This window comes from Vibrio sp. 14G-20 (genome assembly GCF_026241515.1).
Lineage (GTDB): Bacteria > Pseudomonadota > Gammaproteobacteria > Enterobacterales > Vibrionaceae > Vibrio.
The window spans coordinates 1-200,141 of the sequence record NZ_JAPHPW010000010.1; the positions used below are offsets into that span (position 1 = coordinate 1).

173 protein-coding genes, 5 tRNA genes, 1 other RNA gene, 1 pseudogene and 1 riboswitch are annotated in these 200,141 nt (G+C 44.1%); of the genes and pseudogenes, 107 read left to right on the forward strand and 73 right to left on the reverse strand.

Translation table 11 applies throughout. The features are described 5' to 3' along the window. Window positions 1-84 precede the first annotated feature (84 nt). From OQJ75_RS10880 to OQJ75_RS10890, 3 genes are all read left to right on the forward strand, one after another. Window positions 85-161 (forward strand) — tRNA-Trp (locus OQJ75_RS10880). Window positions 162-726: 565 nt separating this feature from the next. Next, window positions 727-1,566, forward strand: a complete 840-nt coding sequence (gene mepA / locus OQJ75_RS10885; protein ID WP_248388184.1) for a penicillin-insensitive murein endopeptidase — start codon at window positions 727-729, stop codon at window positions 1,564-1,566. A gap of 274 nt (window positions 1,567-1,840) precedes the next feature. Continuing rightward, complete coding sequence (locus tag OQJ75_RS10890) at window positions 1,841-2,149, forward strand: hypothetical protein (protein ID WP_248374071.1); 309 nt, start codon at window positions 1,841-1,843, stop codon at window positions 2,147-2,149. Window positions 2,150-2,189: 40 nt separating this feature from the next. Here OQJ75_RS10890 and OQJ75_RS10895 read toward each other — a convergent pair whose 3' ends face one another. The 3 genes from OQJ75_RS10895 to rdgC all read right to left on the reverse strand — a co-directional run bounded on the left by OQJ75_RS10895 (window position 2,190) and on the right by rdgC (window position 5,016). Beyond that, on the reverse strand, window positions 2,190-2,444 hold the full coding sequence (locus tag OQJ75_RS10895) for a YfhL family 4Fe-4S dicluster ferredoxin (protein WP_248374072.1): 255 nt from the start codon (window positions 2,442-2,444) through the stop codon (window positions 2,190-2,192). A 32-nt stretch (window positions 2,445-2,476) separates the two neighbouring features. Then, window positions 2,477-3,895, reverse strand: a complete 1,419-nt coding sequence (gene yegQ / locus OQJ75_RS10900) for a tRNA 5-hydroxyuridine modification protein YegQ (protein ID WP_265970815.1) — start codon at window positions 3,893-3,895, stop codon at window positions 2,477-2,479. A 206-nt stretch (window positions 3,896-4,101) separates the two neighbouring features. Next, window positions 4,102-5,016 carry a recombination-associated protein RdgC gene (rdgC, locus tag OQJ75_RS10905; RefSeq protein ID WP_004735063.1) on the reverse strand — a complete coding sequence of 305 codons (915 nt, stop codon included), beginning with the start codon at window positions 5,014-5,016 and terminating at the stop codon, window positions 4,102-4,104. A 194-nt stretch (window positions 5,017-5,210) separates the two neighbouring features. Here rdgC and phoB point away from each other — a divergent pair, with 194 nt between their 5' ends. From phoB to OQJ75_RS10920, 3 genes are read left to right on the forward strand one after another with little or no spacing between them, the layout of a single operon-like run. After that, a complete protein-coding gene (gene phoB, locus OQJ75_RS10910; RefSeq protein WP_004735064.1) occupies window positions 5,211-5,900 on the forward strand; it encodes a phosphate regulon transcriptional regulator PhoB in 690 nt (229 codons plus the stop codon). A gap of 33 nt (window positions 5,901-5,933) precedes the next feature. After that, complete coding sequence (phoR, locus tag OQJ75_RS10915; protein ID WP_260810077.1) at window positions 5,934-7,232, forward strand: phosphate regulon sensor histidine kinase PhoR; 1,299 nt, start codon at window positions 5,934-5,936, stop codon at window positions 7,230-7,232. 17 nt (window positions 7,233-7,249) lie between these two features. After that, window positions 7,250-8,206: a PstS family phosphate ABC transporter substrate-binding protein gene (locus OQJ75_RS10920; RefSeq protein WP_265970963.1), complete on the forward strand. Its 957-nt coding sequence runs from the start codon at window positions 7,250-7,252 to the stop codon at window positions 8,204-8,206. Window positions 8,207-8,296: 90 nt separating this feature from the next. Here the strand turns inward: OQJ75_RS10920 and ppx are convergent, their stop codons facing one another. Both ppx and ppk1 read right to left on the reverse strand, forming a co-directional pair. Then, entirely contained in the window at window positions 8,297-9,808 is a 1,512-nt protein-coding gene (ppx, locus tag OQJ75_RS10925) for an exopolyphosphatase (RefSeq protein WP_265970818.1), read from the reverse strand. Then, window positions 9,799-11,895 (reverse strand): polyphosphate kinase 1, encoded by a 2,097-nt coding sequence (ppk1, locus tag OQJ75_RS10930; RefSeq protein WP_265970819.1) that lies wholly within the window; start codon window positions 11,893-11,895, stop codon window positions 9,799-9,801. The genes ppx and ppk1 overlap by 10 nt, the downstream gene beginning before the upstream one ends. Window positions 11,896-12,095: 200 nt before the next feature. Here ppk1 and OQJ75_RS10935 point away from each other — a divergent pair, with 200 nt between their 5' ends. The 4 genes from OQJ75_RS10935 to phoU all read left to right on the forward strand — a co-directional run bounded on the left by OQJ75_RS10935 (window position 12,096) and on the right by phoU (window position 17,724). Then, complete coding sequence (locus OQJ75_RS10935) at window positions 12,096-14,312, forward strand: ABC transporter permease subunit (protein WP_265970820.1); 2,217 nt, start codon at window positions 12,096-12,098, stop codon at window positions 14,310-14,312. 110 nt (window positions 14,313-14,422) lie between these two features. Then, the gene (pstA, locus tag OQJ75_RS10940) at window positions 14,423-16,132 is read left to right on the forward strand and encodes a phosphate ABC transporter permease PstA (protein ID WP_099167097.1); all 1,710 of its coding nucleotides are present in this window, start codon (window positions 14,423-14,425) and stop codon (window positions 16,130-16,132) included. Next, window positions 16,133-16,951, forward strand: a complete 819-nt coding sequence (gene pstB / locus OQJ75_RS10945) for a phosphate ABC transporter ATP-binding protein PstB (RefSeq protein WP_265970821.1) — start codon at window positions 16,133-16,135, stop codon at window positions 16,949-16,951. It begins immediately after the preceding gene. Window positions 16,952-17,025: 74 nt separating this feature from the next. Continuing rightward, entirely contained in the window at window positions 17,026-17,724 is a 699-nt protein-coding gene (gene phoU, locus OQJ75_RS10950; RefSeq protein WP_009848270.1) for a phosphate signaling complex protein PhoU, read from the forward strand. Between the two features lie 9 nt (window positions 17,725-17,733). Here the strand turns inward: phoU and OQJ75_RS10955 are convergent, their stop codons facing one another. The 5 genes from OQJ75_RS10955 to OQJ75_RS10975 all read right to left on the reverse strand — a co-directional run bounded on the left by OQJ75_RS10955 (window position 17,734) and on the right by OQJ75_RS10975 (window position 21,753). Then, complete coding sequence (locus OQJ75_RS10955; RefSeq protein WP_265970964.1) at window positions 17,734-18,225, reverse strand: hypothetical protein; 492 nt, start codon at window positions 18,223-18,225, stop codon at window positions 17,734-17,736. A 148-nt stretch (window positions 18,226-18,373) separates the two neighbouring features. Continuing rightward, complete coding sequence (locus OQJ75_RS10960) at window positions 18,374-18,925, reverse strand: porin family protein (protein ID WP_265970822.1); 552 nt, start codon at window positions 18,923-18,925, stop codon at window positions 18,374-18,376. Window positions 18,926-19,053: 128 nt separating this feature from the next. Continuing rightward, window positions 19,054-19,983 carry a LysR family transcriptional regulator gene (locus tag OQJ75_RS10965; RefSeq protein WP_265970823.1) on the reverse strand — a complete coding sequence of 310 codons (930 nt, stop codon included), beginning with the start codon at window positions 19,981-19,983 and terminating at the stop codon, window positions 19,054-19,056. Between the two features lie 99 nt (window positions 19,984-20,082). Beyond that, complete coding sequence (locus OQJ75_RS10970; RefSeq protein WP_265970965.1) at window positions 20,083-20,826, reverse strand: copper homeostasis protein CutC; 744 nt, start codon at window positions 20,824-20,826, stop codon at window positions 20,083-20,085. 318 nt (window positions 20,827-21,144) lie between these two features. Continuing rightward, a complete protein-coding gene (locus OQJ75_RS10975) occupies window positions 21,145-21,753 on the reverse strand; it encodes a peroxiredoxin C (RefSeq protein ID WP_009848275.1) in 609 nt (202 codons plus the stop codon). A gap of 209 nt (window positions 21,754-21,962) precedes the next feature. Between OQJ75_RS10975 and OQJ75_RS10980 the strand changes: the two genes are divergently transcribed. After that, window positions 21,963-22,868, forward strand: coding sequence for a hydrogen peroxide-inducible genes activator (locus OQJ75_RS10980; protein WP_017062525.1), 906 nt, complete (start codon window positions 21,963-21,965; stop codon window positions 22,866-22,868). Between the two features lie 66 nt (window positions 22,869-22,934). Here the strand turns inward: OQJ75_RS10980 and OQJ75_RS10985 are convergent, their stop codons facing one another. After that, window positions 22,935-23,381, reverse strand: coding sequence for a CBS domain-containing protein (locus OQJ75_RS10985; RefSeq protein ID WP_048615199.1), 447 nt, complete (start codon window positions 23,379-23,381; stop codon window positions 22,935-22,937). A gap of 334 nt (window positions 23,382-23,715) precedes the next feature. On the opposite strand from OQJ75_RS10985, the gene queA reads away from it, so the two are divergent. From queA to secF, 5 genes are all read left to right on the forward strand, one after another. Beyond that, entirely contained in the window at window positions 23,716-24,768 is a 1,053-nt protein-coding gene (queA, locus tag OQJ75_RS10990) for a tRNA preQ1(34) S-adenosylmethionine ribosyltransferase-isomerase QueA (RefSeq protein ID WP_017092445.1), read from the forward strand. A gap of 194 nt (window positions 24,769-24,962) precedes the next feature. After that, the gene (tgt, locus tag OQJ75_RS10995) at window positions 24,963-26,099 is read left to right on the forward strand and encodes a tRNA guanosine(34) transglycosylase Tgt (RefSeq protein ID WP_265970824.1); all 1,137 of its coding nucleotides are present in this window, start codon (window positions 24,963-24,965) and stop codon (window positions 26,097-26,099) included. Between the two features lie 110 nt (window positions 26,100-26,209). Next, window positions 26,210-26,539, forward strand: coding sequence for a preprotein translocase subunit YajC (gene yajC, locus OQJ75_RS11000; RefSeq protein ID WP_010440492.1), 330 nt, complete (start codon window positions 26,210-26,212; stop codon window positions 26,537-26,539). 20 nt (window positions 26,540-26,559) lie between these two features. Next, window positions 26,560-28,416, forward strand: a complete 1,857-nt coding sequence (gene secD, locus OQJ75_RS11005; RefSeq protein ID WP_265970825.1) for a protein translocase subunit SecD — start codon at window positions 26,560-26,562, stop codon at window positions 28,414-28,416. Window positions 28,417-28,430: 14 nt separating this feature from the next. Continuing rightward, entirely contained in the window at window positions 28,431-29,378 is a 948-nt protein-coding gene (secF, locus tag OQJ75_RS11010) for a protein translocase subunit SecF (RefSeq protein ID WP_086716169.1), read from the forward strand. A 237-nt stretch (window positions 29,379-29,615) separates the two neighbouring features. On the opposite strand, the gene suhB is transcribed toward secF, so the two are convergent. Then, window positions 29,616-30,419: an inositol-1-monophosphatase gene (gene suhB, locus OQJ75_RS11015; protein WP_265970826.1), complete on the reverse strand. Its 804-nt coding sequence runs from the start codon at window positions 30,417-30,419 to the stop codon at window positions 29,616-29,618. A gap of 181 nt (window positions 30,420-30,600) precedes the next feature. Between suhB and trmJ the strand changes: the two genes are divergently transcribed. The 34 genes from trmJ to ureG all read left to right on the forward strand — a co-directional run bounded on the left by trmJ (window position 30,601) and on the right by ureG (window position 62,848). Next, window positions 30,601-31,329 (forward strand): tRNA (cytosine(32)/uridine(32)-2'-O)-methyltransferase TrmJ, encoded by a 729-nt coding sequence (trmJ, locus tag OQJ75_RS11020; protein ID WP_265970827.1) that lies wholly within the window; start codon window positions 30,601-30,603, stop codon window positions 31,327-31,329. A 116-nt stretch (window positions 31,330-31,445) separates the two neighbouring features. After that, the gene (gene iscR, locus OQJ75_RS11025; protein ID WP_010440512.1) at window positions 31,446-31,967 is read left to right on the forward strand and encodes a Fe-S cluster assembly transcriptional regulator IscR; all 522 of its coding nucleotides are present in this window, start codon (window positions 31,446-31,448) and stop codon (window positions 31,965-31,967) included. Window positions 31,968-31,994: 27 nt separating this feature from the next. Next, a complete protein-coding gene (locus tag OQJ75_RS11030) occupies window positions 31,995-33,209 on the forward strand; it encodes an IscS subfamily cysteine desulfurase (protein ID WP_265970828.1) in 1,215 nt (404 codons plus the stop codon). 33 nt (window positions 33,210-33,242) lie between these two features. Continuing rightward, window positions 33,243-33,620 carry a Fe-S cluster assembly scaffold IscU gene (gene iscU / locus OQJ75_RS11035; protein WP_004735094.1) on the forward strand — a complete coding sequence of 126 codons (378 nt, stop codon included), beginning with the start codon at window positions 33,243-33,245 and terminating at the stop codon, window positions 33,618-33,620. A gap of 97 nt (window positions 33,621-33,717) precedes the next feature. Beyond that, window positions 33,718-34,041, forward strand: coding sequence for an iron-sulfur cluster assembly protein IscA (gene iscA / locus OQJ75_RS11040; RefSeq protein WP_004735095.1), 324 nt, complete (start codon window positions 33,718-33,720; stop codon window positions 34,039-34,041). An 80-nt stretch (window positions 34,042-34,121) separates the two neighbouring features. Further along, entirely contained in the window at window positions 34,122-34,637 is a 516-nt protein-coding gene (gene hscB / locus OQJ75_RS11045) for a co-chaperone HscB (RefSeq protein WP_004735096.1), read from the forward strand. 22 nt (window positions 34,638-34,659) lie between these two features. Then, on the forward strand, window positions 34,660-36,510 hold the full coding sequence (hscA, locus tag OQJ75_RS11050; RefSeq protein ID WP_265970829.1) for a Fe-S protein assembly chaperone HscA: 1,851 nt from the start codon (window positions 34,660-34,662) through the stop codon (window positions 36,508-36,510). 20 nt (window positions 36,511-36,530) lie between these two features. Then, window positions 36,531-36,869: an ISC system 2Fe-2S type ferredoxin gene (gene fdx / locus OQJ75_RS11055; protein ID WP_017629863.1), complete on the forward strand. Its 339-nt coding sequence runs from the start codon at window positions 36,531-36,533 to the stop codon at window positions 36,867-36,869. A 117-nt stretch (window positions 36,870-36,986) separates the two neighbouring features. Next, on the forward strand, window positions 36,987-37,187 hold the full coding sequence (gene iscX, locus OQJ75_RS11060; protein ID WP_004740335.1) for a Fe-S cluster assembly protein IscX: 201 nt from the start codon (window positions 36,987-36,989) through the stop codon (window positions 37,185-37,187). 206 nt (window positions 37,188-37,393) lie between these two features. Further along, window positions 37,394-38,689, forward strand: a complete 1,296-nt coding sequence (gene pepB, locus OQJ75_RS11065) for an aminopeptidase PepB (RefSeq protein ID WP_265970831.1) — start codon at window positions 37,394-37,396, stop codon at window positions 38,687-38,689. 106 nt (window positions 38,690-38,795) lie between these two features. After that, on the forward strand, window positions 38,796-39,230 hold the full coding sequence (gene ndk, locus OQJ75_RS11070) for a nucleoside-diphosphate kinase (RefSeq protein WP_016797173.1): 435 nt from the start codon (window positions 38,796-38,798) through the stop codon (window positions 39,228-39,230). Window positions 39,231-39,621: 391 nt separating this feature from the next. After that, window positions 39,622-40,764: a bifunctional tRNA (adenosine(37)-C2)-methyltransferase TrmG/ribosomal RNA large subunit methyltransferase RlmN gene (locus OQJ75_RS11075; protein WP_009848292.1), complete on the forward strand. Its 1,143-nt coding sequence runs from the start codon at window positions 39,622-39,624 to the stop codon at window positions 40,762-40,764. Window positions 40,765-41,204: 440 nt separating this feature from the next. After that, window positions 41,205-42,131 carry a cytoskeleton protein RodZ gene (rodZ, locus tag OQJ75_RS11080; RefSeq protein ID WP_265970832.1) on the forward strand — a complete coding sequence of 309 codons (927 nt, stop codon included), beginning with the start codon at window positions 41,205-41,207 and terminating at the stop codon, window positions 42,129-42,131. 7 nt (window positions 42,132-42,138) lie between these two features. Further along, window positions 42,139-43,260: a flavodoxin-dependent (E)-4-hydroxy-3-methylbut-2-enyl-diphosphate synthase gene (ispG, locus tag OQJ75_RS11085; protein WP_265970833.1), complete on the forward strand. Its 1,122-nt coding sequence runs from the start codon at window positions 42,139-42,141 to the stop codon at window positions 43,258-43,260. A gap of 70 nt (window positions 43,261-43,330) precedes the next feature. Next, the gene (hisS, locus tag OQJ75_RS11090; RefSeq protein WP_004735105.1) at window positions 43,331-44,599 is read left to right on the forward strand and encodes a histidine--tRNA ligase; all 1,269 of its coding nucleotides are present in this window, start codon (window positions 43,331-43,333) and stop codon (window positions 44,597-44,599) included. A gap of 79 nt (window positions 44,600-44,678) precedes the next feature. After that, complete coding sequence (locus OQJ75_RS11095) at window positions 44,679-45,293, forward strand: YfgM family protein (RefSeq protein WP_265970834.1); 615 nt, start codon at window positions 44,679-44,681, stop codon at window positions 45,291-45,293. A 10-nt stretch (window positions 45,294-45,303) separates the two neighbouring features. Continuing rightward, entirely contained in the window at window positions 45,304-46,464 is a 1,161-nt protein-coding gene (gene bamB / locus OQJ75_RS11100) for an outer membrane protein assembly factor BamB (protein WP_048613470.1), read from the forward strand. Window positions 46,465-46,622: 158 nt separating this feature from the next. Next, window positions 46,623-48,104 (forward strand): ribosome biogenesis GTPase Der, encoded by a 1,482-nt coding sequence (der, locus tag OQJ75_RS11105; RefSeq protein WP_017062511.1) that lies wholly within the window; start codon window positions 46,623-46,625, stop codon window positions 48,102-48,104. A gap of 131 nt (window positions 48,105-48,235) precedes the next feature. Then, the gene (locus tag OQJ75_RS11110; RefSeq protein ID WP_265970837.1) at window positions 48,236-49,138 is read left to right on the forward strand and encodes an alanyl-tRNA editing protein; all 903 of its coding nucleotides are present in this window, start codon (window positions 48,236-48,238) and stop codon (window positions 49,136-49,138) included. Between the two features lie 289 nt (window positions 49,139-49,427). After that, complete coding sequence (locus OQJ75_RS11115) at window positions 49,428-50,429, forward strand: sensor domain-containing diguanylate cyclase (RefSeq protein ID WP_265970839.1); 1,002 nt, start codon at window positions 49,428-49,430, stop codon at window positions 50,427-50,429. 36 nt (window positions 50,430-50,465) lie between these two features. Beyond that, entirely contained in the window at window positions 50,466-50,693 is a 228-nt protein-coding gene (locus OQJ75_RS11120; protein ID WP_248388148.1) for a zinc ribbon domain-containing protein, read from the forward strand. 295 nt (window positions 50,694-50,988) lie between these two features. Further along, the gene (gene urtA, locus OQJ75_RS11125; RefSeq protein ID WP_265970840.1) at window positions 50,989-52,275 is read left to right on the forward strand and encodes an urea ABC transporter substrate-binding protein; all 1,287 of its coding nucleotides are present in this window, start codon (window positions 50,989-50,991) and stop codon (window positions 52,273-52,275) included. Window positions 52,276-52,435: 160 nt separating this feature from the next. Then, window positions 52,436-54,064 (forward strand): urea ABC transporter permease subunit UrtB, encoded by a 1,629-nt coding sequence (urtB, locus tag OQJ75_RS11130; protein ID WP_265970841.1) that lies wholly within the window; start codon window positions 52,436-52,438, stop codon window positions 54,062-54,064. A 10-nt stretch (window positions 54,065-54,074) separates the two neighbouring features. Then, entirely contained in the window at window positions 54,075-55,247 is a 1,173-nt protein-coding gene (gene urtC / locus OQJ75_RS11135; RefSeq protein ID WP_265970843.1) for an urea ABC transporter permease subunit UrtC, read from the forward strand. Continuing rightward, the gene (urtD, locus tag OQJ75_RS11140; RefSeq protein WP_076650850.1) at window positions 55,244-56,086 is read left to right on the forward strand and encodes an urea ABC transporter ATP-binding protein UrtD; all 843 of its coding nucleotides are present in this window, start codon (window positions 55,244-55,246) and stop codon (window positions 56,084-56,086) included. Before urtC ends, urtD begins: the two co-directional genes overlap by 4 nt. 1 nt (window position 56,087) lies before the next feature. Continuing rightward, on the forward strand, window positions 56,088-56,783 hold the full coding sequence (gene urtE / locus OQJ75_RS11145) for an urea ABC transporter ATP-binding subunit UrtE (RefSeq protein WP_017629849.1): 696 nt from the start codon (window positions 56,088-56,090) through the stop codon (window positions 56,781-56,783). Beyond that, window positions 56,780-57,727, forward strand: coding sequence for an urease accessory protein UreD (locus OQJ75_RS11150; RefSeq protein WP_265970844.1), 948 nt, complete (start codon window positions 56,780-56,782; stop codon window positions 57,725-57,727). Before urtE ends, OQJ75_RS11150 begins: the two co-directional genes overlap by 4 nt. 133 nt (window positions 57,728-57,860) lie before the next feature. Next, entirely contained in the window at window positions 57,861-58,163 is a 303-nt protein-coding gene (ureA, locus tag OQJ75_RS11155; RefSeq protein ID WP_004735119.1) for an urease subunit gamma, read from the forward strand. An 11-nt stretch (window positions 58,164-58,174) separates the two neighbouring features. Further along, entirely contained in the window at window positions 58,175-58,510 is a 336-nt protein-coding gene (locus OQJ75_RS11160; protein ID WP_017069302.1) for an urease subunit beta, read from the forward strand. A gap of 40 nt (window positions 58,511-58,550) precedes the next feature. Continuing rightward, window positions 58,551-60,254: an urease subunit alpha gene (gene ureC, locus OQJ75_RS11165; RefSeq protein ID WP_055318868.1), complete on the forward strand. Its 1,704-nt coding sequence runs from the start codon at window positions 58,551-58,553 to the stop codon at window positions 60,252-60,254. Window positions 60,255-60,317: 63 nt separating this feature from the next. Beyond that, the gene (gene ureE, locus OQJ75_RS11170; protein ID WP_048663725.1) at window positions 60,318-60,770 is read left to right on the forward strand and encodes an urease accessory protein UreE; all 453 of its coding nucleotides are present in this window, start codon (window positions 60,318-60,320) and stop codon (window positions 60,768-60,770) included. Between the two features lie 73 nt (window positions 60,771-60,843). Continuing rightward, a complete protein-coding gene (locus tag OQJ75_RS11175) occupies window positions 60,844-61,440 on the forward strand; it encodes a HupE/UreJ family protein (RefSeq protein WP_265970845.1) in 597 nt (198 codons plus the stop codon). A 40-nt stretch (window positions 61,441-61,480) separates the two neighbouring features. Next, window positions 61,481-62,161, forward strand: a complete 681-nt coding sequence (locus OQJ75_RS11180; protein WP_239849061.1) for an urease accessory protein UreF — start codon at window positions 61,481-61,483, stop codon at window positions 62,159-62,161. Window positions 62,162-62,209: 48 nt separating this feature from the next. Next, entirely contained in the window at window positions 62,210-62,848 is a 639-nt protein-coding gene (gene ureG, locus OQJ75_RS11185; protein WP_017062498.1) for an urease accessory protein UreG, read from the forward strand. Window positions 62,849-62,943: 95 nt separating this feature from the next. Here ureG and xseA read toward each other — a convergent pair whose 3' ends face one another. Beyond that, entirely contained in the window at window positions 62,944-64,290 is a 1,347-nt protein-coding gene (gene xseA / locus OQJ75_RS11190; RefSeq protein WP_136974076.1) for an exodeoxyribonuclease VII large subunit, read from the reverse strand. A 244-nt stretch (window positions 64,291-64,534) separates the two neighbouring features. Between xseA and guaB the strand changes: the two genes are divergently transcribed. The 5 genes from guaB to OQJ75_RS11215 all read left to right on the forward strand — a co-directional run bounded on the left by guaB (window position 64,535) and on the right by OQJ75_RS11215 (window position 72,830). Next, window positions 64,535-65,998 (forward strand): IMP dehydrogenase, encoded by a 1,464-nt coding sequence (guaB, locus tag OQJ75_RS11195; RefSeq protein WP_265970846.1) that lies wholly within the window; start codon window positions 64,535-64,537, stop codon window positions 65,996-65,998. Between the two features lie 378 nt (window positions 65,999-66,376). Further along, on the forward strand, window positions 66,377-67,930 hold the full coding sequence (gene guaA, locus OQJ75_RS11200) for a glutamine-hydrolyzing GMP synthase (RefSeq protein ID WP_019820323.1): 1,554 nt from the start codon (window positions 66,377-66,379) through the stop codon (window positions 67,928-67,930). 315 nt (window positions 67,931-68,245) lie between these two features. Further along, window positions 68,246-69,973 carry a chitinase gene (locus tag OQJ75_RS11205; protein WP_265970847.1) on the forward strand — a complete coding sequence of 576 codons (1,728 nt, stop codon included), beginning with the start codon at window positions 68,246-68,248 and terminating at the stop codon, window positions 69,971-69,973. Between the two features lie 275 nt (window positions 69,974-70,248). Then, window positions 70,249-71,799, forward strand: a complete 1,551-nt coding sequence (locus tag OQJ75_RS11210) for a Na+/H+ antiporter NhaC family protein (protein ID WP_265970848.1) — start codon at window positions 70,249-70,251, stop codon at window positions 71,797-71,799. Window positions 71,800-72,236: 437 nt separating this feature from the next. Continuing rightward, window positions 72,237-72,830 carry an acetate uptake transporter gene (locus tag OQJ75_RS11215; RefSeq protein WP_010440610.1) on the forward strand — a complete coding sequence of 198 codons (594 nt, stop codon included), beginning with the start codon at window positions 72,237-72,239 and terminating at the stop codon, window positions 72,828-72,830. A 147-nt stretch (window positions 72,831-72,977) separates the two neighbouring features. Here OQJ75_RS11215 and OQJ75_RS11220 read toward each other — a convergent pair whose 3' ends face one another. After that, the gene (locus OQJ75_RS11220) at window positions 72,978-74,525 is read right to left on the reverse strand and encodes an alanine/glycine:cation symporter family protein (protein WP_017069529.1); all 1,548 of its coding nucleotides are present in this window, start codon (window positions 74,523-74,525) and stop codon (window positions 72,978-72,980) included. A 380-nt stretch (window positions 74,526-74,905) separates the two neighbouring features. On the opposite strand from OQJ75_RS11220, the gene OQJ75_RS11225 reads away from it, so the two are divergent. Next, window positions 74,906-75,703, forward strand: a complete 798-nt coding sequence (locus tag OQJ75_RS11225; RefSeq protein ID WP_265970849.1) for a hypothetical protein — start codon at window positions 74,906-74,908, stop codon at window positions 75,701-75,703. A gap of 81 nt (window positions 75,704-75,784) precedes the next feature. On the opposite strand, the gene OQJ75_RS11230 is transcribed toward OQJ75_RS11225, so the two are convergent. Continuing rightward, a complete protein-coding gene (locus OQJ75_RS11230) occupies window positions 75,785-76,543 on the reverse strand; it encodes a 1-acylglycerol-3-phosphate O-acyltransferase (RefSeq protein WP_265970850.1) in 759 nt (252 codons plus the stop codon). A 196-nt stretch (window positions 76,544-76,739) separates the two neighbouring features. Beyond that, window positions 76,740-77,678 (reverse strand): hypothetical protein, encoded by a 939-nt coding sequence (locus OQJ75_RS11235; RefSeq protein WP_265970851.1) that lies wholly within the window; start codon window positions 77,676-77,678, stop codon window positions 76,740-76,742. 276 nt (window positions 77,679-77,954) lie between these two features. Between OQJ75_RS11235 and OQJ75_RS11240 the strand changes: the two genes are divergently transcribed. The 4 genes from OQJ75_RS11240 (at window position 77,955) to OQJ75_RS11255 (ending at window position 83,532) form a co-directional block, all read left to right on the forward strand. Then, window positions 77,955-79,667 carry a class I SAM-dependent methyltransferase gene (locus OQJ75_RS11240; RefSeq protein WP_265970852.1) on the forward strand — a complete coding sequence of 571 codons (1,713 nt, stop codon included), beginning with the start codon at window positions 77,955-77,957 and terminating at the stop codon, window positions 79,665-79,667. Between the two features lie 58 nt (window positions 79,668-79,725). Beyond that, window positions 79,726-80,454, forward strand: coding sequence for a DUF429 domain-containing protein (locus OQJ75_RS11245; RefSeq protein WP_265970853.1), 729 nt, complete (start codon window positions 79,726-79,728; stop codon window positions 80,452-80,454). Window positions 80,455-80,536: 82 nt separating this feature from the next. Continuing rightward, window positions 80,537-81,346 (forward strand): M15 family metallopeptidase, encoded by an 810-nt coding sequence (locus tag OQJ75_RS11250; protein ID WP_265970854.1) that lies wholly within the window; start codon window positions 80,537-80,539, stop codon window positions 81,344-81,346. Window positions 81,347-81,651: 305 nt separating this feature from the next. Continuing rightward, window positions 81,652-83,532, forward strand: a complete 1,881-nt coding sequence (locus tag OQJ75_RS11255) for an ATP-dependent zinc protease (protein ID WP_265970855.1) — start codon at window positions 81,652-81,654, stop codon at window positions 83,530-83,532. A gap of 540 nt (window positions 83,533-84,072) precedes the next feature. Here OQJ75_RS11255 and OQJ75_RS11260 read toward each other — a convergent pair. The 3 genes and pseudogenes from OQJ75_RS11260 to hipB form a co-directional block, all read right to left on the reverse strand. After that, the gene (locus tag OQJ75_RS11260) at window positions 84,073-84,588 is read right to left on the reverse strand and encodes a helix-turn-helix transcriptional regulator (protein ID WP_265970856.1); all 516 of its coding nucleotides are present in this window, start codon (window positions 84,586-84,588) and stop codon (window positions 84,073-84,075) included. Next, on the reverse strand, window positions 84,585-85,934 hold the full coding sequence (locus OQJ75_RS11265) for a type II toxin-antitoxin system HipA family toxin (RefSeq protein WP_265970857.1): 1,350 nt from the start codon (window positions 85,932-85,934) through the stop codon (window positions 84,585-84,587). Before OQJ75_RS11265 ends, OQJ75_RS11260 begins: the two co-directional genes overlap by 4 nt. A gap of 316 nt (window positions 85,935-86,250) precedes the next feature. Further along, window positions 86,251-86,498 (reverse strand): annotated as a pseudogene (gene hipB, locus OQJ75_RS11270) (type II toxin-antitoxin system antitoxin HipB). Between the two features lie 190 nt (window positions 86,499-86,688). Between hipB and OQJ75_RS11275 the strand changes: the two are divergent. Further along, on the forward strand, window positions 86,689-89,031 hold the full coding sequence (locus OQJ75_RS11275) for a TOTE conflict system archaeo-eukaryotic primase domain-containing protein (protein ID WP_265970858.1): 2,343 nt from the start codon (window positions 86,689-86,691) through the stop codon (window positions 89,029-89,031). A gap of 639 nt (window positions 89,032-89,670) precedes the next feature. Here OQJ75_RS11275 and OQJ75_RS11280 read toward each other — a convergent pair. Continuing rightward, complete coding sequence (locus tag OQJ75_RS11280; protein WP_265970859.1) at window positions 89,671-90,828, reverse strand: site-specific integrase; 1,158 nt, start codon at window positions 90,826-90,828, stop codon at window positions 89,671-89,673. Window positions 90,829-91,304: 476 nt separating this feature from the next. On the opposite strand from OQJ75_RS11280, the gene OQJ75_RS11285 reads away from it, so the two are divergent. Next, the gene (locus OQJ75_RS11285) at window positions 91,305-91,934 is read left to right on the forward strand and encodes a recombinase family protein (RefSeq protein WP_265970860.1); all 630 of its coding nucleotides are present in this window, start codon (window positions 91,305-91,307) and stop codon (window positions 91,932-91,934) included. Between the two features lie 140 nt (window positions 91,935-92,074). Here OQJ75_RS11285 and OQJ75_RS11290 read toward each other — a convergent pair whose 3' ends face one another. Together OQJ75_RS11290 and OQJ75_RS11295 are read right to left on the reverse strand one after the other, a co-directional pair. Then, window positions 92,075-93,175, reverse strand: coding sequence for a hypothetical protein (locus tag OQJ75_RS11290; RefSeq protein WP_265970861.1), 1,101 nt, complete (start codon window positions 93,173-93,175; stop codon window positions 92,075-92,077). Window positions 93,176-93,463: 288 nt separating this feature from the next. Beyond that, entirely contained in the window at window positions 93,464-94,819 is a 1,356-nt protein-coding gene (locus OQJ75_RS11295; RefSeq protein WP_265970862.1) for a phospholipase D-like domain-containing protein, read from the reverse strand. Window positions 94,820-95,105: 286 nt separating this feature from the next. Between OQJ75_RS11295 and OQJ75_RS11300 the strand changes: the two genes are divergently transcribed. The 3 genes from OQJ75_RS11300 to OQJ75_RS11310 all read left to right on the forward strand — a co-directional run bounded on the left by OQJ75_RS11300 (window position 95,106) and on the right by OQJ75_RS11310 (window position 97,807). Continuing rightward, window positions 95,106-96,116 carry a hypothetical protein gene (locus OQJ75_RS11300; protein ID WP_265970863.1) on the forward strand — a complete coding sequence of 337 codons (1,011 nt, stop codon included), beginning with the start codon at window positions 95,106-95,108 and terminating at the stop codon, window positions 96,114-96,116. A 117-nt stretch (window positions 96,117-96,233) separates the two neighbouring features. Further along, complete coding sequence (locus OQJ75_RS11305; RefSeq protein WP_265970864.1) at window positions 96,234-96,806, forward strand: class I SAM-dependent methyltransferase; 573 nt, start codon at window positions 96,234-96,236, stop codon at window positions 96,804-96,806. A gap of 2 nt (window positions 96,807-96,808) precedes the next feature. Further along, the gene (locus OQJ75_RS11310) at window positions 96,809-97,807 is read left to right on the forward strand and encodes an HNH endonuclease (protein WP_265970865.1); all 999 of its coding nucleotides are present in this window, start codon (window positions 96,809-96,811) and stop codon (window positions 97,805-97,807) included. Window positions 97,808-97,818: 11 nt separating this feature from the next. Here OQJ75_RS11310 and OQJ75_RS11315 read toward each other — a convergent pair whose 3' ends face one another. Then, window positions 97,819-98,631 carry a hypothetical protein gene (locus OQJ75_RS11315; RefSeq protein ID WP_265970866.1) on the reverse strand — a complete coding sequence of 271 codons (813 nt, stop codon included), beginning with the start codon at window positions 98,629-98,631 and terminating at the stop codon, window positions 97,819-97,821. Between the two features lie 185 nt (window positions 98,632-98,816). Between OQJ75_RS11315 and OQJ75_RS11320 the strand changes: the two genes are divergently transcribed. Continuing rightward, window positions 98,817-99,095 (forward strand): hypothetical protein, encoded by a 279-nt coding sequence (locus OQJ75_RS11320; RefSeq protein ID WP_265970867.1) that lies wholly within the window; start codon window positions 98,817-98,819, stop codon window positions 99,093-99,095. 433 nt (window positions 99,096-99,528) lie between these two features. Here OQJ75_RS11320 and OQJ75_RS11325 read toward each other — a convergent pair whose 3' ends face one another. The 5 genes from OQJ75_RS11325 to smpB form a co-directional block, all read right to left on the reverse strand. Next, window positions 99,529-99,882, reverse strand: coding sequence for a nucleotide pyrophosphohydrolase (locus OQJ75_RS11325; RefSeq protein ID WP_265970868.1), 354 nt, complete (start codon window positions 99,880-99,882; stop codon window positions 99,529-99,531). Beyond that, window positions 99,863-100,711, reverse strand: a complete 849-nt coding sequence (locus tag OQJ75_RS11330; RefSeq protein ID WP_265970869.1) for an HNH endonuclease — start codon at window positions 100,709-100,711, stop codon at window positions 99,863-99,865. Before OQJ75_RS11330 ends, OQJ75_RS11325 begins: the two co-directional genes overlap by 20 nt. A 70-nt stretch (window positions 100,712-100,781) precedes the next feature. After that, window positions 100,782-102,044 carry a site-specific integrase gene (locus OQJ75_RS11335; RefSeq protein ID WP_265970870.1) on the reverse strand — a complete coding sequence of 421 codons (1,263 nt, stop codon included), beginning with the start codon at window positions 102,042-102,044 and terminating at the stop codon, window positions 100,782-100,784. 96 nt (window positions 102,045-102,140) lie between these two features. Then, window positions 102,141-102,507: a transfer-messenger RNA gene (gene ssrA, locus OQJ75_RS11340) on the reverse strand. 66 nt (window positions 102,508-102,573) lie between these two features. Continuing rightward, window positions 102,574-103,059, reverse strand: a complete 486-nt coding sequence (gene smpB, locus OQJ75_RS11345) for an SsrA-binding protein SmpB (protein ID WP_004735156.1) — start codon at window positions 103,057-103,059, stop codon at window positions 102,574-102,576. Between the two features lie 119 nt (window positions 103,060-103,178). On the opposite strand from smpB, the gene OQJ75_RS11350 reads away from it, so the two are divergent. Further along, on the forward strand, window positions 103,179-103,607 hold the full coding sequence (locus OQJ75_RS11350) for an SRPBCC family protein (RefSeq protein WP_016767156.1): 429 nt from the start codon (window positions 103,179-103,181) through the stop codon (window positions 103,605-103,607). Between the two features lie 3 nt (window positions 103,608-103,610). Continuing rightward, window positions 103,611-103,922, forward strand: a complete 312-nt coding sequence (locus OQJ75_RS11355) for an RnfH family protein (RefSeq protein WP_248374139.1) — start codon at window positions 103,611-103,613, stop codon at window positions 103,920-103,922. A 172-nt stretch (window positions 103,923-104,094) separates the two neighbouring features. Here OQJ75_RS11355 and bamE read toward each other — a convergent pair whose 3' ends face one another. The 3 genes from bamE to nadK form a co-directional block, all read right to left on the reverse strand. Further along, on the reverse strand, window positions 104,095-104,454 hold the full coding sequence (bamE, locus tag OQJ75_RS11360; RefSeq protein WP_004735159.1) for an outer membrane protein assembly factor BamE: 360 nt from the start codon (window positions 104,452-104,454) through the stop codon (window positions 104,095-104,097). Window positions 104,455-104,621: 167 nt separating this feature from the next. Beyond that, window positions 104,622-106,286, reverse strand: coding sequence for a DNA repair protein RecN (recN, locus tag OQJ75_RS11365; RefSeq protein ID WP_265970871.1), 1,665 nt, complete (start codon window positions 106,284-106,286; stop codon window positions 104,622-104,624). Window positions 106,287-106,578: 292 nt separating this feature from the next. Beyond that, window positions 106,579-107,463, reverse strand: a complete 885-nt coding sequence (gene nadK, locus OQJ75_RS11370; RefSeq protein WP_265970872.1) for an NAD(+) kinase — start codon at window positions 107,461-107,463, stop codon at window positions 106,579-106,581. A gap of 143 nt (window positions 107,464-107,606) precedes the next feature. Here nadK and grpE point away from each other — a divergent pair, with 143 nt between their 5' ends. From grpE to dnaJ, 5 genes are all read left to right on the forward strand, one after another. Then, window positions 107,607-108,188: a nucleotide exchange factor GrpE gene (gene grpE / locus OQJ75_RS11375; protein ID WP_248374142.1), complete on the forward strand. Its 582-nt coding sequence runs from the start codon at window positions 107,607-107,609 to the stop codon at window positions 108,186-108,188. A 389-nt stretch (window positions 108,189-108,577) separates the two neighbouring features. After that, window positions 108,578-109,852: a dicarboxylate/amino acid:cation symporter gene (locus OQJ75_RS11380; protein ID WP_019823920.1), complete on the forward strand. Its 1,275-nt coding sequence runs from the start codon at window positions 108,578-108,580 to the stop codon at window positions 109,850-109,852. Window positions 109,853-110,375: 523 nt separating this feature from the next. Continuing rightward, complete coding sequence (locus tag OQJ75_RS11385) at window positions 110,376-111,413, forward strand: polysaccharide lyase family 7 protein (protein ID WP_265970873.1); 1,038 nt, start codon at window positions 110,376-110,378, stop codon at window positions 111,411-111,413. A 388-nt stretch (window positions 111,414-111,801) separates the two neighbouring features. Beyond that, entirely contained in the window at window positions 111,802-113,715 is a 1,914-nt protein-coding gene (gene dnaK, locus OQJ75_RS11390; protein WP_019823919.1) for a molecular chaperone DnaK, read from the forward strand. Between the two features lie 290 nt (window positions 113,716-114,005). Then, window positions 114,006-115,154 carry a molecular chaperone DnaJ gene (gene dnaJ, locus OQJ75_RS11395; RefSeq protein WP_048608049.1) on the forward strand — a complete coding sequence of 383 codons (1,149 nt, stop codon included), beginning with the start codon at window positions 114,006-114,008 and terminating at the stop codon, window positions 115,152-115,154. Between the two features lie 164 nt (window positions 115,155-115,318). Here dnaJ and OQJ75_RS11400 read toward each other — a convergent pair whose 3' ends face one another. After that, window positions 115,319-115,750, reverse strand: a complete 432-nt coding sequence (locus OQJ75_RS11400) for a type IV pilin protein (RefSeq protein ID WP_265970874.1) — start codon at window positions 115,748-115,750, stop codon at window positions 115,319-115,321. A 102-nt stretch (window positions 115,751-115,852) separates the two neighbouring features. Here OQJ75_RS11400 and OQJ75_RS11405 point away from each other — a divergent pair, with 102 nt between their 5' ends. The 7 genes from OQJ75_RS11405 (at window position 115,853) to tadA (ending at window position 122,627) form a co-directional block, all read left to right on the forward strand. Continuing rightward, window positions 115,853-116,353 carry a GspH/FimT family pseudopilin gene (locus OQJ75_RS11405; RefSeq protein ID WP_265970875.1) on the forward strand — a complete coding sequence of 167 codons (501 nt, stop codon included), beginning with the start codon at window positions 115,853-115,855 and terminating at the stop codon, window positions 116,351-116,353. Then, window positions 116,331-116,933: a PilW family protein gene (locus OQJ75_RS11410; protein WP_265970876.1), complete on the forward strand. Its 603-nt coding sequence runs from the start codon at window positions 116,331-116,333 to the stop codon at window positions 116,931-116,933. The genes OQJ75_RS11405 and OQJ75_RS11410 overlap by 23 nt, the downstream gene beginning before the upstream one ends. Continuing rightward, window positions 116,930-118,165 (forward strand): hypothetical protein, encoded by a 1,236-nt coding sequence (locus tag OQJ75_RS11415; RefSeq protein ID WP_265970877.1) that lies wholly within the window; start codon window positions 116,930-116,932, stop codon window positions 118,163-118,165. Before OQJ75_RS11410 ends, OQJ75_RS11415 begins: the two co-directional genes overlap by 4 nt. Next, on the forward strand, window positions 118,155-118,565 hold the full coding sequence (locus OQJ75_RS11420) for a type IV pilus modification PilV family protein (RefSeq protein ID WP_248395897.1): 411 nt from the start codon (window positions 118,155-118,157) through the stop codon (window positions 118,563-118,565). Before OQJ75_RS11415 ends, OQJ75_RS11420 begins: the two co-directional genes overlap by 11 nt. Before the next feature lie 298 nt (window positions 118,566-118,863). After that, entirely contained in the window at window positions 118,864-120,426 is a 1,563-nt protein-coding gene (locus OQJ75_RS11425) for an AbgT family transporter (protein WP_265970878.1), read from the forward strand. 217 nt (window positions 120,427-120,643) lie between these two features. Next, window positions 120,644-121,933, forward strand: coding sequence for a hemolysin family protein (locus tag OQJ75_RS11430; protein ID WP_265970879.1), 1,290 nt, complete (start codon window positions 120,644-120,646; stop codon window positions 121,931-121,933). Window positions 121,934-122,006: 73 nt separating this feature from the next. Beyond that, complete coding sequence (gene tadA / locus OQJ75_RS11435) at window positions 122,007-122,627, forward strand: tRNA adenosine(34) deaminase TadA (protein ID WP_265970880.1); 621 nt, start codon at window positions 122,007-122,009, stop codon at window positions 122,625-122,627. 62 nt (window positions 122,628-122,689) lie between these two features. Here tadA and OQJ75_RS11440 read toward each other — a convergent pair whose 3' ends face one another. After that, complete coding sequence (locus OQJ75_RS11440) at window positions 122,690-122,821, reverse strand: hypothetical protein (RefSeq protein ID WP_265970881.1); 132 nt, start codon at window positions 122,819-122,821, stop codon at window positions 122,690-122,692. A 300-nt stretch (window positions 122,822-123,121) separates the two neighbouring features. Then, entirely contained in the window at window positions 123,122-124,690 is a 1,569-nt protein-coding gene (gene mltF / locus OQJ75_RS11445; protein WP_265970882.1) for a membrane-bound lytic murein transglycosylase MltF, read from the reverse strand. A 329-nt stretch (window positions 124,691-125,019) separates the two neighbouring features. Here mltF and purL point away from each other — a divergent pair, with 329 nt between their 5' ends. Together purL and OQJ75_RS11455 are read left to right on the forward strand one after the other, a co-directional pair. Further along, complete coding sequence (gene purL / locus OQJ75_RS11450; protein ID WP_265970883.1) at window positions 125,020-128,946, forward strand: phosphoribosylformylglycinamidine synthase; 3,927 nt, start codon at window positions 125,020-125,022, stop codon at window positions 128,944-128,946. 264 nt (window positions 128,947-129,210) lie between these two features. Beyond that, window positions 129,211-129,744 (forward strand): DUF3332 domain-containing protein, encoded by a 534-nt coding sequence (locus OQJ75_RS11455; RefSeq protein ID WP_008223831.1) that lies wholly within the window; start codon window positions 129,211-129,213, stop codon window positions 129,742-129,744. 125 nt (window positions 129,745-129,869) lie between these two features. On the opposite strand, the gene dapD is transcribed toward OQJ75_RS11455, so the two are convergent. Continuing rightward, on the reverse strand, window positions 129,870-130,901 hold the full coding sequence (dapD, locus tag OQJ75_RS11460; RefSeq protein ID WP_009848346.1) for a 2,3,4,5-tetrahydropyridine-2,6-dicarboxylate N-succinyltransferase: 1,032 nt from the start codon (window positions 130,899-130,901) through the stop codon (window positions 129,870-129,872). Window positions 130,902-131,405: 504 nt separating this feature from the next. Here dapD and ushA point away from each other — a divergent pair. Continuing rightward, window positions 131,406-133,103: a bifunctional UDP-sugar hydrolase/5'-nucleotidase UshA gene (ushA, locus tag OQJ75_RS11465; protein WP_265970884.1), complete on the forward strand. Its 1,698-nt coding sequence runs from the start codon at window positions 131,406-131,408 to the stop codon at window positions 133,101-133,103. A 76-nt stretch (window positions 133,104-133,179) separates the two neighbouring features. Here the strand turns inward: ushA and OQJ75_RS11470 are convergent, their stop codons facing one another. The 5 genes from OQJ75_RS11470 to OQJ75_RS11490 form a co-directional block, all read right to left on the reverse strand. Beyond that, a complete protein-coding gene (locus OQJ75_RS11470; RefSeq protein WP_048663700.1) occupies window positions 133,180-133,821 on the reverse strand; it encodes a MarC family protein in 642 nt (213 codons plus the stop codon). A 228-nt stretch (window positions 133,822-134,049) separates the two neighbouring features. Then, the gene (locus OQJ75_RS11475; RefSeq protein WP_265970885.1) at window positions 134,050-135,039 is read right to left on the reverse strand and encodes a GGGtGRT protein; all 990 of its coding nucleotides are present in this window, start codon (window positions 135,037-135,039) and stop codon (window positions 134,050-134,052) included. A 24-nt stretch (window positions 135,040-135,063) separates the two neighbouring features. Then, window positions 135,064-135,756 carry an iron-sulfur cluster assembly scaffold protein gene (locus tag OQJ75_RS11480; protein WP_017068533.1) on the reverse strand — a complete coding sequence of 231 codons (693 nt, stop codon included), beginning with the start codon at window positions 135,754-135,756 and terminating at the stop codon, window positions 135,064-135,066. 194 nt (window positions 135,757-135,950) lie between these two features. Beyond that, a riboswitch (Fluoride riboswitch) is annotated at window positions 135,951-136,035 on the reverse strand. Between the two features lie 155 nt (window positions 136,036-136,190). Next, entirely contained in the window at window positions 136,191-136,484 is a 294-nt protein-coding gene (locus tag OQJ75_RS11485; RefSeq protein WP_008223840.1) for a YebG family protein, read from the reverse strand. Window positions 136,485-136,572: 88 nt separating this feature from the next. Beyond that, window positions 136,573-137,469, reverse strand: a complete 897-nt coding sequence (locus OQJ75_RS11490; RefSeq protein WP_123284286.1) for a LysR family transcriptional regulator — start codon at window positions 137,467-137,469, stop codon at window positions 136,573-136,575. 205 nt (window positions 137,470-137,674) lie between these two features. Between OQJ75_RS11490 and OQJ75_RS11495 the strand changes: the two genes are divergently transcribed. The 4 genes from OQJ75_RS11495 to recD all read left to right on the forward strand — a co-directional run bounded on the left by OQJ75_RS11495 (window position 137,675) and on the right by recD (window position 148,522). Beyond that, a complete protein-coding gene (locus tag OQJ75_RS11495; protein ID WP_210445493.1) occupies window positions 137,675-138,625 on the forward strand; it encodes a TDT family transporter in 951 nt (316 codons plus the stop codon). Window positions 138,626-138,752: 127 nt separating this feature from the next. Next, window positions 138,753-142,229, forward strand: coding sequence for an exodeoxyribonuclease V subunit gamma (gene recC / locus OQJ75_RS11500; protein WP_265970886.1), 3,477 nt, complete (start codon window positions 138,753-138,755; stop codon window positions 142,227-142,229). A 393-nt stretch (window positions 142,230-142,622) separates the two neighbouring features. Beyond that, the gene (recB, locus tag OQJ75_RS11505) at window positions 142,623-146,297 is read left to right on the forward strand and encodes an exodeoxyribonuclease V subunit beta (RefSeq protein WP_265970887.1); all 3,675 of its coding nucleotides are present in this window, start codon (window positions 142,623-142,625) and stop codon (window positions 146,295-146,297) included. Further along, entirely contained in the window at window positions 146,297-148,522 is a 2,226-nt protein-coding gene (gene recD / locus OQJ75_RS11510) for an exodeoxyribonuclease V subunit alpha (protein WP_265970888.1), read from the forward strand. The genes recB and recD overlap by 1 nt, the downstream gene beginning before the upstream one ends. Window positions 148,523-148,603: 81 nt before the next feature. On the opposite strand, the gene OQJ75_RS11515 is transcribed toward recD, so the two are convergent. Then, window positions 148,604-148,795 carry a hypothetical protein gene (locus OQJ75_RS11515; RefSeq protein WP_004735192.1) on the reverse strand — a complete coding sequence of 64 codons (192 nt, stop codon included), beginning with the start codon at window positions 148,793-148,795 and terminating at the stop codon, window positions 148,604-148,606. A gap of 280 nt (window positions 148,796-149,075) precedes the next feature. Continuing rightward, window positions 149,076-150,413, reverse strand: coding sequence for an amino-acid N-acetyltransferase (gene argA, locus OQJ75_RS11520; RefSeq protein ID WP_017631938.1), 1,338 nt, complete (start codon window positions 150,411-150,413; stop codon window positions 149,076-149,078). A gap of 161 nt (window positions 150,414-150,574) precedes the next feature. On the opposite strand from argA, the gene OQJ75_RS11525 reads away from it, so the two are divergent. From OQJ75_RS11525 to csdE, 4 genes are all read left to right on the forward strand, one after another. Next, window positions 150,575-151,048 carry a DUF2850 domain-containing protein gene (locus OQJ75_RS11525; RefSeq protein WP_265970966.1) on the forward strand — a complete coding sequence of 158 codons (474 nt, stop codon included), beginning with the start codon at window positions 150,575-150,577 and terminating at the stop codon, window positions 151,046-151,048. 81 nt (window positions 151,049-151,129) lie between these two features. Beyond that, window positions 151,130-152,242: a murein transglycosylase A gene (gene mltA, locus OQJ75_RS11530; RefSeq protein ID WP_265970889.1), complete on the forward strand. Its 1,113-nt coding sequence runs from the start codon at window positions 151,130-151,132 to the stop codon at window positions 152,240-152,242. Window positions 152,243-152,355: 113 nt separating this feature from the next. Next, on the forward strand, window positions 152,356-153,165 hold the full coding sequence (gene tcdA / locus OQJ75_RS11535; protein WP_017059899.1) for a tRNA cyclic N6-threonylcarbamoyladenosine(37) synthase TcdA: 810 nt from the start codon (window positions 152,356-152,358) through the stop codon (window positions 153,163-153,165). A gap of 37 nt (window positions 153,166-153,202) precedes the next feature. Next, window positions 153,203-153,631: a cysteine desulfurase sulfur acceptor subunit CsdE gene (csdE, locus tag OQJ75_RS11540; protein ID WP_265970890.1), complete on the forward strand. Its 429-nt coding sequence runs from the start codon at window positions 153,203-153,205 to the stop codon at window positions 153,629-153,631. Window positions 153,632-153,691: 60 nt separating this feature from the next. Here csdE and csdA read toward each other — a convergent pair whose 3' ends face one another. The 3 genes from csdA to OQJ75_RS11555 form a co-directional block, all read right to left on the reverse strand. Beyond that, window positions 153,692-154,903, reverse strand: a complete 1,212-nt coding sequence (gene csdA, locus OQJ75_RS11545) for a cysteine desulfurase CsdA (RefSeq protein WP_265970891.1) — start codon at window positions 154,901-154,903, stop codon at window positions 153,692-153,694. Window positions 154,904-154,990: 87 nt separating this feature from the next. After that, window positions 154,991-155,884 carry a 2-dehydropantoate 2-reductase gene (gene panE / locus OQJ75_RS11550; RefSeq protein ID WP_265970892.1) on the reverse strand — a complete coding sequence of 298 codons (894 nt, stop codon included), beginning with the start codon at window positions 155,882-155,884 and terminating at the stop codon, window positions 154,991-154,993. A gap of 110 nt (window positions 155,885-155,994) precedes the next feature. Further along, window positions 155,995-156,792, reverse strand: coding sequence for an outer membrane protein OmpK (locus tag OQJ75_RS11555; RefSeq protein ID WP_265970893.1), 798 nt, complete (start codon window positions 156,790-156,792; stop codon window positions 155,995-155,997). 394 nt (window positions 156,793-157,186) lie between these two features. On the opposite strand from OQJ75_RS11555, the gene OQJ75_RS11560 reads away from it, so the two are divergent. Further along, window positions 157,187-157,426, forward strand: coding sequence for a hypothetical protein (locus OQJ75_RS11560; RefSeq protein ID WP_265970894.1), 240 nt, complete (start codon window positions 157,187-157,189; stop codon window positions 157,424-157,426). Between the two features lie 62 nt (window positions 157,427-157,488). On the opposite strand, the gene OQJ75_RS11565 is transcribed toward OQJ75_RS11560, so the two are convergent. The 4 genes from OQJ75_RS11565 to OQJ75_RS11580 form a co-directional block, all read right to left on the reverse strand. Continuing rightward, a complete protein-coding gene (locus tag OQJ75_RS11565; RefSeq protein ID WP_265970895.1) occupies window positions 157,489-158,847 on the reverse strand; it encodes an AmpG family muropeptide MFS transporter in 1,359 nt (452 codons plus the stop codon). Window positions 158,848-158,900: 53 nt separating this feature from the next. Next, complete coding sequence (locus OQJ75_RS11570) at window positions 158,901-159,449, reverse strand: peptidylprolyl isomerase (RefSeq protein ID WP_265970896.1); 549 nt, start codon at window positions 159,447-159,449, stop codon at window positions 158,901-158,903. Then, entirely contained in the window at window positions 159,449-160,018 is a 570-nt protein-coding gene (locus OQJ75_RS11575; protein ID WP_265970897.1) for a YajG family lipoprotein, read from the reverse strand. Before OQJ75_RS11575 ends, OQJ75_RS11570 begins: the two co-directional genes overlap by 1 nt. A gap of 66 nt (window positions 160,019-160,084) precedes the next feature. Next, on the reverse strand, window positions 160,085-161,236 hold the full coding sequence (locus OQJ75_RS11580; RefSeq protein ID WP_265970898.1) for a methyltransferase: 1,152 nt from the start codon (window positions 161,234-161,236) through the stop codon (window positions 160,085-160,087). Between the two features lie 174 nt (window positions 161,237-161,410). Here OQJ75_RS11580 and bolA point away from each other — a divergent pair, with 174 nt between their 5' ends. The 9 genes from bolA to nqrM all read left to right on the forward strand — a co-directional run bounded on the left by bolA (window position 161,411) and on the right by nqrM (window position 169,529). Then, window positions 161,411-161,719, forward strand: a complete 309-nt coding sequence (gene bolA / locus OQJ75_RS11585) for a transcriptional regulator BolA (protein ID WP_265970899.1) — start codon at window positions 161,411-161,413, stop codon at window positions 161,717-161,719. A gap of 520 nt (window positions 161,720-162,239) precedes the next feature. After that, on the forward strand, window positions 162,240-163,580 hold the full coding sequence (locus tag OQJ75_RS11590; RefSeq protein ID WP_248374174.1) for a Na(+)-translocating NADH-quinone reductase subunit A: 1,341 nt from the start codon (window positions 162,240-162,242) through the stop codon (window positions 163,578-163,580). A 5-nt stretch (window positions 163,581-163,585) separates the two neighbouring features. After that, window positions 163,586-164,830: an NADH:ubiquinone reductase (Na(+)-transporting) subunit B gene (locus OQJ75_RS11595; RefSeq protein ID WP_122046917.1), complete on the forward strand. Its 1,245-nt coding sequence runs from the start codon at window positions 163,586-163,588 to the stop codon at window positions 164,828-164,830. Next, complete coding sequence (locus OQJ75_RS11600) at window positions 164,820-165,587, forward strand: Na(+)-translocating NADH-quinone reductase subunit C (protein WP_265970900.1); 768 nt, start codon at window positions 164,820-164,822, stop codon at window positions 165,585-165,587. Before OQJ75_RS11595 ends, OQJ75_RS11600 begins: the two co-directional genes overlap by 11 nt. Beyond that, window positions 165,587-166,219 (forward strand): NADH:ubiquinone reductase (Na(+)-transporting) subunit D, encoded by a 633-nt coding sequence (locus OQJ75_RS11605; RefSeq protein ID WP_008223083.1) that lies wholly within the window; start codon window positions 165,587-165,589, stop codon window positions 166,217-166,219. Before OQJ75_RS11600 ends, OQJ75_RS11605 begins: the two co-directional genes overlap by 1 nt. A 7-nt stretch (window positions 166,220-166,226) precedes the next feature. Next, window positions 166,227-166,823 (forward strand): NADH:ubiquinone reductase (Na(+)-transporting) subunit E, encoded by a 597-nt coding sequence (gene nqrE, locus OQJ75_RS11610; RefSeq protein ID WP_009848375.1) that lies wholly within the window; start codon window positions 166,227-166,229, stop codon window positions 166,821-166,823. A 29-nt stretch (window positions 166,824-166,852) separates the two neighbouring features. Then, on the forward strand, window positions 166,853-168,079 hold the full coding sequence (gene nqrF / locus OQJ75_RS11615) for an NADH:ubiquinone reductase (Na(+)-transporting) subunit F (protein ID WP_017631923.1): 1,227 nt from the start codon (window positions 166,853-166,855) through the stop codon (window positions 168,077-168,079). A gap of 174 nt (window positions 168,080-168,253) precedes the next feature. Beyond that, the gene (locus OQJ75_RS11620) at window positions 168,254-169,258 is read left to right on the forward strand and encodes an FAD:protein FMN transferase (RefSeq protein ID WP_048607978.1); all 1,005 of its coding nucleotides are present in this window, start codon (window positions 168,254-168,256) and stop codon (window positions 169,256-169,258) included. Window positions 169,259-169,274: 16 nt separating this feature from the next. Beyond that, window positions 169,275-169,529 (forward strand): (Na+)-NQR maturation NqrM, encoded by a 255-nt coding sequence (gene nqrM, locus OQJ75_RS11625; protein ID WP_265970901.1) that lies wholly within the window; start codon window positions 169,275-169,277, stop codon window positions 169,527-169,529. 135 nt (window positions 169,530-169,664) lie between these two features. Here the strand turns inward: nqrM and OQJ75_RS11630 are convergent, their stop codons facing one another. After that, window positions 169,665-170,903: a response regulator gene (locus OQJ75_RS11630; protein WP_050619909.1), complete on the reverse strand. Its 1,239-nt coding sequence runs from the start codon at window positions 170,901-170,903 to the stop codon at window positions 169,665-169,667. A 164-nt stretch (window positions 170,904-171,067) separates the two neighbouring features. Between OQJ75_RS11630 and dinB the strand changes: the two genes are divergently transcribed. Continuing rightward, window positions 171,068-172,144, forward strand: coding sequence for a DNA polymerase IV (gene dinB, locus OQJ75_RS11635; protein ID WP_265970902.1), 1,077 nt, complete (start codon window positions 171,068-171,070; stop codon window positions 172,142-172,144). 108 nt (window positions 172,145-172,252) lie between these two features. On the opposite strand, the gene OQJ75_RS11640 is transcribed toward dinB, so the two are convergent. Continuing rightward, the gene (locus OQJ75_RS11640) at window positions 172,253-174,187 is read right to left on the reverse strand and encodes a RecQ family ATP-dependent DNA helicase (RefSeq protein WP_265970903.1); all 1,935 of its coding nucleotides are present in this window, start codon (window positions 174,185-174,187) and stop codon (window positions 172,253-172,255) included. A gap of 145 nt (window positions 174,188-174,332) precedes the next feature. Here OQJ75_RS11640 and OQJ75_RS11645 point away from each other — a divergent pair, with 145 nt between their 5' ends. The 3 genes from OQJ75_RS11645 to OQJ75_RS11655 all read left to right on the forward strand — a co-directional run bounded on the left by OQJ75_RS11645 (window position 174,333) and on the right by OQJ75_RS11655 (window position 177,309). Further along, entirely contained in the window at window positions 174,333-174,806 is a 474-nt protein-coding gene (locus tag OQJ75_RS11645) for a GreA/GreB family elongation factor (RefSeq protein WP_265970904.1), read from the forward strand. 88 nt (window positions 174,807-174,894) lie between these two features. Further along, entirely contained in the window at window positions 174,895-175,671 is a 777-nt protein-coding gene (locus tag OQJ75_RS11650; protein WP_265970905.1) for a YggN family protein, read from the forward strand. 276 nt (window positions 175,672-175,947) lie between these two features. After that, a complete protein-coding gene (locus tag OQJ75_RS11655; protein WP_265970906.1) occupies window positions 175,948-177,309 on the forward strand; it encodes a sodium-dependent transporter in 1,362 nt (453 codons plus the stop codon). Between the two features lie 147 nt (window positions 177,310-177,456). Here OQJ75_RS11655 and lipA read toward each other — a convergent pair whose 3' ends face one another. The 12 genes from lipA to leuS all read right to left on the reverse strand — a co-directional run bounded on the left by lipA (window position 177,457) and on the right by leuS (window position 190,263). Continuing rightward, entirely contained in the window at window positions 177,457-178,422 is a 966-nt protein-coding gene (gene lipA, locus OQJ75_RS11660) for a lipoyl synthase (RefSeq protein ID WP_265970907.1), read from the reverse strand. A gap of 4 nt (window positions 178,423-178,426) precedes the next feature. After that, window positions 178,427-179,086 carry a lipoyl(octanoyl) transferase LipB gene (gene lipB, locus OQJ75_RS11665; RefSeq protein WP_105024453.1) on the reverse strand — a complete coding sequence of 220 codons (660 nt, stop codon included), beginning with the start codon at window positions 179,084-179,086 and terminating at the stop codon, window positions 178,427-178,429. 195 nt (window positions 179,087-179,281) lie between these two features. Beyond that, window positions 179,282-179,560, reverse strand: coding sequence for a DUF493 family protein YbeD (gene ybeD / locus OQJ75_RS11670; RefSeq protein WP_029223455.1), 279 nt, complete (start codon window positions 179,558-179,560; stop codon window positions 179,282-179,284). Between the two features lie 232 nt (window positions 179,561-179,792). After that, the gene (locus OQJ75_RS11675; RefSeq protein ID WP_265970908.1) at window positions 179,793-180,974 is read right to left on the reverse strand and encodes a serine hydrolase; all 1,182 of its coding nucleotides are present in this window, start codon (window positions 180,972-180,974) and stop codon (window positions 179,793-179,795) included. Between the two features lie 93 nt (window positions 180,975-181,067). Next, a complete protein-coding gene (locus tag OQJ75_RS11680; RefSeq protein ID WP_265970909.1) occupies window positions 181,068-181,907 on the reverse strand; it encodes a septal ring lytic transglycosylase RlpA family protein in 840 nt (279 codons plus the stop codon). A 3-nt stretch (window positions 181,908-181,910) separates the two neighbouring features. Further along, the gene (gene rodA / locus OQJ75_RS11685) at window positions 181,911-183,032 is read right to left on the reverse strand and encodes a rod shape-determining protein RodA (protein ID WP_248388094.1); all 1,122 of its coding nucleotides are present in this window, start codon (window positions 183,030-183,032) and stop codon (window positions 181,911-181,913) included. Beyond that, the gene (gene mrdA / locus OQJ75_RS11690) at window positions 183,032-184,924 is read right to left on the reverse strand and encodes a penicillin-binding protein 2 (protein ID WP_265970910.1); all 1,893 of its coding nucleotides are present in this window, start codon (window positions 184,922-184,924) and stop codon (window positions 183,032-183,034) included. Before mrdA ends, rodA begins: the two co-directional genes overlap by 1 nt. Before the next feature lie 6 nt (window positions 184,925-184,930). Further along, window positions 184,931-185,401: a 23S rRNA (pseudouridine(1915)-N(3))-methyltransferase RlmH gene (gene rlmH / locus OQJ75_RS11695; RefSeq protein ID WP_004735246.1), complete on the reverse strand. Its 471-nt coding sequence runs from the start codon at window positions 185,399-185,401 to the stop codon at window positions 184,931-184,933. Window positions 185,402-185,404: 3 nt separating this feature from the next. Further along, entirely contained in the window at window positions 185,405-185,722 is a 318-nt protein-coding gene (gene rsfS / locus OQJ75_RS11700; RefSeq protein ID WP_004735247.1) for a ribosome silencing factor, read from the reverse strand. A gap of 64 nt (window positions 185,723-185,786) precedes the next feature. Continuing rightward, entirely contained in the window at window positions 185,787-186,812 is a 1,026-nt protein-coding gene (gene holA / locus OQJ75_RS11705; RefSeq protein WP_265970911.1) for a DNA polymerase III subunit delta, read from the reverse strand. A 9-nt stretch (window positions 186,813-186,821) separates the two neighbouring features. Further along, complete coding sequence (lptE, locus tag OQJ75_RS11710) at window positions 186,822-187,478, reverse strand: LPS assembly lipoprotein LptE (protein WP_265970912.1); 657 nt, start codon at window positions 187,476-187,478, stop codon at window positions 186,822-186,824. Between the two features lie 208 nt (window positions 187,479-187,686). Further along, entirely contained in the window at window positions 187,687-190,263 is a 2,577-nt protein-coding gene (leuS, locus tag OQJ75_RS11715; RefSeq protein ID WP_017068503.1) for a leucine--tRNA ligase, read from the reverse strand. Between the two features lie 263 nt (window positions 190,264-190,526). Here leuS and OQJ75_RS11720 point away from each other — a divergent pair, with 263 nt between their 5' ends. Next, window positions 190,527-190,997, forward strand: coding sequence for a zinc ribbon-containing protein (locus OQJ75_RS11720; RefSeq protein ID WP_017062329.1), 471 nt, complete (start codon window positions 190,527-190,529; stop codon window positions 190,995-190,997). A 90-nt stretch (window positions 190,998-191,087) separates the two neighbouring features. On the opposite strand, the gene lnt is transcribed toward OQJ75_RS11720, so the two are convergent. The 5 genes from lnt to miaB all read right to left on the reverse strand — a co-directional run bounded on the left by lnt (window position 191,088) and on the right by miaB (window position 196,821). After that, window positions 191,088-192,605, reverse strand: coding sequence for an apolipoprotein N-acyltransferase (gene lnt, locus OQJ75_RS11725; protein WP_265970913.1), 1,518 nt, complete (start codon window positions 192,603-192,605; stop codon window positions 191,088-191,090). A gap of 32 nt (window positions 192,606-192,637) precedes the next feature. Next, window positions 192,638-193,528, reverse strand: coding sequence for a CNNM family magnesium/cobalt transport protein CorC (gene corC, locus OQJ75_RS11730; RefSeq protein WP_012603382.1), 891 nt, complete (start codon window positions 193,526-193,528; stop codon window positions 192,638-192,640). Between the two features lie 120 nt (window positions 193,529-193,648). Further along, on the reverse strand, window positions 193,649-194,110 hold the full coding sequence (ybeY, locus tag OQJ75_RS11735) for an rRNA maturation RNase YbeY (RefSeq protein WP_102312276.1): 462 nt from the start codon (window positions 194,108-194,110) through the stop codon (window positions 193,649-193,651). Then, a complete protein-coding gene (locus OQJ75_RS11740) occupies window positions 194,111-195,232 on the reverse strand; it encodes a PhoH family protein (RefSeq protein ID WP_265970914.1) in 1,122 nt (373 codons plus the stop codon). It abuts the gene before it with no gap. A gap of 164 nt (window positions 195,233-195,396) precedes the next feature. After that, a complete protein-coding gene (gene miaB, locus OQJ75_RS11745; RefSeq protein ID WP_248388090.1) occupies window positions 195,397-196,821 on the reverse strand; it encodes a tRNA (N6-isopentenyl adenosine(37)-C2)-methylthiotransferase MiaB in 1,425 nt (474 codons plus the stop codon). A gap of 308 nt (window positions 196,822-197,129) precedes the next feature. Between miaB and OQJ75_RS11750 the strand changes: the two genes are divergently transcribed. Then, window positions 197,130-198,305: a 2-octaprenyl-3-methyl-6-methoxy-1,4-benzoquinol hydroxylase gene (locus OQJ75_RS11750; RefSeq protein WP_265970915.1), complete on the forward strand. Its 1,176-nt coding sequence runs from the start codon at window positions 197,130-197,132 to the stop codon at window positions 198,303-198,305. Window positions 198,306-198,378: 73 nt separating this feature from the next. Here OQJ75_RS11750 and OQJ75_RS11755 read toward each other — a convergent pair whose 3' ends face one another. The 5 genes from OQJ75_RS11755 to OQJ75_RS11775 all read right to left on the reverse strand — a co-directional run bounded on the left by OQJ75_RS11755 (window position 198,379) and on the right by OQJ75_RS11775 (window position 200,138). Next, window positions 198,379-199,425 (reverse strand): lactonase family protein, encoded by a 1,047-nt coding sequence (locus OQJ75_RS11755; RefSeq protein ID WP_265970916.1) that lies wholly within the window; start codon window positions 199,423-199,425, stop codon window positions 198,379-198,381. Window positions 199,426-199,582: 157 nt separating this feature from the next. Next, a tRNA-Leu gene (locus tag OQJ75_RS11760) sits at window positions 199,583-199,667 on the reverse strand. 89 nt (window positions 199,668-199,756) lie between these two features. After that, window positions 199,757-199,833, reverse strand: a tRNA-Met gene (locus OQJ75_RS11765). A gap of 51 nt (window positions 199,834-199,884) precedes the next feature. Next, window positions 199,885-199,969 (reverse strand) — tRNA-Leu (locus tag OQJ75_RS11770). 94 nt (window positions 199,970-200,063) lie between these two features. Beyond that, window positions 200,064-200,138 (reverse strand) — tRNA-Gln (locus OQJ75_RS11775). Window positions 200,139-200,141 lie beyond the last annotated feature (3 nt).

The window sequence follows — 200,141 nt, forward strand, 5'->3', positions numbered from 1 at the left end:
CGGCCTGTCACGCCGGGGGTCGCGGGTTCGAGTCCCGTCCACTCCGCCACTTATTCAGAGTTTCAGCTCTTTAAAACTGAAAATAGGGGTGTAGCTCCAATTGGCAGAGCAGCGGATTCCAAATCCGCGTGTTGGGAGTTCGAATCTCTCCACCCCTGCCATATTTAAGGCTCTAGCAGAAATGCTAGAGCCTTTTTGCTTTCTGAATCTAATATACGCAATTAGCAAAGCAGCGGATTCCCCGACTTACCAAAACAGCGCGTGTTGGGAGTTCGAATCTCTCCACCCCTGCCATATTTAAGGCTCTAGACTGCGCGTCCCGGCAGAAATGCTAGAGCCTTTTTGCTTTCTGAATCTAATATACGCAATTAGCAAAGCAGCGGATTCCCCGACTTACCAAAACAGCGCGTGTTGGGAGTTCGAATCTCCGGGGTGCCGGCTCAGTCCACCCCTGCCATATTTAAGGCTCTAGACTGCGCGTCCCGGCAGAAATGCTCGAGCTTTTTGCTTTCTGGAGCTTGATAAATTATAGAAAGTAACCTGGTCTAAATAGCTCATTACGCTTCAAAATTCATCTATACCGAGATTTTTCTGTTTTCTCTTTTCCTACTTTATAGCTTTAACCCGTCTCATTCACTGGCTAGCGCCAAAAACTTAAATACGATATGCACCTAATCCTAAATGACGACTAATATAATGAGTAAGCGTCAGTAATTTAGGATTATTATGAGGTTTTTTTTCGCACTGTTTGTATTCTTTTGTTCCTTTTCTCTATCAGCAACTTCTTGGGAGAAAGAGAGTCACCCTACTAACAACTCACCTTCATCAATTGGAAGTTATGCTAATGGCTGTCTAGATGGTGCGCAGGCTTTGCCTATTAATGGTTTGGGATATCAGATCATTCGTCCTCAAAGAGGGCGCTATTATGGCCATATAGAAGCTATAAGGTTTATTGAAAGGTTAGGTGGAACGACTAGCGAGAAACTCAATACTAATTTATTAGTCGGTGATATTTCTCTTCCTAGAGGAGGGCGCTTTTCTTCGGGTCATTCAAGTCACCAAACTGGATTAGATATTGATATCTGGTTAAGGTTGACGAATAAAAGGCTATCTGAGAATGAACTTGCTGTCCCCAAGCCAATGAGCGTTGTGGATCTTACCAACTACAAATTGCGTCAATCGAATTGGACCGATGATCATTTTCAAGTTATTCGTTATGCAGCGAAAGACGAAAAAGTAGTGCGTATTTTTGTTCATCCTGTAATCAAGCAAACCCTTTGTGAACAAGAAAACTCTGATGCTAATGATAGAGCTTGGTTAGGTAAAATAAGACCTTGGTGGGGACATCATTCTCACTTCCACGTTCGTCTAAAGTGTCCTGAAGGCAGTTCAAACTGCATAGCTCAAGCAAGCCCTCCTAAGGGGGATGGCTGTGGGGATGAACTTGCAAGTTGGGCTCCAAAGACTGTTCCAGTTTCACCTCCCAAAAAAGTAGCGAAAAATAAGAAAAAGAAAAAAGTTAAAGTGATGCCAAGTCAGTGTTTGGCCTTGATATCGAATAAGTAATCCTGTTCATCTAGGTATCTCACAGTGGTAATGCCACTGGTTTTCTTGACTCTAAAACTGGAGAAATATCACACTTTTGTCTAGAGTTTATAAACACGAGATTAAGAACATCGTTTGATATTAATAAAACCTATAATGATATCAGTAAGGGCGATGGCGAATTTGACAAGGTTTGGTCAGGGATTGAGTGTTTTTGGGGTGAAAGATGCGGCTTATATGCAGTATGCGAAATCAGAGTCTGATACCCGTCGATAGATAATTCAAGGATAAGACTATGACTATGATTTGTGCAAAGGAATTTTCAGAATGGTTAAGACATAGATTCAGTGCAGAAAATTCAGGTATTTCTATTTCAAGAGACGATATTAATCACCTGACTGGTAGACAACGCTTAGACCCTAGTTTTGTTAATGATGTCCATTATGAGTTGATGCAGTATGGAATGGCATTTGTGACAGATACCAGTAGGGAAAATTTCTATCTTATTCCCATCGCGCAATCGATAAATTGGCGAGAGAGACTTGAATATCAATTTGAAAAGGAGCTCTTTTGCAATATTTATCCAATCGGAAAATCAGGTTAAAAAAAAGGTTCAGCTTATAATAAGTTGAACCTTTTCTTTATTAGGTCAAGCCTTGAATAATGACAAATTTTTCTAGTAGCTCGTCATCAGATTCAATATGGTTTGGGTCAGTGATTATGCATTTTGTAATGGGGCACACTGACTGACATGTTGGCTTCTCATAGTGACCTTTACACTCAGTACATAAATCAGGATCGATTTCAAAGATACTGTCGCCCATCGTAATTGCGCCATTTGGGCATTCTGGGTCACACATATCGCAGTTTATGCACTTGTCAGTTATTAACAGAGCCATTGCTTTCTTCTCAGTAGAGTTTCTAAGTAAAGTTACTTACCTGAAGCGTTACGTGTATCTTGGCCTGCGCTCAAGTTTCTCATCAACAAGCCAAATTCTAGGTCAAGATCAGCAGGTACTGGAATAAATACAAAGTGACCGTTACCTTTTGCGTCATCTACTGGCTGAGATTTACGGTTCTCCATAACTTCCAGTTTGAAAACAACGTTACCTTTCGGTGTCATCATCTCTAAGCTGTCGCCGACTAGGAACTTGTTCTTCACTTCTACTTCCGCTAGGTCACCGCGGCGCTTGCCTGTGAACTCACCAACAAACTGTTGAGTATCAGAAATAGAGTAACCGTACTCGTAGTTTTGGTATGAGTCATGAGTATGACGACGAAGGAAGCCTTCAGTGTAGCCTCGGTGAGCTAGGCTCTCTAGCGTACCCATTAGGCTCTCATCAAATGGCTTACCTGCAACAGCATCATCGATAGCTTTACGGTAAACCTGTGCTGTACGTGCACAGTAGTAGAAAGACTTAGTACGACCTTCAATTTTCAGAGAGTGAACACCCATCTTCGTTAGGCGCTCAACGTGTTGGATTGCACGAAGGTCTTTTGAGTTCATGATGTAAGTACCATGCTCATCTTCAAACGCTGCCATTTTCTCTTCAGGTTTGTGTGATTCAGAAAGTAGAACGACTTCATCAGTTGGTTTACCAAGACCTAATGTGTTGTCTGGACGTTCGTCTTGAACTTCAATACCCTGAGTTTCGACTTCTTGAATAGCGACACCTGTAGGGTTAGCTTCAACGATCTGACCGTTCTCGTCTTCTTTTGCAGCTTCTGTCTTGTATTCCCAACGACAAGCGTTAGTACAAGTACCTTGGTTTGGATCGCGTTTGTTCATGTAACCAGAAAGTAGGCAACGACCAGAGTAAGCCATGCATAGTGCACCGTGAACAAAGATCTCTAGTTCTGTTTCTGGGCAGTGTTCGCGAATCTCTTCGATCTCTTCAAGTGAAAGTTCACGAGATAGGATCACACGCTCAACGCCTTGGGTTGACCAGAATTTAACGGTTGCCCAGTTTACTGCGTTTGCTTGAACAGAAAGGTGAATTGGCATTTCAGGGAATGCTTCTCGGACCATCATAATAAGACCTGGATCTGACATGATAAGCGCGTCAGGGCCCATCTCAACAACAGGTTTAAGGTCGCGAATGAATGTTTTTAATTTAGAGTTGTGTGGCTGAATGTTACATACAACATATAACTTTTTGCCTTGAGCATGAGCTTCATCGATACCGATTTGTAGGTTTTCGTGATTGAACTCGTTGTTACGAACACGAAGGCTGTAACGTGGCTGGCCTGCGTAAACTGCATCTGCGCCGTAGGCGAATGCGTAACGCATGTTTTTAAGGCTTCCTGCCGGTGATAATAGTTCAGGTACAAATGGTTTTTGTGTAGTCATTGCTTCGTTCTCTAATCTGATCTCAAGTCAGGTTGATACCACCAAGTGATATCAAAGGGGCGCAAATTTTACGCTAAAACGAGTTTGGTTGATAGCCCTAAAGATAGCAATGACATTAAGAAGAGGGTAGAGAGGCAGATATAATTGATCACTTAGTGATAAATAAGCTCAGATACTGTTAGTACCTGAGCTTACATTTTGACTGATTAAGCGTTAGGTTGAGTTAACCCGCCCAATGATTCAAATAGGTTTGGAAGGAAAACGCTGAACTCACCACAAAGTAGAGAGAAGTCTGCATCAAAACGCGCAGCTTGATCTTCACGAGGAATATCGTCATTTTCGTCTTTTAGTTCATCACTAAATTTCAGGCGCTTGATGCTGCCATCTTCAGCAAGGATGAACTCAATGCGATCTTGCCAGTTGATCAGAAGCTTAGTTACAACTTTGTTGGCTTCGATGTGGTTTTTAATCTCATCAGCTTCTAGTTCTTGTTTCTTAACTCGGACAATACCGCCGTCTTCTTGGATTGATTTAAGCTCGGCTTCATCAAGCATCGTAATACCTTGAGGCGTATCACCTGATTTCACCCACTCTGTCAGAGTTGTCTCAATTGCTTGCTCTGGAATAGCAGGCACTACTGGCAAGCTACCCATTGTTTTACGTAGTAATGCCAATACGTCTTCTGCTTTTTTGTAGCTGCTAGCGTCAACCACAATAAAGCCTTCTTTCGGCATGATCAGCGCGTAAGTGAAGTTACTACGGCTGAAAGCTCTAGGAAGAAGATCAATGATGATGTCTTCTTTTAGGCTATCTTTCTCTTTCTTTTTCAGAGGAGTACCAGACTCCGCTTCAAGTGTTTCTACTTTTGCATTCAATGAATCTTTGATCACAGAAGCTGGAAGCATTTTTTCTTCTTTCTTTGCACAGATTAGAATGCGGTTTTCTGATACGTGCGTCATCATATCGCCGTGTCTACCCATCGCATTTACCCAGCCAAACTTCTGTTTGTCTTGGCTACCACAAGGGGTAAAACGGAACTCTTCAAGTTGTTTCTCTAGCTGATCTGCATTGAAATCAATATCACGGTTGAAGCGATAGACTAGGCAATTTTTAAACCACATAAATTTTTCTCATACCTTTTTAGAAGTGCCTCATGATATGAGATCTAAGTTGATTTGTCCCTAGCTCTGTATCAAAAGTTATAAAGTGAATTGTTTGAGACAGTTATATGAAAATTTGTTTTCAAAGGTCACAAAAGTGTCATAATTAACTCAGATAATGCAATGCGTTGATTAAATACAAAGGCTATTCAATTATGTCGAGAAGGATTCTGGTCGTTGAAGATGAAGCACCTATTCGTGAGATGCTGTGTTTTGTCCTTGAACAAAAAGGCTACCAAGCAGTAGAGGCTGAAGATTACGATACAGCGGTAAACAAGCTATGTGAACCTTTCCCAGATCTAGTATTACTAGATTGGATGCTACCTGGCGGTAGCGGGATAAACTTTATCAAGCACATGAAGCGTGAAGAGTTAACTCGCAACATCCCAGTGGTGATGCTGACGGCTCGTGGCGAAGAAGAAGATAAGGTTCGTGGTTTAGAAGTGGGCGCTGATGACTACATCACTAAACCATTTTCACCAAAAGAGCTTGTCGCTCGCTTAAAAGCGGTTATTCGCCGTGTAACGCCTACTGCACTGGAAGACGTGATTGATGTGCAAGGTCTTAAGTTAGACCCTGTATCTCACCGCGTTACCGCTAGTGAAGGTCCAGTTGATATGGGACCAACAGAGTTCAAAATGTTGCACTTCTTTATGACGCACCAAGAGCGTGTGTACAGCCGTGAGCAGCTACTGAATAACGTTTGGGGCACCAACGTTTACGTTGAAGACCGTACCGTTGACGTACATATTCGACGCCTGCGTAAAGCACTTGAATCTGCAGGTCACGACAAGTTAATCCAAACGGTTCGCGGCGCGGGCTACCGTTTTTCTACAAAGGCTTAGTGTGGCTTCGCTACTCAGTTTACGGAGTCCTGAATGGTTGAAAAGTTAACCTGGAAAAAGCTGGCTTGGGAGCTGGCTTTTTTTTACGCACCTTGGGTTTTAGTCGGTTGGATATTCGGCTACCTACCTTGGTTACTGCTGGCTGCTACGGTATTGCAGCTCGGCTGGCATTTACATAATCAAATGCGTTTGTCCGCATGGTTGTGGGATGAGAAGCGTCTAACGCCACCATCAGGTTCTGGGAATTGGGAGTCTCTGTTCAACGGTATTTATCGAATGCAACAGAGACAGCGTCGCAAACGTAAAGAGCTGACCAACCTAATCCGTCGTTTCAGAAATGGTGCAGAATCTCTTCCCGATGCCGTTGTGGTATTTCGTGGTGAAGGCAATATCGTTTGGTGTAACAAGCTAGCTCAGTACTTACTTGGGTTTCGCTGGCCAGACGATTCAGGTCAACCGATTTCTAACTTAATCCGCACGCCGGACTTCATCAAGTATCTTAATAAACAAGACTTTTCAGAACCGTTAGAGATGCCTTCGCCACTTAACGTGGAGCGCATGCTTGAGCTTCGTATCGTGCCGTATACCGAGGGTGAACACCTAATGGTGGTACGTGATGTTACTCAGTTAAAACAGCTAGAAGGCATGCGTCGTAACTTCTTTGCTAACGTTTCTCACGAGCTACGTACTCCAATGACCGTACTTCAGGGCTACCTTGAAATGACGGAAGATCCAGACATGATCGTTGGGCCTATGTGGCCTAAGGCTCATGGTGTGATGACCGAGCAATTGAATCGCATGAACAGTCTGGTGAACCAGCTATTAACACTTTCAAAAATTGAAGCGGCGCCAATGCATGAATTGGATGAAGTGGTGAACGTTCCGGCGATGTTGGAGGTTCTTGAAAAAGAAGCCGCTAGCCTCAGTGGAGAGCGAGAACACAAGCTGGAATTTGATATTGATAAGAGCTTACGCGTATTAGCGGATGAAGATCAGTTAAGAAGTGCGATATCGAACCTGGTTTACAATGCAGTGAAATACACGCCGCCTGGTGCGACCGTAAAGGTTCGTTGGTATCAAACCAGTCAAGGCGCGTGTTTGGATGTGTCAGACACTGGAGACGGTATCGAACCACAACACTTGCATCGACTTACCGAGCGCTTCTATCGAGTTGATAAAGCGCGTTCACGAGACACGGGCGGTAGTGGTCTTGGATTGGCGATTGTGAAGCATGCGCTTAGTCACCATGACTCACATTTAGAAATTCAAAGTGAAGTGGGTGTTGGTAGTCGATTCCATTTCACATTACCAAACCGACTGACAGTGTCATGAATTGTTTGACACGCAGGATGCGTTTGCCAGTCTGCTCATTATTAGCGTTAACTTTGGCCAACCCTGTTAATGCCGAACAAGGTGTCGATTCTCTTCCTGATTATTCTAAGGTTCCGGGCATTTCTGGGAGCTTATTATCGGTAGGTTCGGATACCTTAGCAGGCATGACGACGTTATGGGTAGAGGAGTTTAAATCTTACTACCCGAACGTGAATGCTCAAGTCCAAGCATCAGGTTCTTCTACTGCACCTCCTGCATTGACTGAAGGGACAGCACATCTAGGGCCTATGAGCCGTCCTATGCGCTTGCGAGAAATTGAAGCGTTTGAAAGAGAACATGGTTATAAGCCGACAGCACTGCGAGTTGCCATTGATGCGATCGGTCTTTTTGTGCACCGAGATAACCCTATTGAGGGGCTCAATTTTCGCCAGATGGATGGTGTCTTTTCAGAAACATTACGCTGTGGTGCGACGAAACCGCTGAACGATTGGCAAGATCTAGGCGTAAACCAAGCATGGGCAAAACATAGATTCCAGCTGTTTGGACGTAATTCAGTTTCGGGAACCTACGGTTATTTTAAACAAAACGCATTATGCGGTGGTGACTTTAAGAACCGAGTTAATGAGCAGCCAGGCTCCGCATCAGTTGTACAGTCGGTCGCTTCATCAATCAGTGGGATAGGTTACTCAGGTATTGGCTATCGTGTAGCTGGCGTTAAGCTAATTCCTATTGCTGAGTATGGTTCTGATTATGTAGAACCGACCCGAGCGAATATCTTGAGTGGTGATTACCCTCTATCACGCTTTCTTTATGTATACGTGAACAAACATCCAGATAAACCGCTTTCTCCTGTTGAGAGAGAGTTCCTTACTTTTGTTTTTTCAAAACAAGGGCAAGAGTTGGTGGAAAAAGATGGTTACTTGGCAATACCGTCTGAGTTTGCAGAGCAAGAATTGGCAAAAGTCGGGCTCTGACTGAGGCTCTAATTCAGGCTAAGATAAACTTAGAAAAGAAACGTATGAACAGCTTGCGATGTCGCAGGCTGTTTTTATTTTGACTGTTCGTTATTTTAACTTCAACGACCATCCTGCATTTTTCCAACGTTGTTGCTCTTCTCTGAGTTCATAGTCAAGCAGTTGGTTTTGACCCAACCAATCGCTTTTAGATCCTTTCAATTCCCAGCTATCCTGTTGTTCAATCGTTAGCGACACGTCTGGGGCCAGTGCTTGATTTCGCTGACGGTTGAGTAAGATAGCGAATCTCAATATACGAATCAGCAGGGTGATTTGTTGTGGGGTAAATAGAGAAAGTTCCGGCAAGTCTTGTAGCTTGAGCGCTTTTCTTTGATAGCGAACCAATGCTGATATAAGACGTTGCTGCTCAGTATTGAAGCCTGGCATTGTTGTGTGCTTAAGCAGATAAGCCGAATGGCGGTGATAGCCTTGGAATGCAATGCTTTGTCCTACCTCATGAAGCAACGCAGCCCAACCGAGCAGATCATACAGCTCATTAGTGACCGCAGTTGTCACTTGAGGCTGCACTTGTTTCAGCAATGAAAGAGCGAGTACTTTCACTTTCTTGCCATGAGTTACGTCTACATGGTATCGAGAGACGAGCGTTTCGGCGGTTCTTGTTCGAACATCAATATCTTTAAACCGATCTTCCATGTCATAAAGCACCCCTTCTCTTAAGGCACTATCGGAGAAATGCAATTCATTGATGTTTAGCATATCCATAGCTGCTGAAAGAATAGTGACGCCAGCAGCAAACACTGGCTTTCTCTCATCACTTAAGCCTGAAAGATTTAAGGCTTTGGATGATGAAAATTCACATATGTGATTCTTCAAATAAGACAGGCGTTGGGCTGTAATGAGACCATCGATGAACCCTAAGCCAATGAGCACCTCTTTTATTGATTTAGTTGTCCCTGATGAGCCAAAGGTGATTTCCCAGGTGGCTTTTTTGTATTCTTCAATTAATGGCATTAATAGACGAGTAGCTGCGGTATAAGCATCTGAGAAGTGTTGTGAAGTTAGCCCTCCGTCAGCAAAAAAACGTTGAGTGAAGTTGACGCATCCCATCGGTAAACTGCGCATAATTAGGGGGGTAAAGCCTTGTCCGGAGACGAGTTCGGTACTCCCTCCACCGATATCAATAACCAATTTAGATTCAGAAGCGGTTTGAGTGTGTTCTACACCGTTATAGATTATTCGAGCTTCTTCTTGGCCGGAAATGATCTCTATTGGAAAAGGAAACAGTGGCTTGGCTTGCTCTAAGAAGTCTTTAGCGTTTTTGGCTTTTCTTAGGGTATGAGTCGCAACCACTCTGACATTATCAAGTTCAAAATCCGCTAGTCGTTCTGCGAACACCTTGAGGCATTCTAGGCCTCGCTCGATAGCGTTTTCGGATAGGAAGTTATGTTCATCCAATCCATCACCTAACCTCACTTTCTGTTTGTGTCTGCTGACTAATTGCAGGTGTTGATCGAATACTCGGGCAACTACCATGTGGAAGCTGTTCGAACCCAAGTCGATAGCGGCAATACATCGAGAATGTTTGTTATCGATTAGCGGCATGATTTCTTCTCTTGTTTGTATTTCTTGCGAGCAAGTTTCTCCATACGTTTAATATAGTGGTAAGTGGAGAGTTGTGACGTTGGGTAATCAAGTGGGTTTGCTGGTGGTTGTATGTAAGGGTTGCTCATCGATTGGTTTAGTACTCGAGCTTTGTTGCTGTCATCGAAATGAAGCTCGGTGATATCGAGAATGGTTTGCTTGATCTTTGGATCTAAAATTGGGGCTGCAACTTCAATGCGGTGATCAAAGTTTCGTGTCATCCAGTCAGCAGAAGATATATAGACTTTCGGCTTTCCAGCGTTACCAAATATCATCACTCTCGGATGTTCGAGGAAACGATCGACCACACTGACAATCTCAATATGGTCACTGATGTTGGGTATGCCAGGGACAATAGAGCACATGCCACGAATGACCATTCTCACTTTTACATTGACTTGGCTGGCCTGATAGAGCTTCTCAATGATCTCTCGGTCGACCAAATTGTTGAGTTTTAGAGTGATGCTTGCAGGCTTGCTCTCCATCGCGTTTTGTATTTCATTATCTATCAACTGATACAGACGTTTTCTTGTATTCTTCGGTGACACAATCAGTTGTTTGAACTGTGATTTTTGATAAGGGTTTTCAATATATTTAAAGACTTGTCTCACCTCTTGGGTCAAATCTTCATTCGCAGTGAGCAGAGAAAAATCGGTATACACGCGCGCTGTTACTTCATGAAAGTTACCGGTGCCAATATGGGCGTAATGCGCCGTATGCTTGCCTTCTTTCCGTTTAATGAGCAGCAGTTTGGAGTGGACTTTCAAACTTGGGATGCCATGGATGACTTTTATACCGGCTTCTTGAAGTTTCTTTGTCCACTGAATATTGGCTTGTTCATCAAAGCGAGCTTGCAGCTCGACAACCACAGTGACCTTTTTTCCATTGTGTGCCGCATCGATGATTGAGCTAAGGAGTTTGGAGCCTTCTGCAACACGGTAAACGTTTATTTTTATGGAGGTTACTTTCGGGTCAAAGGAAGCCTGCCTCACGAGCTCAGTGATGTGATTAAAGGTGTGATAAGGGTAATGCAACAAGATGTCACGAGCTTTGATCGCTTCAAAATAGTTTGGATGGTGGCTAAAATGCGCGCACTTAATCGCGGGTAACGGGCGATTAACTAAATCACGTCGGTTAAGGCTTGGGAACTCAGAGAAATGTTTGAAGTTGTGGTAGCGACCTCCGGCGATAACACTGTCGTAGTCAGATAGTTTTAGTCTGACTTGTAAGAAACTGAGCATTTCAGCTGGCATTTCTGACTCATAGATAAGGCGTATCGGTAGTGCCGTTAAGCGCTGTTCTAAACCTAAAGACATCGATTCTAATAGGCTGCTTTCATTGTTCTCTTGAAGGTCATAATCGGCGTCGCGAGTCATTTTTATAGCAAAGCTACGCACTGAGTCATACTCAAAGAAACCTTTAAGTAAGTCATCTAAACAAAATCGAACTATATTATCTAATAAGATCAAAGTAGTACGCTGAGAACCTGAGGTGTCTGGTAACTTAACAAATCGAGGGAGTGCTTCTGATGGGATTTCGAGTAATACGTATTGAGAAGATGCCTCACGCTCGATGTCGATGGCTAAGTAACTTTGCTCGTCTTTCATAATATTGAGTAACTGGCGATCTTCGTTCAAGAGAAACGGAGTTAAATGTGGCAGCACTTTTTTCTTAAAGTACTTTTTGATCCACTCACTTTGCTCTTCGCTGATTTGCTGTTCGTTGACCAAAAAAATACGATTGCGCGCCAGTTCCAACAATAGGTCGTTATACAACTCGTGGAATCGAGCATCGAGCTTACTTGCTTTGCTCTGCATTTGAGTGAGTAATGTTTTCTGCGGGTCGGCAGGTAACTGAGGATCTTGAAGTAAGATCTTTCGTTTCACGTCAGCAAATCGGACTTTGTAAAACTCATCGAGGTTTTTTGAGTAAATACCTAAAAAACGAACTCTTTCGATTAAGGGAACTGACTTGTCGGCTGCTTCTTGGAGCACTCTTTCGTTGAAGGATAACCAGCTAAGTTCTTTTGTGACATAGTCTTTTTCCATCGAGATGATAATCCTTGAGTGCTGGTTATAGAGCTGATTACTTTAATTTAGAATGACAAAATTCACAAAATCTATGATCTTACTTTAAGAAATATGGTCAACAAACTTGTTATTAGTTTCAGTTGTTTAACGCAACTTGTAATATAATTGTCATCTAACGTACATATTATGTCAGTAGCTAAAAAAAGGTAGATAAACAGATGGCTTCAGCCCAATTTTCATTGAAAGAGCGTGACAAAAAAAGATGGTTGAAAGATCGTCTCGTCCGTTTTTCAGTGACATGTGGTGCCGTCAGCGTTCTAGCTGCTCTGGTATTGATCTTTGTTTACTTGGCGATGGTCATTTTACCGGTGTTTTCTGATACTGGTTTAGAGACAGACCAAGCCGTAAAGACCGTTGCTGTAGAAAAGCCTATCGCCTTATCTGTTGATGAATACGGTCAGCATGCATTTACTATCGAAAAATCTGGCTTGGTGCAGTTTTGGGATTTAGAGTCTCAAAATACACACTCTTACTTTGAGCGAAATGTTTTAGCCAATCCTGTTGCCTTCTCTCGAAATACCCCATCAGAAAACTGGTTTGCCTTTGCCGATAGTGCAAGCAACCTTACTTTTTTCTATCCTGAGTATAGTGCGCCTGTGCTGCAAAAGGGCAGTGAAGCCGATCCTAAAATTGAGCAAATCGATCTCCCTGAACCATTTTTAAATGATGAATCGTCAAATGGGACGACAATCGAAAAATTCGCGTTCTCTAAGAATGGACGTGGTATCACGGTTGCAGCTCAGCTAAGTGACCAACGAGTCTTAGTGAAGTGGTACCAAAGTGATGTTACGGGTCAGTATGTTTTTCAGAAGAGACAATGGTTGTCGGATAAGTTGGGTTTACAACAACAGTTGTTAGTCACGCCTGATGGCCAAACCTTATATCTCCGAGCACAATCGGATTTAGTGATATTAAAGCTATCAGATAGCGGCTTCAATGTTCGTGAAGTGATTGATCTTAGCTTGAATGATGCAAAGCACTCGGTGAAAAGTATCGATTTACTGTCTGGAGCTTATTCACTGTTGGTTACGCATGAGGACGGACAGGTTTCTCAGTGGTTTGATGTACTCAAAGATGAAAAGCGTAGCCTGACCCATATTCGAGACTTCCAACTTGCTGAACAAGTGCAATTTATTCTGCCCGATACTTATAGAAAAGGTTTTTATAGTTTCTATAAGAACGGCACATTACAAAGCCACTATACGACCAGTGAAAAGCTGTCGCTGTTCGAGCGCGCATTTGATAAGTCACCACAATTAGCGGCTATGTCTGCCAACGAACTGCATCTGGCGACGCTGATTGATGGCACCATCAGTGTGGCTAAGGTCGATAACGAATATCCGCAAATATCATTCTCATCGCTTTGGCAAAAAGTCTGGTACGAAAGCTACCCAGAGCCGCAATACGTTTGGCAATCAACGTCGGCGAACGATGACTTTGAAGAAAAATTCAGTTTAGTCCCTATCACGTTTGGTACCATCAAGGCCGCTCTGTTTGCGATGATGTTTGCCGTGCCAGTTGCTGTGCTCGGAGCCATTTACACCGCATACTTTATGTCTCCAAGAATGCGAAGAGTCGTGAAGCCGTCGATAGAACTGATGGAAGCTCTTCCGACCGTTATCATAGGGTTCTTGGCTGGGCTTTGGTTTGCTCCAATTGTCGAAACGCATCTAACGGCAGTCTTCTCATTAATGGTGTTGTTACCACTGAGCACATTGTTGACTGGACTTGTTTGGTACTGTTTGCCGAAGATGGTGACGAGCCGCTTCGCTAATGGTTGGCACGCCTTGATATTGATTCCGGTATTGATGATTACCGTGGTCGCTGTATTTGCTGGTGGAAACAGCATTGAAGCCTTGTTGTTTGACGGTGATATTCGTACCTTCTTAGCTAGCTATGGCATCGACTTTGATCAACGTAATGCGCTGGTGGTTGGTTTCGCTATGGGCTTCGCTGTCATCCCTACCATTTTCACGATTGCAGAAGACGCTATTTTCTCTGTGCCAAAACATTTATCCGATGGCTCACTGGCTTTGGGAGCGACGGCGTGGCAGACACTTATCTATGTGGTGTTATTGACGGCTAGCCCAGGTATCTTTTCAGCGGTCATGATGGGACTAGGTAGAGCGGTGGGCGAAACCATGATTGTCTTGATGGCGACAGGTAACACCCCAATTCTCGATTGGAATATTTTGGAAGGGATGAGGACGCTATCGGCAACGATTGCTGTCGAACTGCCAGAATCCGAGGTAGGTGGTTCTCACTTCCGTTTGTTGTTCTTAGCTGCACTCTTGCTGTTCATTTTCACGTTCGCGGTGAACTCAGTCGCAGAGTGGGTTAGACAAAGACTGAGAGATAAATATCGTGCGCTGTAGTTTTAAAGGTTCACCTCAATCTCTATCAATGGCTGTTAGTTGTTTGATTAGCGTATCTCACGAACTTGGCTCTTTCTTGGGTTCAGCACGTCAGAGCAAGGTCGTCCATGATGAATAAACTGAAGTCATTATTGTCTTGGATTAAATCAGGCTCTCCGTGGATTTGGCTTACGGGCGGTGCGGTGAGCATCAGTATGCTTTCTGTTCTTGGCCTAATGCTGTTGATTGGCTGGAAGGGTTTAACCTATTTTTGGCCTGCTCCTTTGTATCAATGGCAAGTCGACTCCAAAGACTTGTCGTTAGTGGTCGATCTTGACGAAACGGTATCAAAGCAAGATGTATTGATTGGTCAGTTATATGAACGTAAATACATCCCGATAGAGCAAGTGCCTCAAGCCCACGACCTCTTGTCACCTCAAAACTTGTCGACCGGGCTAATCCAACGCTTAAGTATCAAAGTTGCAAACAGAGAGCTTTACCCAGCCGATTTTGTTTCAATTTTGGATGTTAACTTACGTGAGCCAACAACACCGTCTGAATGGGCGGTGATCGAGCGAAGCCGTGGGGGGTATTTCTTTGGTAAGCCGGTAGGGTTTAAAACAGCTTCGGGTTCTTATCAAACTAATATCGACCAGAAACTTGAGGATGGTTTGGCGTTTGCAGACACGTTAAGAGAAGAAACGTCACGTGTTGTGAACCAAGAAATACGCAATATCAGTTGGCAGTTGGAAAACTTGCGTTTAGAAAAGCGTAAGCTTGAACTCAATGAGTCAGTGAGTGATGAATACCTTAAAACTTATACTCAAACTAAGCTGAAATTAAACAGCCAACTTGATGAAGCGGAAGTAAAGCTAGAGCACCTCAGAACACAGCTGAACGTGGAAAGCTTGCTGGTGGAAGATATGACAGGTGAACGAGTTGAAATACCGCTCAGTCATATTCTTGATTATTGGTATCCCAACAAGATGTCCTATCCAGAAAAAGTTGGGCATTGGGGCAAGCAAGTTTGGAAGTTCTTATCAGAGAATCCACGAGACTCAAACTCTGAAGGTGGGGTGTTTCCTGCGATCTTCGGCACTGTGTTGCTGGTTATTCTCATGTCGATCGTAGTGATGCCACTTGGTGTCGTTGCTGCTATTTATCTCCATGAATATGCAAAAAACAACGCACTGACACGTTTGATCCGTATTGCTGTAATTAACTTAGCGGGTGTACCGTCGATTGTGTATGGCGTATTCGGCTTAGGTTTCTTCGTTTATACCATCGGTGGTTCTATCGATTCTTTGTTTTATGCAGAGCGATTGCCAGCACCGACATTTGGTACTCCAGGTCTTTTATGGTCAGCATTGACCTTGGCGGTATTAACATTGCCCGTTGTTATTGTAACAACGGAAGAGGGCTTAACGCGTATCCCTAGCTCGGTGAGGCATGGTTCATTGGCGCTTGGTGCTACTCAGTTTGAGACCCTTTGGCGTATTGTTTTACCGATGGCAAGCCCTGCGATTATCACGGGGTTGATATTGGCCATCGCGAGAGCTGCGGGGGAAGTGGCTCCATTAATGCTGGTAGGGGTTGTGAAGCTAGCATCAAGCCTGCCTGTAGATGGTCAGTTCCCATATCTACACTTAGAGAGAAAGTTCATGCACTTAGGCTTTCATATCTATGATGTTGGTTTTCAAACCTCTAATATCGAAGCGGCACGACCTTTAGTGTATGCGACTTCATTTTTATTGGTTACGGTGATTGTTGGGTTGAATTTAACAGCCATCAATATCCGTAATAACTTGCGTGAAAAATACCGAACCTTAGGACAAGATTAGATGTTCTCGATTAATGAAACCTTGGGTTACCAAGCACCACTTGATGTTCACAACCTGAAGGATGAGCAAATTGCTATCTCGATTGAAGGGCTAAATCTTTACTATAAAGAGAGCCAAGCACTTGATGATATCTCGATGCAGATCCCGAAGGGGCAGGTGACGGCGTTTATCGGCCCTTCTGGCTGTGGTAAGTCGACTCTGCTGCGCTGCATTAATCGCATGAACGATCTTGTTGAAGGCTGTAAGGTTTCCGGGAAAGTGAAGCTTCATGGTAAGAACGTCTATCACCCTAAGGTGGATGTCGCGACCTTACGACGTCGTGTTGGTATGGTATTCCAGCGTCCCAATCCTTTTCCTAAATCTATCTATGAGAATGTGGTTTATGGCTTGAGGCTACAAGGCGTTAGCAACAGCCGAGATCTTGATGATGCGGTTGAACGCTCTCTGCGCGCTGCTGCGCTATGGGATGAAGTGAAAGATCGGTTGCATGAGAATGCTTTTGGTTTATCTGGCGGCCAACAGCAGCGTTTGGTTATCGCTCGTGCGGTTGCGATTGAACCTGAAGTGCTGTTGTTAGATGAGCCGACATCGGCACTGGATCCTATTTCTACTTTGACGATTGAAGAGCTGATCAACGATCTCAAAACCCAATACACAGTGGTGATTGTTACCCACAACATGCAACAAGCCGCGCGCGTAAGTGACCATACTGCCTTTATTCATATGGGAAAATTGGTCGAGTACTCAGATACGGACTCAATTTTTACGTCTCCATTGAAAAACCAGACGGAAGACTACATTACTGGTAGATATGGCTAACCTCTGCAAAGGTGTCATCTAGAGCTAAGTCACTCTACAAAAATGGCTTTCTTCATTTCTTTCAAGGAGCAAGTATGCATTTCGGTCGCCACATTTCAGGGCAATTCAATGTCGAGTTAGAATCGATCCGTACTCATGTATTGACCATGGGCGGGTTAGTGGAGCAGCAACTCTCGTTTGCAATGCAGGCGCTTCATAAAGACGATGTTGAACTGGCTAAAAAAGTGATTCGTGATGACCATAAAGTGAATGCGATGGAAGTGTCGATTGATGAGGCTTGTACTCGAATCATTGCAAAACGTCAGCCGACAGCGAAGGATCTGCGTTTGATTATGGCGATCATCAAAACGATTACCGATCTAGAACGTATTGGCGATGTTGCTTCTAAAATTGCGCAAGGTGCTATTGAGATCCCTTCGACCAAAGAGCAGAAATTCCATGTTTCGTTAGAGCCTCTTTGCCGTCAGGCAATCACCATGCTTCACCAAGTATTAGATGCTTTTGCTCGTATGGATGTTGATGCGGCAGCAGAAGTTCACAAGCTTGATGATAAGTTGGATGCGGAGTACGAGGCCGTTATTCGTCAGTTAATGACCTATATGATGGAAGACCCTAAGAACATTCCTAATATTTTGCAGGTGATGTGGTCAGCGCGTGCGATTGAGCGAGTGGGAGACCGCTGCCAAAATATCTGCGAATACATTATCTATTTTGTGAAGGGTAAAGATGTACGTCACTTAGGCGATCAAAGCCTTGATGACGCACTAAAATAGAGCTTATCTTTAGAAGCTAATAATGGCACCAAGATTGAAATTGACCGTTGTGTCGTAAGGCACAAAGGTTTTGTTGTGATCAAAAATATTCATATCAACACCAGCACGTAATCCAAGCATTGGTGTCGCTTGGTAAACGTAGGCACCACCTAGGCTTATACCATGTGTTGTTTTCTCTTCTACTTCGCCTGAGCGCGTTTTTGTACCGTCATAACTTGCCACACCAATCTCAGCCTGAAAGCCGTGGATTTGGTTTCTTCCAAACATGTTTTGGATACCAACGCGATACGCATCAACCGTTTCATCATATCGATCGCTTTCATACCAAATATGAGAGTAGCTTAGGTAAACGGCACCTAAACTGGCCACATCAGTAATACCCGCCTGTACTCCAAATCCATGATAAGAACCAATCTTTAGTTCTGGGGATAAATGAATAGCACTTGCTGAAACGGAAGTGGAGAGGACAGAAAGTAAAAGCAGGGAAGTTTTTATCTTCATAAAAATACCTAAAGCAATTAGCCGTCCGTGGCTGCAATGAATTTTGATTTGAGAATTGTTCAAAAGTGAGTCAACTTTGATGAGGTGTTAAAACCCAGCAATTGACTGATTGTAAAAAGCCAGCTTAGACGCTGGCTTTTTCAATCTCTTAGAAGCGGTAACCGACAGTCCATGAGAATGTGTCGTAACCTACGTCATCGTAGCTCGCGAATTCAAAGCGCATGTCGGTGTATAGGTGTAGCCCGAATTCAGCTCGACCACCTAGGCCAACAACGAAGCTGGTATCGTTGTATGATTCAGTCCACTTCTTGTCTAGAATGCTAATTGAATTATCTTCACTTTGACGAGCTAGGCCCAGAACACCATAAGGTTTCAAAGAGAAGCCATCTAATTCAAATTTATAACCGATATCAGCATCAACTTGGAATTTGTAACCATCGATCTCGGCTTTTATACCTTCAACGTTTTCGTCATCGCTATTCGTTGCGTAAGAAACGTTGATACCTACGATACGGTTAAATTCATAACCATATTCAAGTTTGATACCGTTACCCCAATCAACTGTGTCATCGGTTAGCCAATCGTCTACTTGAGTTTGGTTGTAACCGATACCCACACGGTGTTGGCTGTCAAAGTTGTTTGCAAGAACTGGAACAGAAAGTAGTGAAGCTGAAATTAGGGTAGTAAGTGCAATTTTCATATTAGTCTCTATTTAGGGTTAACTTAACTGCACGATCCTTCGTAGTTCAGTATCCGTTTTGATAGGGCTAATATTAAACAGTGTTTTATTTTTCGGCTAAGTAGATATTGGTATCTCTATAATAAGCATTACTTATTAATCTGAGTTGATAGTGCTTTTTGTATTAACTCAAATAGCCAATTGGTAATAGGGGAGTTTCTGTTTTTAGTATGTAAATGGCAGTAAACAGGAGTTTTGGGAGGCTCGCCATCTATCACAACATCGATTCCGCGTAGGGTTGGGTAATTATCAACGAGGAAAAGGTTCGAGTGTGGCATGTACATATCTGTGTGTTGAATGACATCAATGACCGCCATAATTAGCTCACTACGGAAACCAACATTATGTTCAACGGAGAGATTAGTTAGGATATCCGATGCCAAACTATGGTTGTCGTTCCAACCGGGTGTGATTAGTGAAGCGATATCGTAGCCTGCCACATCGTAAGGTGTAACGATTTCTTGCTTTAAAGGGTGGTCTTTTCTTACAAAAATACGCCCTGTTAGTTCAATTAACTTTTTCGTATAAACTTCTTTACTCGTTTTACTACCAAGGTAACTGATCCCCATCAACACCTCATCTTTTTGAATGTCAGAAACAGAAGTATTGGTCCAAGAGACTAATTCTAGATTCACATTCGGTGCTTGCTCTCTTATCATTTTAAATAAAGAACCAGATAAACAAGATAGCACGATAGGTGATAGCGCTATTTTGAGTGTGTAATCGATCTCTTTTGGATCAAAAGTGTTTGATGCATTGATCGCGACAGATAGACCGTCCATGAACGGCTTTATTTCATTGGTGAGTTGTTCTGAGAAAGCGGTAGGCTGAAAACCTCCATGAACTTTAACGAAAAGGTCATCGTTGAAGTGGTGTCTTAGCTTTTGCAGGGCTTGGCTAACCGCTGGCTGAGAAACGAATAAACGCTCCGCAGCCTTTCTGGTGTTTTGTTCTTGATAAACAATCAGAAATGTTCGTAACAGGTTTAAATCAAGAGAGCTGAATAAGTCTTTAGCCATATCTATCCATGAAAATTTTCTGCGCTATTAAATCTAATATACGTCAGTCAGTTAGATTAGTCAGCGAGGTTCTCTGGATTTATGCTGGCGACTATTGCCCTAAGCGGTGAGGGCGGCTCTCACATCAGATATCTTACTCGCATCTGTCACTGGGATCTGATAATCATCAATATCATCACTGCCCATTTGAGCACTTGAGCTGTTTTCCATTAGGCTCGGTCTTGTCGATTTACCTGAAAGGTGAAGAGCAGGTACCTGGGTAGCGCTTTGAAGCATTTTAGCATTCGCAGCGTTAACGCCAGCCCCCGCCATGATATCAATTCGTCCATCGGCTTGTTTGACCATTTCTGCCAAAACATCGATGCCATGCTCAGCATTAACAGCAAGCCCTGATGTCAGAACTCTTTCGCATCCAAGTGTAATGACCTGCTCTAATGCTGCTTGGAAATCAGAGCTTTGATCGATGGCTCTGTGGAAGGTAATCCCAAGCTTTAACGAGTGCGCTTTTTCAGCCAGTTGCTGCATTTTTGGCATATCGATACTTCCGTTCGGCGCTAACACACCAAGTACGACCCCATCCAATCCTGCATTTGCACAAGCTTCAATATCTTCAAGCATACAGAGCATATCGTCATCATCGAAAATGAAGTCGCCCTGTCTTGGTCTAATCATAGCGTAGACCGGAACCGACGAAATTTTTGCCGCTTGCTTCATCATTCCGAAGCTTGGAGTTAATCCGCCAAGTGCTAATGAAGAGCAAAGCTCAATTCGATTCGCACCACCAGATAGTGCGTTATGAAGAGACTCTAAGTTATCGATACAGACTTCAATTTCGGTGTTCATCATGTTTATCCGTTCAAAAAGATACTGATGAAATCATAGCAACCTAGATACGGATATGAATAGGTGGTAGCAGAGGGAAATAGGGGTAAAGTTTGTTCTTATAACTGCCTCTATTAAATGTTGAAGAGGGAGTTTAGGGGAAATGAAAGGCCGTCGAATAGATATGAAAAAAGCCCGAAGCGTTAACTTCGGGCTTTTAATAGGACTTTACTTCTTAACTGATTGGCGGTGCGCTTTGCGCTATTAGCTTATGCTTTATGTCTCTTTTAGAGAGTCTTCCAACCATTAACCCGCGTTGAGTTCGGGCTTAAGAGGTAATTACTTGCTTAGGTCGTCAGCGTGCTCAGATAGGAATGCTGCAACACCTTGTGGAGATGCGTCCATACCTGATTTACCTTCTTCCCATTGTGCAGGACAAACTTCACCGTTCTTCTCGTGGAAGTTTAGTGCGTCTACCATGCGTAGCATTTCGTCGATGTTACGACCTAGTGGAAGATCGTTAACTACTTGGTGACGTACAAGGCCGTCAGCATCGATTAGGAAAGAACCACGGAAAGCAACACCTGCTTCTGGGTGCTCAACATCGTATGCTTTGCAGATCTCGTGCTTAACGTCAGCAATTAGAGGGTATTTAACTTGACCGATACCGCCATCAGCGATAGCAGTGTTACGCCATGCGTTGTGAGAGAATTGTGAATCGATAGAAACACCGATTACTTCAACGCCTTTAGCTTGGAAATCTTCTAGACGGTTGTCGAAAGCGATTAGCTCTGAAGGACAAACGAAAGTGAAGTCTAGTGGGTAGAAGAAAACTACAGCTTTCTTACCTTTAGTGAATTCTGCGAAGTTGAAGTTATCAACGATCTCACCGTTACCTAGAACAGCTGCTGCAGTAAAATCAGGGGCTTGACGACCTACTAGTACCATTTGGAATCTCCTAAAAAATTAGTTGGCCCAACACATGTTTGTTTGGGCTCCGTTTCTACGGGACAAACTATAGTACAATCGGTACTATAGAAAAAAGCGAATTAAATAGATTAAGTTAATCGAAAAAAGCGATGAGCTTAATGTTTGCCCAGTCCTTAGGTCTGCTGACCTTTACGTAACTTATCCTACTAATATTACAAAGTAATTTCATGAATAAATGGCCAAGTCTTAAGCAGCTTCACTATCTTGTTACCCTTCACGAAACTCGTCACTTTAGCGATGCAGCGGATCGCTGTTTCGTTAGCCAATCGACGCTAAGTAAAGGTATCCAAAATCTGGAAGAACTCATCGGTTGCCCGCTTTATGAGAAGAAAGATAAAAAGAGCCCGTTGGTTTTCACGCAAGCCGGTGAGCTGGTGGTAAAGCACGGTCGAGAGCTACTAGCGAAAGGGCAAGATCTGGTTGAACTTGGAAATCTATGTAATGGCGATGCGATGCAAGGACAGCTGCGAGTCGGATGTATCCCCACTATCGCGCCGTTCCTTTTATGTGATTTGGTACAAGAGGCCAACCAACGCTTTCCTCAGCTTAATTTATTGTTACGTGAAGATACAACGACCAACCTATTGGCTGCGCTGCGACATGGAGACCTAGATGTACTGATTCTGGCTTTGCCTGTCGATATAGACAATATGGAAAGTCAAGTTGTTGGGCAAGACCCTTTCCGGATGGTGATCAGTCGTAATCAAGCTGATGGTATCCGTGTTCCGATTAAATACGATGATCTGCCAGACGAATCTGTATTCTTGTTGGAGAACGAACACTGCTTAACTGAGCATGCAGTGTCGGCTTGTAAGTTAACGGATAAAGAGAAGATCAACCCGTTCACAGCGACGAGCCTTCACACATTGGTTCAAATGGTCGCGAATGGCTTAGGTACTACCTTTATTCCGCAAATGGCGATCGACCACGGTTTATTGGAAAACCAAAATCTGGTGGTTATCGATCCTCCTGGGCAGCAGGCGTACCGAGATATTGGCCTGGTTTGGCGACCAAGCTCTTCACGTCGTGAGACATTCCATCAGTTAGCGGATGTGGTGTCTGAGCTTTTATAATAACTCGCTTCGACAACAATCCCTCTGAGCGGCTGAATTGGCCGCTCTTCATATCTCTTCTGAGCGTTACTCTACTTCCGCTTCTTCTGGCTCGACTTCTTCTTGCAGCTCCAGCAAATTGATCGCTATCGTGACAAAATCGCTGTCTGTAATAATGCCTACTAGTTCGTGGTTTTCTACGACAGGTAAACAGCCCACTTTATGTTTCTGCATATAGATAGCCGATTCTTTTAATCCTGCACGTGGCTCTACCGACATAACACTTTTGTGCATGATGTCGTTGAGGGGAGTAGCAAGAGTAAAAGATTGAGCTTGTGGGATGTTTTGTAGGCTGGATTCTTGAGCGGCTAAAACGTCTCGTTGTGTGACGACACCTAGTAGATGCCTATCGGAATCAACGACCGGTATATGGCGGATATCAAGCGCTTCCATCATGTGCTTAGCATCGGCCAGTGAGTGTGAGCGCAATAGGGTATGAGGGTTGCGAGTCATCATATCTTCAACCTTGATCATACGAACCTCCTTCTTTTTTATTTGTTGCTATTACTATAGTTTTTTATCCAAAAAATAACTGAGATCTGACGCATTCTTGGGTGAGTTTTATGCAACTAATTCTTTAGTTTGAGGAGGTGAATCAGTAGCATTATTTTACGCCTCTTTACAATAATCCAGTGCTGTAAACCTTGCTATTGCGGCTCGTGTGCCTATACTAGCCCACTGCGAAATTTTTAGTCGTGTTTGCGATGTGTTTCTGGTAACGATTTACTTACCGTAACGAATATCCAGCAACTACGATTTATGATTCGCCAACGGCACAAATCTCATCAACTAAGACAAGACTAGACACATGCAAGTTTCAGATTTTCACTTTGATCTACCAGATGAACTCATTGCTCGCTACCCTCAAGAGGAGCGTACAGCAAGCCGCCTGCTTAAATTAGATGGCAACAGCGGTAACCTAGCTGATGGTTCGTTTAAAGACGTTTTAGACTTGGTTGAGCCTGGTGATCTTGTTGTTTTCAATAACACTCGAGTGATTCCAGCTCGTGTATTCGGTCGTAAGGCATCAGGCGGTAAGCTTGAAGTGCTAGTGGAGCGTATGCTCGATGAGAAAAGCATTCTTGCGCATGTTCGTTGTTCTAAATCACCTAAGCCGGGCACCAAGTTGTTCCTTGGTGAGAACGATGAGTATGAAGCTGAAATGGTGGCGCGTCATGATGCGTTATTCGAAATCCATTTCACATCCGATCAAAGCGTTTTAGAGATTCTTAACAGTGTTGGTCACATGCCACTACCTCCTTACATCGATCGTCCTGATGAAGATGCAGATAAAGAGCGCTACCAGACTGTCTATAATGAAAAGCCGGGTGCGGTTGCAGCGCCAACAGCAGGCCTGCACTTTGATGACAAGCTAATGGCTGGCATGAAAGAAAAAGGTGTCGAGTTTGCTTACGTGACGCTTCACGTTGGTGCTGGCACGTTCCAGCCGGTAAAAGTAGATAATATCAACGATCACCACATGCACGCAGAGTACGTTGAAGTACCGCAAGAAGTGGTTGATGCCGTTGCAGCAGCAAAAGCTCGCGGCGGACGCATTATCGCTGTCGGTACAACCTCTGTGCGTTCACTAGAAAGTGCGGCTCAAGATGCATTGAAAAATGGCACTGAGTTAGTTCCTTTCTTTGGTGACACAGAAATCTTCATCTTCCCTGGTTATGAATACCAGTTGGTGGATTGCTTGATTACCAATTTCCACTTACCAGAATCAACACTGATCATGTTGGTAAGTGCATTTGCTGGTTATGACAATGTGATGGGCGCATACGATCACGCAGTGAAGAGCGAATACCGTTTCTTCAGCTACGGTGATGCGATGTTCATTAATAAGAAAACGAGCTAATTTTAGCTGGTTATAAACGATATAAGCAGAATTTACGGGTGCTAGCAGTAAGCTAGGAGTCGGGCAGGGTGTCTGTCTAATCTCTCGCAAGGAATACGCGACCGCTCCTCATAGAACTCGCTAGATTGAACTTATGTTTAGCTTAAGGTTCTGAATTATCAGTCAGATTGTTTCTCTGGCATATTGGAGGCTTCGTGAAATTAAAATACGAACTTAAAAAAACAAACAGCGGCGCACGTCGTGGTCAACTTCAGTTTGAACGTGGCAGCGTTGAAACACCAGCATTCATGCCTGTAGGTACTTACGGTACGGTTAAAGGCATGACACCTGAAGAAGTGAAAGACACAGGTGCTGAAATTTTGCTAGGTAATACGTTCCACCTATGGTTACGCCCTGGTCAAGAAATCATGAAACTGCACGGTGACTTGCACGATTTCATGAACTGGAAAGGACCTATCCTGACTGATTCAGGCGGTTTCCAAGTATTCAGCCTAGGTGCGACGCGTAAAATCACTGAAGAGGGTGTTCACTTCCGTAACCCTGTAAACGGTGACAAGATCTTCATGGACGCTGAAAAGTCGATGGAAATCCAAAAGGATCTAGGCTCAGACATCGTAATGATCTTTGACGAATGTACGCCTTACCCTGCGACGCATAAAGAAGCTAAAGACTCAATGGAGATGTCTCTTCGTTGGGCTCAGCGTTCACGCAATCACTTTGACAAGCAAGAAAACCCGAACTCACTATTCGGTATCGTTCAAGGTGGCGTATACGAAGACCTTCGTGACGTGTCCGTTAAAGGCCTGACAGAAATTGGTTTTGACGGTTACGCTGTTGGCGGCCTAGCAGTAGGCGAACCAAAAGAAGACATGCACCGCATTCTTGAGCACACATGCCCTCAACTGCCGGAAGATAAGCCACGTTACCTAATGGGCGTAGGCAAACCTGAAGACTTAGTTGAAGGTGTTCGTCGCGGTATCGACATGTTTGACTGTGTAATGCCAACGCGAAATGCACGTAACGGCCACCTGTTTGTGACTGAAGGTGTGATCAAGATCCGTAATGCGAAGCATAAAACCGATACAACACCACTAGATTCAGAGTGTGACTGTTACACTTGTAAGAACTACAGCAAGTCGTACTTACACCATTTGGATCGTTGTAACGAAATCCTAGGTGCTCGACTTAACACGATTCATAACCTGCGTTTTTACCAACGAATCATGTCAGACATTCGTCAGTCTATCGATGAAGACCGCTTTGAAGAGTTCGTTGCAGAGTTCTACGCAAGAATGGGGCGTGAAGTGCCACCACTAGGTAAAGAATCTTAGTATTTCTTTTTTGCGAGCCCTATCTCTCTTCCGAGTTATGGGGCTTGAAAATAAAAGGATGCGACCCAATTAGACAAACAATTACGAAAATATAATAGAGGATGTTTTAAATGTTTATTTCTCAAGCTCACGCAGCAGCAGAAGGTGCACCAGCAGGCGGCGGTTTCGAAATGCTAATCATGCTAGGTATGTTCGCTGTGATCTTCTACTTCATGATCTACCGTCCACAAGCTAAGCGTGTTAAAGAGCACAAGAACCTTATGTCTTCTATGGGCAAAGGCGATGAAGTTCTTACTAGCGGCGGCCTAATTGGCAAGATCACTAAGATTGCTGAAGACAGCGACTACGTTGCTATCGAACTGAACGCAAACAACGAAGTAGTTATCAAGAAAGACTTCGTTACAGCAGTGCTACCAAAAGGTACTCTGAAATCTCTATAAACAGCTAGAGGATCCTCGCTGTGCTAAACCGTTACCCGTTATGGAAGTATTTGATGGTGGTGTTTGCCATCGCTATCGCTGCGTTGTACGCACTTCCAAATATATACGGTGAAGATCCGGCAGTTCAAGTTACAGGGGCGCGCGGCGCCTCTGTAGATATGTCTACGCTGGATGCTGTCACCAATGCTCTTGAAGCAGAAAACCTTTCTACTAAATCCGTTGCTCTCGAAAACGGTTCCATTCTTGTTCGCTTTAACGACACAGATACGCAAATTAGTGCCCGTGATATCATCACAGAAGCACTAGGCGATGACGTTATCGTTGCTTTAAACCTAGCGGCTTCAACTCCTGATTGGCTTGAATCTATTGGTGCTGCACCAATGAAACTTGGTCTTGACCTACGTGGTGGTGTTCACTTCTTGATGGAAGTGGATATGGACGCTGCGATGCAAAAGCTAGTTGGCCAACAAGAAGAAGCATTCCGTAGTGAACTTCGTGAAGAGAAAATCCGTTACCGTGCGATCCGCCCATCTGGTAAAGATGCGGTTGAAGTGATTCTGCGCAACGAAGAGCAGCTTGCTGAAGCGAAATCGCTACTGCAATCTAAGCACCAAGATATGACGTTTGTAGACTCTGCATCTAACGGTCGTTTTTCTTTGGTTGCAAGCTTTACAGAGACTCGTCTTCAAGAAATCCGCAACTATGCGGTAGAGCAGAACATTACCATTCTACGTAACCGTGTGAACGAACTTGGTGTTGCTGAGCCTTTGGTTCAACGTCAAGGTTCTAGCCGTATCGTAGTGGAATTGCCGGGTGTTCAAGACACGGCTCGCGCTAAAGAGATTCTTGGTGCGACGGCGACACTTGAGTTCCGTGAAGTAGATAGCAGTGCTGATTTAGCCGCTGCCGCTTCTGGTCGTGCCCCTGCAGGTAGTGAAATCAAGCAAGATCGTGATGGTCGTCCTGTGGTACTTAAGAAGCGCGTTATTCTAGGCGGTTCAAGTATTACTGATGCAAGCTCAAGTGTTGATGAATATGGTCGTCCTCAAGTTAATATCTCGCTAGACAGCGAAGGTGGTAGCAAGATGTCAGCGTTCTCTCGTCAGAATATCGGTAAGCTAATGGCTACGGTATTTGCAGAGTACAAAGACAGCGGTCGTAAAACACCGGAAGGTCGAGTTATCTTAAGTAAGCACGAAGAAGTGATCAACCAAGCGACGATTCAATCTGCGCTAGGCCGTAACTTCCGTATTACTGGTATCGACTCAACGGCTGAAGCTCATAACTTGGCACTTCTTCTGCGTGCAGGTGCATTGATTGCGCCTATCTCGATTGTAGAAGAACGTACGATTGGTCCATCTATGGGTCAGCAAAACATCGATATGGGTATCATGGCGATGGTTTGGGGTATGGCTGCAGTTATGCTATTTACGCTGCTTTACTACCGTAGCTTTGGTTTGATTGCGAACGTTGCACTAATGGCGAACTTGGTGTTAATTATCGGTGTGATGTCTATGATTCCGGGGGCAACCATGACCCTGCCAGGTATTGCCGGTATCGTATTAACGGTCGGTATGGCGGTCGATGCCAACGTATTGATCTTTGAGCGTATACGTGAAGAGCTTCGAGATGGACGCAGTCCACAACAAGCAATTCACCAAGGTTACGCGAACGCATTCAGCACAATCGCCGATGCCAACATCACCACACTACTAACAGCAATCATTCTATTTGCTGTGGGTACAGGTGCGATTAAAGGCTTCGCGGTAACACTGTCTATCGGTATCTTGACTTCAATGTTTACAGCTATTATCGGAACACGTTGTATCGTGAACCTGATGTATGGCGGCAAACGCGTTAAAAAACTGTCGATCTAAGGCTAGGAATTAATATGTTTCAGATTCTAAAAGCAGACAAAATGATCGACTTTATGCGTTGGTCAAAGGTTGCCTTTGTTTTTTCTATCTTGATGATTGGTACTGCTATCTTCACCCTAACAACGAAATCGTTGAACTGGGGTCTAGATTTTACCGGCGGTACTTTGATTGAAGTTGGTTTTGAACAACCGGCACACCTTCCTGATATTCGTAGTGCACTGGAAGCCGAAGGCTTTGGTGATGCGACGGTACAGAATTTCGGTTCAGCTCGTGATGTAATGGTTCGTCTACGTCCACGTGATGGAGTAGCGGGCGAGACACTTGGTAACCAGATCCTTTCTGCGATTGAGAGCGGTACTGGTGAGCAAGTCGAAATGCGTCGTATCGAGTTCGTTGGTCCTAACGTGGGTGACGAATTAACAGAAGCGGGTGGCCTTGCTATCCTAGTTTCTCTTATCTGTATCTTGATCTACGTATCCGTGCGATTTGAATGGCGTTTGGCAGCGGGTGCGGTATTAGCACTTGCGCACGACGTTATCATCACGCTGGGTGTATTCTCTCTAATGCAAATTGAGGTCGACCTTACCATCGTGGCAGCCTTGCTAACGGTAGTCGGTTACTCCCTCAACGATACCATCGTTGTATTCGACCGTATCCGTGAGAACTTCCGTAAGATGCGTAAGGGTGAAGCACCTGAAGTACTGAACAGCTCAATCACACAAACATTGAGCCGTACATTGATCACTTCTGGTACAACGTTATTCGTAGTTATCGCACTGTTTGTCCAGGGCGGCGCTATGATTCACGGCTTCGCAACCGCACTTCTACTGGGTATTACGGTTGGTACTTACTCTTCTATCTACGTTGCATCTGCACTGGCTATGAAGTTGGGTATTACGCGTGAACACTTAATGCCACCACAAGTGGAAAAAGAAGGTGAAGAGTTTGACGAAATGCCTTAGGCCTTGGCTTAACCATTTTCGCTAAACCAAAAAAACCGCTAGGTAACTAGCGGTTTTTTTACGTCAGTATTCTAGGGAAACTCAAGACAATTTAGCGTTGATGTATGCTGAACTTCAGTTAACTAAGAGACATCCTGATCGTATCTCGTTATCGCAGATACAAAAAAGCCCCGCGATTGCGGGGCTTTGGAATTTCTACTCTCCCTTGAAGCAGGGGGCTTTAACGTAAGGCCTGAATTACTTCAGCATACCTTCGTTAGCGTTCTCACGAACGTGCTTAAGAATAGACTTAACACCACGTGCGCTTGAAGCAACAACATTACCAGAAGTCATGTAATCAGTACCGCCAGCAAAGTCAGTCATGATAGCACCAGCTTCACGAGCGATTAGGTCGCCAGCTGCTAGATCCCATGGCTTAAGGCCTAGTTCTAGGTAACCATCAACACGGCCTGCTGCTAGGTAACATAGGTCAAGAGCAGGAGAACCAGTACGACGGAAATCAGCACAGTCGATGAATAGACCAGAGACGATCTTCATGAAAGATTCAGAGTGTTGTTTTTGCTTGAATGGGAAACCAGTCGCTAGAACAGTACCTTGAAGGTCTTTAAGTTGAGTAACACGCATACGAGCGTTGTTAAGTTGAGCGCCAGCGCCACGTTGAGCTGTGAATAGCTCGTTTAGCATTGGGTCATAAACACAAGCAACTTCTGTACGACCGTTCATGCGAACAGCGATAGATACAGAGAAGTGAGGGAAACCTTTTACAAAGTTGTTGGTGCCATCTAGTGGGTCAACGATCCATTGTACGTCAGAGTCTTTACCTTCAGTCAGGCCTTTCTCTTCAGAAATAATGCTGTGCTCTGGGTAAGATGCTTTGATTGTCTCAATGATCATGTACTCAGCTTCTTGAGCAATGTTAGTAACGTAATCGTTGTTACCTTTTAGAGACGTTTCGATCTTATCAGTTGTTTCTAGAGATTTAGCAATATGGTTGCCAGCTTTACGCGCAGCGCGTATCGCAATGTTTAGCATTGGATGCATATGGTTTTTCCCACAAGATGTTAAAGAACAATTTAAAGCGGCGGCGAGTATACCAAAGTTTTACCAAAAGGGAAGTGGTTATTTTTTGAACTCTTGGTTTCACATTCCGCGAAGGGTCTGACCATTTTACTTTGCTATGTGTTAATATCTCGCGATTATTTTTAAAGTGGTGTCATATAGCATGTTAGACAATGTAAAAGTCGTTCTGGTTGGTACGTCTCATTCGGGAAATATCGGTTCAGCAGCTCGCGCAATGAAAGTGATGGGTTTGAGTCAATTAGTTCTTGTAGACCCTCAATGTGAAGTTGACGAGCAGACCTTAGCACTGGCTGCTGGTGCAGGTGACATCGCAGAAAACGCCGCGATTGTTTCTACTCTTGAAGAAGCAGTAAGAGACTGCGGTTTGGTTGTGGGTTCAAGTGCTCGTTCTCGCACGCTTGAATGGCCAATGCTTGAGCCTCGCGAGTGTGGTGAAAAGTTTGCGGTTGAAGGTCAGAAGCACCCTGTAGCATTAGTCTTTGGTCGTGAACGTACTGGTTTGACTAACGATGAACTGCAGAAGTGCCACTTCCATGTATGTATCCCAGCTAACCCTGAATACAGCTCGCTAAACCTAGCAATGGCAGTGCAGACTCTGAGCTACGAAGTGCGTGTAGCTCATCTTGATATGGTGGCTAGCCAATATCAGCCACAGCAACAAGATGAGTATCCACGCCACGACGAACTAGAAATGTTCTATGAACACCTTGAAAAAGTGATCATCGATACCCAATTTATCTCTAAGGATAAGCCAGGTCAGGTGATGAATAAGCTACGTCGTCTATTTAGCCGTGCTCGTCCAGAACTGCAAGAAATCAACACGCTTCGCGGTATTTTGACTTCGATTGAGAAGAGCAAAAACGACAAATAAAGCCCATACAATAGCTAAGGGTGAATACCTGACTAAAATAGTCAACTAAATACTTGACCAATTTAGTCGGGTATGGGAAGATTCCAACCACATAAACAATGTGGATACGGTGTGATATGAAACTTACATCTAAAGGAAGATATGCGGTAACAGCTATGCTAGATGTAGCACTGCATTCGCAAAAAAGCCCAGTTCCTCTGGCTGATATTTCAGAGCGACAAGGCATCTCGTTATCTTACTTAGAGCAACTTTTTTCTAAGTTACGTAAAGCTGGCTTAGTTGCTAGTGTTCGCGGCCCTGGTGGTGGTTACCGTTTAGGTGCTGAAGCGAGCGACATCGCTGTCGGAACTGTGATTGCAGCAGTAGACGAATCAGTGGATGCGACTAAGTGTCACGGTCGAGCAGATTGCCAAGGTGGTAGTCGTTGTTTAACTCACACTCTATGGCGTGATTTAAGCTCCCGAATCAGCAGCTTCTTAAACGACATTACGCTCGGTGAGCTGATGAAAGATAACGAAGTTTTAGAAATTTCTGATCGTCAAGATATAGATCTTGCGGTTAATAATGGTTTTGCACATAAAAATACGAGCACTACAACGATTAGTGCAGCACCTCACGGTGTTAATGCCCGCTCTTAGCGGTCAGTTTTTACATTGGAGTAGAAAATGAAACTGCCTATTTACTTTGACTATTCAGCTACATGCCCAGTCGATCCACGAGTTGCTGAGAAAATGGTTCAGTGCATGACGATGGACGGTAACTTCGGTAACCCTGCATCTCGTTCACACCGTTACGGCTGGCAGGCAGAAGAAGCAGTAGATAATGCTCGTGAGCAAATTGCTGACCTACTAAATGCAGACCCACGTGAAATTGTTTTCACTTCAGGTGCTACAGAGTCAGATAACCTTGCGATTAAAGGTGCAGCGCACTTTTACGAGAAGAAAGGTAAGCACGTAATCACGTGCAAAACAGAACACAAAGCGGTTCTTGATCCATGTCGCCAACTAGAGCGTGAAGGTTTTGAGGTAACTTACCTTGAGCCAGAAGCAAACGGCATCATCGATCTAGACAAGCTACAAGCTGCAATGCGTGAAGACACTGTTCTAGTTTCTATCATGCACGTTAACAACGAGATTGGTGTAATCCAAGATATCTCTGCAATCGGCGAACTATGTCGTTCACGCAAGATCATCTTCCACGTTGATGCGGCTCAGTCTGCGGGTAAAATCCCACTAGACGTACAAGAGATGAAAGTTGACCTAATCTCACTTTCAGCTCACAAAATGTATGGCCCTAAAGGTATCGGTGCACTTTACGTTCGTCGTAAGCCACGTATCCGTCTTGAAGCGCAAATGCACGGCGGCGGTCATGAGCGTGGTTTCCGTTCAGGTACGCTTGCTACTCACCAAATCGTGGGTATGGGCGAAGCATGTGCTGTTGCTAAGCAAGACATGCAGAAAGATTACGATCACGCACTAGCACTTCGTGAGCGCCTATTGAAAGGTGTTCAAGATCTAGAAGCGGTAACGGTAAACGGTGACTTAGACCAACGTGTACCACACAACCTAAACGTGAGCTTTGCTTTCGTTGAAGGTGAATCTCTGCTTATGTCTTTAAAAGACCTAGCGGTATCATCAGGTTCTGCATGTACATCAGCAAGCCTAGAGCCTTCATACGTTCTACGTGCTCTTGGTCTAAACGATGAACTGGCACACAGCTCAGTACGTTTCTCATTCGGCCGTTCCACAACGGAAGAAGAAATCGACTACGCGATTGCACAAATCCGTGTAGCGGTAAACAAATTACGCGACATGTCTCCTCTATGGGATATGTATAAAGAAGGGATTGATTTGAATACTGTTGAGTGGGCTCATCACTAATCTCACGGAAATAGAGGATTCGAGGTAACTATCATGGCATATAGCGAAAAAGTAATTGATCACTACGAAAACCCACGTAACGTAGGTTCGTTTGATAAAGAAGACCCAAGTGTAGGTAGCGGCATGGTTGGCGCACCAGCTTGTGGTGATGTAATGAAACTGCAAATCAAAGTATCTGCAGAAGGTATTATTGAAGACGCAAAATTCAAGACTTACGGTTGCGGTAGTGCAATCGCTTCTAGCTCACTAGTAACTGAGTGGGTTAAAGGTAAAAGCATTGATGAAGCAGCGGCTATCAAAAACTCTGAAATTGCAGAAGAGCTAGAATTACCACCAGTGAAAGTTCACTGTTCAATTCTTGCTGAAGATGCAATCAAAGCAGCGGTTGCGGATTACAAAAAGAAGCACTAACCGCTTCTACAAAGTAATCACTTCAAAAAAGTAATATTTGGGAGCATCCTTTGTGCTCCCCTGAGTTCTCAATTCATATAAAACACAAGGTTGTAGTATGGCCATCACCATGACAGATACGGCAGCAAGCCGAGTTCAAGCTTTCCTAGATAACCGTGGTAAAGGTCTCGGGTTACGCTTAGCAGTAAAAACTACTGGCTGTTCGGGTATGGCGTATGTACTGGAATTCGTTGACGAGCTCAACGAAGAAGACGAAGTGTTCGAGCATTCAGGTGTTAAGGTCATCATTGATCCAAAGAGCCTAGTTTACCTAGACGGTACTGAGCTTGATTATGTAAAAGAAGGCCTAAACGAAGGTTTTGAATTCAACAACCCGAACGCGAAAGGCGAATGTGGTTGTGGTGAGAGCTTCAATGTTTAAACGCTTGAATCGTTAAGCGTTGTAAGCGAAGAATAAAATTAGGCTCTGAACAAAGAGCCTAAACTTAGGACCACCTTTACATGAATCATTTCGAATTATTTGGGCTACCACTTCAGTTTCAACTGGATGGTAGCCTTCTTTCTTCTCAGTTTAGAGATCTGCAACGCCAATTCCATCCTGATAAATTTGCGATAGCTTCTGAGCGTGACCGCTTATTAGCCGTGCAAAAAGCGGCACAAATCAACGATGCGTACCAGGTATTGAAGAATCCAATCAGCCGAGCCGAATACCTGTTGGTTCAACACGGAGAAGACATTCGTGGCGAACAACAAACCATGCAAGATCCTATGTTCCTGATGGAGCAGATGGAATTGCGTGAAGAGCTGGAAGATATCGCAGACAGTTCTGAACCTGAAGATGCGCTATTTGCATTTGAAGGCAAGGTTAGCAAAATGTATAAACAACAATTAAGTGCTATCCAACAAGAACTCGAAAGCGAAGCTTGGCTAGAAGCTGCAGACCGAGTAAGAAAGCTTAAGTTTATTGCAAAATTAAAGAATGAAATCGAATTAGTTGAAGATCGTTTGATCGGCTAGTTTGTATAACAAGGACACATCCATGGCACTACTTCAGATTGCAGAACCAGGGCAAAGCGCCGCTCCTCACCAGCATAAGCTTGCAGTGGGTATTGATTTAGGTACAACAAACTCGTTGGTTGCTGCAGTACGCAGTGGCGAGGCGAGCACACTCGTTGATCAACAAGGTCGAAGCATTTTACCTTCAGTTGTTCACTACCAGTCGGAATCTTATACGACTGGCGATGAAGCTCGTGCTAACGCGCAGACTGACCCTAAAAATACCATTATCTCAGTAAAGCGATTGATTGGTCGCTCACTGTCGGATATTCAACAGCGATACCCGTCTCTGCCATATCAGTTTGAAGAAAGTGATAATGGTCTACCTGTGATCCGTACAGAACAAGGCAACAAGAACCCAATTCAGGTTTCTGCTGATATTCTACGAGCGCTTGGCCAACGTGCTGAGTCTACGCTAGGCGGTGAGCTATCTGGTGCTGTTATTACCGTTCCTGCTTACTTTGATGATGCACAACGTGCTGGTACGAAAGACGCGGCGCAACTTGCTGGTCTTCACGTGTTACGTCTTCTTAATGAACCCACTGCCGCTGCGATTGCTTACGGCTTGGATTCGGGTAAAGAAGGGGTAATTGCTGTTTATGACTTAGGTGGTGGTACGTTTGATATCTCTATTCTACGCCTATCTAAAGGTGTCTTCGAAGTTTTAGCAACAGGCGGTGACTCAGCGTTAGGCGGCGACGACTTTGACCATTTAGTTGCGGATCATTTCCAAGAGCAAATGGGCTTATCAGCGCTAACAGCAGAACAGAACCGTATTCTTCTAGACGCTGCAACAGAAGCTAAGATTGGCTTATCTGAAGCGGAAAGCGTTGATGTTGACGTACTAGGTTGGTCTGGTTCATTAACTCGTGAAGAGTTTGAAGAGATCATCAAGCCACTTGTGAAGAAAACATTGCTTTCATGCCGTCGTGCTTTGAAAGATGCGGAAGTTGACGCGGATGAAGTTCTCGAAGTCGTGATGGTCGGCGGTTCAACTCGCACATTACTTGTACGTGAAATGGTCGGTGATTTCTTTGGTCGTCTGCCACTAACCAGCATTAACCCCGATGAAGTGGTTGCGATTGGTGCATCGATTCAAGCGGATATCCTAGTCGGTAATAAGCCTGACTCTGAAATGCTACTTCTGGACGTAATTCCTTTATCGCTTGGTATTGAAACTATGGGCGGCTTGGTCGAAAAGATCATCCCTCGTAATACCACGATCCCTGTAGCTCGCGCACAAGAATTTACCACATTCAAAGACGGTCAAACGGCAATGACAGTACACACCGTTCAAGGTGAACGTGAGATGGTTGATGACTGCCGTTCACTGGCTCGATTTGCTTTGAAAGGCATCCCGCCGATGACTGCAGGTGCTGCGCATATTCGTGTAACTTACCAAGTGGATGCTGATGGCCTGCTTTCGGTTACCGCGATGGAGAAGAGCACTGGAGTTCAAGCTGAAATCCAAGTTAAGCCTTCTTACGGTCTAAGTGACAACGAAGTGGCTAGCATGTTGAAAGATTCGATGACGTTTGCAAAAGAAGACATGCAAGCGCGTGCTCTTGCTGAGCAACGCGTAGAAGCGGATCGCGTTATCGAAGGCCTTATTGCTGCAATGCAAGCCGATGGTGATGAGCTTCTGGATGAGCAAGGCAAGCAACAACTTGTTCAAGCGATTGAAGCACTGATTGAAGTACGCAATGGCGACAGCGCTGATGCCATTGAAGTAGAAATTAAGAATACCGACAAAGCGAGCCAAGACTTTGCTTCTCGTCGTATGGATAAATCAATTCGTGCTGCACTGTCAGGTCAGTCAGTCGATAATATTTAATAGTTAGAGAATAGATAAACATGCCAAAGATTATTGTTTTACCTCACGAAGATCTATGTCCAGAAGGCGCTGTTTTAGAAGCAAAAACTGGTGAGACGGTTCTTGATGTTGCACTGAAGGCCGGTATTGGTATTGAACACGCATGTGAAAAATCGTGTGCATGTACGACATGTCACGTTGTGATTCGTGAAGGTTTTGATTCTTTAGAAGAGAGTGATGATCTAGAAGATGACATGCTAGATAAAGCATGGGGCTTAGAGATGGAATCTCGCCTTGGTTGCCAAGCAAAAGTGGCTAATGAAGATCTTGTAGTAGAGATTCCAAAGTACACATTGAACCTAGCGTCTGAAGATCACTAAGAACTTCTCTATGGTCATGGTGGTTTCGCCATGACTGATATTACGGTTTAACAAAACTGGCCTAAAATATAGATCATAAAGGCGACCAAGCGTCGCTAATAAATATAAGGAAGTGTTATGAGCTTGAAGTGGATTGATTCGCGAGATATCGCAATTGAGCTATGTGATTTGTACCCTGATACTGATCCTAAAACGGTACGTTTTACCGATTTACACCAATGGGTATTAGACCTTGAAGAGTTCGATGACGAGCCTAACCACTCGAATGAGAAAATCTTAGAGGCTATTATTTTATGCTGGATGGATGAGATGGATTAATCCTCTTGTCTAATTACTTGGTCGCGGGTTGGTATCAGTCAAATATAAAACGCAGCCAAGTTAACAATTCTTACCAAAAAAAGCGGACCTTATGGTCCGTTTTTTTATCAAAATGACATTTTCCTCCTACATAATGCTAACATCAGTGCGCTAATAAAAAATAATCAGAATCACACACTCAAAGTGGTTCATGACAAGGAGAAATCATGTCTACACAGATGTCAGTATTTTTAAGTCAAGAAGCTGCCCAGCCTCAGTGGGGAGCAAGAGCTATTTTATCGTTCTCAGAAGCAGGAGCGACCATTCACATTGGTGAAGGCCACGATCTAGGCGCAGTTCAACGTGCTGGTCGTGCGCTTGACGGACAAGGTATCGCATTCGTTTCACTTCGTGGTGAAGGTTGGGATCTAGAAAGCGTTTGGGCTTTCTACCAAGGCTACCGTGGACCAAAGAAAAAGAATGCATTGGAATGGGATGCTCTTTCAGAAGCTGATCAAACTGAGCTTGAAGCTCGTATTCGTGCAACTGACTGGACGCGTGACATTATCAACAAAACCGCTGAAGAAGTGGCGCCTCGTCAATTAGCGACGATGGCAGCTGAATACATCAAATCAGTGGCGCCAGCGGGCACAGTAAAAGCAAAAATCGTTAAAGACAAAGATCTCCTAACTGAAGGTTGGGAAGGCATCTACGCGGTAGGCCGTGGCTCTGAGCGTACATCAGCAATGCTGCAACTGGACTTCAACCCAACAGGCGATGAAAACGCACCTGTATTTGCTTGCTTAGTGGGTAAAGGTATTACGTTCGATTCGGGCGGCTACAGCATTAAACCAGGTCAATTCATGACAGCGATGAAGGCTGACATGGGCGGCGCAGCAACGATTACTGGTGGTTTAGGTCTAGCGATTGAACGTGGTCTGAATAAGCGTATCAAGCTTATTCTATGTTGCGCAGAGAACATGATCTCTGGTCGCGCATTGAAGCTTGGCGACATCATTACTTACAAAAATGGTAAGACAGTTGAGATCATGAATACCGATGCGGAAGGTCGCTTGGTACTTGCTGATGGTCTGATGTACGCAAGTGCACAAAATCCTGAGCTGATCATCGACTGTGCAACGCTAACAGGCGCTGCTAAAAATGCATTAGGTAACGACTACCACGCACTATTGAGTTTTGATGATGAGTTATCTCACCAAGCGCTAACGGCGGCAAACCAAGAGAAAGAAGGCCTATGGCCACTGCCTCTTGCTGACTTCCACCGTGGTATGTTGCCTTCAAACTTTGCTGATCTGTCAAACATCAGCACGGGCGATTACACACCGGGTGCAAGTACAGCGGCTGCGTTCCTTTCTTACTTTGTAGATGACTACAAAAAAGGTTGGATTCATATGGATTGCGCAGGTACTTACCGTAAGTCAGCAAGTGACAAGTGGGCGGCAGGCGCAACGGGTATGGGCGTTCGCACACTGGCTCGTCTTCTTATCGACCAAGCAAAATAATAATAAGGGTGAGCGGTATTTTGTGCTGCTCATTCATAAAGCTAAGATCGAAAGATCTCAGTAATTTCAGTATTTAATAACAAAAAAATGAAGTGAAGGAATCCCTATGGCTCTAGAAAGAACGTTCTCAATTGTTAAGCCGGATGCAGTTAAGCGTAACCTTGTTGGTGAAATCTACCACCGTATCGAAAAAGCAGGCCTAGAAATTATTGCTGCTAAGATGGTTCGTCTTACTGAAGAGCAAGCGAGTGGCTTCTATGCTGAACACGAAGGTAAAGAGTTTTTCCCAGCTCTTAAAGAGTTTATGACTTCTGGACCTATCATGGTTCAAGTGCTTGAAGGCGAAAACGCGATCGCTCGTTACCGTGAACTAATGGGTAAAACTAACCCAGAAGAAGCGGCGTGCGGCACTATCCGTGCTGATTACGCAATCAGCATGCGTTACAACTCAGTACACGGCAGCGATAGCCCTGAGTCTGCAGCTCGCGAAATCGAATTCTTCTTCCCAGAATCTGAAATTTGCCCACGCCCAGCTCAATAATCAGTACAGCAAATAATTCTAAAGGCTTCACTTCGGTGAGGCTTTTTTCGTTTCTGATGGGTAGTGGGAAAAGATGTGTAGTGAAAAGCGAGATTCCAGATACCTCGCCCCTCGGTTCTGGAATGACGGGGAGCTTTGGAGAAAAAATATCGTAATAAATATTGCGAGCTGTCGGTGATTGTCTACGTCATTCCCGAAAGCGACGAAGGAGTGTAATCGGGAATCTTTTCTTTAAATGGGGTAATCTCAGGCTAATAAATATATTTGTGTAAATTTTAATCACTTAAGTTTGAACGTCTTAGTAAACACAAGGTTTTACAATGCTTGTTGAAGTTGCGTAAAGCCTGTACAATTCGCGCCCTTAATTATTGTTCCGTCATTGAGAGGCATCATGACCACAGCTAAAGTCAATCTACTCGATTTTGATCGTAAAGGTCTTCGTAAATTTTTCACAGAAGAACTGAATGAGAAAGCGTTTCGAGCAGAGCAAGTGATGAAGTGGATTTATCACTTCGGTGTCGATGACTTCGAACAAATGAACAACATCAACAAAAAATTACGTGAGAAACTGTTGCATCGCTGTGAGATTGTTGCACCTATTGTTTCTGAAGCTCAGCACTCTGCGGATGGCACCATTAAATGGGCGATGAGCGTTGGTGACCAAGACGTTGAAACGGTATACATCCCAGATGGTGACCGTGCGACGCTATGTGTATCTTCGCAAGTAGGTTGTGCGCTTGAATGTAAATTCTGCTCTACGGCTCAACAAGGCTTCAACCGTAACCTGAAAGTTTCAGAGATCGTTGGCCAAATCTGGCGTGCTGCACGTGAAATCGGTTTAGAGAAAGAAACGGGTCGTCGTCCAATTACTAACGTCGTAATGATGGGTATGGGTGAGCCTCTGTTGAACATGAAGAACCTAATTCCATCATTGGAGCTGATGCTTGATGATCTAGGTTTCTCACTGTCTAAGCGTCGTGTAACAGTATCAACTTCTGGTGTTGTTTCTGGTCTTGATCAGATGACAGACAACATTGATGTAGCTCTGGCAATTTCTCTACACGCACCAAACGATGCATTACGTAGCCAAATCATGCCAATCAATGACCGTTGGGATATCCAAGACTTCCTAGCATCGGTTCGTCGTTACATTGCTTCTTCAAATGCTAACCGCGGTAAAGTAACGGTTGAGTACGTTCTGTTGGATCATGTGAATGATGATATGGACCACGCTCGTGAACTTGCTGAGTTAATGAAAGATACGCCTTGTAAGATCAACTTGATTCCATTCAACCCTTATCCGGGTTCGCCTTACAAGAAGCCAAGCAACTCTCGTATTGATCGCTTCCAAAAAACGCTGATGGAATACAACTACACAGTAACGGTTCGTAAAACACGTGGTGATGATATTGATGCCGCATGTGGTCAGCTGGTTGGTGATGTTATTGATAGAACCAAGCGTACTAAAATGCTGAAAGCCGCCTCTGAAGCTAACTTAATCGCAGGTGATGTGATTCAAGTAAAAGCGGTTTAAATACCATTTAGAACTAAACAAGCCAGAAGGATTCCTTCTGGCTTGTTGCTTTTCTGGAAGGTGAATTTCCAAGAATTGGATTTTTTCCCCACGCTTTCTTACATTTTTCGTTAAATTTTGGACAAAACCATGAGCTGACGGTAAATTTTGTCGAAAGTGTTTTTGCCTTGTAATGGCATTAGCTTATGATTAAATAATCTTAAATTAATTTAAGTGCTCGCTTGTTACCCGATAATCGTCAATATGTCTATTTAGGTTGGCTACTTGATAAACTAGCTTCCTGAGAAAATCGCTCACCAACAGCGTGTGATTTTCTACTTTAAGGGTTGATGAACTGGGTTGCAGGAAAAATTCCACATAGTAGGTTGTAAGATTGAGCTTAAACGAAAATAAAAAATGCTCTCATCAACCTGCGATAATTATTTAGAAGTTCACTCTCTATGAACACAGAACACGAAACACAAACGAAAGAAACTGTCGCTCCAGCAATTGAAGCGGGAACGCTGCTCAAAAATAAACGAGAATCTCTGGGTTTAACACAAAAGCAGATCTCTGATCGTTTGAAGCTGCGCGTTACGTTGATCCAACAAATTGAAGAAAACCAATTTGAGTCCGATCAAGTCGCCACCTTTATGCGTGGTTACATTCGTTCATACGCGAAATACGTTAATCTTGATGAAAAAGTTGTGTTGAACGCGCTTCATCATTCTGGTGATGCTCAACATCAAGAACAAGAAATGCTGAGCTTTTCTCGTAAGACTAAAACCGAAAAGCACAATAGCCGTATTATGTTCCTAACTTGGAGCATCTTTGCGGTGATTGTAGGTATGTCGTCATTGTGGTGGTGGCAGAACCAACAGCAAGACACCTTGTCTCAATCTCTGGTGAATACCGAAAGCTCAGAAGAGCTAATGGTAGAAGAGTCGCTAGACCCTGAATTGACGTCATTAGAAGTGATTGAAGCTGAGCAAAATACTGCGGAGCATTCAGCGACTGAAAGTACGGATGAACTTGCAGTGGTTAGCGCGGCTGAGGCTTCAGAGAATATCGAGCAAGCAGAACAGACACAAGACGTTGCAGAGGTTACCCCTGTAGCTGCTGAAGCAGAGACAGTGACGCCTGAACCTGTAGCCAACGAGCTAGTGATGCAATTCTCTGCCGATTGCTGGATCCAAGTGAAAGATGCAACGGGTAAAACCTTGTCGACTGGCATCAAAAAAGCAGGTCAGTCGTTGAATCTATCAGGAACTGCGCCATATAAAGTGATTCTGGGTGCGCCAGAAGGCGTATCAATGACATTTGCAAGTGAACCTGTCGACCTTTCTGGGTATACTTCAGGCAAAGTAGCTAGAATAACCTTACCTTAGAGTTAATATGCAACACGAATCTCCTATTATTCGTCGCAAATCAACCCGTATTTATGTGGGTGATGTGCCGATCGGTGATGGTGCACCAATTGCTGTGCAATCCATGACCAACACAAGAACAACAGATGTAGCCGCGACCGTTGCTCAAATTAGAGCTTTGGAAAAAGTGGGGGCTGATATCGTTCGCGTATCTGTACCGACTATGGATGCTGCTGAAGCCTTTAAGCTAATCAAGCAGCAGGTCTCTGTTCCTTTGGTTGCTGATATTCACTTTGACTACCGTATCGCACTTAAAGTGGCTGAATACGGCGTTGACTGTCTGCGTATCAACCCAGGTAACATCGGTAACGAAAGCCGTATCCGCTCAGTTGTTGATTGTGCCCGTGATATGAATATTCCGATTCGTATTGGTGTTAACGGCGGCTCTCTTGAGAAAGAGATCCAAGAGAAATACACAGAACCTACAGCAGAAGCGCTGGTTGAATCAGCAATGCGTCACGTAGATATCCTAGACCGTCTGAATTTTGATCAATTCAAAGTCAGCGTTAAGGCGTCTGATGTATTTCTTGCTGTCGGCTCTTACCGTTTGCTGGCTAAGCAGATTGATCAGCCTCTGCACCTTGGCATTACCGAAGCGGGTGGTGCGCGTGCAGGCTCTGTGAAGTCAGCGGTAGGTTTAGGTATGCTTCTTTCTGAAGGTATCGGCGATACGCTGCGTATTTCGCTAGCGGCTGATCCTGTTGAAGAGATCAAAGTTGGCTTTGATATTATTAAATCTCTGCGTATTCGTTCGCGTGGCATCAACTTTATTGCGTGCCCGAGCTGTTCTCGTCAAGAATTCGATGTTATTAACACCGTTAATGCCCTTGAAGAACGCCTAGAAGACGTAATTACTCCAATGGATGTCTCAATTATCGGTTGTGTGGTTAACGGACCTGGTGAAGCTGAAGTGTCTCACTTAGGCTTAGCCGGTAGTGCACGTAAAAGTGCTTTCTATGAAGACGGTAAGCGTCAGAAAGAGCGCTTCGACAACGATGATCTTGTCGACAAACTTGAAGCTAAGATTCGTGCAAAAGCGTCAGTGCTTGATAAAGCAAATCGCATTGATGTAGAAAACTTAGAAGATTAATACAACGCGATGGGGTGTGATTGTCTATTCGCACTAACACCTGGTCGTGAGAAATTACGGAATAAATACTGTGGCTAAAAATATCCAAGCAATTCGAGGCATGAACGACTGCCTTCCAACTCAATCACCACTGTGGCAGAAAGTAGAAAGCGCAGTTAAAAGCGTGGTGAGTGCATACGGTTACAATGAAGTACGTATGCCTATCGTTGAAGAAACAAACCTATTTAGCCGTGCAGTTGGCGAAGAGACAGACGTTGTTTCTAAAGAGATGTACACCTTTGACGACCGCAATGGCGATAGCCTAACGCTGCGTCCTGAAGGTACAGCTGGTTGTGTACGTTCATGTATTCAAAACAGCCTTATCAACCGTGATGAACAGCGCCTATGGTACATGGGCCCGATGTTCCGTCACGAGCGTCCTCAAAAAGGTCGTTACCGTCAATTCCACCAATGTGGTGTTGAAGTGTTTGGCCTAGATGGTCCAGACGTTGACGCAGAACTTATCATGATGACAGCTCGCCTATGGCGTGAGCTAGGTATCGATAAGCACGTTCGCCTAGAGCTGAACTCAATCGGTTCTCAAGAAGATCGCGTAAGCTACCGCACTGCGTTAGTGGCTTTCCTTGAGCAACACATTGATGTGCTTGATGAAGACTGCAAACGTCGTATGCACACTAACCCTCTACGTGTACTTGATACTAAGAACCCTGATGTTCAAGCTATCTTAGGTGACGCACCTCGACTATCTGAATATCTAGGTGAAGAATCGAAGCAACATTTTGCTGGTTTGTGTGAACTTCTTGACGCAGTTGGTATCGAATACCAAGTTAATGAGCGTCTAGTGCGCGGCCTAGATTACTACAACCGTACCGTATTTGAGTGGATCACTGATAGTCTTGGTGCTCAAGGTACAGTATGTGGCGGCGGCCGTTACGATGGTCTTGTTGAGCAACTGGGCGGAAAAGCAACCAATGCTGTTGGTTTTGCTATGGGTCTAGAGCGTCTGGTTCTGATGATGGAAACGCTAGAGCTAACAGAAGTTCGTCGTAGCGTTGATGTATACGTAGTTGCTGCCGGCGAAGGAACTATGATCGCAGGCATGCAGTTAGCAAATCAATTACGCGACACCGTTGAAGGCGTGCGTGTAATGAACCACTTCGGTGGTGGTAACTTCAAGAAGCAATTCAAACGTGCTGACAAAGTTGGTGCCGTTGTGGCGCTGGTGCTTGGTGAGAACGAAGTTGCTGACAATACGGTTGTGCTAAAAGATCTGGTTGGCGGCGAGCAAGAAACCGTGTCTCAAACGGAAGTTGCAGAGAAAGTTGCTGCGCTAATCTAATTAGCCATTGAGCAAACGCTCATCATGAATACTAACGTCAGCACTATGCTGGCGTTTAAAGAATTAAAGAGGACAGGAAGTGGAACTTTACGATAGCGAAGAGCAACAAGTTGAAGCCATTAAAGATTGGTGGAAAGAGAACGGTAAGGCCGTAATCTTTGGTGCGGTTATTGGTTTAGGTGGTCTATTTGGCTGGCGTTATTACCAAGATTCAGTCGTTGAAGCGCGTGAAGCAGCTTCAGAAAGCTACACCTCTGTAATTTCAGCTCTTGATACTAAGGGCGTTGATGCTCAATCTGATATTCAAGCTTTCATCGACGCAAACCAAGACGCTGAGTACTCAGTACTTGCTGCTATGCAATTAGCAAAAGTACAAGTACAAGCGGGTGAGCTAGCAGCAGCACTTGAACAGCTAGAGTGGGCAAAATCGGCAACTAAGGACGCGGCACTTGCGCCACTACTTACTTACCGTGTTGCACGCATCAAAGCTGAGCAAGGTGAATTTGACGCAGCACTGACTGATCTTGCTGCTATGACAGATGAATCTTGGAAAGGCCGTGTTGCTGAACTGCGTGGTGATATTTCACTTCGTAAAGGCGACACTGACGCAGCATACAGTGCTTACACAGAAGCACAGCAAGCTGTTGACGCTAGCCAAACGCTTCAAATCAAACTTGACGACCTAGCTAAATAAGGCGCTTTGAATGAAGAAGATGTTTCCAAAAGCGGCGTTGTGTGCGATTGCTCTTGGCCTACTAGCTGGCTGTGCGGGTGAAGAAGACACCGTAATCATGGCTCCAGTACCAACGGTAAATAGTGAGTTCACTCCTAGTCAGGAGTGGTCTACGTCGGTTGGTGATGGTGTTGGTCACTACTTTTCAAAACTAACGCCAGAATTGGCTTACGACAAAGTGTTTGTTGCAAGCCGTGAAGGTATGGTTAAAGCGCTTGATCCTGATACAGGTAAAGAGCTGTGGAAAGTCGATCTTGAGAAAGACGTACTGGCTCGTTTATCGGGTGGCTTAACGGCGGCTTACGGCAAAGTATTTGTTGGTTCTGAAAATGGCGAAGTGATCGCACTGGAAGAATCGACCGGTGAAGAGCTGTGGCGTGTATCAGTGAATGGCGAGGTGCTTGCATCCCCAGCAACTGATAGCAACATGGTCATTGTTCATACCAGTCGCGGTATGTTGATCGCGTTAGATCAAGCAAGCGGAGAACAAAAATGGACCATCAGTACGGAAGTACCAAGCTTAACACTTCGTGGCGATAGCTCGCCTGTTGCGGTTTCTGGTGGTGTATTCTGGGGTACAGCAAATGGTCGTCTAGCTGCGGCTATCGTTGACCGTGGTCAGCTTATTTGGCAACAGCCAGTAGGCACACCAAAAGGTGCAACGGAAATTGATCGTTTGGTTGATGTTGATGCATCTCCAATTGTTCTTGGTGGCACCCTGTATACCGTAGGTATCAATGGTCAGCTGATTGCTATCGATCTTCGTTCTGGTAAGCCAATTTGGAAACGTAACTACTCATCAGCGATTGATTTAGCAAGTGATGGTAGCCGTTTGTTCGTTGTTACCGACAAAGACCATGTGGTTGCGGTTGATGCGCGTAGTGGTACTGAACTATGGAGCACTCCATTGTTAGAAAACCGCTTACTGACAGCACCTGCTATTATTAATGGTTATGTAGTCGTGGGTGATACAGAAGGTTATCTGCACTGGTTAGATCGTTCATCGGGTGAGTTTGTTGCTCAACAGCTTGTCGATGATAGCGGCTTTGCGGTTGCACCAATCGAACTGCCTGAAGGCTACTTAGTGACGACTCGCAATGGCGATGTAAAGAAACTGACGATTAGCCAATAAAAGCGTGATATAATTCACAGTCGGCTCCTGGTTGGTAACAGCCAGGAGCCGTTTTGTTGTTAAAAATTAATAAACCGTGTGGTTATAGGTAAGAGTTTAAACTTGCGAACAAGTGCTTACCTATAACTACATTTAGAGAAGAAATTGTAGAGGTTGTTATGGTACCTGTTGTTGCTCTAGTAGGGCGTCCGAACGTAGGTAAATCTACGTTATTTAACCGATTGACTCGAACTCGTGATGCATTGGTTGCGGATTTCCCTGGCTTAACGCGTGACCGTAAATACGGTCATGCTCATTTTAGCGAGCATGACTTTATTGTTATTGACACTGGCGGTATCGACGGTACTGAAGAAGGTGTTGAAACAAAAATGGCTGAACAGTCGCTAGCGGCGATTGATGAAGCTGATGTCGTTCTATTTATGGTAGATGGTCGTGCAGGTCTAACACCTTCAGATGTGGCGATTGCTAAGCACCTACGTCAACTAGAAAAGCCTTCAATGCTAGTAGTAAACAAGGTTGATGGTATCGACCCTGATGCTGCAAGTGCTGACTTCTGGCAACTAGGTGTAGAAGACATGTACCAAATCGCTGCGGCGCACGGTCGTGGTGTTACTGCACTTATTGACCTTGCTCTTAACCCATTCGCAGAAGCGCTAAAAGCTGAGAATGGCGAAGTAAGCGATTTAACTGAGTTTGAAGACGAAGAAGAAGAGCAGGTTGAATTTACAGAAGAAGAAGCCGAAGCAGAATTCAAGCGTCTTCAAGATCAACCGATCAAGCTAGCGATCATTGGTCGTCCTAACGTAGGTAAATCAACACTAACTAACCGTATTCTTGGTGAAGAGCGTGTGGTTGTTTACGATATGCCTGGTACAACTCGTGACTCTATTTACATCCCAATGCAGCGTGATGAGCGTGAATACGTTCTAATCGATACTGCGGGTGTTCGTCGTCGTAAGAACATCAACGAAACAGTAGAGAAGTTCTCAGTAGTTAAAACACTGAAAGCGATTGAAGATGCGAACGTTGTACTGTTGCTTATCGATGCTCGCGAAAACATCTCTGATCAAGATCTAAGCTTGTTAGGCTTTGCGTTGAACGCTGGTCGTTCAATTGTTATTGCAGTAAACAAGTGGGATGGCCTAGATAACGACGTTAAAGAACGTGTTAAGAAAGAGCTAGACCGTCGCTTAGGTTTCGTTGATTTCGCACGTATTCACTTTATTTCTGCACTTCACGGTACTGGTGTTGGTCACTTGTTTGAGTCTGTTCAAGAAGCTTACAAGTCAGCAACGACTCGTGTTGGTACTTCTGTGCTAACTCGTATCATGAAGATGGCGACTGATGATCACCAACCGCCTATGGTTCGTGGCCGTCGTGTGAAACTGAAGTACGCGCACGCTGGTGGCTACAACCCACCTATTATCGTTATCCACGGTAACCAAGTTCGTAACTTGCCAGATTCATACAAACGATTCTTGATGAACTACTACCGTCGTTCATTAGAAATTATGGGTACACCTATTCGCATTCAATTCCAGAACAGCGAGAACCCATTTGAAGCTAAGACAAACAAGCTGACAATCTCTCAAGAACGTAAACGTAAGCGCATGATGAGCATGGTTAAAGGTCGTAAGTAAACCTTTCCAATAGATTTGATACCCGAGCCTGTCTCGGGTATTTTTTTAAGCAAAATTCACGTTAAGCCATAACAATATATTTTTATCATCATGGTTTAACGAATCAGACTAGATTCCAAAAGAAGAACGATATGACTACGAGCGATTTGATTACACCTGCGTCAGAAATCACACCAACCATTACTCAATTTTGTCACCAGGCTTGGCAGCTCAATGCAAAAGCGCTGCACGTTGAAAGTAACGACAGCAAAACCTACCTGCTCACCGACGTGACGCCTTTTCACCCAGTGAGTCATATTTGGCCAGACCACCCAGCAGACCAAGGCTTTGTGAATGTTGGTGACGTGCAATATCCCGTTGAAGACTGTCTTGTTGGTGCAATAGAACAATCTACTGGCAAGCTTCATATCGCAGCAGATATCCCTGTTAAGCGTGATACGGAAGGGTGGGCGTTTGTGGTTGTCCACCAGCTACCCGCATCTGGTTCTATGATTAAGGTTGACCACGAAGTTGTGTTGTCGGTTGATAGAGAGTATCAAGCCAGTTTGAGCCGTGGTCACAGCGCTGGCCACATTGCTTTCCTAGCCTTGAATAAAGTATTGGCTGAAAGCTACTGGCGTAAAGATGCCGACAGAAAAGATCCACTTGGCAGCTACGATTTCAATAGTTATGCGCAGGTGACCAGCTTTGTGACTCCTGAACTGTGTACTGATAAGTATCGTTTAGGCAAAACTCTGAAGAAGCGCGGTTTGAACGTTGCAGATATGCTAGCAAACCTTGATGACATTGAAGCCGACATCAACCAGATGATTGCGGGCTGGCTTGCTGATCCGACACCAGTTGCGATGCGACTAGAAGGTGAAGCATTAACAGACTCTCGCTATTGGGAATGGCAGTTGGATGCCGACACTTTAGTGTCTATTCCGTGTGGTGGTACTCACATTGAGAACACCTCAGAGCTTAAGGCATTGTCCGTTAAGTTAACCCAGTTAGATGACCAGCATATTGAAATGCTGACGCATGTAATTCGATGATTTAGACTTCAGAACAAAATGACTTGTGCTGTTTATTTTGTCTTTGTATGTGATTTTTAATATAAATGACTATTTAAAATTGAAATGCAGCACATGTAACTTATGCTTTCGGTGTGTGGTGATATAAATATTCTTTTTGGGGTAGATCGCTGATCAAAATAGATAAAGCGAAAGATCAACCTATGATCTTCGATTGTGTGTCGTACTAATTTAGTGTGTTATTATTAACCAATAACAAGCTTGCATAAGTACAGGCTGTACCCGATTACACAATTGAAAGCCTTAGTGAATGGAACAACAATTTTTATTAGAAGGTCATCGAGCCGTCAATAGTTTGCTGCGAAAGCTTGCGCTTGGGATGGATCGCAAAGATTTAAATCACAAGATTATTCAGCTTACCGAGCAGCTTTTTGGGCAGCGCATGGCTTCAATTCTACTGCTCAACTCAGAGTCTAAAACTTTACACCTTGAATATGCCCCAAACCTGCCTGATTTTTACAATCAACAGATAGAAGGGGTAGAAATTGGTGCGGGGATAGGTTCATGTGGCGAGGCAGCTGCGCTTAAGAAAGCAGTGATGGTCTCCAACATAAATGCACACCCAAACTGGGCACCTTTTTTAGCCTTAACCAATCAAGCGAATCTGCATGCCTGTTGGTCGGTGCCCATTATCTCTTCGCATGGCCACGTGCTAGGTACATTTGCGATTTACAGCCGATGCATTTCAGAGCCTCATGAATTTGAACTCGAGATCTTGGAGCTGCTTGCTTCTTTGTATTCAGTAGCGCTCGAGAAATACGAGCTAGAGAATCAACTTAACTTTTTTGCCAGTCATGACTCCCTGACGCATTGCTTGAACCGCCGAGCATTGTTAAGTGAAGCTAAGAAGGTTTTAGTTAAACGATGTTTTGCGGACAAAGTGATGGCCTGTCTATTTGTTGATGTTGATAAATTCAAGTCAATCAACGATACGTATGGCCATAGCTTTGGCGATGATGTTCTGTTAGCCGTTGCAAAAGTTCTCGATGAAGCGACCACAGCATGTGCCAAGGTAGGTCGTTACGGCGGTGACGAGTTTGTGGTGTTTTCTTGCTTTGATACTGAAAAAAAAGTGTCAGACTTTTATCACAGCTTAGAAAAAGCGTTGGATAAAGCCCTCTATATTAATGGAGTTCAGTTTTCTGTGAGTGTAGGGCTTTCTTGCGAGAAAGATCCTCAAGGATTAGACCCGTTGATCGCACAAGCTGATAAGAACATGTACCAAATCAAGCAAGCTAAGTCTCAGCAGTAGTAGATTGTAAAAATAGTAGTAAATTAGGAAATGCTAATGAGTGAAAATATCTGCCCTAAGTGCCAATCTGAGCTAACTTGGGATGGCAAGTATCACTGTGAAAGTTGTCAGGCTCACTTTACTAAAATTGGGTTTTGTCCTGAGTGCAGCTGCCAATTAGAGAAGCTTCAAGCTTGTGGGGCTGCGAGCTATTTCTGTAATGGTGATTGCAACGAGCTTAAATCTAAGTCGAGAGTGAAATTCGAGTTTCAACAAGCCGAATAGTCTTATCCCTTAATGGTAAGACGACAATCTGAGATGTTTTTTGGAGGTCTAATATGAAGATATTGGGCCTTTTTTGTATTTAGCGAATATGCGTGTGTCATCTTGGTTCATTCTTATCGTCACTGCACCAGCATGAAACATAGTAACCTTGTCGCAATGCACTACATTGGTGTTAAATTAGTTAAAGTGCTATTAAATACAAGCACTTAAAACTTTGTTAGTTATGTTTTAAGTTTGGCACTCTTCTTGTAACTCTGTAATTGAATAACAAAAATACAATTATGGAGTAACAATCATGAACAAGGTGTTCAATTTATCGCTAGCTGCACTGTGTACAACACTTTCATTTTCTTCTGCAACAGTACTTGCCGCTGACGATACCATTAAAGTCGGCGTTCTACATTCATTGTCAGGCACTATGGCGATCAGTGAAACAACGCTAAAAGATACCGTTCTTATGCTCATCGACGAGCAAAACAAAAAGGGCGGCTTACTTGGTAAGAAGCTTGAGCCTGTAGTTGTTGACCCTGCGTCAAACTGGCCGCTGTTTGCTGAGAAAGCACGTGAGCTTATCGAGAAAGAGAAAGTGGATGTGGTATTTGGTGGTTGGACATCGGTATCACGTAAATCCATGCTGCCAGTTTTTGAAGAGCTAAACAGCATCCTTTTCTACCCAGTACAGTATGAAGGTGAAGAGTCTTCTAAAAACGTTTTCTATACGGGTGCTGCGCCAAACCAACAAGCGATTCCTGCTGTTGATTACTTGATGGAAGAGCTTGAAGTGGAACGTTGGGTACTAGCAGGCACCGATTACGTTTACCCACGCACGACCAACAAGATCCTTGAAGCCTACCTAAAAGATAAAGGTGTCGCAGAAGAAGACATCATGATCAACTACACGCCATTTGGCCACTCTGATTGGCAGTCTATTGTTTCAGACATCAAAAAGTTCGGTGAAGCAGGTAAGAAAACCGCAGTGGTTTCTACTGTGAACGGCGATGCGAACGTACCTTTCTACAAAGAGCTTGGCGCTCAAGGCATTTCATCTGAAGACATTCCAGTTATTGCATTTTCTGTTGGTGAAGAAGAACTGTCAGGTATGGACACAGAACCACTGGTTGGTCATCTAGCGGCTTGGAACTACTTCATGAGTGTTGATACCGAAGCCAATGAAGAGTTTGTTGAAACGTGGCAGTCGTTCATCAAGAGTGAAAAGCGTGTCACCAACGATCCAATGGAAGCGCACTATGTTGGCTTCAACATGTGGGCGCAAGCGGTAACCAACGCGGGCACAACTGATCCTGAATCTGTACAAGATGCCTTGATTGGCGTGTCTGTTCCTAACCTTTCTGGCGGCTACTCCACCATGCTGCCAAACCATCACATCACTAAACCTGTCCTGATCGGTGAAATCCAAGACGATGGTCAATTCGATATCGTTTGGGAAACCACAGGCCTTGTTGCGGGTGATGCTTGGTCTAGTTACTTACCTGAATCAGCGAAACTTTTCTCTAGCTGGTCTAAGCCATTCTCATGTGGTGCGTTTAACGTCGAAACCAAGAAGTGTTCTGGCGGTAACTAGAGCGTTAATTTAGGAACATTGAGCCTTCTTGTTTGGGAAGAACGCCTCTGTTTAAGAGGTGAAGCAAGCGGAAGGCTCATCGTTTCAACTAACAATAATTCTCCACATGTCCACTGAGCAAAAATAACAATATCTAGCTAGGTGGATTAAGGAAGCAGGGATGAAAAACGTATTGAACGTATTTAAGGCGCTATTGCTTATGGCAGTCAGTGCTCAGTTGGCTTTTGCGGGAATAACGGATGAAGCTAGCTTTACCAAGGCGCTAGTTGGTAAGAAAACATCGGATAAAGAATTAGCTATTGATTGGGTGATTGAGACGCAAACGGAAGATGTGTCGAAACCTATTCTGGATGGTTGGTTAAACGGAAACCTTTACTATTTTGGTGATAAACAGAGCGAGCAGTATAAACAGCTCTACTTCATTCAAAGCATCAAAACAGCGACGTCGGCTCAGTCAGTATGGGATGATTCAACGCTGAATATCGAGAATGCGAGACAGTTTAAAAAGGTTCGCGTGAATAACAAACTTCGCGGGATCTTGCGCGGGGAAATTGCTTCTATTGGACTCAACAGCGGTAATCCTGATGTGCGTTATAAAGCTGTTTTGGATCTGTTAGGGACTAAAGACGCTGACATCATCGAACGCATAGCTGAACTCAGAGCCAACGAATCAGAGGGCAAAGTGGCAGATCTGATGGACCTCTCATTGGCTATTTATAGCTCCCTTGATAAAAGCGCAACCATTGAAGATCGAGTCACGTCGATTGAGCGAGTCGGTGACTTCAAACATTCGGTCGTTCTGAAAACACTAAATCAACTACTGAACAGTGAGCAAGATCCAAGTATTGCCGCTGCAGCAGAACGTGCGATGGACGACTATCAACAAAGCCAAGCACTTTATTCTGGCGTAGAAACAGTATTCTTCGGTTTAAGCTTGGGTTCCGTGTTAGTGCTTGCTGGTATAGGCTTAGCGATCACCTTTGGTGTGATGGGCGTTATCAACATGGCTCATGGTGAGCTGATCATGATTGGCGCTTACACCACCTATGTACTTCAGTTGCTAATGCCGAACCACATTGGTTTAGCGTTGATTCTCTCTATTCCGGCAGCGTTTATTGTTTCTGGTCTGGTCGGTATTGCGATAGAGCGAAGCGTGATTCGTCACCTTTACGGTCGCCCACTGGAAACCTTGCTCGCGACCTTTGGTATCAGCTTGATCTTGCAACAAGCCGTTCGTTCTATTTTCTCTCCACTTAACCGCTCAGTGAGCACGCCTGAATGGATGTCTGGCGCACTTCAATTGAACCCAATGTTGTCTCTGACCTACAACCGCTTATACATCATCTTGTTCTGTGGTTTGGTGTTTATGGGCTTGTTAATGGTTCTGAAAAAGACACCGCTAGGTCTACAGGTTCGTGCCGTTTCTCAAAACCGTGGTATGGCGCGTGCGATGGGTATTCGATCTGAACGAGTTGATGCGATGACCTTTGGCTTAGGTTCTGGCGTGGCGGGTGTCGCAGGTGTAGCACTGTCTCAATTGACTAACGTTGGCCCGAATATGGGGCAAGCGTACATCATTGATTCTTTCATGGTGGTGGTGTTCGGCGGAGTCGGCAACTTGTGGGGAACATTAGTCGCAGGTCTGAGTCTTGGCTTGTTCAATAAGATTTTAGAGCCATGGGCTGGCGCAGTACTCGCTAAGATTCTAGTACTGGTTTTCATCATTCTATTTATTCAAAAACGCCCACGCGGATTGTTCCCGCAACGTGGTCGTGCGGCTGAAGGTTAAGGACAACATCATGCAGTCTAAATCATTTGTACTTTCGGCTATGCGTGGTGATAAAGGTGGCCAACTGACCATCCTTGCCATTCTTGCGGCCGTGATTCTTATTCCACTGGCTAACACCATGTTGCCAAGTGGGCACCCACTTCATGTTGAGACCTTCACCATCTCACTGATGGGCAAATACCTGAGCTACGCAATGTTGGCGCTGGCGCTGGATCTAGTGTGGGGCTACCTTGGAATACTGAGCCTAGGCCACGGCGCTTTCTTCGCGCTTGGCGGTTATGCGATGGGCATGTATCTGATGCGTCAGATTGGTGACCGTGGGGTTTATGGTGATCCAATCTTACCTGACTTTATGGTGTTCCTTGATTGGTCGGTGTTGCCGTGGTTTTGGCAGGGTTTTGATCAGTTCTGGTTTGCTTGCCTGATGGTGGTGTTGGTGCCGGGCGCATTGGCTTATTTGTTCGGTTATTTGGCTTTCCGTTCTCGCGTGTCTGGTGTTTATCTTTCGATCATGACTCAAGCGTTAACTTACGCCTTGATGCTGGCGTTCTTTCGTAACGAGATGGGCTTTGGTGGCAACAACGGACTGACAGATTTCAAAGATATCATCGGCCTGAGTTTACAGAGTGATGCGGTCAAGATTGGTTTGTTTGTCGCGACGGGCATCTCCCTCATTCTAAGTTACATCGCGTGTCGCATGGTAGTGACCAGTCGATTAGGGCGTGTGGCACTGGCGATTCGAGATACAGAGTCTCGCACTCGCTTTATGGGTTACGACGTCGATGGCATCAAGCTATGGGTCTTCGTTTTGTCTGCGGTTATCGCGGGTATTGCTGGTGCTTTATATGTTCCTCAAGTCGGCATCATCAACCCGGGAGAGTTTGCACCGCTTAACTCGATTGAGATTGTGGTTTGGGTTGCCTTGGGCGGTCGTGCCACTCTGTTTGGTGCCATCGTTGGTGCGCTGATCATCAACTACGCAAAGAGCTGGTTTACGGTTGAATTCCCTGAAGTGTGGTTATTTGCTCTCGGTGGTCTATTCGTTCTCTCGACCATGTACTTCCCACAAGGTGTGATTGGCTTTGTCAGTGAAAAGTGGCAACAGCTACGCAAGGCATCGAACTCAAAAGGCGAAGGACAAGATAAGGATGACCAACATAAAGGCAAGGAGGCAATCGCATGACCACATTTAACAGCGTAAAGGAGTCCGTTCAGGCGTTCACTCGTCGAGACGAAGTTTTTGATTACCTTAAACCCGATGTTCATCCTGCCATCGATACCCGCCACAACGTGTTGTTGTACGTGGAAGGCGTTAATAAAAGCTTCGATGGTTTCCAAGCGATAAATGACCTCAATCTCTATATCAAAGAGGGCGAACTGCGCTGCATCATCGGTCCTAATGGCGCAGGTAAAACCACCATGATGGACATCATCACAGGTAAAACTAAGCCGGACACTGGCGAGGTATGGTTGGGTTCGAACATCAATTTGTTGAAGATGAACGAAGCTGAAATTGCCAATGCAGGCGTTGGGCGAAAGTTCCAAAAGCCGACCGTGATTGAGTGTTTAACCGTGTGGCAGAACCTTGAGTTAGCCATGGCCGGTGACCGTTCAGTGTGGGCGACTTTCACTGCCGTGATGTCTGGTGAGCAGAAAGACAAACTGACCTCGGTGCTTGAGCTGATTCATCTCAAAGACGAAGCGGCCAACTTAGCGGGCAACCTGTCTCACGGACAAAAACAGTGGTTAGAGATCGGTATGTTGCTGATGCAAAACCCTAAGTTACTCTTAGTCGATGAACCCGTGGCAGGTATGACTCATCAAGAGATGGATCGAACTTCTGAACTACTCAACTCATTGGCGGGTAAGCACTCAGTGGTTGTGGTTGAACACGATATGGATTTCGTTCGTTCGATTGCTAGCCATGTCACCGTGCTTCATCAAGGTCACGTGTTGGCTGAAGGCACCATGGATCAAGTGCAGGCTCACCCGGAAGTTAAACAAGTTTATCTCGGAGAATAGGATGTTAGAGGTTAAATCAGTTAATCAATATTACGGTGAGAGCCACACCTTGTGGGATTTAGATATGCAGATCCCAGAGGGTAAATGCACGGTGTTAATGGGGCGCAATGGCGTCGGAAAAACCACCTTGCTGCAATGCATCATGGGGCTGGTTAAGGTTGAAAGCGGCGACATCTCTTTATCGGGCGAGTCGCTACTGAAAACCGATGCCGAGGATCGTTCTCGCCAAGGAATAGGATATGTACCGCAAGGTCGTCAGATATTCCCGATGCTCACTGTTCAAGAAAACCTAGAGGTCGGTTTACCGATTCGTGAAAAGGGTGATCGTAAGATCCCAGAGTTCATCTTCGATATTTTCCCTGTCTTGAAAGAGATGCTGCATCGCCGCGGTGGTGATTTATCAGGTGGTCAGCAGCAACAGCTTGCGATTGGTCGTGCGCTGGTGGTTAATCCCAAGCTATTGATCTTGGATGAGCCGACGGAAGGTATTCAACCCAATATTGTGCAAGAGATTGGCGACATCATTCGCATGCTCAACGAGAAAATGGGACTCACGGTTCTGTTGGTTGAGCAGAAGCTGCCATTTGCGAGAAAGGTCGGCGACCGTTTTTGTATTCTCGACCGTGGGCGTCAGGTGGCTGAAGGTGAAATGACAGGGCTTGATGAGTCCTTGATTAAGGAGTATCTAACCGTATGAATTCTCTCTTTTCTCCGAATGAAGTAAAGAAGGCTTCTTTAGTTGAAGCTTTATCTTTGAATGACACCATCGAACAAGATATTCGTGATGGTTGGCAAGCGAGCTTAAATCTCACCTTTGTCGACCGCGGTGATAAAACCGTATTAAAGAATCGTCAGCAGTCTGGTCCGCTTGCGGTGCAACGCCCCCTGTATCCTGATGGGGAAACGTGTCACACCTACTTACTCCATCCCCCCGGCGGAGTGGTGGGTGGTGACACTCTCAATATTGAGGCAACCGTAGAAAGCGGTGCTCATACGCTGATCACCACACCCGGTGCGACCAAGTTCTATCGTTCTAACAACAAGTACGCCAAGCAAAAGCAGACCCTTCGAGTGAAGAAAGGTGCGCGCTTGGAATGGATGCCGCAAGAGAACATCTTTTTCCCCAATGCACACGTTCGTCTAGACACTGAAATTCGCCTAGAAAAGGGTGCACAGTTTTGGGGGTGGGAGATGCACTGTTTTGGACGGCCTGCACAGAATGAGGGATTTGAGCGTGGTCACCTTGTTGGGAAAACGGAAATCTATCTTGATAATCAAAGGCTTCTGACTGAAGGTTTTAATTTTCATGGTGGCGATAAGTTAATGATAAATATGGGGTTACTTGATTTTTCAATGATGGGTACCTTTTATATCACCTCAAATGAGAAGCAAGATTTAGAGTTGGTACAGAGCTTGCTCTTATCTATTACACAGCAAGCTTCACAGCAATCAGTTACATCAAAAACATCGAGTGAACCCACATTAATATTGGGTGCGACGCAGATAGAAGGATTGATTGTGGTGCGAGCCTTGGGTTATTGGAGTGAAGACATCCTCCAGGCCTTTGGTCAGATATGGCAAGCAACTCGCTCTCATTTATGTGGTACGACTCCTGATTTACCAAGGATTTGGGCGACTTAGCGATTAGCCCTATTTGTACCGAGGGCGACTTCCGGCCCTCGGTACATTTTTTCAAGCTTGCTGTGATTGAATCCCACTTACTGCTCATGCGTTTCTGAGCAATAAGAAAACAACACTAACAGCGGGCGGCTAAATGGAATTAACACCAAGAGAAAAAGATAAGCTACTTATCTTCTGCGCAGGAATGCTGGCACAGCAGCGCAAACAAAAAGGCTTAAAACTCAACTACCCAGAATCTATTGCGCTGATCAGCAGTGCCATTCTTGAAGGTGCCCGTGAGGGTAAAACCGTTTCGGAATTGATGGATTTTGGACGAACACTGCTTACCGTCGATGACGTTATGGAGGGGATCCCTTCCATGATCCCAGATGTACAAGTCGAAGCTACTTTTCCTGATGGCACCAAGTTGGTGACCGTTCATGAACCTATCGTGTAGGGAGAAGAAATATGGCTGGTTCCACCAAACAATATTCAGGCTTAGTTCCCGGAAAAGTAGAAACCGCTCCCGGTGACATTACTCTAAATGAAGGTCGAGATACGACGTCTGTTAAGGTTCAAAACATTGGCGATCGTCCCGTGCAAATTGGCTCTCATTACCACTTCTATGAAGCAAACCCTTCACTGATCTTTGACCGAGAAGCCACTAAAGGCTTTCGACTTAATATCCCCGCAGGTACCGCTACCCGTTTTGAACCGGGTCAGTCTCGCAGCGTCGAGTTAGTGCGTTACGCCGGTAAGTTAGAGATCTACGGCTTCCAAGGGAAAGTGATGGGTAAGCTTTAAGCGCTCTCACGAAAATAATGAAAACAACAAAGGATTGATCATGGCGAAGATATCCAAACAGGCTTACGCCGAAATGTTTGGGCCAACAATCGGAGACCGAGTGCGTCTTGCTGACACCGATTTATGGCTAGAAGTTGAAAAGGATTACACCGTGTACGGCGACGAAGTGAAGTTCGGCGGCGGTAAAGTGATTCGTGATGGGCAAGGGCAAAGCCAACGTCCAAGTGCCGAAACGCCAGACTTGGTGATCACCAACGCGATTGTGTTGGACTACTGGGGCATCGTAAAAGCCGATGTCGCTATCAAAGACGGCCGAGTTCAAGCTTTAGGTAAAGCAGGCAACCCAGATGTTCAACCGGGCGTTGATATTGTTATTGGTCCGGGTACGGAAATTTTGGCCGGCGAAGGTTCTATCCTCACAGCGGGTGGCATCGACTCACATATTCACTTCATCTGTCCGCAACAGATTGAAGAAGCGTTGGCATCGGGTGTGACGACCATGATCGGTGGTGGCACGGGGCCAAACACAGGGACCAACGCAACCACATGTACACCGGGTCCGTGGAACATGCACCGAATGTTGGAATCACTCGATCAATTCCCAATGAACTTTGGTTTGTTAGGTAAGGGCAATGCCAGCCAACCGGAAGCACTGCGTGAACAAGTAGCAGCAGGTGCTGTTGGCTTGAAGTTGCACGAAGACTGGGGAACCACGCCCGCGTCAATTGATACTTGCTTGAGTGTTGCCGATGAAATGGACGTACAAGTTGCGATTCACACCGATACTTTGAACGAATCTGGCTTTGTTGAATCGACCCTTGGCGCCATCGGTGATCGCGTTATTCATACCTACCACACGGAAGGGGCGGGTGGTGGTCATGCTCCCGATATTATCCGTGCTGCAGGTGAGCCGAACGTTCTGCCTTCTTCTACCAACCCAACCCGACCTTACACCGTCAATACGGTCGATGAACACTTGGATATGTTGATGGTGTGTCACCACTTGTCACCATCGATTGCTGAAGATGTCGCGTTCGCTGAATCACGTATTCGCCGTGAAACCATTGCCGCAGAAGACATTCTTCATGACTTAGGTGCGTTCTCGATGATCGCTTCGGATTCTCAGGCAATGGGGCGAGTGGGCGAGGTGGTCACTCGAACATGGCAAACCGCACATAAGATGAAAGTGCAGCGTGGCAGCCTAAAAGAAGATTCCGACTACAGCGATAACTTCCGCCTAAGACGTTATGTCGCTAAGTACACCATTAACCCTGCGATCACTCACGGCATGGCACATGAGATCGGCTCTATCGAAGCTGGAAAGCTCGCAGACCTAGTGTTGTGGAAACCAGCCTTCTTTGGTGTGAAACCAAGTGTGATTTTGAAAGGCGGCATGATCGCGATGGCACCAATGGGTGACCCAAACGCTTCAATTCCAACACCTCAGCCAGTCCACTATCGCTCTATGTTTGGTAGCTATGGCAAGGCATGTCAGAACACATCAATGCTGTTTGTTTCCAAAGAAGCCAAGGCACAAAACATCGACAAGCAGTTGGGGTTACAGAGCCTGATTGGCGTAGTCAGTAACTGCCGAAACATCAGCAAGGCAGACATGAAGCTTAACGATTGGATGCCGAAGATCGAAGTCGACTCTCAGACTTATCAAGTGCGCGCTGATGGTGAACTGCTGACGTGTGAGCCTGCTGAAGAGTTACCAATGGCTCAAAGATATTTTCTATTTTAATAGCTCGGCTGAAGGCTCTTATTTTGAACGTTATAAATCTCACAAGGAGATTGAGGTAATAGCATGATTGAACTTACTCAACTGAATACTCAAATACAAAATGCGCCGGACGGCTATTTAAGCCTGCCGATCGATAGCCGCATCAAAAGCCGTCTTAAAGTGATACTCGATGATGGGCGCAATGCTGGATTGTTTCTACCACGCGGTCATATCTTGCGTGGCGGAGAGCAATTAACTAGTGAGTGTGGTTTAACTGTCGAAGTGAAAGCGGCGCCGGAAACCGTGTCGACCGTTTACTGTGAGGACTCGCATCTATTAACTCGTGTTGCTTACCACCTTGGCAACCGACATGTTCCGCTGCAAGTGGAAGCGGGTTGGGTGCGTTATCAACACGACCATGTTTTGGATGAAATGGTTGAAGGCTTGGGCGCGACAGTGACGACTGAAAAACAACCTTTTGAACCCGAAGGTGGCGCATATGGTGGCCGCTCAGGCGGTCATCATCACCATCATTAATCGAGTCATTGATGGCTCACTAAACGATTTATATAACAACGATATTAATAACTATAAACGCAAGGAACTCGCGATGAACTTTAAAACAGCTGCTGGCTTATGTACTTTCACACTGGCTTCTCTAACAACATCAACGATGGCTTTGGCTCACCCAGGACACGGTTCGCATTCGGTTCATGAGTCTCACTCATTTATGTCTGGCTTAACTCACCCTGTGACAGGTATGGATCACCTGATCATGCTGATCGCTTTTGGTCTGTTAATTGGCGCACTGTCGTTTTCAACCAAGATAAAAGCCGCTTTGATTGGTGGTGGATTGGCTTCACTAGCCGTTGGGCTTATCGCTGGCCAAGCCTTAGGCTTCTCTGTGATTGTTGAACCAGCAATCATCGCTTCTCTGTTCGTCGTCAGCCTATGTCTATGGCACGTATTCTCACCATCAACCAAGCGTGTAAACAGCGTATTAGTCGCTTCCATTGCGATGTTGTTTTTCCATGGTTACGCACACGGCGTTGAAGCTGCGAGCAACTTAACTCAATTCGCAACAGGCATGAGTATTACTGCTTTGGCATTAATGGTTATCGGTACGTTTGTTGGGCGCGCAGTTTACTCTAAGTGGCTTTCAGTTGGCGTGGCTTCAGCAAGCGCACTATTACTATTAGGCGCGTAAGCTCTCGAACTTTTCGATTTTAGAAGATAGAGAGCAGAGTATGAGCACAACAGAAAATGTCGCGATTTATCGTCTGTTCCAATTGATCAGTCCGTCGTTGCCGATTGGTGGTTTCACTTATTCGCAAGGGTTAGAGCTAGCGGTTGAAGCGGGGTGGGTGACCAATCGCGATAGCATGGAACAGTGGCTTAATACCATCGTTAGTTCTAGTGTCGCGACCTTGGAGTTACCTATCTTAGAGCGTCTTTATCATGCTCTAGAAAAAGGTGAACTCGATGAGATTGAGCACTGGTGTAACTACTTGTACTCAAGCCGCGAAACCAGTGAATTACGAGCAGAAGAAAAGCAGCGCGGGCATGCATTGAATACCTTGCTAAAGCGCTTAGAGATAGATATTTCGCTGGTGGACTCTGTTGATAGCCACCCAAACCAACTGTTGGGCATGTGTATCGCCGCTCAACATTGGGATATTGATTTAGAAAGCCTCAAGCAAGGTTACTTATGGAGCTGGCTTGAAAATATCGTTACGGCAGGCGTCAAACTGGTGCCTTTAGGCCAAACCGATGGGCAGTTGGCTCTGATTAATATCACTAACACCTTTCCTGAGGTGATTGAGAAAGCACGCACGATAGAGGATTGGATGATAGGTAGCTTTTCGCCTTCGATGGCACTAGCGAGTTCACTGCACGAAACACAATACACGAGGCTATTTCGTTCGTAGCAGTCAGCGCTAACGAGGTAGTAAGAAAAGAATATAAGGAAGTAGATTATGGAAAGTTATAAGCAACCACTTCGAATTGGTATTGGCGGCCCAGTTGGGTCTGGTAAAACTGCACTGTTGGAAGTGCTGTGTAAGGCGATTCGCGACAAGCTCAACATTGCCGTAGTAACCAACGACATCTATACCCAAGAAGATGCAAAGATACTGACACGAGCTGAAGCTCTAGAACCTGATCGTATTATTGGCGTGGAAACAGGCGGTTGTCCGCACACTGCGATCCGTGAAGATGCGTCGATGAACCTCGCGGCAGTCGAAGAGCTGGCTAAGCTACATAAGAACCTTGATGTGGTATTTGTAGAGAGTGGTGGCGACAACCTCAGTGCGACGTTCAGCCCTGAGTTAGCCGACCTGACTATCTACGTGATTGATGTAGCGGAAGGGGAAAAGATCCCACGTAAAGGTGGTCCGGGCATCACACGCTCTGATCTGTTGGTTATCAACAAGATCGATTTGGCACCGTATGTTGGTGCGTCACTTGAAGTCATGGAGCAAGACACACAACGTATGCGTCCAACCAAGCCTTACGTGTTCACCAACCTCAAAGAGAGCCAAGGGTTAGATTTCATCATCAACTTTATCGTGACCGAAGGGATGCTAACCATGAAGGAACCTTCTACTACTGAGTAGGGGGGAATCAGTTAGTTTTTTTAAGCCGTTAGATACTAAAAAGCCCTGTCGATTATCGATAGGGCTTTCTGGTTTCAAACGCGTTCAAGTCGAACTTAAAGCTCGCTCTTGGTGACTCTAGTAGTCACTTGCGACTCAATCACACCGTCTTCAACTTGAGTGGTGATCACTTCACCCACCTCGACATCGTTAATCGATGATACCGTCTTGCTCGATGCTGAATGAGTAATGCTGTAGCCACGCTTTAGGGTTGCCAGCGGACTTACGGTTTCTAACTTCTCTGCGGCCATAGCGAGCTGGTGCCGAGTCGTTAGTAACGTCTTATCCATCGCATCTAATAGCTTTTGCTCTGAACGTTGCAGATGCAGTTTCTGTTCGCCAAGGCGCTTCACTGGCGAGTTCAATTGAAGCTGGTGTTGTTTACGTTCAACACGCTGTGCATGCTGCTTTAGGTATTGAGTCATACCTCGACGCAAACGCATGTCTAGGTCATCAAGCTGCTGACTCTGCTTTTGCAGTTGGTAGCTCGGATGTTGTTTCTCTAAGCGGTATTTCAACGTTTGAGTGGATTGCGCTTGTTTGATTAACACATGACGAATCGCACTGACTAAGCGAGCACGTTTAGACGCGAAAGCTTGTTCTTTATGACTGTTATCACGGCTAACTAATTCAGCAGCTGCTGATGGTGTTGGAGCGCGCATATCTGCAACGAAATCGGCGATAGTGACATCAACTTCGTGGCCAACTGCACTGATAATCGGGATTTGGCTTGCTGCGATTGTGCGAGCTACGATCTCGTTATTGAAGCACCATAGGTCTTCTAATGAACCACCGCCACGACCCACGATCAACACATCACACTCATTGCGCTCATTGGCACGTCCAATCGCTTGTGCAATCTGAATAGCTGCCTCTTCGCCTTGAACCATGGTTGGGTAAACCACAACAGGCAATGAAGGATCACGCCTCTTCAAGACATCAAGAATATCAAATAGTGCCGCACCGGTTTTCGATGTGATAACGCCAACACGTTTTGGGTGTTCAGGAAGAGCTTGCTTACTTGATTGAGCGAACAGTCCTTCTGCGGCGAGGTTCATCTTGAGTTTTTCAAACTCTTGCTGAAGCTTACCGTCACCTTCTGGCTGCATGCTTTCGATGATCAGTTGATAGTCACCGCGTGGCTCATAAAGAGATAGGCGAGCTTTGACTAAAACTTGATTGCCGTTTTGAGGCTTAAAGGTGACTCGGCGGTTATTGCCACGAAACATGGCACACTTAACTTGAGCGCGAGAGTCTTTAAGCGTGAGGTACCAGTGACCAGAGACAGGTGCAGAGAAGTTCGAGATTTCACCAACGAGCCAGACTATTCCCATTTCGTTTTCTAATAGGAGACGAACCTCTGAGTTGAGGCGAGAAACAGTAAAGATGTTTGGATTAGTCATAGAAGCACTATCTTTCCTTGAAGGAAGGTCTTTCTTGGAATCTCACAGGGCGTGAGTATGGAAGATAGCGGCAATATAATACATAGCAAGGGGGTAAATGCAAATTAAAAATACAAAAATGTGTAGCCAAGCGATTTCGCCGTGCGTATAATCCGTCTGCAATATCAAATCCAAATCACTTTATTATGCGAAACGATAAAGTTGGGTTTACTCCTTTTAACACCTTTGTTGTGAGATATTGCAAATGCTACGAATCGCAAAAGAAGCTTTAACTTTTGATGACGTTTTACTCGTCCCAGCACACTCAACCGTTCTTCCGAACACAGCTGATCTTCGCACTCAGTTAACGAAAAACATTTCTTTAAACATCCCAATGATCTCTGCATCGATGGATACTGTTACGGAAGCACGCCTAGCAATTGCCCTTGCGCAAGAAGGTGGTATTGGCTTTATTCATAAGAATATGTCAATCGAGCAGCAAGCTGAAATGGTTCGCCAGGTTAAAATTTACGAAGCTGGTGTGGTTTCTCACCCAGTAACTGTAAGCCCTGACGCGACAATCGCTGATGTTGTAGCCCTTACTCAAAAACACGGCTTCGCCGGTTTCCCTGTTGTTACTGAAACAAACGAATTGGTTGGTATCATTACTGGCCGTGACGTTCGCTTTGTTACTGACCTTTCTAAGAAAGTTGATGTAGTAATGACGCCTAAAGCTCGCCTTGCTTCTGTTAAAGAAGGTGCAACTCGTGAAGAAGTTCAAGAGAAAATGCACGAAGCGCGTGTTGAAAAAGTTCTTGTTGTAAATGATGACTTCCAACTGACTGGAATGATCACTGCAAAAGATTTCCACAAAGCAGAACGTAAACCAAACGCTTGTAAAGATGAGCGCGGCAGCCTACGTGTAGGTGCAGCTGTTGGTGCTGGTGCTGGTAACGAAGAGCGCGTTGCTGCGCTTGTTGAAGCTGGCGTAGACGTTCTACTTATCGACTCTTCACACGGTCACTCTGAAGGCGTACTTAACCGTATCCGTGATACGCGCGCTGCATACCCTGATCTACAAATTATCGGTGGTAACGTAGCAACTGGCGCTGGTGCTCGTGCTCTTATCGAAGCTGGTGTTAGTGCGGTTAAAGTAGGTATCGGCCCTGGTTCAATCTGTACGACTCGTATCGTTACTGGCGTTGGTGTTCCTCAAGTAACAGCAATCGCAGACGCAGCTGAAGTGGCAAACGAATACGGTATTCCAGTAATCGCAGATGGCGGCATCCGCTTCTCTGGCGATATCTGTAAAGCTATCGTTGCTGGCGCATCTTGTGTGATGGTTGGTTCAATGTTCGCTGGTACTGAAGAAGCACCGGGTGAAGTTATCCTTTACAACGGTCGTTCTTACAAGTCTTACCGTGGTATGGGTTCTCTTGGCGCTATGTCTCAAGGTTCTTCTGACCGTTACTTCCAATCTGACAACGCTGCAGACAAGCTTGTTCCAGAAGGTATTGAAGGTCGTATCGCATACAAAGGTCGTCTAAAAGAGATCGTTCACCAACAGATGGGCGGTCTACGCTCAAGCATGGGCCTAACAGGTTCTGCAACTGTTGAAGACATGCGTACTAAAGCTGAGTTTGTTCGTATCTCTGGTGCGGGCATGAAAGAATCTCACGTACACGATGTTCAAATCACGAAAGAAGCACCTAACTACCGTTTAGGTTAATAATACGTCCAAACGTTTGAATAATGTGCTGATTTAGTCGGCACATGATTATACCAATCGTAGTAAATAACTGGTCATCCTAGCTTGTTAAAAAACTCGACAACTTTGTTAGAATTTTTGATTGTAGAATAACTACTTATCAGAACTCTTTGTCGAATAGAGCAGCCTTGTTCTCAAGCTTTTTTCCAACGCTATTCCTGAACACTTACTTACTGTGATTGGTATTATATCTAAAGCCTGTTTTGTTGAACGTATGATTTTTTCAAAACATTGCCTTACAGATAACCTACGAAAACGTTTGCTTTATTTCTTGAAGAGTTAATCAGAGGTGAGTAAACTCGCCTCCGTTTTATCACATAGCCAATAAGACTGCTTACAATGACTAAAAATATTCATGACCAACGTATTCTAATTCTGGACTTCGGTTCTCAATACACACAGCTAGTAGCTCGTCGTATTCGTGAGATCGGTGTTTACTGTGAACTTTGGAGCTGGGACGTAGAAGAAGCGGATATTCGTGAATTCAATCCAGACGGCATCATCCTATCTGGTGGCCCTGAAAGTGTAACGGAAGAGAACTCACCACGTGCACCTCAGTACGTATTTGATTCAGGTGTTCCTGTCTTCGGTATCTGCTACGGCATGCAAACGATGGCTGAGCAACTTGGCGGTAAAGTAGCAACGTCTACTGAGCGTGAGTTCGGCTACGCAGCGGTTCAAGTGACTGGCGAATCTGCACTTTTCGCTGACCTTGAGTCTACTCAAGATGTTTGGATGAGCCACGGTGACAAAGTGGTTGAGATCCCTGCTGATTTCACAAAGATCGCTGAAACAGACACTTGCCCATACGCTGCTATGGCAAACGAAGAGAAGAAGTACTACGGCGTACAATTCCACCCAGAAGTAACACACACTAAGAACGGCCTAAAAATGCTTGAGAACTTCGTTCTTAACGCATGTGGTTGTGAAGGTCTGTGGACTTCAGCTTCAATCATTGAAGATGCAGTTGCACGTATTAAAGAGCAAGTAGGTGACGACGAAGTTATCCTTGGTCTTTCTGGTGGTGTTGATTCATCTGTAGTTGCGATGCTTGCTCACCGCGCTATCGGCGACAAACTAACATGTGTATTTGTAGATAACGGCCTTCTTCGTTTAAACGAAGCAGAGCAGGTTATGGAGATGTTCGGCAACAAATTTGGCCTAAACATCATCAAAGTAGATGCTGAGCAACGTTTCCTTGACGCACTTGAAGGCGAAGCTGAACCAGAAGCTAAGCGTAAGATCATCGGTCACGTATTCGTAGATATCTTCGATGAAGAGTCTAAGAAACTGAAGAATGCTAAATGGCTTGCTCAGGGTACTATCTACCCAGACGTAATTGAGTCTGCAGCATCTAAGACAGGTAAAGCACACGTAATCAAATCTCACCACAACGTTGGTGGTCTTCCTGATGATATGGAAATGGGCCTTGTTGAGCCTCTACGTGAGCTGTTTAAAGATGAAGTACGTAAGATCGGTCTAGAGCTTGGTCTTCCATACAACATGCTTTACCGCCACCCATTCCCGGGTCCTGGTTTAGGTGTTCGTGTACTTGGCGAAGTGAAGAAAGAGTACTGTGATTTGCTGCGTCGTGCTGATGCTATCTTCATTGAAGAGCTTCACGCTGCTGACCTTTACCACAAAGTATCTCAAGCATTCACGGTATTCCTACCAGTACGTTCAGTTGGCGTAATGGGCGATGGCCGTAAGTACGATTGGGTTGTATCTCTACGTGCTGTAGAAACTATCGACTTCATGACTGCTCACTGGGCACACCTACCATACGACTTCCTAGGTAAGGTTTCTAACCGTATTATCAACGAAGTTAACGGCATTTCACGTGTTGTTTACGATATTTCTGGTAAGCCACCAGCAACTATCGAGTGGGAATAATCTCTTAGAGATTTAACCAGTTTTGATTAAGATCTTAAGCCTCGAACTCAGTTCGGGGCTTTTTTTTTGTCGATTCATTATATTAATTCATTATATTAATTCATTGTATTAAAGGCTTATGAGCAATACCTCGAAACCAAATGAGTTGGAAACTAGATATCAGCTCAAGAAACCATGAGACGCTTTGTTGTATTGAGCCATGTATCAAAAAGATCACTCGCACTTTTTATAAATTCACACAGCTACAGCTAGGCCATTTCACATGTGAAGCATACTCTTTGATGGACTTATTAAGGACAGATAAGAGAATCCATCATGTTAAAAATCAAATATTTGACGACAGTACTGGGCTGCACATTAGCAGCGCAAAGTCATGCGTCTTTGAACATTCAACCTGATCCGCAAAATCCGAATGGTTACCTTGTTGAAAAGTCGGCTCTACAAGCTGCTGAACAAGCGAAAACATCCGATCCTATGTATGCGATCTGGTCACAAGCACTTCAAACTCGCCCGAACACCATCGTTGAAGCGATTGAACCCGGTTCCCCCTCTAACCCTGAAAACGTAAAGCGTGTAGAGCGCGTGTTCCCTCAATCTGAATGGGACTTTCTCACTCAGATGGCAGCGCCAGAATACACCTACACTCGCTTCTTACGTGCGATTGGTAAATTCCCAGCCTTCTGTGGAGAGTACACCGATGGCCGTGACTCCGACGCCATCTGTAAGAAATCCATCATCACGGCCTTTGCTCATTTCTCACAAGAGACGGGTGGTCACATCGCGATCGATAACACCTCCGATAATCCATTAGCTCTCGAAGAGTGGCAGCAAGCGCTGGTGCATGTTCGTGAAATGGGTTGGTCTGAAGGCCAAGAAGGTTACACCACAGGTTGTGGTCAGAACGATTGGCAGAATGCCCGTTGGCCATGTGCTGCAGGGCAGGGTTACTTCGGACGTGGTGCCAAACAGCTTTCTTACCATTTTAACTACGGCGCTTTCTCTGAAGTGATGTTTGATGGTGATGCGACTGTGCTTCTAAATAATCCGGGCTTAGTGGCGGATTCTTGGTTGAACTTAGCTTCTGCTATTTGGTTCTTCCTTACCCCTCAAGCCCCTAAACCAGCCATGCTGCATGTTATTGACCGTACTTGGACGCCATCTCAGCGCGAATTGGATGCGGGTATTGGTTATGGCTTTGGTACCACAATCAACGTGATCAATGGTGGTATTGAATGTGGAGAGCAGAACAAAGATAAAGGCCAACCCGTTAACCGTATTCGTTACTGGGAAGGGCTAGCGGCGCACTATGAAATTCCTGTAGAAGCCGATGAAGCCAATACATGTTGGCAGCAAACGCCTTACGGAAGCTTGAATCTCAACGGCGCAACGGATGTGTTGTACACCAACTGGGATGGTAACTGGAAATACTACGCAGACCGCCCAGAAGGGTATTCATTTGAATGTGAGTTGGTTGGTTTCCAAACTGCTTACTCCGCGCTGGTGGATGGCGATTACGAGAAGTGTGTGACCAACTTTTATGGGTCACATGCGAGTTGGCCTGAAGTGAAAGTGGTCGATAAGCTTGATCCGGTAGACCCTGGTACAGATCCGGGTGGTAATGGTTGGAGTGCGACCAAGGTTTACAATGCGGGCGACCAAGTGACTCATAATGGCGCAACCTACGAAGCGAAATGGTGGACACAAGGGGATGACCCTGCCAATGGCGGCCCTTGGAAATTGGTTGCTGGAGAGCCTACACCGCCAGTCGTCACCGATCCTGCGCCTGTTGATCCTGCTCCGGTTGACCCTGCTCCGGTTGACCCTGCTCCGGTTGACCCAACACCAGTTGAACCACCTGTTATCGAGCCGCCTGTCGTCGTTGACCCATCGGTATTTATCACATGGCAAGCGGGTGTTAGCCAAGTGAGTAACGGTGATAAAGTGACGCATAACGGCAAGTGTTTCGTGGCTAAAAACGGCCCAGGTGTATGGGAAAGCCCTGTTCAGTCGAATTGGTTCTGGGATGAAATTAGCTGTAATTGATCGTCTGAATACTGAAAAGCGGTCTAACCGACGAGTTCAGTAGTACGACCATAATGATATAAATAATCAAAAGCCGAAAGTGCCTACTTTCGGTTTTTTTTTCGTTTCGAACTTGGTTATCTAAGAAGTTCGACTTGTCTATTTGGCTATGTTGAAGCGCAACTAAAGACTAATTATCCAGTTAGAGGATAAAGTTCTGTACAAATGGTGGTTGTGAATTTATATTCAAATTTAATTTATATTTATTCTTTTTATTTTAGGGTTAAGGTGTACCTATGGAACAGACAGATATCACGTCACTCATCCCCATTGTGATTACTTTGGTGTTGTCGTTGGCGACAAGGAATGTGGTGATAGGCCTTTTTGCTGGTGTGCTGAGTGGTGTGGCAATGCTGACTGGCATGTTTAGCGAACTTAACCCGCTTGATACGTTTGGTACCATGGTGAAAGGTTACCTAGTCCCTCAACTTACCGACAGTTACAACGCAGGTGTGATCATGCTGTTGGTGTTCATCGGTGGCTTTGTTGCTCTAATGGAGAAGTCGGGTGGTGGCGTTGCGTTTGCCAAGCGTGTTACCCAATGGGTAAGCAATAAATGCCAAGCTCAATTGTCAGCATGGTTGGGTGGAATCGTTATATTTTTCTCAGATTTAGGCACCCCTTTAATTGTTGGTCCTGTTTTTCGTCCTCTTTTCGATAAACTAAAACTTTCAAGGCAGAAGCTAGCATTCATCATCGACTCAACCTCGTCGCCTGTCGCTATTCTTATCCCTTTCATTGGGTGGGGCGTTTACATCATGAGTCTGATCCAAAAAGAGTTTACGGCGCTGAATGTCAATATGTCTGATTGGGATGCGTTCATCGGTGCGATTCCTTTTCAGTTCTACGCATTTCTCGCGATTTTCATCGTCCCTTTAGTGTCCGTTAAAGGTTTAGACTTTGGGCCAATGGCAAAAGCCGAGCGTGATTGCCAAGCGGGAATTAACTCTGGCGTGAATAACGAATCACTCAATGCGTTCTCGCATAAAAATGCAAAGGCATCTTTTGTTTGGGCACCGTTGTTAGTGATGCTGGTGGTGTTGTGTGCCATGTTGGTTCCTCAAGGCTTCCCATTCCAAAAGGTCGCGGGTTCATCGTTCAGAGCTGCTTTATCATCGGCTTACTTCTTTGCGGCGATTACCTTAATCTCGCTAATGGCTTACTACGGTGTAAGAAAGCTTTCAGATGGTGTTTCTGTGTACTTAAAAGGTATGGGAAACATGATGCCAGTCGCGATCATCTTGGTATTGGCTTGGGCATTAAGCACCGTTGGTAAAGAGTTGGGTGCAGCGGCTTATATTGCTGAGCAAGCACAGAGCGGCTTTCCATACTGGTTAGTGCCTGCGGTCGCGTTCTTGCTGTCTGCCATTATTTCATTCGCTACGGGCTCATCGTGGGGAACCTTCGCGATAATGATGCCATTGGTTATCCCAACCGCGATTGCGATAGATGCTCCACTACTCGTCGCAATTGGCGCAGTGTTGTCTGGTGGTTTGTTTGGTGATCACTGCTCACCGATCTCTGAAACCACGATTCTTTCTTCAACCGGGGCAGGGTGTGATCAGTTTGAACACTTTAAGACACAGCTTCCTTATGCGTTGATGAACGGTTCGATTGCTCTGATTAGTTTTGTAGTCGCAGGCTTTACGGGAAGTGCATTGGTTGTGTTGGGTGCTCTTGTTGCTCAGTTGATTGTCGTGACGTTGTTAGCCAAGCGCGATGCGAGTAAAAACGCTTCTTCAGAAGTTCAATCTCAAGTGTCTGAATCTAAAACACAACAAGCGTAATTTAATATGTCCAAGTAGGGACGAGATTCCAGATATCTCGCCCCTCAATTCTGGAATGACGATCCAATGAGTCGATACGGGATGCGAGTAAACGAGTAACGAAAAGCTCGCTCTATTATTACTCGTGTTTGCTATTTAGTTTCTCGCTTACTCAATCTAAACACGCTCTTCGTATCCCGCTTACTCGAATCTAAAGACTTTTTTCGCATCTCGTATCTCGTTACTCGCATCTTTTTTATAGCGTGATAGGGAATCTGTTTATTGATAGTTTCGGTGAATTAAATAAGCTGCTTATGAAACTGATTTTCCATAAGATCATTTGTACAATCTTAGTTTGCGATAACTGGATTACCTAGTTGTACGGTTTATAGATTAAAATTTTCTGATAACTTTTATTGTTTTTTTTTAATCAACCACTTTAATAAGGTAAATTCGCAATGTCGACCAAACTAGCTAACCCAGCGCCACTAGGCTTAATGGGTTTCGGTATGACCACTATTCTTCTTAATATCCACAACGCAGGTTTCTTTCCAATCGATTCAATGATTCTTGCTATGGGTATTTTTTACGGTGGTTTGAGCCAAGTTATCGTGGGCACAATGTGTTTCAAACGTGGTGACACGTTCGGTACAACTGCATTTACTTCTTACGGCCTATTCTGGTTGTCTTTGGTTGGTTTAATCGTGATGCCTTACATGGGCCTACCTGCAAGCCCTGCTGCATTCATGGGTTGGTACCTATTACTATGGGGTATCTTCACAGGCTTCATGTTCATCGGTTCTCTATGTTACCCAGTTGCGAAGCAAGTAGTATTCGGTTCACTAACTATCTTGTTCTTCCTGCTAGCCGCTCGTGATTTCACAGGCAGCGAACTAATCGGCACTATCGCTGGTTTTGAAGGTATTTTCTGTGGCGCTTCAGCTATCTACTTTGCAATGGCACAAGTAATCAACAACGAATACGGCCGCACAGTACTGCCTATCGGTGAGAAGAAAGCACCTCAAATGGCAACACAAGAAATCGCTGCTTAATACTCTAACTCGGGAACAGTTAGTTTGTTATAAGCCGTTTATTGGTTATGAATAAAACAAAAGGGGTTAGCCGAAATGGCTAACCCCTTTTTTATGCGTTACTAATAGCGTTATTTGTTAAAGCAATCCATTTTTTAAGGCACAAGCTTAAGCTGAAGGTTGCTCTACAGGTTTAGTGTCTGCAGCTTCTGCTTCAGGAGACTTGCCTGTTTTACGCTTGTACTTCTCTTCCCAGTAAGTAGCACCTTTAATGCCTAGTTTTACAGGGTTGAACGTGTACTCAGTCACACCTTGCTTTTGCTGTTCTTCGTAGTCAGCTAGAGCTTTAAGCGCAGGCTTAGACATGAAGAAGATGATCAGAATACCGACGATGTTTAACCATGCCATCAAGCCAACACCAACATCACCCATTGCCCATGCAAGGTTCGCTGTTTTAACTGTGCCATAGAAAACCGCAGTGATAAGAACAAGCTTAAGTACGAACATCATGCCAGGGATCTTGATGGTACGACGTAGGTAAGCAATATTCGTTTCTGCGATGTAGTAGTAAGCAAGAATCGTTGTAAATGCAAAGAAGAACAGAGCAAATGCGATGAATGGCTTACCAATGCCTGGTAGTGCACTTTCAATAGCAAGCTGTGTAAATACAGGACCATTCGCACCGATGTTTGCTGCTAGGTTCTGAACAAGGAACACACCCTCAGCGCCACCGTGAACGTTGTAAGCACCAGTGATGATGATCATGAACGCTGTAGCAGAACATACTAGAAGAGTATCGATGTAGATAGAGAACGCTTGTACCAAACCTTGCTGAGCTGGGTGATCAACACTTGCAGCCGCTGCCGCGTGAGGACCAGTACCTTGACCCGCTTCGTTTGAGTAAACACCACGCTTAACACCCCAACCAATTGCAGCACCGAAGCCTGCCATAGGTGTGAATGCATCACCAACAATCATTGCGAAAACCGTTGGCACTTGGCTGATGTTTAGCAAAATGATAACGAACGCGATGATGATGTAAGCCAATGCCATGAAAGGAACAACGATCTGTGTGAAGTTCGCAATACGTTTAACACCACCAAAGATGATGAAAGCAAGAATGATAGCAACAACAGTACCGGTGAAAATTTTAGCGAAACTGAATGTACCGACAGCTGTTTCAATCATATCACCTGAGCCAAATGCAGCTTCTACAGCATTACCGATACTGTTTGACTGAACACCTGGAAGCAAAATACCACATGCAAAAATAGTCGCGATAGCGAAGATCCATGCGTACCACTTCTGACCCATTGCTTTTTCAATGTAGTAAGCCGGACCACCACGGAACTGGCCTTCGTCTTCTTCTTTGTAGATTTGCGCTAGCGTTGATTCTGCGTAAGCAGTTGCGGCGCCAAAGAAGGCTACAACCCACATCCAGAATACTGCACCTGGGCCACCGAAACCGATAGCGGCAGCAACACCAGCAATGTTACCTGTACCTACACGGCCAGATAGCGAAACGGCTAGAGCTTGGAAAGACGAGATGCCTTTTGATGAGCTTTTACCCGATAGTAGCAAGCGCCACATTTCAAAGAAGTGACGGATTTGAACAAATCGAGTCATGATGGAGTAGAACAAACCTGCACCTAAACATAGGTAGATAAGTACTGGGCTCCAGATTATTCCATTCAAAAAATCAACGAATGACTGCATGAGTATTTTCCCTGTTAGTTTTGCTTATGATTGTTTTTCGAACAACACAATACTTCACTTGTAACCCGAGTGTTAAATTATTTAACTGCGTATTAGGATTACTGTGACATAAAGCAAGTTATTGAGGGTGTTTGTTAATGCTTAGTGCTAATTCGATAATCGTTCCATTTAACTTCATATGCAACTATGCCAATTTGTTGGTGATTTTCAGAGTGAATAAATATTGCGTAGAGTTAATTGACTGTTTTCACATGGAATTGTTACGGAATATTTCCTAATCCCCGTTCGTGAAATGGATCGAAATTCGCTTTTACTTGTATTGAGTAAATTCTATTCGCCTTCAGAATGTTAATGTTTTTTTATATACTTATGGAGCATTTATGAAGATATTTTATTATTTAATAATGGGGTGTTTACTGTTAACTGGCTGTGGAGGTGGCAGCGGAGGTGGTAGTGATGGCAGTACTGGTTCTGATGGGGGGAGTTTTAGTGGGCTGCCCGACCCAGGTGGAACATTAAGTGAAGATTATGATGTGAGCCAACTTCGAGCGCAAGCAACGTTTTCTAATAATACTGTTACAGATACAAGTATTGTTGTGACATTAAGCTATGAGAAGGATGCAACCCGTCTTATGTCTCTTACTGGGCTTGATGAAATCGAAGTTTTGGTCGACGGAACGCTAGTTGCCTTAACCAATATCTACGGCTCGCTATACTCTTACGATATGCCAACTTACGCCGCTACTTATGAAGTTATTTGGAAGCGTGATGGTGAGGTAGTTGCTGCAACTAGTTTTGATGGACAACCCTCTGCAATTCCATTGACTAGTACTTATGATGGCAGTGGTTATAATTACGCTTGGACTGAAGATTCTGAGGTTGTATACCGATTCGTGATCCCCTCGCTTTCTTGTCTTAATTCTGAAGGTGTTTACGAAACTTTCCATCATTGGGAAAATGATGATTTAAGTAAAAATGTAGTAACCGGAGGAGCATATTACGTGCCGCTTAGTTTGTTTAACAACTTTACTGAGGAAGAATTAAGAAGTAATTACCAGACATGTGATATATCGATTGATATCACTGGTGAGCACAAAGAAATTAATATTAATGACTCCAATAGCTTAATTAAGGGGATTGCTATGGGAGCTGGAGTGTCGTTAGAAACGATATTTTAACTAGTTTCGTGGCATAAGGAGTAAGCTCACAAATTACTTACTCCTTTTTTACTTAGGGGGAGTGATATCTAATCATCGGTACTATGTATCTTGTGAATCCAACTCTGGGTTTTGTTGCGCTTCCATACGAGCGACTTCAGCATCTAACTGTGCAATTTTTTCGGCCATCAATGCATGACAGCGATTCGCTAACTCTCTTGCGTCGCTGAGCTTGTACCCAGTCACATCGATAGGTTCCAGCATCTCGGTGATCACAATGCCATTATTAATTCGGTTGAGGTCAATCTTATTGTGCGTGGTGCTGGTACACATTGGGGTAATAGGTACGCCGGCTTCAATCGCCATCCGGAAAGCGCCCGTTTTGAATGGCAGTAGTCCACGCCCTTTACTTCGGGTTCCTTCAGGGTAAACCCAAACAGACAGATTTCTCTGATGGATCGCTTCTGCCACTTGCTTGATGGTATCGCGTGCTTTGGATTTATCTTCACGATTAATCAGAATGTTACCGGTGACCCAATACAGCAGCCCAAAGAAAGGCACATACAACAAATCACGTTTGCCTAAAGAAACGGTACGAGGCCTTAGCATTCCTGGGTCAGTCACAAAATCCAATATGCTTTGGTGGTTAGAAATGTAGACGCTTTTTTCTGATGTCGGTGCATTGCATAGGCCGCGCTGCACCAGTTTTACACCGACGATCTTTTGTAGCTGGTTGAACCAACGACAGAAAACGTACACATGCTTGGGGTTCTTGGGGCTAAACAAGCAGTAAACAAAAGCACATAGAGTGGTGAAAATAATAAACACCGTAGCCAAAATAATACGAAGAACAGCAAGCACAATTCACTCCTTACTCACCGCAGGTGGCAGTGATTAAATAGTTTTAGATGCTTGAAGTTTTCACTCTATTTAACCGAATTGCAACAATTAACTGTGATAGGGGGCTATTTTTAGATCTTTATATAAAACAAGGACTAACAATAGGTGTTTGACACAGTTATCGAGCTTACACGTGTTCACCAGTAATGGCTAATGATCACCAATATTGTTTATTTGGATCCGACTTTTCTACCCATTCAGGATCTTGGCGTGATTCCAAATAGAGCTGTAGGCCGTTATAAGACATGAAAGCCGCAGGGCCACCTAAGTGTTCGAAATAGTCAAAATAATCATCTTCGAGTGAACAAAGGTGAGCTAAATCTTTAACGTTATTCATCATTGCCCATTGAATAGCGAACACTGGAGCCGTCGAACCTGAAATGCTGACTTCTTCAACATTTGGGTTAAACAGTGAGTTAGCTTGTTCAAGCAATATCTCTTGTTGCTCAGACTCTTGCTGCAGCACCTCGTCGATGATCGCCAAGCGCTTGGTATTCGAGACATTCTTATTCAGCTTCGCAATTCTCAGTGCGTAGCTAAATCTTTCTGATGAAACAATATTGACCAGCTCCGAGAGCAGTTCTTTGTCTACGCCTGCTGCCTTGGTGAAATAGTCGATACAAGAATGGATTGAAGCATAACGAGTGCCTTCAAATTCAAAGCCACTGGTTTCGTCGTAGACCTCGATTACAATCTCATCAACCGATAAAGGCCAACCTTGATAGTCGACTCGTTGCTTGGCGATTTGATACATCTTCCAAGCACTGCGCCCAAACCCGCCAAGTGTCGAACCTGAAAAATCAGAATCAATAAGCTCTTGCTCCGTCCAGTTCTCACCTATGCCTAAGTGCTTAGCGTACTTGTCGATGAGTGCGTGTTTTATCTGATCGCGCACCGCCCAAATCGAAGTTAGATCTTTTGCATACCTAACACTCGCACACTCATTACAAGCCGGCAGTGCTATCGGTGAATGGCCAATCTTGGCAACAGCCTGAGCTGTCTTAGGGAATTCAACAAGGTTACTGGAAGGTTCACCACAAAACCAACAGGTGTGGCGCAGGTTGAATGGGATGTCTATGTGCGAGTATGTGTTCATTAGTCTTTATCGGCTAGGTGCTTGAGGCGAGTTAATCATCTTCAAACAATTATCTCTGTTCGCACGTCATCTTGCACCTTGTTTGTTTTTGTTTTTGTTTTTCTGATGAGACTGATTCGAGATGTGACTCTCCTGATGAGCTCATTAGGTGGATATTAATATAAAACAGTCACTAACGATAAATATTGCTCGGTGTGGCTGAACTTGCATGAGCTGCTAGCAATCGCCTAAGCTCCCCATTACTATTGAGATAGACTCCTTACCCCAATAGCGCATATGTCCTCATCGATTCCTTTTTACGATAAAAATGCTCACATACTTTGTGAACAGTACAATTCAGTGGCGTTCGAGACAGTGCATAAAAGCTGGAAGGCTTATTGGCCTCTAGAGGGCGATAAAGTACTAGATGTCGGTGCTGGATGCGGTCGTGATGCGCTGTGGATGCACAAGGCCGGAGCTGATGTTATTGCGATGGAACCAAGTGTTTCATTACGCGAACAAGGCTCGAAATATACAGGCCCAAGTGTTACCTGGATTGATGATTCACTTCCCTCGCTTAGCCGCACTGAAAACCTCGGAATGCGTTTTGACTTGATATTGGTCAGTGCGGTTTGGATGCATCTCGCTCCGTCTCATCGAGAGCGTGCATTTAGAAAGTTGTCTAACTTACTAGCTCCAAATGGCAAGTTGGTGATCACTCTGCGTCATGGGGAGTTTCAAGACAGTCGACAAGGCTATGAAGTCTCGATTGAAGAGCTCGAGCGTTTATCAAAAAACAGCGCCTTGTTGGTTCGTCATGTCGATGATAGCCAAGACACATTGAACCGCAGTGAAGTGTGGTGGCAAACCGTGGTGATGACATTGCCAGACGATGGCTCCGGTGATTTGAACAAGGTGCGCCACATTATTGTGAATGACAACAAGTCGGCCACATACAAGTTGGCTTTGTTGAGAACTCTACTGAGAATTGCTGATGCTCATTCAGGCGCTGTGATTGATCGAACTGATGGGAAAATTTCTCTACCAGTGGGCTTGGTTGCTCTGTATTGGGTAAGACAGTTTAAGCGTTTGATTGATATCGACATAGAAGGCGTCGGGATTCAGCAAAATAGCAACACAACGAAGGGACTTGGGTTTGTAAAAGAGGATGGGTGGAATAAACTCAAACACTTAAGTGCTGATGATCTAGCGATAGGCGCTATGTTTCTCGGCGATGAAGCTAAGGCTCTACAAAAGCTATTTTCACAAACGATCAGCACCATTAAATCAGGACCTGTGACTTTCATTTATCAAGGCTCGAAAGACAACCGACTATTCGATATATACCCACCTCACAAACGACGGAAGAGCCGAGAATCACTGGTCATTGATAGTGAGTTCTTAGAAAGCTTTGGTTATTTCACTCTCGATGAAAGCTTATGGGAGTGCTTTAGAATCTACCACTCTTGGATTGAACCACTGGTGGTGAATCAATGGGTCATGGAGATGCAGCGTTTCGAGTTGAACCGACAGCGAAGTATCTCACTACAGACTTATCACGACTGCTTGGTATGGATAGATCAAAACCATGATACTCGCGATGTGCGTAAACGTGTCGAGCAACTTAGATCTTATCGTGCCGACATTGTTAGCGTATGGAGTGGAAAATCATTAAAAAATGAGTATCACGTTGATCACTGTTTGCCTTTCGCTTACTGGCCAAACAACGATAAGTGGAACCTCTTTCCTACTACAAGCAAAGAGAACTTAAGTAAAAGTGACAAAGTTCCTACGGCTGAAAAGCTGCGCTCGTCTAAGTCGAGGATTCTAGAGTGGTGGCAACTCGCTTGGAACGATTCGGCTTATTTTGAACAACAATTCTTTTCAGAAGCCGCGCTTTCGTTACCTAACATACCAGCGCAGTGTCGAGACTTTGAAGAGGTGTTCGATGCAATGGGCTTGCAGGTACGTGGTGTAAAAAGCAGACTGCTGATTAGTGAGTGGCACTGATCATTAAGTGGGCTAGTTATCCCAAATAACCCTCAACAAAATAATCATCGAGAACATAATGAAATACACCGGAATTGATGGCTGCAAGGCGGGTTGGATCGCTTGGATTGTCTCTGGCAATGAGCCACCTACGTTCAAAGTGGTAAACACGCTCGATGAGTTAGTCGATGAACTTGCAGGTTCGACGACGTTAATCGATATGCCGATTGGTTTTAGCGATTCACTGACTCCAGATAGACTATGCGATAAAGCGGCAAGACGTTTTCTAACCAGCAAGCGTGGTTCCTCCGTGTTTCCTGTTCCGTGTCGAGAGGCGGTTTACCAAACCGATTACGTTGCGGCGTGCAGTGCCAATGTGGAGCAGCTTGATAAGAAGTTTTCTAAACAGACTTGGGGAATTGTGCCCAAGATCCGTGAGCTTGATGAGCTCATTGAAACTCATCCCAATCTTTCTATCAGGGAATCACATCCTGAGGTGGTGTTTGCAGCTTTGAAAGGCGAACCATTGACGTTTTCTAAAAGAACTCAAGAAGGCAAAGAGGAACGGCTTTCTATTATTCAGCAACTCGCCCCTCAATGGTGTGAAGGCTTGTCGTTGGCCATTTCAAACACTAAACGTAAAGAGGTCGCGATAGACGATATCTATGATGCGTTCGTACTTATGTTAGTTGCCTATTACGCTCCGCAATTATCGACCTTACCAGAGCCTTTTGATGTTGGTGGAGAAGCGGATGTCGACCAGAATGGACGAGTTCGAGAGATTGTTTATTGGAACAAAACGCGCTAACAAAGCGTGCGCTCCACTTGGCTTAATATGTTACTTTCCAACTCCTGCTACTTTTCACTCTTACTATTTTTGAGTCTTTGATATGAAACGTTTTATTGTCGGCTTGCTGGCCACTGTGCTTAGTGCTGCGAGTTATGCCCAAGTTGCCCCTATATCTCAATGGCAATGCGACATGATGAAAAAGAATAATGTCTTGAGCAGTGGGGCGCCTATTGGTTGTGAGCGACTATCCAAAGTAGATTTCGATTTCATTAATTTCAAAGGGGAAACGCAACAGGGCAATATGATCGTGCTTGATGTGGTTGCACCTGCTGTTGAACAAATCTTTTCAGAGCTCAAACTGCGCTATTTTCCTCTTCATTCTGCTCGCCTTATGCGTGAATTCAGAGGTGACGATAACGCCTCAATGGACGCGAACAACAGCAGTGCGTTTAACGCTCGTCCTATTACAGGCGGAGGAGGTTGGTCGAAACATGCGTATGGTGTGGCGATAGACATCAACCCAGTTCAAAACCCTTTCTTAGAGTTCGATAGCACCGGAAAAATCACGGTAAAGCCTTCACAATCTGCAACAAGCTATGTGAACCGTACTCGCTTTCGCGCTCGTGATGAAATTGAACGCCGCGGCATGGCAGAAGATGTGGTGGAGCTGTTTGCCCATCACGGATTTATGATCTGGGGAGGGGATTGGAATAGCCCGATCGATACTCAGCATTTTGAGGTCGGCTCAAGAAAGTTTGTTAACCAACTGCTCTCTAAACCACAACCTGAAGCCAAGGTGTTATTTGAGCGCTACGTCGAATCTTATCGACAGTGCTATCTCAAAAATAAAGGTGAGGACGCAGAAAAAGCTCGGGCTGTCTGCGCAAAGAAAACAGTAGGGACTTTTTAGTGCTATGTTTATCTAGAACCGTTTGTGTTTTAGCAAGTTAAACTCGCTTCAGGTGTGTTTTGAATAGCTAAGGTCAGCGCTCGTAGTTGGCCTTTTTTGTATTCATTTCTTCAATAGAACACCGAGCATTGAAAAGGTTATTGGGTATCCATTAGTCAATAATCGATAAGCGAATGCAGCGCAAAGTCATCGGTTTGTCATTAAAAAACTCATAGCGTTAACGTTATGTGAGAACCATTGCTGGTGGGGGAACTCTTCGCTGAAACGCCAGTATTATTAGTGAACTGATCATAACGGACCAACTAATGAAAAAGATACCTTTGGCTCTAACTCTTTTAAGCACTCTACTTTTTTCACAATACACTTTGGCTATTGATACTTCACATACCACTCAAAATCCGACTTACGAACTCGATGGTAAGGCGGTATTAGGCCGCACTGAGAACGTGTACCTATCTAGCGTTCAAGGGTTAAAAGACGTTCCTTTCATTGGTAAAATTGATACTGGTGCGGAAACCACTTCTATGCATGCTGAAGACATTCATGTGAAGAGCTCTAATGCTGACTACCAAAACCTCAAAGACAGAGAGTTGATGGCGGCGTTAACCGAAGACCTGTTGAATAATTCCGATGTTGATTACGATGATTGGGATGGCAGCACTTTTGCGAAATATGAGGCTGTGGTGTCTTTTAAGGTTCAAAACCCACGCACGGGAGACATGGTATTAATCGAAGCGCCTTTAGAGCGTGTCAGCATGATACGCAGCCGCACTAGCAGCACGCCTTTACTTCGTCCTACCGTAAAAATGTCGCTCACCATTGCGGATCAAGAATTAAAAACCGATGTTAACCTGACTGACAGAAGTCACTTCTCTGCGCCAGTATTGATCGGCAAAACCTTCCTTGCGGATAACGCACTGGTGTTTGCGGGCTACGACTACTTACAAGAGCAAGAGAACGCAACGGTGGTTGGCCGTAAAGAAGTGGTTTCTATCTCTGGAATGGCGATGAATGCGACTTTCTCTTTAAAGAACCGCTACAGCATTTTGCATGCAAAAGACATCGACATAGACAAAAAGAACAAAGAAGTGACGTTTGATATGTTCGACAACGATGGTAAGCAGAAAGAGATGACACTGCCATTAGTTCGTATGTTAAGCGTGAGTGGTAAAAAGAGACCTCTGGTATATGTACCAGTCCAACTCGATGAAAACACAACCAAAGACGTTCTGGTGTATTTACGTGACCGTTCTAGCAGTGAGTCACAGTTGAGGTTTGGTACAAGCACCGCCAGCGAACTCTTCATGATTGACACCAGTGCTGAGAATATTTTATCAGAAGGTTCAGAGAACTTTAGTGATGTGGCTGAGTCTGGTGAGCCTATGATTATCTCGCCGGAAGAGGACATCACCCTAGATGACTTCCCGCTTAAGGCCGTGGCTTCCTTCACTGTCAATACGCCTTTGTTGAAGGTCGACAGTTTTGAAATGACAGGTAAAGGCAAAGATGCTTCCGTTGAATTTTATCTTACGGATGTAAATGGTGAGAAGCAGAAGGTGACCAAGCCAATTATTAAGAAGCTTAAAGTCGGGGATGATACTCGTCCGGTTGTAAGTGGTGAGTTTGCGGTGTCTGGAAAAGTGCGTACGCAAGAGTTTGCCATCGACGTGCTCAATACGAATGAGAAAGAAGCGTACTTTATTTTAGGTAAGAAGATGGCAAAAGAAGGCGTTTACGTTAATACACGTTCTGATTACCTTCTGAAAGCCGAACCACTGTTTAAAGTTGGGCACATCGAAGTCGTTGAAGTGAACGGCATGAAGTTTCCGGCCAAGCTCGACACTGGCGCGGATGTAAGCTCAATGAACGCAGTCAACATCAAACGATTTAAGAAAGACGGCCAAGACATGGTGAGCTTTACTTATCAAAACAACCAAGGTGATAAGCAAGATTTCACCAAGCCAGTGATTGATGTAATGCGCATTAAAGCCAAGAAAGGCGAGAAGGTGAACATTCGCCCTGTAGTAGAAATGAAGGTTAAGCTCGGAGACCTAGAGAAAGAGGTGAGGGTAAACCTTCAAGACCGCTCTCGCTTCGAATACAGCATGATCCTAGGCAAGAACTTCCTGAAACATGGTGCGGTAGTGAGTAGTGATGAAGATTACTTGTTAGGTGATATGGAGTAACCCCTAAACTTATCTAAGTTCGTATCAGAACAGTTCTAAACAGCCACACATTTCATTAATGGGATGCGTGGCTTTTTGTTGAGAGTCTGTTTTTGATGTTGATGTTGTTAGGTAAGTGTTTGTTATAAAGAGCTTTATCTTCTAATGTGTAAGGTTCAGACAAACAAAAAGGGCCAACTCTTTCCTAACATTTGGCGGGAGTTGGGCATATGTCCATCCCATACCAGCAAGGCTCTTGGAGTGTTAACTCTAATTTTATGTTACTTAGCATGTTACATAAAAATCCTGCTTAAAAGGGAACTGAACAGCCGTCCTTTATGTATTCTGGTTCGACTTTAAAGGCTTTATATATTCAAAATATTCTAAGTGATTTATGTTAGAGGAGCTTTTATACGTGATTGATAAAAGCAGCACATAGAATTGTCAAAAACAAGTTATGTAACCAAAACTATTCACCCGATCTGTTTTTGGTTGTTAATGTAACAGAAAGTACTCATACAGCCTTACTGAATAGTAATATCAAAACGTTAAGCTTTGCTTCTATCTCAACATTTCCTCATCATGACTGTTAAGTGCGGAATTTAGTAGACTAGTCGACACTGGTACTAGCCCTACTTTTAGCCCGAAAGGTTTGAAAGCCTTATCTAGAATATCCGTTTTGAAAGTACCTCGGTCGTTCTCGATCTCAGATATGGTTTTTCTAGAAACACCAACCATTTTGGCAAAAGTATCCTGTTTGACTCCTAATACGTTTATTCTAAGTTCTTTAAGAGCCTGACCTTGTGTTCTTTCGCCTATGAGCAACGATCTAATAACTCTATTTATCTTATATTTTCTTTCTGATACTGATATTGGTTGTACGTTTTTAGGCGTACGCTTTGCCACTTTTTCAATCTGATCAATCGAGGTTTGAGCATGCTCTTTTTGTATTGTAATTGCTGTACTTAAGTGTTCTTTATTCAAACGAAGTCGGGAGATTGCATCATGCACAGATTCTGCCGAAGTGTTTAGATAAAGCCGATCTAATCGGTTTAAACTGTCGGTGTTAGAACTCATATCAGCCCCCATTTACCAAGTTTTGTCGCAATGAAATCCATACCTATACCAGGCATATCCAAAATCTGCTTTGGTGTTCCTCTTTCTTCTAACCTTTCTTTTAAAGTAAGACAGTTTTGTGCAAGTGCTTTAAGTTCTTTTAATAGGGTCTCTTTGGGAACTAAATCTGACAGTGAAGTTGCGATACCGTCAAAATCATACTCACCTCCTACCTCTAAAGGTGATTTCCACTTGGTAGCTCTAGGTATCCCTTCAGGGTCTGCTTTCATTGGAGCAAAATCATAGACGGGAGCAAGTTTGATAAAACCTTCTTTTTTGATGAAAGAAGTGTTTCTTCCATGGTTATCGCTGTTGCCAAATATGATATTGAGCAAGTCCCTTTTTACCCATTCAATAACAAATTCTTGGATGTTAAACTGATAGCCCTGTTCAGTAACCATATGACTATTTATGATTTTATCAATCAGTTGTCTAATAGTATCTTCATGATCAAGAAGACTACCTGGTCCTTTATTCAAAATTGAGTAAACCGACTCCATGGAATAGCGCTGCATATTTTGCTTGTCATCTAAATAGATATCAAACCTTGGTAACCAGAGAGAAGGGTAATTTTCACCTTCTTCTAATCGCATCGATTCTATTGGAATAGTATCGACTCCCATGCTAGTTAACTCATAATAGTAATAATATTCAGCTCGTAAAATATTGCTGTCCGTTCTCCCTTTAGAGCCTCGCGGATATTTTACTAGATAATGTAAATCTTGATTAGTAACGTCATCTTGATAGCTGTCAATCCAGATCCGCCCCTTCTTGGAGTAACGCAGTAGTAGTTTTGGAGCTTCCCCTCCAGCACCAGTGGCACCTCCAGCAGCAGCTCCCCTTTCTTGTGCGTAATCTAAGAAATCACTAGCTCTATCTATTACATCATCAAGGGCAAAGGACAGTGAATCTGATTTTTGAGTCCGCTTTGGTAATGATTCCTTTATTCTCAAATTACCAACTGGAGAGATAGTTCCATACTTCAAAAGGATGAAATCTTGCTGGTCAATAGCTAGATCTCCAATATCAAGTTGCTTGACCCAGTAACGTCTGCTCGCTCCACTCGGCATTATGTCATCGAGAAACCTCAGCCACCCCGAGCGCCCTTTATCGTCAAAGTAGAAATTAACAGGGTGATTAAGTGAAACGGCATGGTTGTCATCTTTCTCGAAGTTTTCTACAGCGTATTCGTTTAGGTAATGAACTTCTGTGATTATGAAGTTGCCTTCATTACTCTTAGGGAAGGTAACGTGAGCTATATCAATCCATTGCTCCAGTATGCAAGCTTGTATAGTGAGTGATTCCATAACTATCTCCAGATATTTATGCGTACTATTTTACTCATAAAGGTGCCAAATTTCAAACTGTGTAACTGTAACTACTCACAAATCTAAGTTTTAGATGTTCTTGTAACCTAAAGTAATCATTATTATTTTAGCGATTTGGAAAGGTGATGATTTGAATAGGTTTTGAAGATTTTCGAACTGATTTTGGTATAAAGACATCACACTATTTTCCCACTCTAAAGTGCGGTACTAAAGCTTTATGTTCCTATAAGATTGATTGTTTTATGTGGAGACTTAGTTTGTAGAACTAGCTCATAGAGTACAGGTTTAGTGAGTATCACCAATCTTCTTCATCGATAATGTTTTTATATTTATCAAAGTTTTTCGTTTCAACATAAAGCGTTTGATCTAGAGCTTGAATGATTTAAACATGGTAGAGAGCGTGGCTTTATCTGGTCTATTTTCAAAGTTAGAAATGGTAGCTTGCTTTATGCCGACTCTCTTTGCCACTTCGGACTGAGTCCATTTATTTTTTTGTCGTATTAGCAGTAAACTATTAGCGAGTTGCTGTGGACTATAAATCACAATTCGTTATTCCTTACGGTTATTGATGCTTACTTTTCACAAGGGATTCAAGCAGCACTATCCCTACTAGGGTATATTATTAACATTATACCTTTATTGGGATAAAACCAAGAGTCGCTCTACTAGGGAATAAAGTAGAACAATCAAAGCCCTTGGCTTTGATTTATCTATATACAGGATGATATTTAGCATGGATGAGCTTGAGTCAGTAAATCAAAGAATTGAACAGTTGAAATCCGAGCTATCTCAGCTTGAGAAAAGACGAAATGAGTTACTGTCTAGTACTGTGAATCCAGAGCAAACCCTGTTAACTCCAGGACAGAAAATCGAACTATTTCAAAGTTACTTCCGAGGAAATCACCACTGTTACGCTATTCGTTGGCAAAACTCGGCAGGTCGAAATGGTTACTCAATAGCTTGCTCCAATGAATGGCAGCAAGGGGTATGTGAAAAGCCGAAGGTAAAGTGTTTAGAGTGCTTGAATCAGGCTTTTAAACCTCTGGATAGAGATGCGATCTATCGTCACTTAACTGGCGCTGAGGTCATTGGATTATATCCGATACAGCCTGACAATTCATGTTTCTTATTAGCCATAGATTTTGATAAAAGCGACTGGCTTCAGGCATCTCAAGAGTATGTTGAAGCGTGTGAGCTTTATGATCTGGATTGTTTGTGGGAGCGTTCTCGTTCAGGTAAAGGAGCGCATGTCTGGGTTTTCTTTGAATCAGCAACATCAGCAAAGGACGCAAGAGAATTAGGTTTTCTTCTCTTAGACAAAGCGATGCAAATCCATAGTGCATTAGCTTTTGATTCTTATGACCGACTCTTCCCTAATCAGGATGTTCTGCCTACTGGCGGTATCGGCAATCTAATAGCCTTACCTTTACAAAAACAAGCAAGGGCTAATCAAAACTCAGTGTTTTTGGATCGTTTTGGTCAACCCTATGCCGATCAATGGTTGGCACTAAAATCAGTTCAGAAAGTACCAGTATCTAAACTTGAAAAGCTGATATCGGCTATAGAGAAAAAAGCTAAACAACCAGACGTTAGTGACTTGAAGCCATGGGAACGTAACGTATTGCCAACATCGGGCATTGATGGGTGTCCGTCAAACGTAACCGTAGTATTGGCAAACCGCATTTATTTACCTCTCTCAGAGCTTCCTAATCCATTAGTCGCTAGACTCAAAAAGTTAGCATCATTTTCTAACCCCAAGTTTTTTAAAGCGCAGGGCATGCGTCTTTCAACTAATGGTATAGCTCGCTTTATATGCTTAGCGGAGTTAGATAATGGCTATTTAAGCTTACCTAGAGGCAGCCTTGATGATGTACAGGAAATCTTGGCGGATCTGCATATCAAGGTACATCTCGTTGATAAAAGAATGGATGGGCTGAAGTTGGAGTTAGCTAACTTTCAAGGTGAGTTACGACAATCACAGCAAAAAGCAGTGGACTCCTTGCTTAAGTTTGATTGTGGTGTGCTACATGCTCCAACTGCTTTCGGTAAGACGGTGACGGCTATCGGTCTGATAGCTCAACGCAAAGTTAATACACTGATTTTAGTGCATAGCAAGCAACTCGCTGACCAATGGAAGGATCGTCTAACAGCCTTCTCTGACGGCATTGATATCGGTATTTATACTGGAGCAAGGAAAAAGCCAACAACTCAAGTCGATATTGCTACCTATCAAAGCCTGATAAGCCGAAGTGATAATACTGTAAACCCAATAATTCAGGAGTATGGTCAGATTATTGTTGATGAATGCCATCATTTATCTGCACCGCAATATGAACGCGTGTTGTCAGAGGCTCATGCGAAATATGTCTATGGGGTAAGCGCGACTTTAGAACGTAGAGATGGGCATCAACCCATTATTTTTATGCAATTGGGTAGGGTGAGACACACGATCAAGGTTGATAAAGCATTTCAATTCCAACATATACTGCATTGTAGAAAGCTAGCGTATGTCCCACCGCTTGCTCTCACTAATGATGAATCAAAGCCACATATATCAGAAGTCTATCGTTGGCTTATGGAGAACCCAGAGAGAAACAAGCAAATCTTATCTGATACTCAATCTGAAATCTTGAAAGGTCGAGTTCCTATCATTTTGACTGAACGAAGAGAGCATGCTGGCACTATCTATAATGCTTTGGTTGAGGAGGGGGTTCAAGCTCAGCTACTCGTTGGAGCTATGAAGAAAAAGTCTCTGAGACAAGTAATGGATCAGCTCGATTCAGCTCAGGTACTTGTTGCCACAGGAAAATTTGTCGGTGAAGGGTTTGATTTATCGAGACTAGATACATTGATTTTAGCGTTACCTGTATCGTGGAAAGGCTCGTTAATACAGTATGTAGGGCGAATTCAAAGGCAATATCAAGGTAAAACCGAAGTTAAGGTGATTGACTACGTAGATACTAAATTGCCAATGCTACAACGAATGTTTAAAAAGCGAGAGAAAGGCTATAAAGCCCTTGGTTTTGAAGATGGAGTCCAAGGACATGGGTATCAGCCTTCATTAGACTGCCTGTAGATACTGCATCCGAGTAGTTGAGTGAGACTAAAACTACATAAGGGTGGATGCTGTCCATTGTTTGCTTATGAGATCAAAGATCAAATGTAGGTAAGCCTTCGGACATGGTTTATCTGGTTTCTAACTCTAACTCTAACTCTCATGATAATGCACTTACTTTAGCATTATTCAAGTCGGATGTGCGGAGGCTACGTTTGATTTATTTACTGTTTTGACGGTGTGTTGAAAGCGAGAAGGGGCTTGAAAGCGAAAGTGCCAGGTACCTTTTACCGAGAGTGAAAGATAGCGCGTTTAGTACCTACGTTCAGTACAAAACGGCTAAAATTAGATGTATAAATACAAAAAGGGCGATAACTCAATGAGTTACCGCCCTTTCCAAACGTTTGGTGGAGCTGGCGGGAGCGTCCATCAAAAGTAACTAAATACTTGTAGTAACAGCAATTTTGTTGGGTTGTTGAAGCTTGAATTCTGTTGTTTAGTACCTCATTTTAGTACATCTACACTTGAGCTTCAAATTTGGAAACTACACCTAAATTAGTCTGGTTTTAAGAAAATAGTCAAAGGAAAAATCAGCTCAGTTCAACTCCCTATTTGGACGCCTGTTCAACTCCCATTAGGAGTTGAACAGGTAAGCCTTAACTAGTTTTTGTAAGGTTGTATGTTGGAAACATGTGCATCACTTATTTTAGTAATGGCAGTCAATAACATTTGCGGTCTGTAAGAGCGACTGTAAACATTCGTAGTTACAGTGTTGCTACTGTGCCCCACTAGCTCTTGGATTAGCTCAATTGCCACTCCATTCTGTTTTAAATCATCAACGAATGTGTGTCGAAATGAATGCGCATCTCTCCCTTTGCCAAGCCCTAACTGACTACGTCTACGTGCAAACCACTTGGAAGCATTGTGCGAGTAGTATCCATTGACCAATGGCAGCTCTGAAAAAACACGATCAGAATTTCTAGATTGAACGAACTCAACAAAGCCTCTAGATAATAAAGCTGGATGCAGTGGAACGAACCTAATTGAATTGCAGTTTTTGATGCGCTGTTCATCACTGCGAGTAGTAAATGATAAGCCCCATATATCGTCCTGAAGAACCAAATCTGCCTTATAAAGCTGACACAGCTCGTTTAGTCTTGCCCCAGTAAATCTTAGCAGCAGTGGTAACCAGTAATAGTAGGAATGAAGAAAGCTGCCTTTTTGATAGTCTTTCATATTGAAGACTAGAGTCAAATCATCGCTGCTTAGTTGGTATCTTTTGTCTGTAGATAGAGCCTTGCGCACCTTTAGACGATAGAAAGGGTTTTCGCTTACGTAGCCGCGAGACTTCACCCAATTAAAAAAGGTAGATAGCAGGCTGATAATCTTCTGAACAGTTCTACGGCTAATTACTTCACCGCCAACTATATTATTTTGTTTTAAAAGATCAATTCCCTTATAGCGCGCCAGAGCTCGGTTCTTACTAGGGTTTTTGGGCATCTTGTACAGTAGGCGAAGCACCATCTCAGCATTTTCACGATCCAATTCGTTTAAATCATCCAATGGCCAGATATCCAAGAATAACTGTAAATGACTTCGGTATTGCATCAGTGTCTTTGGTGATAGCTGCTCGTGCTGCTCTGCTATTTCAAGAAACTCCATTACGAGTTCAGTAGCAGTATTAGTTCTACCTTTCTTTGCACTTCTTGGGATGAAAGAAAAGTCGTGAACCAAAAAGCTTCTGCTTTGTTCATGAACTGCTGGGTTAAAGGTTTTGCTGACAGGTACAGCTGTCTGTTGAATCTCGTTGTAATACATAGGTGCTCCATAATAATCGTTAAAATAATGATTACGGAGAGAGGGGCCCGCCTCAACGTTTGTGTAGGCACTATAGCTATTTTTTCTAATAGGGAAAGAGCCACTATGCCTGACTGTTTATTATTTGAACTGGATTGGTGGGTTTTGGGTGGGCAATGTGATTTGCATCACCAAAACACCTAAATATTTGTATTGACAAGTTGAATTAACACGCTTGACCTGTGGTCTAGTTCTCAATTTAAATTTACCAATGTTTAATAAAAATCGGAGTTATCTATGTTTTAGTATCAATTGATTGCTCATTAATTGAGCTGTATTTTATCGTCCTTAGATGCGTAGTTTAAGTGTATTCATTTGACTAGTACCTAATGATCACATCCACCAGCATCATGGTTGTGTTTAATGGTGTGTTCTTTAGGTTGGTAATTTGATTTTGAATATCTTAATTTGAATACACAAACTAAAAGAATACAGTTATGAGAGAATTTGCTTACTTAAGAGTATCGACTAAAGACCAACATATCGCTTCACAACAAATCGATATCAAAAAGCATTACCCTGATGCTCAAATTATGCCAGAAGAACATGGTATTAGCGGTACTGTGCCCGCAGCAGAAAGAACAGTGCTTTCTAGGTTGATAGATCCAGTTTTAGGGCTTCGTGAAGGTGATACTCTTATTGTCTGGTGGGTAGACCGTATAGGGCGTAATTATGAGGATGCAGAGAGTGTAATGCGTATACTGCTCAGTCGAGGAGTAATCATTAAAACACTTAATCAATCACTAACATTCGAGTATGTAAGTGACACGATGAAGGACATGATAACTAATGTTCAAATCACAATGATAACGGCTATGGCAGCGGCAGAGCGTGAAACTCGCTTGGCTTCTGCAGAAGCAGGCAGAAGAGCATTACGAGAATCAGGTGGTTGGAATCAAGCTTTCAGTGGTCGTAGAGCTAACTCTGGGAAGATGGAAGGGAAGCATGAACAGATACTTGCATTTCTTGCTGATGGTCACTCTATCCGCAAAACAGCTAATCTAGCGGAAGTCTCGGCATCGACAGTACAGCGTGTGAAAGCTCAGTATGATTTGGTCGCCAAATAGCTATTGTAAACCGTATTTGGGTACCTTTAGTTAATAACGTCAGCAACCTGCGCAAGAAATCGATAAGTTATTGCGAGCTATGTAGCTCGCAAAGTCTATGATTCGTAGAAGGTATTAAGCAATAACTACAATAAGTGACCTTATTTTTTATCTTTGATAATACGTTTAGCAGGGACTTCAAGCGCATCAGTATTTGCTTTTGGCATCTGTAACTCTAGTTTTTCAAGTTCTTTATCTGCCTTGTTGACCTTTATTCGCTCCAAGATTACATCACGAATCTTGTGGCGTGTATCCAAGTCAAGAAGGCCATCAATACCCATTAACTTATTACCAAAGATCATGCTATAAGCTACAAATGTAGGAGCTATCCATTGGTATTGCTCTACTGCACTAGACATAACTGTCCAGATGTCACCCGGAGAGTGAAACTGTGCCTTGGTAGTAACGGTAAGTTCATCGTTCTCTCGATACTTTTCGAACGTTTCATCAAACTTTTCAACATCAAAGTCATCATTGAACTCTTTACCGATGACTTCTATTTCGTTCATTAACCTAAGCAGGCTCATGACAGAATAGTTGTTGATGGCCTTTTCTGAGGCAATCTTAATTGATAAGTATAAGTCTCCATTAGCTTTGAATGCAGGGTATATAGAGTGATGAAGAGCCTGCCAATGATCATCTAGGCTAATTACTGTTTGTCGCGCACGTAATGCTTGAGAAAGTCCAAATGGTAGGTTTTTTCTACGGATACTAGGGCCCCAATTCATATCTCGACGAAGGTGTTTAGTCATTTTTACTTCGCGCTCGCCATCATCATATTCAATGACTAATGGTTCATGATTGATGTATGGAGCGCTAGTAATAACGCCATAGCGGATCCCAACCTTACCTACAGTAATAACCCAGTCACCCACTTCCATCTCATAGATGAAGCGTTTAGCCTGATTGAGTTGTGTATAAGCTTTCGTTTTAGCTCGTTTATTTTTTTGGTCAACGAGCTTTAAATAGCTATCCCTAAGTTCGTTTACATCAGGGGTAAACTCCCCAATATCACACTCATCAAGATTCAACTTATTTAGATGAGCTAATGCAACTATGCCATGTCTTGTAAAGTGGTCATAGTACTTACCTGAATCTGAACGTATTAACCAGTACCGTCTATTTTCTGGTACTTCAAAAATACCTTTTAAGTCTTGTGGGTCAGGTTTCGCATCTTGCTCCGGTGCTTGGTCGTTCGCCATTCAGCCTCCTCGTGAGGTTAATCAATTAGTCTCGCATACCAATTACTTACAATTAGTATGGTTTATAGTATTCGCGCATTATAACAGCAGCTTACAATCTAAATACTATCTAACATCTCATTTGCGCACTGAATCTGTATGCATTTATTTTAGTGGTTGGAGGTACTTTAACCACATCAACATCACGGTGGAGAGAGGTGTTGATGTTGAGTGTTTGTCTGGTTAATACTGAAGTAGAATCCAGCTAGATAAATACTATTAGATAAAGCACAACCAATAATTAACTCATCACATATCTACTTGAACAGGATACCCTAGAGCTCTTAGAGCTTTATTTGTGCGCCCATTTCTTGGGGGTGTGTGTTCAGGCATTGCCCAACCTGCAACTTCTGCAATAGAGTAAATTCCGTAGTGTTCTATTTTTAGCTCTGGATTTGTAGCAGCCTCATAGATTCTTTCCCAAAGATTCTCAGGCTTACCACTGTACAAAACATAGTAGAGAAGCTCCGGTATCGATTGACCTTTCTTATTGGTCATATTACTCATTTTCTCAGTGAATAGAGGTAAGCGCTCAGCCATTGTTAAACTTTTATTGTTGGTACTACCTAGCGCTGAAGGACTAAGTTTTGAGTAATGGTTTCGCGTTGCATGGGTAGCTGAAAGGACCCCTCCGAGATCATGCTTATCTAATGAACGAATCTTAGATCTAGCTAAGCTTTGGCGAATTAGAACTGCGTTTACTTCGAGGTTTATATTTTCATCAGAAGGTGGTGTTTTTAATGCTTGCCACCACCGTAACATTTCCATTAAACGTGCTTGTGGGTTTGCTTTGTAACAATAGTGCATTTGTTCAAAAGGATACGAAGAGCCTTCTCGGACTTGGTTGTAATAGTATGCGTGCAGAAATTGATCAACTTGCCAAAATGTCGGGGTTTCTATATCAATCCAGTTAGGACGAAAGTCATTAATATGAGACTCAATGTATCTCATATATTCGATTGCAGCGCTCCATTCTCTACCGAATGACTCCTTACGTTTGTCTACTGCTGATTTTGCGTCGATAAACGATAGCCCCCCCCATTTGGGCTGACTACGTTTTGTTTCTAAATCGTTGTCTAATGCGTTTAGCTCTCGGTGTCGCTTTGAATTTAATGAACGTTGTTCTTTGATAATTTCTTTAGTAAGAGAGAAGGATTGTTCCAAGTTTTCTAAATTTCTAAAGAATTCTTCAAGCTGTTCATACATTCCAGAACTGTATAAATCTTCCTCTGTGAGAAAAACACCAGCTTCAATGTTAGTGTGCCATGCTCGATCTGTAAGATTTGCTGAGCCGATGTAGGCACCATGCCCCTTGAACCATAGTACTTTTGAGTGGAGTGCATCTGGGATGAGTTGACAGTAAATTCCATCCTTTAGGTGGTTGAGCATTTTTTCAAGAAATCGTGGATTTACGGGTACAGTGTGGTCATACCGCATCCAAATCTTCAGCTGATATTTGTTTTCTAAACAAGTATTAAGTAAGCGTTCCCCGCCGCTAAGATCACCGTATGCTATAGCGGCTAGCACCTCCTCAACTTCTACCTCATGAGGAGGGAGTACGTTTAAGATATATTCGTTATTTATGCCATTTGCAATTAGCTTCACCGTAAGGCCCTTATAGAACAAAGATATAATCTTATAATACGGCGACCTATACAGTGTTGATATGATGCAAGCTAATACATCTTGTTATATATGAATCTGCTTGTGTTTGGTATGAAGTGAATTTAGTTGGAATGTTGGGGATAAGTAGAGAAAAGGAGGTATGTCAAAGCTGTATTACAGTCATATATTTCTGGTTTTTGGCAATAACTGCGAGGTGAAATCATAGAATTGCTCCCTAGGTTGCCCTAGATTACTATGATCATTTTATTGTGTTTGAGGAGGCTTCATGCCTTTAAGAGCTGTTATTAATGATGTACAAGTTCAAGCTTTTAACTTAGATAGTCAGGAGTGGCTTCAGCTTAAGAGTAACTACAAGAATTCTAGATTGGTTATGGATTGCTGCGGTTACAATGCTATACCGAAAACCAGCAAGTTAGGTACTCAGTATTTTGCACACGCTAGGCGAGGTGAGTGTTGCAGCGCTCCAGAAACAGCAGAACATTTAAAGCTTAAGACGATAGTTGCCCAAGCTGCCTCTAAAGCTGGTTGGAATGTTGTAACTGAATTTAAAGGTAATACACCTAGCGGAGAAGCTTGGGTTGCTGATGTATATTGTCAAAAAGGCCAGTCTCAAATAGTGTTTGAGATACAGTGGTCACATCAAGCTTATAGTGAGTATGAGCGACGTACTAGAAAGTACATTGCATCAGGTATTGACCGTTGTGCATGGTTATATCGTGGATACAAGAATAGTGATAATCAAATTTTAGAATCAATGGAAATCCCCTGCTTCGCAATATCTGTTGAGGACGATGCTTACAAAATAAAGAAGTTCGATCTAGATGTAGGTACCTTTGTAGAAGGTATGTTTAACCGAAAACTGAAGTGGCAGCCCTTGAAAGGTCAACTATTGACTGGTTATGGATATTATAACGAGAGTCGTTGCCCGAAATGTGGGGGGGTAAATAACTACTTCTGTTCTATGGAAGCTAATTCAAAAGAAGGTCAGTTTTTGGGTGGTGGTCTTTATTTTGGCGATGCAGTTCAAGAGATCATTGAAATGAACATACCCCCTCCTATTTTGCGAGAACACTTGATTGGTTCGCTTGACCACATCTACAACAAACGAGGTAACTATGCGTACATGGCTCACGGCTGTTTGCATTGCAATGAAGTTCAATGTAACCATACCTATCGATACGACTATCATAGTGATAAATCGAGGTCCATTAAGTTTAGTTTTCCCTATGACCCTGAGTTGTTGTATTTAAAACCCGAGTGGTACTTCATTAAATAACTCTACTTAATACATTTGCTTCATTTTTCCTACAATTAACAAGGTCTCTGTGTGTAGCCTGTCGCAGCAATTAAGCGGGGTTAATGTTGAATATGCAAAACCTTGACGGATTTCGATATGACTTATTACGATCAAAAAGCACAAGAGTTTTTCGACGGTACAATCAACGTCGATATGACAAGTCTATACAGTCACTTTATTCCCTTGATTCCCGAAGGTGGGCTAGTTCTTGATGCTGGTTGCGGTTCTGGTAGAGATAGCAAAGCATTTAAGCAACGAGGATTCAAAGTTCATGCTATTGATGCTAGTGAAGTGCTTGGAAGACTTGCAGAAGATAAAATAAACCAAAAAGTGGAAATCACCACATTTCAGCAATTTACTTCATCAGAGAGATTTGATGCAATTTGGGCGTGTGCTTCATTACTACATGTACCGATGAGTGAATTACCATCTGCGTTCAATAATCTATCGAATTATCTAAAGCCTAAAGGAGCGTTCTACTGTTCTTTTAAGTATGGGAATGATGAGGTGGAACGTAACGGAAGGCAGTTTACCAATCTTAATGAATCTTTATTGGATAACGTGATTTCTGACTCAGGTTTCACTGTCATGAAAATATGGTGTACATCGGATTTACGAAAAGGTCGTGATACAGAGAAATGGTTGAATGCTATTTTACTTAAGGATTAAGTGTGGAGTTCGATAACGAAGACTTCTTTAAAGGTATCATTCTGTTTGGCTTGAATGCTGCGACCTACAAAATGGGGTTGGCGAAAACTCTATTAAATGCCTCAAGGAATCAACAAAATGAAATTCTTTGGGGAGATTTGGCCGAGAACTACTTTGATGCTTATCTTAACCGATTAGAACATAACTCAATGCCACAACAGGGAAACCCTAATCGATTGACCAAGATGGAGCGCATTGTTAAAGAGTTCCAGCTTAATGTAATTAATAGGCAAGAAGCGATTAAAAAAGTTGCTGAGACTGCTTTTGAAGACGTAGTACCAAGGTTTCAGACTATCGGTACGGATAAAAAAATCGTAGCTGATTACTTCTATGAGGTCGATATTGGCAATAGGCTTATCCTCAAAGATACTTTGCTTGATTTCGATGCTGCGCAACTAGATACGTTAGAAAGTGAAGTTGCCGCAAGGTGGGGATTGCTGGAAGGTGCTTTCAGTATCAATCAAACTGATTTCGTACTCGCAAATGACATTCGAGAAATCTATCTAAAGAACGGTTATGACAGAAAGGCTCTAACCAACAACATCCCTTTTCTTTCAGGCTATCAAGGAAACTCCTGTTTCTATTGTGGTGAGCCATTGATGAGAGATATCCATGTTGATCATGTTTTACCTCGGCAAGTAATAAATCATGATGAAATATGGAATTTAGTTCTGGCTCATGGTGATTGTAATTTGCTGAAGTCAGATAGATTGGTGGGTAAGCATTTCATAGAGAAGCTTGTTAAACGTAATGAAAACATTATGGGAAGTAATCACCCATGGAAAGCACAAATTGCCAACGCTTTGGGTACTACGCCACGAAGAAGAGTAATGTCTCTTCAGACTCACTACGATAATGTAAAAACTGTATTAGGTAGTTACTACTGGGGTGGTGCTGAATCATATAATCCAGCTACCGACCCTTTCTACAGGCGTCTTATTACAGTCTTGAACAATAAATAGGACTTTACGAGTTATTGATTGAGAATGCTGCTTATTCGAGAAGATAGTGCAGAGTTTTCAAGCTCTCCATCTAACTCTGAAAATGTTTTTTCGATACGGTTTCTCTGGCGATGCATTTGCTTAGTATCAAAGTTATTCTTTGCCTGCTCCCACTTTTCAATCTGGTTCTCTAATTTCTTCAGGAGGTTGTCATTTTTTTTCCGATTTTTTTCTAAATTACGAGATTCATATTGCCATTTTTCTAGCCGTCTGCCTCTGTTTAGCTCGTATGGTTTATAGTCACTAATAGCAATTCCAATATGTGTGCTTACACTAGCTGTGAAGGCTTGTTTCAATAGGATAGTTACGGCCTTTCGCTGGAGATCTCTAAGTACCCTACCACCAACGATTTTCGATACCAGTAGGTGGCAATGGTCATTTGATGTTTTCTGCTGGTGACATACTCCACGAACCAATGAAAAAAATTCTTTCCTCTCTTCACCAACCAATTTGAGATGTTCTGCCAGAGCTATACAGCAGTCTCCTATAATGGCACGCCATTGTTCACGAGTAGGGCTATAGGGCTTTGGAAGAGTAAGGCAGAATTCCATCGCAAAGGAAGTTAGTGGGCGTCCTCTACTGTTGCTACTTAGCATCTTATTGAGTTTATATTGTTCGCCTGCAACTATGATGCGCTTTGAGGTTGCTTCGTTGCCAACAACGTCAAATATTGCGTTGGTATTAGTGTGATTGGGGTGTGATTCGCTTTTTAGGTATCTCTCGCGCGCAACGATCCCTGTTGAACTATTTTTTACGGGCTTGGTAATTACAACAAATGTTTTCATTAGTTTATTACAAGGTTAATAACTTATATTAGTGAAAACAAATTCGGTATTATTTGGTTGAGTTCAAGATAGGCAAATTCGTCACTGCGTTGTAATTTACCTCCTTGTTGGAGGGTTCCCCTCCAAACCGCCCTTGCAAATCTAATTCTCTTATTCCTATAGTTTGAATAAACGTTATGAGTACTATGGAAAAAAGCCTCCACTTAAACGCCTTAGAGAAACAAGTTTCCTTAAAGGTAGAAAAATTGTGTTCAGAACTTGAAACGGTTGAGCGCACTGATATAAAAGAAAAAGATCTAAATGCTTACATTAAGCAAGCAACTCATGCTGCATGGCTAGATTATCAATCTGAGGCAAAGGATATGAGCATTACTTTCTCAGAGAAGGAAGAGGATCTGATAGACCATGTAATCTCTGATGTGACTACGTATATCAGAAGAAATGCGCTCATCAAGTTAAAATAAATCAAGCCCCTGATTCAGGGGCTTTGTTTATTATGGTAGGGATAAATCTAACTCCAACTGTATTGGAATATCGAGTAAATCATTTGGGGCGCTCTCTGAGGAGGCTCCTGTATCAACTTTCTGAAGTGGGGTTATTGCTTCATCTTTCTTAGGTGTTTCATCATCGATTAACTCTAACTCTAACTCTAACTCTAATTGGTGCATCTGGTTTTATTATTGTTTCTACAACGTTTGTTGTCTTCACTATAGTAATAGAACTTTTTACACTACCAATACAACAGCTGCAGATAAAAATATGATTGCCTAGGCGGGTTTGATGCTGGTGGATGTTTCTGACACAAGTACATGTCAATCGTTTTAGCACCGTTTTTTTTGTGAGACATAGCTTAACATCATAATATGATGGCCAACTGAATTGCTGGTTATATAAATATTATAGATCGGTATATTTTTTAGCTATTCCGTAGCTGCGTTCTATTGGGTATTTTTTTTCGTTAACTATTAGCTTTTTGTTGGCCGCTTCTACTAGGTCAATATTAAGCTTGTCAGATAGGCGAAGTAAGTAAAGAAAAACGTCAGCTAGCTCCTCCTCTGCGCGGTCTTTTTGTTTAATGGTCAGGTTTTTACTTTCTTCTTCAGTTAGCCACTGAAAAACTTCCACTAGCTCACCAGCTTCACCTGAAAGAGCCATAGATAGGTTCTTCGGTGAGTGAAATTTATCCCAATCACGGTCTTGTGCAAATGATGCGAGTTTGCTCGTTAGAGTCTTAAGCTCTTTGCTTTTCATAAATATCCTTTAGTGCTTCAATTTTTAACCAAGGTCGTTTTCTATGAAGCATACGGTGGCAGTTAGAGCACACAATAGCTAGGTCGGAGAGTTTTGTTTCTTTGTTTTCCTCTCGGAGGCTAAGAGGATTTTTATGATGGCATTCTGCGAAACCATTACCTAGTTCGCCGTAGGTAGCCTCAAAGTCCATAGAACATATTTCACATTCCAGCTTGCCTGTTTCTTTAATTACTTGCTTTTTCTTTTGCTTAACGAGCTTTGCGCTTCTTTCTCTGGATTTATGAAGCCTCAGTATCGGTTTTCCTTCATAGCCAATCTCTAGTTCTTCAGCTTCTTGCTCTTCATCAAAGTCGTTAGTTATCTGTTCTAGCTTTTCAATAGAACTGGCTCTGGTGACTGAGCCTTGTGTACATGCTGAGTATCGAACTGCTTCGACAAACTCTTCGTTGAAAAACTCTGTACCGAAGTACACATTACCATCATGAACTTCGATGATGTCGAATTCAAAACGATGAGGGTAAATGTCATCAGGCCAAACTTCTGAAGATGATTGGAAGTAGCCTCTAGATACTTTACCTATAGTTATACTTTGAACTACACCGCGAAAGTTATGTAGCTGTTCTTTGCCAACACGTGAGAAGCCTTTTGGAGCTTTACCTTCAGCTTTAAGCCATGAGATAGAATATACAAAAGCAACAAAGTCACCTTCTTTGATCTCTGTAACGGTATCTTTTTTGCTTTCTTTTACCCCCCAAGTACCCTGATTTATACCAATAGGGAAATTAATTCGCGAATGTGGTTTATCTGATACGTATATAGCCCAGATCATATCTTAGCCTTATGAAAATAAAGAATTATCTCATAATAACGATAGAGGTAATAATTGGATATCTAATCGGTCACATAAGAACACATAGACTTGAGATGTCGATTGTTGAGATAGAATCAAATTTTGTTTTCAAATTAAGTTCCTTACCATAACGTTCATATGTGATGGTGTCTTGGGAGTGACCAAGAAGTTCCGCAGCAATGAGGCTTGGGATTAGTGCATTCTTTAACTCATTAGCAAATGTATGTCTGAATGAATGAAAGTCGTGACCTTTTTTAAATCCAAGAGTTGTCTTAAATCGTCCAAACCATTTTGAAGCCGCTGTAGCATAACCGTCGCGCTCTAGATTTAACTCAGGAAACACTCTCTGTGATGCTAAGGATTTCACGTGAGCCACAAACCCCAACTCAATAAGCTTTGGATGTATAGGAATAGTTCTTGCCGCATTTGGTGTCTTGAGGCGCTTATCTGGTGTGCTTTTGTTAATCGAGAGGCACCAAATATCATCAACAAGCTTTATATCGCCTTTATACAGCTGACATAGCTCGTTAAGCCTAGCTCCTGTAAGTACTGCCAAAATCGGAAGCCAGTATTGGTAGGAATGATTAAACTTCCGGTGAGTGAATATTTGGTTATCAAAAATTTGCTTCAATTGCTGTGGACTATAAGCATTCTTCGCTGCACTTACTTTTACTTCTGCTTTAAACCTAAAGCCCTTAAAGGGGTTAACATCGGTGTATTCCATCTGAACGCACCATTCAAAAAATGATGAGCACTTTTGGATGTAGTCTTTAACACTGTTTGGTGAAATCACGGGTAGCTTCAGTGTTTGATTAAGTTTGATAGCTTGTATAGGGGAAAGGTCTTTAAATTGTTGATGCTTTTTTATGTTAGCAGGCAATTGTATTAGCAATTGTCTGATGTCCTCTGCATCACTTCTCCGAATTGATGAGAGCTTCTGTCTATTCAGTAGGCGGAGTACTAAATGGCATTTTGCCACGGCACCAGTGATTGTTTTTTCTGAAACATAAGATGATTTGTACAGTTGATAACTAGATAGACATTGAAAGGGGGAGTCTTTACATGTGCTTTTCTGCTTTCTCGTAGAGTTAACAAGTTTGATTCTACGCTCTTCAAGGGTGAGTTTTGACTTGGTGATTTTCTGTCGGATCTCTAGCTCTAATTGTAATGCTAAGATTTTAGCTTCTTGAAGACAGGAAGTTTTTAGACACCTCTTTATCTCAAAGCGATGTTCAAAAAGTGGCCTGTGGATAGCGGGGATCTGGAATCTAAATGACCAAATTCCGTTTTTACTTAGAGTTAAATAGCGCATGTCTTAGTACCTACGTTCAGTACAAAACGGCTAAAACTAGATGTATAAATACAAAAAGGGCGATAACTCAATGAGTTACCGCCCTTTCCAAACGTTTGGTGGAGCTGGCGGGAGTTGAACCCGCGTCCAAAAATCATTCATCATTGGTACTACATGCTTAGTCGATCTTTAATTTCACCAGCAACCTGCGAACCGACACGCTAGTTAAAGGCTAACCTGAATTATAATTCGCGCTTTTCCTCTCAGGTGGGAGAATCCGCGCTAGCTAGTTTGGGTTTGATCTCTTATTGGTCCCCGTCTTACGAGCGGAAGCTAGGGTAAGAGAGCTCTGAGCAGGTTATTAAGCTGCTAGTGCGTAGTTTTCGTCGTTTGCGACTATTTTTTTGCGGCTTTTAACGTGGCCAACCGCCCCACGGCATGCACCTCAGACTTCAAAATTCCTGTCGAATCCTAAATCAGCCCCAAGTGTTATTTGCATAGTACCAGAAAAGCTTTGCCTGTCTAGCACTGTGCGTTTAAGTGCTTAAAATTAACGCAAATTACTCTTCATAATTCGTGCTTTATCTCTCGCCCAATCTTTTTCTTTCATATCAGTACGTTTATCGTGCAGCTTTTTACCTTTCGCTACGCCAACTTTAATCTTCGCCCAAGAGCGAGACCAGTAAAGTGCGGTTGCGACAAGTGTCATGCCTTCACGGTTAATACGACCGATAAGGTTATCGAGTTCTTTTCTCGACATCAGGAGTTTACGGATACGCGTTGGGTTCGCCACGATATGAGTACTCGCTTGAGTAAGCGGAGTGATCGTCATACCACTAATGAATGCTTCGCCGTCTCGGATGTAGACGTAGCTTTCTGCGATATTGGTTTTGCCTTCACGTAGGGATTTTACTTCCCAGCCTTGTAGCTCAAGCCCCGCTTCTATCTCATCATCGATGAAATATTCGTGGCGAGCTTTCTTATTAAGCGCAATGGTATTACTACCGGCTTTTGATTTTGATTTATTCTTTGCCATAATGGCCTCATTATACGGATTGCACCCTAGTTGGGGAATCCTTTTTATTTGCGCTCTGGCCCAATACAATTAAAATTGCAGTTTGTGTTAATGTAACGCTGTCTTTAACAGGAGTCTATATGCCAAAGGTTACTCGTTCAGCATTAGTGTCGTTTAGTGCCGACCAGATGTTCAGCTTGGTCAATGATGTTGCTCGTTATCACGAGTTTTTGCCAGGGTGTTCTGGTTCACGTGTGATCGAATCTTCAGATTCAACTATGGTGGCTTCGGTTGATGTCTCTAAAGCTGGTATCAGCAAAACATTTACTACGTCGAACCGTTTAGCGGAAGGCGCTGAAATTTTGATGGAGCTGGTGGACGGCCCGTTCAAGAAGCTGCAAGGCGGTTGGTATTTTACTCCGCTTGACGATCAAGCGTGCAAGGTTGAGCTTAAGTTGGAGTTTGAATTTTCTAGCCGAATGATTGAAATGGCTTTTGGTAAGATTTTCAATGAACTGACAAGCAATATGGTCAGTGCTTTTACTCAACGAGCGAAACAGGTTTACTAAGCCATGACTATTGAATCAGATATGATCCACGTAGAAGTTGTGTTCGCGCTTCCGCACGAGCAGCGTGTGTTTACCTTAGTGATAAATAAGAACGCGACCGTTGAAGAAATTATTGCGCAGTCTGGTGTTTTAGAGTTGTATCCAGAAATCGACTTGGCGAAAAATAAAGTTGGCGTATACAGCCGCAACGTTAAGTTAGATGCAACCGTTCGAGATAAAGATCGTATCGAAATTTATCGAGCACTATTGGCTGATCCAAAAGAGATTCGCCGTAAGCGTGCTGAACAAGCAAAAGCGGCTGCTGCTAAGTCGTAATACCAAACAAATTTAAGTAATAAGAGAGCTCGCCACATTGGCGAGTTTTTTGTGCCTGTTGGTTAGGCAACGCAGATAATTTGTTAGCAGATATTAAAAAGCCTGCTCGTGTGAAGTGAGCAGGCTTTTGCGATTCTTGCTTTGTCGACGGGAAAGCTTCGTTGGTTGAAAGCTAGCGAAGGCTTTCGAAGAACTCATCACTGGCTTCAAAATCACCGTTGATCGTTACTAGAGTGCCTGTGGCATCAAAGTTAACGACTAGGTTTTTCTGAATAGGGTCTTCATGGCCTTTTTGGTGGTGGTAAATGTAATACCACGTATCTGGGTAGCCGTTTTCGATAAGCATTGGTGAGCCCATAACGTAACGAACTTGTGTTTTTGTCATGCCAAACTTGAGCTGATCGACAGCTTCTTGTTCAACATAGTTACCCTGATTGATGTCAATTCGATAAACCAACTTCTCTAGTAGAGAGCAACCGGTCAACATTGTTAGTGCAAGTGGAACTGCAACTAACCACTTTTTAATTCGCATAGTTTGAGATCTTTCTTCGCTAAAATACTGCCTGATAATAAACAAGCTCCAGCAAGAAGTAAAAAGCTCCTTGCGCTTTGAGCTTGTTATGACTGGCAATTTTGAATTAAGTTGCAAAATTGCCAAGAATTTTCGGTAAATTATCAGAAAGTTGCCGAATATGTAACCTAAGCTGCGATTAATAACTCTTTTGCGTTGGCAAGCGTCGATTCGGTAATCTGGCTGCCACCAAGCAGTCGAGCAAGCTCTGAGACGCGTTGTTGCTCATCAAGCGTGTGCATTTGGGTCTCAGTCTTACCTGATTTCGTGTTCTTCGCGACAAATAGCTGTTGGTGACCGCAACCGGCAACTTGAGGTAAGTGCGTCACACACATTACTTGTGTCGATTCGCCCAGCTTACGTAGCATTTTTCCGACAACCGCTGCTGTTGGCCCACTGATACCCACATCGACTTCATCGAAAATCAGGCTTGGTGTATCCACTTTTTGCGCTGTGATGACCTGAATCGCTAACGAGATTCGTGATAGCTCACCACCTGAGGCCACTTTAGCAATCGGCTGCATTGGTTGACCTGGGTTGGTCGAAACAATGAAGGTCACGTTATCCATACCCAATGGAGAAGGGTGTGTATTGGTGTTATTCACCTCAATGGCAAACTGCGCTTTTTCCATGCTGAGTTCGTGCATGCTTTGCGTGATCAGCTTGTTTAGCTCTTTTGCGTAACGAGTTCGAGATTTATGAAGCTTCTCTGATTTAGCAACGAACGATTGGTATTGGTTTTCTACCTCGTTTGCTAATTCTTCCAACTTTTCATCGGAACAATCAAGTGCTTCAACTTGTTGTAGTAAGTCTTGATGGTGCTTATAAAGCTCTTCAGGTAACACGTGGTGTTTACGAGAAATCGACATCACTTTAGAGAAACGCTCTTCAACGTAAGCCATACGACCCGGATCGACATCAATGCTGTCTAGGTATGTTCTTAATTCGTTATTGGTCTCTTCAATCTGAATAATGGCTTCAGACAGTAAACTCGGTAATTCAGCCAATCTTTCATCAAGCTCAGCTAACTGAATCAGGGAGTTATTGGCCGATTGCAGAATACCAAGCGCATTAACTTCTTCGCCTTCATAAATAAGCTCGATAGCTTGCTGACAGGTTGTGGCCAGTTCTCCGCTATTGGAGAGGCGCTTATGCTCTTGTTCGAGGTCTTCATATTCTTCCTCCCCAATAGACAGCTCATTTAACTCTTTGATTTGGTATTCAAGAAGTTGTTTTTGAGCTTGGTTTTGCTGGCTATTTTCACGTAACTCTTTTAAGTGGTTATCGGCTTGTCGCCATGACTGGTAAGCATTACGTGTCGATTTCAATAGGTTCAAGTGGCCTGCATATTGATCAAGCATCGCCATTTGGTAATCGCTTTTCATCAACTGGTGATGCGCGTGTTGACCATGGATGTTGATCAGCAGTTGTCCTAGTGATTTCAATTGCGAAAGAGGGACAGGGCTACCGTTGATGAATGCACGAGAACGACCTTCTTTTGAGATGGTTCTGCGCAGGATGCACTCACTGCCATCAAGTAGTTCGTTGTCTTCTAACCAGCGGGTAGCATGCAGATTGTTCTCAAGTAAAAAAGCGGCACTGACCTCGGTTTTCTCTTCACCTTGTCGAACCATTCCTGCATCGGATCTTCCTCCAAGGCATAAGCCTAAAGCATCGATCGCGATAGATTTACCCGCACCAGTTTCCCCGGTGATTGTTGTCATGCCTTTAGAGAGTTCTAGCTGTAAAGACTTAACAATAGCGAAATTATTAACACTTAGATGAGCCAGCATTTTTATTTACCTGTATAACTGAACAATACTGTATATAAGCTCAGTATATACTGTTTCTTTATACAGTAAAGTCGGCAGGTGAAATTTTTTTGTGATAGCTCTCAGAATTGAGGTTGTCTGTAGATCACTGAAACTGCTATAGATTCCCAATTCAGTCGTTCCTCCCTCTTGGGAATGACGATGTGATGGATTGGCGTGAAGATAGAGGTGGCGGGCTTTTGTTAGGCAATAAAAAAGGCTGACGAATACGTCAGCCTTTCAAGTTTTCGGTTATTACTGGAGCTTTTATTTTTTAGAACAGCTTACTCGACCAGCCTAGTTTGTTACGTAGAACGTGGTAGTAGTTGTAGTCTTTAGGGTGAATCAGCTTGAGCACATTAGGGCTTTGGTAAATATGGATCTCGTCGCCAGGAGAAACCGGTAGAGAGATTTGGCCATCGCAGCTAACTTCCTGTGTACCGCGGTTATCAGGCGATACGATCAGCTTGATACGACGCTTTCCATCTACCACAAGTGGGCGGCTTGAAAGGGTGTGCGGAAACATTGGCACTAGTGAGATAGCATTTAGGCTAGATGACAAGATAGGGCCGCCGCCAGAAAGCGAGTAGGCGGTAGAACCTGTCGGTGTTGAGACGATCAAGCCATCAGAGCGCTGTGAGAACGCAAAGCTGTCATCGATATACACTTCAAACTCGATCATGTGCGCGACTTGACCTGGGTGAAGTACGGCTTCATTGAGTGCGGCGTTGTGGCTTTTTATTTGGCCATGACGATGAATCTCTGTTTCGAGTAGGAATCGTTCTTCTTCCATGAACTCACCTTTGAGTACATCGATAAGTGCACTTTGGAAGTTTTCAGGGTTAAGATCGGTTAGGAAGCCAAGGTTTCCTCGGTTCACACCGATGACTGAAATATTGAAACGCGACAATATTCTAGCCGCACCGAGCATATTTCCGTCACCACCCACAACAATTGCGAGATCGGCGCGTTTACCTAACTCAATCAGGCTAGAAAAATGTTCTTGTGGGATATCGTCCAAAATACTGGAGAGCCTATCATCAACAAACACTTGATAACCCTCAGTACTTAACCACTGATAGAGCTCTCTATGAGTCTGAATTGCTTGCTGATCTCGAGGTTTACCAATAATAGCGATGACTTCAAATGGCTTTTTCATAACGTTTCCAAACGAATTAGGCTTGAATCAAAATTCTTCATCCCCATAATAAAGGCAAGTTGAACGTCTATGCGAGTGTTTTATATCAATTTGAGGCGCAAACACGCCTGTCACTGGCATTGAAAACGAATTCTGGAGATATCATGAGCAACGAAGAAAACAAAGTAACCGAAGAAGAACTAGATCAGATCATTGCTGAAGCTGAGAAAGTTGAAGAAGCTGAACTGAATGAAGACGCGGCTGATGAGCAGGAATCAAAAATTGCTCAACTGGAAGCGGCACTGCTTTCTAGTGAATCTAAAGTGAAAGAGCAGCAAGATACTGTTCTTCGCGCGAAAGCTGAAGTTGAAAACATGCGTCGCCGTAGTGAACAAGAAATTGATAAAGCGCGTAAATTCGCGCTAAACAAATTCGCTGAAGGCCTACTGCCTGTCATCGACAACCTAGAGCGTGCAATGCAAGCGGCAGACGCAGAAAACGAAGTGGTTAAGCCATTGTTTGAAGGTGTTGAGCTAACGCATAAAACATTCGTAGACACTGTTGCTAAGTTTGGTCTTAAAGAGATCAACCCTGAAGGTGAAGTGTTCAACCCTGAATTCCACCAAGCGATGTCTATCCAAGAAAGCCCAGATCACGAATCAAACACGGTTATGTTTGTGATGCAAAAAGGCTACGAACTAAACGGTCGTGTGGTTCGCCCAGCGATGGTTATGGTTGCTAAGTAATGACGTATTACGTTACCAAGTGATTGACTGGCGCATTGACTGACTCAGTCGCGGCGACAAAATAAATCACTGGTTTGCGTAAAATAAAAAAGAGAGGCATAGGCCTCTCTTTTTTTGTGCCTATAACTTGAGACTCCACGTAAATAAGCATCAAAACCACATTAAGAATGTCGTTCTTTTTATTTTATCTAGAACAATGATTTAGAGTTTTGTGTTATGAAACTTGTTGTGATTGAGTGAATGTTTTGATGTCACATTTGTGATGTTTTTGTAAATAAATACTTTTAATTGTTATCTTTGTATGTAAAATCCACTGCCATATAGCGATTTTGGTCGCATATATAACTATAAAAGTACAAATTTTAAACACAACAAACTGGAGAAGAACGATGGATAAATCGCTCTCAAGTAAAATTTTTGTAGGCTTGTTCGCCGGTCTACTTATTGGTACTGCTATTCAGTACCTATTCAGCGGTATTGCTATTTTTGATACGTATCTACTTGGCGCTGCCGAGGGTGCTGGTGGTATGTTCGTATCACTTATCAAGTTGCTGGTAGTTCCTCTTGTATACGTATCTATTGTTTGCGGTATTGTTGAGCTAAAAGATATTCGTTCATTTGGTCGTCTTGGTGGTAAAACCTTTGGTCTTTACATTATTAACACCATCATTGCGATTTCAGCAGCGCTAACGATTGGTCTTATTTTCCAACCGGGTGCTGGTGCGAATCTAGCGGGTACAGTTTCTGAGACAATTGCGCTTACAACAACTGAAACGCCAGATATCTTCTCTCTTGTTGTTAACATCGTTCCTAGCAACCCTGTAGAAGCATTTGCAAGTGGCGACATGCTACAAATCATCTTCATGGCTATTCTGACTGGTCTTGCTATTCAAGCGCTTGATTCTCGTGGTGGTCCAGCTATCAAGACGTTCAAGATGGCTAACGAAATCATGATGAAGCTTATCGGCCTAGTAATGAGCCTTGCGCCATACGGTGTATTTGCTCTGATGATTCAACTGGGCGCAACACTGGATGCAGACACGCTAATGTCAGTTGCTGGCTATGTGGCGCTTGTGGTTGCAATGCTTGTGTTCTGGATTTTCTTCTTCTACCCAATGATGGTTGGTTCATTTACTGGTATTTCTCCAAAGCAGTTCCTACGTGCAACTCGTGAGCAAGTTCTATTCTCACTATCTACGGCAAGTTCGAATGCAACAATCCCAGTAACAATGCGTACTCTTACTGACAAACTAAACGTATCTAAGTCAGTAGCAGGTTTCGGTGTACCACTAGGTGCAACCATGAACATGTCTGGTGTATCTATCTACATCGCACTAGCAACTATGTTTGTAGCAAACGCGTTTGGTCAGCCAATCAACACTGCTGATATCTTCACTCTAGGTCTAACTATCTTGCTACTGTCTATCGGTGCTGGCGGTGTTCCTGGTGGCGGTGTCGTAATGGTCGGTGTTCTATTGCACCAACTAGGTTTGCCACCAGAAGGTCTAGCGATTGTTGCTGCTGTTGACCGTATCTGTGACATGTTCTGTACTTCTTCAAACGTAGTCGGTGATACAGCGGTTAACACTATCGTTGCTAAGTCTGAAAACGAAATTGGCGTTGAAGCTAACGAAGAAGCTGAGCTACAAAAAGCAGAAGCTTAATTCTTAATTAAGACTTGATAATTAGGGGCTGTTGACCTTTCGTGGTTAAGTTTTGTTCGAGATAAAATCGTTTTAGGCGCGGCGAAGAGTATGTAGCCTAGTCATTCTAAGCAAATATTCTTTAACAAAGCATAAAACGATTTTAGCCGAACCCTTCGGGCAGCCCTTGTGGTTCATTTCTACTGCGTTATCGGCTTTTCATGTAGGCCAGCTACACGCCAAAGCCTCTTTCTTGTATAAATTTCCCACAAGATGCTGCAAAACCCAGCTCGAAAGGTCAACAGCCTCTGAAGCCCTGCTCAATGAGAGCGGGGCTTTTTTGTTTCAGCTGGTCGATGCTTTGGGCTATCTGTCTTGTGGCTCAAAAGAGGGGCTTGTGTTGGGGCGAAGTCTCATTTTTTCTTTTTACTCGCGTTGAATTGGTCATCAGTTTTCAATATTTAATATAGATCACATATAATAATACAATATTATTTTATTGTTCTGACAACCTATATTCTGACGACATAAAGGAAACCAAATAATGAAGTTGTCCTACCTTAGCCTACTCACTGCTGGTATTTTAGCAGCGCCTGTTCTTGCTTCTAATCACGATGTTGGTCAACAATTTGATCTTGACCCTGCAAAAGCACCAGCACAAAACTTTGATCTATCTAAATGGAAAATTAACTTGCCTGAGTTAACGACCGAAGGATCTAGAAAAGGCAAAACGCTAGAAATCGGTAAGAAAGAATTGTCGAATGTAGAGACGCCTTACGTTCACCCTCAGTGGTTCTACACTGATGCAGAATCTGGCGCGATGGTGTTTGTGGCTCCGAATACGGCACCAACGACACCAAACAGTAAAAACACGCGCAGTGAGCTAAGAGCGATGCTGGCAGACAGCTACTCGGCGCCGAGCAACAACTTCGCGATTTCAAGCCACAAGAATGCAGAAGAATTTGGTTCTATCGGTGGTCAAATGACGGCGACACTTTCTGTTGATCAGGTGAGTACCAGCGGTAGCTACAAAAAAACAGGCGCATTCTCGGTAGTGATTGGCCAAATTCATGGTTCAGACAATGAGCCTCTGAAAATTGTTTACCGTAAATTGCCAGAGCATGAGCATGGTTCGTTAACGTGGAACTATGAATTGAATCCGCCGACAGAGATGAAAGATGCGAAGGATGAAAACGGAAAGAAACTTCGTAAAGACATTCGCCATGATGTATTTGGTCAATACAATCTGAAAAAAGGCAGCTCTGACCCTACTGATGGTATCAAGCTAGGTGAAGTGTTCTCATATGATGTGAATATCAAAGATAACATCATGCACTTAACCTTTACTAAGAATCCAAGCTCAGCCGATCCTATTGTGAAGACGTATGATGTCGATTTGGCTAAGGGTAAATATCAGGGGCATGATATCGACCTTGGTTATGGACAAGACTGGATGTACTTCAAGGCGGGCGCATACAATCAATGCAACACTAAGAAGTCGAGCTCTGCCTGTGAATGGCGTGGTATGGAAGCGGGTGATTACACTCAAGCGAGCTTCTACCAGTTAGTGCTAAATCAATAACATGGCTGAATCAGCCACTATTTGAATAATATTTAACTGATTAACATCTATTTGAAAAAGACCTTCAACATGAAGGTCTTTTTTATGGAATCAGGAATAGTGTTGAGGTTTCAATATAGCGACAAATGCGAGAGCTTCTCAACATTGGAGCCTTAATTGGCAAGGGATCGGTCACTTTTTACCTTTATGTAAAAAGATACGGGAAAAAATAGATTTTTTTTACTTATTCCCTTGAAAACCAGTTTGCAGCCCTTATCTATGGTGCATACGAAAGCAAATTACATTTGCACTTAAATTTTGTGTATTAGGGTTGAATCCCTGATTACCGCCCCCCACATATGTGGGTATAGCAAAAAACTAATATAGATTATATTTCGGAGATAGCCTGATGGGTCGAATCATTGGTATTGATTTAGGTACTACTAACTCTTGTGTTGCTGTTTTAGACGGCGACAAACCACGCGTACTAGAAAATGCTGAAGGCGAACGCACAACAGCATCGGTAATCGCATACACTGACGGCGAGACGCTAGTTGGTCAACCTGCGAAACGTCAAGCAGTTACTAACCCTCAAAACACGCTATACGCAATTAAGCGTCTAATCGGTCGTCGTTTTGAAGATGAAGAAGTTCAACGCGATATCGAAATCATGCCTTTTAACATTGTTAAAGCTGATAACGGTGATGCATGGGTTGAAGCGCAAGGCCAAAAAATGGCTGCTCCTCAAGTATCTGCTGAAGTTCTTAAGAAAATGAAGAAAACAGCTGAAGACTTCCTAGGCGAAGAAGTGACTGGCGCAGTAGTAACTGTTCCTGCTTACTTCAACGATGCTCAACGTCAAGCAACGAAAGATGCTGGCCGTATCGCTGGTCTAGATGTTAAACGTATTATCAACGAACCTACTGCAGCTGCTCTGGCTTACGGCCTAGACAAGCAAGGTGGTGATCGCACTATCGCTGTATACGACCTTGGTGGTGGTACATTCGATATCTCTATCATCGAAATCGATGAAGTAGAAGGCGAGAAGACTTTCGAAGTTCTTTCAACTAACGGTGATACTCACCTTGGTGGTGAAGATTTCGATAACCGCATGATCAACTACCTAGTAGATGAGTTCAAGAAAGAGCAAGGCATCGACCTTAAAGCTGATCCACTAGCAATGCAGCGTGTTAAAGAAGCAGCAGAAAAAGCGAAAATCGAGCTTTCTTCTACTACTCAAACTGACGTAAACCTACCTTACGTTACTGCTGATGCGACTGGTCCTAAGCACATGAACATCAAAGTGACTCGTGCGAAGCTTGAGTCTCTAGTTGAAGACCTAGTTCAACGTTCTCTAGAGCCACTAAAAGTTGCTCTAGCAGATGCTGACCTATCTGTAGGCGAAATCACTGACGTTATCCTAGTTGGTGGTCAAACTCGTATGCCTATGGTTCAAGCTAAAGTAACTGAATTCTTCGGTAAAGAGCCACGTAAAGACGTGAACCCTGACGAAGCTGTTGCAATGGGTGCTGCTGTTCAAGGTGGTGTACTAGCTGGTGACGTTAAAGACGTTCTACTACTAGACGTTACTCCTCTATCTTTCGGTATCGAAACGATGGGCGGCGTGATGACTAAGCTTATCGAGAAAAACACAACTATCCCTACTAAAGCGGATCAAGTGTTCTCTACAGCTGAAGACAACCAAAACGCAGTAACTATCCACGTTCTTCAAGGTGAGCGTAAGCAAGCGACTTACAACAAGTCTCTTGGTCAGTTCAACCTAGAAGGTATCCAACCAGCACCACGTGGCATGCCACAAATCGAAGTAACATTCGACCTAGATGCTGATGGTATCCTGAACGTATCTGCTAAAGATAAAGCAACAGGTAAAGAGCAGAAGATCACTATCCAAGCATCAGGCGGCCTGTCTGAGGAAGAGATCGAAGCAATGGTACAAGAAGCAGAAGCTAACAAAGAAGCGGACAAAAAGTTCGAAGAGCTAGTAACTGCACGTAACCAAGCTGACCAAATGATTCACGGCACTAAGAAGCAAGTAGAAGAAGCTGGTGAAGCTCTACCTGCAGACGAGAAAGCTAAAATCGAAGCGGCTATCACGGCACTAGAAGAAGTTAAGTCTGGTAACGATAAAGAAGCTATCGACGCTAAAGTTCAAGAACTTATGCAAGCAGCTCAAAAGCTAATGGAAATTGCTCAACAGAAAGCTCAAGCTGAACAAGCTGGTGCTGACGCTGGTGAACAACCTAAGCAAGACGACGATGTGGTAGACGCGGAGTTTGAAGAAGTTAAAGACGACAAAAAATAATTTTTCGTCGCTATAACACGTGATTTCTGCGTCGAAGGTACTCACTTACACTTGTAAGTTCCGTGCCTTCTCCTTGAACTAACGTGTTTTAGCTTAGAAAAAGTCGTTTTTCGATTTCTAAATATACGGGCGTCAGAGGTAACTCTCACGCCCGTAAATTTGTATTTAGACTTGTCGATCTAGATAATAGCTTTATTCGGCGTTTCAGCCGGCAGAACTTTTATCTAGATTGATACACAGACTACTGAAGTGATCATTCGGTAGTAGCAATTATTTTGGTGACCTAGAACATGTCAAAACGTGATTTTTACGAAGTATTAGGCGTAAGCCGCGATGCATCAGAGCGCGATATTAAAAAAGCGTACAAACGCTTAGCGATGAAATTCCACCCGGACCGTAACCAGGGTGACGAGACCGCAGCAGATAAGTTTAAAGAAGTAAAAGTAGCGTACGAGATCCTAACCGATTCTCAAAAGAAAGCAGCTTACGACCAATACGGTCACGCAGCTTTTGAACAAGGTGGCATGGGCGGCGGCGGCGGTTTCGGCGGCGGTGGCCAAGGTGACTTCGGCGATATCTTCGGTGACGTATTTGGCGACATCTTCGGCGGCGGTCGTCGTGGTGGCGGTCAACAGCGTGCACAACGCGGTTCAGATCTACGTTACAACATGGAACTTTCTCTAGAAGAAGCGGTTCGTGGCGTTTCTAAAGAGATTGAAGTTCCGACTCTTGTAGAGTGTGATACTTGTGACGGCAGCGGCGCGAAAGCGGGTTCTTCTGCACAAACGTGTGGCACTTGTCATGGCCACGGCCAAGTGCAAATGCGCCAAGGTTTCTTTGCGGTTCAACAGACTTGTCCTACTTGTAATGGTAAAGGCAAGATCATCAAAGACCCATGTAACTCATGTCATGGTCAAGGTCGCAAACAAAAAACGAAAACACTTAACGTTAAGATCCCTGCTGGTGTTGATACTGGCGATCGTATTCGTCTATCAGGCGAAGGCGAAGCGGGAGAGCAAGGCGCTCCAGCTGGCGACTTGTACGTACAAGTACACGTAAAAGAGCACAACATCTTTGAGCGTGACGGCAACAACCTTTACTGTGAAGTGCCAGTAAGCTTCTCTATGGCTGCTCTAGGTGGTGAAGTTGAAGTTCCAACACTGGATGGTCGTGTAAACCTTAAAGTGCCAGAAGAAACACAAACGGGCCGTATGTTCCGTATGCGTGGCAAAGGCGTGAAAGGCGTTCGTGGCGGCGGTGTGGGTGACCTAATTGTTAAGCTAGTGGTAGAAACACCAGTTAAGCTAAGCTCTCGTCAGAAAGAATTACTACGTGAATTCGAAGAAACATGTTGTGGCGAAGCGGCAAGCAAGCACAAGCCAAAGTCTGAAGGTTTCTTCAGCGGCGTTAAAAACTTCTTCGATGACCTAACTAAGTAATTCTTTACTTAGCAACTTAGGTTGTTGATACCTTAGGTTATTGATACTTAAGGTTTTGAAAACAATAGATAAGCCTGCTCATTTAGCAGGCTTTTTTGTGTCTGTAGGTTAGAGGAAAGAACTGAGTTGTACGGGTAAGTTCTAGTTCCTGCTGGGGTATCTTGCTATTTCCAACACGCTTCTGGTTCTGAGATACCTGAGTGGTGCAATTCCAAAATATCGGTCGTTGAATCTAAGCAATCATCGTTCGTTTGTGTTGAAAGAGGTTCAGCCTGAATCGAATAGGTGGTGCTGCTAGCCGAAACTGCTAGCGTGTATCGACTGGTATCCGTATCGCAAAACAAGCATGTCCCTCCAGAAATAACACTCTCCGCTGCCGACGCGTAGTTTCCCGTATACAGAGTCTCCATCTCCAGTTGAATCTTGGTCATGTCGGCCATTGCAGTGACTCGATGCGCTTTAATTACATGGCTCGTATAACTTGGATAGGCAATTGCACCGAGTATCCCCACGATGGCGACAGCGATCAATAATTCGATCAATGTCATCCCTCTAATGCTTAAGTTGTTGTTGTTGCATATATTTCTTCGAATCATCGCGAGTAGTTTCCTTTCATACCTCTATCTATTTTTCTCCGGTGGTAGCATCGGCGCAAGATTAAATATGGTTACGCATCAGATTACATAGGAATTTGGGAAATGACTCGCGGGTTTACCTTCTTAGAACTACTCATAACCATATCAGTGCTCTCTATATTATTGGCTGTTGCCGCTCCAAGTTTTAGTTCTGTCTCGGAAACAGTGAAGATGCAACGATTAGCTGCCGAGCTGAATGGTTTTATGATGCAGGCGAAATCTGAGGCAGTTATGAGAAATACCGATCTTTGGGCTCATTTTTTAATGAATGGTAACTCAAATGACACCGGTGATTGGAAAATTGAGTTGACTGAATTCGATGTTCCGAATACTGGTACGGCAATTCTCACAATGGAAGGGGGTTCATTTCGAAACGTAGATTTCACCGTGAACTACAGTTCTGAACAAATTAAATTTAGTGGAGTAAACGGTAAAGCTAAAGATGGGCATCTCTTATTTGATATGAACTCTAAGCCTTTAAAGCTTATAACATATAGTGCTTCTGGAAGAATGAGAATCTGTGGTGTGGAAGGAGACTTTTATGGTTATCAGCCCTGCACTTAAGAGGCAGCAATTCGGTTCAACATTAGTCGAATTTATGATCTCTTCCATTTTGGGAATTGTAGTTATTGGAAGTGTGGGGTCGGTATTTATATCGGGACAAAACATCGCATCCGAGAGAAGTAAAGAATTACTATTATTACAACAAGTCTCAGGCACTCTTCAATACTTTAAAGAGGATATCCAGCGAGCAGGCTACGATGGAGGGACAGGTGTGTCTCTAAAATTATCAGGAGCCACAAATACTTTATATATATCACCAGACTCCAAAATGGTCGCATTTGCATATGCTCATCAATCAGAGATTCGAAATGTTGCTTTTGTATTTTATTCCGGCTTAGTCAAAATTTGTGATAGCCCCTCCAGTATCGTGAAAACGGTATCAGCGGCTACTAGTGGATGTTCTTCAATTTTTGAGCCGAATCAAATACGAGTGATTGATTTCAATGTCAATCAATCAAGCATTGAAGCTCAAGGTGTTAGTTCAGGCATGGCAACCATTACTATTTCTGCTGAATTAGTAGGAGATACTTCCGTTAATTATTCATCAAGTGTGATTGTAAAAAATAGGAATTGGCGATGAATAAAAATCAACAAGGTGCGGTTGTTTTACTTACAACAAGTGTATTACTAGTTACGGCGTTAATGTTGACTTTTGGTAGTTATCGTTCAGTTTTTTATCAAATAAAAAGATCTCAAAATGAGGTCGAAGCGCGCAAGCAGCAATGGGAGGCTGAAGGTGGTCTAGAGTGTGGTTTCACTCAGTTTAAAAATGAAGGGAACCTTCCTCCTACAATTTCAGTGTGCTCAATGAAGAATCAAATCACCCCTGTTTTCAATGTTATTCTAACAGGTTATCAAATATCGTCTGCGAGTGGGCATTCTCATTTGAAGAAAAATATCGTATTTGGAGGTTCACTTAGTTCTGGTGCTATACTGTCGAGTGCCGATGTTTATTTTCATTCAAGTACCACATTTTCAACACCAGATCCTGGTGTTTTAAGTAGTGATGGTTGGGAGTGTGTGGCGCTACGATATCGTAGCCGCTATCACTATTCATCTATGGATAATAAAGGAGTGGTACATGGTGTACCTCCATATGCCGGTTTTCAAAATCCATCAGGGGCTGATTGCTCTAATGTTACAGGTAATGATCATTTGTCTAATGGGGATGGCAATGATTTTGTCTTAGATTCAAGCGTACAACCTTTTGAGTCTTTTTTCGGTGTTCCGGTTGAAAAGCATAACGATATAAGAGATGAAGGGACATTTTCGGTGATTCATGGGAGTGGGACACCAAAAATACTAGCTAATTGTGGGCAAGTTCTGGCAACACTGATTAATGCAGGTAATCATCATTTATGGGTTGAAGGAGGCTGTGAAATCACTAAAGCGCAATACAATGATTTAGTTAATGCTACAGCCTCAACTAATGGAGTTACAATTTTAATTCATGATGGGCTGATGTCTGTTATGGGAAAACCTTCTACAGGGGCGACTTCAAATCATCTTAGAGGTGTATTATTTCACCTTAATGTTGATTATTCACCCACACCTGCCGATTGGGCGTCTTATGATGCCAATAATCATCTAAATCATGTCCTGAGTGTTATTGAAGAAAGCTACCGAACTATCACCTCTTACTATCAACACGGTGCATTTACGGTATCTGGCGGACAGTACTTTGATGCACCGAACCAAGCTGCTGTGTTCTTTGATTCACTGGATTTTAGATTTAATAAAGATGTGATCGATAATTCAAGAAAAGAATTTATGCAAATTCAATGGCAAAAAGGTTCATGGAATGATTTGTAAACAGAAAGGTTTTAGCCTAATTGAAGTGCTTATTTCGTTTTTGTTGATCGGTGTTGGTTCTCTAGGGCTAATTAAATTACAAACGTATGTTGAGCAAAAATCTGACTTTGCTATTCATAGTGTAGAAGCTCTGCATTTGGCTGAAAACAAGCTGGAATGGTTCAGAACTCGTGGTGCATCTGCCGCTTTATCGAGTATAACGCCTGCGGATTTTGCTACGGATATTGTTGATGGTATGGATCACTCGCATATTAAATATCAACTTGATTGGACTGTGACGAACAGTTTATCTGGAGCGCTGAAGACCGTTCAGATAACAAGTTCATGGGAAGACCGGTTTGGTAATAATCAAGTTATCGAATTACATACCATGATTTCCAAGTACAGTGAGTTTGATTGACTCTCAAGTAAACGTTTACTGTATGCCAAGGCTCATGCCACTCCTTTTACTGATAATTTTCACTTCTCGGACATTGTTTGCGTGCTAGTTAAAACTCTGTATATGGAATGGTGTTTTTTGTGTTTTTATATTGTTGTGGTTGTATGGTATTTTTGCAAAATATGTCTCCATTTATGGAAAATTAGGTGGAATCTTGTGCTTTTTGATGGCGACTTTAATAGAATATGTGCTGCACCAATAGGCCATGGTCAAAACTTATATTAGGCCTAAACAAAACAACATCACATATGGAGTTACAATGAGTAACCAAGCCGTAAAAAAAGCACCATCGACTGAGAAAATCAGTGGAATGGACCGCTTTCTAAACTTCATTGAACGCGCCGGCAACAAAATTCCAGACCCAGCAATCCTGTTCTTCTGGGCTCTAGTTATCGTATGGGTAGCATCTGCACTTTTGTCGAACCTTTCATTCGACCTAATCAACCCTCAAACGGGTGCTGCTCTAGAAGTTAACAACCTACTGACTGGTGAAGCACTTGCTAGCTTCCTAGCGAATATGGTTACCACGTTCACAGGCTTCGCACCGCTAGGCATCGTACTTGTTGCTATGCTAGGTGTTGGCGTTGCAGATTCTTCAGGCTTCATTACGACTGGCCTTAAGAAGATGCTTAATTTCACGCCAGCTAAGCTACTAACGCCAATGCTAATCCTTGTTGCTATCGTGTCTCACACAGCAGCAGATGCAGGTTACGTTCTAGTAATCCCTCTTGGCGGTATCATCTTCCACGCTGCGGGTCGTCACCCTCTAGCGGGTATTGCAGCAGCGTTTGCTGGTGTATCAGGTGGTTTCTCAGCGAACTTCATTCCTTCAGGTATTGACCCGCTACTTGCTGGTTTCACTCAAACAGCGGCAAACGTTCTTGACCCTGAATACGTGATTAACCCTCTAGCGAACATCTTCTTTACTGGCCTGTCTTCAGTTCTTATTGTTGCTATCGGTTGGTACGTAACTGAGAAGATCATCGAGCCTCGCCTAGCGAACACGCCAGTTGATGAAGACGCTGAAGAAGCACCAGATCTTGGTACGTTCACTGCAATCGAATCTAAAGCATTCAAGTTTGCAGGTTGGGCAATGGTTGCAGGTATTGGTCTGCTTATCGCGGCTCTTATTCCTGAAAACTCAGCGCTTCGTTCGCCTGAAGGTGAGCTAACAGCGTTCTCAGCACCAGTGATGAAGTCTATCGTTCCTCTGATCTTCATCCTGTTTATCATTCCGGGTATCGTCTACGGCCGTGTAGCGGGTACTTTCAAGAATAGTAATGATGTTATCAAAGCAATGTCTGAGACGATGGCAACGATGGGCGCATACATTGTAATGTCGTTCTTCTGTGCTCAGTTCCTATCTGCATTTGCTCAATCAAACATCGGTACTATGCTGGCACTTTACGGTGCTGAAGGTTTGAAAGCGATGGACCTTCCAGGTGAAGCAACGGTTGTTGGTATGATTCTACTAACGGCTGCAGTTAACCTTCTTGTTGGTTCAGCTTCTGCTAAGTGGGCACTGATTGGTCCTATCCTAGTTCCTATGCTAATGGTTGTGGGTATCTCTCCAGAGCTATCTCAAGCGGCTTACCGTGTAGGCGATTCAGTGTCTAACATCATCTCTCCACTGATGGTGTTCTTCCCACTGGTTGTTGTTTACTGTCAACGTTACGTTAAGTCGACAGGTATCGGTACTCTAGCTTCTCTAATGATGCCATTCTCGATTGCTATGCTAATCGGTTGGTCTATCTTCTTGCTCGCTTACTGGGCTCTTGGTATCCCACTAGGTATCCAAGCTCCTTACACTTACACAATGTAAGATTGAACTAAGCAAAATTAAGCTTTATTCATTACTAAGCCCGCACCGAAATGTGCGGGCTTTTTTTCGCTATCTTTTTCCTACTTTTTATATCCAAGATTTTTTATATCCAAGACTTTTTATATTCAAAACTTTCTATATCCAAAATAAACGCACTCAGCTTATACTCCGGATTACGGCTAATTGTTGGCCGGTAAAATTAGGAAATCCAATCCACATGAAGATTCTGCTTTTAGTAGGGTTAATTGTTTTAAATGGTCTGTTTGCCATGTCAGAGATTGCATTGGTAGCAGCAAAGAATAGTCGGCTGAAACGCTTAGCCGAAAAACATCGTTCCGCTCAGGTTGCGCTTGAGCTTAAAGAAAACCCAACCCGCTTCCTCTCAACCATTCAAATCGGTATCACCGTAATCGGCCTGCTCAGCGGTATTGTGGGTGAGGCGACGTTATCGGCTCCATTGGCCGTTCAACTTGAACTGTGGGGATTAGACCCAACACAAGCGAATATCTTGTCTACCGCGGTTGTGGTGGTCGGTATTACTTACTTCGCGATTGTTGTGGGAGAGCTAGTACCAAAACGTTTCGCTCAATCTCAAGCTGAAAACATCGCCGTGTTAGTAGCGCTACCTATCTTCTGGTTATCTAAAATCGCGACGCCGTTTGTGTTTGCGCTATCGGCTTCAACCGAAGGCATTCTTAAGCTGATGGGGCGTGGCGATGAAGAAGACAGCGTGACTGAAGATGATATTCATGCGCTCGTGAAAGAAGGCTCTGAGTCTGGTGTTATAGAGCGTGGTGAGCAAGAGATGATTCGTAATATCTTGCAGCTTGATGATCGTCTTGTAAGCTCATTGATGACTCCTCGTAGAGACATCGATTTTCTTGATATCGACCAGCCTGTGGAGAACATCTTTAAGCAATTGCGTTCATCAAAGCACAGTGTGTTTCCATTGTGCCAAGATCACTTGAATAAAGTGGTCGGTACGGTGTCAGCCAAAGCCTTGCTGAATCAGGCGGGCAATCTAAGCATTCAAGTTATCATGGGGCTATCTAAATCTCCGATCTACGTGCCTGAATCGATGAAGGCATTACGTCTACTTGGCTACTTTAAAGAGTCGGGCACTGAGATGGCATTTATTGTCGATGAGTATGGCGATGTACAAGGCTTGGTGACTCACTACGATATTCTTGAGGCGATTGCCGGAGAGCTATCGAACAACCCGAAAGACCTTTGGACTGAGCAAGTCGAAGACGGACTGTTAGTTGATGGGTTAATCCCCCTTAGTGAGCTGAAAAACCGCTTAGAACTTTCGGAATTAGAAGGTGAAAACGAGGGCTTCCAAACACTGAATGGCCTTATCACATGGCTACTAGGCCGCTTACCGGAAACAGGCGAATTCGTTGAGTGTCAGCAGTGGCAGTTTGAAATTATCTCGGTTGAGAACAACCGTATTGTGAGAGTTAAAGCGACGAAAATCGTTAATGATGTCGTTGAAGCTGCAAGCTAAATAGAGAGCTAATCATCTAGATGGTGGCTATTGTTCATTATCTCTTTGTTGTTCATAGCCACCAAGATTAGGTATGCTTCACCGCATACCTTTTTTGTTTCTATCGTTTGTTTTTCTGGAGTTCCCTTTGTCAGACCATCAATTCACCCCTCAAGATGAAATCTTCATGCGACGCGCCATTGAGGTAGCCAAGCAAGCTGAGAGTGAGGGAGAGGTCCCCGTGGGTGCTGTGTTGGTAAAAGATGGTGAGATTATCTCTGAAGGGTGGAACCGTTCGATTGGTAGCCACGATGCCACGGCACACGCAGAAATCGAAACCTTGCGTAAAGCAGGGCAAGCTCTGGAAAATTACCGACTGCTCGATACCACCTTGTACGTCACGCTAGAGCCATGCCCTATGTGTGCGGGCGCTTTGTTACATAGCCGAGTAAAACGTATCGTCTTTGGTGCTCCTGACTTAAAAGCGGGTGCGGCAGGTACAGTCTTGAACTTGTTTGAAAGCCAAGCTTCGTACCACTATGCAGATGTTGAATATGGGCTATTAGAAGAAGAGTGTCGTGAGCAGTTGCAGGCGTTTTTCAAGCGCCGTAGGAAAGAGATAAAAGAGAAGCGAAAGCAAGAGCGCCTGTTGGAAGAGCAGAGTTTAGAAGCTGACAAGGTCGGTAGCGATAAAAAGGTCAGTAATAAGAAATAGCAGCGAGCTTTAGGCACTCTCAGTATCAAGAGTGCCAGTGCCAAATGACTTGGTTATCGTATTTACTCAGCAATCATCTGCATGAAAGCACGGTTGCGCCAAATGACCTTCTTTTTGTTATTTGAAAGCATACGCTTACGACGGTTTGCAGCAACGGTCTTATCAAGGCGCTTCGATTTCAGTTTCTTCATCATTTCAATGATTTCCTATTTGTCGTCTGACTTTGTAGTTTGGACTAACGATTTAATTATAGTGTTATTCGTTTATTTGGCCTGTCGCGCGCTTGGCTTACCCAGAAGAGCAGTTCTAGCGAAAACTCAGCACTGAAGTGCAACAGAGCGTAATTTTGATTATGGTGTGCCGTTATAAAGTTCGATTGTTACTGCAATATGACACATCGATTTTCACGGCCTTTTGTCGAGCTTATTCTTTTACGCAGTTATAAAAAGCACAATAAAAAAGAGCAATGCTTAATGGCATTGCTCTTTTAGTATCTATTGCGAAGGTTCCGAACTGCTTACTGTCGATTCGGCAGCGCTAATGCTTGATTCGGCACCAGAAGTCTCTAGAGGTGGGATGACGATCAACCCTTCAAGACTCTCTTCTTGTTCCTTATTACGCTTATTTACATGGCCGATGATGCTTTGGTAATAACGGCGAATGTTCTCAACGTAATTTCTAGCTTCATCACCACGCGCATAGCCGTAGCGAGTTTGGCTGTAGTACTTCTTCTGTCTCAATAGAGGTAATCGGTCTTTCACATCCCCCCAAGCATCAGGGTCACCACCTTGTGCTTTGGTTAAGCGGCGTGCGTCCATCATGTGTCCGTAACCGACGTTGTATGAAGCAAGCGCAAACCAGATCTTCTCATGTTGTGTGATTGAATCTGGTACTCGATTCACGATGCGGCGTAGGTACTCAACGCCACCTTGTACCGACTGTTTCGGGTCGAGACGGTTAGTCACACCAACGCTCTTCGCGGTAGGTAGTGTCAGCATCATCATGCCACGTACACCCGTTGGCGAGCGTGCGACAGGGTTCCAGTGTGACTCTTGGTATGCCAATGCAGCAATCAAGCGCCAATCAAATTCTTGTGAGTACTTCTGAAACAGCGGTGACCATTTTGGTAACTTACTGTCCAGTGCGCGGATAAAGGCACGAGTATCAACGTAGTCAAAGGTGCCGATATGACCGATGTATTTCTCTTCCAGTGAAGCCAGTTCACCAGATTGTTTTAGGTTACCGAAGAACTCAATCAGCAAAGCGTACAGGCTTTCATCTTCTGATCTATTTAGGTACCAAGAGATCGGTTGGTCTTCTGTCAGCTCAAATGCCAAGGCAACGTCTGGATACAAACGCTGCGCCAGTGATAGCTCGATAGAGTCTGCCACTGTGAATAAACGTTCGCCTGTTGATACCTCTTTTAGCAGGTCATTGATGTCTGCATTGCCAACTGCGTCGTAGATAAAGTCATCGTGTGTGTTTTGGAGTTGTTTGAGTGTTGGCTCAAAATGTGAGTCCTTCACTACAACCAAAGACGGCGTCAACGTTTCACTTGATGGAGACTCTTTTGATTCAGTTTGAGCTTTCACAAACTCTTCCTGACGTTCATTCTCAAACGCGATCAGCTGTTCTAGATTTCTTGGACGCCATTGTCCCTTTTTATACACCACTTGCTGGCTTACATAGTAATAAGCAGGCGCAGCGCGATAAGCGCGTGTTAGGTTGCTGTTTTGCGTTAGTCCAGTCGCGATCAGATCGATCTCGCCTTTCTTTAACGCAGGGAATAGGCCGGATAAGCGGTAAGCGGGTTTGATCTCAAGCTTTACACCAAGCTCTTCTGCAAACTCACGAGCTAACTCGTAATCCAAACCAGCAGGGCCATCAGGACCAATATAATAAGAGAGTTGGTTATTCAAGGTACCGACACGAAGAACGCCGCGATCTCGTATCTGCTCAAGAACACTTTTAGGTTCAGATTCAATCTGGCACCCAGTTAACCCAAACAGAGCGATAGCGAGCAGAAGAAATTTAGACGAAAAGATGAGCGTAAATTTAGGCATCAAAATGAAATCTCGAAAAGTGGAAGCCCCTTTATACCAAACCCCGCAAGGCTGGCAAAGCAGGTTTAATTAAACAGTTGTAAAAGTGGTGATAAATGCAGCAAAAGTACCATTTACGCAGAAAGATTAAAAAAATCACGCAAACGGTTGCTTTTGGTGTTACGTCACAAAAAGAAATGCTTTATAATGCGCTCGCATTGAAGAGGTGGAATCGGCATAGGTTTGGCAACCTTCGGGAATAGCTTCGAAGAAAACAGTTAGGTTGTTCCTATAACCCACTGAATTTATTCCAATACTACCTTAATCAACTGCATAAGAGACCTAAGCACATGAGAATTTTGCGTGGCTCCCCAGCTCTATCTGAGTTTCGTGTTAACAAGCTTTTAGAGCTTTGTCGTGAATTAAGCTTACCTGTAACAGGTATTTACGCTGAGTTTGCCCACTTTGCTGATTTAACGGCAGACCTAGATGAGTCTGAAGTTGAGAAGCTAGAAAAGCTACTGACTTACGGTCCAACGATTGAAGAGCATGAACCTGAAGGTTTATTGCTGCTTGCAACGCCACGCCCGGGCACTATCTCGCCTTGGTCTTCAAAATCAACAGATATCGCACACAACTGCGGACTGGCTAAAGTGTCACGTCTAGAGCGCGGTACTGCTTTCTACATTGAAACTTCTTCTGAACTTTCTGAGCTTCAACTTGTTGAGCTGAAAGCGATTCTACACGATCGTATGATGGAAGTGGTTTTCACTGACTTCGAATCGGCAGCGGCACTATTCAAAGTTGCTGAGCCAGCTCCTTATGCGGAAGTTGACCTATTAACTGGCGGACGTAAAGCGCTTGAAGAAGCAAACGTTACCCTAGGTCTTGCACTTGCAGAAGATGAGATTGATTACCTTCTTGAAAGCTTCACTGAAAAGCTAGGTCGTAACCCGACTGACATCGAGCTAATGATGTTTGCACAAGCGAACTCAGAGCACTGTCGTCACAAGATCTTTAACGCTGATTGGACTATCGATGGCGTTAAGCAAGAAAAATCATTGTTCAAGATGATTAAGAACACCTTTGAAACAACACCAGAACACGTTCTGTCTGCTTATAAAGATAACGCAGCGGTAATGACAGGTTCTGAAGTCGGTCGTTTCTTCCCAGATCCAAAAACTCGCCAGTACAACTACCACCAAGAGAAAACACACATCTTGATGAAGGTTGAGACGCACAACCACCCAACGGCAATCTCTCCATGGCCGGGCGCATCAACAGGTTCAGGCGGTGAAATCCGTGATGAAGGCGCTACTGGTATTGGTGGCAAGCCGAAAGCTGGTCTGGTTGCGTTCTCTGTATCTAACCTTAAGATCCCGAACTTTGTTCAACCTTGGGAAACAGACTTTGGTAAGCCAAGCCGTATCGTTACTGCTCTGGATATCATGCTTGAAGGTCCTCTTGGTGGCGCAGCATTCAACAACGAATTTGGTCGTCCAAACCTACTAGGTTACTTCCGTACTTACGAAGAGAAAGTAGACTCTCACGCAGGTGAAGAAGTACGTGGTTACCACAAACCAATCATGCTAGCTGGTGGTCTTGGTAACATCCGTGATGAGCACGTTCAGAAGAAAGAGATCCCAGTAGGTGCAAGCCTAATCGTTCTTGGTGGTCCTGCGATGAACATCGGCCTTGGTGGCGGTGCGGCATCTTCAATGGATTCGGGTTCTTCTTCTGAAGATCTAGACTTTGCTTCTGTACAACGTGAAAACCCAGAAATGGAGCGTCGTTGTCAGGAAGTGATCGACCGTTGTTGGCAGCTTGGTGATGCGAACCCAATCGCTTTCATCCACGATGTGGGCGCGGGCGGTATCTCTAATGCTCTTCCTGAGCTAGTAGACGATGGCGAGCGTGGCGGTATCTTTAACCTACGTGATGTGCCAAACGATGAGCCGGGCATGAGCCCACTTGAGATCTGGTGTAACGAATCTCAAGAGCGTTACGTAATGGCGGTTGCTGACGAAGACATGGCAACGTTCGACGCTATTTGTAAGCGTGAACGCGCGCCTTACGCAGTGGTTGGTAAAGCAACGGAAGAGCGTGAGCTTAAGCTTGAAGATTCACACTTCGACAACACGCCAATCGACATGCCAATGGACATCCTTTTAGGTAAAACACCTAAGATGCACCGTGACGCGAAAACGCTAAAAGCAAATAACCCAGCGATTGACCGTTCTGGTATCGAAATGCATGAAGCGGTTGACCGTGTTCTTCGCCTACCAACAGTCGCTGAGAAAACATTCCTTATCACTATCGGTGACCGCTCGGTAACAGGCCTTGTGGCTCGTGACCAAATGGTTGGCCCATGGCAGGTTCCTGTTGCTAACTGCGCAGTAACTGCAGCAAGTTACGACTCTTATCACGGTGAGGCGATGTCTCTTGGTGAGCGTACCCCAGTGGCACTACTAGACTTCGGAGCATCGGCTCGTCTAGCGGTTGGTGAAGCAATCACAAACATCGCTGCGACGAACATCGGCGATATCAAACACATTAAACTGTCGGCTAACTGGATGTCTCCAGCGGGTCACCCAGGTGAAGATGCAGGTCTTTACGAAGCGGTGAAAGCGGTCGGTGAAGAGCTGTGTCCAGCACTGGGTCTAACTATCCCTGTTGGTAAAGACTCAATGTCTATGAAGACTAAGTGGGAAGAGAACGGCGAGCAGAAAGAAGTAACTTCTCCGCTATCTCTTGTTATCACTGCATTTGCTCGTGTTGAAGATGTTCGTAAGACGATTACGCCTCAGCTTCGCACCCCGAATAACCTTGAAAGCTTAGGCGCTACAAGCCTAGTACTTATCGACCTAGGTAACGGCAAAAACCGTCTAGGTGCTACGGCACTAGCGCAAGTTTACAAGCAGCTTGGTGACAAGCCAGCAGACGTAGACAACGCAGCACAGCTAAAAGGTTTCTACGAAGGCGTTCAAGATCTTGTGGCTAACGACCAAGTTGTGGCTTACCACGATAAAGGCGATGGCGGTCTATTCGTAACGCTAGCTGAGATGGCGTTCGCAGGTCACTGTGGTGTTAATGTTGATATTGCGGCGCTAGGCGAAGATACGCTTGCAGCACTCTTCAACGAAGAGCTAGGTGCGGTAATCCAAGTTCGCAACGACGACCTAGACACAGTACTTTCTACTCTTGCAGCAAACGGCCTAGAAGCATGTTCACACGTAATCGGTTCTGTTGAAGCATCTGATGAGCTAGTGATTAAGTCTGGCGAGTCTGTAGTGATTGAGCGTAATCGTACTGAACTACGTACTATTTGGGCTGAGACGACGCACAAGATGCAAGGTCTACGCGATAACCCAGTATGTGCAGACCAAGAGCACGAAGCGAAGAAAGATAACTCAGACCCGGGTCTAAACGTGAAACTAAGCTTCGACGTAAACGAAGATATTGCAGCGCCATTCATCAACGCTCCTATGATAAATAAGGGCGCTAAGCCTAAGATGGCAATTCTGCGTGAGCAGGGTGTTAACTCTCATGTTGAAATGGCGGCTGCATTTGACCGTGCAGGCTTCGAAGCTACAGATATTCACATGAGTGATATCCTGACGGGTCAGGCGGTACTAGAAGAGTACAACGGCCTTGTGGCTTGTGGTGGCTTCTCTTACGGTGACGTACTAGGCGCTGGTGAAGGTTGGGCTAAGTCAGTTCTGTTTAACGACTCTACGCGTGACCAATTTGAAAACTTCTTCAAGCGTGAAGATACGTTCTCTCTAGGTGTGTGTAACGGTTGTCAGATGCTGTCTAACTTACGTGAACTCATCCCTGGTGCTGAATACTGGCCACGTTTCGTTCGCAACGAATCTGAGCGCTTTGAAGCACGTTTCAGCTTAGTTGAAGTTCAGAAGTCTGATTCTGTATTCTTCAACGGCATGGAAGGTTCTCGTATGCCAATCGCTGTTTCTCACGGTGAAGGCCGCGTAGAAGTACGTGATAACGACCACCTAAACGCGATTGAAAATTCAGGTACGGTTGCTCTACGTTACGTTGATAACAACGGTAACCAAACGCAGCAATACCCGAATAACCCGAACGGTTCGCCAAACGCTATCACAGGTCTAACAACGACCGATGGCCGCGTGACTATCATGATGCCGCACCCAGAGCGTGTATTCCGCACGGTTGCAAACTCTTGGTCTCCAGAAGGTTGGGGCGAGAATGGTGCTTGGATGCGCATGTTCCAAAACGCACGTAAGAATGTGGGTTAATCACTTTCTTACTGGCCGCATTAATCTAGGCTAGGTTAAGCAAAAATGAAAAGCGCAGATCGAAAGGTCTGCGCTTTTTTATTACACAAATTTTAGGATCCAACGCGAAACAAATTAGGTTTGCAGTTTGCTGTTCTAAAAATCTCCACTACGCTAAATGTTATGGAATCAATTTGTTAGACGAATAATTCTTGCACTCGAGCAAGGAAAGCTTCGTTCGGCTATGCAAAAACTGAATCAATCATCGTGGCATAAGAGGGATCTATGAAAACAACAATTACAAAAGCCGTTGCAGTGGCAGCGATTGTCATGTCGTTAGCTGGGTGTGTAGGTAGTAACGCGGTTACTGGGAAATTAATGAAGTTCAACGTCGAGGTAGTGGATAACCGTTACGCTCGTGCGGGCGTCAACTTCTTGCTTGCTCCGGTTTACGCACTTACCACCGCAGCCGATTACATTGTCTTTAACTCAATCGAATTCTGGGCGGGTAAAAACCCACTCACAGGCGCACCTCACATCTTTGATAGCAAAGTCGATACCATGATTGATGTGAACGACAGCCTTGATGATTCACTAAAAGAAGCCCCACTTGGTTTCAATAATCGTCAGATCGAATGGGGTGAGATGCAGCAGATCGATGAGAACACGATCCGCATGGACATCACCTACAACGATGGCCAAAAAGCCGTTCTTACGGGTGTTCGTGATGGCGACAAGGTCAGCTATTACATGGATGGTACGTTGGTGTCAGAAACCTCTATTCAAGCGCTTGAGCAGCTAGCCGCAGAGAAAGCGTAACCCTTTCCGTTCTCGACAGATAAAAGAAAAGCCGCTGGATTTAACCCCAGCGGCTTCGTATTTTCTAGCATCTAGCATCTAGCATCTAGCATCTAGCATCTAGCATCTAGCATCTAGCGCTTAGATTAGTTGTTGCTGTGTAGCTCGCTGTTTAGTTCTACAGCAGACTTGTTCGCAAGACATTCAATTTGGCCAGTAATCGAGTTACGACGGAATAGAAGATCAGAAACACCAGCTAGGTCACGAGCTTTAATGATTTCTACTTCGTTGCCTTCTTTATCTAACATGCGAACCTTAGTACCTGCTGTCACATAAAGACCAGACTCAACCGTACAACGGTCGCCCATTGGGAAGCCAAGACCAGCGTTTGCGCCTAGTAGGCAGTTTTCGCCGATAGAGATAACCATAGTACCGCCACCAGACAGAGTACCCATGATAGAAGCGCCGCCGCCGATGTCAGAACCGTTACCCACTACAACACCCGCAGAGATACGACCTTCAACCATGCTTACGCCAGTAGTACCTGCATTGAAGTTGATGAAACCTTCGTGCATTACTGTTGTGCCTTCACCCACATGTGCGCCAAGACGAACACGAGAAGTATCAGCAATACGAATACCTGTTGGTACCACGTAATCCACCATTTTAGGGAACTTGTCTACGCAATCTACAGATAGAGCGCGACCAGCTAGGCGAGCTTCGATTTGACGCTCAGCCAGTTCAGGAAGATCGATTGGACCTTCATTAGTCCATGCGATGTTGTGCAGTAGACCGAAGATGCCGTCTAGTACCGTACCGTGTGGCTGTACTAGGCGGTTAGAGATAAGTTGTAGCTTTAGGAAGCCTTCAGCAACAGATGCTGGCTTCTCGTCAGTCGCAAGAACAACAAGAACAAGTGGTTGCTCAGACGCTGCCGCTTTTTCTGCGAAAGATGCGTTAGCTGCATCGTCATTTGCTGCGAATGCTTTCGCCAGTTCTGCGCTTTGTGCTGCAGAGATTTCGATAGCTTGGTTGCCTTCAGTGTAACCTGCGACTTCACCAACAGCCGCTACTAGAGCGTCGCTTGGGTTTAGAAGTGGGTTAGGGAAGAACGCTTCAATGATTTTATTGTCGCGATTTTTGGTTGCCGTACCGAAGGCTAGTGAAAAGTAAGCCATGTTGAATCTCCATGTGTTGAGTCTTGATTTTGCTATTCAATAACAACGGCTCGAATAACAAGCGCTGCCGTTAGCAAAGTTAATTTAATTGCGTTCATCATAAAGAGAGCGCCCCCGTTATGAAAGGGCGTATCGGGATAAAGTCTGTAAAATGATATTGCTTGTCTTTTTAGCGATAGTTTTCATTATCCGGATATTACTCTTAGCGCTTAATGTTTCGCTGATTGGTTGAGTTGCGCCGCGCAGCTTCATTTTCATTTCCGATACTGCTCTATAGCTGCCCCTCTTGTTCTCCGTATCAATAGAGTCAGTCACACTTCCTTTATAAATCCATGTTTATTATCACAATTAATCGAGTTCTGTTGATTTATCGTTTGTGCTTACAGTCCGAGTAAATACTCAAGTTTTCAGCTGTGTAATTAAGAGAACGATCACTAAAACCCTTCAATATATAAGTATATTTCCAGCCATAACGACATTAAAACGATTAATAAAGGATCTTCTATGAATTTTACTAAGTCTTTACTGGTGCTTTCTATCGGCGTAGCGATGGTTGGCTGTGGCTCGGACAATGATACGACAGTGACATGTGACACAGCTGCTTCTTGTACCAAGTTTACTGTGTTACATACCAACGATAATCACGGTCGTTTTTGGGAGAACAGTAAGGGTGAGTACGGAATGGCGGCTCGCAAGACTTTGATCGATAGCATTCGTGCAGAAGTCACCCAAAACGGTGGTGAGACGATACTATTGTCTGGTGGTGATATTAACACCGGTGTGCCTGAGTCTGACATGCAGGATGCGGTTCCCGATTTTGTTGGTATGAACCTTCTTGGTTACGACGCGATGGCATTAGGTAACCATGAATTCGACAACACCTTGGATGTGCTTGAGATGCAATCTGAGCTAGCTGACTTTCCGATGCTTGCGGCGAATATTTATATCAAAGATGGAGACACAGTTACTGATGAACGCCTTTTCTCTCCATATAAAGTATTCACCATCAATGGCTTAAAAGTTGCTGTTATTGGCCTGACAACTAAAGATACGGCGAAATTAGTTAACCCTGACAATGTCGCGACGATTCACTTTGCCGACCCACAAGTCGAAATCAAAAAAGCCATAAAAGAGATCGAGGCCAATGAAACGGTTGACCTGATTTTTGCTACCACTCATATGGGGCATTACGCTAATGGTCAACACGGCAGTGAAGCGCCTGGTGATGTGCTACTAGCACGCTCTCTGGAAGAAGGTCAGCTAGATGCGATTATTGGCGGGCACTCTCAAAATCCGGTTTGTATGGAAGGTAACGAATATGCTGATTTCAACCCAGGAGATGATTGTAAGCCGGATCAGCAAAACGGTACCTACATCATGCAAGCTCACGAGTGGGGTAAGTATGTAGGTCGAGCTGACTTTGAGTTTTACGATGGTAAATTGCATTTAGCGAAATATGCTCTGGTCCCTGTGAACTTAAAAGAGAAGGATGAAAATGGTGATTATCAGTTTATCCAAACTGAGATTGAACCTGACTCAACAGTGATTGCGACGCTTTCTGCGTATCAACAACAAGGCCAAGAGTTGCTTGATGAAGTGATCTCAAATACAGATGTGAAGCTTGAAGGTGATCGTAATGTGGTTCGCTCTGAACAGACTAACCTTGGTCACTTATTAGGCCATGCTTACCGAACTTACGACTTAGTGAATGCTGATTTCGGTGTGATGAATTCTGGTGGTGTCCGTGATTCGATTCAAATGGGGGATGTGACGTATCGTGATGTGTTGACGGTTCAACCTTTTGGTAATTTCGTAACTAAAGCTACGATGACAGGGGCTGAGGTGAAAGCGTATTTAGATGTAGTGGCGACGATGACGGCGGGTTCAGGCGCTTATGCTCAACTCGACAACATCAGCTTAACCGTCGACTGTGATTTGAGTGATGTGACCATTCGAGATATCAATGGCAAAGGTTTTGACTTGGCAGATACTTACACCTTCTCTGTGATCAGTTTCAGCGCAGCTGGTGGTGATGACTATCCTGTCATTGATGTTGAATCGACTCAAATGACAGACGCATCCGTATTACGAGAGTTTTTTGTCAAGAACCCGGATGTAACCGCTGCAAATTACGCTCCCGTGGATGGTGACCTAATTTATATGAGCAAAGGCGTGGAAGTGAAGGGTTGTCCTGCGAACTGATTTTCAATTAAACAGTAAAAGAAAATAGCCAGCGAATCGCTGGCTATTTTTGTATGAGATTTAGTGGAACTAGACGCTAGATAAACAGTGCCTTATAAGCTTGCTCAATCCCTTCAATTAACATCTGCATACCGATAACTGCGAGTATCAAACCCATCATTCGAGTAATCACATTCAGTGCGCTTGGCCCTACGGCTTTCACGAAGCGTTCGCCGAATACAAACAACACATAGGTTAAGGTACACAGTAGACCAAAGGCTACGATGGTAATGATTGTTTCGTAAATTCCTTCTGTGCTGGCGAAGTTCATCGCGGTGGCTATGGTGCCTGGGCCTGCCAGTATTGGCATGGCTAGAGGTGATACTGCGATGCTTAGCGCTGCGTCTCGTTGAGCGTCTGAGTTGACTTTCTCTTTCGCTTTAGCGTGTGTTGAGTCGCCTTGTAGCATGTGAAAGCCAATCAAAAAGACCAGAATACCGCCTGTGATGCGCAGGGCATACAGTGTGATACCAAAGAGATCAAAGATCAGTTTGCCAGAGAGCGCAAAAGTACTGACGATGACGAATGCGATAAACACTGAACGGAAGGCGATGGATTTGACCGTTTCCCTATCGTTATCACCGGTTAATCCAAGAAAGATCGGGGTATTGGCGATTGGGTTCATGATGGCAAAAAAGCCCATGAACACGGTAATGGTATGAATGATGAGCTCTTTCATATTATTCCTTTGAAAAGATGCAGTTAAATACAAATGGTTTGTGTATTTAATCTTAGATACAAATAATTATTAGAAATAGATAGTAGAGCAAGTGTGAATAAAAAACAGCCAGCATAAGGCTGGCTGTTTGGTTTTAGTGATAGGTGTAGAGTTTTGGTTGTCTGTAATTGCTTGTTTCTCAGTTAACAGACTCTACTCTATGGATAAATCGTGCGCTCAACGTTGTCATTATGCGTTTTGAGATTCGCTCACTGCCACAGCCAATGCAACCGTTGCACCGACCATTGGGTTGTTACCCATACCGATGAAGCCCATCATTGCCACGTGAGCCGGAACAGAAGAGCTACCGGCAAACTGAGCGTCAGCGTGCATTCTGCCCATGGTATCTGTCATGCCGTAAGACGCTGGGCCAGCTGCCACGTTGTCTGGGTGTAATGTACGGCCTGTACCGCCGCCTGAAGCGACCGAGAAGTAAGGTTGACCTTGGCGAGTACGTTCTGCTTTGTAGATACCCGCAACAGGGTGTTGGAAACGCGTTGGGTTGGTAGAGTTACCCGTGATGCTTACATCCACCTCTTCTCTGTGCATGATTGCCACACCTTCACGAACATCATCAGCACCGTAGCATAGAATCTCTCCGCGAGGGCCATTTGAGAAACGGCGACGTTCTGTTTCAACAAGCTCACCCGTTTGGTAATCAAATTGAGTGCGAACATAAGTAAAGCCATTGATGCGAGAGATTAAGTAAGCGGCATCTTTACCTAAACCGTTCAAGATAACTTTCAATGGTGTTTTGCGTGATTTGTTCACGTTCAGTGCAATCTTGATTGCGCCTTCTGCTGCTGCAAAAGATTCATGACCCGCAAGGAACGCAAAGCAGTGGCTCTCTTCATTTAGAAGACGTGCAGCCAGTGCGCCATGGCCGATACCGACTTGACGTTGCTCCGCAACACTGCCGGGTTTTGTAAATGCTTGAAGGCCTTCACCAATGATGTTTGCCGCTTGTTCAGCGTTGTCCGCTTTACGGAACAACGCCAATGCAGCACCAAGAGTATAAGCGTCAGCTGCGCTTTCAAAAGCGATAGGTTGAGTGTCCATCACTAATGTTTTTGGATCGACATTGTGCGATAGACAGTATTGGTTTGCTTGCTCTAAAGAGTCGAAGTTCATTTCTGCCAATACGCGAGTTACTGATTCATTAAATTGAGTGTTCATCATATCTTTCCTCTTAATTGGCAAAAATTATTGTTGGCGTGGGTTAATGGTGGTCACGGCTTCGTCGAAGCGACCATAAGTCCCTGTCGCAAGGTCAGCAGCTTCGTTCGCTGGTACACCTTGATTAATCGCCTTCATCATTTTGCCGAGGTTGAGATATTCGTAGCCAATCACTTCGCTGTGATCATCAAGTGCAAGCTTAGTTACGTAACCTTCTGCAAGCTCTAGGTAACGAACGCCTTTCGCTGAGGTTGAATAGCTGGTGCCGACTTGGCTGCGCTGTGTTTGACCTAAGTCTTCCAACGCTGCGCCGATTTCTAGGCCACCTTCAGAGAAAGCAGACTGAGTTCGACCGTAAACAAACTGCAGGAAGATTTCGCGCATCGCTACGTTGATAGCGTCACATACTAAGTCAGTATTCAGCGCTTCAAGGATGGTTTTTCCGGTGAGGATTTCGGCTGCCATCGCGGCAGATTGCGTCATGCCTGAACAACCAATGGTTTCGATTAATGCTTCTTCGATGATGCCGTTTTTGACGTTAAGCGTTAGTTTTGCAGCACCTTGTTGTGGTGCACAAGTGCCTACGCCATGGCTTAAGCCAGAAATAGCGATGACATCTTTTGGGCTAACCATTGCGCCTTCAACTGGAATTGGAGCTGAATTGTGAAGATCACCCCTTTGAATAGGACACATTGATTGAATTTCTGAAGAGTAGTGCATAATGTTTTCTCACTTATAGAGCCATTTAAGACCTAGGGCGTTGAGAAAACAGGACGTGTTGGAAGAGGTGCGGCTAATTCACTACAGATCTTGAGTATCGATAATCCAAAGGTGTCATAGATCTTGGTCTTGATAGACTAAGTCCATTTCAAAATGGAGGAATAGCGATACGTCCAACAGTATTACCTGTTTTCGATTCTGTAGGAGTCATTAGCACTGTTCGGAAAGAACGGGCGGTTGAAGCAAAAGCTTAGGTGGAACCCCATCACCTGATGGCTATAGGTTAGATCTTTATCACACTTTTGTGCAAGCGAATGTTTAGAGCAATTTCGACTATAAACAAGCTTCATTATATTTCGATAAGTATAAAAAAACGCCAATAGCGAACTCTGATTAGAGGCGTCATTGACGTTTTTTAGAAAGCGATCAGCTAGTTATGCTGCATCTTCTTCTGCGTCTTCAACAGCTTCAAGCTTCTTAGCTTTTTTCGGAGCTGGCTTACGCTTAGCACCTAATGCGTAAAGAACTTCTTCTTTGTTCTTCGCTAGGTACATTGCAAGTTCTTCTTGCTTGCCTTCATCTTCAACTAAATCGCTTTTGCCTAACAGTTCAAAAAGCTCATCAGCCATATCCAGCATTTTGTCGTATGCGTCAGCTTCGGCTTTAGAGGTAAAAGTCATTTTCTCTTCTCCGTTGCGTTCCACCACGTACTTGACGATAACAGCCATGGTTAATCCTCTAAGTTTGATAAATTTTACTGGCTTTTTATACAGTTTCTGATGCTAAAAGTCCAGTTGGAGCCCGAACTATGCGGCCTCAATCTTGATGTGTAGCCCAGTCTTCACAATAACCCATGAAAGATTTCAGCAGTGGGCTTTGATATTTGTCTTTATGGACCAGCATCCAGAATCGACGTTTCATATCCAGTGGTACATCAAGTGCTTTCACTCGGCCTGAATCAATCGCGCGTTGTGCCGCTAATCGCGATAAACAAGCAAAGCCCAGACCTGCAGAAACAGAGTTGATGATCGCTTCCGTGGTATTTAGCTCAAATGATTCGTACCAGTGCTCGATTCGCGGTGCAACGGCACGCAAGAAAAACTCACGTGTACCTGAGCCTGACTCTCGTAGTATCCAATGACTGTCTTCTAAATCATGCAGGGCAACTTTGTCTTGTGAAACGAGAGGGTGTTGATTACTAACGATAATACACATCTCATCGCTACTGAATTGGCTAGATATCAATTCAGGATGGAGTGTTTTTCCTTCAATTAGCGCGATATCCAGTTCATAATCCACCAACTTTTGGCAGATCAGTGCACTGTTCGAAATGAACAAGCTCTGGTCTTGATGCTGAGTTCGTTCGCGAAAGCCTGAGAGAATAAAGGGTGCGACCTGATTACCAATCGTGTCACTCGCACCAACCTTGAGATTACCACTTAATGGCTGGTCATCACGGAACAAAACATCGATGCCTGCAGCTCGGTGAAGAATCTCATCAGCCAAGGGAAGTAATTTTTGTCCCTCTTGATTGAGAATTAATCGGTTGTTAACCCGGTCAAATAGAGAGTGACCTAACTGTTTCTCCATTTCGCCCAGTGCCATGCTGACCGCGGCTTTAGACAAAAACAGCGCTTCGGATGCGGCGGTAAGCGTCGAATGCTGGGTAATGGTGACAAACACTTTGAGTTGTTTGATTGAGATATTAGCCATCAGGGTCCTAGTTTTACGCTGCTGGTGGAATAGGTTGTTCAGTATTGGTGAACACTTGTTATATATAATTGGATATTGTTTAACTAAGCGCAAGCGTATTATGGCTTCAACAAGCTGATGAGTTCACAAGTTTAGTGAATTAAGTTTAAGAGAGGCTGACATGATTCAACGTATTAAATATAGATTAACAGGAGCTCCAACACCCATGGCAGGGTTAGCACTAGCAATCGCAAGCTTAGGCTGGTGCTGGGATGGCGTTTTAGTCGCACAAGGTATTTTGCATACTCCAGGCTTAGTGCAGTGGATCAGTGCAGGTATTGCAGCGGTATTACTTCTTGTTTTAGCTGTGAAGTTTTTGATTCATGGCCATCTATTGCGTGAAGATCTTGCTCACCCTGTTGTCGGCAGTGTGGTACCAACATTTGCGATGGGCTGCATGGTGGTATCAGCGTCTTTGGCGCCAATCTCTCAATTTTTACAAGAAGCTATGTGGTTGGCCTCTGTGGCTTTACACGTTGTGTTTCTAGTGAGCTTTTTGTACCACAGAGCTAAAAACTTTGAGATTCACCACATGGTGCCAAGTTGGTTTGTGCCACCAATCGGTATTATCGTAGCTGACGTGTCTTTCTCTGGTAATCCAGTTTTAGAGCCAGTAGCGAATGCGACTTTGGTATTCGGTTTATTGGTTTACGCTGTGATGCTACCACTGATGGTTTACCGTTTGATCTTCTCTCACGAAGTGCCAGATGCAGCAAAACCAACGATTGCGATTATGGCAGCACCAGCTAGTCTATCTTTGGCGGGTTACTTAACCGTTACTGCTAGCCCTTCACCAGTGATCATTGGTTTATTATTTGGTATTGCAGTGTTGATGACGTTTATTATCTACATCGCGTTTTTCAAACTACTTCGTCTGCCATTCAGTCCAGGCTATGCAGCGTTTACTTTCCCAATCGTGATTGGTGCAACAGCGTTATTTAAATTGGCGGCTTGGATGCAAGTACAAGGTGTTGAAGCGCACTACATCAGCCAAGTGTTCAACCTAGCGTACCTAGAACTGATTGTAGCAACCTTCGTCGTCGGTTATGTCGCGATTCGTTACTACATGAACTACAAACCTCATCGTGTTTTAAGTGCGGTAGCCGGCAGATTGTAAAGGGCAATAGTTCAAAAGATAAACGGACCTTAAGCTTTCGATATTTCATAAGCTTATATTCCTAATCCAAACTCAGCACTTATGCTAATCTGGCAGTATATTGTGGCAAGATTAGCGTGAGTGCACTTTGTTTACTGTTTACCATTCCAATAAAGTTGATACTTTAAAAATTCTTCTCGTTCACTTGATCAAAAGTGACCCTTTAGCCAATCCTTTCGAAAAAGAGCAGATCTTGGTTCAGAGCCCGGGTATGTCTCAATGGCTTAAGATGGAACTCGCCAAAGAGTTTGGTGTAGCAGCAAATATCGATTTTCCTCTTCCAGCAACCTTCATTTGGGATATGTTTACCCAAGTGCTTCCTGATGTACCTAAACGCAGTGCTTTTAACAAAGAAGCGATGACGTGGAAGCTAATGAGTTTGTTACCCGCGAAACTTGACCACCCTGATTTCTTACCCCTACAGCGCTATCTTGAAAACGACGAAGATGATTCAAAGCTGTATCAATTAGCCGAGAAAATTGCCGATATCTTCGATGGCTACTTAGTATATCGTCCTGAGTGGATGGCGATGTGGGAAGCGGGCGAGCCCGTTACAGAATTGATTGATAGTGAAGGGCAGCAAGAGCACCCTTGGCAGCCCATTTTGTGGAAAGCTCTCTATGATCAAACGCTGTCTCAAGGCCAATCGAAATATCACCGTGGTAACTTGTATCACGACTTTATTGAAGCGTTGGCTAATCAACAAGGGCAGTTACAACATCTGCCGAAACGTCTGTTTGTATTTGGTATTTCGTCGCTGCCTCCTCGCTACATGGATGCCTTGAAAGCGCTTGGCGAACAGATTGATGTCCACCTAATGTTTACTAATCCTTGTCAGCATTACTGGGGCGATATTCGCGACCGCAAGTACTTAGCGAGAGTTGAAGCGCAGCGTCGCAAGCAGTTTGCATTGGTTGATGGTTTACCTCAGCTAGAAGGTGAAGTATCACCATTGAAAGATGGCATTGAAGCCAATGTCGAAGATGAGCTGCATACCAGCCAAGCGGTTGGCAATAGCTTGCTTGCGTCTATGGGTAAGCTGGGCAGAGATAACCTGTTCTTACTGTCTCAATCAGACAGTGAAGAGCACGAGTTCTTTATTGATGTCGAGAGAGACAGTCTGCTGCATCAGCTACAAGCCGATATTCTTCAGTTAGAAGAACACCAAGATGATCACATCTTAGACTCCAGCAACCACAAACAGGTGGTTGAGCTGGGTGATCGCTCGTTGACTGTGCATGCTTGCCACAGCCCAATGCGCGAGGTGGAGGTTCTCCATGACCAGTTATTGGCGATGTTTGATGCCGACCCAAGCCTAAAACCACGCGATATCATCGTGATGGTGGCAGACATCAATGCTTACAGCCCTGCGATTCAGGCGGTATTTGGTAATGCTCCGGGTGAGCGCTATATCCCTTACTCGATCTCGGATAGAACGGCCGATCAAGAGAGCCCAATTTTGACCGCGTTCATGCAGTTGGTCGCGCTACCAAACACGCGCTGTCTAGCTTCTGAACTTCTAGAGTTATTAGAAATCCCAGCGATGATGGCACGCTTCGGTATTGATGAGTTTCAATTCGAGCAAGCTAAGCAGTGGGTTGAAGAAGCGGGTATCCGCTGGGGCGTCGACTCGTCTACCGCAACCGAGTTTGACTTGCCTGCTACGGAGCAAAATACCTGGCTATTTGGTATCCAGCGAATGCTACTGGGCTATGCGATGTCTGACTCGGCAGGTTTGTTTGAGACTGAACACTCTCCAATTGCAGCTTATAACGAAGTTCAGGGCATTAACGCCGAACTTGCCGGTAAGTTAGCACACTTTATCGATCGCATCGCACATTCCCGTCAACGCCTTGCTGAGACGCAATCTATCGACATGTGGCGTGAAACCTTGCTGCAAATGATTGATGACTTCTTCGCCGTTGAATTAGAAGGCGAGGTGGTACTTAAGTCGATTCGCGATGCACTTTCTCAACTGAATGAACAGCTTGATGATGCCTTGTACGAACAAGAGCTATCGCCAAGCATCATCTATCAGTACTTAAACAATAAACTGTCGGGCGCACGTATCAGTCAGCGTTTCTTAGCGGGGCAAGTGAACTTCTGTACCCTGATGCCGATGCGTTCCATCCCGTTCAAAACCGTTTGTCTATTAGGCATGAATGATGGGGTTTACCCTCGCTCAATGCCGCCGGAAGGTTTTGATTTGATGAACGGACGCACTCGTCCCGGTGACCGTTCTCGTCGTGATGATGACCGTTACCTATTCTTAGAGGCGATGTTGTCGGCGCAAGAGTGTTTGTACATCAGTTATGTCGGCCGCTCGATTCAAGACAATACTGAGCGAGTACCGTCGGTATTGGTTTCAGAGTTGATTGAGTACTGCCAGCAGAACTACTGCTTAAGTGAAGACCAATCATTACCAAGTGATGATTCAGGCATCAACTTGACTCAAGCAATCAGCTTTGAACACACCATGACGCCGTTCAGCCCGGCAGCCTTTACACAAGGTGATGAAAGTCATGTATTGAGTTACGCCAAAGAGTGGCTTCCTGCGGCTAACCGTTCCGGTGAACGCAGTGGTGAATTCAATCGTGCGTTGGATGACTATTTGCTTGGTGCGACTTATCCATTGGAACTCGATTTGGTTGAGCTGCAGCGTTTCTGGCGCTTGCCGGTGCAATACTTCTTTAATCGTCGCTTAAAGGTAGTGTTTGAGCCGCCACTTCCTGTAATGGAAGACGATGAGCCGTTCGTGCTTAATGGCTTAGAAAGCTTCCAACTTAAAGATGCTCTGCTGCAAGTATTGCTGGATAACCCAGAAGGGGCAGATGAAGCGGTTCACTTGTTTGTTTCTGAGCAAAAAGCCCAAGGTCGATTACCGGTTGGCGCTTTTGGTGATATCGAGTTTGAAACCAACCGTGTTCAAGCGGAAGACTTAGCCAAAGAGATTCGATTTGTAAGTGGGCAGCCACAGCAAGATCTTGAGGTAAATATTGAGTTTGACGTACTAGGTGAGGGGAAACCAGTTCGTTTGATGGGTTGGCTTACTCAAAACTATCAATCGGGCTTGGTGCGCTTCCGTAGCGGTAAAATTCGCTCGCAAGATTATTTGGCCGCGTGGATTGATCATCTATGTTGTGCGGTGATGGGGCACGGCAAAACGACTCATATTATTGGCTATGACAGAAAAGAAGGCGTGGTTCACCAAACGCTACAACCGATTGGCGATACACAGCAGGCAAAGAGTCTATTAGCTGAGTTAGTTCGACTGTTTTATCAAGGTATGACTGCACCACTGCCTTACTTCCCCAAAACCGCATTGGCTGGCGTTGAAGCGGGTTTTAGCCGTGGTAAATGGATCGATGATGAAGAGAAGTCGCTCAAGAAAATGGCCGATACCTTTAATGACAGCTTCGCCTTTACGGGCGAGGGCAGAGATACCTACATCTCGCGTATTTGGCCTAAGTGGGACGATGAGCTGGCTGCAGAGTCGCGTATGTATTCAACGCTTGTGTTACAGGCGGCAAGGTTGGCTGCTGCCGATCTGGAAGATCAGGAGTAAGCGGCTGTGATCGACACGATCAATCGCGGGTGCGCTGAACTAATGAAAGACGAAAGAGAGTTGCTGGTCAGTATTTGGGATGCTTGCTTTCCAAGTGAAGGGAATCAAGGTACAAGAAATAAAGTGGCCGCCAGTAAATCATTATTAGTGTAGGGCGTTCGCTGTACGGCCACAGGTCAGAGGGACCATTATTCTGTGGTTCAAAGTAGGCAATGAGCATAAAACTCGAATCGCGCTCCTGAACTCGTGGGCGCATAGTAGCGAGGCGATCCGAATTGATCCGTGAGAGAGATCGCACTAACTATTAACAAATCAGCGTAGGACGTAAATTGAATGACGTTTTCCACACTAGGTCACATTTGTAACAACATATTTATCAGAAGGCAGTAAAGCATGACGACCACAAGCAGTGTTCAGGTAATTGCTCCACAGACACTCAATACCATGACGTTTCCACTTCATGGCGCGCGTTTAATTGAAGCGTCGGCGGGTACAGGTAAAACATTTACCATTGCTGGCTTGTACTTACGCCTACTGCTTGGGCACGGCACGGCTGCACCACAAGGTGAGCTTACAGAAGCTACCCGACACCATGAGCCACTGACCGTAGACCAAATTCTGGTGGTGACCTTTACCGAAGCGGCAACTGCAGAGCTGCGGGATCGTATTCGTGCCCGAATCCATGATGCACGCATTGCGTTTGCTCGTGGACAAAGTGACGACCCAGTGATTGCTCCTTTGTTACAAGCCATCGAGGATCACGCGGGCGCAGCGAAAACACTGCTCAATGCGGAAAGGCAAATGGATGAAGCTGCGGTCTACACCATTCACGGCTTCTGTCAGCGCATGTTGACCCAAAATGCCTTTGAGTCTGGCAGTCGATTTGATAATGAATTTGTGACCGATGAAAGTCACCTGAAAGCGCAAGTGGTTGCTGACTATTGGCGTAAGCAGTTTTACCCACTACCTATTCAACTAGCAGGTGAGGTTCGTAATATTTGGGGCTCACCGGCTGCATTATTAGCAGACGTAAATCGCTATTTGACGGGTTCTCCACTAAAGCTAACCGTGGAAGCGATGTCGGGTGACTTGCAAGCTCTGCACGACCAAAACCTAGATAAAGTGAAGCAACTTAAGGCGTTGTGGTGCGAATCCGAAGCGGACTTTTTGGCTTTGATTTCAGGTTCAGATGTGAACAAACGCAGCTACACCAAGAAGTCGTTGCCGACATGGTTAGAAGCGGTGACGGCATGGGCGCAGAGCGACACTCATGATTACCAGTTTCCAGATAAACTAGAGAAGTTCTCACAAGCAACATTAATTGAGAAAACACCTAAAGGTACAGCTCCTCAACACGCGGTGTTTGAGGCTATTGAGAACTTCTTAAACTCTCCTGCCGACCTGAAAGCCCCATTGTTGGCACATGCGATTACTCATTGTCGGACCATGTTAGCCAAAGCTAAACAGCAGAAGCAATGGCTATCGTTTGATGATTTGCTGACTCAGTTATCTGCGTCGATTGATGTGGATGAGCAATCACTGCTGGTGGAAAGAATTCGTACCTTATACCCAGTGGCGATGATCGATGAATTCCAAGATACCGATCCGCTGCAGTACAGTATTTTCAGCCGAATTTATCTCGATAACCCGCAGTGTGGTCTGTTTATGATCGGTGACCCGAAGCAGGCTATTTATGGCTTCCGTGGCGCGGATATCTTTACCTACATTAAGGCAAGAAACCAAGTTAGTGCACACTATACGTTAGGCACTAACTGGCGTTCGAGTGCTGATATGGTCAGCGCGGTAAACCAAGTGTTTATGAATTCGGATAGCCCGTTTATCTACGACCAAGACATTCCATTTTTGCCCGTCGCAGCCAGCCCATCGGCTGATAAACGCCAATGGGTAATGAACGGAGAAACTCAGCACGCACTTACCTTTTGGCTGCAAGATGCTGAAGATAAGCCATTACCAAAAGGCGAATATCACAAAGCCATGGCCGAGGCGACGGCGAGTCAAGTTCAAACCATTCTGACGGCTTCTCAAAACGAACAAGCCTATTTTGATAACGGCAAAAAACAACATGCTGTGAATGCGGGTGATATTGCTGTCTTGGTTCGAACCGGTAGTGAAGGTCGTCTGATTAAGAACGCGCTGTCTGAGCAAGGCATTGCAAGCGTGTATTTGTCTAACCGAGATAGCGTGTTCACCAGCTTGGTCGCACAAGATATTCAGCGTTTATTACAGGCGGTGCTGACTCCTGAAAATGACCGTGCATTACGCGCCAGTTTAGCGTCGGAGTTGTTTGCTTTGGATGCCGCATCATTGGATGAACTCAACAACGATGAAGTGGTGTGGGAAAACGTCGTTAACGAATTTCGAGAATACCGTAAGTTATGGCTGCAGCGTGGTGTGTTACCAATGCTGCGTAGCGTGATCAGCAAGCGACATTTAGCGGAACGCTTACTGGAAGAAGAAAATGGTGAGCGCTCACTCACCGACTTGATGCACATAGGCGAATTGCTGCAACAAGCAAGACAAGAGCTCGACAGCGACTACGGTTTGTTGCGTTGGCTAGCTGAAGCGATTTCCGATGCACAAAATGGTTTAGGCGGTAGTGAAGACGATATTCAACGTCTTGAATCAGAAAGAAACTTGGTTCAAATCGTTACCATTCACAAGTCGAAAGGTTTGGAATATGACCTAGTATTCCTACCATTTGTCGCGAGTTACCGAGAAGCGAGTGAAGGCAAATTCTACGACCATGATTCAGATACCACGGTGCTTGATATCACTGGTAGTGACAGCGCATTGGCACAAGCCGATAAAGAGCGACTAGCGGAAGACTTGCGCTTGATTTATGTAGCGCTGACTCGTGCGGTTTATGGTTGTTTCATTGGTATGGCGCCACTGCGTAAAGGGCGTTCAACCAAAGAACCGACAGGCGTGCATTTGAGTGCCATGGGCTACTTGGTTCAAAACGGACAAGAGCAGGGTATTGCAGAATTGCATCAAGCTCTAGCGGCAATTAAAGGCAAAAATTCAAGTGTGCTGTTAGCCGAAACACCAACTGCTCATGAGCAAGTGTTTGTACAAACAGAGCAAGTGAGTGAAGAGTTACATGCTAATGAACTCAAGGCTTCAATCGACAGGGCTTGGCGTATAACCAGTTACTCGGGGCTTGTAAAGCAAGGCAGTCACGGTGCTAGTCATGACGCGACCATTGAGGTGTCTGGCTTTGATATTGACTCGGCTGATGAACAGGATGAGTCTGAGTTGATTGAACCTGAACGCTCTATCTTTACGTTCCCTCGTGGTGCTCGCCCAGGTACTTTCTTGCACACCTTGTTTGAGGAGGTTGAGTTTACCGAGCCAGCAACCAGCGAACATAACACGCAAGTAATCACTCACTTATTAGAATCAGAACAATACGAATTAGAGTGGCTACCTGTGCTTCAACAACTGGTCGATGCGGTGTTGAACACCGCGTTGGATGGCAAGAACTTAAAACTAAGCGAGAAAGACTCAACACAACGATTAGTCGAGATGGAGTTCTTACTACCAATCGAAGTATTGGCTGCATCTGAACTGAATCAAACCATCCAGTATCACGATCCATTGTCAGCAAAAGCGGGTGATTTAGGCTTTCAAACGGTGCGAGGCATGTTGAAAGGCTTCATCGATTTGGTGTTTGAGCATCAAGGTAAATACTATGTACTCGACTGGAAATCGAACCATCTAGGTGATGACGTTGCCGTCTACCATGGTGAAGCATTGAAATCGGCGATGGCCGACCACCGCTACGATCTGCAATATCAAATCTATGCGTTGGCATTGCACCGCTTCCTACGCAGTCGCGTAGCAGATTACAGTTATGAGCAACATTTTGGTGGGGCTTATTACTTGTTCCTACGAGGAATGGACGGCCAATCTCAACAAGGTATTTTCTCGGCTAAACCAACCTTGGCTGTGCTCGATGAAATGGATCAATTGATTGACGGTAAAGTGATAGACAGACGTTCAGCACAATTGAATGACGATGAAACTGGACAGATGGGGCTTTTATAATGACAACAACGACCACTAATACCAGCATAGAAGCTGCGAACACGCTAAAGCCAGTTTCACTTATTCCTGAGCAACTTATGGATGTACTCAAGTTTCTTGCGGATAAGGGTTCTATTCGTCAGTTGGATTATCAATTTGCCCGTTTTATTGCTCAGCAAGCGACGAGTCACTCTCAAGAGATCAGTTTTCTCGCTGGGGTAGTAAGCCATGAATTAGGCAAAGGGCACATTTGTACTCAGCTTATACAGCAACATACGACAGGCCCTGACCAAACGGCAGATCTAGCTCAGTTACTTGGGTTGTACGGTGAAACTGCCCTGCAATTGAATCAAAAGTTGTTGGGTATTGATTGGGTGACTGTTCTGCAATCATCTAACCTAGTTGGAACAACGAATGACTGCGTTAAGCCGTTGATGTTTGATGGGCAGCGTGTCTACTTGCAGCGTTATTGGAACTACGAAGTTGTGTTGGCTGAGATCTTAAACCGTTTAAGTAAGCCAGTAGAGTTCAATATTGAGCAGAAAAAAGCGCTAACTGAAACGCTCAATCAACTATTCGCACGCAGTTACCATTTTCTGTTCAATGCCTTAGCAAAGGCTGAAGCAAACCAACAAACCTCTCAAGTGTTGCGTCAGCAGTTAGTGTGTGACCATCTAGATATCGTCGATGAACAGGCTTTGGATTGGGGTTCTATCGATCAAGCGATTGTTCAAGCCAAACAAGTGACCGATTTAGATGTACTGGATAGTCTAGTGCCGTTATCTGTCTGTTTGAACTGGCAAAAGGTCGCGGCAGCGGTGGCGTTAAGCCGTCGTTTCGCGGTGATTTCTGGTGGGCCGGGCACGGGTAAAACCACTACGGTAACCAAATTACTATCGGCGATGGTTGAGCAATCGTTAAGCCAAGGTAAAACACCGACGATCAAGCTGGTGGCTCCGACAGGTAAAGCGGCGGCACGTTTAACTGAGTCGATTGGTAAAGCGATTGAGCAGCTGCCATTAGCACCTGAAGTAAAGGACAACATACCAACAGAATCGAGCACCTTACACAGATTACTCGGCGCGATTCCTAATCGAGCGGAATTTAGACATAACCGACGCAACCCACTCCACCTTGATATCTTGGTAGTGGATGAAGCTTCGATGGTCGACTTATCCATGATGTATAAGCTGGTGGATGCACTTCCTGAACACGCAAGGCTTATCTTGTTGGGAGATAAAGACCAACTGGCTTCCGTTGAGGCTGGCGCAGTGTTAGGTGATATCTGTTCATTCAACTCTGCTGGTTATAGTAGTGCGCAAGGCAACTTGATTGCAGATATGACAGGATTTGATGCGATAGCTAAACCAAGACAAGTCAAAGCTGGATCGGTTAATCCTCCTGCGATTGCAGATAGTTTGTGCATGCTGCAGAAGAGTTACCGCTTCGATGCGCGTTCAGGTATCGGGCAGTTGGCAAAAGCGATCAATAACGGTTCTGCTAATCAGGTCGATCAAGTGTTTGCTAAAGGGTTTGGAGACATTGAAAATCACCCGCTGTCGAGTGATAGCTATAACTTGATGCTGCGAACTCTGGTCAATGAATATGGTGGGTATCTCAATAGAATGAATGTACCGCTTGAAGAGCTAGAGACTCAAGAATCACGCGCAAAATCGGTTCTCGATCTGTTTAGCCAGTGTCGATTACTGTGTTCTATTCGTGAAGGGGATTTTGGTGTTAAAGGCCTTAATCACAGAATCGAAAGGGCGCTTGCAGCAAGACGTTTGGTGAATCCACACAACGATGAATTGTGGTATCACGGGCGACCTGTGATGGTAACGCGTAATGATCATGGTTTGGGTTTGTATAATGGTGATATTGGTATCTGTATGCTTGAGGCTGATGCAACGACTTTAGAGTCAAATAGTGCGAATTCCACACCTAGATTGAAGGTGTATTTTGAGTTACCAGATGGCAGTGTGAAAGCAGTGCTTCCAAGCCGAGTCCCTGATCATGAGACCGCTTATGCGATGACGATACACAAATCTCAAGGCAGTGAATTTGATCTGACCTTAATGATCTTACCGCCAGACTTCAGCCCTATTTTAACGCGCGAGCTTATCTATACAGGGATTACGCGTGCTAAGAAACGACTGATGATGTTCAGCGATACAAATGTATTGAAGCGTGGGATTAAGGTGAAAACAGAGCGAGTGAGTGGTTTAGGCAGTCGCTTAACGAATTAGTCGTTAATGGACGCTAGAAAAGGGCTTGAACTTAGAGCTAGATAAACACAAAGCAACCATCCCTGGTTGCTTTGAACGTTATTAAGACTCTTTGCTTAAAAACGCTCGAGTAAACGATATGTGGTTTATCTTGTACTTTGCTTGGCAATTCAAAATAAACTCTTTTAGATTCTCGCTAACAGGGAACACGCAGTGTACGTCTAGCCCTTCTAAGAATTGGTTATCAGCCATATCCCAAAAACTTTGCAGCGAGTTACAAACAATGGTTCTCATATCAATGTTGCTCTTTTTGCTGTTTATATCAACGGTCAGAACGGCTTCTAGCGTGTTGACCGTTAACGGGTATAGCAATCCGTGCAGTGACCACCTCAATGTTATAGGTTAAACATTGGGGGGTATTCCAATAAAAACGTTTGTTGACATTCATAAAACGTGCAAATTCTATACAATTATTGGTGTGAGTTAAAGTGCATAGTTAATAAAACTCATATAGTAAACGATTACATTTGCAATTAATTTGAAATCAAAGTGAGATTTTGATCCAAAACTTTATTTATACGTTCAATGCTAGGATCTTTGAATTTCGTTGATAGTTATAAAGCCCCTGTTTTTCCATCGGTAATTCATCAACACCTATCTCGTAAAAACCCTGTTCGCGGAACCAATGAAGGCTATGTGTGGTGAGGACAAAAATCTGGTCGATATCACGAGATTTCGATTGATGACGCATGTAATCCAGCAATAATTGCCCACGGTTTCCATCACGGTAATCAGGGTGGATAGCGACGCACGCCATCTCTGCCATGTGATCTTCTGGATACGCATATAGTGCTGCGCAGCCAATAATTAGACCGTCTTTTTCGATAATGGTAAAACGATGGATCTCTTGTTCTAACTGTTCTCTTGAACGACGAACGAGAATACCTTGTTCTTCAAGCGGGCGAATAAGATCAAAGATGCCGCCAATATCGTCGATCTGAGCTTGTCTTACTTGCTCGGCACTCGCCATAACCACTTGGGTTCCAATACCATCGAAAGAGAACAGTTCTTGGATTAGTGCACCATCCACTTTGTAGCTGATTAAGTGACAACGAGGTACGCCTGCACGACACGCTGAGATAGCACCTTTTAGGAATCTAAGTGTGCCAGTGCTCATGTCTTCGGCAGGGTTTTGAGATTGAGTTAAGCGCTCTAGAATGAGTTTGGCGTCTTTTGGGAAAAGTTCGGCGAGTACATTACCGTTTTGATCCGTGACCCCTTGCTCAGAACAAAAGCCAATCAGCTTGTCGGCCTTTAGACGAATAGCAACTTGGGTCGCGACCTCTTCAGAAAGTAGGTTAAAGCTTTCGCCTGTCACGGAGCTGGCAATAGGGCCAAGCAGTACAATTGAACCTTGGTCAAGCGTGCGATTGATCCCTTCGATATCGATTCGACGAATACGCCCGCTGTGGCAATAATCCGTACCGTCATCCACGCCTAGCGGCTGAGCCGTAATGAAGTTACCACTCATCACATTGAGTTGAGTACCTGCCATCGGGGTGTTGTTCAAACTCATCGAAAGTCGAGCTGTGATGGCAAGTTGTAGTTGGCCAGCAGCCTGCATAGCGACGCCCAAAGAGTATTCATCAGTGACCCTAATATTCTTGTGATATGGCGTATGGCAATCTTGCTTGGCGAGCAATTGGTTGATCTGCGGTCTTGCTCCGTGAACGAGAACAATCTTTACCCCAAGGCTGTGGAGCAAGGCTATATCACTAATAATGTTACCAAAGTTCCTATCGGCAACGGCTTCGCCTCCCAGCATAATGACCATGGTTTTGCCACGATGAGCATTTACGTAAGGGGTTGATTGTCTGAAACCTTTTACTAGCGCTGTACTTCTTAATTTCACAGAACAAGTCCATTTTGTTTATTTATTCGATAATTTAGCATTTAAATTCAAATATAAACAACACCTTTTTGGAATAAAGCGCAAACTATTCTTATCTAGGCTTCAATATATAAACTGTCTCAGTGTAGAATGTATACAGCATCTTTATGAGTAGTAACCGAATGCAACAAGCGCCAGCACGAAAGAACAAGATCGATGAAATAACGAAAAACCTTTACAGTGAAGCAGAACAACGCAATCAATCTAAATTGAAGCGTAAGATCATCGAACGTTGCTTGATGGTATTAGCCTTGGTGGGCTCATTTGCTGTGGTTTCTTTATTTAGCGATGTGCTTTCTCGAGTACAAGATGCAGCAACGCCTGACCACTTGTTATACGGTACTTGGGTAGAGCAGGATGTTGCCCATTATGCGACGGATGAGTTCGTACTGAATGCTAATGGTGTGTCAGTTCGTGGGTCTGTTGTTTCGACGAGCTTTGACTTTGACGGTAGCTACTTCGAGTATAAGGCGGGTGATCAAACGTATCGTTTCCGCATGACCAATTCTGACAATACAGAAATGGTGCTCGATTCTGACAGTCACTATAATCCTGTCTTTCGCCTTAAAGGCCATATCGTTCACTCAGTCCGATAGGTTATCTTACTGTAAACTCTTACAATCTAAGATTGTTTTATCTGACTGTTTTTGTCATCCTCGATGCATAGAATTTTTAGGATGACTCTTGTGATTAAAAAATGGCTTCCCCTTGTTGCCGCCTCTGTACTATTTGGCTGTGCTCAACCCACTGATCTTGCTCAACAACATCTTGATGATGAATTTCCTCGAACCTTAAATAAGGTCGATCAGGTTGAATCCAATAAACCAAGAGACTACACCGCATTCGCTGAACAAGCTGAGATGGTGGTATCCAAATCCCCTTCGATGGCGAAAATCTATGAGCCGCTTTATCAGCAACTCAATGAATGGGCGCTGCAAAGTGGTGATCCAAGCCAACTAGCAAACTTTGGCGTTCAAACTGCTCAACTTGGTGGTGGTGATAAGCAAGGCAATGTTTTGTTCACGGGCTACTTCTCTCCTGTGATGGAATTACGCCATGAAGCGAATGAGGAGTATCGATTCCCTGTTTATGGACTTCCAGAGTGCGATAAAGAGTGTCCAACACGCGAAGAGATCTACAACGGTGCATTAGAAGGCCAGGGCCTTGAATTAGGTTACGCTGCAAATCGTATCGACCCGTTTATGATGGAAGTGCAGGGCAGTGGATTCGTGCATTTCGGTGATGACGATACGTTGCAGTATTTCGCATACGCGGGTAAGAACAATAAAGCTTACGTGAGCATTGGCCGTGTTCTGATTGAACGAGGCTTAGTTCCACGCGAAAAAATGTCGCTAAAAGCAATCAAAGAGTGGGTATTGGCAAACGATCCTGAAGTCGTCAAAGAGCTGCTTGAGCAAAACCCATCTTTCGTTTTCTTTAGCGCAAGAGATGACTTGTCGGTAATCGGTAGCGCAGGCATTCCATTGTTACCAATGGCCGCAGTTGCGGGTGATCGCTCTATCTTACCGATGGGAACGCCGATTCTTGCTGAAGTACCACTATTAAATGCAGATGGTACTTGGAGCGGTGCACACCAACTAAGACTGCTATTGGTTTTGGATACCGGTGGCGCGGTTAAGCAGAACCACTTGGATCTCTACCACGGTATGGGGCCAAGAGCGGGTACTGAAGCGGGTCATTACAAGCATTTTGGTCGAGTGTGGAAGCTGGGTCTAGATGGCAGCGCAACCGAAGCGCCTTGGGCTTTACCACCTGAAAAGGTCGAGTAAGCGGCAATAAAATAGGGCATTGAAAGCGAATCGCTAATCCCCTAGACTTTTTATTCAAGAGTGCGTATAAAACGCACTCTTTTCTTTTTCTCAGAAATAAATTGGCGGCAACAATGCGTGAATTGACCACTCCAGCTTCAGAAAACTATGACCAACGATTCGGTGGCACTCGTCGCTTATATGGCAATAGTGAAGTCGACATACTTAGAGCCGCACACGTGTGTGTTATCGGTATTGGTGGCGTTGGTTCATGGGCTGTTGAAGCGCTTGCTCGCACTGGTTTAGGTGAGCTGACTTTGATCGATATGGATGATGTGTGTGTGACCAACATCAACCGTCAGATCCACGCAATGTCGGGTACCGTTGGTAAAAGCAAAATCGAAGTGATGGCTGAGCGCGTTAAACTGATTAACCCTGAGTGTAAAGTTAACCTGATTGACGACTTTATTGGCCCTGATAATCAGGCTGAATACTTATCGAAAGAGTTCGACTTTGTGTTAGATGCGATTGACAGCATGAAAGCTAAGGCTTCACTGTTGGCATATTGTCGTAGTAACAAAATTAAGGTGATCACCACCGGTGGTGCGGGTGGACAAATCGACCCTACTCAAATTAAAGTGGCCGATCTGACTAAGACGATCCAAGATCCGCTCGCGAAGAAGCTAAAAGATACCCTTCGTCGTCATCATAATTTCCCTAAGAACCCTGCGCGTAAGTTTGGTATCGATTGTGTGTTCTCGACTGAGCAACTGAAATACCCTCAAGCCGACGGCAGTGTATGTGCTGCGAAAGCAACAGCGGAAGGTCCAAAACGCATGGACTGTGCGACGGGCTTTGGGGCGGCAACGGTTGTAACCGCGACGTTTGGTTTTGTGGCTGTTTCACGTATCGTAGAAAAGCTGATTCAAAAGCACGCTAAGTAACGTCTTCTACTCAATTAACAATCGACTGGATATTAAAATGACTACATTCCCAAGCTCTCCATTCGGCACTGAAATTACCAGTGATGATATTGTCGCGAAGATGCAGACATTCAGCGGCTGGGAAGACCGTTATCGCCAAGTGATTCAATGGGGTAAGAAACTGCCAACGATGCCTGATGAACTGAAAAGTGAGCAGATGATAGTCTCTGGCTGTGAAAGCCAAGTGTGGTTGGTTTCTCAAAATATCGACGGTGTTTGGCACTTTTGTGCTGATTCTGATGCGCGTATCGTTCGCGGTCTGATTGCATTAGTGATGGCTGCGTATGATGGAAAAACATCAGAGCAGGTTCAAGCGTTCGATATTGATGGTTACTTTGAAAAAATCGGTTTAATTACCCATCTAAGCCCATCTCGCGGTAATGGATTAAAAGCGATTGTTGCTCAAATCCAAGAGCTAAGTGCTTAATATGTCTTAGATACACAGAAACAAAAAGGGTTGACGCTAAACGCCAACCCTACATACTCCCTAAAGCATATCAACGGCTTTTTCTATCGCCGCTACGAGCTTTTCCACATCATCCATGTTGTTGTAAATACCAAATGAAATTCGAACCGTTCCTTTCACATTAAGTGCATCCATTAATGGGTGAGCACAATGATGTCCTGCACGTACTGCGATACCTTGCTGATCCAGTAGAGTCGTTATATCTTGATGGTGAACACCATCCATAACAAAAGTAATCACACTTGCGTTGGGTTGATACCCTAAAATCTGAATATCATCCAGTTTACTGAGCGCAAGATAAGTCTCGTGTTGTAGCTGGTGGATATGATTTTCTACATATTGTTGTGGAAAATCACTTAACCATTCTATTGCGGTGCTTAAGGCTATCGCTCCTGCCACATTTGGCGTGCCCGCTTCGAATTTGCCAGGTAGTTCTGAAAAAGTAGTGCCAGAGAAAGAGACGCGCTCAACCATTTTGCCACCGCCATGCCAAGGTGGCATCGCTTCGAGCAATTCAAGTTTGCCGTAAAGCACACCAATACCTGCAGGGGCATAGAGTTTGTGCCCAGAGAATACGTAGAAATCCGCACCTAAAGTAGCGACATCCATTGGCTCATGAACAATGCCTTGCGCGCCATCGACCACAACAATGGCATCCACCTTATGGGCTTTTTCGATCACTTGCTCAATCGGTTGGCGAGAACCAGTGACATTGGTTATCTGAGCCAGAGCAACAATCTTAGTTCTCTCACTCAATAGATCCTCGAAGGCAATAAGGTCGAATTCGCAGTCTGATGTCATTGGTACTTTGATGACTTTAGCACCGGTTTGTTCAGCCACAATTTGCCAAGGCACGATGTTGGCGTGGTGTTCCATTTCACTCACTAAGATCTCATCGTCAGGCTGAAGGGTACTTCTTGCGTAGGTTTGAGCGATCAGGTTAAGTGCTTCGGTGGCACCGCGAGTCCAAATGATCTCTTTTGAAAATCTTGCACCAATAAACTGAGCGACCTTATCTCTTGCCGCTTCAAACTGACTGGTCGCGTTCGCTGTTAAGCTATGACTACCACGGTGAACATTGGCATTTTGTTTGGAGTAATATTGGCTAATGGCATCAATAACCACCTGAGGTTTTTGTGTCGTTGCCGCGCTGTCTAAGTAAATCAATGGTTGTTGATTGATGGTTTGTGATAGCGCAGGAAACTGCTCTCGGATGTGATTGATATCAAGCATCTATTCTTACCTAAAATCTTGGATATTGGAGCTAGCGTTGTGCTTAGCGGTATTGTTATTTTATCGCGACTTGTTAACCGTTGCTGACTAATCTTGATGATTCCAGCTATTTTCTTGCTCTTTGACCTGAGCGAACAGATTTTGGTTAACGGGAACTTCTATCTGATGCTTAAGCGCTGTTTTTATTAGGTGTCCGGTGATGAAGTCGATCTCTGTCTTACGCTGGTAAAACATATCTTGCTTCATGGATGAGTTATTTTGAGCCGTGGCTTGGATGACCTGTTTGACGCTTGCTTCTAATTCGTCGAATGAACAAGCGATCTCTTCGGCCTGTATAACTTGTGTGAGCTCTTCAACGATAGAACTTAAAATCCCCTCAAACCTTTGGTCTGCAAGTTCGCCGTTCTTGATTTGTTCCAACCCTGTCAGTGGGTTGATAGCGCAATTGATGGCGAGCTTAGTCCACAGCGCTGTTTTTATTTCTGGATTCCAACTGACGGCAGGTAAGGCATGTTCCAATACATCAACTAAAAAAGTGCACTGTTGACCCTTGAGGTTAAAAGCCCCCAATTGAGTTTGGCCTAACCCTGTGTGAGATACACTTTTACGGTCGGGTTTAAAAGCTGCTTGGGTGGTGGTCGCCAATACAATCGGGTGAGCATCAATTCGAGTGGCAATGTTATCGACCGCGCCCATTCCGTTGTGCATGAACATGAGAATGGTGTCGGGATCGAGATGTTGAAGTAGTGGAGTGGTGGCTTCTTCTAATTGCCAAGCCTTGACTGTAAAGATCACTAAGTCACTTGCAGATAGCTTTTCGATATTGTTGTTACTGAAGGAAAGTGAAACTTGCTTATCCAATGATAGGTCAATTGAGGTTTCAGGGGAGCGACTCCATAAAGAGACATTATGACCTGCTTGAAGCAGTTTAATCGCCCATAAAGAGCCGATAGCTCCAGGTCCAACAATAGTGATGTTCACAGCAATACCGAGATAAGAAAGTGATGCTGCAAGGATAGCGAGGCATTAAATGAAAGCAATAAAAAATGGCACCCGAGGGTGCCATTTTTGAAACTTTCTTAGAAGTTCGATTAGAACTTGTAAGTTACTGCTACGTAGTGACCGAAGCCAGTAGTCTTACCTGCTAGGCCGTCATCTTTAAGACCGTAAACATCTTTGTAGCCTTTTAGGCCGTAACCTACAGCGAAACGATCTGAATGCCAGTATAGGCCGTTAAACATAGCACCACCATTTGATGTATTTAGTGCTTTATTGTCATCATCCATACCGAATTGGTAATCGATGTAACCTTGGTACGAGATGAATGAACCGTTCTCGAAGAAGTAGAAAGGTTTGAACCAGTTTGCCGAAACTTGGTAGCCGTTCCAGTCTTTCTTGTTTGAGTCGTATGTACCGTAAAGGTTTAGACCAACTTTACCAAACCAAGGAACCATTACATCAGAACCAAGACCAACTTTTTGGGTGTTTACACCACCGTTTGATCCGTCCCACTCCATAAGAGTAGCAACGTATAGCTCTTGAACTGGACCGAAAGAAAGATCTTTACCAGTTAGGCCATCTAGAGACATACGTGGAGCAAACTTCATAAAGATTTTTGAGTCTGCGTCAGCTTTGTCACTACCTTTGTCTGATGTTAGGTTGAATACGTCAACGTAACCGTACAGATCGAAGATTCCAGAGCGGCCGCCGAATTCCATTTCTAGGTAATCATGAGTTGACTCACCTGGAAGCTCATCAATAGCACCCATAAGGTTGAATTGAAGCCATTTGTAATCGTTCTTGTGGATGTCGCCGTCAGAATAATCCGCTGCCATTACAGGAGCAGAAGTTGCTGCAAGTAGGCCAAGAGTTAAAAGTGATTTACGCATAATGGAACTCTCTATGTTTGAAATAAGTAACCCGCTAATCCGTGCGTGTTTATGATGTCCGAATGCCGAGCATAATAGCGATTTTGTTCTCAAATAAAAGTGAGACGGAGTGAAAACTACAATTATTAATTTGAAGTTGATCACACTAATGATCTAAATGATGGAACTTTAAGGTGGCAATGCATCTTGATGCACCTCTAATTCTATTGATTTTGTGAAATTTGATTATTTTATGGATAAACAGGTGAAATACTGCGCTAAGCAAACGATTCTACTAATTAGAGTGACATGCATATCAAAATCAACAGGATTCTTTTCTAAGTATATTCTCACTAAAAATCACGCATTCAGTCCGCGGATCTACTCAGTCTTTGAATTATTTCTGACCGATAATATGGGGTTCTTTGCTATCGATCCAGCACTAAGAGATATGAAATTCAAAGGTAACGTAGATGGTATTTATATTGCCGCGAGATCGTATTACTTGACCCTTACCGTTGCAAAAGCTTCATCTACTGGCACGATTGACGTTGCGGCCATTACTTTATCTGACGGTGTTGTTTATCAAGTGGTGGCGATTGTTGATTCGATGGGAACTGGGTTTAACTTGACCTTCAGTGGCACAACAGACTAAATCTGACGACAGAACGTAAAAGAGGGTAGCTCAGTGCTACCCTCTTTTGTTTTCTTTTCATCTTACTCTTGGTTGTTTTTGGCTTTTTCTAATAGATCCGTGAAAAAGTGGCGCAACGAATAGAGCATGATCAAACTTGGAATCACCATAAGTGCGGTTAGGATAAAGAAGGTTGACCAATCATTGAGGTAATCAACCAGTTCACCACTGAAAGAAGCTAGCGTTGTCCGACCGAAGTTACCCAAGGATGCGAGTAAGGCATATTGGGTTGCTGAGAAGGCCTGCCCGGTTAGTAGCGTTAAGAAAGAGACAAAGGCTACGGTTGAAAAGGCGGTCGTGAAGTTGTCGACAATGATCGTTGCCAAGAACAGCGTTTCACTAGGGCCGACCTGAGCAATCCATGCAAACATGAGGTTGCTGGCCGCCATTGCAACACCACCGATCATCAGACCACGCACAATTCCGAACTTCACATTAAAGACACTGCCTAGTAAGGTGAAGAATATTGTCGCCCCCCAACCAATTAACTTCGAATAGTGTCCGATCTGTTCGTTACTGAAACCTATCTCTTTATAGAAGGTGATCGACATGCGACCTAAGAAGGCTTCACCTATCTTAAATAGGAACACAAACAGCAATAGAGTAATGGCAACTTGAACGCCGTTTCTTTTGAAGAAATCATAAAACGGTTCAATTACCGTTACACTGAACCAAGCGACAAGCTTTGAGCCGACCACTTTATTGTGTCGCTGCTGTGCTTGTTCTTGTAGGGCTTCGCGTTGTGTATTTGGCTCTCCGACAAAAAGAGTAAACAGCATTAATACAACAACGACACCTGCCATTCCGTAATACACGCCATTCCAACCGATTGAATCTGCATTAATAAAGGCAAGGTAGCCTGGTAGAGAATACCCCGTCCACCAACCAATTACGGCCATTGCAGAAGCTTGCGGCAGTTTTGATGCTTCGGATTTTGGGAAGGTATCAATACGAAATGCATCAATCGCGATGTCTTGCGTGGCTGAGGCAATGGCAATAGCGAGCGCCAACATTGAGGTAAACGCCAAATTCTCTGCGGGATTGACACCTGCGATGAATAAGGTGCCGATTAAAACAATGGTTTGGCAGAAAAAGATCCAACTGCGGCGTTGGCCGAGTATTGCATGAAGCACCGGCAGTTTTACTCGGTCTACCAATGGTGCCCATAAAAAATTAATCGCATAGACGGCAAACACACTACCAAAGTAGCCAATGGCTGCTCGTGTCAAACCTGCATCTTTTAGCCAACCAGACATGTTGGACCCAATAAGAACCCATGGGAAGCCGCTCGAACAACCGAGCATAAACACCCAAAGTAAGCGTTTATCAAGGTAGCTGCGGAAAGTCTGCATCCAAGAAAGAGAGGGAGTGCCTGATGACATAGGGCGTCCTTGTATAGAAAAACGCCCTTAAGAAATAAGGGCGTTACATTGGATTACTTAAGAAGGGTCACTTTAGTGATGATGATTGGGTCGACTGGGATGTCTGACATGCGGCCCATTCGCTTGGTTGGAATCGTTGCCATCTTTTGAACAACATCAAAACCTTCAGTTACTTTGCCGAATACTGCGTAACCTGGGTTACCGCCTTTTGCGTTCAAGAAATCATTATCAGAGAAGTTAATGAAGAACTGGCGAGTTGCAGAATCTGGCGCATTAGTACGAGCCATAGCGATTGTGGCTGTATCGTTGTTCAGGCCGTTGCTACCTTCATTCTTAATAGGAGCATAAGTCGCTTGTTGATTCATGTCTTGATCGAAACCGCCACCTTGTGCCATGAAACCAGGAATAACACGGTGGAAGATAGTACCTTCGTAGCTGCCGTCAGCAACGTACTTGAGAAAGTTCTCAGCACTCACTGGTGCTTGCTCTTGGTTAAGCTCGATAGTGAAGTTGCCTAATGTTGTTTCTACGTTCACTTTAGGACCAGCCCAAACGCTCACGCTCACCAGCATTAATGCAATAGAAGATAAAATGCGACCCATTAGAAACGTTCCTTCATGTAAGTTTTTAGCTCTTGGTCATTGGCAATCTCTTTCAATACCAAGTTGATTACATCGTTAAGCACCATCGCGATATCATCGTTTGAAGCGCTTAATGCGCCTGTGCGAGTTGCAGTACCGTTGAAGGTTTTAACGAGCTTACCTTCCGGTGTCTCAGCTGTTACTTCAAGCGTTACTTTACCGTCCATTTGGTTTTCCATAATGGTGTGTTCTACGGTAACAAGCGCTTCCTGAATCTCTAAAACAATCGAGTTTTCGCTATTTACGCTTGCACGGTAACCTTGAGACTCTAACTGCTGTGCTACCGCGTTCTCTAGAGAAATTCGCATGTTCTGCTTAGCGTGAATTGGCTGAATATTTGAACGGCCACTATCAACCAGTGCAACGTATTGAGCGGCACGAACATCTTTACTTGTTAGTGTGTATGTTTTGCCTTGTACTAGGTTACTTGAGCTTAGTGAAGCTTCTGGCATTACATTGATCTGTTCTTGCTGAGGGGCTGAACATGCTGTCAAAGCCATAATAGAAGCAGCCAAAATCAGTTTTTTCATTCCTTTATCCTTTCTAAATTCACACCAGAAGCTCGGTATCTTAAATTCTTGTGAAGTCGTTTCTGCTTATTTATTAAAATTCGCAGGTTCTCTTGTTGCTTGTAATATCTCAAATTTTTGGTTTAGTTCAAGCGTTTCAACGTTAGCTTCACCAAATAGTCTTGCTAGTTTGACATCGTATCCGAGGTGTCGGTTGCCAATAACAATTAATTTGCCTCCATTGCTTAGAACATGCTTTGCATCACAGAACATTTGCCATGCAATGTGATCAGTAATCGCTTGTTGCTGATGGAACGGAGGATTACACATTACTAAGTAAGTGCTGTTTTTCTTAAAACCATCTAAACAGTTGTTGGCAATGAACTGAAAGTTACCTTCTTCACCAAGGTTATCCTTGACGTTTTGGCGTGCTGATTCCACCGCCATGAAGCTCTCATCAACACAAGTAATACGAGCCTGAGGGTTCAATTGTCCAGCTTTAACACTCAATACACCATTACCACAGCCTAGGTCGATGATATGACGTAGCTCTGGATCTTGAGGGATATGCTCTAGCATATAGCGAGCGCCTTGATCGAGTGCTTCGCCTGAGTAAACATTCGGTAAATTTTTCAAGCGGATATCTTCACCGTCTACATCCCACTCCACAAACGGCTCGACAGTTTGAACTGGTTGGCAATTTGGAGAAGAGAAAACCAAGCGGTGCTTTTTCTTCGCTAGCGAGGTTTTGGTTTCGCCTAGGTGTTTTTCGAACAGGTTAAGCGTAGAGGTGTGAATCTCTTTTACCTTGTTGACACCGATCACTTGGCAGCCTTTAGGCAAAGCTTGGCGTAGCTGACTCAATTGCCAAATGAGGTGACGATTTGTTTTTGGCAGCTGCATGATCACAAGATCGATACCGTGTGGGATATCATCCATTGTGTTCAGGAAGTTCACTCGGTTGCTTTGATTACGTTGCAAGTTTTTCAGGGCACCGCGGTGAGAGATAAATGAGTCGCTCATCATCGTGACATCATGATCTTTCGAAAACCAGGTCGATAGGGCACCGAAGCTGTCGTTCATGATCAGGATGTGTTTGCCAGGTTCAATGTTCATTTCTTCAACGTGGCTAATAATGTATTCGTCGCCTGCATCCCAAGCTTGAAGGGTTTCATTTGAACGTTTAGGGAAACGATGTAAGGTCAAAGTTCTGTCGTGAAGGGTAAGTTCGGTTTTCATTGCTTGAGATACTTATGTAAGAAATAACAAAGATATTGTCTCAAATGCAGGCTGAACAAGATAGAAAAAACTCAACCAAACCCATGTCATTCGCTATGAAATACTCATACATTTGACTTGTTAGGGTTTATACTCACCTAACAGATAATGCCAATACGTTATTAAGGAATCACAATGATCCAAGAAGTTATCGAAACAAAATTGCACAATGAGTTTTCACCAAGTCATTTAAACGTGGTTAATGAGAGCTATATGCACAATGTTCCGGCTGGTTCTGAGAGTCATTTCAAAGTGATTGTTGTCACCGATGTGTTTGAAGGTTTGCGTCTCATTGCTCGTCATCGAGCGGTAAATAAAGCGCTTTCAGAAGAACTAGCGAATAGTATTCACGCATTATCCATTCACACTTATACAAAAGATGAATGGATGAAGCAGCTAGATAACGTGCCAGATAGCCCTATGTGCATGGGTGGCGGCAAGTAAGAAAGCTCTCGAATATAGAATAGGTGGTTATGCCGCCTTTTTTATCGTAAAACCTATGTGTTTTTCGTTGTTACATCACTCAAGCTGATGGCAAATTGAACGGCTAAAAATACCTACAATGAGTAATGTTTTTATTAACAGTGTTTCAACATAAATCGTAAAATATTACTTTGTGACAGAGTATTAATCTCTTGTTTAAAACACGATTCAAAAGCCAATTTATCTGTGCGGCTCGTCAAATTTATACATATTTGAGAGACCATATGCTTCAAATCTCACCAAATAATGACCGTATTCAAGTTATTGATCATGGCATCAAGTTGTCAAAAAATGCTAGAATACCGCACCTGATAAATCTCACATAACATTTGTGATGATTTTATTAATGTGATGTTGCGATTCTGGTGCCTTAAGTTTGCCAGAACCGGACACTGTAATGTCGTGTCTAAGGGCGATTTAAAACGTCCTGAATTTACGCAATTAAAAGAATCTTTTTCCCGATAAAGTAGTGCAAGTGCGTATGATTACAATAAAGAAGGGTTTGGATCTTCCTATCGCAGGAACTCCATCCCAGGTGATTAATGATGGTAAGTCCATCACTAAAGTCGCCTTGCTTGGCGAAGAGTACGTTGGTATGCGTCCTACGATGCATACTCGCGTTGGTGATGAAGTTAAGAAAGGCCAAGTTCTTTTTGCAGATAAAAAGAACCCAGGTGTTGTATTTACTTCTCCAGCAAGCGGTAAAGTTATTGAAGTGAACCGTGGTGCTAAGCGTGTTCTTCAATCAGTAGTGATTGAAGTAGCAGGCAATGAGCAAATCACGTTCAATAGCTATGAAGCTGACCAATTAACAAGTCTTGACCGTGAAACGGTTAAAGCTCAGTTAATTGAGTCTGGCGCATGGACCGCTTTGCGAACTCGTCCGTTCAGCAAGGTTCCAGCAGTTGATTCTGAAACTCAGGCTATTTTCGTTACTGCTATGGATACTAATCCGCTAGCAGCTGAGCCAGAATTAGTCATTAACGAGCAGTCTGATGCTTTCGTTGCTGGTTTAGATCTTCTTTCAACTCTGACTAACGGTAAAGTGTACGTTTGTAAAAAAGGTACTAGCTTACCTCGTTCAGCTCAGTCTAACGTTGAAGAACATGTTTTTGATGGCCCACACCCTGCAGGTCTTGCAGGCACGCATATGCATTACCTATATCCGGTAAATGCACAAAATGTAGCGTGGAGCATTAACTACCAAGATGTTATCGCATTCGGTAAGCTTTTCCTTACTGGTGAGATTTACTCTGAGCGTGTTGTTTCTCTGGCTGGTCCAGTGGTGAACAACCCACGTCTAGTTCGTACTCAAATTGGTGCTAGCCTTGAAGAGTTGACAGACAGCGAGTTAATGCCAGGCGAAGTTCGTGTGATTTCTGGTTCTGTACTTACGGGTACTGAAGCAACAGGTCCACATGCTTTCCTTGGTCGTTACCATCAGCAAGTTTCTGTTCTACGTGAAGGTCGTGATAAAGAGCTATTCGGCTGGGCTATGCCTGGTAAGAACAAGTTCTCTGTTACTCGTTCATTCCTTGGTCACCTGTTTAAAGGTCAGTTGTTCAACATGACAACGACAACAAACGGTAGTGACCGCTCAATGGTTCCAATTGGTAACTACGAGCGCGTAATGCCTCTAGATATGGAACCTACATTGCTGCTTCGTGATCTATGTGCAGGCGACATTGATAGTGCTCAAGCACTTGGTGCGCTAGAGCTAGACGAAGAAGATGTAGCATTGTGTACCTTTGTATGTCCAGGTAAGTACGAGTATGGTCAACTACTTCGTGAATGCCTAGATACGATTGAGAAGGAAGGGTAATTTTCATGGGCCTTAAAAAGTTTCTTGAAGACATCGAGCATCATTTTGAGCCAGGTGGTAAACACGAGAAGTGGTTTGCGCTTTACGAAGCAGCAGCGACAGTGTTCTACACGCCAGGTCTTATTACAAAGAAAAGCTCGCACGTTCGTGATAGCGTTGATTTAAAACGTATCATGATCATGGTTTGGTTCGCGGTATTCCCAGCAATGTTCTGGGGTATGTACAACGCGGGTGGCCAAGCTATCGCAGCACTTAACCATATGTACGCAGGCGCTGAACTAGCATCTGTTATCAGTGGTAACTGGCACTACTGGCTAACCGAAATGCTTGGAGCCTCCTTAGGATCCGATGCAGGTGTTGGCAGCAAGATGCTACTTGGTGCGACATACTTCCTACCTATCTACGCAACGGTATTCATCGTTGGTGGTTTCTGGGAAGTTCTGTTCTGTATGGTGCGTAAGCACGAAGTAAACGAAGGTTTCTTTGTTACTTCTATCTTATTCGCGCTTATCGTTCCGCCAACACTTCCTCTATGGCAAGCGGCACTAGGTATTACCTTCGGTGTTGTAGTCGCTAAAGAGATCTTCGGTGGTACGGGTCGTAACTTCCTGAACCCTGCACTTGCTGGCCGTGCGTTCCTATTCTTTGCATACCCTGCACAGATTTCAGGTGACGTAGTTTGGACTGCTGCAGATGGTTTCTCTGGTGCAACTGCTCTTAGCCAATGGGCTCAAGGCGGCGGTAGCGCACTAATGAACGTAACATCTGGTGAAGCAATCACTTGGATGGACGCATTCATTGGTAACATCCCAGGTTCTATCGGTGAAGTATCGACTCTAGCACTTATGATTGGTGCAGCGATGATCGTTTACATGCGTATCGCTTCATGGCGCATCATTGCTGGTGTAATGATCGGTATGATTGCTGTGTCTACGCTGTTTAACGTGATCGGTTCTGATACTAACGCAATGTTCAGCATGCCTTGGCACTGGCACCTAGTTCTAGGTGGCTTCGCATTCGGTATGTTCTTCATGGCGACTGACCCAGTATCAGCTTCATTTACCAACAAAGGTAAGTGGTGGTACGGCATCCTAATCGGCGCAATGTGTGTAATGATTCGTGTAGTTAACCCTGCATACCCAGAAGGCATGATGCTTGCGATTCTATTCGCAAACCTATTTGCTCCTCTGTTTGACCACGTTGTAATCGAGAAGAACATTAAGCGGAGACTAGCGCGCTATGGCAAGTAATAACGATAGCATTAAAAAGACGCTGTTTGTTGTTATCGCATTGAGCCTAGTGTGCTCAATCATCGTTTCAACAGCTGCAGTTGTTCTTAAACCTAAGCAACAAGCTAACGCGGTTCTGGATCAGCAAACTAAGATCCTTGAAGTTGCGGGCATTGAACTTGCGGGTAATATCCCTGAACTGTACGCAGAGAACATTGAACCTCGTCTAGTTGATTTCGCTACTGGCGATTTCGTTGACGGCGATGCTGCTGCATACGACCAACGTAAAGCGGCAAAAGATCCAGCTCAGTCAGTCAAGCTTTCAGCTGAAGATGACATCGCTAAGATTCTTCGTCGTGCTAACACGGGTACTGTATACCTTGTGAAAGATGGTGCTGAAACTTCTAAAGTTATCATCCCTGTTCACGGTAACGGTCTATGGTCAATGATGTACGCATTCGTTGCGGTAGAAACTGATGGCAACACAGTTTCTGGTATCACTTACTACGAGCAAGGTGAAACTCCTGGACTTGGTGGTGAAGTTGAGAACCCATCTTGGCGAGCTCAATTCGTTGGTAAGAAATTATTCGACGAAAACCACAAACCTGCTATTCAGGTTGTTAAAGGTGGCGCTCCTCAAGGTTCTGAGCACGGTGTAGATGGCCTTTCTGGTGCAACACTGACTAGCGTTGGTGTTCAACATACATTTGACTTCTGGTTAGGTGATATGGGCTTTGGTCCGTTCCTAGCAAAAGTTCGTGACGGAGGTCTGAACTAATGTCTAGTGCAAAAGAAATTAAAAAGAGCATCTTAGCGCCGGTGTTGGACAACAACCCAATCGCGCTACAGGTTCTTGGTGTGTGTTCTGCTCTTGCGGTAACCACTAAGCTAGAAACAGCATTTGTTATGACTATCGCGGTAATGTTTGTTACTGCTCTGTCTAACTTCTTCGTTTCTTTGATCCGTAACCACATTCCTAACAGTGTGCGTATCATCGTTCAGATGGCGATTATCGCATCATTAGTAATCGTGGTAGACCAAGTGCTTAAAGCATACCTATACGATATCTCTAAGCAGCTATCTGTATTCGTAGGCCTAATCATTACTAACTGTATTGTAATGGGTCGTGCTGAAGCATTCGCAATGAAGTCTGCACCAATCCCATCTTTAATCGATGGTCTTGGTAACGGTCTTGGTTACGGTTTCGTTCTTATCACTGTTGGTTTCTTCCGTGAGCTTCTAGGCTCTGGCAAACTATTTGGTATGGAAGTACTACCTCTAGTGAGCAACGGTGGTTGGTATCAGCCAAACGGCTTGATGCTTCTAGCACCTTCTGCATTCTTCCTAATTGGTTTCTTGATTTGGGCAATTCGTGTGTTCAAACCAGAACAAGTAGAAGCGAAGGGGTAAGGTAGTCATGGAACATTATATTAGTCTGCTAGTTAAATCGATTTTCATCGAAAACATGGCGCTTTCTTTCTTCCTAGGTATGTGTACATTCCTAGCGGTATCTAAGAAAGTTAAAACTTCTTTTGGTCTTGGTGTTGCGGTAGTTGTAGTACTTACAATCGCTGTTCCTGTAAACAACCTTGTTTACACACACATCCTGAAAGAAAACGCGCTTGTTGAAGGTGTCGATTTAAGTTTCCTTAACTTCATCGCATTCATCGGTGTTATCGCGGCACTTGTACAAATCCTAGAGATGGTTCTAGACCGTTTCTTCCCACCTTTGTACAACGCACTAGGTATCTTCCTTCCACTGATCACAGTTAACTGTGCAATCTTTGGTGGTGTATCTTTCATGGTAACTCGTGACTACAACTTTGCTGAATCTGTTGTTTACGGCTTCGGTTCTGGTGTGGGTTGGATGTTAGCTATCGTTGCTCTTGCGGGTATCCGTGAGAAGATGAAGTACTCTGACGTACCTCCAGGTCTTCGTGGCCTTGGTATCACGTTCATTACTGTTGGCCTGATGGCGTTAGGCTTTATGTCTTTCTCTGGTGTTCAACTGTAGGGTAAGCACCCAGTAATAAGGAATAACAAATGCAAAGCATTATTCTTGGCGTAGCGATGTTTACCATTATTGTATTGGCTCTAGTACTAGTGATTCTTTTCGCTAAGTCTAAGCTAGTACCATCAGGTGACATCACTATTGCTGTAAACGGCGACCCTGAAAAGGCGATCGTTACTCAACCTGGTAGCAAGCTACTTGGTGCCCTAGCTGGCGCTGGTATCTTCGTATCTTCTGCTTGTGGTGGCGGTGGCTCTTGTGGTCAGTGTCGTGTAAAAGTTAAGTCTGGTGGTGGCGACATCCTTCCAACTGAACTTGATCACATCACAAAAGGTGAAGCTCGCGAAGGCGAACGTCTTGCATGTCAAGTTGCTATGAAAACTGACATGGAGATTGAACTAGACGAAGATATCTTTGGTGTTAAAAAGTGGGAATGTACTGTTATCTCGAATAACAACGAAGCTACTTTCATCAAAGAACTTGCTCTAGCGATCCCTGAAGGTGAAGAAGTTCCGTTCCGCGCGGGTGGTTACATTCAGATTGAAGCTGAACCACATCACGTGAAATACGCAGATTACGATATTCCTGAGGAATACCGTGGTGACTGGGATAAGTTCAACTTGTTCCGTTACGAGTCTATCGTTAAAGAGCATTCGATCCGTGCTTACTCTATGGCTTCATACCCAGAAGAGAAAGGCATCATCAAGCTTAACGTGCGTATCGCAACTCCGCCGCCAAACAACCCTGACGTAGCTCCTGGTGTGATGTCTTCATACATCTGGTCTCTTAAAGAAGGCGACAAATGTACTATTTCTGGTCCATTTGGTGAGTTCTTTGCTAAAGACACAGACAATGAAATGGTATTCATCGGTGGTGGTGCAGGTATGGCGCCAATGCGTTCACATATCTTCGACCAACTTAAGCGTCTTAACTCTACTCGTAAGATGTCTTACTGGTACGGTGCACGTTCTAAGCGTGAGATGTTCTACATTGAAGATTTCGATGGCCTAGCGGCTGCAAACGAGAACTTCGTGTGGCACTGTGCTCTGTCTGATCCTCAACCAGAGGACAACTGGGACGGTTACACAGGTTTCATCCACAACGTATTGTACGAAAACTACCTGAAGGATCACGAAGCTCCTGAAGACTGTGAGTACTACATGTGTGGTCCACCAATGATGAACGCGGCTGTTATCGGCATGCTGAAAGATCTTGGTGTAGAAGATGAAAACATCCTACTAGATGACTTCGGTGGTTAATCCATTTAAGTGATTGATATTATGGCTGACTCTCACGAGTCAGCCATTTGTTTTTCTAAGACTATTTTTGACAACATACTGGCTTATATAAGAAAGAGTAAGGCATTCAAAATACCTATTTTTTACTCTTATTTTTCCTTATATAAATCCTCAACATTAGACAGGAGTAAGCAAGTGAGAATTTGGCTTGTTGCATTAACTTCTTTGATTTTTCTTGCGGGCTGCGAGCAGGCAAGAGAGCAAGTGCATTTAAGTGGCCCGACTATGGGTACCAGTTACAATATTAAATACATCAATGGTGATGAATTTCCTGAGTCTAATGAAGTTCATACTGAGATCGATCGTCTACTTGAAGAAGTGAATGATCAAATGTCGACTTATCGTGAAGATTCAGAGCTGAGCCGTTTCAACCAACACAAAGGCGCTGACGCATTCGAAGTCTCTGAACAAACCGCTATTGTTGTGAAAGAAGCCATTCGTTTGAACGGTCTTACTGAAGGAGCGTTGGATGTTACGGTTGGTCCATTAGTTAATCTTTGGGGTTTTGGTCCTGAAGCTCGTCCGGAAGTAGTTCCATCAGATGAAGAGCTTGCTGCTCGTAAAGCTAAAGTTGGTATTCATCACTTGAGCGTTGAAGGCAACAAGCTAACTAAAGACTTGCCTAATTTGTATGTCGACCTGTCAACCATTGCAAAAGGTTGGGGCGTTGATGTTGTTGCTGATTACCTTGATTCCATTGGTATTCACAACTACATGGTAGAAGTCGGCGGTGAAATCCGTTTGAAAGGCCTAAACCGCGAAAGCGTAGGCTGGCGTATTGCCATCGAAAAGCCAAGTATTGACGAGCGCAACATTCAAGAGATCATCGAACCTGGTGATATGGCGATCGCAACGTCTGGTGACTACCGCAACTATTTTGAGCGTGATGGTGTTCGTTACTCACACATCATCAACCCAGAAACAGGAAAGCCTCTTCATCATAAAGTGGTTTCTGTGACTGTTTTAAACCCGTCTTCAATGACTGCAGACGGCTTATCTACTGGCCTTATGGTCTTAGGTGAGGAAAAAGGAATGGAAGTCGCAAACCAACATAACATCCCAGTGTTCATGGTGGTAAAAACAGCAGATGGCTTTAAAGAAATTGCTTCTGAAGCATTTAAGCCATACTTAGGTAAATAAGGTAAGCGAGATAATTATGAATACATTTCTGATTACATTTGGTGTTTTTCTTGCAGTAATCGCAGCGATGTCAATTGGCTACATTATCCAAAAGAAAGTTGTGAAAGGTAGCTGTGGCGGTTTGGGTGCTGTTGGTATTGATAAAGTATGTAACTGCCCTGAGCCTTGTGACGCGCGTAAGAAGCGTGAAGCACGTGAAGCTTATCGTGAAGAGAAGCTGGCTGAGCGTCAACAAAAAGAATCTGCTTGGAGTAAAGACCGTATCGCTTAATTGGTGACAGTCATAAGGGGTAGAGTTATCTATGCCCTCAAATTGAAAAGCTCAAGATTACCGTCTTGAGCTTTTTTGGTTTTAAGGTCTAGCAATTAATCTTGGTTGATTAACGATGGAAACAGAAGCGAATGACTATTGTTCGATTTGCATGCTGTTACGCGCAAACACTAATTGGTTTCTACCTTGCTCTTTTGCCGTATAAAGAAGCTCATCAGCTGCTTTGATCTGCTCATCTAGCTTCGCGTCTAAATCGGTTACGCCGATACTGATACTGACCTTGATTCTTTGAGAGTCATGCTCAACAACATGGCTTTCAATGGCTTCTCTCATGGACTCTAAGTTGTCAACAAAGCTCTCAAACGCACCGCATGACTGAATACAAAACTCTTCACCACCGAAGCGCACAGCGACATCGTCTTTGAAATGATCTTTGATGATTTTCCCCACATCGATCAGCACAGCATCACCACCATCGTGGCCAAAGGTGTCATTCACTTTCTTAAAGAAGTCGATATCCATCATCGCGATGTTTCGTTGATCGCAGCCCTTACAAGGATGATTGAACAAGTAGCGACGATTCCATAAGCCAGTAAGAGCATCCTCGTTGGCATGTCGAAACAGCTCATTGGCCGCTTCTTTCATATCAAGCAGTTGGTGGATACGGCAGAAAAACTCTTCTTGGTTAAAAGGCTTGTAAAGGAAGTCGTTAGCCCCCGCTTTAAGGAATCGCGCTGTCATGGTGCGATCATCGCTGCCCGATAATCCTAGAATAGCCAACTGGTTTCTGTCGTGATCGCGTCGAATCTCACGGATCATCGCTATACCGTCTTTCTTAGGCATATCATGGTCTGTAACAACGAACGTAATATCGGGATCGTTATGAAGAAGCTTTAATGCTTGTTCGCCATCTTCGGCTTGGATAGTTTGGATATATTGGTGTTCTAGAAGTTGAGCTATGTAACGGCGAACGACCGCTGAATCATCGACAACCAATGCTTTGTGGTGGCGATTATTCGAAATTCTTTGAACCAGAGGAAGTAGGTAGCTTACTGATGACATACTGTCTTTTAGTATGTAATCGATAACGCCTTTGGCTAGGACTTGCTCTCGCAGTTGATTGTCGAACATCCCAGTAAGAACAATTATTTTCTGTTGATAGCCTAAGACGAGATCAATGATCTCACCGTCTTGCCCGTCAGGTAAGCAGTAATCCAATACGGCACACAAGAAATCCGTCTCTTGTTCCAAGATGTTTTTTGCTTCTGCAATCGATTCAGCAACTGCTACCTCATAACCGCTATTTTTCAGCTGTTGGTACAGGTAGTTGCGAAATGCTCGGCTATCTTCCACTACTAGTATTTTTTCACTCACAAGCGATCCCTACTTATAGACTAAATACTCGTTAACAATAGTATCAGAAGAGCTCATGGCTATTGAAGCGAAACCTCTTTAGCTGGACTCGAGATCGTTTTAAATCTGATAATAATTGGATTATACTGTTTATAGATACAGTTGTAAGGTCGAGTAATTCCTAGATGTGTAGCGCGGGTGAAGAGAAAGTAAGAAAAATAATTCATGTCGATATGGATTGTTTTTACGCGGCTGTAGAAATGCGTGATAACCCTGCTTACCGAAATCGCCCGTTAGCTGTTGGTGGGCATGAAAAGCAACGCGGCGTTTTGAGCACCTGTAATTATGAAGCCCGCAAGTTTGGTGTTCGCTCTGCAATGCCGACAGGAAAAGCCCTACAGCTTTGTCCTAATCTATTGGTTGTGCCGGGAAGAATGTCGGTCTATGTCGATATATCTAAAAAGATCCGTGAAATCTTCTCTCGATACACATCAGTCATTGAGCCTCTTTCTTTGGATGAAGCTTTCCTTGATGTCACCGATTCTAAGCAATGTCACGGCTCGGCAACACTCATTGCCGAGTCGATTCGCCGTGATATCTGGAATGAGCTTAACCTGACCGCTTCTGCAGGAATTGCGCCGATTAAATTCTTGGCGAAAGTAGCCTCGGATCTGAATAAGCCCAATGGTCAGTTTGTTATCCCTCCACAAGACGTGCAATCAGTGATCGATGAGCTACCACTTGAAAAGATTCCTGGTGTCGGCAAGGTGAGTATTGAAAAGTTGCATCAAGCAGGTTTTTTTACTTGTAAGGATATCAAGGAGTCTGACTATCGAGACCTGCTACTCAAGTTTGGCCGTCAAGGTGCATCACTCTGGAAGCGCAGTCATGGCATTGATGATCGAGAAGTTATCATCGAGCGCGAGCGAAAATCGGTAGGCGTAGAGCGCACCTTCACCCAAAACATTTCAACCTACGCAGAATGTTGGCAGGTAATCGAAGACAAGCTGTTTCCTGAACTCGAAACTCGCTTAGAAAAAGCCAGCCCAAGCAAAGCGATCATCAAACAGGGCATTAAGCTCAAGTTCGCCGACTTTCAACAAACCACGATTGAACACATCCACACCTCTCTCGATCGTGAACACTTCAAAGAACTGCTAAGTGAAATACTGAAAAGACAACAGGGGCGAGAGATACGCCTGCTTGGTTTAAGCGTAATGCTGCAACCCAAAGACCAAATGCGTCAGTTGAGTTTCTTTTAGGGGAAGAGGCTGAGAGGTTAGACTTAGAGATGTTGTTGAAAGTGTTGGTGTTTGAATACCGACTAGATTTGATAACCTAGTCGGTTTTTTCTAAACAAGGAAGTTGGGTTACCTAGGAAGTTGCTTAACTCGCGCTAAGGTATCACTGAATGGTTGCTGTTCTAGCTTACCGTAACCGACCATTTTACTGGCTTTAAGCTTGGTTGAAAGCGGGGTGGCGATTCCGCATAAGAAGCGAGTAATTGCCTCGTCGGTAATCAGTTGTTGGCTAGCAGAAACAAACTCATGTATCCATGTCATCACCTTATCATCATCGACAGGGTCAACATCAACGGTTGGTAAGATAGCCACTTCTCCCCGACATACAGAGCAATGACCGCAGTTTGTTGGTGCCTTATCATCAGCAAAGTAACTCGCAAGACGTGAGCTTAGGCAAGTATCCGCCTCAAAAAAATTCAGCATTTGGTTAAGACGGTTTATCTCGCTGTGCTCTTTTGCTTTAAACAACTCTGTAAGGCGCTCTGACAGTTGCATCATATCTTCAGAGGTGTTGTGGATCGCGTAGACATCGGTGATCTGCTTGCTTTCCAGTTCAATCCAGCCTTGTTCATTGAAGTAGTCGATAGCCGTAATCACGCGCTGACGATCGGCTTGGAAGTGAGTCCAAAGCGCATCGAAATCGACTTGGCACCACACTCTTGCTTGAGGAGAGCATTGGAAAATCGCTTCGACAAATTGACGGCGTTCATTTTGGAACTGTTCGGTGATTTGTTGTTTCGGACGAATGAACTTAAATTTGTAATCAGCAAAGTAGCTGTACTTCGGCTCAATCACGCCTTCAATTTCAAGATACACCAGTAGTGTTTTTAGCGGTAACTGACGAATGTTGGACTCACGTGATAGCTGGTTAAGCATGATCTCCCATTGATTCGAGCCAGAAGCGCCAATGTTTTGATTTTCGTAGATCTCTTTTAATACCGCTTGGATCGATATGTTGTCTGGCGTATCACCAAAAACGAAGTTCTCGAGTGTGCTTAAACCATGTTTGTTAGCCAGTAAAATACATTCAGACGCTTGCCCATCTCGACCAGCCCTGCCGATCTCTTGCGAGTAGTTCTCTATCGATTTGGGTAAGTCAAAGTGAATCACTCGGCGAATGTTGGACTTATCCACGCCCATACCAAAAGCAATCGTTGCCACGATACAGTTGACGTCATCACTCATGAACTGATGTTGAATGGCGTCTCTGTTTTCAGGTTTAAGACCTGCATGATAAGCCACGGCATTTACGCCAGCGTTACGAAGTTGCTGAGCCACCATCTCTGCTGTTTGCTGAAGGGTGACATAAACAATAGTCGGAGCGAGAGAAGCTTGGTTGACGACATTGCACAATGTTTCTAGTTTACTGGCTTGTTCGCAAGGTTGAATTGAAAGGTCTAGGTTTTGACGATAGAAGCCAGTAACCACAACACGTTCCTCATCGATATCAAACTTAGACTTCATATCTTGGATAACAGAGGTTGTCGCGGTTGCCGTGAGCAGTAGTACCTGAGGAATATTGAGCTGTTTTTGGTATTGAGGAAGCTTCAGGTAGTCTGGTCTAAAGTTATGTCCCCACTCAGAAATACAGTGCGCTTCGTCGACCACAAGCAGTGAGATCGGTACTTGGGAGATAAATTGGCGAAAGCGCTCGTTCTTCAAGCGTTCAACCGAGATCATGAGGATCTTGGTGTCTCCGTTACGCACAGATTGCATCACCTGTTGTGTGGTTTGTCTGTCTTGGCTAGATTCGATGGCGGCCGCGCTAATGCCTTTACTGTGCAGAAAAGCGAGTTGGTCTTTCATTAAAGCTAACAGCGGTGATATCACCAAGGTTAAGTGCGGCAACTCTAACGCGGGTAATTGATAGCACAGTGATTTACCTGAGCCCGTCGGGAATATGGCCGCGGTAGAGTGACCAGATAGAACATTATCAATGACTTGCTTTTGCCCATTACGCAGTGAATCGAATCCGAATACTTGTTTTAGCTTCTGCTCAATCATTTGTGTTCTACCTGAGTTGTTAAGTGTCGTATTGATGCTAAAGCGTTCGCCTGTCTATGATCGCGTCGCTTGATGAATCAAATGTCTTGCACCTGATTGTACCTAATTCTATTCTGTAGCTCCTATAGAAAAGCACTCCAAAAGTATGAATAAGTCTGAGCTTCGCCAAATAATCATAGAGCAACTCGAATCCCGATTGCGTATCGCACAGTCCGCTACCCAGCGTGCTATTGACGCCGCGACAGATGAAGAGACAGTGCCTGAGCATAAGTACGATACATTGGCGCTAGAAGCTTCATATCTCGCCCATGGCCAAGCGGTGAGGGTGCAAGAATGTGAGGACGACATTCAGTATTATCGTAACTTAGTGCTGCGTGATAGTGAGAAGATTACGGTGAGCAGCTATGTTGTGGTCATCGACGAGTGTGATCAATATAAACATTTCTTTATGGGGCCGAGAGTCGGGGGGCTTTCTGTCACATGGAATGAAAATGAAGTTGCCATTGTGACGGCAAATGCACCTTTTGGTCAGGCTCTAATGGGTAAAGAAGTCGGTGATGAGGTTGAATTTAAAGTCGCAGATAAACAGTTTTACTACGAAGTTATCTCTATCGACTAACTAACTGACTAATAGATATAAAACGTTTCTCTGACAAAGAAGCATAATCCAAGGGTATAGTAATCTGTCAGATTGATGAGAGGATGTTATGAAAAGCAATGTATTTATGAAAAACAGTGTATTAATTGCATCGTTAACAGCGGCAATCTCTGTTGTGAGTCTGCCAACGTTTGCAGCGCAGTGTCGAGTTGATTTGAAGAATGAATTACGAATCGATGACCAAAAAGTCGAAATCCATCAGGTGAATGGCGATACTGCGGTCTTCGATGAAAACAATGACCTCTATATCCATGGCGAGAAAGTTGAGCTCGATGCTGACCAACAAGCTGCGATAGAGAAGTATCGTGACAGCATGAGTGAGTATTTACCTCGTGCAAAGCAAATGGCTAACGAGAGCTTAGCATTAGCCAATGACGTGATTGATGATATTGCCGCTAGCCTAGATTCGCCTGAGTCATTTGATAATGTAAAAGAATCAATGAAAACCTACTTTGCAGAACTGGAAGCTCGTTACTACAAAGATGGCGAGTTGGTGTTACCAGCAGAAAGCTTTGATTCGATGGCCAATGGCTGGTCTGAAGATTTCGAGAAGGCGAAAGAAATCTTTAACCAAGAATTTATCTCTAGCGCTTTTAATGCGATGTCAGAAAAAATGAAACAAGACGGCGGACTAAATCTGACCGAAATGGCTGATAGCATGGCTGAATTAAAGCTTAAAGTTGAAGAGCGAATGAAAGAACATGCTCAGCAAATGGAAGAAGAAGGCACTGAGTTCTGTGATTCACTTGATGAGATGGCAGAGCAAGAGCAAGAGCTACATCAAATCATTCCGAACCTAAAAGACTATCAAGTCTTCACGATCTAATCTGGATCGACTTATGAATAGCAAGAGCACCGGTTGGTGCTCTTTTTGTTTGTATTGTTCACTCAATGATAAGTATTAATTTTGTGGCCGGGCTTTGTTGATAATCCTTTGGTGTCTATTGATGGAAAACTATCGAACTGGGTTGTTGTTAATTTTTTGGTTCTAAATAGCGTACTGATTGTAAAAATTAGAGAATTGTTCATTTATTGGTTGTGCCTATCATTGCTTTTGATTACTGTACTTCTCAACTAGTTCACTGATTTTTGCGCGGGCAATATGGACCAACAATCTTCCTCTTCAAGAGAGCTATTTAGTTCTCGTTTGGGTTTTATTTTAGCAGCGGCTGGTGCAGCTGTTGGCTTGGGTAATATTTGGGGTTTCCCAACTCAAGTTGCGAGCAATGGCGGTGGTGCTTTTCTGCTTGTTTACCTAATCATGATCTTCGTGGTTGCTTTCCCTATGCTGGTGGTTGAGATGGCTATAGGCCGTCACGGCCAAGCAAACCCAGTTGATAGCATGCGATCTTTGACGACAAACCCTTTGGGTAAGAAAGTCGGTGAGTTTGTCGGTTGGATTGGACTGAGTGTACCAAGCGCTGTGTTGGCGTTTTACAGTATTGTTGGTGGTTGGTTGATCTGCTTCCTAATTGGTGCAGTCGCTGATCTGATTGGCCTAGAGGCGATTGCGGATTGGTTTAAAGGCTTTAGCGTTGATCGTAATGTCTTTGGTACTGTTGCGTTCTACGTACTGACGATTTTGATTGTACAGGGCGGTGTTAAGCAAGGTATCGAGAAATGGTCGACTCGTTTGATGCCTGCGTTGTTTGTTTTATTTGGTTTATTGTTTGTTTACATCATGACGCAATCTGGCGCGATGGAAGGCCTAAAACATTACCTAGTTCCAGACTTTGAGAAAGTGTGGGATAGAAAACTGATTCTGGCGGCAATGGGACAGGGTTTCTTCTCGCTCACCATTGGTGGTTGCTCTATGTTGGTTTATGGCTCTTACTTAAGCAAGAAAGAGAACCTACCAAAAATGGCGATGAACGTAACTTTGGTGGATACTGCTGTCGCTTTTATTGCTGGCCTAGTGGTGATGCCTGCAATGTTTGTTGCGATGAAAAAAGGGGTACAAATCTATGCGGAAGATGGCTCACTATTAAGTTCTGACACGCTTGTATTCACGGTTCTACCGTTGATGTTTGATAGTTTAGGTGTGCTTGGTCAGATCTTTGCGATTGTGTTCTTCTTACTACTAACGATTGCTGCACTGACTTCTTCTATCTCGATGCTTGAAGGGCCTGTAGCGCTAGTGAGTGAGCGTTTCAATACGAGACGAACGCCAACAAGTTGGGTGATTGGTGGTGCTATCGCGCTGTTTAGTGTGGTGATTGTTTACAACTTTGCTGCGATGTTTGGCATGGTAGCGATGATTGCGACCCAGTACCTTCAACCGGTCGCTGCATTGATGTTCTGTCTGTTTGGTGGTTGGGTGTGGAGCCGAGCTTCAAAAGTGAAAGAGCTTGAGCAAGGTTGCCCTGATTTTCAGCTTGGCTGGTTTGGTAAGGTTTGGCCGATGTATGTGAAGTTCGTGTGCCCAATCTTAGTCGCAACGGTAATCTGGGCTTCTTTCGGATAGTGACCAGCTAACGGCTACATCATTATATTTGCTATTTAAGGCCACTCTTAATGAGTGGCTTTGTTGTTTTTAGCGGCACTAAGAATATAGAAAAAGGCGCTGAACATAATATTCAGCGCCTTTGTATTTTTAGTTAAGCAATCGTGATTACTTAATTTCCATACCTTGAGCTTGTAGATCTGCATGGTAAGAAGAACGTACAAACGGGCCACAAGCAGCGTGCGTGAAGCCTAGTTCAAGAGCAATCTCTTTCAGCTCATCAAACTCAGAAGGCGGCACGTAGCGTTCTACTGGTAAGTGGTGACGGCTTGGCGCTAGGTATTGGCCTAGTGTCAGCATCGTTACGCCATGTTCGCGAAGATCTTTCAATACTTGAACGATCTCTTCTTTTGTCTCACCAAGCCCCATCATTACACCAGATTTAGTTGGGGTGTCTGGGTGTTGCTCTTTGAATTTTCTTAACAGATCAAGAGACCACTTGTAGTTCGCACCTGGACGCGCTTTACGGTATAGACGTGGCGCTGTCTCTAGGTTGTGGTTGAATACATCTGGCGGATTGTCTTTCATTAGATCAAGCGCAACGTCCATGCGACCACGGAAGTCTGGAACCAGTGTTTCAATGCGAATGTTTGGATTCTGTTCGCGAATTTCACGGTTACAGTCTGCAAAGTGCTGAGCACCACCATCACGTAGGTCATCACGGTCAACTGAAGTGATTACAACGTACTTCAGCTTCATGTCTTTAATCGTCTTAGCCAATTTCCTCGGCTCTTCTGCTTCAGGAGCAACAGGACGACCATGGGCAACATCACAGAACGGGCAGCGACGAGTACAGATAGCGCCAAGAATCATAAACGTTGCCGTGCCGTGGTTAAAACACTCGGCTAGGTTAGGGCAAGACGCTTCTTCACAAACTGAGTGCAGGTTGTTTTTGCGCATTGCTGATTTGATTTCTTGAATACGATGGCTGTCTGAAGGAAGTTTAATCTTCATCCATGCTGGCTTACGTAGAACTTCTTTCTGTTCAGCAGGCATATTCTTTACGGGAATTAATGCCATTTTGTCAGCGTCACGATATTTAACGCCTTTTTCCATTTGGATTGGTTTGCTCATGATTTTATGCTTCTGCTGTAATGTTACTGGTGGCTTGAATGTCTACTTGGTCATAGCCGAGTAGCTCTACGAGCTCTTGTATTAACTGTTGCTCAACGTTTTCTAGTTCACTTGGTCCGCCAAGTTGGCTTACCTGCGCCATTTCCATACCTTGGTAACCACATGGGTTAATACGTAGGAATGGAGACAGGTCCATATCGACGTTGAGTGCTAGCCCGTGGAACGAGCAGCCACGTCGAATACGTAATCCGAGTGAACAGATTTTCTTGCCATCGACATAAACACCAGGAGCGTCAGGTCGGGCAGCTGAATCTATATTGTAAGCTTTCAGAGTATTGATTACGAGGTTCTCGATATGAGTAACCAAATCACGCACTCCGAATTTCTTGCGGCGGATGTTAATCAGAAAGTAAGCCACTAATTGGCCTGGGCCGTGGTAAGTCACTTGGCCACCGCGATCGCTTTGAATGACAGGGATATCACCAGCATTTAATACATGCTCGGCTTTGCCTGCTTGTCCTTGAGTGAAGACAGGGTTGTGTTCAACCAACCAAACTTGGTCTGCGTCTTCTTCTGTGCGTTCGTCTGTGAACTTATGCATGGCTTTCCACACAGGTTCGTAATCCTGACGGCCTAATTTTTTTACGATTAGCTTATTTTGCAAAGCTGCACTCCCTCAAGGATTAATAAAGTGAACGCATTATAAACGCGAAACATGATTCTAACTACAGACTGACTGCAAGGTTTTTCAACTTTCTTTGTATTTATTGAAAACTAAGTTGAATGATTTTGAGTCAGATAGGGTGTTTCAAACAAAAACAGCGGCAATAAGCCGCTGTTTTCTATACGTAATGGTCGATTACAGAACCATACGAACGATTTCGATGTCGCCCAGTTCTTTGTATAGCGTTTCTACTTGTTCAATTGAAGTCGCAGTAATATTGATCGAAACAGAGTGGTAGTTGCCTTTCGCACTCGGTTTTAGTGTTGGGCTGTAGTCACCAGGAGCATGACGCTGGATCACTTCTAGCACTAGCTCAGTAAGCTCTGGCTTAGCGTAGCCCATTACTTTGTAAGTGAATGAACAAGGGAACTCTAAGAGATCTTTTAGTTTTGCATCAGAATTGATGTTCATGATTAGCTCCAAAAGGCTAGACTCTCGCAAATTGGCGAAATGTCGATAAAAAGCGTGTTCGGTCAACAGACACGAGTAATAAGGCGGAATATTACGTGTAAATATCATCGAACTCAAGATCAACAAAAGCCGCACATGGCGGCTTTTGTTTCGTTGATGACTAAATAGGTAATTTACTCATTAGGTTAGCTAGACAAGAAGTTTGTGTATTGCTTAGAACAAACCTTTAACTCGTTTAGAATAAACCTTTGAATAGCAGTACTAGGTAGTCCCATAGACGGCTAAATAGGCTGCCTTGGTCTACATCTTCAAGTGCAAGTAGCGGGTATTCAGCAACGTCTTCACCATCAACTTGGTAGAATAGTTTACCAACCACATCGCCTTTGCTGATTGGCGCTTCTAGCTCTTTCTCGAGAACGAAGCTTGCCTTCAGGTTCTTAGCTTGACCACGAGGTAGGGTAACGAAAGTATCTTCATCGACACCTAGTGCCACTGTGTCCTTGCTACCCATCCAGATCTTCTCTTCTACGAAGGTTTCACCGGCTGTGTGAGGTGCCACTGTTTCAAAGAAGCGGAAGCCGTAGCTAAGCAGTTTTTTGCTTTCTGTTTTACGAGCGTTCGCATTCTTGGTGCCCATAACAACGGCAACTAGGCGCATTTTACCTTCTGTTGCTGAGCTTACTAGGCTGTAACCTGCGTTGCTTGTATGGCCAGTTTTAATGCCATCAACGTTCATGCTCTTATCCCATAACAGACCGTTACGGTTGTATTGGGTGATGCCGTTGTAAGTGAATTTCTTCTGTGAGTAGATACGGTATTCATCAGGAACATCACGAATTAGCGCCTGACCAAGCAGTGCCATATCGTAAGGCGTTGAGTATAAGTTCGGGTTGTCTAGACCGTGCACGTTAGCAAAGTGCGTGTCTTTCATGCCGATAGAACTTGCCCAAGCGTTCATTAGGTCAACGAATGCATCTTCAGAGCCAGCGATGTGTTCAGCCATAGCAACACACGCATCGTTACCTGATTGAATGATGATACCGCGGTTCAGTTCTTCAACTTTAACCGTAGTGCCAACTTCAACGAACATCTTAGATGAATCTGGGAAGTTTTTAGCCCAAGCATTTTCACTGATGATAACATCGTCGTTTAGGTTGATGTTGCCACGTTCGAGCTCTTGGCCGATTACGTAGCTCGTCATCATCTTGGTTAAACTTGCTGGAGAAAGCTGGGTATTCATCTCTTTCTCTGCTAGTACTTTGCCTGAATGGTAATCCATCAGAACAAAACCTTTAGCGGCGATTTGAGGTGCATCAGGAACAACAATAGGAGCGGCGAATGACGATGTAGCTATCGTTGCAGAAAGAGCAACAGAAGTAGCAAAAATCGATTTAACAAGTTTATTAGATTTAATCATTTTGGGTGCAATTATTTGGTGAACTATTCATATATTAACAGAATCACTCTGTCACACCAGAGCGCTGATTACCAGAAGTAACTGTTAGATTAATTAGCGAGTTAGGGTGTGTTTTTTTATATAAGCTGACGGGTAACCCATTAGCTTAACTTGTTCTAATTTTTCTTGAGTCAGAGCATAGTCATGAAATGGCCCAACCATCAGACGGTAGTTGTCATCATTTGGCTGCAAGAACGTTGCTACTTCTAGCTTTTCGCTTAGATCTTTGGCCAACTTCTCTGTTCTATCTTCATGTGGAGATGTGGCAACTTGAATAATAAATTGCGGCAAAGCTGCCTTTTTCTTAGCATCAGTTGGCATAGCTACAGTAATGACTTCAATCTCAACATTTGCTGTGCCGGTTCTCAACACATCGAGCTTGTAAGCTGCGGCATAACTAAGGTCAATGATTCGACCTTCATGGAATGGACCGCGGTCATTAATACGCACAATAGTGGTTTTGTTATTGTCGGTATTCGTCACTTTTACATAGCTTGGAATTGGCAATGTTTTGTGCGCCGCAGACATCGAATACATGTCGTAGATCTCGCCATTAGACGTTAAGTGACCATGGAATTTCTTACCGTACCAAGAGGCTTTGCCTTTCTCAGTAAACCCTTCGGTTTTTTTTACGATCTTGTAGTCTTCACCACGCAGAGTGTAATCCGTGTTACCACCTAAACTATAAGGTTCATACTGAGGGTGAGCATCCTCGAGATGCTCTACCGAGATCGGTGCGTCTGGTGCAATATCTGAATCAATATCGTAGCGGCCTGTTGGCTGTTTTGAAGAACAGCCATTGATTAAAATCGCTAACCCTAAGATAGAGGCTATTTTTTTGATTGGCAGCTCATCAACCAAGGATGCTTTTTTTTGAAACGTTGTAATAGACATCGATTAGGTCGCCTTTGAGAATGCTTTTCTGTGTGTATGGATCGACATTAAAATACCAAAACCAGCCATAAGGGTAACCATTGAAGTACCGCCATAACTGACTAGAGGAAGAGGAACACCTACAACCGGTAGAATGCCACTTACCATGCCAATGTTTACAAAAATATAAACGAAGAAGCTCAATACAATACTGCCGCCCATCATTCGACCGAATGCGGTTTGAGCTTGGCTCGCAAGCACTAGGCCGCGTCCAATAATAAACAGGTAGATAGCAAGCAAGAACAATATACCAATCATCCCCCACTCTTCGGCAATTACCGCAAAAATGAAATCGGTATGACGCTCTGGGATGAACTCCAGTTGAGATTGAGTACCTTGCAGCCAACCTTTTCCTGATATACCACCCGAACCTATCGCAATCTTACTTTGGATGATGTGGTAACCCGCACCTAATGGATCTGATTCAGGATCAAAAAGGGTTCTAACACGTACCTTTTGATATTCACGCATCAAGAAAAACCATAGGATTGGGATAAATGCCCCTAACGCGATTGCAGCGCTAGCAATGATTTTCCAACTGATACCCGCCAGGAATATCACGAAGATACCGGATGCCGCGATAAGGATAGATGTACCTAGGTCGGGTTGCTTTGCGATTAGAATCGTCGGTACAAATACCATCACTAGCGAGATCGCTAATGTCTGGAAGGTTGGCGGAAGTGAGCGCTTACCGATAAATCGTGCCAGCATCAAAGGCACCGCCAGCTTTAACAGCTCTGAGGGTTGAAATCGAACAAAGCCGAAGTTTAACCAACGCTGTGCACCTTTAGAGGCTTCACCAAAGAACAACACGCCTAATAGTAAGATGACACCACCTGCAAATAGCAGTGGTGCCAAGGTCTCATAAGTGCGAGGTGAGATTTGCGCTAGGAAGATCATCACACCTAAAGACAGAACCATACGCATCGCCTGGCGATCCATCATCGCAAGGCTTTGTCCGCTTGCGCTATACATGATCAGTAGGGCAAAACCCATTAAAACCAGAATGCCAAGCAATAGCGGTAAGTCGATATGCAGCCTTTCGAATAGGGCTCTATTTCGTCCAGTTGAAGGATCAAGTTTCATTATTTAATTGGCTCACTTTGATAATCTTCTGCAAGGATAATATGGTCTAAAATCCGTCTTACTACTGGGCCGCCGTTAGAAGAGCCGCCACCTGCGTTCTCTAGAACGATAGTCACGACGGCTTCAGGATCTTCAAAAGGCGCGTAACCCGTAAAGAGGGCGTGATCGCGTAAGTGCTCTGCGATTTCATCCGCGTTGTACTCTTCATCTTCTTTTAAGCCGAACACCTGCGCGGTACCCGATTTACCAGCGGTTTGGTAAGACATCTTCTGGAATGAACGTCTTGCGGTGCCTTTCTTACCGTGGTTAGCCAATCTCATACCTTCTTGCGCGATATCCCAATACTTTTGCTTAACCCCGGTTAGCGGTGGGTAGGTTTCAATGTCCGACATGATTTGTTCATCGAATGGACGACCGTTATCAATGGTTGAACGAAGTAAGTGAGGTGCTGTTACTTCACCTTCATTGACCAAAACTGATGTGGCTTTTGCAATCTGCATTGGTGTTGCAGTCCAGTAGCCTTGGCCAATGCCAACTGGGATGGTGTCACCTTGGTACCAAGGCACACGGTGTCTTGCCATCTTCCAATCACGAGTTGGCATATTGGCTTTGCTTTCTTCATAAATATCGATGCCAGTATAATCACCAAAGCCGAACATCATCATCCATTTGGATATGCGATCAATGCCGAGATCAAAAGCAATTTGGTAAAAGAAAGTATCCACTGACTCTTCAATCGCTTTCTCTATATCCACGACGCCGTGTCCCCAACGTAACCAGTCACGGAATGGTCTTGTTTTTGAATTAGGGATCTTCCAATAACCTGGGTCATTACGCGTTGTATTGGGTGTAATCACACCTTCTTGCAGAGCCGCAACAGCAATGAATGGCTTGATCGTCGATGCTGGTGGATAAATACCTAGCGTTGCACGGTTAACCAAAGGGCGGTCTTTGTCTTGAAGTAGGGCGTTATAACCTTTAGACGAAATACCATGTACGAATGCATTTGGGTCGTAGCTTGGGCTTGATACCATAGCTAACACGCCATTGTCTTTCGGGTCAAGAACGATGGCAGAGCCACGGCGTCCATCGAGCAGTTTGTGCACGTATAACTGAAGATTGATGTCTAAGTTAAGTACAATATCTTTACCCGGAACCGAAGGGACAAATTTTAGTGTGCGAATGACTCGTCCACGGCTGTTTACTTCGACTTCTTGATAGCCAGCGGTACCGTGAAGCATGTCTTCGTAGTAGCGCTCAATACCAAGTTTACCAATGTCGCGAGTGGCTTGGTAATTGGCGTCTTTCTCTTCGCGAACCAAGCGCTGCATATCACGGTCATTGATGCGCGATACGTAGCCAATCACGTGAGTTAACACATCTCCATAAGGGTAGAAGCGTTTTAGCGTACCTGTAACTTCAACGCCTGGGAACTTATGTTGATTTACAGAGAAGATCGCAACCTGTTCTTCGGTAAGTTGATTCAGAATAGGTACTGACTTGAAGCGTCGTGAATTGCGACGATCACGATCAAATCGTTCAATACGCTCTGGCGGGATCTCGATTAATTCTTGTAGACGGACGAGCGTGTCATCCATATCTTTGATTTTTTCTGGTGTGATTTCTAGGTTGAAAACCGGGCGATTTTCGGCAAGAAGTACACCATTACGATCGTAAATCAAACCACGGTTAGGGGCGATTGGAACGACCTTGATGCGGTTATCGTTAGAGCGGGTTTTATAGTCTTGATATTGATTGACCTGAATGTTGTACAGGTTAACAACCAACATCGATATCATGACTATGATCCCCGCAAACGCAACAAAAGCACGATTAGTAAATAGTCGTGCTTCTGCTTTGTAATCACGGATTTGGCTACGTTTACGTAACATTAACGCTTATTCTCGATGATAAGGGTGGTTAGCAGTGATGCTCCAAGCTCGATACAAGCTTTCAGCCATGATAACGCGTACTAATGGGTGAGGGAGAGTAAGCGCAGACAGAGACCAACTTTGGTCTGCAGCCGCTTTACATGCAGGTGCTAATCCTTCAGGCCCGCCGATAAGGATAGAAACGTCGCGTCCATCCAACTTCCAACTTTCCAATTGCTCTGCCAGTTGTGGGGTGTCCCACTTTTTACCTGGGATATCAAGCGTGACAATGCGGTTGCCTTTTGGAACCGCGGCCAACATTGCTTCGCCTTCTTTTTGAAGAATGCGGGCAATATCCGCATTTTTACCGCGCTTTCCCGCAGTGATTTCAATGAGCTCTAATGGCATATCATGAGGGAAGCGGCGTTTATATTCTTTAAAGCCCTCTTCAACCCATTTTGGCATTTTTGTACCAACTGCGATTAACTGGATCTTCAAAGCTTAGCCCCAAAGTTTTTCTAGTTGGTACAGTTCACGGTGTTCTTCCTGCATAACGTGAAGCATGCTTGTGCCCATATCTAGAACAACCCATTCACCTTCTTGCTGACCGTCCATGCCTAGTGGTTGCATACCTGCTTTACGTACTTCATCAGCAACATGCTGTGCAATAGAAGCAACATGGCGCTTAGAGGTACCAGTACAAACAATCATGTAATCAGTAACACTTGATTTGCCTTCAACATCGATGGTCACAATCGATTCTGCTTTCATGTCGTCGGCTTTGTCTGCAAGAAAATCTTTTAGTTCTTCACGTAACACGGGGTGTTCCTTTAATCTGAATTTAGCTTTTTAGGGGCTGTTGACCCTAGAATATACCACGCTTTTATGCGTGAAATGGTATTGAAGCTGAAGGGATACAAAACTCTACGCTTAACTGATGAATTAGTGGCCAAGGCGACTGCTCATATTGAGTTTTTGTCATCAATTCAGCTTGAGTGAGCAACGCGAACAAAGAGTGTAATTGAGAAATCGAAACTCTTGTTAGCGCGGCGTTATAAAGAGGTTTTTTAGATTGCCAGATACGGTGTTTGTCGAAGACCAGACCAATCGGCATCTGTTTCATTTGTTGCTGCATTTGTAATAGCAGAGCAAGCTCACGTTGTATACTACGTAATAAAATGACGGGTTCGACGCCTTCAGCTTCTAGCTGACGCAGGATTCGTTGTGCTCGGTTACCTTTGCCTGCTAATAGCGCATCACTCCAATGGAATGGAGTAAAATAGTTGTGTCGACTCAGCGATTCTTCTAAGCGTACTAATGTGAGCTTTCCATCTGGGTATTGGAGAGCCAGTTTTTCTAGGCTTTGGGTCAGCGCAAACAGATTACCCTCATGCCATTGCGCCAGCATTTGAATCGCTTCAGGATCTGGCGTTAAACCGATTTGACGGCAGCGTGCTTGTACAAACTGAGGTAATCGGCTGACATCTGGCGTTAGGCAACTGACCCAGTGACCCTGATTCGAAAGTGCCTTAAACCACTTAGCGCTTTCTTGAGCTTTAGTGAGCTTAGTGCCTACCAAAATCAACAAAATATCACTGTGGATATGCTCGGAGATTGCGAGTAGCTCTTTTGCTATTGCGGCATTGACGCCTGACTCTGGTAGCTCAAGCTCGATGACCTGACGGGTAGAGAATAGGCTCAGTGCTTGAGTACAGTCGTAGACTTGATTCCAGTCGAGGCTGCTATCAATCGCAAAGCGGTGACGCTCTTCAAAGCCTTGTTGTTTTGCAGCCTTTTGAATCGTTTCTCGGCTCTCTTGCAGTAGTAGAGGTTCGTTACCAAAAATTAGGTAAACATTACTCAACTGTTTGGCAAGTTGCTCTGATAAGCGGTCAGCAAAAATACGCATTAATTAAACCTATTGCTCGACAGTTACACTAGGCTCAACATCAGGTGCTGTACTGGCGTCGATCTCAACGTCTTCAATTTCGATGTTTTTGATGTTGTACTGTTTCTCAAGTTCTTTTACTTGCACGTTTTCCAAAGCATCAAGATCCATGCTGCCTGCTGCAATATTTGCTTTCAATCGAGCCATTTGACGAAGGATTTGGCTTGACGCAAGCTTACGCATTTCATCTTCAATCATGTCTCGCTCAACCGATTTTGCGAGTGCTGTTAGCGGGTTATCTAGATAACTACGAGTTACGCTGGTTGAGAATGTCTTTGAGCCTAATTCAGGAATAGTTACGCGGTATGATGCGTTGAGCGTCAGTTCTTTTTCTGCCGCACGAGTATTTTGGTAAAGAGACAGAGTTCGCTCACCTACGCTTTCGCTAATGATATGAAGGTTAGGAGTGTTCTCCGCAGGCGGCACAATTTCTACATCGTTCATGCGCAGTTGACCTTTCATCATACGTGTAAACGTGCTGTATTGGTCGTAACTGGTCACAGAGATCTTGTTTAGTTCTTCTGGCACTGAGTAATCACCACGTAGGTGAAAACCACAGGCACTCAATAGGCTAACGGTTAGAACAACAATAGTAACTTTCAATGAAGATAGTGAAATCTGGCGCATTATTTGATGGCTCTCATGAAGGTAGAATACTTATTTAAAGACTTTAGGTTGTTGGCGTGAGGTTAGTCACTGAAAGTAAAGCGTTTAAATAAGTAGGCAGGGCAATTTAATTACCCTGTCTAGAGACTGCTAAAAACGAAATAAGTTCGTTACAACAGTTATATATGCAGACTAAAACTAGTTAGCCAGTTTTAGTCTGCAGCTAATGTTAGTTAGCAACGATGTTTAGAAGCTTACCTGGAACAAAGATAACTTTACGGATAGTTAAGCCATCTAGGAACTTCTTAGCGTTCTCATCGTTTAGACCAAGTTCACGAACTTGTTCTTCTGTTGCGTCAGCTGCAACCGTTAGCTTCGCACGTAGCTTACCGTTGATCATGACAACGATAGTTTTCTCGTCTTCAACTAGCGCTTTCTCATCGAAAGTTGGCCATGTTGCTGAGTCTACGTTTGATTCACCAAGTGCAATCCACATTTCGTAAGAGATGTGCGGAGTCATTGGGTAAAGCATGCGTACTACCGCTTTTAGCGCTTCATCAAGGATTGCACGATCTTGTACAGATTCTTGAGGAGCTTTCGCTAGCTTGTTCATCAGTTCCATGATTGCAGCGATTGCCGTGTTGAACGTTTGGCGACGGCCGATATCGTCCGTTACTTTCGCGATAGTCTTGTGGATATCACGACGAAGTGCTTTTTGGTCGCCAGATAGCGCAGAAGCATCAACAGATTCAGCTGCACCCTTAGAAGAGTGAGCGTGAACCAATTTCCAAACGCGTTTAAGGAAGCGGTTTGCGCCTTCAACACCAGACTCTTGCCACTCAAGCGTCATGTCTGCAGGTGATGCAAACATCATGAATAGACGTACTGTATCAGCGCCGTACTTGTCTACCATCTCTTGTGGGTCGATACCGTTGTTCTTAGACTTAGACATTTTGATCATGCCTGAGTGTTCAACTTCACGGCCTTGATCGTCGACTGCTTTTTCGATGCGACCTTTACCGTCACGTTCAACCGTTACGTCAGTCGGTGCAATCCACTCTTTGGTGCCTTTTTCGTTTTCGTGATAGAACGCGTCAGCCAGAACCATGCCTTGACACAGTAGTTGCTTGAACGGTTCGTCAGACGTTACGTAACCAGCATCACGTAGAAGCTTATGGAAGAAACGAGAGTAAAGCAGGTGCATACAAGCGTGCTCGATACCACCAACGTATTGGTCAACTGGTAGCCAGTAGTTTGCTTTCTCTGGATCTAGAATGTCGTCTGCTTGTGGAGAACAGTAACGTGCGTAGTACCAAGAAGACTCCATAAACGTATCGAACGTGTCAGTCTCACGTAGAGCTGGTTCGCCGTTGAATGTTGTTTCAGCCCAAGACTTGTCTGCCTTGATTGGGCTCGTTACGCCATCCATTACTACATCTTCAGGAAGAATGACTGGCAGTTGGTCTGCTGGTACTGGGTGAACTTCACCATCTTCAGTGGTTACCATTGGGATTGGAGCGCCCCAGTAACGTTGACGAGATACACCCCAGTCACGTAGACGGAAGTTTACTGTCTTCTTACCTTTGCCTTCAGCTTCAAGCTTCGCAGCAATTGCATCGAATGCTTCTTGGAATGCAAGACCATCGAATTCACCAGAGTCGAACAGTACACCTTTTTCAGTGTAAGCCGCTTCAGAAACGTCTAGTTCAGAACCATCTTCAGGTTTGATTACTGGGATGATATCGATGCCATACTTAGTTGCGAACTCGTAGTCACGTTGATCGTGAGCAGGAACCGCCATTACCGCACCCGTGCCGTAATCCATAAGTACGAAGTTTGCTACGTATACAGGAACAACACGACCGTTAAGAGGGTGGATAGCCGTTAGGCCAGTATCCATACCTTTCTTTTCCATCGTTGCCAGTTCAGCTTCAGCAACTTTAGTGTTACGACACTCTTCAACGAATGCAGCAAGCTCTGGGTTGTTCTTCGATGCTTTCTCTGCAAGAGGGTGACCTGCAGCGATACCAACGTAAGAAACACCCATTAGTGTATCTGGACGTGTTGTGTACACTTCTAATGGTGCTTCTTCGCCGTTAACAGCGAAAGATAGCTCAACACCTTCAGAGCGGCCGATCCAGTTGCGCTGCATGGTCTTAACCATTTCAGGCCAACCTTCAAGGTTGTCTAGATCGTCTAGTAGCTCTTGAGCGTACTCAGTGATTTTAATGAACCACTGTGGAATTTTCTTTTGCTCTACTGGAGTGTCACAACGCCAGCAGCAACCGTCTTCTACTTGCTCGTTTGCCAGTACTGTTTGGTCGTTTGGACACCAGTTCACTGAAGAAGTCTTCTTGTAAACCAGGCCTTTTTCGTAAAGCTTAGTGAAGAATTCTTGTTCCCAACGGTAGTACTCTGGAGTACAAGTTGCGAATTCACGGTTCCAGTCGTAACCAAAGCCTAGAAGCTTCAGTTGGTTCTTCATGTACTCAATGTTTTCGTAAGTCCATGGTGCAGGCGCTGTGTTGTTTTTAACAGCTGCGTTTTCTGCTGGTAGGCCGAATGCATCCCAACCAATTGGCTGCATTACGTTTTTGCCTTGTAGACGTTGGAAACGAGATACCACATCACCGATGGTGTAGTTACGCACGTGACCCATGTGCAGTCGGCCACTTGGGTAAGGGAACATAGAAAGACAGTAGAATTTTTCTTTGTTTGGGTCTTCACTTACAACGAAAGTCTCGCTGTTATCCCAGTGTTGTTGAACCTTTTGTTCAATCTCTTGCGGGTTATATTGTTCTTGCATCGATGGTATCCGGTTATCTTGGAATTTGTGAGTTCGGTTAGAACAGAATCTTACAGATCGTCATAGAATACCTAAAGGAGCTGAGTACAACAATAGTTATACCCTTCATACTTGCAGTTGCTGCCTAGTAGATTGTGTAATTTTCACTGAATTTCGCAGGGCAACTATACTTAAGAGTATGAATTGCATTTGTTTGTAAGCGGGAGTGCATTGCAGCGCATCTGTTTGCTCACTAAAAGGTTGGTTATCTTAAGGAGGTTGTTATGCCGAAGAAAAAAGCGCTCTATGAAGAAGTCGTCGAAGAGGTGATTGAAACGCTGAAGCATAGCCCTGAAGAGCTCAACAACAAAATCGAAACGTCGGGCAAGTTTGCGAAAGCAGCTAATGATATGACTAAAGATGAGCTTTCATTGATCTCTGCCTACGTGAAGTCGGACTTAAAAGAGTTTTCCGAAAGCTATGAAGAGAGTAAAAGCGGTCCATTCTATTTGATGATTGCGGACTCTATTTGGCAAGGGCTGTTGGATATTACTGATCGTACTAAGGTGGAATGGGTTGAACTGTTCCAAGACTTAGAACACCAAGGCTTGTATCAAGCGGGTGAAGTCATTGGCTTGGGAACCTTAGTATGTGACGAGTGTGGTCACCAAACCGAATATAACCACCCAACCAATATCATTCCATGCATTAAATGTGGTTCTAAAGGGTTTAGTCGTAAAGCTCTTAAACCGTAAGCTTCTGAACCATAGCGTATCAACGTAAAACCACAGCAATGAAAAAGGGTTGACCTAATCAGTCAACCCTCAAATAACTTTTCGTCGAATCTAGCTTTTTGGCTTTCTAATTACCCAACCAATCACCAAGCTGAGCATCGCCCAGATATACAGTGGCCAAGTACCTACTGTGTGATAAGGCGTTTGACCATCCGTTGAAATGAGTTCAGCTTTTAACACTGCCGTTTCAAACTGAGGCACTTGTTTGATGATGTTGCCTTTGTAATCGGTAACTGCCGTCACACCATTGTTGGTCGAGCGAATAACCGGCTTACCAAGCTCCAGAGCACGCATCTGTGCGATTTCCATATGTTGCAATGGCCCAATCGAACGACCAAACCACGCATCGTTAGAGAGCGTGAGGATAAAGTCAGTTTCATCTGTTACGTTTTGTCTTACTTGATCATTAAAGATGATCTCATAACACAACGCAGGCGCTAGATGGCGACCATTTGCCACGATGTTGGATTGAACAAAGTCACCACGGCTAAACGATGACATTGGCAAGTTAAAGAAAGGTGCCAATGGGCGCAAGATATCTTCAAACGGAACAAACTCACCAAACGGCAATAGGTGGTGTTTATGGTAGCGTTCGTCTGGATCGTAGCTGTACTCACCGTATGGATTCACGCCGAGAGAAAGAACACTGTTGTAGTATTTCTTATCTTCAGACTGATTCAGGACACCGGTAATGATCGAGCTGTTGTTCATCTTTGCTGCGCTATCTAAGTTACGTAGGAAAGATGGGATCTCAACTTCGAATGCTGGAATAGCCGCTTCAGGCCAGATGATGATATCCGCTCCCCAGTTTTCTCTGCTTAGGTCGGTGTATTTCATCATGGTTGGCCAGCGATGACTCGGCAGCCATTTGCTGTCTTGATCGACGTTGCCTTGTATTAAGACGACTGACGTGGTTTTTTCAGGGTTCGGCGTGACCCAGTCGATGTTGCGAATACCAAAGCCTGCGCTAAATACGACAGCGGGAATGAGAGCGATGCTCCATGCCCGGTTAACAATCGCATAAGTGAATGCAGAGGCTGAAACAATGATCGCTAAAGTTACTAGCTCTACGCCGCCAATCGGTGCAAATGACCCCAATGGCGAATCGATTTGGCTGTAGCCCAACCATAGCCAAGGGAAGCCCGTCATTACCCAGCCACGCAGCCAATCACTGATTAACCACAATGCAGGAGCTGCAAGGAAAAAGCGGCTTAGATTATTGGCAGGGAAGAACTTGTTCAAACTCCAGGTAAATAATCCGGAATAAACGGCTAGGTAGCCAACAAGCAATGCCATCAAAAATAGGTTGGCTGCCAGTGGCATGCCGCCAAAACCATCAATGCTGACGTATACCCAGCTGATACCTGTGGTGAATTGACCTAAACCCCATGCGTAGCCAATCCAAAGCGCGCTTTTAGGAGAGCGGTTATGAATCAGTAACAGCAACAAAGCTGGGCTGAGAATAGCAAGAGGCCATATAGAGTATGGAGCGAATGAAAGGGTGGTTATAGCGCCAACAAAAACGGCCGCAAGCGGCCGTAATAGGCGATGAATAAATGTCTTAGTCATCTAATTTCTGTCATCTCTTTAGAGAGAAGTTGTTATTCTTCGATAGTTGGAAGAGGCTGCTCGTCAGGAATGGTTACCTGTAGCTGAATCACACGACGGTTATCGGCTGATGTTATTTTGAAATGGTAGTTTTCAATTTCTACAATTTCGCCACGAACCGGCAGGTGACCGAGTGCTGTCATCACCATGCCGCCTACCGTATCCACTTCATCGTCACTAAAGGCAGTGTTAAACGTATCGTTGAACTCTTCAATAGTGGTTAAAGCTTTTACAGAGAAGGTATGCTTACTCAGCTTACGAATATCTAGCTCTTCTTCATCGTCGAACTCGTCTTCAATTTCACCAACGATTTCTTCGAGGATATCTTCAATGGTTACCAGGCCAGAAACTCCGCCAAACTCATCGACAACGATAGACATGTGGTAACGCTCTTCTTGGAATTCCTTAAGTAGGCGATCAACTCGCTTACTTTCAGGAACAACCACGACAGGGCGAATCACTTGTTCGATATCAAATGGGGCACTTTCTGAACCCAAATACTTAAGTAGGTCCTTCGCTAATAGAATGCCTTCAACATGGTCTTTATCTTCACTGATCACTGGGTAGCGAGAGTGTTGAGCATCAGTAATAAGCGCAATCAATGTATCTAAATCATCGGTGCGTTCAACTGTAACCATTTGAGAACGAGGCAGCATGATATCGCGTACTCGCATCTCTGAAATTTCCATAACACCTTCGAGCATGTCGCGTGTGTCGTGGTCAATTAGGTCATTAATTTCTGAGTCGCGGATTACATCTACGAGCTCTTGGCGGTCTTTTACCTCGCCTTGAAATAGTTGGCCTAGGCGTTCAAAGAAGGACTTTCTACTCGGACCTTCAGATTTTTTACTTCCCTCAGAAGTGGGGGGGTTACCTTCGTTCATGATTTCTCAAAAAATAACGCTATCAGAAGTGTGATAGCACACGTTACAACTCAGATTCCTGCGAAAATTACAGGTTCGATGAGTTATTGTTTCTCTGCAACCTACTTTACTAGAATCAATTTACTTTTCTAGAATATACGGGTCTTCAAACCCCATAGTTTGCATGATTTCTGTCTCGAGTGACTCCATCTCTTCAGCTTCATCATCTTCGATATGATCATAACCTAGCAGATGCAGACTGCCATGTACAACCATATGAGCCCAGTGTGCTAGCAGAGGCTTATTTTGCTCTTCTGCTTCTTTTTCGACAACTTGGCGGCAGATAATAAGGTCACCCAGTAGGTCTAATTCCATTCCTGGTGGCGCTTCAAACGGGAAAGACAGCACGTTAGTTGGCTTATCTTTTCCACGGTAGTCATGGTTGAGCTGGTGGCTCTCTTCTGTATCAACAATACGAACGGTGAGCTCGGCATTCTCTTGAAACTGAGGAATTGTCTTATCCAACCAAAGCTGAATATTTTGTTCGGTTGGAAGGCCTTGCTCATTTTCGACCGCTATTTGCAGGTCTAGTTCAATAGACATCTATTTATCACCTTGTTCTGCAATTACAGAGCTATTTTGTGTTGCTAATTGTGTCGTCACGGCTTGTTGAGCCTCAAGAAGCTTAGCTTCGCGCTCTTCACGTTTACGCTTTTCAAACTCTTTGCGCTCTTTCTGGTCTTTTGCTTCCCATTTCTCGTAAGCATTAACGATACGAGCAACAACGGGGTGACGAACCACGTCCTCAGACACAAAGAAGTTAAAGCTGATGTCATCCACTTCGCTAAGTACTTCTGTCGCATGACGCAGGCCAGATTTCGCCCCACGAGGTAAATCGATTTGAGTGATATCACCTGTGATTACCGCACGAGAGTTGAAACCAATACGGGTCAGGAACATTTTCATCTGCTCAACCGTGGTGTTTTGGCTTTCATCAAGAATGATAAACGCATCATTCAATGTACGACCACGCATGTAAGCTAGTGGCGCAACTTCAATCACGTTGCGTTCAATCAGCTTCTCAACACGCTCAAAGCCGAGCATCTCAAAAAGTGCATCGTAAAGTGGACGTAAATATGGGTCGACTTTTTGGCTTAAATCACCCGGTAGGAAACCAAGCTTTTCACCAGCTTCAACAGCAGGACGAGTCAGTAGGATTCGGCGAACCTCTTGGCGTTCAAGAGCATCAACTGCTGCAGCAACGGCTAAGTAGGTTTTACCTGTACCAGCAGGCCCAATACCAAAAGTGATGTCATGAGTGACCATGTTCATTAGGTATTGTGCTTGGTTTGGCGTTCGAGGTTTGATAACGCCCTTCTTCGTCTTAATGGTGACTTCTTTACCGTAGTCAATTTCAGATTCAGCGTGTTGCTCCAAAATACCAGACTCGGTGACCGCCAGATGCACTTGCTCTGGTTCGATATCGATTATGTTGCCTTTAACTGGAGCCGTTTCAACATAGAGGTGTTTGATGATGTCTAAAGCTGCGGCTGTTGTGTGAGGCTTACCGACAATGGTGAAAAAGTTGCTACGGTAATTAATCTCAACACCAAGACGACGCTCAAGGTGCTTGACGTTGTCGTCAAATGGTCCGCATAAACTTGCCAAACGCTTGTTGTCTGCTGGCTCTAGATTTATCTCTAAGGTAACGATTTTATTGCTCAAATTAGCCTCTCATTTTGTGCCATTCTCTCTTAAATAAAAAAAAAAGAGCAAGAAGCCCGATTTAGACCGGGCTTCTGATGGTGATTCCCTATTTCTAAGATGGTCACTTAGTTAGGTAATTTCAAGCTTTGTGTTTGCGCTTTGTGCTCAAACAGTTGTATTGGCTATGGCGTAAATGTTGCTACACCTAGCTCGTCTTCACGTTTTGTTTTTTCCATCATTTCTGCTGGAGTCATTACAACGCGTAGACCCATGTCTTTTTCTGTTCGAACTAGCTCACCACGTAGTGAGTTAGTGTAAACTTCAGTGATCTTCACATCTACGAACTGGCCGATTAGGTCTGCAGAACCTTCGAAGTTCACAACACGGCTGTTTTCTGTACGGCCGCGAAGTTCCATTAGGTTCTTTCTTGATGGACCTTCAACAAGGATACGTTGTTCAGTGCCTAGCATTAGACGAGAGAAACGCATAGCTTGTGTGTTTACTGTCTGTTGCAGTTCCCACAGGCGATCTTTTTTCTCTTGTGCTGGAACATCGCACGGGTAATCTGCTGCTGGTGTACCAGGGCGAGGAGAGAAAACAAAGCTGAAGCTCATATCGAAATCAACTTCTTTAATTAGCTTCATTGTATCTTGGAAATCTTGCTTAGATTCACCTGGGAAACCAACAATAAAGTCAGAGCTGATTTGAATGTCAGGACGAGCTTTACGCAGTTTACGAATAATAGATTTGTACTCGATAGCCGTATGTGGACGCTTCATCATCGTAAGAATACGGTCACTACCACTTTGTACTGGTAGGTGAAGGAAGCTCACTAGTTCAGGGGTATCTTTGTAAACTTCAATGATGTCGTCACCAAACTCAAGCGGGTGGCTTGTTGTGAAACGAATACGATCGATACCATCGATAGAAGCAACAAGACGAAGCAGTTCTGCGAATGAACAGATATCACCTTCGTGTGTTGGACCGCGGTATGCGTTTACGTTTTGGCCAAGTAGGTTAACTTCACGTACGCCTTGCTCTGCCAGTTGTGCAACTTCGTAGAGTACATCATCCATTGGACGGCTAACTTCTTCACCACGAGTATATGGAACAACACAGTAAGTACAGTACTTAGAGCAACCTTCCATGATAGAAACGTACGCTGTTGCGCCGTCTGCTTTAGGTTCCGGAAGGTTATCGAACTTTTCGATCTCAGGGAATGAGATATCCATTACTGGCTTTTCGTTAGACAGTGATGACTTAATCATCTCTGGCAGACGGTGTAATGTTTGTGGGCCAAAGATAACGTCTACGTACGGTGCACGTTGACGAATGTGATCACCTTCTTGAGTTGCTACACAGCCACCCACACCGATCACCACACCTTCTTTTTTATCTTTAAGCGTTTTCCAACGACCAAGCTGGTGGAATACTTTTTCTTGCGCTTTTTCGCGGATAGAACAAGTATTTAATAGTAGTACGTCTGCTTCCTCAGGTACTTCAGTTAGCTCATAGCCATTTGCAGCGTTAAGCAGGTCGGCCATTTTTGATGAATCGTATTCGTTCATCTGACAGCCCCAAGTTTTAATTAGCAGTTTCTTACTCATTATATGTTCGCTCGATCGTTAGTTTAATTTAAGGGAGCAAATCGCCCATTATTCATCCGCCAGCCCCGTTTATCATAATTCGGTATTCAATTTTATGACAGGCTCTAGCGGCAAGCGGCGTATTGTACTGGTTTCAAAACCGACTGACTAGTAGTCTGAACAAATCTCTTATGTAGTGGTTTTTATTATCGTTAACACCATATGCCATAAGGGATAACCCTTTTTTCGAATAAGGTTTTTGGTTACAAGTTAGTTATGAAAAAGTACAATCAAAAACAGTCAAAGAATCAAACTGATAAGTACAAAATATGAACAGTTACGATATTGTAGTAGTCGGTGGCGGCATGGTTGGTGCAGCAACAGCGATCGGTTTTGCAAAGCAAGGTCTGAGTGTTGCGGTAATCGAAGGTTTTGCCCCACAAGCTTTTGATGAGTCACAAGCGATGGATATTCGTGTGTCAGCAATTTCTCAAGCATCGGTCGATTTACTTGAAGATCTTGGTGCGTGGCAAAATATCGCAGCGATGCGTGTGTGTTCTTACAAGCGTTTAGAAACGTGGGAGCATCCAGAGTGTCGTACTCGATTTGACGCTGCATCACTGGATCTGCCCCGTCTAGGCTATATCGTTGAGAACAGACTCATTCAACTAGGATTATGGTCTCAATTTGATGCCTACGACAATCTCGAACTGTTATGCCCAGAAAAGCTGGATGAGATTGAATTTGGTGAAACCAATATCGTTAAGCTTCAATCAGGAACTGAGTTATCCGCGAAGTGGGTGGTTGGTGCTGATGGCGCGAACTCCGCCGTTCGTCAACAAGCTGGAATTGGTATTACAGCTTGGGATTACCGACAGCACTGCATGCTTATCAATGTCGAAACCGAGCAGCCTCAACAAGATATTACTTGGCAGCAATTTCTACCAAGTGGCCCTCGTTCATTTTTGCCTTTGTGTTCTCTAACCTCTGACGATCAAGAAGTCGGGCAGGGCTCGTTAGTTTGGTATGATTCTCCGCTGCGTATTAAGCAACTGTCAGCAATGACCCCTGAAAAACTACGTAACGAAGTACTTACTCACTTTCCTAAAGAGTTAGGTGATATCAAGGTCTTGAATTCGGGTTCTTTTCCTCTGACACGACGTCATGCTCAATCATACTCGAAGAATAACTGCATTTTGGTCGGGGATTCTGCGCATACGATTAACCCTCTAGCAGGGCAGGGGGTTAATTTGGGTTTTAAAGATGTGGCGGCACTATTGGATATCACCAAAGAGAAAGGTGAATTGAATCAATCTGTAGCGATACGCTATGAAGTAATCAGAAGAGGTGACAATCTAATGATGCAAAGTGGCATGGACTTTTTCTACAAAACGTTTAGCAATGACATTGGCCCACTTAAGTTTGTGCGTAATGCAGCACTAAAGCTAGCAGAAAGCTCAGGGCCGATTAAATCACAGGTGCTTAAATACGCTTTAGGGTTGTGATTGGTTAGTCCAAATTATCTAGTTATAAAAGAAGGAGAGCTGAGGCTCTCCTTCTTTTATAACTAGATAATGCTTAATGTTGTTGCGTCACACAAACAGGCGCATCAATGGCTAAAGAGCATCCAGTATAAATGAGGGAGCCATCCTCAATATTTCGTTTGAATGACGTGAGGTTGTTGGAATGCTGGTTTGCGGCGATAAGCCATTGGCCGTCATTAGTGATATGAAAGTCGCGAGGGAACTTACCTTCAACGTCGTAACTATCCATAAAAATGAGCTTTTGAGTGGCTGAGCCTATTCTAAAACAACTGATTCTTGATTGATGTCGACATGACACATAAAGGAATTGCTCATCAGGGGATAGCTTAATCGCAGCTGCGGCTTCTCCCTTCTCCATATTAGGCAATGCATCAATCTCATCCACTATATTCCAAATACCTAAAGACTTTTCCAAAATCAATATCGTTTCAGAGAGCTCACAGATTACATAGGCTTTGTCTTCAGCTTGGTTAAAGATTAGGTGACGAGGTCCATTCCCTGCTGGCACTTTAATAGACTGCATTGGCTCATCAAGGAATTCTTCTTGTTCTTCGTCGAAGCAATAGAAGTTGATTCGATCGGCTCCGAGATCGACGGTGACAAACTGAGGAGAATTCTTCATAAAAAGGCTCTGATGAGCATGTGGGCCAGTTTGTCTTTCTGTATTAGGTCCAGAACCAACCATTTTAAGTGTTTTGAGTCGTTTATCGATATTGCCATTGATACTTAAACTAAAGATATCGAATGTCCCTGATGAATATTGCGATGTAATAGCAAACTTATTGTGGAGATCTATCGCGATATGACAAGGATGATCTCCTGAAACTAGCCCAGTATTTGACGTTATTTTTGAATCAGCATTAGGTATATGAATTAGCTGTGGTTGTATTTTCTGGTCAACTTCAGAAGCTGTGTAGACCCCCAGCTTTGTCGTGGTGACAAACGAGGGGTTAGTGCAGGCTGCCATAAGCTCTAAAGGTAGCAGCGTTCCCGTTTCTATATCTAACTGAGTTTGATATACACCTTGGCTATTACTTGGCGTATCTGTGTAGCAACCGATCGTTAAAGGGAGGGTTTTCATAGGTAGTCATACTCAGTTAGGAAATGGAGCAGACATTGTCTAATAAAATCGCAGTAAAAGTGAGGTTATAGAAGAGAATACTAGGTGACTTGGCTAGCAGATTTACATATTCCAGATAAAACAAAACCCAGCTAAAAAGCTGGGTTCCATTCAATGATGGTGCGGTCGGAGAGACTTGAACTCTCACACCTCTCGGCGCCAGAACCTAAATCTGGTGCGTCTACCAATTCCGCCACGACCGCAGCAAAGCTTTTACTCTAGCGAAGAGTATAGTTATATCGACATTGGTAATTCAATATAACGTTGTTGTTCTTCTTTCATAAAGAAAGAATGGTGGCTACTGCGGGATTCGAACCTGCGACCCCATCATTATGAGTGATGTGCTCTAACCAACTGAGCTAAGTAGCCAATAATGAATTTTATGTATTCACTATTTTATCTCTAATTAAAGAGAAATAATGGTGCGGTCGGAGAGACTTGAACTCTCACACCTCTCGGCGCCAGAACCTAAATCTGGTGCGTCTACCAATTCCGCCACGACCGCAGCAAATCTTTATAGTTATATCGACATTGGTTATCCGATGTAACGTTGTGCTCTTGGTTTATTATTTAACTTAAAAACAAAGAGTTTTAAATAGTGGCTGGGCTACCTGGATTCGAACCAGGGAATGCTGGCATCAAAAGCCAGTGCCTTACCGCTTGGCGATAGCCCAACA

Excerpts from the sequence above, each read along its gene's own strand:
- mepA (WP_248388184.1), top strand. The coding sequence starts at position 727 with ATGAGGTTTTTTTTCGCACTGTTTGTATTCTTTTGTTCCTTTTCTCTA.
- OQJ75_RS10890 (WP_248374071.1), top strand. The coding sequence starts at position 1,841 with ATGACTATGATTTGTGCAAAGGAATTTTCAGAATGGTTAAGACATAGA.
- OQJ75_RS10895 (WP_248374072.1), bottom strand. The coding sequence starts at position 2,444 with ATGGCTCTGTTAATAACTGACAAGTGCATAAACTGCGATATGTGTGAC.
- yegQ (WP_265970815.1), bottom strand. The coding sequence starts at position 3,895 with ATGACTACACAAAAACCATTTGTACCTGAACTATTATCACCGGCAGGA.
- rdgC (WP_004735063.1), bottom strand. The coding sequence starts at position 5,016 with ATGTGGTTTAAAAATTGCCTAGTCTATCGCTTCAACCGTGATATTGAT.
- phoB (WP_004735064.1), top strand. The coding sequence starts at position 5,211 with ATGTCGAGAAGGATTCTGGTCGTTGAAGATGAAGCACCTATTCGTGAG.
- phoR (WP_260810077.1), top strand. The coding sequence starts at position 5,934 with ATGGTTGAAAAGTTAACCTGGAAAAAGCTGGCTTGGGAGCTGGCTTTT.
- OQJ75_RS10920 (WP_265970963.1), top strand. The coding sequence starts at position 7,250 with ATGCGTTTGCCAGTCTGCTCATTATTAGCGTTAACTTTGGCCAACCCT.
- ppx (WP_265970818.1), bottom strand. The coding sequence starts at position 9,808 with ATGCCGCTAATCGATAACAAACATTCTCGATGTATTGCCGCTATCGAC.
- ppk1 (WP_265970819.1), bottom strand. The coding sequence starts at position 11,895 with ATGGAAAAAGACTATGTCACAAAAGAACTTAGCTGGTTATCCTTCAAC.
- OQJ75_RS10935 (WP_265970820.1), top strand. The coding sequence starts at position 12,096 with ATGGCTTCAGCCCAATTTTCATTGAAAGAGCGTGACAAAAAAAGATGG.
- pstA (WP_099167097.1), top strand. The coding sequence starts at position 14,423 with ATGAATAAACTGAAGTCATTATTGTCTTGGATTAAATCAGGCTCTCCG.
- pstB (WP_265970821.1), top strand. The coding sequence starts at position 16,133 with ATGTTCTCGATTAATGAAACCTTGGGTTACCAAGCACCACTTGATGTT.
- phoU (WP_009848270.1), top strand. The coding sequence starts at position 17,026 with ATGCATTTCGGTCGCCACATTTCAGGGCAATTCAATGTCGAGTTAGAA.
- OQJ75_RS10955 (WP_265970964.1), bottom strand. The coding sequence starts at position 18,225 with ATGAAGATAAAAACTTCCCTGCTTTTACTTTCTGTCCTCTCCACTTCC.
- OQJ75_RS10960 (WP_265970822.1), bottom strand. The coding sequence starts at position 18,925 with ATGAAAATTGCACTTACTACCCTAATTTCAGCTTCACTACTTTCTGTT.
- OQJ75_RS10965 (WP_265970823.1), bottom strand. The coding sequence starts at position 19,983 with ATGGCTAAAGACTTATTCAGCTCTCTTGATTTAAACCTGTTACGAACA.
- OQJ75_RS10970 (WP_265970965.1), bottom strand. The coding sequence starts at position 20,826 with ATGAACACCGAAATTGAAGTCTGTATCGATAACTTAGAGTCTCTTCAT.
- OQJ75_RS10975 (WP_009848275.1), bottom strand. The coding sequence starts at position 21,753 with ATGGTACTAGTAGGTCGTCAAGCCCCTGATTTTACTGCAGCAGCTGTT.
- OQJ75_RS10980 (WP_017062525.1), top strand. The coding sequence starts at position 21,963 with ATGAATAAATGGCCAAGTCTTAAGCAGCTTCACTATCTTGTTACCCTT.
- OQJ75_RS10985 (WP_048615199.1), bottom strand. The coding sequence starts at position 23,381 with ATGATCAAGGTTGAAGATATGATGACTCGCAACCCTCATACCCTATTG.
- queA (WP_017092445.1), top strand. The coding sequence starts at position 23,716 with ATGCAAGTTTCAGATTTTCACTTTGATCTACCAGATGAACTCATTGCT.
- yajC (WP_010440492.1), top strand. The coding sequence starts at position 26,210 with ATGTTTATTTCTCAAGCTCACGCAGCAGCAGAAGGTGCACCAGCAGGC.
- secF (WP_086716169.1), top strand. The coding sequence starts at position 28,431 with ATGTTTCAGATTCTAAAAGCAGACAAAATGATCGACTTTATGCGTTGG.
- suhB (WP_265970826.1), bottom strand. The coding sequence starts at position 30,419 with ATGCATCCAATGCTAAACATTGCGATACGCGCTGCGCGTAAAGCTGGC.
- trmJ (WP_265970827.1), top strand. The coding sequence starts at position 30,601 with ATGTTAGACAATGTAAAAGTCGTTCTGGTTGGTACGTCTCATTCGGGA.
- iscR (WP_010440512.1), top strand. The coding sequence starts at position 31,446 with ATGAAACTTACATCTAAAGGAAGATATGCGGTAACAGCTATGCTAGAT.
- OQJ75_RS11030 (WP_265970828.1), top strand. The coding sequence starts at position 31,995 with ATGAAACTGCCTATTTACTTTGACTATTCAGCTACATGCCCAGTCGAT.
- iscU (WP_004735094.1), top strand. The coding sequence starts at position 33,243 with ATGGCATATAGCGAAAAAGTAATTGATCACTACGAAAACCCACGTAAC.
- iscA (WP_004735095.1), top strand. The coding sequence starts at position 33,718 with ATGGCCATCACCATGACAGATACGGCAGCAAGCCGAGTTCAAGCTTTC.
- hscB (WP_004735096.1), top strand. The coding sequence starts at position 34,122 with ATGAATCATTTCGAATTATTTGGGCTACCACTTCAGTTTCAACTGGAT.
- hscA (WP_265970829.1), top strand. The coding sequence starts at position 34,660 with ATGGCACTACTTCAGATTGCAGAACCAGGGCAAAGCGCCGCTCCTCAC.
- fdx (WP_017629863.1), top strand. The coding sequence starts at position 36,531 with ATGCCAAAGATTATTGTTTTACCTCACGAAGATCTATGTCCAGAAGGC.
- iscX (WP_004740335.1), top strand. The coding sequence starts at position 36,987 with ATGAGCTTGAAGTGGATTGATTCGCGAGATATCGCAATTGAGCTATGT.
- pepB (WP_265970831.1), top strand. The coding sequence starts at position 37,394 with ATGTCTACACAGATGTCAGTATTTTTAAGTCAAGAAGCTGCCCAGCCT.
- ndk (WP_016797173.1), top strand. The coding sequence starts at position 38,796 with ATGGCTCTAGAAAGAACGTTCTCAATTGTTAAGCCGGATGCAGTTAAG.
- OQJ75_RS11075 (WP_009848292.1), top strand. The coding sequence starts at position 39,622 with ATGACCACAGCTAAAGTCAATCTACTCGATTTTGATCGTAAAGGTCTT.
- rodZ (WP_265970832.1), top strand. The coding sequence starts at position 41,205 with ATGAACACAGAACACGAAACACAAACGAAAGAAACTGTCGCTCCAGCA.
- ispG (WP_265970833.1), top strand. The coding sequence starts at position 42,139 with ATGCAACACGAATCTCCTATTATTCGTCGCAAATCAACCCGTATTTAT.
- bamB (WP_048613470.1), top strand. The coding sequence starts at position 45,304 with ATGAAGAAGATGTTTCCAAAAGCGGCGTTGTGTGCGATTGCTCTTGGC.
- der (WP_017062511.1), top strand. The coding sequence starts at position 46,623 with ATGGTACCTGTTGTTGCTCTAGTAGGGCGTCCGAACGTAGGTAAATCT.
- OQJ75_RS11110 (WP_265970837.1), top strand. The coding sequence starts at position 48,236 with ATGACTACGAGCGATTTGATTACACCTGCGTCAGAAATCACACCAACC.
- OQJ75_RS11115 (WP_265970839.1), top strand. The coding sequence starts at position 49,428 with ATGGAACAACAATTTTTATTAGAAGGTCATCGAGCCGTCAATAGTTTG.
- OQJ75_RS11120 (WP_248388148.1), top strand. The coding sequence starts at position 50,466 with ATGAGTGAAAATATCTGCCCTAAGTGCCAATCTGAGCTAACTTGGGAT.
- urtA (WP_265970840.1), top strand. The coding sequence starts at position 50,989 with ATGAACAAGGTGTTCAATTTATCGCTAGCTGCACTGTGTACAACACTT.
- urtB (WP_265970841.1), top strand. The coding sequence starts at position 52,436 with ATGAAAAACGTATTGAACGTATTTAAGGCGCTATTGCTTATGGCAGTC.
- urtC (WP_265970843.1), top strand. The coding sequence starts at position 54,075 with ATGCAGTCTAAATCATTTGTACTTTCGGCTATGCGTGGTGATAAAGGT.
- urtD (WP_076650850.1), top strand. The coding sequence starts at position 55,244 with ATGACCACATTTAACAGCGTAAAGGAGTCCGTTCAGGCGTTCACTCGT.
- urtE (WP_017629849.1), top strand. The coding sequence starts at position 56,088 with ATGTTAGAGGTTAAATCAGTTAATCAATATTACGGTGAGAGCCACACC.
- OQJ75_RS11150 (WP_265970844.1), top strand. The coding sequence starts at position 56,780 with ATGAATTCTCTCTTTTCTCCGAATGAAGTAAAGAAGGCTTCTTTAGTT.
- ureA (WP_004735119.1), top strand. The coding sequence starts at position 57,861 with ATGGAATTAACACCAAGAGAAAAAGATAAGCTACTTATCTTCTGCGCA.
- OQJ75_RS11160 (WP_017069302.1), top strand. The coding sequence starts at position 58,175 with ATGGCTGGTTCCACCAAACAATATTCAGGCTTAGTTCCCGGAAAAGTA.
- ureC (WP_055318868.1), top strand. The coding sequence starts at position 58,551 with ATGGCGAAGATATCCAAACAGGCTTACGCCGAAATGTTTGGGCCAACA.
- ureE (WP_048663725.1), top strand. The coding sequence starts at position 60,318 with ATGATTGAACTTACTCAACTGAATACTCAAATACAAAATGCGCCGGAC.
- OQJ75_RS11175 (WP_265970845.1), top strand. The coding sequence starts at position 60,844 with ATGAACTTTAAAACAGCTGCTGGCTTATGTACTTTCACACTGGCTTCT.
- OQJ75_RS11180 (WP_239849061.1), top strand. The coding sequence starts at position 61,481 with ATGAGCACAACAGAAAATGTCGCGATTTATCGTCTGTTCCAATTGATC.
- ureG (WP_017062498.1), top strand. The coding sequence starts at position 62,210 with ATGGAAAGTTATAAGCAACCACTTCGAATTGGTATTGGCGGCCCAGTT.
- xseA (WP_136974076.1), bottom strand. The coding sequence starts at position 64,290 with ATGACTAATCCAAACATCTTTACTGTTTCTCGCCTCAACTCAGAGGTT.
- guaB (WP_265970846.1), top strand. The coding sequence starts at position 64,535 with ATGCTACGAATCGCAAAAGAAGCTTTAACTTTTGATGACGTTTTACTC.
- guaA (WP_019820323.1), top strand. The coding sequence starts at position 66,377 with ATGACTAAAAATATTCATGACCAACGTATTCTAATTCTGGACTTCGGT.
- OQJ75_RS11205 (WP_265970847.1), top strand. The coding sequence starts at position 68,246 with ATGTTAAAAATCAAATATTTGACGACAGTACTGGGCTGCACATTAGCA.
- OQJ75_RS11210 (WP_265970848.1), top strand. The coding sequence starts at position 70,249 with ATGGAACAGACAGATATCACGTCACTCATCCCCATTGTGATTACTTTG.
- OQJ75_RS11215 (WP_010440610.1), top strand. The coding sequence starts at position 72,237 with ATGTCGACCAAACTAGCTAACCCAGCGCCACTAGGCTTAATGGGTTTC.
- OQJ75_RS11220 (WP_017069529.1), bottom strand. The coding sequence starts at position 74,525 with ATGCAGTCATTCGTTGATTTTTTGAATGGAATAATCTGGAGCCCAGTA.
- OQJ75_RS11225 (WP_265970849.1), top strand. The coding sequence starts at position 74,906 with ATGAAGATATTTTATTATTTAATAATGGGGTGTTTACTGTTAACTGGC.
- OQJ75_RS11235 (WP_265970851.1), bottom strand. The coding sequence starts at position 77,678 with ATGAACACATACTCGCACATAGACATCCCATTCAACCTGCGCCACACC.
- OQJ75_RS11240 (WP_265970852.1), top strand. The coding sequence starts at position 77,955 with ATGTCCTCATCGATTCCTTTTTACGATAAAAATGCTCACATACTTTGT.
- OQJ75_RS11245 (WP_265970853.1), top strand. The coding sequence starts at position 79,726 with ATGAAATACACCGGAATTGATGGCTGCAAGGCGGGTTGGATCGCTTGG.
- OQJ75_RS11250 (WP_265970854.1), top strand. The coding sequence starts at position 80,537 with ATGAAACGTTTTATTGTCGGCTTGCTGGCCACTGTGCTTAGTGCTGCG.
- OQJ75_RS11255 (WP_265970855.1), top strand. The coding sequence starts at position 81,652 with ATGAAAAAGATACCTTTGGCTCTAACTCTTTTAAGCACTCTACTTTTT.
- OQJ75_RS11260 (WP_265970856.1), bottom strand. The coding sequence starts at position 84,588 with ATGAGTTCTAACACCGACAGTTTAAACCGATTAGATCGGCTTTATCTA.
- OQJ75_RS11265 (WP_265970857.1), bottom strand. The coding sequence starts at position 85,934 with ATGGAATCACTCACTATACAAGCTTGCATACTGGAGCAATGGATTGAT.
- OQJ75_RS11275 (WP_265970858.1), top strand. The coding sequence starts at position 86,689 with ATGGATGAGCTTGAGTCAGTAAATCAAAGAATTGAACAGTTGAAATCC.
- OQJ75_RS11280 (WP_265970859.1), bottom strand. The coding sequence starts at position 90,828 with ATGTATTACAACGAGATTCAACAGACAGCTGTACCTGTCAGCAAAACC.
- OQJ75_RS11285 (WP_265970860.1), top strand. The coding sequence starts at position 91,305 with ATGAGAGAATTTGCTTACTTAAGAGTATCGACTAAAGACCAACATATC.
- OQJ75_RS11290 (WP_265970861.1), bottom strand. The coding sequence starts at position 93,175 with ATGGCGAACGACCAAGCACCGGAGCAAGATGCGAAACCTGACCCACAA.
- OQJ75_RS11300 (WP_265970863.1), top strand. The coding sequence starts at position 95,106 with ATGCCTTTAAGAGCTGTTATTAATGATGTACAAGTTCAAGCTTTTAAC.
- OQJ75_RS11305 (WP_265970864.1), top strand. The coding sequence starts at position 96,234 with ATGACTTATTACGATCAAAAAGCACAAGAGTTTTTCGACGGTACAATC.
- OQJ75_RS11315 (WP_265970866.1), bottom strand. The coding sequence starts at position 98,631 with ATGAAAACATTTGTTGTAATTACCAAGCCCGTAAAAAATAGTTCAACA.
- OQJ75_RS11320 (WP_265970867.1), top strand. The coding sequence starts at position 98,817 with ATGGAAAAAAGCCTCCACTTAAACGCCTTAGAGAAACAAGTTTCCTTA.
- OQJ75_RS11325 (WP_265970868.1), bottom strand. The coding sequence starts at position 99,882 with ATGAAAAGCAAAGAGCTTAAGACTCTAACGAGCAAACTCGCATCATTT.
- OQJ75_RS11330 (WP_265970869.1), bottom strand. The coding sequence starts at position 100,711 with ATGATCTGGGCTATATACGTATCAGATAAACCACATTCGCGAATTAAT.
- OQJ75_RS11335 (WP_265970870.1), bottom strand. The coding sequence starts at position 102,044 with ATGCGCTATTTAACTCTAAGTAAAAACGGAATTTGGTCATTTAGATTC.
- smpB (WP_004735156.1), bottom strand. The coding sequence starts at position 103,059 with ATGGCAAAGAATAAATCAAAATCAAAAGCCGGTAGTAATACCATTGCG.
- OQJ75_RS11350 (WP_016767156.1), top strand. The coding sequence starts at position 103,179 with ATGCCAAAGGTTACTCGTTCAGCATTAGTGTCGTTTAGTGCCGACCAG.
- OQJ75_RS11355 (WP_248374139.1), top strand. The coding sequence starts at position 103,611 with ATGACTATTGAATCAGATATGATCCACGTAGAAGTTGTGTTCGCGCTT.
- bamE (WP_004735159.1), bottom strand. The coding sequence starts at position 104,454 with ATGCGAATTAAAAAGTGGTTAGTTGCAGTTCCACTTGCACTAACAATG.
- recN (WP_265970871.1), bottom strand. The coding sequence starts at position 106,286 with ATGCTGGCTCATCTAAGTGTTAATAATTTCGCTATTGTTAAGTCTTTA.
- nadK (WP_265970872.1), bottom strand. The coding sequence starts at position 107,463 with ATGAAAAAGCCATTTGAAGTCATCGCTATTATTGGTAAACCTCGAGAT.
- grpE (WP_248374142.1), top strand. The coding sequence starts at position 107,607 with ATGAGCAACGAAGAAAACAAAGTAACCGAAGAAGAACTAGATCAGATC.
- OQJ75_RS11380 (WP_019823920.1), top strand. The coding sequence starts at position 108,578 with ATGGATAAATCGCTCTCAAGTAAAATTTTTGTAGGCTTGTTCGCCGGT.
- OQJ75_RS11385 (WP_265970873.1), top strand. The coding sequence starts at position 110,376 with ATGAAGTTGTCCTACCTTAGCCTACTCACTGCTGGTATTTTAGCAGCG.
- dnaK (WP_019823919.1), top strand. The coding sequence starts at position 111,802 with ATGGGTCGAATCATTGGTATTGATTTAGGTACTACTAACTCTTGTGTT.
- dnaJ (WP_048608049.1), top strand. The coding sequence starts at position 114,006 with ATGTCAAAACGTGATTTTTACGAAGTATTAGGCGTAAGCCGCGATGCA.
- OQJ75_RS11400 (WP_265970874.1), bottom strand. The coding sequence starts at position 115,750 with ATGATTCGAAGAAATATATGCAACAACAACAACTTAAGCATTAGAGGG.
- OQJ75_RS11405 (WP_265970875.1), top strand. The coding sequence starts at position 115,853 with ATGACTCGCGGGTTTACCTTCTTAGAACTACTCATAACCATATCAGTG.
- OQJ75_RS11410 (WP_265970876.1), top strand. The coding sequence starts at position 116,331 with ATGGTTATCAGCCCTGCACTTAAGAGGCAGCAATTCGGTTCAACATTA.
- OQJ75_RS11415 (WP_265970877.1), top strand. The coding sequence starts at position 116,930 with ATGAATAAAAATCAACAAGGTGCGGTTGTTTTACTTACAACAAGTGTA.
- OQJ75_RS11420 (WP_248395897.1), top strand. The coding sequence starts at position 118,155 with ATGATTTGTAAACAGAAAGGTTTTAGCCTAATTGAAGTGCTTATTTCG.
- OQJ75_RS11425 (WP_265970878.1), top strand. The coding sequence starts at position 118,864 with ATGAGTAACCAAGCCGTAAAAAAAGCACCATCGACTGAGAAAATCAGT.
- OQJ75_RS11430 (WP_265970879.1), top strand. The coding sequence starts at position 120,644 with ATGAAGATTCTGCTTTTAGTAGGGTTAATTGTTTTAAATGGTCTGTTT.
- tadA (WP_265970880.1), top strand. The coding sequence starts at position 122,007 with ATGCTTCACCGCATACCTTTTTTGTTTCTATCGTTTGTTTTTCTGGAG.
- OQJ75_RS11440 (WP_265970881.1), bottom strand. The coding sequence starts at position 122,821 with ATGATGAAGAAACTGAAATCGAAGCGCCTTGATAAGACCGTTGCTGCA.
- mltF (WP_265970882.1), bottom strand. The coding sequence starts at position 124,690 with ATGCCTAAATTTACGCTCATCTTTTCGTCTAAATTTCTTCTGCTCGCT.
- purL (WP_265970883.1), top strand. The coding sequence starts at position 125,020 with ATGAGAATTTTGCGTGGCTCCCCAGCTCTATCTGAGTTTCGTGTTAAC.
- OQJ75_RS11455 (WP_008223831.1), top strand. The coding sequence starts at position 129,211 with ATGAAAACAACAATTACAAAAGCCGTTGCAGTGGCAGCGATTGTCATG.
- dapD (WP_009848346.1), bottom strand. The coding sequence starts at position 130,901 with ATGGCTTACTTTTCACTAGCCTTCGGTACGGCAACCAAAAATCGCGAC.
- ushA (WP_265970884.1), top strand. The coding sequence starts at position 131,406 with ATGAATTTTACTAAGTCTTTACTGGTGCTTTCTATCGGCGTAGCGATG.
- OQJ75_RS11470 (WP_048663700.1), bottom strand. The coding sequence starts at position 133,821 with ATGAAAGAGCTCATCATTCATACCATTACCGTGTTCATGGGCTTTTTT.
- OQJ75_RS11475 (WP_265970885.1), bottom strand. The coding sequence starts at position 135,039 with ATGATGAACACTCAATTTAATGAATCAGTAACTCGCGTATTGGCAGAA.
- OQJ75_RS11480 (WP_017068533.1), bottom strand. The coding sequence starts at position 135,756 with ATGCACTACTCTTCAGAAATTCAATCAATGTGTCCTATTCAAAGGGGT.
- OQJ75_RS11485 (WP_008223840.1), bottom strand. The coding sequence starts at position 136,484 with ATGGCTGTTATCGTCAAGTACGTGGTGGAACGCAACGGAGAAGAGAAA.
- OQJ75_RS11490 (WP_123284286.1), bottom strand. The coding sequence starts at position 137,469 with ATGGCTAATATCTCAATCAAACAACTCAAAGTGTTTGTCACCATTACC.
- OQJ75_RS11495 (WP_210445493.1), top strand. The coding sequence starts at position 137,675 with ATGGCAGGGTTAGCACTAGCAATCGCAAGCTTAGGCTGGTGCTGGGAT.
- recB (WP_265970887.1), top strand. The coding sequence starts at position 142,623 with ATGACGACCACAAGCAGTGTTCAGGTAATTGCTCCACAGACACTCAAT.
- recD (WP_265970888.1), top strand. The coding sequence starts at position 146,297 with ATGACAACAACGACCACTAATACCAGCATAGAAGCTGCGAACACGCTA.
- OQJ75_RS11515 (WP_004735192.1), bottom strand. The coding sequence starts at position 148,795 with ATGAGAACCATTGTTTGTAACTCGCTGCAAAGTTTTTGGGATATGGCT.
- OQJ75_RS11525 (WP_265970966.1), top strand. The coding sequence starts at position 150,575 with ATGCAACAAGCGCCAGCACGAAAGAACAAGATCGATGAAATAACGAAA.
- mltA (WP_265970889.1), top strand. The coding sequence starts at position 151,130 with ATGACTCTTGTGATTAAAAAATGGCTTCCCCTTGTTGCCGCCTCTGTA.
- tcdA (WP_017059899.1), top strand. The coding sequence starts at position 152,356 with ATGCGTGAATTGACCACTCCAGCTTCAGAAAACTATGACCAACGATTC.
- csdE (WP_265970890.1), top strand. The coding sequence starts at position 153,203 with ATGACTACATTCCCAAGCTCTCCATTCGGCACTGAAATTACCAGTGAT.
- csdA (WP_265970891.1), bottom strand. The coding sequence starts at position 154,903 with ATGCTTGATATCAATCACATCCGAGAGCAGTTTCCTGCGCTATCACAA.
- OQJ75_RS11555 (WP_265970893.1), bottom strand. The coding sequence starts at position 156,792 with ATGCGTAAATCACTTTTAACTCTTGGCCTACTTGCAGCAACTTCTGCT.
- OQJ75_RS11560 (WP_265970894.1), top strand. The coding sequence starts at position 157,187 with ATGGGGTTCTTTGCTATCGATCCAGCACTAAGAGATATGAAATTCAAA.
- OQJ75_RS11565 (WP_265970895.1), bottom strand. The coding sequence starts at position 158,847 with ATGTCATCAGGCACTCCCTCTCTTTCTTGGATGCAGACTTTCCGCAGC.
- OQJ75_RS11570 (WP_265970896.1), bottom strand. The coding sequence starts at position 159,449 with ATGGGTCGCATTTTATCTTCTATTGCATTAATGCTGGTGAGCGTGAGC.
- OQJ75_RS11575 (WP_265970897.1), bottom strand. The coding sequence starts at position 160,018 with ATGAAAAAACTGATTTTGGCTGCTTCTATTATGGCTTTGACAGCATGT.
- OQJ75_RS11580 (WP_265970898.1), bottom strand. The coding sequence starts at position 161,236 with ATGAAAACCGAACTTACCCTTCACGACAGAACTTTGACCTTACATCGT.
- bolA (WP_265970899.1), top strand. The coding sequence starts at position 161,411 with ATGATCCAAGAAGTTATCGAAACAAAATTGCACAATGAGTTTTCACCA.
- OQJ75_RS11590 (WP_248374174.1), top strand. The coding sequence starts at position 162,240 with ATGATTACAATAAAGAAGGGTTTGGATCTTCCTATCGCAGGAACTCCA.
- OQJ75_RS11595 (WP_122046917.1), top strand. The coding sequence starts at position 163,586 with ATGGGCCTTAAAAAGTTTCTTGAAGACATCGAGCATCATTTTGAGCCA.
- OQJ75_RS11600 (WP_265970900.1), top strand. The coding sequence starts at position 164,820 with ATGGCAAGTAATAACGATAGCATTAAAAAGACGCTGTTTGTTGTTATC.
- OQJ75_RS11605 (WP_008223083.1), top strand. The coding sequence starts at position 165,587 with ATGTCTAGTGCAAAAGAAATTAAAAAGAGCATCTTAGCGCCGGTGTTG.
- nqrE (WP_009848375.1), top strand. The coding sequence starts at position 166,227 with ATGGAACATTATATTAGTCTGCTAGTTAAATCGATTTTCATCGAAAAC.
- nqrF (WP_017631923.1), top strand. The coding sequence starts at position 166,853 with ATGCAAAGCATTATTCTTGGCGTAGCGATGTTTACCATTATTGTATTG.
- nqrM (WP_265970901.1), top strand. The coding sequence starts at position 169,275 with ATGAATACATTTCTGATTACATTTGGTGTTTTTCTTGCAGTAATCGCA.
- dinB (WP_265970902.1), top strand. The coding sequence starts at position 171,068 with ATGTGTAGCGCGGGTGAAGAGAAAGTAAGAAAAATAATTCATGTCGAT.
- OQJ75_RS11640 (WP_265970903.1), bottom strand. The coding sequence starts at position 174,187 with ATGATTGAGCAGAAGCTAAAACAAGTATTCGGATTCGATTCACTGCGT.
- OQJ75_RS11645 (WP_265970904.1), top strand. The coding sequence starts at position 174,333 with ATGAATAAGTCTGAGCTTCGCCAAATAATCATAGAGCAACTCGAATCC.
- OQJ75_RS11650 (WP_265970905.1), top strand. The coding sequence starts at position 174,895 with ATGAAAAGCAATGTATTTATGAAAAACAGTGTATTAATTGCATCGTTA.
- OQJ75_RS11655 (WP_265970906.1), top strand. The coding sequence starts at position 175,948 with ATGGACCAACAATCTTCCTCTTCAAGAGAGCTATTTAGTTCTCGTTTG.
- lipA (WP_265970907.1), bottom strand. The coding sequence starts at position 178,422 with ATGAGCAAACCAATCCAAATGGAAAAAGGCGTTAAATATCGTGACGCT.
- OQJ75_RS11675 (WP_265970908.1), bottom strand. The coding sequence starts at position 180,974 with ATGATTAAATCTAATAAACTTGTTAAATCGATTTTTGCTACTTCTGTT.
- OQJ75_RS11680 (WP_265970909.1), bottom strand. The coding sequence starts at position 181,907 with ATGTCTATTACAACGTTTCAAAAAAAAGCATCCTTGGTTGATGAGCTG.
- rodA (WP_248388094.1), bottom strand. The coding sequence starts at position 183,032 with ATGAAACTTGATCCTTCAACTGGACGAAATAGAGCCCTATTCGAAAGG.
- mrdA (WP_265970910.1), bottom strand. The coding sequence starts at position 184,924 with ATGTTACGTAAACGTAGCCAAATCCGTGATTACAAAGCAGAAGCACGA.
- holA (WP_265970911.1), bottom strand. The coding sequence starts at position 186,812 with ATGCGTATTTTTGCTGACCGCTTATCAGAGCAACTTGCCAAACAGTTG.
- lptE (WP_265970912.1), bottom strand. The coding sequence starts at position 187,478 with ATGCGCCAGATTTCACTATCTTCATTGAAAGTTACTATTGTTGTTCTA.
- leuS (WP_017068503.1), bottom strand. The coding sequence starts at position 190,263 with ATGCAAGAACAATATAACCCGCAAGAGATTGAACAAAAGGTTCAACAA.
- OQJ75_RS11720 (WP_017062329.1), top strand. The coding sequence starts at position 190,527 with ATGCCGAAGAAAAAAGCGCTCTATGAAGAAGTCGTCGAAGAGGTGATT.
- lnt (WP_265970913.1), bottom strand. The coding sequence starts at position 192,605 with ATGACTAAGACATTTATTCATCGCCTATTACGGCCGCTTGCGGCCGTT.
- corC (WP_012603382.1), bottom strand. The coding sequence starts at position 193,528 with ATGAACGAAGGTAACCCCCCCACTTCTGAGGGAAGTAAAAAATCTGAA.
- ybeY (WP_102312276.1), bottom strand. The coding sequence starts at position 194,110 with ATGTCTATTGAACTAGACCTGCAAATAGCGGTCGAAAATGAGCAAGGC.
- miaB (WP_248388090.1), bottom strand. The coding sequence starts at position 196,821 with ATGAGTAAGAAACTGCTAATTAAAACTTGGGGCTGTCAGATGAACGAA.
- OQJ75_RS11750 (WP_265970915.1), top strand. The coding sequence starts at position 197,130 with ATGAACAGTTACGATATTGTAGTAGTCGGTGGCGGCATGGTTGGTGCA.
- OQJ75_RS11755 (WP_265970916.1), bottom strand. The coding sequence starts at position 199,425 with ATGAAAACCCTCCCTTTAACGATCGGTTGCTACACAGATACGCCAAGT.